Origin of the sequence: Paraburkholderia bannensis NBRC 103871 (assembly GCF_000685015.1) — a bacterium.
In the GTDB taxonomy this organism is placed as follows: domain Bacteria; phylum Pseudomonadota; class Gammaproteobacteria; order Burkholderiales; family Burkholderiaceae; genus Paraburkholderia; species Paraburkholderia bannensis.
Genome location: NZ_BAYA01000009.1, coordinates 227,550 through 389,754, shown reverse-complemented (window position 1 = coordinate 389,754; position 162,205 = coordinate 227,550). Strand labels below are relative to the sequence as shown.

The window sequence follows — 162,205 nt, the reverse complement described above, 5'->3', positions numbered from 1 at the left end:
CACCACCGCCGCCGCTATTGCCGCTGCCTCCGCCGCCCGAGCCACTCGACCCGCTGGTCGATCCGCCGACACCCGATGTGCCGCCGCCGCGTCCCGGGCCAGAGCTGCTTGAGCTGCTCGAACTTGTGCTGCCGGATACACCTGCGCCGACGCCGCCCGCGCCGCCTGCGCTAGCCGAGCTCGAAGATCCGCTGCCGCCGCGGCCACCTTCACCGCAGTTGCCGTTGTTGTTCCCGATGCAGTTCTTCGGCAGGAAGACCGTGGCCGCATCCGACGCTTCGCTCGTGGTGTCGCTGCCCGTGCTTGCCGTGCCGCTGGTGCCTGGCGTGGCGCCACCGCCAGCCGCCGTTCCAGGGCTCGTCGTCACGCCAGCGCCGCTGGCGGGCTGCGCGCTTGCCGCGCCAAACGGGCTCGCGCCCGACATCGGCGTCGATCCGCTGGTCGAACCCGCCGTGCTTGCCGTGCCCGGGCCCGAGCCTTCCACCGGCATGCCGGCATCGTTCACGGCGCCGCCGCTGGCTGGCAGCACGGCATCGGCGACGACGATCCAGGTCGGGGACGTGACGTTGCTCTCGGCATGGGCGCCCATGGCGGGCAGGAGCACGCTGGCTCCTGCCGCGCCGATTGCAACGATTGCGAGTCCTCGGCCAACCCCGTAGCAGTACTGATGAAATAATCTGTTCTTCATGACGTCCTCCCGGGAAGCGATGGCGCGCGAACGCTTCGCTCCTCTTGCGCCTTGTGTCTGGCGCCGCGCAGTGACTGCGTCAACGCCGACCCCCGTCAGGCCGAATCCGCTTTGCGCCGGTGTGCGCTCCATGACGTGGGAGCGCGATGTCATGCCAGTTGAAGCGGTACACGAGGCACACGGCCGGCTTTGCAGCGGATGACCGGTTTGTGCAGGAGTCCTTGCCGATTGTCGGAGCCCTGTGGCGGGACGGCAGAAAGCAGGTGCGTCATGCTTCCGGTCATCCGTTCGCCTGGTGCGACGCGGGGCGCTCATGCGCTCCGCAACGTCGTCAGGCGGCGACCGGATGCCTGGTGTCGATATAGCGAGTTCTGTGCCATCGGCCGGAGAAGGCCGTGAGCCGTGGACTTTACAATTGACCTATGGTGCCAGCGTAGAAAAAATCGCTGAAAACGTTTCGGCGATGAAACGTCTCAGTGCGGAATGTCGAAATCCGTTGCAAATGCGGACAACGCAACGAGTTTCGTCTGATCTTCCACGCGTTGTTACGGCGTACCGGGCGTCGCGTGCTGGAGTACGCGTAGCTCGCTCGCGGGGATGTGGCAGCGGATGCGATGGCTGCTTGCTTCGGCCAGGGCATCGGCGGCAAAGGGCGGAGCGGTCTCGTCGCAGATCGCGCCGAGCTTGCGCGGGCAACGGCCGCTAAAGACGCAGCCTGAGCCGGAGTAGGGCGCGGCGCTAATGGCTGCGGCACGCGCAGGGTTTTCCTTTACCGCCGAACCGGCGTTCAGCAGCGTCTCCGTGTACGGATGGCACGGGCCGCCCAGCACCGCGTGCGCGGGGCCGCTCTCCACCACATGGCCCGCGTAGAGCACCATGACCCGATCGGCGAGATAGCGCACCACGTCGAGGTCGTGCGAGATGAACAGATAGCTCACGCCGCGCTCGCGTTGCAGGCGTGCGAGCAGGTTCAGGATCGCCGCTTGCACCGACACGTCGAGCGCCGAGGTGGGCTCGTCGCAGATCACCACGCGCGGCTCGCCCGCGAACGCCTGGGCAATCGCCACGCGCTGCTTCAAGCCGCCCGAAAGCTGGCGCGCCCGCGCGTTGAGATAGCGCAGCGGCACGCGCACCGCGTCGAGCAGACTGGCGATGCGAGGCGCGTTGTCGGCGCCCGTACTCGTGCGTTCGCTTTCGGCTCGCGCGAGTGCACGGCCGACCAGCCGGTTCACCGGCAGCGCGCGATTGAGCGAAGCGTCGGGATGCTGGAACACGATGCGCAACGCGCGTAATGCCTGCGCGCTGCGCTGCGTGAGCCGTGCGGCCAGCGGTTGTCCATCGAGTTCGAGGGTGCCGCCTGCATCGGCGGCATGCACGCCTAGCAGCAGCTTGGCGAGTGAGGTCTTGCCGCTGCCCGATTCGCCGACGAGACCCAGTGTTTCGCCCGCGCGCAGTTCAAGCGAGACATCGTTGAGCACGCGCAATGCCTGCGCGCCGCGGCCGAAGGTCAACGAAAGGCCGCTCGCGCGCAGCACGATGCGTGCCGCGCGGTCTTCACGTGTCGAAGCGGTTTCGTCTGTTTGTTCGTTTGTCTGTTGTATGGCCTCTGCGATGGCGGGCGATGCTGTCTGTGCGCTTGCGCGCACATCGACTTCTTCCATGCGGCTTACATCGCCCGCATCGTCTGCATCGCTTGCATTGGCTGCATCGGCGGCAGGCAAGTCGATGGCGCGCTCGTGATAGTGGCAGCGCGACATCTGCTCGCCGTGCGGCGCTTCCATGCGATGCGGCGGCGGCGCGTGTTCGTGGCAGCGGGCATCGGCCATGCGGCAGCGCGGCGCGTACACGCAGCCGTGCGCGAGCGTGCCCGGCGCGGGCAGCTCGCCCGCGATCGTGTCGAGCGTGCCGTGCGCCTTGGTGCGGCCAGGCGCGGGCAGGCAGCGCAGCAGCCCCACCGTGTACGGATGACGCGCGCGCGCGAAGACGTCCTGCGTCGCGCCTTCTTCGACCAGCCGCCCCGCATAGAGCACGCCCACGCGCTCGCACATGCGCGCGATCACGCCCAGGTCGTGGCTGATGAGCAGCACCGCCATGCCGAGCTCCTCGCGCAACTGCGCGACGAGCGCGAGGACTTCGGCTTCGACCGTGGCGTCCAGGCCGGTCGTGGGTTCGTCGAGGATCAGCAGCGTGGGATTCGAGGCAAGCGCCATCGCGATCACCACGCGCTGCTGCATGCCGCCCGATAGCTGATGCGGCCAGCTCGCCATCACGCGCGCGGGATCGGCGATGCGCACGCGCGCGAGCATGGCGTGGGCCTGCGCGAGCGCGTCGACGGGGCTGGCGCCCGCGGCTTCGAAAGCCTCGCTGAGCTGGCGCGCGATCGTGAGCGTCGGGTTGAGCGCGCTCGCCGGATCCTGGTAGACCATCGACACCTTGTGCGCGCGCAGCAGGCGCAGTCCTTCGCGGTCGAGCTTGAGCACGTCCTCGCCGCCGATCGCGATGCGCCCGGACTTTACGCGGCCGTTGTGCGCGAGATAGCGCAGCACGGCGAGCGCCACCGTCGATTTGCCACAACCCGATTCGCCGACGAGCCCGTAGGCTTCGCCGCGCTTGATGCGCAGCGAGACGTCGGTGAGCACGTCGCGATCGTGGCCGCGCACGCGGTACGACACGCTCAGGCCGACGAGCGCGAGTGCGTCGTCGGCGCGCGGCGCGCTGAAGGTGGCGAGGGCGGGGCTGCGTGCGGCGTCGGCGTTCACGTTTCGAGCACCTCGCGCAGGCTGTCGGCGATCAGGTTCACGGCCACGACCAGCGAAGCGATGGCAAGCGCATCGAACGCCACCGTCCACCATGCGCCGCCCGCGAGCAGCGCATACGATTCGGCCAATGCGAGGCCCCAGTCGGCCGAAGGCGGCTGGATGCCGAAGCCCAGGAACGAGAGCGTCGCCACGGCGAAGATCGCGTAGCCCAGCCGCACGGTCGCCTCCACGACGATCGGCGGCCAGACGTTGGGCAGGATCTCCGCGAACATCACATAGGGCGCGCGTTCGCCGCGTAGCCGGGCGGCGGACACGTAATCGAGATGGCGCTCGGCCAGCACGGCGGCGCGCACGGTGCGCGCGACGAGCGGGGCGAACGTAACGCCGATCACGAGCACGACGGCGAGATTCGACGCACCCACCGCCGCAAGCACGAGCAGCGCGACGATCACGAGCGGCAGCGCGAGCACGGCGTCGAGCGCGCGCGCGACCAGCGTGCCGAACCCGCCTTCCAGATAACCCGTGACCAGCCCGAGCGCTGCGCCCGCGAGCGTGCCCGTCAAGGTCGCGAGCGGCGCGATCGTGAGGATGTCGCGCGCGCCGACGATCACGCGCGAGCAGATATCGCGGCCTAACTGATCGGTGCCGCACCAGTGGGCGTGGTCGGGCGGCATCAGCGAGCTGAGCGGATCGGACGCGTAGGCGTCGTACGGCGCGATCCATGCGCCCGCGAGCGCGCAGACGATCCACGCGAGCAGGATCAGTGCGCCTGGTACGAAGGCGGGCGAGCGCAGCAGCAGACCGAGCGTCGCGGCGACTCGTGGCGGCTCGCGCACAACTGCGGCAGGGCGGTCGCTGATCGTTTCGGAGGTCGAATCGTTCATACGCGCTTTATCGGCGGGATTCATCGGCTGGCGGGATTGCGCAGGCGCGGATCAAACAGCGCGTGCAGCAGGTCGGCGCCGAGATTGGCGAGCGTGTAGACGAGGCCCACCGCGAGCACGCCCGCTTCGAGCAGCGGGAAGTCCTTTGCTTTGGCCGCGTTGTAGATCAGCGAGCCGATCCCGGGATAACGGAACAGCGACTCCACCACCACCAGCCCGCCGATCAGGTAACCGAGCTGCGTGGCCGCCACCGTGACGCTCGGCAGCAGCGCATTGCGCAGCACGTGGCGCACGATCACGGTATGGCGCGGCAGGCCCTTGAGGATCGCGGTGCGGGTGTAATCGGCGTCGAGCGCGTCGAGCATCCCCGCGCGCGCAATGCGTGCGAGATAGCCGAAGAACACCAGTACGAGCGGCAGCACCGGCAGCACCAGATGGCGCAGCGTCTCGACGATGCCCGCGTCGGGTGGCGCGACGGCTTCGATCGGCAGCCAGCGCAGCCACACGCCGAACACGAGAATCAGCGCAATCGACGAGACGAACTCCGGCACGGCGCTCGCGCACAGCCCAAGCGTGCTGATCAGGCGGTCGAGCCAGCGCCCGCCGTTGAGCGCCGCCCACACACCGCCGCCGATGCCGAGCGGCACCACCACGATAAACGCGAAGAAACCGAGCTTCGCCGATTGCAGCAAGGCGTCGCCGACCATCGGCGCGACCGGTTGACGAAACGTCCACGAACTGCCGAAGTCGCCGCGCAGCGCATGGCCGATCCACGTGGCGTACTGATCGAGCAGCGGTCGGTCAGCGCCCAGTTGATGATTGAGCGCGGCGACGGCGCGCGCATCGGCGAGCGGCCCCAGCACCGCACGGCCGATGTCGCCCGGTAGCAACTGGCCGCCCGCGAACACCAGAACGGAGAGCAGCCAGAGCGTGAAGACCGCCCACGCGGCGCGCTGCGAAAGAAAGCGCGCCGCGCCGCCGCCCAGGAGCGGGCGGCGCGGGTGCGGTTCGATGTGGGGCGGTTTCGTCAGCTCAGTGGCCATCGGGTTGGCGAAGGCGAGCGCTTTCAGCAGCGCGATGCATCAGCCCGCGAGCGTCGCGCGGTCGAAATAAAGCTGCGCGAGCGCCGTGAAATGCACGCCCGACAGCGTCGTGCGCTGCGCGATCAACTGGTCGTAGAAGTACGGAATGATCATCGGCGTTTCGTCGAGCAGCAGCGTCTGGATCTGCGCGGACACCTGCTTTTGCGCGGCCACGTCGAGCGTCGCCACGAACTGCGCGACCAGCTTGTCGTACTGCGGATTGCGAAAGTGCGCCGCATTCCACGTGCCGCCGCTCGTGAGGGGCGCGTTGAGGAACACGTTCGGCACGCCGCGATGGCCGTAGTCCGTGATGCCGAGCGGCGCGTCGAGCCAGTCCGATTTCCCGTAGGTGCCTGCGCCGTAGTACTGCGACTGGCTTTCCACCTTCAGCGTGATGCGCACGCCGATCGCCCTGGCCGCGTTCTGCACGACCACGGCCAGGTCGGGAATCTCCATGTACTTCTCGGTCGTGAGCGTGACGTCGAAGCCGTTGGCCACGCCCGCCTGGGCAAGCAACTGGCGCGCCCTGGCGAGATCGACCTTGCGTTGTGGCACGGTCGTGGCCGACGACGGGAAGATCGGCGCGAACGGGCTGTCGTTGCCCACCACGGCGCGGCCCTTGAAGAGCCCGCGCACCATCACGTCGCGATCGAGTGCGAGCGCCAGCGCCTGGCGCACGCGCTTGTCCTTGAACTGCGCGACGTCGTTGCGCATGTGGATCTGGCGATGCGCGCTCGAACGCACGCCGATCACCTTGAAATCCGGATTGTTGAGAATGCCGATGCCGCCCTGCACGGTGAAGGTGCCCATCACATCGGCCTGACGGCCTTGCAGCGCGAGAATCTGCGCCTGTTCGTCGGCGTAGAAGGCGAACTGCACGCGCTCGGGCAGCGCCTTGTCGCCCCAATAGCCGTCATGGCGCACAAAGCTCGCGCCGCGCCGCGCTTCGTATTTTTCGAGCTTGAACGCTCCGGTGCCGATAAAGCTCTTCTCGTAGTTGCCCGTGTAGCTGGCGGGCAGCAACACGGCGTTGTAGTTGTCCGAAGACACGTAGTAGGGGAAGTTGCCGTTGGGCGCGTCCAGATGGAACGCGACGGTGTGTTCGTCGACGAGCTTCGTGCCGCCTTTCGAGAGGACGCCCTTGAGCACCGACAGCGCCGCCGAGCCGCTGGCCGGATCGGCGAGACGGTCGAACGTCGCCACCACGTCTTTCGCGCCAAATGGCTGGCCGTCGTGGAATTTCACGCCGGTGCGCAGCTTGAACGTCCAGACATCGGCGCGGTCGTTGGGCTGCCAGGAGAGCGCGAGCGCCGGTTGCAGATGGCCGTCGGCGTCGTCGTTGGCGAGGAACTCGCCGGTCTGGTTCAGGAGGCACAGCGCGCCCGCGTCGGTGACGGTGAGCGGATCGACCGCACCCGCCGGCATCAGGTGCGCGACGCGGATCGTCTGGTTGCCGGGCTTGCCTGCGCCTTGTGCGCGTGCGCTGCGTGGCGCAATCAGGCCGCCGCCCGCAAGCGCGAGGCTCGACAGGCCGAGCACGCTTGCGTAGCGCAGCAACTCGCGGCGCGTGAGGCGCCCGGCAAGCAACTCGTCGATGGCGTGATTGCCGTAATCCCCTGCGTCACGGCGCAAAGGTTCGAGGCTGGACGATGCGCTGGCGCGCGCAAGCGGACGGGAAATGCTGGACTGCGGACGTTTCATCGGCGCGAGATTCCGTGCGGTTCCGTGGATGGGCGCGGCCGCAAGGAAGCGGACGCGACGGCGGCATGCGGGTGCGGCTGACGACGAATGAGGCTTGAGAGGCTCAGGGGCCTTGAGCTGGCCAGTTTACGCGTTTTCGGGGATCGGCACGAGGCCCAGGGTTGTGCGGGGTTGCGCGCAGCCGCGAGCGCGGGCAGCGATGGCGCGACGGGTCGCCGCGCCGTTGTGCAAAGCGGTGCGATAGCAGCGCGCGCGTGCGCTGCTATCGCATGCGGGAGGCTACAGCGCGCCCGGGCCGCTCAGGGGCGTGGCAGGGCGGCGCCAGCGATGGAACAGCACCGAGCCGATCCAGCACGCGATGAAGAGCGCGACGATGCCGTAACCGAGCTCGCCGAAGCGCTCGTTCAGCCCGCTGGCGATCGACCACACGCCGCCGCTTGCGCCGAGTTTGTCGCCGATCAGGCCCACGGCCTCGACGCCGCCAATCACGATCGCCACCAGCGCCGACACGAACGTGATGCTCGCGTTGTAGTAGAGCTTGCGCTTCGGATCGTCCATCGCCCAGCCGTAGGCGTGAACCATCAGCACGTTGTCGGTGGAATCGACGAGCGTCATGCCCGCCGTGAAAAGCGCCGGGAACACGAGGATCGAGTACATCGGCAGGCCTTTGCCGGCTTCGGCGGCGGCAATCGCGAGCAGGCCGATTTCGGTGGCCGTGTCGAAGCCCAGGCCGAACAGCACGCCCACTGGATACATGTGCCAGCTTTTCGTCACGAGCCTGAAAAGCGGACGCAGCGCGCGCGAGAGGAGCCCGCCAGGCGCAGCCGCCTGGGCGGCGAGCGACGCGGCGTCCTCGCCTGGCTGCCCGCGCCCGGTCATTCGATAGCGCCGCCACACGTCGCGCAGGATCACGAGGTTCACGCCCGCAAGCACCAGCAAAAAGCCCGACGACACCAGCGTGCCGATGGTCGAGCCGATCTCGTGAAACCGTTCGAAGCGCCCGTGCAGCGTGAGCGCCGACAGCGCAATGCCCACCGTCGCCGCGACCACGATGGTCGAATGCCCCAGCGAGAACGCGAGTCCCACGCCCAGCGGCTGCTGGCCGCGCTGCATGAGCTTGCGCGTGACGGCGTCGATGGCGGCGATGTGATCGGCGTCCACCGCGTGGCGCAGGCCGAAGCCATACGCGAGCAGGGCGGTGCCAAGCAGCAGCGGGTAGTGGCGAAAGGCGATCAGCGCCCATGCCCAGGCCGCGAGGTTGGCGGCGATCAGCACGGCATAGAGCGGGATCAGGCGTCGGCGCATCGGCGCAGCAGTGTGTGTCATGCGAAAGCGGTGTTCAGTGATCGTGTGGGTGGCGATGGATCGGATCGACCCAGTAGACCGTCTCGGGCGCTTCGACGGCGTCGATGTTCAGGTTCACGACCACGGCTTCGTTGTCGCTGCGCACGAGCACGCATTCGAGCGGGTCGTCGGTGCTCGCGTTGATTTCCTGGTGCGGCACGTAGGGCGGCACGAAGATGAAATCGCCGGGCCCGGCTTCGGCGGTGAATTCCAGGTGCTCGCCCCAGCGCATGCGCGCGTGGCCGCGCACGACGTAGATCACGCTTTCCAGCGCGCCGTGATGATGCGCGCCCGTCTTCGCGTTCGGATGGATCGTCACGGTGCCGGCCCAGATCTTCTGCGCGCCCACGCGCGCCGCATTGATGGCGGCGGCGCGGTTCATGCCGGGCGTCTGCGCGGTGTTGCTGTCGAGCTGGTCGCCGCGGATCACCTTCACGCCGTTCTCGCGCCAGTCTGTCGGCGTCGGCGCGCTGTCGTGACTGTGATCGTGTGGATGTTCATGGTCGTGGCTCATGTCTCTCTCCTTGCGTTCCTTGTCTCCACTGCCTTCGCGCGTGCGGGCGTACCGCCGCATTCTGGCATGGCCAAAAATTCGGCGCGCGCGCGAAAAAAAGCCCGTCCGCGAAGGGACGGGCTTTCGTCGATGACATCACGCACCTGCGTCGTGCGCGACATCGTGCTTCACGTCATGCGTCACGTCACGCTTTACGTCTTCTTCGCGTTGATGACGGCTTCGGCCACGTTTTGCGGCGTTTCCGAGTAGTGCTTGAACTCCATCGTGTAGGTGGCGCGGCCCTGCGTGAGCGAGCGCAGCGATGTCGAGTAGCCGAACATTTCGGACAGCGGCACTTCGGCGCGCACGATCTTGCCGCCGCCGCCCGCGATGTCCTCCATGCCCTGCACGATGCCGCGACGGCTCGACAGGTCGCCCATCACGTTGCCCATGAAGTCCTCGGGCGTTTCCACTTCGACGGCCATCATCGGTTCGAGCAGGATCGGCTTGGCCTTGCGCATCGCTTCCTTGAAGGCCATCGAACCGGCCATGCGGAAGGCGTTTTCGTTCGAATCGACGTCGTGGTACGAGCCGAACGTGAGCGTGACCTTCGTGTCGACGACCGGATAACCGGCCAGCACGCCGGCCTTGAGCGTCTCCTGAATGCCCTTGTCGACCGCCGGGATGAATTCGCGCGGAATCACGCCGCCCTTGATGGCATCGACGAATTCATAGCCCTTGCCCGGCGTCTGCGGTTCGAGCGTGATGACCGCGTGGCCATACTGGCCGCGCCCGCCCGACTGCTTGACGAACTTGCCTTCGACGTCCTCGACCTTGTTCTTCACGGTCTCGCGGTACGCGACCTGCGGCTTGCCGACCGTGGCCTCCACGCCGAACTCGCGCTTCATGCGGTCGACGAGAATTTCCAGGTGCAGCTCGCCCATCCCGGAAATGATGGTCTGGCCGGATTCCTCGTCGGTCTGCACGCGGAACGACGGGTCTTCCTGCGCGAGACGATTGAGCGCAATGCCCATCTTCTCCTGGTCGGCCTTGGTCTTCGGCTCGACGGCCTGCGAGATCACCGGTTCCGGGAAGATCATGCGTTCGAGCACGATCGGGTTGGCCGGATCGCACAGCGTGTCGCCGGTCGTCGCTTCCTTCAGGCCCACGGCCGCGGCAATGTCGCCCGCGCGCACTTCCTTGATTTCCTTGCGCTCGTTCGCGTGCATTTGAAGAATGCGGCCCAGGCGCTCGCGCTTTTCCTTGATCGCGTTGAGCACCGTGTCGCCCGATTCCACCACGCCCGAATAGACGCGGAAGAAGATCAGCTGGCCGACGAACGGGTCGGTCATGATCTTGAAGGCGAGCGCGGAGAACGGCTCGTCGTCGCTCGGATGACGCTCGATTTCCTTGTCGCTCAGGTCGTGGCCCAGGATGGCGGGCACGTCGACGGGCGAGGGCAGATAGTCGATCACGGCGTCGAGCATGGCCTGCACGCCCTTGTTCTTGAACGCGCTGCCGCACAGCATCGGCACGATTTCGCCGGCGATGGTGCGCTTGCGCAGCGCCGCCTTGATCTCGTCTTCGCTCAGGCTTTCGTGATCTTCGAGGTACTTTTCGAGCAGCGCTTCATCGGCTTCGGCGGCGGCTTCGACCATCTTGTCGTGCCACTCCTTGGCGGTTTCGAGCAGATTGGCGGGAATCTCCTCGTACTCGAACTTCACGCCCTGGCTCTCGTCGTCCCAGACGATCGCCTTCATCTTCACGAGATCGACCACGCCCTGGAAGTGATCTTCCGCGCCCACCGGAATCTGGATCGGCACCGCCACGCCCTTCAGGCGCTCGCCGATCTGCCGCTGCACGCGGAAGAAGTCCGCGCCCACGCGATCCATCTTGTTGACGAACGCGATGCGCGGCACCTTGTACTTGTTCGCCTGGCGCCAGACGGTTTCCGACTGCGGCTGCACGCCGCCGACCGAGTCGTACACCATGCACGCGCCGTCGAGCACGCGCATGGAACGCTCGACTTCAATCGTGAAGTCCACGTGCCCCGGGGTGTCGATGATGTTGATGCGGTGTTCGGGATAGTTGCCCGCCATGCCTTTCCAGAACGCAGTCGTCGCGGCCGAGGTGATCGTGATGCCGCGTTCCTGCTCCTGCTCCATCCAGTCCATGGTCGCCGCGCCGTCGTGAACCTCGCCGAGCTTGTGATTCACGCCGGTGTAGAAAAGGATGCGTTCGGTTGTCGTGGTTTTGCCGGCATCGATGTGAGCGCTAATGCCGATATTGCGATAGCGCTCGATGGGAGTCTTGCGAGGCACGGTGATCTCCTTGGAAAGACGCGCCATGGAAAGTGCCGGGCGGCGCGCGGCGCGGCCAGCGCGCGGTCCGGCGGCCCGAGCGGCGGACTGTCCGGAGTGTTCCCGGCAAAGCCTGTGCCGCACGGTGGATTAATAGGATAGCGCTTGCGCGCGGCTTTTGCTGGTAACGGTGTCGAAGCGGCCGGGCGGGCGCAGCCGGTGGATGCCTGGACGAAAAAAAACCGGCGCCGCGTGCCGCGGGGCCGGTTCTTCGCGCGAGGCGATGGGCGCGTGCGCCAACGCCGGATGAAACGCTTATTGCAGCGGCGGCAGGCCTTCGATCTTCATGCCGGGCTTGATGCCCTTCGACGTGAAGAAGCCCTTGCTCATTTCGAGTGCATAAACACCGTTGTTGCGCGGGCAGTGATTGTTGGTCGTCTCGGCCTGCATCTCATCGATGTCGGTGATCGTGCCGTCGGCGCGCATGAAGGCGATCGACAGCGGGATCAGCGTGTTCTTCATCCAGAAGCAGTGCACGGCGTTTTCGCCGAACACGAACAGCATGCCTTCGTTGGGCGCGAGCTGCGTGCGATACATGAGGCCCTGCTCGCGGTCCGCATCATTGGCGGCCACGGCGGCGTCGATCACGAACATGCCTGCCGTGAGCTTCAAACGCGGAAAATCGCCGGGCTGCTTCGCGCCGGGCGGCATTTGCTGGGCGTGTGCAGGCGTGCTGATCAGGGCCGTCGAGAACGTGAAGGCCGACACGGTGGCAAACGCTGCGAGCGCGCAACGCGCGATCAGCGGGCGCAGGGAAAATCGCACGAGTGAGCTCCTTGCTTGAGATTAGTCCGCGCATGTTACGCGAGTACGTCGGCGCGGGTCAAAACTTGCAGCGCGTGAACGCGCAACGATGCTGCAAAAAGGTACTGCGAATGGGTACAGCAAAACGGGTGCTGCAAAAACAAAAGGCAGAGCGCCTTGCGACACTCTGCCTTTCAAACGAAGCGAAGATCAGCGCTGGGCGCCATTCTCCGAGACGTCTTACAACAAGCTTACTCCGAAGCTGCCGAAGCTGCTTCAGCCTTAGCTGCTGCCTTCTTGTGCGACTTCTTGTGCGACTTCTTGTGCGATGCCTTGTGTGCCGACGAAGCAGCAGCTGCCGGAGCAGCCGAAGCAGCTTCCGGAGCCGAAGCTTGTGCGAATGCAGCCGATGCGAAGAGGCCAGCGACCAGAGCAGCGATCAGTTTGTTCATTTTGTGAATCCTCAGCTTGAGTTAATTAACCAAGTGACCCGGTTATTGGATCAGGTCGGTAAACGTGCCATCCACCTTTCGGTTGACAGTCGGATCGACAAATTCGCGTGAACTTGCAATTCGTGTCTGCCAGCGGCCAGGGCCGTGCATTGCTGCAAGACCCTTAAGGCTGAATGCCGGATAGCTTCGGGCGGCATCTGCGTGGTTTAACGCATGGTCTCGCGAGTCGGTTGACGAGAAGTTTTCATTTGCTTCGCGATTTTTTAGCTATGCGTGGCAACTGAAAGAGAGGGCGAGAGATGGCGTTTACAGGCCTTTTTGCAGGCCTATTTCTTCGGCAAATCGTAAAAAGTGCTTGCGCAACAGTTACTTGCGCGCATGTCGCGCATGCATGGCGGGCTTCCACGGTGCGTCTGCCGGTACATCGACGCTGTCTCCTGGCGCGAGACCCAGCGAAAAAATATCGAGTGAGCCGATCGCAACACGCACGAGACGCAGCGTAGGAAATCCCACGGCGGCCGTCATGCGCCGTACCTGACGGTTTTTCCCTTCGCTGATGGCGAGTTCGATCCAGGTCGTGGGAATCGCCGCGCGAAAGCGGATAGGCGGATTGCGCGGCCAGAGAATTTCGGCATCGGCGTCGGAAATTTTCTTCGCCCGACATGGCTGTGTCACAAAGTCCTTCAGGTCGACGCCACGTTCCAGCGCGGCCAGCGCATCGTCGCCGGGTGCGCCTTCTACCTGCGCCCAATAACGCTTGACGAGCTTGCGCTTCGGTTCGGCGATACGCGATTGCAACGCGCCATCGTCGGTGAGCAGCAGCAGGCCTTCGCTATCGGAATCGAGACGGCCGGCAGGGTAGACGTTCGGCGTCTTGACCCAGTCCGCAAGCGACTGGCGCGTCTCGTGCGGCGAAAATTGGCAGATCGTGCCGAACGGTTTGTTGAGAGCGATCAAGCGCATGGCGAAAGAAACAAAATGCAAAAACGGTAAAAGGATGTCGCGCCGCGATCTTAATGCATAACGCAACGCGTCTCGTGTCCGTGTGACTGATGAGTCTTATATAAGACATGAGACATCAGTTAGCGCTCGGGCCAGCGCAGGAACGCGCCGCGCGGGCCGTGTGAGGGCGTCGGCACGAGCGTTCGGGGCGTGGGCTAGAATAACGGCCAGAATAATTGCATTGCGAACTGTTCGCGCTCCACAGCCCGATCCCCCTACTGGAGTTGATCATGCCGTATCAGCACATCAAGGTCCCGGCAGGCGGTGAGAAGATCACCGTCAATCCGGATTTCTCGCTCAACGTCTCCAACCAGCCGATCATCCCTTATATCGAAGGTGACGGCACAGGTGTCGATATCACGCCGGTCATGCTCAAGGTGGTCAATGCGGCCGTGGAGAAAGCCTACAGCGGCCAGCGCAAGATTCACTGGATGGAGATTTACGCGGGCGAGAAGGCTACGCGCGTGTACGGCCCCGATGTCTGGCTGCCCGATGAAACGCTCGAAGTCGTGAAGGATTACGTCGTGTCGATCAAGGGCCCGCTCACGACGCCGGTGGGTGGCGGCATTCGCTCGCTGAACGTGACGCTGCGCCAGCAACTCGACCTCTATGTGTGCCTGCGTCCGGTGCAGTATTTCAAGGGCGTGCCCTCGCCGGTGCGTGCGCCGGAGAAGGTCAACATGGTGATCTTCCGCGAGAACTCGGAAGACATCTACGCGGGCATCGAATGGCCCGCGGATTCGGAAGGCGCGAAGAAGCTGATCGCGTTCCTGCGCGACGAAATGGGCATCTCGAAGATCCGCTTCCCGGACAGCTCGGGCGTGGGCGTGAAGCCGGTGTCGCGCGAGGGCACCGAGCGTCTCGTGCGCAAGGCGATCCAGTACGCGATCGACAACGAGCGCCGTTCGGTGACGCTGGTGCACAAGGGCAACATCATGAAGTTCACCGAAGGCGCGTTCCGCGACTACGGTTATGCGCTCGCGCAGAAGGAATTCGCGGCGGAACTGATCGACGGCGGCCCGTGGATGAAGATCAAGAACCCGAAGACGGGCGCCGACATCGTCATCAAGGACGTGATCGCCGACGCCTTCCTTCAGCAGATCCTGCTGCGTCCGGCCGAATACGACGTGATCGCCACGCTGAACCTGAACGGCGATTACATCTCGGACGCGCTGGCGGCGCAGGTGGGCGGCATCGGCATTGCGCCGGGCGCGAATCTGTCGGATTCGGTGGCGATGTTCGAAGCGACGCACGGCACGGCGCCCAAGTACGCGGGCAAGGACTACGTGAATCCGGGCTCGGAAATTCTGTCGGCGGAAATGATGCTGCGTCACCTTGGCTGGACGGAGGCCGCAGACCTGATCATCGCGTCGATGGAAAAGTCGATTCAGCAAAAGCGCGTGACGTACGACTTCGCGCGGTTGATGGAAGGCGCGACCCAGGTGTCGTGTTCGGCGTTCGGCCAGGTGATGATCGACAATATGTGAGCGTTGCCAGGGCTTCAATGCCCTGTTGCGCTGCAATTCACGAGCCCCGAAAGACGTCGCGTCTTGCGGGGCTTTTGTTTTGAATCGTCGACCGGCCTTCAATTCTGATCGATTAGGCATCCGAATCGATGGCCTGGAGATTATCTGTCAGAAGGCGGCAGTCCTTAATTGCTGAGCTTCGTGATCTTCTGACCTTGCACGCCGAGACCAGCCATCAGACCCGACTGTCCGTAGATGAACGCATAGATATCCGATCGCGCGGTCGTGGTCGTGACGTCCTTGGCCATGCCCGAATCGATCACCACGACGCTCGGGCCCATGCCGACCGACCAGCCATCGGCGGCGTCGAGTTGACTCACCGATTCCGGCGTCGTCAGCACCATTGCCTCCGAGAAGCTCTGTGCGCCAGCCTGAAGGCCCCACGAGACGGCGGCTGCGCTGTAGTAGCCCTTCACGCTGCCGTCCGGCCCGAACAGCACGCCCTTGCCGCCCGAACCGCCGAGCAGCAAGCCCGCCTTGACGATGCTGGGGAAAATCAGGATGCCGGCGGCGTTGGCGCTCAACTCCCTGGCGCGCGGCGTAGTGTCGTAGAGCTGGGCCAGGGCGACGCGCGCTTCCTGTTCGAGCTGCGCGTGTGAGGTGGCTTCGCTGCTGGCCGACGATGTCGTGATGTCCGTAGTCGAACAGGCGGCGAGGAGCACGGCGGACAGCAATGCGGCGATGCGTAGCGGCTTGAGGGACATGATGTGGGGCGCTCCTGATTCGATTTCGATGAGCCTTCGTCAGCGACGCGATGAAGCCTCGGGGCGGTTAGGAGGTCGGATCATAGCGAGCACGCCTGCAGGTCTCCTTGTCCTGGGCAGGGCCTGTCGTGCGTTTGTGCGTGAGTTGCCCAGGCTTCTGTGCGTTATCATGACGAGCGTCAATCTCGCGTTGTGTCCCTGATGGCCGTCCTGTGTCGCCTCCTTTTCGTTTGCGTGTTTGCGCTGCTCGGCATGCGCGGCGCGAACGCGTGCGAGCCCATGCAGCATGATGCGCAGACGTCGTCTGTCAGCCATGCCGTCCACGCGCAGGTGACAGGACGCGCCCATTGCAGCGGCGTCGATCGCAACGGATCCGGCGACTGCGGCTTGCACCATGCAGGCTGTTGCAGCGTGGGTTGCGGCATGCATTGCTGGGCGCCTGCGCTCGAATCACGCATTGATTCCCAGGCGCAAGCGCATGCCGCACCTGTGGTTCGCGTCGCTGCCTTGCGCGCCGGCATCACTCACGCCCCTCCTTTGCCTCCTCCGATCGTCTGAACGCGGGTCGGTGCGCGTACGCGCGCCGGGCCGATAGTCCACAAAATGCTTCGCATGCCGTGACGCCACGCGTGCGAAGGCCATGGCCGCCTGCGCATCTTGCAGGCAGACGAATTTGAGGAATTCATCGATGAAACGCAGAGTGTTTTTGTCCGGCGTGCTGGGCGCCGCCACCGCTTCGTTGTTCGCGCGCGTGTCGTTGGCAGGCGAGGGCGCAGAAGGCATGTCCGGAATGGCCGATATGTCCGGCATGGCAGGGATGGCCGGAATGGGTCACACGCCAATGCCCACACCGGCGGCGCTCGCGGCCGTTGACGCTTTGCCCGCTGGCGCACCGCTTGCGAACTTGCGCGTGCTCGCCAACGAAAGCCAGGAGGCCGGCGTATTTCGCGCGACACTGATTGCGCAGCCCGCCACGCATGCATTGCTCGCCGACAAGCCGCCCACTACTTTCTGGCAATACGACGCAAGCGCGGCGAATCACGACGGGCCCGTTGTCGGCCCGCTGATCGACGTGCGCGAGGGCGATCACGTCGAGATCCGCTTCGTCAACCGCCTGCCGCAGCCGACGACGATCCACTGGCACGGCCTGCCCGTGCCGCCCGATCAGGACGGTAACCCGGCCAATCCGATCGCGCCTGGCGCCACGCATGTCTATCGCTTCATCTTGCCGAAGGGCAGCGCGGGCACTTACTGGTATCACCCGCATCCCCACATGCAAACGGCGGAGCAGGTGTATCGCGGCCTCGCGGGGCCGATCGTCGTGCGTGCCGCCGACGATCCGCTCGCGGCCTGGCCCGAGCGCCATCTGTTCGTCTCGGACCTGAAGCTTTCGGCCGATGGCGCGATTGCCGCGAACAGCATGATGGACTGGATGAATGGCCGCGAAGGCCAGTTCGTGCTCGTGAACGGCGCGCGCGAACCACGCATCGACGTCGTGCGCGACGAGCGCTGGCGGGTCTGGAACGGTTGCAACGCGCGCTATCTGCTGCTGGCGTTCGACGATGGCCGCGCGTTCGCCCAGGTCGGCACCGATGGCGGGTTGCTAGGCGCGCCGCGCGAGGGCGTCACGTCGCTGCTGCTAGCGCCCGGCGAGCGCGCCGAATTGATCGTGCACGCGGGGCAGGGCCCTTCGACAGCGCGTTTGCTCGCGGCCCAGTACGACCGCCGCAAGATGGCGATGACCCACGGCAGCTTGCCGCCGACTCCCGTCGCGACGCTGGCGCAGGTTCATTTCGCACCCCGTGGCGATATCGCTAACCAGACGCTGCCCGCGCAACTGCGTCCGATCGCTGCGCTCACGCCATCGAAGGTCAAAAAATCCGTCGTGTTCAGCGAGGCGATGGACATGCATGCGATGCACCAGCCGGGTGCATCGACGCTCGCGATGCCCAAAGGGATGCGTTTCATGATCAACGGCGAGTCATACGACGCCGCGCGCATCACGCTCAGGAGCCGTCGCAACGAAGTCGAACAGTGGACGATTGCGAACCAGACGGACATGGATCATCCCTTCCATCTGCACGGCACGCAGTTTCAGGTGCTGGCGCGCGAATCGGACGGCAAGCGCATCGACGAGACCGTGCTTGCATGGCGCGATACGGTCAACGTGAAGCCGGGGGAAAGCGTGCATGTCGCGACCGTTCAGCGTGAAGCGGGCGATCGCATGTTCCATTGCCATATCCTCGAACATGAAGATCTCGGCATGATGGGCACGCTGCGTGTGACGTGACGCTTTATTAACACGCGCGAATGAAACGAGTGTGAAAAAATGTGTCGGATTTGCGTGGTATTCCAGGTGTTTTATTCAAAACACCTGGCGCGCATTAACACGGACATAACCGCGCTACGGCGTACTGTAAAAACGCACGCGCATAAAAATCGTTCGGACAAAAAAGAAAACCCGGCCGAAGCCGGGTTTCCAAGGGTACAGATATCGAACAGATCAGGCTGCTGACTGAATGTTCGATGCCTGCTTACCCTTCGGGCCTTGCACGACCTCGAAGCTCACCTTCTGACCTTCTTTGAGGGTCTTGAAGCCATTCATTTGAATAGCCGAAAAGTGAGCGAACAGATCCTCGCCGCCTTCATCCGGCGTGATGAATCCGAAACCCTTCGCGTCGTTGAACCACTTGACCGTACCGGTTGCCATACCAACTTCCCCTGTAACTCATGTCACTACCACGAGCAGTTCGAAAAGCTAAACGATCGCGAATTGCGATCGCCCCCTCCTCACAAGCTCACCAACGGCATTTTTTCGAAATTAAAGGCGGTTGAAAAAAGTGCCAGCTTGATTGTTGAGGCTCTTTATTCTGGTGTCAAGAATATTTTGAGACGTTCACGGACGCGTTGTAAAGATCGCATTTCCAGGGTTTTTCCGGCTTTTCTAGCGGGCTTTGCTGCTGCGTTGCGCAGTCCGTTGCCAGACTGAACAGTCGGTTCGCTTTTTGTCCCTACGCGCACGATGGCGGTTGCACGACCCATCTTGAAAAGTCGCATAATCGACTCACATGGGAAACACGCCGGGAGTACCGAGGCAAGCATCGCCAGGCAGGACAGCGCGCGCAACGTGGCACGGAATCTGTTTGTCTGCGTGCGCAGGCCGACAAAAGGCGGCGAATTGGGCCGAGGGCGCTGCCCACGCGAGCGGGCAGGTTGTGCGATACTCGATTCGACGGTGGCCCGAAAGCTGCTGGCAGGATGATTCGAACCGGCCCCGCAGCCGGGCGCCCACGCAAGTCGCGGTCAGGGCGAAGTAGATCGAGCCCGGACCGGGGAAGGCGCAGGGATTGCTCGCTGATGTGAGGGCGCCGGAGCCAGCTTCACCGGTCGGCCGGTCGGGTTTCGGCAGGATTGCGGGCCTGTCCGAGTTGTTTAGAATGGGTGTATGGCGATTATCCCGGACAAGCAGGATTCAACCGTACTGGAGCGGCAGGAGCACAAGGTCAAACCGCCCTCCATGTACAAGGTCGTGCTGATGAACGACGACTACACGCCGATGGAATTCGTCGTGATGGTCGTGCAGGAGTATTTCAATAAAGACCGCGAGACCGCAACGCAGATCATGTTGAAGGTTCATCGCGAGGGCAGGGGTGTTTGTGGGGTCTATACGCGGGACATCGCGTCGACCAAGGTTGAGCAAGTCGTTACCCACGCACGGCAAGCGGGACATCCGCTGCAGTGTGTGATGGAGGAAGCATGATTGCCCAGGAACTGGAAGTCAGCCTGCACATGGCGTTCATGGAAGCACGTCAGGCGCGGCATGAGTTCATCACGGTCGAGCACCTTTTGCTGGCGCTGTTGGACAACCCAACAGCCGCGGAAGTGCTGCGAGCGTGCGCCGCGAATATCGAAGACCTGCGACAGAACCTGCGCAACTTTATTCACGACAACACCCCTACGGTGCCAGGAACGGATGACGTCGACACACAGCCGACGCTCGGGTTCCAGCGCGTGATCCAGCGCGCGATCATGCACGTCCAGTCCACTTCCAACGGCAAGAAGGAAGTCACGGGCGCGAACGTGCTGGTTGCGATCTTCGGCGAGAAGGACTCGCACGCTGTGTACTACCTGCAACAGCAGGGCGTCACGCGTCTGGATGTCGTGAACTTCATTTCGCATGGCATTGCCAAGACCGGCAGCGGCGAAGCCGCCAAGTCGAGCGACGCCAACGCGGAAGCAGAAGACGCCGCAGGCCAGAAGGAAACCCCGCTCGCCCAGTTCACGCAGAACCTGAACCAGATGGCGAAGGATGGCCGCATCGATCCGTTGATCGGCCGCGAGTCCGAAGTCGAGCGCGTGGTGCAGGTGCTGTGCCGCCGCCGCAAGAACAATCCGCTGCTCGTGGGCGAAGCCGGCGTGGGCAAGACCGCGATCGCGGAAGGCCTCGCCTGGCGCATCACGCGCGGCGAAGTGCCGGACATTCTCGCCGACGCGCAGGTGTACTCGCTCGATATGGGCGCGCTGCTGGCTGGCACGAAATACCGCGGCGACTTCGAGCAACGTCTGAAGACCGTGCTCAAGGAGTTGAAGGAGCGCCCGCACGCGATCCTGTTCATCGACGAGATCCACACGCTGATTGGCGCGGGTGCGGCATCGGGCGGTACGCTCGACGCATCGAACCTGCTCAAGCCGGCGCTCTCGTCGGGCACGCTCAAGTGCATCGGCGCGACGACCTTCACGGAATATCGCGGGATCTTCGAAAAAGACGCTGCGTTGTCGCGGCGCTTCCAGAAGGTCGATGTGATCGAGCCGACTGTCGAACAGACGGTGGCGATCCTGCGCGGCCTGAAGTCGCGCTTCGAAGAGCACCACGGCGTGAAATATTCGTCGGGTGCCTTGAACGCGGCGGCTGAGCTGTCGGCACGTTTCATCACCGACCGTCATCTGCCGGACAAGGCCATCGACGTGATCGACGAAGCGGGCGCGGCGCAACGCATCCTGCCGAAGTCGAAGCAGAAGAAGACCATCGGCAAGAGCGAGATCGAAGAGATCATCTCGAAGATCGCGCGCGTGCCGGCTCAAAGCGTGTCGCAGGACGATCGCAGCAAGCTGCAGACGCTCGACCGCGATCTGAAGGCCGTCGTGTTCGGTCAGGATCCGGCGATCGACGCGCTGTCCGCTTCGATCAAGATGGCGCGCGCGGGTCTGGGCAAGACGGACAAGCCGATTGGCTCGTTCCTGTTCTCCGGCCCCACGGGCGTCGGCAAGACCGAAGTGGCGCGCCAGCTGGCGTTCACGCTCGGTATCGAGCTGATCCGCTTCGACATGTCGGAGTACATGGAGCGTCACGCGGTGAGCCGTCTGATCGGCGCGCCGCCGGGCTATGTCGGTTTCGACCAGGGCGGTCTGCTCACCGAAGCTGTCACGAAGAAGCCGCACTGCGTGCTGCTGCTCGACGAAATCGAGAAAGCGCACCCGGACATCTTCAACGTGCTGCTGCAGGTGATGGATCACGGCACGCTGACGGACAACAACGGCCGCAAGGCGGATTTCCGCAACGTCATCATCATCATGACGACGAATGCGGGCGCCGACACGATGAACAAGTCGACGATTGGTTTCACGACGCGCCGCGAACAAGGCGACGAAATGGCCGACATCAAGCGCCTGTTCACGCCGGAGTTCCGTAACCGTCTGGATGCGACGATCAGCTTCCGTGCGCTCGATGAGGAAATCATCATGCGCGTGGTCGACAAGTTCCTCATGCAGCTGGAAGATCAACTGCACGAGAAGAAGGTCGATGCGCTCTTCACCGACGCGCTGCGTGCCCATCTGGCCAAGCATGGTTTCGACCCGCTCATGGGCGCGCGACCGATGCAACGCCTGATCCAGGACACGATCCGCCGTGCGCTGGCCGACGAACTGCTGTTCGGCAAGCTGATGAACGGTGGCCGCGTGACCGTGGATGTCGATGCGGACGACAAGGTGCTGCTCACGTTCGACGAGCAACCGGCCACACGGCCGCCGGAGGCGGTCGAAGTAGAATAAGCGGTTTCCGCTTCAGGCCAGCCGGAACGGCGCGGACTTCACAGTCCGCGCCGTTTTCTTTTCTGCGCGCAAATTCGTCGAACGACGTCGAATGCGCGCGCAACCTCGGCAAACTGGCCGCATGTCGTAGAGGGTGAAGGTGAGTTCAGATAAAAAGGGTGCGTTCGACTCCATCGTCGAGCGCGAGCGCGGTCTGCGCCGCGGGCTGTCGGCTGGCCAGATGACGATGATCGCCATTGGCGGCGCGGTCGGCACGGGCCTGTTTCTCGGCAGCGGCTTCGCGATCAGCTTTGCCGGGCCGGGCGTGCTCATTTCCTACGCGATCGGCGCACTGATCGCCTTGCTGCTGATGGGGGCGCTCGCCGAGATGACGGTCGCGCATCCGACGTCCGGTTCGTTCGGCGCGTATGCCGAGCACTACATCGGGCCGCTCGCGGGTTTTCTGGTGCGCTATGCGTACTGGTCGGCGTATGTGCTGGCGGTCGGCACCGAAGTGTCGGCGATCGCCGTGTACATGAAGTTCTGGTTTCCGCATGTGCCGGGGCTTTACTGGATCGTCGGCTTTTCGGCGGCGCTGATCGTTGTGAACGCAATGAGTGTGCGCGCCTACGGCAGCATCGAATACCTCTTCTCCAGCCTCAAGATCGCTGCAATCGTCGCCTTCATCGTGCTCGGCGCGTGGTTCGTCTGGCACGCGCCTGCTGATTCGGGCGTGGGCGTGGCGAACTACACCTCGCATGGCGGCTGGCTGCCCAAGGGCTGGTGGGGCGTGTGGGTCGGCACCATCGTCTCGCTGTTCAGCTATCTGGGGCTGGAGACCATCGCCGTTGCCGCCGCCGAAGCGCAAGACCCGCAGCGCGCGGTCACGCGTGCGTTCCGCGCCACGGTCGTGCGCCTCGTGCTGTTCTATCTGCTCACGCTCGCGCTGATGCTCGCCATCGTGCCGTGGACTGAGGCGGGCGGCAACGAAAGCCCGTTCGTGAAGGTCATGGCCGAAACCGGCGTGCCGTATGCGGCGGGCGCGATCAACTTCATCGTGCTGGTGGCCGCACTGTCGGCGATGAACAGCCAGCTCTACATCACCACGCGCATGATGTTCAGCCTGTCGCGTGCGGGTTATGCGCCCGCCGCGTTCGGCCGCCTCACGCGTCAGGGCGTGCCGACGGCAGCGCTGTCGCTCTCGACCATCGGCATTGCGGTGTCTGCCGTGCTCAACGCACTGTGGCCGCAGACGGCGTTCACGCTGATGATGTCGATTGCCATGTTTGGCGCGATGTTCACCTGGCTCATGATCTTCGTGACGCAGATTTTCTTCCGCGTGAAGCAGGGTGGCGAGCCGCTCAAGTTCCGTATGTGGGGCTTTCCGTTCACGAGCGTGCTGGGCGCGCTGCTGATGCTCGGCATCCTGGTCGGCACGGCGTTCACGCGCGAATTCCGCATGACGCTGGCGTATGGCGTGGCGTTTCTCGTGGCGCTGACGATCGTGTATGCGGTGTGGTATCGGCGACGCGGGCAACCGGCAGCCTGATACTGTTGCCAACTCGGCACGCAAAAGGCAATGAAGCAAAAAAGCACGCTCGAAAGCGTGCTTTTTTGTTGCCGCGGCGAATCGCGCAAGACCGCGCGAAGCGCGAAGCTTAGTGCTTGCCCGTGCTGCCGAAACCGCCTTCGCCGCGCTGGCTCGCTTCGAAGTCGTCGACGATATTGAACTGCGCCTGCACGACCGGCACGATCACGAGCTGCGCGAGGCGCTCCAGCGGGTTCAGCGTGAAGGTCGTGTGGCCACGGTTCCAGGTGGAGATCATCAGCTCGCCCTGGTAGTCCGAGTCGATCAGGCCGACCAGGTTGCCCAGCACGATGCCGTGCTTGTGGCCGAGGCCCGAGCGCGGCAGGATCAGCGCAGCGTAGCCCGGATCGGCGAGATGGATCGCGAGACCCGTCGGGATCAGCTTGGTTTCGCCCGGTTCGAGCGTGACCGGCGCGTCGAGGCACGCACGCAGGTCAAGGCCCGCGCTGCCCGGCGTGGCGTAGTGGGGCAGCTGGTCGCGCATGCGGTCGTTGAGGATCTTGATGTCGATTTTCATGGGGTTCCGTTCAGGTTCGAGGGCGTTCAAACAGATTCAAGCGAGTTCAAACGCCTCGGCGAGTAATTCGTAGGAGCGCAGGCGCGCCTTGTAGCTGCCTGCGACAGTGAGCACGACGAGTTCGTCGGCGTGAAAGCGATCCTGCAAGGCGCGCAGGCGCTCCGCGACGCTCTCGGGCGTGCCGATGATGCTGCGCGGCTTCTCGCGGTCGATCACGATTTGCTCGCGTTCGCCGTATTCCTGCGCGCGGCCTTGTTCGAGACTCGGGATCGGCGCATTCAGGCCGTAGGCCATCTGCACGCGGCGCAGGTCGACGGCTTTTTCGAGGTCGGCGGCTTCGGCTTCGGTGTCGGCGCAGATCGCGAACACGGCGCACGCCAGATACGGCTTCGCTTCGTGGCCCGGCTGGAAGCGCTCGCGATACGCATTCGCGACCAGATGGCCGAAGTGCGCGTTGATGAAATGCGCAAACGAGAAGCGCAGGCCCAGTTGCGCCGCAAGCTCGCCGCCGAAGTCGCTGGAGCCGAGCACCCAGAGTTGCGGGCGCGTGTCGATCTGCGGTTGCAGCACCACGCCATTGGCGAGATGGCCGGACGCGAGCGTGCCGTCCATCAGGCCGACAAGATCCTGCACCTGTTGCGCGAACTGGTCGCCGCGATTGTAGGCGCCCGCTGCCACGGCTTGCGCCGTGCGCATGTCGCCGCCCGGCGCGCGGCCCACGCCCAGGTCGACGCGGCCCGGAAAGAGCGCTTCGAGCATCATGAATTGCTCGGCGACCTTGAACGGGCTGTAGTACGGCAGCATGATGCCGCCCGAGCCGATCCGGATGCGCTTCGTCACGCTGCCCAGCCGGGCGAGCATGACTTCGGGACAGGGATTGCAGACGCCCAGCAGGCCGTGGTGCTCGGCGCACCAGTAGCGCGTGTAGCCAAGGTCATCGGCGAGCTGGGCAAGCTCGATGGTGGCGGCGATGGCGTCCGCCGCGCTGTGCCCGGCGATCACGGGCGATTGATCCAGTACGGAAAGCAGTGTCATGGCAGTACGGCTCCTTCAACGACGTGCCTTCTACAACGTGCGCGGCACGCGGCGCGCTTGCCTGCGCCGGCACCGCGTCCGCGCATGCATCAGGTCAGGATGCCCGTATCCGGCAGACGTTTCGCGATTTCGGCGATCAGCGTCTGCGCGAGCGTGACCTTGGCCGCGCGCGGCAGCGGCGTGCGGCCGCTGGCTTCGAACAGCACGACTTCATTGTCGTCCTGGCCGAAGGTCTGCGGGCCAAGATTGCCGATCAAAAGCGGCACCTTCTTGCGGGCGCGTTTTTCTTCGCCGTGTACGTCCAGGTCGCCGCTTTCCGCGGCGAAGCCCACGCAGTAGGGCGGATCCTGCAGCGCCGCGACCGAGGCGAGAATGTCGGGGTTCTCGACGAAGGAGAACGTGGGCATGCGATGCTCCGCCGTCTTCTTGATCTTGTGCTCGGCGACGTGATCGACGCGCCAGTCGGCCACCGCGGCCACGCCGATAAAGACATCGGCATCGGGCACGCCACGCATCACGGCGTCGTACATCTGCTGCGCAGTCTGCACGTCTTCGCGGAACACGCCCCAGGGCGTCTCCAGCGCGACCGGGCCCGCGACCAGATGGACTTCGGCGCCCGCCTGCTGCGCAGCGCGCGCCAGCGCAAAGCCCATCTTGCCGCTCGAACGGTTGGTGATGCCGCGCACCGGATCGAGCGGCTCGAAAGTCGGCCCGGCGGTGATCAGCAGCTTGCGGCCTGCCAGCACCTTGGGCGCGAAGAACGACACGATCGCTTCATAGACGGCTTGCGGCTCCAGCATGCGCCCGTCGCCGACTTCGCCGCAAGCCTGCGGGCCGGAATCGGGGCCGAGCGTTTCGATGCCGTCCGCACGGATCTGCGCGACGTTGCGCTGCGTGGCAGGGTTCTGCCACATCTGCCGGTTCATGGCCGGCACCACCAGCAGCGGACAGTCGCGCGCGACGCACAGCGTCGAGAGCAGGTCGTCGGCGAAACCGTTGGCGAGCTTGGCGATGAAGTCGGTCGAGGCGGGGGCGATGACGATGGCGTCCGCTTCGCGCGACAGGTCGATGTGCGCCATGTTGTTGGGCACGCGGCCGTCCCACTGGCTCGTGTAGACGGGGCGGCCCGAGAGCGCCTGCATCGTCACGGGCGTGATGAACTGCGTGGCGGCCTCGGTCATCACGACTTGCACGGTCGCGCCAGCCTTGGTCAAGAGGCGCGTGAGTTCAGCGATCTTGTAGCAGGCGATGCCGCCCGACATGCCGAGCACGAGATGGCGTCCGGCCAGCTCGCCTGATGTTGCTGCGGAGGTGTTCAAGGCCCGTCTCCTCTGTCTCTTGACTACACGTGCGCGTTAGCGCGAACCGCGCACGCGGCGCAGTTCGTCGAACACCAGCAGCACGGCGCCGACGGTGATCGCGCTATCCGCGACGTTGAACGCGGGCCAGTGCGACGCGCCCAGGTGGAAGTCGAGGAAGTCGATCACATGCCCGTACATCAGGCGGTCGAGCACGTTGCCGAGCGCGCCGCCCAGGATCAGCGCGAGCGCCGTGCAGAACAGACGCTGCCCCGCATGACGCTTGAGCAGGTAGCTGATGACGAGCGCCGCCACGACGCCCAGCGCCGTGAAGGCCCAGCGCTGCCAGCCGCCTGCCGCAGCGAGGAAGCTGAACGCCGCGCCCTTGTTGTACACGAGCACGAGGTTGAAGAACGGCGTGATCACGCGGCCTTCACCGTAAGCGAACACCTTGGAAATGGCGATCTTCGTGAGCTGATCCGCGAGGATCACGATGACCGCGATGCCGAGCCACGGCACCAGCGTGCCCCTGGCGCCGTTGGCTCCATTGGCGCCGTTCGGCTTGGCCTGCTTCGACAGGGACTTGGCCATTATGCGGCGCTCCGGTTTTCGCCGTTACCGAACAGATTCACCACGCAGCGGCCGCACAGGCCCGGATGCTCGGCGTTCGCGCCCACGTCCTCGCGGTAGTGCCAGCAGCGCTCGCACTTGAGGTACTTCGAGGTCACGACTTCGACGCCTTCGTCCGCTTCGCTTTCGACCTTCACGACTTCCGCCGCCGAGGTGATCAGCACGAACTTGAGGTCGTCGCCGAGCGAGGTGAGGGCGTCATAACGCGCGCCGCTCGCGAGGATGCGCACTTCGGCCTGCAGCGACGAGCCGATCTGGTTCGCCACGCGCGCTTCTTCGAGCGCCTTCGTCACGTTGCCGCGCACTTCGCGCAGCAGCGTCCACTTGGCGATCAGTTCCGGCGCGTTCGCGACGTCCGGGAACGCGTGGAAGGTCTCGGTGAAGATGGTTTCGGTGTTCGGCTGGAACACCTTCCACGCTTCTTCGGCCGTGAACGACAGGAACGGCGCGAGGATGCGCAGCAGGCTGTGCGTGATGTGATGCAGCGCCGTCTGCGCGCCGCGACGGGCGGCCGAATCCGGCGCGCTCGTGTAGAGGCGATCCTTCAGCACGTCCAGATAGAAGCCGCCGAGGTCTTCCGAGCAGAACGTCTGCAGCTTCGCCACGACCGGGTGGAACTCGTAGCGGTCGTAGTGCGAGAGCACGTCGTTTTGCAGCGTGTGCGTGAGCGCAACCGCGTAGCGGTCGATTTCGAGCCACTGATCCGCCGGCAGCGCGTTTTTCTCGAAGTCGAAGTCCGACAGGTTCGAGAGCAGGAAGCGCAGCGTGTTGCGGATACGGCGATAGCCTTCCGTCACGCGCTTCAAGATTTCTTCCGAGATCGCCAGCTCGCCCGAGTAGTCGGTCGAAGCGATCCACAGGCGGATGATTTCCGCGCCCAGACGGTTTGCGACTTCATGCGGATCGACGCCGTTGCCGAGCGACTTCGACATCTTGCGGCCTTCGCCGTCGACGGTGAAGCCGTGCGTGAGCAGGGCGTTGTACGGCGGGCGGCCGTCGAGCATCGACGCCGTCAGCAGCGACGAGTGGAACCAGCCGCGGTGCTGATCCGAGCCTTCCAGGTACAGGTCGGCCGGGAATTGCAGGTCATCCTTGTGTGAGCCGCGCAGCACGTGCCAGTGCGTCGTGCCCGAGTCGAACCACACGTCCAGCGTGTCGCGGTTCTTCTCGTAGATGTTCGCGTCGTCGCCGATCAGTTCGCGCGGGTCGAGCGTCTGCCACGCTTCGATACCGGATTTTTCTACGCGCTGAGCGACTTCTTCGAGCAGTTCCAGCGTGCGCGGGTGCAGCTCGCCGGTTTCCTTGTGCACGAAGAACGCCATCGGCACGCCCCATTGGCGCTGGCGCGAAAGCGTCCAGTCCGGGCGGTTGGCGATCATCGAGAACAGGCGCTGCTTGCCCCACGACGGGTAGAACGCGGTGGCTTCGATGCCTTCGAGCGCGGTTTCGCGCAGCGTCTTGCCGCCGTCCTTGGGCGTCACGTCCATGCCCGCGAACCATTGCGAGGTCGCGCGGTAGATGATGGGCGTCTTGTGGCGCCAGCAGTGCATGTAGCTGTGCAGGTACTTTTCGCTGCGCAGCAGGGTGCCGGCGGCGTCGAGCGCATCGACGATCTTCGGGTTCGCGTCCCAGATCGACAGGCCGCCGAACAGCGGCAGCGATTCGACGTAGCGGCCATCGCCCATCACCGGGCTGATGATGTCCGAGTCGGCCATGTTGTGCGCCTTGCACGACACGAAGTCTTCCACGCCGTAGGCGGGCGCCGAGTGCACGATGCCGGTGCCGGTGTCGGTCGTCACGTAGTCGCCCAGATAGATGGGCGAGGTGCGCTGGTAGCCCGGATGCGCGGAGGCGAGCGGGTGGTTAAAGCGCAACAGCGAAAGCTTTTCGCCCAGGGTCGTGGCGATGACCGTGCCTTCGAGCCCGAAGTCCTTCAGGCAGGCTTCGACGCGCTCCTTCGCGAAAATCAGCAGGCCGCGCGGCGTATCGACGAGCGCGTACTCGATTTCCGGGTGCACGTTGAGCGCCTGGTTCGACGGGATCGTCCAGGGCGTGGTCGTCCAGATCACGATGCCGCCTTCTTCGCGCGGCAGGGCGGGCAGACCGAACGCCGCCGCCGTTTCAGCGGGCTGCGCGAACGTGAACAGCACGTCGATGGTCGGATCGGTCTTGTCCTTGTATTCGACTTCCGCCTCAGCCAGCGCCGAGCCGCAGTCGAAGCACCAGTTCACCGGCTTCAGGCCGCGGAACACGTAGCCCTTTTCGATGATCTTCGCGAGTGCGCGGATTTCGCCCGCCTCGTTCACGAAGTTCATGGTCTTGTACGGGTTGTCCCAGTCGCCGAGCACGCCCAGGCGCTTGAAGCCCGCCTTCTGCGTCTCGATCTGGCCGGCGGCGTACTCGCGCGCCTTCTTCATCACTTCCTGGGCGGGCAGCGACTTGCCGAACTGCTTTTCGATCTGGATTTCGATGGGCATGCCGTGGCAGTCCCAGCCCGGCACGTAGACCGCGTCATAGCCCGCGAGATTGCGCGCCTTGACGATCATGTCCTTGAGAATCTTGTTCACCGCGTGGCCGAGGTGGATGTCGCCGTTCGCATACGGCGGGCCATCGTGCAGGATGAACTTCTTGCGGCCTTTCGAAGCGGCGCGGATCTTCTTGTAGATCCCTTGCTCTTCCCACTCCTTGACCCATTGCGGCTCGCGCTTGGGCAGGTCGCCGCGCATCGGGAACGCGGTGTCGAGCAGGTTGACGGGGTACTTCGATTCGGACTTCTGCGGCTTGCCGGAGGATGCTTTCTTGTCGCTCATGGTGAGATCACGGTGAATTCGGGGATGCACGGCGTCAGCATTGCGGCCAGGCCGCGCAACCGTCGCCTCGCGCGCCACTTGCGGCGGTTGCCGCGTGGCGCGAAGGGGCGAAGCGGCCCAGTCGGGCGTCGCTCAGGCTCGCTACATCAAGCCGGGCGCGACGCTCGCAGGCCGCAAGTCACCTAATTCGGTCGGTCGCCGAAGTGGCGAAACCGGTGGAACGGCCGCCGGGTGTCGCCGCACTCGCGCCGACGCCCGCTGCCGCGAACCAGGCGCGGGCATGCGTCACGTCGCGCGCGATGGCGGCGGTCAGCGTTTCGAGGTCGGCGAACTTCTCCTCGTCACGCAGCTTCTTGAGGAATTCGACGCGCACGAGCTTGCCATAGGCGTCGCCGTGCCAGTCGAGCAGGTGTACTTCAAGCAGCACGCGGCCCGAATCGTCCACGGTCGGACGCAGGCCGAGGCTCGCGACGCCGGGCAGCGGATGATCGGCCAGGCCATGCACCTGCACGACGAAAATGCCCTTGAGCGCCGGGCGCTTGTGGCCGATCGGCAGGTTCAAGGTGGGGAAGCCCAGGTCGCGGCCGAGCTTCAGGCCGTGCGTGACGTGCCCGCTGATTTCGTAGCCGCGGCCAAGCGAGGCGCGCGCCGCATCGAGGTCGCCCGCCGCAAGCTGGGTGCGCACGGCCGAGCTGGAGATGCGCACGCCCGACGGATCGGCCACGGTCGCCATCTGCTCGACTTCGAAACCGTGTTCGGCGCCCGCGACCTGCAGCGAGGCGAAGTCGCCCGCGCGCTTTGCGCCGTAGCGGAAGTCGTCGCCAATCATCATCCAGCGCGCGTGCAGGCCGCCCACGATGATGCGCGAGACGAAATCGTCCGGCGACTGGCTCGCGAAGGTGTGGTTGAAGTGCTCGACCACCACGCGATCCACGCCGTTCTCGCGCAGCGCCTCAAGCTTGTCGCGCAGCATGGCGATGCGCGGCGGGGCGCTGGCCGGATTGAAGAATTCGCGCGGATGCGGCTCGAAGGTCATCACGCAGACGGGCAGGCCGCGCGCGTCGGCAGCTTCGCGCACGCGCGCGAGCAACGCCTGATGCCCGCGGTGGACACCGTCGAAATTGCCGATGGTGAGCGCGCAGGGCGCGCGGCTTTCGGCATTGGGAAGACCGCGGAAGACTCTCACGATAACGGAACCTGAGCGGACGCCGGCCTGGCGTCCTGAATTTGACCGAATGAGACCACGAATGTGACCGGCTCGGCGGCGACTAGCCGCGACGGAACAGGAGATTATAAACGCACGCGACGCCGATCGCCGCCGCCCGAGCGTTGGGTGTCGCGCCCAATGATAAAATCCACGGATGAAAAATCTCGTCATCCTGATTTCAGGGCGGGGCAGCAACATGGAAGCCATCGTGCGCGCCTGCGCGCACGAAGCCTGGAGCGCGCGCATCGCCGCCGTGATTGCCAATCGCCCGGATGCCGCGGGGCTTGCCTTTGCAGCCTCGCACGGCATCGCCACGGCGGTCGTCGATCATCGCCAGTATCCCGATCGCGCCAGCTTCGACACGGCGCTCGCGCAGACCATCGACGGTTATGCGCCCGACCTCGTCGTGCTCGCGGGCTTCATGCGCGTGCTGACCGAAGGCTTCGTCCAGCATTATTCGGGCCGGATGCTCAACATCCACCCGTCGCTGCTGCCGAGCTTTCCGGGCCTCAAGACGCACCAGGGCGCACTCGACGCGGGTTGCCGCGTGCACGGCGCGACGGTGCATTTTGTCACGCCCACGCTCGATCATGGCCCGATCGTCGCGCAATCGGCTGTGCCGGTGCGCAGCGGCGACGATGCCGCCACGCTGGCTGCACGCGTGCTGAAGACCGAACACACGATGTACCCGCGGGCGATCCGCTGGTTCCTCGAAGGGCGTCTCGCGCTCGACGGCGAACGCGTGACGCTCACTCCGCCCGAGCCGCAATGGCTCTTCCTTGACGACGCAAACGAAACACAAGCACAAACCGCCGGGGAGGGCGTATGAGGCTACATGGTTTTTTGATTGGACAAACTGAGACGTTGCTGGCCGACGTTCTGAAATTCAATGGTCCCGCCGATGCGGCGACGAGCCGCTTTTTCCGCGCGCATCCGAAGCTCGGCCACGGCGAGCGCGGCGTGATCGCCGAAGCGGTGTTCGCCGTGCTGCGCCGTCGCATGGAGTTCGCGCACCTGGCCGAAAGCGGCACGGGCAACCCGACGCGCCGTCTGACGCTGCTCGGCCTGATGGCCACGGCGGGCCGCAATGCGATTCGTCCCTTTGTCTCGGACGCCGAAGCCAGCTGGCTTGAGCACGTTTCGAAGATCGATCCGGCGAGCCTGCCGCTGCGCCAGCAGCTGAACCTGCCCGACTGGATCGTCAAGGCGCTGGAACCGCGCTTTAACGCCGCCGAACTCGCGCAACTGGCCGCCGCGCTGAATTACCCGGCGCCGCTGGATCTGCGTGCGAACCCGATCAAGGCGAGCCGCGAAGAACTGCTGCGCGCACTGTCGCAAGCCGGTATCGAAGGCGGCGAGACGCCGTTCGCGCCGTTTGGCGTCCGCGTGACGGGCAAGCCGGCGCTTTCGAAGCTCGATTCCTTCAAGGACGGCTGGTTCGAGGTGCAGGACGAAGGCAGCCAGCTGCTGTGCACGCTGCTCGCGCCGCGTCGCGGCGAGATGGTGGTGGACTTCTGCGCGGGCGCGGGCGGCAAGACGCTGGCGCTGGGCGCGATGATGCGCTCGTCGGGCCGTCTGTACGCGTTCGACGTGTCGGACAAGCGCCTCGCCAAGCTCAAGCCGCGCCTCGCGCGCAGCGGCCTGTCGAACGTGAATCCGGTGCTGATCGACAGCGAACACGACGCTAAGATCAAGCGCCTGATCGGCAAGATCGACCGCGTGCTGGTGGACGCGCCCTGCTCGGGCCTCGGCACGCTGCGCCGCAACCCCGATCTGAAGTGGCGTCAATCGCCGGAATCGATCGCGGAACTCGCACCCAAGCAACTGTCGATTCTCACCAGCGCGGCGCGTCTGCTCAAGCGCGGCGGCCGTCTCGTCTACGCGACGTGCAGCATCCTGGACGCTGAGAACGAAGCGGTCGTGAAGCAGTTCCTCGACACGCATCCGGACTTCGTGCTCGTGCCGGCGCGCGACGTGCTGGCCGAGCAGCGCGTGGGTCTCGACACGGGCGACTACTTCTCGCTGTGGCCGCACCGCCACGCCACGGATGGCTTCTTCGCCGCCGTGCTGGAGCGCCGCGGCGACGCACAGCCGAAGGTGAAGAAGGCCAAGGCCGAAGCCACGCCTGACGAAGCGGCCGCAGCCAGCGAAACCGCTGACGCGATCGCCAAGGCCCAGCAGCCCGAGGCCGCCGAGCCGGACACCGCGGTCGAATAAGCGCAAGCGGCGCCAGTTAGCCGCTCACGCTCAGGCTCAGGCAGGGCCAGCGGGGCCGTCCGGTGCAGACCGGACGGCCCCGAATCGCTTGGATGACCAGTTTCAGTAATGTTTGTGTACTTCTTGATGTCGTTCTCGACGCGAAAGCGCCCATGATGGAAAACCGTTTGCTCTCACATATGCTGGGCGGCGTGATCCGCGACTTCGGTCAGCCGGTCATGCTCTGGCAGTCCGGCGTGCTGATCGGCGCGCTGCTGCTTGCCTGGCTGCTCGCGCGCCTGCTGCGCCATGCGCTCGAAGCGCGCCGCCAGGATCGCTACGAAGCGCTGCGCTTCGGTGCAGAAAGCCTTACGCGTGCGCTCTTTCCGCTGATCGGCGCGGGCTGCGTCTGGGGCGCGCGCGAAATCGCCAGCAACTTCATTCACACCTCGCTGCTGAACCTCGCGCTGGTGCCGCTGTTCGGTATCGGGCTGATCTACATCGCGTTCTTCTTTGCGCGGCGCGTGTTCGGGCGCGACGGGCAGACCCACGCCTGGCTGTCGATCGTCGAGAAACTCGTTTCGTTGATCGTCTGGCTCGGCATGTTGTTTACGGTGCTCGGCATTCAGGACGACGTGCTTGAGTGGATGGAGAGCGTGCGCTTTCGCATCGGCACCGCGCATGTGAGCCTGTTGTCGCTCTCCAACGGCGTGCTGTGGGTCTGCGTGACCATGGTGGTGGCGATCTGGGCGGGCGCGGCGCTCGAAGACCGCCTGATGCGCGCCACCACGATCGACGCCAATCTGCGCGTCGTGCTTGCGCGCGTGGGCCGCGCACTGCTGGTGTTCGCGGCGATCCTGTTCAGCCTGTCGATCGTCGGCATCGACATCACGGTGCTGGGCGTGTTCGGCGGCGCGCTGGGCGTGGGCCTCGGTTTCGGCTTGCAGAAGATCGCGAGCAACTACGTGTCGGGCTTCATCATCCTGATCGACCGCTCGTTGCGTCTGGGCGACACCATCAACGTGAGCGGCCTCGCGGGCAAGGTCACGCAGATCCGCACGCGCTATACAGTGGTGCGCGGGCTCGACGGCGTGGAAACGCTGATCCCCAACGAAAAGCTCATCACCGACGTGGTGCAGAACCAGTCGTCGTATCTGACGCGCGGTTATGCCAAGGCTGCGGTGCAGGTGGCCTACGACACCAATATCGAAGACGCCATGGCGCTGCTCGCTCGCGCCGCCGAAGGGGTGGAGCGGGTCTTGAACGATCCGGCCCCGACCCCATATCTGGCAGGCTTCGGCGCGGACGGCATCAATCTGGAACTGGGCTTCTGGATCGCCGACGCCGCCAATGGGACGTCGAGCGTGCGCTCGGCCGTGAACCTGAACATCTGGCGCTTATATAACGAGCACGGGATCTCGATTCCGTTCGCGCAGCGCGAGGTGCGGATCATCGGGCAGGGGCTGCCGGTGGCGAATCCGGTTGCCGCGCAAGTCGCGGAAATGGGAAACGCGGGCGAAGCTGACGCAGCGGCCCAGACGCGTTGATTGCGCTAGATCAAAGACAAAAGGGCCGAAAGGCGGGGGTGGCGCTGGAAGGGCAAATCGGGTGCGGCAAAGCGCCTCCAGGCGCCCAGATTCAGCGTCATAGAGGTTGACTCTGGCGGCATTAGGGAAAAAAATCTTCATTTGTTACAAACACTTGGAACGGTTCTAGTAGAATGCCGTCCAACCTCTCCTGAACGCTTTCACTTTTCTGACAACCGCGTAAGGCTCCCGGGCCGGCGCGCTTCGTTTCACGGGTACGAACCTTGTTGAATTCCCTGCTTGATTTTCTCGCCCACGGGGTGCTGCATTTCTCGTGGTGGCAGATCCTGCTCAGCGCGCTTGTTGCGACGCACATCACGATCGTCGGCGTGACGGTGTATCTGCACCGTTGCCAGGCGCACCGCGCACTCGAACTGCATCCGATCGCGAGCCATTTCTTCCGTTTCTGGCTGTGGATGACCACGGGCATGCTCACGGGCCAGTGGGCGGCGATTCACCGCAAGCACCACGCCAAGTGCGAGACCGAAGAAGATCCGCACAGCCCGCAAACGCGCGGCCTGTGGAAGGTGATGCTCGAAGGCGCCGAACTCTATCGCGCTGAAGCGAAGAACGAAGAGACGCTGCGCCGTTTCAGCCACGGCACGCCTAACGACTGGATGGAGCGCAACGTCTACACGCGCTTCCCGATCCTCGGCGTGAGCATCATGATGGTGATCGACGTCGCGTTGTTCGGCGTGGTCGGCCTGACCGTGTGGGCCGTGCAGATGGCGTGGATCCCGTTCTGGGCCGCCGGCGTCGTGAACGGCCTGGGCCACTTCTGGGGCTACCGCAACTTCAACTCGTCGGATGCCAGCACGAACCTGATCCCCTGGGGCATCATCATCGGCGGCGAAGAACTGCATAACAACCACCACACGTTCGCGACCTCCGCGAAGCTGTCGAACAAGTGGTACGAGTTCGACATCGGCTGGATGTACATTCGCCTGATGTCGGCCGTGGGCCTCGCCAAGGTCAAGAAGGTTGCGCCGACGCCGCGTCTGGCCAAGGAAGGCAAGCTCATCGCCGACCACGAAACGCTCCAGGCCGTGCTGTCGAACCGCTACGAAGTGATGGCGCGTTACGCCAAGGCCGTGAAACAGGCCTATCGCCAGGAACTGGCGCACCTCAAGGACGTGGGCGAGCGCGAGAAGTACAAGATCATGCGCGGTGCGAGCAAGTGGGTCGCCAAGGAAGAAGCCAGCCTGAACGAGCCGCAAAAGCGCCAGCTGCCGCAGATTTTCGCGAACAGCCAGAAGATGCGTACCTTCATCGAACTGCGCAACGAACTCGCGCAAATCTGGGATCGTTCGAGCGCTTCGCGCGAACAACTGCTGACGCAGCTCCAGGATTGGTGCCATCGTGCCGAACAAAGCGGCATCAAGGCGCTCCAGGAATTCGCGTCGCGTCTGCGCCGCTACGCCTGATGCACCCTGCGTGACCTGAAGAAAATCCATTAGAATTCAGGTACGTCACAAAACCCCGCGTTGGCGGGGTTTTTCTTTTTGGGCCGCGGATTTTCAGTGGTGCCGCGGCGGTCGGCAGGGCAGCAACCGGCATGGGATCGGAGTCGGCTGCAAGGGGCCAGAACTGGCCACTCGCGCAGCAACGCCGATCGGTGGAGAGGTCGAGGAGATCATGAGTCAGGCGATTAAAGCGGTCGAATATGACCGTCCGCAGGGCGCGATGTGCGGAGTCGGGCAGGCATGGGCGAAGGTGCCCGATGCGCCGTCGGCTGCCGAGCGCGCTGCGTTGAAGGAGCGCATCCGCGCATTGCTCAAGCGCGAGAAAGCGGTGCTCGTTGCGCACTATTATGTCGATCCCGAATTGCAGGAACTGGCCGACGAAACCGGCGGCTGCGTGGCCGATTCGCTCGAAATGGCGCGCTTTGGACGCGATCACGAGGCCCAGACGCTCGTGGTCGCCGGTGTGCGCTTCATGGGCGAGACCGCGAAGATCCTGAGCCCGAACAAACGCATCTTGATGCCGGATCTCGACGCGACCTGCTCGCTCGACCTTGGATGCCCCGCCGACGAGTTCTCGGCCTTCTGCGACCAGCATCCCGACCGCACCGTGGTCGTCTACGCGAACACCAGCGCGGCCGTGAAGGCGCGCGCGGACTGGATGGTCACCTCGTCGATCGGCCTCGAAATCGTCGCCGATCTGCACGCGAAGGGCGAAAAGATCCTGTGGGCGCCGGATCGCCATCTGGGCAGTTACATCCAGAAGAAGACGGGCGCCGACATGTTGCTCTGGCAAGGCTCCTGCCTCGTGCATGACGAGTTCAAGGGGATCGAGCTCGACCTGCTGCGCGCCGAGTATCCCGATGCGAAGGTGCTCGTGCACCCCGAATCGCCCGAAGGCGTGGTGGCGCTCGCGGACGTGGTCGGTTCGACCACGCAGTTGATCGACGCGGCCGTGAAGCTCGACGCGCAGCGCTTCATCGTTGCGACGGATCTGGGCATCCTGCACAAGATGCGCCTGGCGGCGCCCGGCAAGACTTTCATCGAGGCGCCCACGGCCGGCAACAGCGCGACCTGCAAGAGCTGCGCGCATTGCCCGTGGATGGCCATGAACGGCCTCGCGAATCTCGCCGACGTGCTGGAGCGCGGTCACAACGAAATCTTCGTCGATACCGCGATCGGCGAGCGTGCGCGCCTGCCGATCGACCGCATGCTGGCGTTCGCCGCAGAGCACAAGCGCCGCGTGCAGGCGAGCGGCGACCTCGCGCGCGATGGCGCGCTGTTCTCGCAAGTGGGGGCGGCGTAAATGGGCGCACTGGAATTGCTGGCGGTGGACGCCGTGTCGTCCGTGTTGCCTGAGGTGCGTGCGCAATACGGCGCGGCATTCGATGCGGCGATCGCGCGTAACGTGGCCGACACGCTGGCCGAAGACGTGGGCGCGGGCGACCAGACCGGCCGTCTCGTGCCTGCCGACGAGGTGCGCGACGCGCGCATCATCGTGCGCGAAGACGCGGTGCTGTGCGGCGTGCTCTGGTTCGACGCCGTGGTGAAGCAGGTCGATCCGCGCATCGAAGTGCGCTGGCACTATCGCGAAGGCGAGCGCATGACGGCGGATACGCCGGTCTGCTCGCTGCGCGGCCCGGCGCGCTCGCTGCTCACCGCCGAGCGCAATGCGATGAACTTCCTGCAACTGCTCTCGGGCGTGGCGAGCGCGACGCGCCGTTATGTCGATGCCATCGCGCATACGAAGACGCGCATCCTCGACACGCGCAAGACGCTGCCGGGCCTGCGCCTCGCGCAGAAGTACGCGGTGCGCGTGGGCGGCGGGGCGAACCAGCGTCTCGCGCTCTACGACGGCATTCTGATCAAGGAAAACCACATCGCGGCGGCAGGCGGCGTAGGCGCGGCGATGGACGCGGCGCTGGCGCTCGATGCCGGCGTGCCGATCCAGATTGAGGTCGAAACGCTCGAACAGCTCGATACGGCGCTCGCGCACGGCGCGAAGTCGGTACTGCTCGACAACTTCTCGTTCGAGATGATGCGCGATGCGGTTCAGCGTACGGCCGGACGCGCGGTGCTCGAAGTCTCGGGCGGCGTGAATTTCGATACCGTGCGGACGATCGCAGAAACGGGTGTGGATCGCGTTTCGATCGGTGCGCTCACGAAGGATGTGCGCGCGACGGACTTCTCGATGCGCATTGTCTGAGCGCTGGGTTTTGCGCTTGTTCTGCGCCTGATTGAAATGCAAAAAGGCCGTCTCGTGAGAGACGGCCTTTTTTGTGCTCAGCGTCGCGGGTGCGCTTACACCACGGTGCGATTGCGCACGCGTTCCGGCGACAACACGCTCGGCAGCGCCTTGGGCAGCGAGTTCGGCCAGTCGCGGCTGTAGTGCAAGCCACGGCTCTCGCGGCGCGAGCGCGCGCTTTCGACGATCAGCGACGCCACTTCGACCAGATTGCGCAGCTCCAGCAGATCGCGCGTGACGCGGAAGTTTGCGTAGTACTCCTGGATTTCGTCGCGCAGCAGCGAAATGCGGTGCTGCGCGCGCTCGAGGCGCTTGTCTGTGCGCACGATGCCGACGTAATTCCACATCAGGCGGCGCAGTTCGTCCCAGTTGTGGGCGACCACGACTTCCTCGTCCGAATCCGACACGCGGCTCTCGTCCCAGTCGGGCAGCGGTGCGTGCGCGCCGGCCTCGAAACCTTCGGCCTCGATCGCCTCGGCGGCCGAGCGGCCGATCACGAGACATTCGAGCAGCGAGTTGCTCGCAAGACGGTTCGCGCCGTGCAGGCCGGTGTACGACGTTTCGCCGACGGCATACAGGCCCGCGAGATCGGTGCGGCCGGCCAGGTCGGTGACGACGCCGCCGCAGGTGTAGTGCGCGGCGGGCACGACAGGGATCGGCTCTTTCGTGATGTCGATGCCGAACTCGCGGCAGCGTGCGAGCACGGTGGGGAAGTGCTCCTCCAGGAACGCCGCGGGCTGATGGCTGATGTCGAGATGCACGCAGTCGATGCCGTGCTTCTTGATCTCGAAGTCGATAGCGCGAGCGACGATATCGCGCGGCGCGAGTTCGGCGCGTGCGTCGTGTTCGGGCATGAAGCGCGTGCCGTCGGGCAGGCGCAGCAGGCCACCTTCGCCGCGCACGGCTTCGGTGATCAGAAACGACTTGGCGTGCGGGTGGAACAGGCAGGTCGGGTGGAACTGGATGAACTCCATGTTCGCCACGCGGCAGCCCGCGCGCCAGGCCATGGCGATGCCGTCGCCGGTGGCTGTGTCGGGGTTCGTCGTGTAGAGATAGACCTTGCCCGCGCCGCCCGTCGCCAGAACCGTATGCGGCGCCTGGATCGTGACGGTGCGGTCGTTCTTCAGGTCGAGCGCGTAGAGGCCGTGGCAGCGGCGACCCGGCAGGCCGAGGCGGTCGGACGTGATGACGTCGATGGCCTGGTGATCTTCGAGGATCGTGATGTTCGGATGCTGGCGTGCGCGTTCGAGCAGCGTCTGCACGACGGCGTGACCGGTGGCGTCGGCGGCGTGGATGATGCGGCGATGGCTGTGGCCGCCTTCGCGCGTCAGGTGGAAGCCCAGCTCTGCGGCGGCGTCCTTCGTGAACGGCACGTCCTGCGCGATCAGCCATTCGATGGCGGCGCGGCCATGCTCGACGATATAGCGTGTCGCGCTTTCGTCGCAGAGGCCGCCGCCCGCGACGAGCGTGTCATCGACATGGTTTTCCACGCTGTCGGCCGAATCGAGCACCGCCGCAATGCCGCCTTGCGCGCGATCGCTCGCGCCTTCGGTCATCGCCCGCTTGGCGATGATCACCACGCGGCGCGTCTCGGCGAGGTTCAGGGCGACGCTCAATCCCGCCAGCCCGCTGCCGACGATCGCTACATCGAAATTCATCTTCCTGCTTCTCCGTCTCTCTTGTTCTGCGCTGCCCGCTGACATGTGCACGCCCACTTGACGTGGTAAGCGTGCTGGCGGCGGGTGAAGCGGCAAGCATACTCCGAGTGGGGAGCGTACGAAAAGCCGCTGTTGCAACGTGAAGGGGAAAACGCGCGGAAAAGACTGTTACGCGTTGCGAGAGAGGAGAGCGGCTGGCGCGATGCCCAGAGAAAGGCGCGCCGGAAAAGGAAAAGCCCCGCCAGAAGGCGGGGCTTTTCTTGTCTTCGTCAGGCTCGGAAACCGATCAATTACTTGATCTTGGTTTCCTTGTACTCGACGTGCTTGCGAACAACCGGGTCGAACTTTTTGATCGACATTTTTTCCGGCATGTTGCGCTTGTTCTTCGTCGTCGTGTAGAAGTGACCCGTGCCTGCGGTCGACTCGAGCTTGATCTTGTCGCGAATACCCTTGGCCATGATTTACTCCTTAGATTTCGCCGCGTGCGCGCAGGTCTGCGAGCACGGAATCGATGCCGTTCTTGTCGATCAGGCGCAGGCCTGCGTTCGAGATGCGCAGACGCACCCAACGGTTTTCGCTTTCAACCCAGAAACGGCGATTTTGCAGATTCGGGAGGAAACGGCGCTTGGTTTTGTTGTTTGCGTGGGAAACGTTGTTGCCGCTCATCGGCGCTTTCCCAGTGACTTGGCATACACGTGCCATGAGTGCACTCCTACGGAAATTCTGAGTTCGTGAGCCGCTTGACTGAAGTTTCCCAGGCGAGAAATGGCCGGAATAAGAGCGCGCTCACGTATGGATGAGAGACAACCTCGAACCCAGGCCGTATTTCCCCTGGAAGACCGCGAAGGGCTTCGGAACAGGGTTGGAAATAGGCAAACCGTGAGTCTAGCAGAAAAAGGCCAGGAAAATCAAACACGATTTGCCAATGGGCTGTTGCGGCGGCGCACACCTGGCGTTTGCCGAGGCCTCGCGCCAGCGCTGCTTAAAAAAGGGTGTGATCAAAGATCGTCGCGATCTTCAATCCAGGCCGTGACGCGCGAACGAAAACGTCTCGCTCGTGCCGATGATCAGATGGTCGACGAGCTGCACGTCCACAAGCGCCAGCGTTTCGCGCAGGATTCGCGTGAGACGACGGTCGCTCGCGCTCGGCTGCACCGCGCCGGATGGGTGGTTGTGCGCCACGATCAGGTGCGCGGCGTTGAGCATCAGCGCGCGCCGCACGATTTCGCGAGGATAGACCGCCATGCGCGTGAGCGTGCCGCGTGTGCTTTCCTCGGTACGAATCAGCCGGTGCCTGACGTCCAGAAAGAGGCAGATGAACACTTCGTGCGTGCGCCCACCTATTAACAGGCGCAAATAGTCCTCCACCGCGCCGGGCGAATCGATCAGCGGTTTTTCCTCGATCTGTTCGGCGAGCGCGCGCCGCGCCAGTTCGAGCACCGCGACGAGCTTGGACGCCTTGGCGGGGCCGATGCCGCGCAAGCTCTCGAATTCCTCGCGCTGGGCGTCGAGCATTGCGCGCAGCGAGCCGAAATGTTTGAGCAACGAGCGCGCGACATCGAACACGTCGTGACCCGGCAGCCCCGAGCCGAGCAGCAGCGCGACCAGTTCGAGATCGGAGAGCGATGCGGGCCCGGCTTCGCGCAGCCGCTCGCGCGGCATGGCGGAGCGGCGCGGTACGCCGGGTGCGGGTGGCGCGAACGACGCAGAAGGCATAGACCCCACTGACTTTACGGGCTTCAAACCCGGCAGCGGCGGCAGGGGGTTCGCGCATGCGGCGTCACTGCCCCAGTGCGACTTGTCACAGGCGATTTCGAACATTCGACCTCCTCGCTGAGGGCGGCGCAGGCCATGCGTGCGGCGTCCGCCCAGGAACTATGTGGCTTACAATACGGGTTTTCCGACCGCTGACAGGCGGCGGCCGGGCCGGCCCCTCGGGGCGCTTGGGGCGAGCACGCGCGGCGGGCGCGCCCAGACGAAAATGAGTACCGCATGAGCATCATCGACATCTCCGAGGTGAAACCCGGTTCCCACGTCACGTTGCACTACCGGCTTTCGCTCGCCGATGGCACCGAGATCGTCAACACCTTTGTCGACCGGCCCGCCACGCTGCTGCTGGGCGCCGGCCAGCTCGCGCCGCCGCTGGAAGACATTCTGCGGGGTCTCAAGGTCGGGCACCACTCCACCTTTCAGCTAGAACCGGGCGTTGCCTTCGGTCAGCGCAACCCCGACCTGATCCAGCGCATTTCGCTCAAGACCCTGCGCGACAACGCAATGATCGGCGAGAGCTTCCGCCCTGGCGACCTGATCGAATTCAACGCGCCTAACGGCGACCGTTACGCCGGCGTGCTCAAGGAAGTCAACGAAACTTCCGCGCTGTTCGATTTCAACCACCCGCTCGCAGGCCAGGCGGTTGCGTTCGAAGTGCAAATCATTGGAATCCTGTAAAGAAAGCCCATGACTACGGACACGTCCCTTCTCGCCAACGCTGAAATTCTGCTAGCCCAGCCGCGCGGTTTTTGCGCCGGCGTCGACCGTGCCATCGAGATCGTCGAGCGGGCCATCCAGATCCACGGCGCGCCGATCTACGTGCGCCACGAAATCGTCCACAACGCGTATGTCGTCGAGGATCTGCGCAAGAAAGGGGCGATCTTTATCGAGCAGCTCGAGGAAGTGCCCGCGGGCAACACGGTGATCTTCAGTGCGCACGGTGTTTCCAAGGCGGTGCGCGCCGACGCCGAAGCGCGCGGCCTGCGCGTCTACGACGCTACCTGCCCGCTCGTGACCAAGGTGCACGTCGAAGTCGCGAAGATGCGCGACGAAGGTCTCGACATCGTCATGATCGGCCACAAGGGCCATCCTGAAGTCGAAGGCACGATGGGCCAGGTCGGCGAGGGCATGTATCTCGTCGAAGATATCGCCGATGTCGGTGCGCTCACGCTGCGCGATCCCGAGCGCGTTGCCTTCGTCACGCAGACCACGCTTTCCGTGGACGACGCGGCCGATATCATCGCCGCGCTCAAGGCGCGTTTTCCTGCGATCCGCGAGCCGAAGAAGCAGGACATCTGCTACGCCACGCAAAACCGTCAGGACGCCGTCAAGTTCATGGCGCCGCAGTGCGACGTCGTGATCGTGGTGGGCAGCCCGAACAGCTCGAATTCGAACCGTCTGCGCGAAGTCGCGGAAAAGCGCGGCATTCCTGCCTATATGGTGGACGCGCCGGATCAGATCGATCCGCGCTGGCTCGAAGGCAAGCGTCGCATTGGCCTGACCGCGGGAGCATCGGCGCCCGAGGCGCTCGCGCAGCAGATCATCCAGCGTCTGAACGAGCTGGGCGTGCGCAACGTGCGCGCGCTCGAAGGCATCGAGGAAAACATCGCATTCCCGTTGCCGCGCGGTCTCGGCCAGGCGGCCTGAACGCAGTCAAGCGCGGCTGAGCCGATGCTCGACCCCAAAGCGCGCCTCAGGCGCGCTTTTTTTTCGCCTGCGCTAATAAATAGGGATCAAACACCAAAAGTGTGCGGTAAACCGCGTTGCTACACCCTGATCGTATTAGTGTTTTCGCTATGGGTCTGGGTCAAATCCAGTGGTATGGCCCCGTTTAAACAGGGCTCTGGAGTCCTGAATATCTTGACTGCACCAATCTGGTGCTATCGCTCAACAATCGCTTAAATGCGCGACATCACATCTGCGATGCCCGCCCCATAAGGGACAGCGGCCGCTGCTCACAACACTTGATGTGAATTGCGTCGAATTGTGGTGCAACTGATGCACGAAAATGCGGCGCAACCCAGGGTGCAACCTCTGTCGGCTTCTTCTTTCAGAGGGTGGTTGCAATGCAGGAAAACCCTGTCGGTTCAACAATATTGCCGGCCGCATAATTGGAGTTACAATGCGCGCGTTCTGAGGGGCCAAACGTCCGCGTGAGGCCCACCAGGCAAGCATTTCGGAAGGTGCAGGAGACCTGTTTAAATGCAATTCGAGTTGGCTTTCGCCGTGTCTTTTGCGGCTGCGGTTGCGCCACGTATCTGGTGGTGCTCCCGTGGCGTCGAAGCGGGCATGAATGCGACATCGATGACCGTTGCGCTCCCGGAGAGAACCGATATGCATTCCGGAAACGACGATGACAACGGCCACAGACGCCTTGGGGAAAGGCGTTTGAGCCACGTGTGCCTGAAGCAGGTGCACGCTGCCGAGCCGACCGGAACTGCAATCCTCACCGTTGTCATGAAAACTGGCACGCATGTTGCATATGGCAACAGCGCCGCGAAGCCCGCAGAAGCGGATTTCGTAACGGACCCAAAAGTTGGGGGCGATGCTGCCGTAAAAGGTAGCGCGGCTCGAACCAAAGATCTGTCTGCCAGTTTGTCCGCAGTCCTGCGCGGCTCCACAGCGTCGATCGACGCCGTGTCCGCCAGTGCCGCGGTCCGCCTGGGAAGGGGAGTCATGACGCAAGGCGCAGATGCAGCCGGCCGCGAGGCTCGCTACATGCGCGTCGCAGCGAATGTGACAGGTAGTTGAACCCGACGGCACCGAACCATCCGACGGTGCCGTTTTTGCATCCACCTCTGGCGAGCCTGCCGCTGCAACACAGCGGCACCGCGAACCGGATGTGGCCAACCGTTACCGGTCTTTTACTTCAGTACCCGAGAGTGTCGTTGCGGTTCCGTAAAACATCGCCCACCGGCCGATGACAAGCGCGAATCCGGTTGCACGGGCAAAGGAGCATTAAATGGATATTTTCATCCAGCAGATCCTGAATGGGCTGGTGCTTGGCAGCATCTACGCCATCATCGCGCTGGGCTACACGATGGTGTACGGGATTCTGGGCATCATTAACTTCGCGCACGGCGACGTGCTCATGATCGGCGCGATGGTGGCGCTGTCTGCGATCACGGTGCTTCAGAATCACTTCCCGGGCCTCGGGAACATCCCCACGCTGATCATCGCGCTAGCGATTGCCGCCGTGGTCTGTGCGTTCGTCGGGTACACGATCGAACGGATCGCTTACCGGCCGCTGCGCCGCGCGCCGCGTCTCGCTCCGCTGATCACGGCGATCGGCGTGTCGATCCTGCTGCAGACGCTCGCCATGCTGATCTGGGGCCGCAATCCGCTGCCGTTCCCGCAGCTGATCTCGACCGATCCGCTTAACGTCATCAAGGCCACCGACACGACCGTCGGCGCCGTGATCTCGCCGACTGAAATCGTCATCATCGTCGTCGCGTTCGTCGTGATGGCGGGCCTGCTGCTGCTCGTGCACCGCACCAAGCTCGGCCGCGCCATGCGTGCGATCGCGGAGAACCCGAACAACGCCTCGCTGATGGGCGTGAACCCGAACTTCGTGATCTCGGCCACCTTCATGATCGGCTCGGCGCTGGCTGCGCTGGCTGGCGTGATGATCGCCTCCGAATACGGCAACGCGCACTTCTACATGGGCTTCATTCCCGGTATGAAGGCGTTCACCGCGGCGGTGCTGGGCGGTATCGGCAACCTCGGCGGCGCGATGGTCGGCGGCGTGGTGCTCGGCCTGATCGAGCAGCTCGGTGCGGGCTACATCGGCAACCTGACCGGTGGGGTGTTTGGCAGTAACTATCAGGACGTCTTCGCATTCGTCGTGCTGATCGTCGTGCTCGTGTTCCGTCCGTCGGGGCTGCTGGGCGAACGTGTCGCGGACCGCGCATAAGAGGGGGTAGGACAACATGACTTCCATTCAACCGATCGAGCCGTCGACGACGCTCATCCCCGAAAAGAACATGACGAAGACGCTGACCGTGGGCATCCTCACGGCGGCCTTCGTGATCGCGCTGCCGATGGTGGTGGGCGCAACGGGCGGCAATTACTGGGTGCGCGTGCTGGACTTCGCGATGCTCTACGTGATGCTCGCGCTGGGCCTGAACGTGGTGGTGGGCTTCGCCGGCCTGCTGGACCTGGGCTACATCGCGTTCTACGCGGTGGGCGCCTACGTCGCCGCGCTGCTGTCCTCGCCGCACCTGACCTCGCAGTTCGAGTGGATCGCGCATATGTTCCCGAACGGCCTGCATGCGCCGTTCTGGGTCATCATCCCGTGCGCGATGGCGCTCGCGGCGCTGTTCGGCGTGCTGCTCGGCGCTCCGACGCTGCGCCTGCGCGGCGACTACCTCGCGATCGTGACGCTGGGCTTCGGGGAAATCGTTCGTATCTTCATGAACAACCTCGACCGTCCGGTGAACATCACCAACGGCCCGAAGGGCATCACGGGTATCGATCCGCTGACGGTGGCGGGCTTCAATCTTTCGCAGACCCACACCTTCCTCGGGTTCACGTTCCCGTCGGTGTACATGTACTACTACGCGTTCGTGGTCTGTGCGCTGTTCGTGATCTGGGTCTGTACGCGCCTGCAACACTCGCGTATCGGCCGTGCATGGGCCGCGATCCGCGAAGACGAAATCGCCGCCAAGGCGATGGGCATCAACACGCGTAACGTCAAGCTGCTCGCCTTTGCCATGGGCGCGTCGTTCGGCGGCCTGTCGGGCGCGATGTTCGGCTCGTTCCAGGGCTTCGTGTCGCCGGAATCGTTCACGTTCTGGGAATCGGTCGTGGTGCTCGCCTGCGTGGTGCTCGGCGGTATGGGCCACATTCCGGGCGTGATCCTGGGCGCGGTGCTGCTCGCGATCTTCCCCGAGTTCCTGCGCTCGACCATGGGCCCGCTGCAAAACGCCATCTTCGGTCACGAAATCGTCGATACGGAAGTCATTCGCCAGCTGCTCTACGGTCTCGCCATGGTCGTGATCATGCTGTACCGCTCGGAAGGCCTCTGGCCCGCGCCGAAGCACGAAGACAAGATCGCGAAGATCGCCAAACGCGGCAGCAAGAAGCCGGTGCGCGCTTAAGGGGGCCACACATATGAGCAACAAGCAAACCCGCCTGTCCGTCAAGGGCGTGAACAAGCGCTTCGGCGGCCTGCAGGCGCTGTCCGACGTGGGCCTGCAAATCGAGGAAGGCACCATTTACGGCCTGATTGGCCCGAACGGCGCCGGCAAGACCACGTTCTTCAACGTGATCACGGGTCTCTACACGCCGGATTCGGGCGAGTTCAAGCTCGACGGCGAAGCCTATACGCCGACCGCCGTGTACCAGGTCGCGAAGGCCGGTATCGCGCGTACCTTCCAGAACATCCGTCTGTTCGGCGGCATGACCGCGCTCGAAAACGTGATGGTCGGCCGTCACGTGCGTACGAAGCACGGCCTGCTGGGCGCCGTGTTCCAGACGCCCTCAGAGCGCAAGGAAGAGCGCGAGATCAAGGAGCGCGCCATCGAGCTGCTCGAATACGTGGGCATCGCGCAATACGCGGACTACACCTCGCGCAATCTCTCCTACGGCCACCAGCGCCGCCTGGAAATCGCGCGTGCGCTGGCGACCGATCCGAAGCTGCTCGCGCTCGACGAGCCGGCAGCCGGCATGAACGCGACCGAGAAGGTCGAACTCACGCGCCTGCTCGACAAGATCCGCGCCGATGGCAAGACCATCCTGCTGATCGAGCACGACGTGAAACTGGTGATGGGCCTGTGCAACCGCATGACAGTGCTCGACTATGGCAAGGTGATCGCCGAAGGTCTGCCGCAGGACGTGCAGAAAGACCCGAAGGTGATCGAAGCATATCTGGGCGCGGGAGTTCACTGATGGCTACACCGATGTTGAAAATCAAGGGCCTGCAGGTCAATTACGGCGGCATCCAGGCAGTGAAGGGCGTGGACATGGAGGTTCAGCAGGGCGAGCTCGTCACGCTGATCGGTGCGAACGGCGCCGGCAAGACCACCACCATGAAGGCGATCACGGGCCTGAAGGCGTACTCGGCGGGCGACATCGAGTACATGGGTACGTCGATCAAGGGCGTGCCCGCGCACGAGCTGCTCAAGAAGGGCCTGGCGATGGTGCCGGAAGGCCGAGGCATCTTCGCGCGCATGTCGATCATCGAAAACATGCAGATGGGCGCGTACCTGCGCAACGACAAGGACGGCATCCAGAAGGACGTCGACCGCATGTTCGGCTTCTTCCCGCGCCTGAAGGAACGTGCCGCGCAGCTCGCGGGCACGCTCTCGGGCGGCGAGCAGCAGATGCTGGCGATGGCGCGCGCGATCATCAGCAAGCCGAAGCTTCTTCTGCTCGACGAGCCGTCGATGGGTCTCTCGCCGATCATGGTGGAGAAGATCTTCGAAGTGGTGCGCACGATCTCGGCCGAAGGCATCACCGTGCTGCTGGTCGAGCAGAACGCGCGCCTCGCGCTGCAGGCAGCGAATCGCGGCTACGTGATGGACTCGGGTCTGGTCACGATGGAAGGCGAAGCGAAGCAGATGCTCGACGATCCGAAGGTGCGTGCTGCGTACCTGGGTGAGTAAGTCATAAGCGGCTTCGGGCCGCCAAAGTACAAAAGCCGCATGAGCGTGATGCTCATGCGGCTTTTTTTATCGCTTGCTGGAGCGCGTAGCGAGTTTCGCGTCAGGCGACGGCTGCGGGTTCCTGCACGCTCAGGCGCTTGCCCAGACTCACGACGGCGTCCGCGCGATAGCCGAGCGCGTCGTAGAACGCGATGACTTCGGGCTTGTCGCTGAGCACCTGAAGGTTGAGCTTGAGGCAGCCCATCGCGGCCAGCGCGCTTTCGGCATGACGCACGAGTCGCGTGCCGATGCCCAGACGCCGCGCCTCATGCGCCACGGCCAGCGAATAAAGCCAGCCGCGATGCCCGTCGTAACCCGCCATCGCCGTGCCGACGATTGCACCGTCCCGATCCGCCGCGACGAAGAACAGCTCCGGCTGCGTGCCGAGTTTGTTCGCAATCGACAGACGCGGGTTGCGGTGCGGCCGGCTCGTGTCGTTGTACTCCGGGAACGCCTGGAGCCAGAGCGCGAGCACGGCTTCGGTATCGGCCGGATCGAAAACGCGGATCGTGATGGACATCGCGTGCGCTCCGCCTGATTACAGCGAATCGAGGATGTTGCGCAGCATCGCCATCATCTGGTCGATTTCCTCGTTCGTGACGTTCAGCGCCGGCATGAAGCGCAGCAGGTTCGGGCGCGCCGCGTTGAGCAGCAGGCCGTCCGGCTGCATGACGCGCGCCTTTTCGACGATTTCCGGGCCGATGTCCTTGCCGAGCATCAGCGCGCGCAGCAGACCTTCGCCGCGCTCGCCCTGGAAGCCGCGTTCAGCCGACAGTTCGAGCAGCTTTTCGCGCAGGTATTCGCCGCGTGCGCGCACGCCTTCGAGGAAGCCCGGCGCGACCAGCTGCGAAATCACCGAATAGCCGACGGCCGTCATCAGCGGGTTGCCGTTGTAGGTGCCGCCCTGGTCGCCCGCTTCGAACACGCAGACTTCCTTCTTCGCGCAGAGCGCCGCGAGCGGCACGCCGCCGCCGATGCCCTTGCCGAGCGTCATGATGTCCGGCTCGATGCCCGACAGTTCGTAGGCGAAGAGGGTGCCCGCACGGCCGCAGCCGGTCTGCACTTCGTCGACGATCAGCAGGATGCCGTGCTTCTTCGTGAGCTCGCGCAGTTGCTGCATGAATTCGCGCGTGGCGGGGATCACGCCGCCTTCGCCCTGGATCGGTTCGAGCATCACGGCGACGGTCTTGCCGGTGATGAGCTTTTCGACCGAAGCGATGTCGTTCAGGTCGGCCTTCGGGAAGCCCGGCACTTGCGGCGCGTAGATCGTGTCCCAGCCCGGCTTGCCGCTCGCCGACATCGTCGCGATCGTGCGGCCGTGGAAGCTGTGGTCGAACGTGATGATCTCGTAGGCGCCGTCACGATGCTTCTTGCCCCACTTGCGCGCGAGCTTGATTGCGCCTTCGTTGGCTTCCGCGCCGCTGTTGGCGAAGAACACCTTGTCGAAGCAGCTATGCTCGGTGAGCAGGCCCGCGAGCCTGGCCATCGGCTCGTTGTAGAACGCCGGCGACGGGTTGATGATCAGGCGCGCCTGCTTTTCGAGCGCTTCGATCATGCCTTCGTTGCCGTGGCCCAGGCTGTTGACGGCCCAGCCCTGGATGAAGTCGAGATAGCGCTTGCCTTCGTTGTCGTAGAGCCACGACCCCTTGCCATGCGTGAAAACGATTTCGGGCCGGTTGGTGATGTACATCAGCGACTCGATCGGGTACTCGGAAAAATTCATGGCAACGGGCTCCGCGATGGGATTGCAAAAAAGGGGGTGATAACGATACGGCAGAAAAACAAAAAGCCACGGGCTGGCCGTGGCTTTCGTGATTCGAACTTCCTGTGCGCTGTTGGGGTGAAACCCTTCGCAACGCGCGTCCGCGACTAGCCAGGCCCTAGAGATGGGGCGAGCGGCGACGTCGGAGTTCGGACAGGATGCGGTTCATGGGCGCAAGAATACGACAAGCGGATCGGCGATGTAAACCGTCAATGTGCAGGGCGGCGAAGAAATTTTCATGACGGCGGGGCGTCGCGCCCGTGCATTGCGCGCGCAACGACCCGCCAGGCCACGCCTTAAACCGCGTTCGCCAGATCCGCCGCGCTCGTGAACGAGTCCGCGTAGAACTCGTCTTCGGGCAGGCCGTGATGCTGCGTGAAGTCGCGCTGGGCCGACTCCACCATCACCGGTGCGCCGCATGCGTAGACCTGGTAGCCGGAAAGATCGGCCAGGTCCTCGATCACGGCGCGGTGCACGAAGCCCGTGCGGCCGCTCCAGGCGTCTTCGGCGGCGGGCTCGGAGAGCACCGGCACGAAGCGGAAGTTCGGGATGTCCTTCGCCCATTGTTCGGCGAGCTCCATCAGGTACAGGTCTTTCTTCTGGCGCGCGCCCCAGTAGAGCGTCATCGGGCGGTTCAGGTTCTTGTGAACCGCGTGCTCGACGATCGCCTTGAGCGGCGCGAAGCCCGTGCCCGAAGCCAGCAGCACGATGGGCTTGTCCGAATCCTCACGCAGGAAAAAGGTGCCGAGCGGCGCCTCGAAGCGCAGGATGTCGCGCTCCTTCATCTGCGTGAAGACGTGGTCGGTGAACTTGCCGCCGGGCATGTGGCGGATATGCAGCTCGATCGGGCCTTCCTCGTGCGGGGCGCTGGCCATCGAGTAGCAGCGGCGCGTGCCGTCCTTGAGGATGAATTCGAGGTACTGGCCGGCGAGGTATTGCAGGCGCTCGTTGGCGGGCAGTTGCAGCTTGAGCACGACGACGTCGTCGGCACGGCGCTCGATGGCGGCGATGCGGGTAGGCAGCTTGCGCACCTGCATGTCGCCGACGCCCGCGACTTCGCGGATGTCGATTTCGAGGTCGGTTTGCGCCGTCGCGCAGCACAGGAGCGCCATGCCGCGCGTGCGTTCGTCGTTCGACAGCGCCGAGGCCGCGTGAGCGCGCTGCTCGACTTCACCGCTGCAGACGGTGCCCTTGCACGAGCCGCACGCGCCGTTCTTGCAGCCGTAGGGAATGCCGACGCCCTGACGCAGGGCTGCGTTCAGAACCGTTTCGTCGGGCTCGACCTGGAATTGCCGGCCACTTTGCTTAAGCGTTACGTTGAAAGCCATATTCGAGAAAGCGTAAGTCTGTCATTCGGGGGATGAACCGGCTGGAGCCGGTTCGGGCCGTCGCAGGTCACGGCGGGCGGCGGCGGATAAAATAGCTCCACCATGATTGCCACACGAATCCTGCGCCGTGCGCGCATCCTTATTGTTGGTTGCGGCGACGTCGGTCTGCGCTGCGCCGCCCAGTTGCAGGCGCGCCGCTCGCGCCCCCGCGTATTCGCGCTGACGCGTCGCGCCGAGCGCTCCGACCTGCTGCGCGCCGCCGGCGCCGTGCCCGTGCTGGGCGATCTCGACCAGCGCGCGCGCTTGTCGCGCCTTGCGGGCCTGGCCGGCACGGTGCTGCATCTGGCGCCGCCGCAGAAAGACGGCGACGACGACTTGCGCACCCGCAGGCTGATCGCGGCACTCAAGACACGCCGGCAACCGGCGTCGCGGGTTTCGCGAGCGGGGCGGAGCGGCCTTGCGAGCCGCCTGCTACGGCGTGCGTCAAGCGGGAGAAGCCACCCGCCATCGCACCCACTAGCACTCCCACCCGCGCACCCGGCATCGCGACCTTTTTCGACGCCAAAACCATCCACCATTGTACCCGAGCGCACCTGGCGAGCCCGGCGCGCGCAAGCGGGCGCGACTAGCCGTCCGACGCTCGTGTATGCCAGCACCACCGGCGTATACGGCGATTGCGGCGGCGCGCGAATCGACGAAACACGCACACCGCGTCCGGCGAACGCCCGCGCCAAACGCCGCGTGGCCGCCGAGCGCCAGCTTCGGCGCGCCACCGCGCGCGGCGCGCTCAAGGCAACCATTGCCCGCATTCCCGGCATTTACGCGCGCACCCGCCTGCCGCTTGCGCGGCTCGAAAAGCGCACGCCCGCGCTTGCCGCTGACGATGACGTCTATACGAGCCACATCCACGCCGACGATCTCGCGGCGATCCTGCTGCGCATGGCCAGCCACGGCAAAGCGGGACGAATCGTGCATGCGAGCGACGATAGCGAATTGAAGATGGGGGAGTATTTCGACCGCGTGGCGGACGCCTTCGGCCTGGAACGCGCGCCGCGCGTGAGCCGCGAGGTCGCCGAGCGCGAACTCGACCCGGTATTGCTGTCGTTCATGCGGGAATCGCGCCGCCTCGACAATACGCGCCTCACGCGCGAATTGCGCGTGCGTTTGCGTTATCCCGACGTCGATGCGTTTCTGGATGGCTCCGTGCGCACGCAGCCGCCGGGCCCGTGAACACGGGCGGGCGGCGCGGCGCAAGCGTGCCGTTCACGTGATTGCCGGCAGCGCCTCGATCAGGAGGAAGCACAGCAAAGCCCCGATGAGCGCTCCGATCAGGTTCGGATGGTATTGATGCCGGTAGTGCATCGACGCCAGCAGGCCGCCAATCAGAATCACCCCTAGACCCATGAAAGCCATCAACACGAATGGAATCTCGAACGTACCGTTGATGTCCATGATGCCCCTCCTTGAAACTTGTAATCGTTGTTTAAGGGAGTATAGGGCGGGGTGTCAGGAAGAGCATGCTGCGGCGCGGCACAAAAGGGGCGCATTCAGCCGCTGAGAACCACGGCCGCCCGGCTGGGCAAGGCCGCGCGGCATGCGCCGTGGTTTACCCCGTATGGCGCAATGCGGCCAGGGCGTCGTCGTCGAGCCACTTCCAGGTGCCCGGCGCGAGGTCTTCCGGCAGCGCATAGCCGCCAATCCGCTCGCGATGCAGCGCCTCCACACGGTTGCCCGCCGCGGCCACCATGCGCTTGACCTGGTGATACTTGCCTTCGAGCACGCTCAGCTCAAGTTCGTGCTCGCCGCGCGCGTTGGCCGCGAGTGCCGCGCTCGGCGCGCGCTCGCCGTGCAGCAGGACGCCGTCACGCAACGCCTGCAATTGCGTCTCGTCGAGCGGGTGACGGGTCGTCGCCACATAGATCTTCGGCACCTTGCGTTTGGGCGAGGTGAAGGCGTGGACGAACTGGCCGTCGTCGGAGAGCAACAGCAGGCCGGTCGTGTCCTGGTCGAGGCGTCCCACGCATTGCACGTTGCGCTCGGCGAACTGCGGCGGCAGCAGGTGAAACACGCTCAGATGATGCTGCGGGTCGCGCGAGCACTCGTAGCCCGCGGGCTTGTTGAGCGCGAGATAGGCGCGCTCGTGAAACGGCCAGGGCGCGCCGTCGACGCTGAAGACGAGACCGCTGGTGTCGAAATCGGCGTTCGGATCGGTGCAGGTCGCGCCCGCGACGGCCACGCGCGCATCGGCGATCAGGCCGCGGCACTGGCGACGCGTGCCGAAACCCTGCGAGAAAAGAATACTTTCGAGATTCATGACGAAACGCCGGCAACTTGAAACCGCAGCATTTTAGCGAAGCGGCGGCCCTGCTAGGCTCGCCACGCTTCGCACGTTGACGATTGCCTTGCGGCTTGCATCCAATCCGGTTGCAGTTGAACTCCGTTCACGACGTGTTTCGCGAGGATCGCGTAACGTAGCGCGATGCAGTTGCGTACTGCAGTTCTGCAATGCAGCGGCGTGGGGCGCGCAGCCGGATCGTCGTGCGAGCGCCGCTCATTTCCCCATTTTCCAGAGCGCAGCGCCGGGCCGCCGCGAGGCGGCGCGCGCTGCGCGTGTCAGCTTACGTGGAGGGCAGCATGGCGAAGACGATTGCGGATTTTCTGGCGAAGACACTCGAAACAGTGGGCGTCGAGCGCATCTGGGGCGTGACGGGCGACAGCCTGAACGGACTGTCGGCGAGCCTGCGCAAGCTCGGCACGATCCGCTGGATGCACACGCGTCACGAAGAGGTTGCCGCCTTCGCGGCCGGCGCCGAAGCTGCGGCGACCGGCCGGCTCGCGGTCTGCGCGGGCAGTTGCGGGCCGGGTAACCTGCACCTCATCAACGGTTTGTACGACGCCCATCGCAACCGCTCGCCGGTGCTGGCGATCGCCGCGCACATTCCGTCGACGGAAATCGGCCTGGGCTACTTCCAGGAAACACACCCGACCGAACTCTTTCGTGAGTGCGCCCACTACGTCGAACTCGTGACCAACCCCGCGCAGTTCCCGCGCGTGCTGGCCACGGCGCTGCGCACGGCGATCGACCAGAAGGGCGTGGCCGTGATCGTGCTGCCGGGCGATGTCGCGTTACTCGACGCTCCCGACGAAGAGCCGACGTGGGCCCAGACCGAGCGTCCCGCGACACTGCCTGCAACGGCGGATCTCGACCGGCTGGCGGAACTTCTCAATCGTTCGGAGGCGGTGACGCTGCTGTGCGGCAGCGGCTGCAAGGGCGCGCACGACGAAGTGGTGGCGCTTGCCGATGCGCTCGGCGCACCGACCGTGCATGCGCTGCGCGGCAAGCAATACGTCGAATGGGATAACCCGTACGACGTGGGCATGACCGGGCTGATCGGCTTCAGTTCGGGCTATCACGCGATGATGTCGTGCGACACGCTGGTGATGCTCGGCACGGACTTTCCGTATCGCAACTTCTATCCTGAGCACGCGAACATCGTGCAGATCGACCGCGATGCCGCGGCGCTCGGCAAACGCGCGCCGCTTTCGCTCGGCCTGATCGGCGATGTGCGCGAGACGCTGCGCGCGCTCACGCCCAAACTCACGCGCAAGACCGACCGGCACTTCATCAACCGGGCGCGCGGGCATTATGCGGACGCGCGCAAGGGACTCGACGACCTGGCGCGCCCGGCGCCCGCGGGCAAGCCGCTGCATCCCCAATACGTGACGGCGCGCCTCGATGCGCTCGCCGCCGACGATGCGATCTTTGCTGTCGATGTCGGCACGCCGACGCTCTGGGCCGCACGCTATCTGACGATGAACGGCCGCCGGCGGCTGCATGGTTCGTTCAACCACGGCTCGATGGCGAACGCGATGCCGCAGGCGCTTGGCGCGCAGGCTGCGCATGCGGGGCGGCAGGTGATTTCGCTGTCGGGCGATGGCGGCCTGTCGATGCTGCTCGGCGATATTCTGACGGCGCGCCAGCTCGACCTGCCGATCAAGATCGTTGTCCTGAATAATGGTTCGCTCGGTTTCGTGGCAATGGAAATGAAGGCGGGCGGCTACGTGGAAACGGGCACGGACCTGGCGGCGACCAATTTTGCGGATATCGCGAAGGGTGCGGGGCTGTTCAGCGTGCGGGTGGAGACGTCGGAGGCGCTCGACGATGCGCTGCGCGAGGCGTTCGCGCACCCCGGGCCGGCGCTCGTAGACGTGGTGACGGCCAAGCACGAACTGGCCATGCCGCCGAAGCTACAGTGGGCGCAGGCCAAGGGCTTCAGCCTGTATATGCTGCGTGCCGTCCTGAGCGGGCGCGGCGATGAGGTCGTGGAACTGGCCCAGACGAATTTGCGCTGAAGTCCTCGGTACGGCAGAAACGACAAAGCCCCGCGTGAGCGGGGCTTTGTCGTGGATTCTGGTGCCTCGGGCCGGAATCGAACCGGCACTCCTTGCGGAACCGGATTTTGAGTCCGGCGCGTCTACCAATTTCACCACCGAGGCAGCTCGTGCAGCACGCTTGGATAGCGGGCGCTCGAAGTAGCCGTAAATTATGACGTAAAACCGCGGCCTCGGCAAGCCGTGCTCAGATCGTACGTGAAAAGCGCTCTGCCTGTTGCATGCCCAGATAGCGGTCGAACACCATGGCGATGTTACGCACGAACATGCGCCCGGCAGGCAGAACCTCCAGCCGGTTGACGCTGCGCGCAATCAGCCCGTCTGCCTCGAAGGCGTTCAGCCGCTCCAGCTCCGGCGCAAACGCCGCCGCAAAGCGCACGCCATAAGCCGCCTCGAACTCGTCGAAGCGCAATTCCAGGTTGCACATCAGCTCGGTAATGATGTCGCGTCGCAGCCGGTCGTCGGCGGTGAGACGCACGCCGCGCGAGATCGCCAGCCGCCCGCCGTCGATGGCCGCGCCATAGCCCGGCAGATCCTTCGCATTCTGCGCGTACACATCGCCGACCTTGCCGATCGACGAAGCCCCAAAGCCGATCAGGTCGCAGTCGGCGCGCGTGCTGTAGCCCTGGAAATTGCGATGCAGCGTGCGTTGCTGCTGGGCGCGCGCGAGTTCGTCGGTGGGCAGCGCGAAGTGATCCATGCCGATGTACACATAGCCCGCGTCGGTCAGTTGCTCGACCACGAGTTGCAGCAGCGCGAGCCGCGTGGCAGGCGTCGGCAACGCCGTGGCGTCGATCTGCCGCTGCATCTTGAAGAGCTGCGGCATGTGCGCGTAGCCGAACACCGAAATGCGCTCGGGCGCGAGCAGCAGCATCGTGTCCAGCGTGCGCCGGAAGCTTTTGACGTCCTGATGCGGCAGGCCGTAAATCAGGTCGACGCTGATCGATTCGAAGCCGCTGGCGCGCGCCGCGTTCATCACGTCGATGGTCAGTTCCAGCGGCTGCACGCGGTTGACCGCCTGTTGTACGAGCGGATCGAAGTCCTGCACACCCAGGCTCAGCCGGTTGAATCCCAGGCCGCGCAGATGCGCGATCGTCTGCGCCGAGGCCTCGCGCGGGTCGATCTCGATGGAGTATTCGGCGTCGCGCTCGGGCAGCAGCGTGAAGTGCTCGCGCGTGGCCGTCATTAACGTGCTCATTTCGTCGAGCGACAGGAACGTGGGCGTGCCGCCGCCCCAGTGCAGTTGCGAAACGGGGCGTTTCGTGTCGAACAGCGCTGCCTGGACTTCCATTTCGCGCACGAGTTGCTGGACGTAGGGTTTCGCGCGCCCGCGGTTCTTTGTCGCGACCTTGTTGCAGCCGCAATAGAAGCAGACGGTGTCGCAGAACGGAATGTGGAAGTAGAGCGAGAGGTCGGTTTCGGCGGCGCCGGGATCGGCTGCTGCACGCCGGTAGTGGTCGAGGTCGAAATCGTCGCGGAACTGCAGGGCGGTTGGGTAGGACGTATACCGTGGGCCGTTCGCGCCGTATTTGGCGAGCAGGTCGGGGCGGAAGAGAAGGTCGGCGTTGCTCATGCGTGGCTCTCTGGGAGGGGGCGCGGGTGGCGTCGCGCGCGCATCGCATCGTTCGCGCGGGCAGGCGTTTCCGACAGCGCCGGATGAATCCAGTGTAAGAGGGGGATGAGTCGCACCGTTTGTGTAAAAAGGTCGCAGTCCGAGGGGGCGGCCGCGAGGTGGCACAATGCGGGCAGGCATCGCTTGATGCGTCCGTATCGACGCCTGGACGCGTCGACGTATCGATGTTTAGCCGTCCCCGTTTTGAATCAGTAACAGTTTTGTTTCAGGAAGCCGATGTGAGTGCCGCTTCAAATTCCAGCGCGTCCGCGCACGCCTGCCGCCCCGGTTGCGGTGCGTGTTGCATCGCGCCCTCCATCAGCTCGCCGATCCCGGGCATGCCCGATGGCAAGCCCGCCGGTGTGCGTTGCGCGCAGCTCGGTGACGACTTGCAGTGCAAAATATTCGGTTCGCCGTTGCGGCCCGCCTGCTGCTCGGGTCTTCAGCCGCAGGCCGAGATGTGCGGTACCTCGCGCGAAGAGGCGCTGCTCTGGCTCGACCGGCTCGAAGCCGCCACGCAGCCGCCGTCCAGTCCTCGGGGTGCGCAGTCAGGCGCGCATTGAACCTCGCCGTTCTTCAAGGAGATTTCGCATGATCCGACGCGCGCCGCGCGCCCCTCAAACCGCGCTCAGCCCGGATGCGCCCCGCGCTACGCGGCGGGCTTTCCTGCTCACAGCCTGCGCCGCGGCCGGTGCGGCCATGTCGCTCGGCGCCTGTGCGACGGGCACCTTCCCGTTTATCCCCGATCACTACACCTTCTCGCAGCAGCAGGTGCAGGACGCGGTGCTGCGCAAGTTCCCGTATCACCGTTCGGTGCAGCAGTTGTTCGAGGTCGCGCTGACGAACCCCGTTGTCACCTTGCTGCCCGATCGCAACCGCGTGGCCGTGCACGTCGACGCGCACCTCGAAAGCCCGCTCATGCAGCAGCCTGTGAGCGGTGCGTTCACGCTGTCGAGCGAGCTGGCCTACGACGCGACGAGCCGCTCGGTTGTCCTGCGCTCGCCGTCGGTCGACAGCGTCGATATGGCGGGCAACGCCGCCGGTTACGCCCAGCAGGTCAACGCAGTCGCGGCGCTGGCGGCCACGCAGTTGCTTACCAACTACCCGGTCTATACGTTCAAGCCCGATCAACTTCAGTTTGCCGGAGTGAATTACGAACCCGGTACAATCACCATCCTTACAAACGGCATACGCGTGCAGATCGTCGAGAAATAGCGACAGAATCTGAGGCAGGGCACGCGCAGCGCCACTATCGCGAGGTGCAGGGATGGACTGGATCGTGACGTGCAAGGCCCTGATTCTGGGCATTGTCGAAGGGCTGACGGAGTTTCTTCCGGTTTCCAGCACGGGGCATTTGATCGTGGCGGGCAGCGTGCTCGGTTTCGACGGCGAGTATGAAAAGACCTTCGACGTGGTGATCCAGTTCGGCGCGATCCTCGCGGTGTGCTGGGAGTTTCGCCGCAAGATCGGCGGCGTGGTGGCGGGGCTGCCTTCGCGGCCTGATGCACGGCGCTTTGCGCTCAACGTGATCGTGGCGACGATTCCCGCGGTTGTGCTCGGGCTGATGTTCGAGAAGGCGATCAAGTCGGCACTGTTCTCGCCGGTGCCGGTGGCCTGTGCGCTGGTCTTCGGCGGCCTGGTCATTCTTTGGGTCGAAGGGCGGATGCGTGCGGCTGGCGGGGTGGCGGGCAGCGCCGCAGGCAATGTGGCCGTCAGCACCGCGAGTGCGGCGCGGCCCGCGCGCGTGAATTCGCTGGACGAGATCACGCTGCTCGACGCCTTCAAGGTCGGCTGCGCGCAGTGCTGCGCGCTGATTCCCGGCATGTCGCGTTCGGGCTCGACGATCATTGGTGCGATGCTGTTCGGCGTCGAGCGGCGCGTGGCGACGGAGTTTTCGTTCTTCCTCGCGATCCCTGTGATCTTCGGCGCGACACTCTACGAATTGCAGAAGACCTGGCAGACATTGTCGGCCGACTGGCTTGGCCTCTTTGGCGTGGGTTTCATCGCGGCATTCGTGAGCGCGTTCGCCTGCGTGCGCTGGCTCCTGCGTTATGTCGCTTCGCACGATTTCACGGCGTTTGCGTGGTATCGGATCGTGTTCGGCCTCGTGATTCTGCTGATCGGCTACAGCGGCGGGCTGGACTGGGGCGATTGAACGCCCTGCGATCGCCGCCGGATTTCACGGCTTCTGAAATGCAAAACGGGCACCGCGAGGGTGCCCGTTCTGTTTTGGTCGTGCCGTTTGAATCGGCTTCAGGCCGCGCGGCGCTTGAAAACCAGGTCCCACACGCCGTGACCGAGACGCAGGCCGCGGCGCTCGAACTTCGTCACCGGACGATAGTCGGGGCGCGGCGCGTAATCGGCGGCGGTGTTTTCGAGCGCGGCTTCGGCGCTCAGCACTTCGAGCATTTGCTCGGCGTAGTTTTGCCAATCGGTTGCGCAGTGAAGATAGGCGCCCGGCTTCATGCGCGAGATCAACTGCTGGACGAACTTCGGCTGGATCAGGCGGCGCTTGTGATGGCGCGCCTTGTGCCACGGATCGGGGAAAAAGATGTGCACGCCGTCGAGGCTCTCGGGCGCGATCATCTGCTCAAGCACTTCCACGGCGTCGTGCTGGATGATGCGGATATTGCTGAGTTCCTGCTCGCCGATCAGCTTGAGCAGCGCGCCCACGCCCGGCTCATGCACCTCCACGCCGAGAAAATCGTCGCCCGGACGCAGCGCGGCGATTTCCGCCGTGCTCGCACCCATGCCGAAGCCGATTTCCAGCACACGCGGCGCCTCGCGGCCAAACACGGTGTTCCAGTCGGCGCCCTCGGGCGAGTAGGGCACGACGAAGCGCGGGCCCAGTTCGTCCATCGCGCGGCGCTGGCCCGTCGACACGCGACCGGCGCGCGTCACGAAGCTACGGATGCGGCGATGATGAAGGCTGGCGTCAGTGTCTTTGTCGGCGCTGTTTTCAACGTCGGGAGCGGCGTCCGACTGGTCGGGCGGCGTGCAGCCGGGCTGGGCTGCGTCGTTCGGATCGTGATTCATCTTCGATGGGTGGCAAATGTGGGCAGCGGTGGTCGGCGGGCCAGGCGGTGTGAGCGCGCTGCGCGAGGTCGCAGGCGGCATCGCGCGCTAGCACAGCTACAGCCGTTGAAAGCCGTTATTCGCTGCTGGCGGTCAAGGAGCCGCGGATATTCGGGCCGATCGGTGTCCACCGGAAGACAGCAGAGCACGACCGCGAACCGCGCATTATAGCAGCGCGGCCCGTGGCCTCCTGTGCGCCGACGGCCCGGCCGGCAGGTGCGTATCGGCCAGTCTCGTCAATCCGACGAGATCGTGATGTGCATGGATCCCGCGTCTTTGAGCTCGAACACGCTGACGCGGCCGGCGCGCACGTCGAACAGCAGGCGCGTGAGATCGGCGACGCGTGCCTGCTGACGCTGGGCATCGGCGGGCGGCTGGTCGTCGTTATGGGCAAGCAGTGATGTGCGCACTCTCACGATGAGCGCAACCGCACTGCGGCGGGACATGAAGAATCGTTCCATCTATGACGCCTGCGTGTGCGCACGCAGGGGGAATACGCGGGTGGTTGGCGAAGGACCGGATCGTACCGATCATGCGAATCGTGTCGCGCAGACAAGATGCTAACGCAACGATCGGTCTGCTCGCAGCGAACTGCGCAAGCCTGTCGAAAGCTGGACGCGCGAAGGCACTGGCGGAAGAACCGCAAAACTGGCGAACGAGGGGAACTGGACTGGCGCTTGACGCTGTTTGATACCGTCCCGTCACGATGACGGAAAGCGGCGAGGACGCCGGGAAATACTGGAGCGGGCGATGGGAATCGAACCCACGTCATCAGCTTGGGAAGCTGAGGTAATGGCCATTATACGACGCCCGCAGAGCGCGCCATTTTACGCGGATTTCGCCGGGTTGCGCAAATTGGCGCTAACGCGCCCCGGCGGAATCGCTTAAAACGGGCGTTACATCAAATCCTGACTCAGATGCCGAACAGCGTGAGCGACACGGCCGCGCGCGTCACGACCATCAGCAGCACCTGCACGATCACGAACAGCAGGATCGGCGAAAGATCGAGGCCGCCGAAGTTCGGCAGGATGCGGCGCAGCGGATTGAGAAACGGCGCCGTGAGCTGGAACAGCACCGGCATTGCGGGCGAGCGCGGGTTCAGCCACGACAGCAGTGCCATCAGGATCGTCATCCAGATCAACAGGTTGAGCGCCCACTTTACGAGCGTCAGTACGGCGACGATCAGCAGCGTGGGAAGCAGGCCGAGCGGATCGACGCCCACGAGCCAGACCATCAGCAATACGTAGACGATCGACGCGATCAGCGCGGCAACAATGCTGGCCCAGTCGACGCCCCGCACACCCGGAATCACGCGGCGCAGCGGCAGCACGAGCCAGTTGGTGGCTTGCTGGATGGCATGCGTCACCGGGTTATAGGGCGGCACGCGGACGAATTGCAGCCAGGCGCGCAGCAGCAGGGCTGCGCCAAACAACGTGAAGACCGTATTGAGCAGAAAACGGGCGATATCGCCGAACATCGGTGTCTTTTCCTTCTTGTGGTGAATGACGGCACGCGGCGGCGCGTGCGGTGGCTTGCGGCGTGCGGATCAGACCGAGACTTTAATTTCGCTGATCAGGATGCTGCCGTTGCCGCCGTCGGTGTAGTTGGGAATATCGTCGATGAGCACCTTGTCGTGCTTGCCGAACACCTCATAGAAGGCGTCGAGCGTCTCGAACAGGAAGTGCCCGGTCGCTACGTAAGGCGGCGGCGTGCCCGGCGGCCCCGCGTTGATGCCGATGTCGACCGACCAGCCCTTGCAGGCGTCCCCGAACAATTGAGCAGCCAGCGGCATGTGCCGCGTGGCGTAGTACTCGCTGTCGAACCGGCCGTTTTCCCGATACGGATAAAGGATGCTGACCTTGATCATTGTGCGTTCTCGTCGATGAATCCCTAAGCGTGCGCCCCGTGCCGCGTTGCGTCGACACCTGCGCGCCGCTGCCACATTACCACGGCTTACGCCTCGCCAGTATGGGCGTGGAATGACGGCTTCCTACGGTGTGTGCACACGATTCTGACAGTCTTTGCGGTAAACCGTTACAGTGGATTCGGTAACCGCCTGGGGCGCGGCGTCGCGTAATGTTCGCTGTCGTACCGAAGCGATACGCATTGTCCGGTTACAAAGGATGCGAGGACACCGAGGCTTCAGCCCAGCAATACCCGCATCAGTGAAGTCAACAGAATGGATGAAGAACCCGAGGCACGGGTTTTGCGGCGCGAACGTGGGCGCGCACATGATGGGTCTCGATCGCAGGACGCAGCCGGCACCGGAACACACCGGGTTCAGCCTGGCGCGCGCGAAGAGGCTCTTGGGATCGCGAGCGGTCAGGTCAGATGATTGCCGCCGCCGCTGTTGCCCAGCACGGGGAGCGGGCAACGAACAGTCCCCAGACGTTATGTCTCGCGCACGCGGCTATCTCGCTACACCGCGTTCGGCGCTTGCGCAATCTGCGCACAATGGTTTCCATGACTGCGGTTTTCCTGTTGCTGTCGTGCAATTGGGCTGTTTCCTGTCGGTACACCGATTCGGGAGGTCACCATGAGCATCTTCGCTTACCGTAAGCATCTGCGGTTTCTTACGCCCCATCAGCGTCGTCGTTGGTGGGATCAGAAGAAGCGCCTCACGCCGCGCGTGCAGATCAGCGGCGCCTACGTGCCGCCGAGCGTCTCACGCGAGTTCGCCTACGTGAAAGTCGGCTAGCGTCCGACATCCCGTGTCGATCTGAAAAAGCCCGGTTCCAGAACCGGGCTTTTTCGTTTTCGTGTCCAGGCGCATTGCCTGGGCCAGATGCCGCGGCCAATTTGTAATCAAACATTACCTACGTATCAGACGCCTTTAACGGCGACTCCGGTAACTCTGACCGGGCGCGCAGCGTGCGGCCTCAGAAAGCCGTCTGGCGGCGCGATTCGGCGTTGTCGGGGCATGCACGCGGCAGGAATGTTTTGCACAGCCCTGATGTGGCGCATTGAATGCGTGCAAAGCAATTGCAATTTGCAACAAATGGCAACCTTTGGCGGCGTCCGTTTTGGATAGAGTAAGGACGTGGGCAGTGCCCGTCATGTGGAGCGACGCCGTCGTCGGCCGCCAGGAGAAGAGAAGTGAAAAAGACCGTTCCGTTTATCGTTGCTGCTGCGCTGGGGTTGGGGCTTGTCGGCGCGGCGCAGGCACACGTTTCGGTGGGTATCGGCATTGGCATTCCGGTCGCACCGGCTTATCCCGTCTACGCAGCGCCGGTCTATGCACCGCCGCCGCCTCCGGTGTACTACGCACCGCCGCCTCCGGTGGTCTACGCGCCGCCGCCTGCCGTCGTCGTTGGCGGTTACGGTGGTTATGGGTACTACGGCCGTCCGTATTACCACCATGGTTATGGCTACTACCACGGCTATCACGGCGGCTGGTATCGCCGCTAAGGTTTGAGGGTGAGGCGGTGGATGGCGGGGGCCATTCACCTGTCTTGTCAGCTTGATGTGCAAAGGCGCAACGCCGGCTCACGCCACGTTGCGCCTTTGTCGTTTTTGGGCTGCCCCGGGGCTGTCCTGGGGCGCGCAGAACGGAGCCGAGCAGGGCGCGGTGCCTAAATCGAGCCGGTGCCGTGAACGATCAGGTCGCGATATCCATGGACGATCACGCTGTACGAAAACCACGCGAACAGCAGCGCCGAAAGCACATGGCACGCGCGCAGCAAGCCCGTTCCCGCACGCTTGCGTCCGTGGCTCGCGAGTCCGCAGAGAAAGAGCGTCCAGCCAAGCCCGCCGAGAAAGAACCCCGACAGAAACAGCGCTGCCGATCCCGCGCTCGTCGCGCCCGATTTTGCGATGAGCGCGCCGCCCACCGCCGCAAACCAGAGAATCGCGCTGGGAGACGAAATCGCCAGCAAGACGCCGCGCACGAAACTGCGCCAGGGATCCGGCAGCGGCGACGCGCTGTCCTCTTCGCCCTCGACCGGCGGCGCCTTGGCGGGGTTGAGCGCTTCGCGCGCCATCTTCCAGGTGAGCATCAGCAACACCGCCGCGCCGCCGATCCACACGACCCAGCGCACTGCCTCGAATTGCAGCAGCGCTGCCATCCCGGCAAGCGCGAGCGCCGCATAAATCAGATCGCCAAAACAGGAGCCGAGACCGAGCCAGAAACCCGGCCGGAAGCCATGCGAGAGCGTGAGCGAAAGGATCGCGACGTTGACGAGGCCGATGTCGAGACACAACGAAAGTGACAGAAAAAAGCCGTCGGAAAGCAGGGAAACGTGAGACATAAAGCCGAAATTATTGTTGTCATGCGTCGCGCATAAAGCCCCTTCAAACGAGCCATTCGCGCGACTTCGCAGGCCGGATTGTCGCATCCGGCCCGCCTCTACTAATTAGATAGATCAGACGCCGATACAGAGGTACTTCAGTTCGACATATTCATCGATGCCGTACTTCGAGCCTTCGCGCCCCAGCCCCGATTGCTTCACGCCGCCGAACGGCGCGACTTCGTTCGAAATCAGCCCAGTGTTGATGCCAACCATGCCGTATTCGAGCGCCTCCGCCACGCGCCAGACGCGGCCGATATCGCGGCTATAGAAATAGGAGGCGAGGCCGAATTCGGTGTCGTTGGCGAGCTTGATGACCTCGGCTTCGTCAGTGAAACGGAACACGGCGGCGACTGGCCCGAAGGTTTCCTCGCGTGCAATCAGCATGTCGCGCGTGACTTCGGCGAGCACGGTCGGTTCGACGAAGCGGCCCTCGGTCACCTTCCCACCCGCGACGAGCTTCGCGCCCTTCGAGGTAGCGTCTTCGACGTGCTTTGCGACCTTCGCCACGGCGTCGTCGTCGATCAGCGGGCCCTGGTTCACGCCCGCGTCGAAGCCGTTGCCGACCTTGATCTTGCTCGTCGCCGCAGCCAGTTTTTCGACGAACGCGTCATAGATCTTGTCGTGCACATAGAAGCGGTTCGTGCACACGCAGGTCTGCCCGGCGTTGCGATATTTCGAGATCACCGCGCCTTCGACGGCGGCACCGAGATCGGCGTCGTCGAACACGATGAAGGGCGCGTGGCCGCCCAGTTCCAGCGCGATTTTCTTGACCGTCGGCGCGCATTGCTGCATGAGGATGCGGCCCACCGGCGTCGATCCGGTAAACGAAAGATGGCGCACGACGTCGCTCTCGCACAGCGTCTTGCCGACCTCGATTGAATTTGCCGAATCGGCGGTGACGACATTGAACACGCCCTTGGGCACGCCCGCGCGTTGCGCAAGTTCGGCGAGTGCGAGTGCGCACAGCGGTGTCTGTTCGGCAGGCTTGACGACGATCGTGCAGCCCGCCGCAAGCGCGGGCGCGACCTTGCGGGTGATCATCGCAATCGGGAAATTCCACGGCGTGATGGACGCGCACACGCCGATCGGCTGCTTTAGTACGACGAGCTTGCGGTCGGCGGTGGGGCTGGCGAGCACGTCGCCGTTCACGCGTTTCGCTTCTTCGGCGAACCATTCGAGGAAGGACGCGCCGTACAGCACTTCGCCGCGCGCTTCGGCGAGCGGCTTGCCTTGCTCGGCGGTCATGATCGCGGCGAGGTCGTCGGCGTGCTCGATCACGAGGTCGTACCAGCGGCGCAGCACGGCGGCGCGCTCCTTGCCGGTCTTCGCGCTCCACGCGGGCAGGGCCGTGTGTGCTGCGCCGATCGCGCGGCTGGCCTCCGCCGCGCCGAAATCGGGCACGCGGGCGATTTCCGAGTTGTCGGCGGGATCGAGCACAGCGAAGCTCGCCGTGCCGCCGCTCCATTCGCCGTCGATCCAGGCGCGCGTCTTGAAGAGGGCGGGGTCTTTTAACTGGGTCAGGCGTTCGGATGCCAGCTGGCTCATCGTCGTGTCTCCTCTATGCATGAGCGCTGCGGCTCACGGCGAGCCGCAACGGGCGCGGCGTCGCAGCGGCGTCGCGGATAAACGACAGGGCGCGCGCCGCGGCTCGTCATGAGCCACGGTGCGGCGCACTCAGGCGCGTCCGAGTCCGAGTTCGTCGTAGAGACGGTCTACGCGCATTTTTACGTCCTGACTCATCTCGATCGACTGGCCCCACTCGCGGTCGGTTTCGCCGGGCCATTTGTTGGTCGCGTCGAGGCCCATCTTGGAGCCGAGACCCGCAACCGGCGACGCGAAATCGAGATAGTCGATCGGCGTGTTTTCGACGAGCACTGTATCGCGCGCGGGATCGATGCGCGTCGTGATCGCCCAGATCACTTCCTTCCAGTCGCGGATATCGACGTCCTCGTCCACGACGACGATGAACTTCGTATACATGAACTGGCGCAGGAAGCTCCACACGCCGAACATCACGCGTTTGGCGTGACCCGGATAGCTCTTCTTGATCTGCACGATCGCCATGCGATAGCTGCAACCTTCGGGCGGCAGATAGAAGTCGGTGATCTCGGGGAACTGCTTTTGGAGCAGCGGCACGAACACTTCGTTGAGCGCGACGCCGAGCACAGCAGGCTCATCGGGCGGCTTGCCTGTATACGTGGAATGGTAGATCGCGTCGCGGCGCATCGTGATGCGCTCCACCGTGAAGACGGGGAACCACTCCTGCTCGTTGTAGTAGCCGGTGTGATCGCCGTACGGCCCTTCGAGCGCATGCTCGTAGGCGGCGCTCGCGCCCTTCACCGGACGCGGCGGTGCGCTTGCCGGCGCGGGCGACGGAGCGCCTTCCTGCGGATAGATAAAACCTTCGAGCACGATCTCGGCGCGCGCGGGCACTTGCAGCGTATCGACGCCGGGCGTCAGGCATTTCGCGAGCTCGGTGCGCCCGCCGCGCAGCAGGCCGGCGAACTGGTATTCGGACAGCGTGTCGGGCACCGGCGTGACCGCGCCGAGGATCGTCGCCGGATCGGCGCCGAGCACCACGGCCACGGGATAAGGTTTGCCAGGATTGCGCAGCGCAAATTCGCGAAAATCGAGCGCGCCGCCGCGATGCGCGAGCCAGCGCATGATGAGCTTGTTGCGGCCGATCAGCTGCTGGCGGTAGATGCCCAGGTTCTGGCGCGTCTTGTTCGGCCCGCGCGTGACCGTGAGGCCCCAGGTGATGAGCGGCCCCGCATCGCCGGGCCAGCAGGTCTGGATCGGCAGCTTCGCGAGATCGACGTCATTGCCTTCCCAGACGATCTCCTGGCAGGGCGGCGCGCTCACGGTTTTGGGCGCCATGTCCCAGACCGCCTTGGCGAGGGTCAGCAGCTTGCCCGCGTCCTTCAGGCCGCGCGGCGGCTCGGGTTCCTTGAGCGCGGAGAGCAGGCGGCCCACGTCGCGCAGCGACTCCAGCGCCGCACCGTCGCCTGCACTCTCCGGCGCATCGATGCCCATACCGAGCGCCACGCGCCGCGGCGTGCCAAACAGATTGCCGAGCACGGGGAACGCATGCGTCGTACGGTTCTCAAAGAGAAGGGCCGGGCCACCGGCGCGCAGCACGCGGTCGCACAGCTCGGTCATCTCCAGGACGGGAGAGACGGCCTGCGGCACGCGGCGCAGCTCGCCAAGCGTCTCCAGGCGACCGACGAAGTCACGTAAGTCTTTGTATTTCATCAGGATAGGGTCGCAGCCGCAGCGCGCGACAAAGCAGAAATAGGGCGGGAGCCAAAGCTGAACGAAAATCGATTGTCGATTTTACCTGCGTTACCTGGCGCACGCTGGCAGGCCGATCCGGCAACTGGCCGCAGACGCGCGTACCACGCGGGTCTGCCCGGATTGAACACTGTTCATTATTACAATTAGTTATAGATTTGACATTCTATAGTGTTGACGGTCTATAAATCCCTGCTAGAATTCGCCCACACTGGTTGCAGGGCTTGCAATTTTTAGCCACCGTCCCGGTCCTTCAGACGCAACGCGTCACCGTTAGCCGATTCCCTGCACGGCTTCCCACGGTTTAGATTGGCTGTCCTCGCCGGCGCCTTTGCGCCGGCTGTTCGCGTGAGAACCCCCACGCGCCGCTCACGGCGTGTCAGCAGTTCCTGAGGGGTTCCACCCACGGCGTACTTTGCCGTTTTCCCGACGTCGCTGCCGCACCAGCCAGGGCGCGCGGCGTCTTGATCCTGCGATTGGCCCTCGGCCTCGCGCCGACTTCGGTCGTCGGATCATGCACCATGGGGAGATCTGTTAGATGAATACCTGGTTATCGTGGTGGCGCGCCGATGAGCGTCTCGCTCTTGGCTTGCGTGCGCTGCTGCGGCGTGGCACGCGTCTGAGCCATCACCTGTTTAGCATCGTCGGCGGTTGCGCCGTCGTGCTCGCGCTCGCCGTGTGGCTCCTGCCCACCTGGCGCGGCACACTCGCCGCGCGCATGATGCCCTTCGTTTCCGCTGCCGTGCAGGCCGGGCCCGCCCGCCTGCTGCAAGGCAATCCGCTGCCGTCGATCATGCCCTCGGGCACGGCGTCCAGCGACGACACCAACCCTGCCGATGGCGCAACCCTGCCCACGGCGCTTGTCCCCAGCACCGGCCTGCCCGGCGCGGGCATCACGCCGGCCGGCTCGAACGGCACGGTCGCTCACGTGGCCAACAGCGTCTCGAACGGCGGCATGGCCACGCTCGACGCGGTCACGCTCAACGGACTCGATCCGCGTTCGCTGCCCAGCGTCGGCACGCTGGCGCGCATGATTCCGGCGCAACGCATCACGCCCGACGCCCGTGACGACCGCGTGTTGGTCTCGGCGCGCGAACAGGCGCTCGTCGCAACCTATATCTCGCGCCGCTACCGCGTGGCGCAGGAGCCGGTGGGCGAACTCGTGAAGGCTGCGTTCGATACGGGCCGCGAAGTGGGTCTCGATCCGCTGCTGCTGCTCGCCGTCATGGCAATCGAGTCGGGCTTCAACCCGTACGCCGAAAGCGGCGTGGGCGCTCAGGGCCTGATGCAGGTCATGTCGAAGGTGCACTCGGACAAGTTCCAGTACTTCGGCGGCCAGAGCGCGGCGCTCGATCCGCTCGCTAACATCAAGGTCGGCGCGCTGGTCCTGAAGGACTGCATCGCACGTGGCGGTTCGCTGCCGGGCGGCCTGCGTCTGTACAACGGCTCGACGTCGCCGGACGATGGCGGCTACGGCGCCAAGGTGATGGCCGAGCGTACGCGTCTGCGCGACGCCGCCCGCGGCCGCAATGTGCAGGTCAATGGGCCGCAGGCGCCCGTCACCTCGACGGCCAGTAACGGCGGCACGCAGAAAGTTGCCAGCCTGGGCGGTGACAAGCGCGTGCACATGACGCTCGACGGCGCGCATGCGCTGATGGAGAAGACCTCGGCCACGTCGTCGACTTCGCAGGACGATGCGAGCACCGGTGGTGCGGCGGCACAGAAGCATAGCCAGCCCGAGCTTGGCGCCTGAAGTATCCAAGGCGCACCAGGCCCGGCCACTGGAAAACCGGACGTAACGAAAAAGGCACCCTCGGGTGCCTTTTTCTATTCCTGCGAGCTTTTGTCGCGGATTGACGCGGATCAGCGCTCGAACAGCGTGCGCAGTCGCGAGACCGCTTCCTCCAGCCGTTCGTAAGCGGTGGCGTAGGACAGCCGCACGTACTGGCGCGGCGCGGCCACGCCGAAGTCCATGCCCGGCACCATCACCGCGCCCGCTTCGTGCAGCATCGCGCGGGTGAGCGCGTCGCTGTCCCCGGCGGCGGGGTGGTTGACCTTCGTGCAGTCGGCGTAGACATAGAACGCGCCGTCCGGCATCACGGGCACCGTGAAGCCGAGTGATTCGAGCGCGGGCGCGATGAAGTCGCGGCGGCGCTGGAACTCCAGGCGGCGCGCTTCATAGATCTTGAGCGTATCGGGTTCGAAGCAGGCGAGCGCGGCGTGCTGCGCGAGCGCCGACGCGCAGATAAAGAGATTCTGCGTGAGCTTTTCAAACGCACCGATCAGCGAAGGCGGTACCACGAGCCAGCCCAGACGCCAGCCCGTCATGTTGAAGTACTTCGAGAAACTGTTGACCGTCACCACGTCGTCGCCGAAGGCGAGCGCGGAAACGGGCGGCTCGCCATAGGACAGCCCCTGATAGATCTCGTCGACGATGGTGAAGCCACCACGCGCACGCACGCTCTGCACGATGCGCTTGAGTTCTTCGGGTTCGATCGACGTGCCGGTGGGGTTCGACGGCGAAGCCAGCAGCACACCCCGCGTGCGCGGCGACCACAGGCGCTCGACGTCGGCGGCGGTCAGCTGGAAGCGGGCTTCGGGGCCGCTTGGCACGAGCACCGGCTTGCCTTCCGCGGCGGCCACGAAGTGGCGGTTGCACGGATAGGACGGGTCGGGCATAAGCACTTCGTCGTCGCGATCGACGAGCGCCGTGCAGGCGAGCAGCAGTGCAGCCGATGCGCCGGCGGTCACCACGACGCGCGCCGGGTCGATTGTCAGCCCATACGCGTGCTGATAATGCGCGGCGATCGCCTCACGCAGCGCGTGAATGCCGAGCGAATTGGTGTACTGCGTGACGCCCTTGCGCAACGCGGCGGCGGCGGCCTCGACGACGGGTTCGGGCGCCGTGAAGTCCGGCTCGCCGATACCCATGTGGATGATGTCGCGTCCGGCGCGTTCGAGCTTCGCGGCTTCCTTCGCCAGTTCCATGACATAGAACGGCTGGATCGCGTCGACGCGCGCGGCAAGCCGCAGGAGCGGTTCGGCAACGGTGTTCATGCGGGTGATTCCAGTGCAGGCGGATCAGGTAGTCGGCGCGGGTAGACAGCGCAGGCAGGCTGCGCAAACAGCGCGCAAATCGCTGGGCGGGCGCGGATCTGACGATCCTGCGCTCCGCACCATCTGCGTCGAGACGCGCGATTGCGGCTATTTACGACTATTTACGGCTATGTGCAGCGATTTACGACTTGCGGGCGTTCTGGGCTTCGGTGGCGCGCAGTTGCGCCGCGAGCTTGTCGAGCACGCCATTCACGTACTTGTAGCCATCCGAGCCGCCGAAGGTCTTCGTGAGCTCGACGGCTTCGTTGATGACGACGCGATACGGAATGTCGACGTGGTGCTTGAACTCGTAGGTCGCCACGAGCAGCACCGCGCGTTCGACGGGCGAAAGCTGCTCGATCGGACGATCCAGGCACGGCGCAATCGCGCCGGACAGTTCGTCCGCTTCGCGGATCACGCCGTGCAGCAGCGTGTCCAGGTGCTCGTGGTCGGCTTTGTCGTAGCCCTGCGAACCGCGCAGTTGCGCATCAATCTCGCCGGCGGGCACACCCGACAGCAGCCACTGATACAGACCCTGCGTGGCCAGTTCGCGGGAGCGGCGGCGCGCGCTCTTCATTGTTGTTCCTCTTCGTCTTCCTCGTCCTCGTCGTCGTCGCCGCCGTCGAGTTGTTCCAGCGCAACCGTCAGGTTCGCCATTTCGACTGCGACACGTGCGGCGTCACGACCCTTTTCGGTCATGCGCGCGACGGCCTGCTCGTCGTTTTCGGTTGTCAGAACCGCGTTCGCAACCGGCACGCCGAAGTCGAGCGCGATGCGCGTGATGCCTGCGCCGCTTTCATTCGAGACCAGTTCGAAGTGGTAGGTTTCGCCGCGCACGACCGCGCCGAGCGCGATCAGGGCGTCGAACTGACCGCTTTCGGCGAGCTTTTGCAGCGCCAGCGGGATTTCGAGTGCGCCCGGCACCGTGACGAGCAGCACGTCTTCGCCCGTCACGCCGAGGCGTTCGAGTTCTTCGATGCAGGCGTCGGCGAGGCCGTTGCAGACGGGTTCGTTAAAGCGCGACTGGACGATGCCGATGCGCAGTCCGTCGCCGTCGAGGTTCGGTTGGTATTGTCCGATTTCCATGTGGTATCCGTAAGTTCGGTTGAGCGTGGTGACGCGTGAAAATGGGCGTGCGGTGCGGCGTAGTGTATGTCAGCTTGACTGTGCCAGCGTTACTGCGCCGCGCGCTCGGCCGTTTCAGGCGGGCAGGGGGCTTCGGTTTCGCTGCCCGGCATCGGAATGAAGCCGGTGACTTCGAGACCGTAACCCGACATGCTGCCGAGCCGGCGCGGCTTCGAGAGCACCTGCATGCGGCCCACGCCGAGTTCGCGCAGGATCTGCGCGCCGACACCGTAGGTCTTGAAATCCACGGGACGGCGTGCGAGCGCCTCCGCGCGCTCTTTCTGGTCGAACGCCTTGAAGACGTCGACCAGATGTTCTTTGCTCTCGCCGCAGTTGAGCATGACGATCACGCCGAGATCGCGTGCGGCGATCTCGCGCATGGCGGCGTCGAGCGTCCACGAGTGGGTGGACGAGCCCGTTTCCAGCAGATCCAGCAGCGAGATCGGCTCGTGCACACGCACGGGCGTTTCCGTCTCCGGCGTGGGCGTGCCGCGCACCAGCGCGATGTGCGGCGTGCCCGTCGGGCGATCGACATACATGATCGCGCGGAACGCGCCGTGAGCCGTCTGCATGGTGCGTTCGCCCACGCGTTCCACGATCGACTCGGTGCGGCTGCGATAGTGAATCAGGTCGGCGATAGTGCCGATCTTGATGTCGTGTTCCTTCGCGAACTCCAGCAGGTCGGGCAGGCGCGCCATCGTGCCGTCGTCCTTGATGATCTCGCAGATCACCGACGCCGGCGTGAGGCCCGCAAGCGCCGTGAAATCGCAGCCTGCTTCCGTGTGGCCCGCGCGTACGAGCACGCCGCCCGGCTGCGCCATGATCGGGAACACGTGGCCCGGCTGCACGATGTGCTCGGCGCGGGCGTCGTGCGCCACCGCCGTCTGGATCGTGCGCGCGCGGTCGGCGGCAGAAATGCCCGTCGTGACGCCTTCGGCTGCCTCGATGCTCACCGTGAACGCGGTGCCGTACTGCGTGCCGTTGCGCGAGGTCATCAGCGGCAGGTTGAGCAGCTTGCAGCGCTCCTGGGTGAGCGTGAGGCAGATCAGCCCGCGCCCGTACTTCGCCATGAAGTTGATGGCTTCGGGCGTGACGAATTCGGCCGCGATGACGAGGTCGCCCTCGTTTTCCCGGTCTTCTTCGTCGACAAGGATCACCATTTTGCCGGCTTTCAGTTCGGCGATGATCTCAAGAGTGGAGGCGATCGTCATGATGGGATTCTGGCTGGAAAGCGCACATTTTACGCCACGCGGGCGGGCGCGTCGCCCAGAACGGGGGCAATGCGACGGGTTTTGAGCGCCGCGCGTGCGTTCGCCGGCCTGCGCTCGCGCGCCAGCCGCACGGCTCCACGGGGCGCGGCCCGCGCGCGCATTGGCCGAACGGCTGACTGGGCGATGCGTGGCGTCGCCGCGACAATAGTAACGTTTGACGTTATTAACGTGAGGCGTTACTATCCATGGCGATTACATCATTTGCCTGCCGGGACACCGCCGCGCTCTTCATGGGGCGCCGCGTCACCCGCTTCGTTGCCATCCAGTCGGTGGCGATCCGCAAGCTTCAGCAGATTCACGCTGCGTGCACGCTGTCGTTTTTGCGCGCACCGCCGGGCAACCGGCTGGAGCCGCTGGGCGGCGATCTGGAAGGCGACTACAGCATCCGTATCAATGCGCAATGGCGCGTCTGCTTCCGCTTCGCGAACGGCGAGGCTTCGCAGGTGCGCATCGTGGACTACCACTCAGGAGTGTGACCATGGCACGGGAAGTACCGCTCGCCACCCCGGGAGAGATCTTGAACGAAGACTGGCTCAAGCCCATGGGCATCAGCCAGTACGCGCTCGCCAAGGCGATTGGCGTGCCGCCGCGCCGCATCAACGAGATCGTGCTCGGCAAGCGCGCGATCACGGCCGATACGGCGGTGCGCCTGGCCGTCTACTTCGGCACGGACGCGCGCAGCTGGATGGAGCTGCAGGCGCACTACGACACGGAACTTGCCCGTGAAGCGCTCGCCGATGTGCTGGCCGCCATCCAGCCCCACGCGCGCGCCGAAACCGTCTGATACTGGTCACGGTGCGCGCTTGGGACGCTGCAGGGCGGGTGCTCAGCGCAGCACCACATCGTCGGCGAGACCCTTGGTCAGCTCCAGCGCCTGACGCTCGAACAACCGCCGGTACAGCCCGTTCTGGCGGCGTACGAGTTCATCGTGCGTGCCTTCTTCGGCTACGCGTCCGCGCTCCAGCACCAGCAGCCGGTCGAGCGCGCGCACCGTCGACAGCCGGTGCGCCACCACGACGGTCGTGCGGCCTTCCATCAAGCGCTCCATCGCCTGCTGGATCAGCACTTCGCTTTCGCTGTCGAGGCTCGACGTTGCTTCGTCGAAAATCAGGATCGGCGCATTCGCAAGGAACGCACGCGCAATCGCCACGCGCTGACGCTCGCCGCCCGAAAGCTTCACGCCGCGCTCGCCCACCAGCGTGTCGTAGCCGCGCGGCAGCGCCATGATGAAGTCGTGCGCGCTCGCCAGTTTCGCGGCGTGCACGATTTCGGCATGCGTTGCGCCCGGACGCGCATAGGCGATGTTTTCCGCGAGCGAGCGGTGGAACAGCACCGGCTCCTGCTGGACGATGGCGATTTGCGAGCGCAGCGAAGCCTGCTGCACACGCGCGATATCCTGGTCGTCGATCGTGATGCGTCCGTCCGTGGCGTCGTACAGACGCTGGATCAGCTTGATGAGCGTCGTCTTGCCCGAGCCCGAATGGCCGACCAGCCCCACGCGCTCGCCCGGCGCGATGCGCAGATTCAGGTTCGCGTAAAGCGGCCGTTCCAGCGCGCCATAGCGGAACGTCATGTTCTCGAAGCGGATATCGCCGCGATCGATCACGATGGGCGGCGCGCCCGGCATATCCTCGATGCCGAGCGGCTGGGCGTCGAGCATCACCAGCTCTTCCATGTCGTTGACCGAGCGCTGCAGATTGCGCACATGCATGCCCACGTCGCGCAGGTAGCCCTTGAGCAGGAAGAACAGCGTGAGCGCGAAGGTGATGTCGCCCACGCTCGCAAGCCCGCGCGCCCACAATAGCAGCGCCGCGCCGAGAATCGCCGCCTGCATCGCCACCAGCAACGCGCCCTGCACGCCGCCGTTGAAGGTGCCGCGCCGCCACGTGCGCCGCGTGCGGCTGTCCCATTTGTCGATCACGCGCGCAAGCCGCGCTTCTTCCCGTGCTTCGGCGCCGAAGGCCTTCACGACGGGGTTGCATGACACGGCATCGGCAAGCGCGCCGCCCATCTTCGTGTCCCACTGGTTCGCCAGACGCGCGGACGGCGCGACATAGAACAGCGAGAGCGACACGGTGATGGCCAGATAGATCGCCGAGCCCACGCCTACCACCAGCCCCATCACGTGCCACTGCACCGCGAGCAGCGCGGTCGACCCCACCAGCATGACGAGCGAAGGAAACAGCGCGACGAGCAACGTGTCGTTGAGCAGGTCGAGCGCCCACATGCCGCGCGTGATCTTGCGCACCGTGGAGCCTGCAAAGCTGTTGGCGTGCCAGTCGGTCGAAAAGCGCTGCACGCGATGGAACGCGTGCGTCGCGACTTCGCCCATCATGCGCAGCGTGAGCATGATGATGTTCTGGAACGCGGCCTGGCGCATCAGCGTGCCCGCGAGGCCGAGCGCGGTGAGCGCCACGAACGCGACCACGGCCGCATGCCACGCGGCGGCGTTGCCGCTGACGTCGTGCGCGAGCGCATCGACGAGCTGGCCAGCGTAGTGCGGCGTAAAGACATCGGCGAGCGCGCCGAGCAGGGCGGTGAGCGCGACCGCACTCACGCGCACGGGCTGGCGCGACCAATGCCGGAACGTGAAGCCGAGCACCTTGCGGAAGGTGTGGCCGCCGGAAACGGATTGTTTGTCTTGGTCTGTCATGGACAGCATGCTCCGGTCGCGAGACCCGGAGACTTCCCTGAAGGAGAGGAAAAAACGGATAGCGATGGCGGCGCATCCCGGCTCGAAGAACCGGACGCTAAACCCTGATAAATCGCTGGAAAGTGACGCAGCGGGAAGAAGCTCGCTGCGCCGCGACAACCTACGGCTGCGGTCGACCCGCTCGACGGAGGATGCCGGCGCCGACAGCGCCACGAGACATCACCCAAACCGGCGACATGACAGCAGCCATTTCGATCGTTGCCATCTGTGCCTCCTTGCGACGTTCGGGTGATTGAGGGTGCGGCATGCTGGCGCATACCGCGAGAGGAATAGTCCGAATATTAGCAGCGCTATGAATCTTGCGCTTGCTTGTTGCGCGCCGCACGAGGCACGGCGCGCTGCGTTCATGCCGCAATCATGCGTCGATCAATCCTGCGCCACGCCAGCCTTCACGCCGGCCGACAGCATCCGTTCCACATAACGCGCGATCAGGTCGATTTCCAGGTTGACCTTGGCGCCTGCCGCGAGATGCCTGAGCGTCGTCACTTCGACGGTATGGGGGATCAGGTTGATCGAGAACTCGCAGCTGTCGGCGCGATCGTCGACCGAGTTCACCGTCAGGCTCACGCCGTTGACCGTGACCGAGCCCTTGTAAGCCAGATAGCGGCCGATTTCGACGGGCGCGAGAATGCGCAGCTCGTGCGATTCGCCGACCGGCGCGAAACGCGTGACCGTGCCGAGACCATCGACGTGACCGGAAACGATATGGCCGCCCAGACGGTCGTGCGAGCGCAGCGCCTTTTCGAGGTTCACTTCGCCGGTATCCGCGAGACCCACGGTGCGGTTCAGGCTTTCGCGCGAGACGTCGACGTCGAAGGTCGTCGCAGTCTTGGCGATTGCGGTCATGCACGCGCCCTGGATGGCGATGCTGTCACCCAGTTGCACATCTTCGAGGTCGAGGCCGCCCGCATCGACGGTCAGGCGCACGCCTGCGTCGGCGTCCGCGCCGAGGGGCTTGATCGAGGCGATGCGGCCCACGGCCGCGACGATTCCAGTAAACATCTGGCTGTCCTTTTGGGTGTCGTTCAGTACGTTCGTGAGATTCATTGTGCGTCCTCCAGCGTGCCCGCCGCGCCATCGACATCTTCGGCAGCGGCGTTCGGCACGAGGCGCGCGAGAATGCGCAGGTCGTCGCCGACGCGATCGACCGTATGGAAGGCAAGGCGCGTGCGTCCGTCGAGCGTGGCGGGCGCGGCCAGGTCGGCCATGCCGAGCGACTGCGTGCCGAGCAGCGAAGGCGCGAGATACACCAGCAGCTCGTCCACGCAGCCTTCGCGCAGCAAAGACCCGTTGAGCTTGTAGCCCGCTTCCACATGCAGTTCGTTCACGCCGCGCGCGGCGAGTTCGGTGAGCATCGCGGGGAGGTCGACCTTGCCGTGCTCGTTGCCGAGCGCGACGATTTCCGCGCCGCGCGCGCGCAGCGCATCGGCGCGTTCCTCGTTGCTTGAATCAAGCGCGGAGCAGAACACGAGCGTCGGCGCGCCCACGAAAATCTGCGCGAGCGGCGACGCGTCGAGTCGGCTGTCGATCAGCACGCGTCTGGGCTGGCGCGGCGTGTCGATCGCGCGCACGGTCATGCGCGGATCGTCTTCCTTCACCGTGCCGATGCCCGTGAGGATCGCCGAGGCGCGCGCGCGCCAGGCGTGGCCGTCGGCGCGTGCGGCTTCGCCGGTGATCCACTGGCTTTCGCCGTTGGGCAGGCCGGTGCGGCCGTCGAGCGTCGCGGCCATCTTCATGCGCACCCACGGACGCTTGCGCGTCATGCGCGACACGAAGCCGATGTTCAGCTCGCGCGCCTCGTTGGCGAGCAGGCCGCAGCGCACGTCGATGCCCGCATCGCGCAGGATCGACAGGCCGCGTCCAGAAACGAGCGGGTTCGGATCTTCCATCGCGGCGATCACGCGCGCGACTTTGGCTTCGATCAGCGCGTTCGCACACGGCGGCGTGCGGCCGAAGTGGCTGCACGGCTCCAGCGTCACGTAGGCGGTCGCGCCGCGCAGATCGTGGCCGCGCGCGCGGGCGTCTTTCATCGCCTGGATTTCGGCGTGATCGGAACCGGCGGGCTGGGTGAAACCTTCGCCGATCACCACGCCGTCCTTCACCAGCACGCAGCCGACGCGCGGGTTGGGATCGGTCGTGTAAAGGCCGCGCACCGCGAGGGCGAGCGCGCGCTCCATGTGGACGAAATCGGATTGCGAGAACATCGTCGAGCTTTCTCCGCAGCGGCGGTCGGTGGAACCGGCGAGGCCTGCGCCTCGCCTTCGGCTGGTTTTTTACGGCGCTTTCGGCTTACTTTTCGGCGAACGCGCGGCGAGCAGCGGCGATCGTCTCGTCGAGGATCGCGTCGTCGTGCGTGCTCGACACGAAGCCCGCTTCGTACGCCGACGGCGCAAAGTACACGCCCGCGTCCAGCATCTGGTGGAAGAAGCGGTTAAAGCGCGCGACGTCGCTCTTCGTGACTTCGGCGAAGCTGCCCGGCACCTTTTCGGCGAAGTAGAGGCCGAACATCGCGCCCACCGAATCGGCGACGAACGGCACGCCCGCTTCGCGCGCGGCCTGCGACAGACCTTGCGCGAGACGCGCGGTCTTCGCGCTCAGGTCTTCGTAGAAGCCAGGCGCCTGGATCAGTTGCAGCGTCTTCAGGCCCGCCGCGACGGCGATCGGGTTGCCCGAGAGCGTGCCCGCCTGGTAGACCGTGCCGTTGGGCGCGAGGTGATCCATGATTTCGCGTCGGCCGCCGAACGCTGCCGCCGGCATGCCGCCGCCGATCACCTTGCCCAGACAGACGAGGTCGGCTTCGACGTTATAGAGCGCCTGAGCGCCGCGCAGGCCCACGCGGAAGCCGCACATCACTTCGTCGAAAATCAGCACGCTGCCGTGCTTCGCGGTCAGTGCGCGCAGCGTGTGGATGAACTCGGGCGTGGCCTTCACGAGGTTCATGTTGCCAGCGACCGGCTCGATGATGACGGCGGCGATCTCGTCGCCGAACGCCTTGAACGCTTCTTCGAGCGCCGCGACGTTGTTGTACTCCAGCACCGTGGTGTGCTTGGCCGTATCGACGGGCACGCCCGCCGAGGTCGGGTTGCCGAACGTCAGCAGGCCCGAACCGGCCTTCACGAGCAGGCTGTCGGCGTGGCCGTGGTAACAGCCTTCGAACTTCACGATGCGGTCGCGCTTCGTGTAGCCGCGCGCAAGGCGCAGCGCGCTCATGGTTGCCTCGGTGCCGCTCGACACCATGCGCACCTGTTCCATCGACGGGACGATCTTGCAGATTTCCTCGGCGATCTCGATTTCGGCTTCGGTCGGCGCACCGAACGAGAAGCCGTTGGCCAGCACGTTCTGCACGGCGGCGAGCACTTCCGGATGCACATGGCCGACGATCATCGGGCCCCACGAGCCGATGTAGTCGATGTAGCGCTTGCCTTCCGCGTCCCACATGTACGGGCCCTGCGCGCGCTCGATGAAGCGCGGCGTGCCGCCCACCGAGCGGAACGCGCGCACGGGCGAGTTGACGCCGCCCGGAATGGTCTGCTGCGCGCGATCGAAGAGGGCCTGGTTCGTGGTCTGGGTGCTGGAAGTGGAAGACATGAGTGCTGGACCTGCGAGAGTGATGTCGGATGGCGGGTGCTGCATGATGCGCCCGGCGCGTGGCGGCTGCGCTCGGGCCAGCCTGACAACGTGGAGGCGGGCTGGCGCGGGCCGTGGGCGAGGGGCGTAGTGCCTGAAATTGTACCGGACTCGCGCCGAACGGGCCGGGGGCCAGACTGGACGGGGCTGGGCGCTCAGGTGGTGCCGCCGGCGGTGCTGCGGGAGGCCTTGCGCCTGCTTGCGGCGGCGGTCTTGCGCGGCGCTTCCTGTTCCGCGTGTTCCGCGTGTTCCGCGTGTTCAGCCTGCTCCGCCTGCGCGATGCGCGCGTTTTCCGCCGCGTGCATCGCTGCGACTGCCAGAGCGGGCATGGGCCGCTTGCCGGTCAGCTCGGCCCAGCGCTTCTCCAGCGCGCCCAGCGCGATCGGCTTGATGACCGTGCCGGAGCTTTGCGCGTCCCATGTCTGCACCGACCAGGGATGCGCGCGCAGCGCGTCGCGCCCGATCACGACCTCGCTATTCGCATCGACGAGCCAGTCATAGACGAAGTCGATACACAGCCGGTAGCCGCGCTTATACGCCGTATCGGGCACCTCGTAAGGCCCGCGCAGGACGTAGCCCGAGCCGAACAGCCCGCGCGGCTCGGCGGCGACGCGATGCACGAACACGCGGTCGCCCGGCAGGATGCCGCGCGCGAAGCCGCAGCCCCACGTGTCGGTGACGGTTTCGCCCGCCTGCACGCGGCGCGCGAAGTCGGGCAGTTCGGGCCAGGGCCACTTCTTGGGGCTCCAGATCAGCAGATAGGCGCTCATGGTCAGTCGGTCGAAACAGTTGCCGCAAGGCAAAGCGCGCAGCTTAGCGCATCGCGTGGATGCGCGGTCGGGCCCGCGTAAGCCAACTGAAGCCCTCCGAAGCCCTCGGGTACAATGCTGCGGCTACGCTGCCGCCTCGCTGCGCCCGGGTTGACGGCCCGCGCAGGCCGATCCGGCCCATGACATCGAGACCGCTCCGCCAGTGTGCGGTCTGCTCCCAGCCGACCCATGTCCCATTCCCCGCGACGCCGGCCCGATGGCCGGCTGATCCTGTTGCTCGGCGCGCTCGCTGCCTGCGGCCCGCTCGCCACCGACATGTACCTCCCGAGCCTGCCCGCCATCGCCCAGTCGTTTGGCGTGACGGCGTCGGCGGCGGCATCGACGCTCACCAGTTTCATGGCCGGTTTCTCGATCGGCATGCTGCTCTACGGCCCGGTCTCGGACGCCTATGGCCGCCGCCCCGTGCTGCTCGGCGGCATCGCGCTGTTCACGCTCGCGAGCATCGCGTGCTGGCTCTCGTATTCGGTCGGCGAACTGACCTTCGTGCGCTTTCTCCAGGCGCTGGGTGCAGGCGCGGCGTCGGTGCTCGCGCGGGCCATCGCGCGCGACGCGCACGAGCCGTCCGACGCCGCCAAGGTGCTGTCGATGGTCGCCATCGTCACATCGATCGGGCCGCTGCTCGCGCCGCTGATCGGCGGGCAGTTGCTGCTGCTGGGCGGCTGGCGCATCGTGTTCGTCGCGCTCACGCTGTTCGGTCTGGCGTGCGGCGCGGCGGCCTGGCTGCGCGTGCCCGAAACCTGGCCCGCCGAAAAGCGCGAAAGCGCCGCGGTGCTGCGCTCGTTCGCGGCCTACGGACGGCTGCTGCGCGACCCGCTGGTCTGGGGCCACATGTTGTGCGGCGGCATGGCGTTCGCGTCGATGTTCACCTATATCTCGGCCACGCCCTTCGTTTATATCGAGTACTTCCACGTCTCGCCGCAGCATTACGGGCTGTTCTTCGGCATGAACGTGTTCGGCATCATGCTCGGCAACTTCCTGAATACGCGCTTCATCGGCACGCTCGGCACGCTGAAGATGGTGTCGATGGCCTCGACGGTCAGCATCGTCGCGTCGTTCTTCGTCGCGCTGATGTGCGTGACGGGGTGGGGCGGCCTGTGGTCGATCGTGTTTGGCCTGTTCTTCGTCGTGAGCGTGGTGGGGCTGCTCGGCGCGAACTGCGCGACCGACCTGATGTATCGCTATCCGAAGAATGCGGGCGCGGCGGCGGCCGTGTTCGGCGCGGCGCAACTCGGGCTGGGCGCGTTCGCGAGCGCCGTGGTCGGCTGGTTTCCGGGCGTGTCGCCGCTTGGCATGGGCTGCACGATCGGCACGTGCGGTTTGCTCACGTGGCTGGGCCGCGCCATCGTCGTGAAGTGGCATGGTCATCCCGCGCCGGGGGCGGCGGCGTCGAACGCCTGAGCGCCTCGGTTCGCGCATACAAAAAAACGGGACGCCTGGGCGTCCCGTTTTTCATTGCGATGTCGCCGCGCCTGCTTACTCGCGCGGCGAAGGCGACGCCCCGTGGCTCAGCCAGTCGAGCACGGCGGACGCATCGTCGTCCGCCTGCTCGCGCGCCTGCGCGACCGCATTGCCCACGTCGTTATCGGGCGAGGCGCGACGGATCGCGACGCCCACGGCCAGAATGTCGATCATCAGCAGATGCAGGATGCGCGAGATCATCGAGAGCTGCGACTCGCGCATTTCGATGTGATCCGTTTCCAGCGCCACGGTCGCTCGCTTGGCGAGCGGCGTGTTGCTGGAGGTAATCGCGATCACCTTCGCGCCCGCCTGCATCGCCACGTCGAGCACACGCAGCAGTTCCGGCGCGCGGCCCGACTTCGACACGGCCACGATCACGTCGCCCTTGCCGAGCAGCGCGGCGGACGCCGCCTGCATGTACAGGTCGCCATAAGCGATGGTCGGGATGCCGAAGCGGAAGAACTTGTAGTGCGCGTCCTGCGCGACGATGTGCGAATTGCCCAGGCCGTAGAACTCGATGCGGCGTGCGCCGTTGAGCAGCGAAATCGCCTGCTCGACCTGATCGAAGTTCAGGTGTTCGCGCAACTGCAGGATCGCGGAGACCGTGTTGTCGAGCACCTTCGCGCCGAAGTCGGTCGCCGTGTCGCCCAGATGCACCTGGCTGTGGCTGACCGGGATCGTGCCGGTCAGGCCGGTCGCGAGCTTGAGCTTGAAGTCCGACAAACCCTGGCAGCCCAGCGAGCGGCAGAAGCGGATCACCGTGGGCTGGCTCACGTCGGCCTTGCGCGCGATATCGACGATCGGGTCGTTGATGATCGAGCGCGGGTGGTTCAACGCGAGATCGGCCACGCGGCGCTCGGCGGGCGTGAGGGCGTCGCGCATCTGGCGGATGCGCTCGAACACCGCCGACGATCCGCCGCCCGCGCGATTCGACAGTTGCTCCGCGAGGATCGCGGAAACGCCCAGAAACGCGGGGTATTCCGCCGTGATGACGTAGGTCGGCACGTTGGAGAGATAGACGTCGAAGCGGCCCTTGGCCTCGAAGCGCTGGCGGAACGACGAGCGCATGAACAGATCGCCCAGACGTCCCACCACGCCGCCGCCGATGTAAATGCCGCCCAGCGCGCCAAGCGTCACGGCGATATTGCCCGCGAAGCTGCCGAGAATGCCGCAGAAGCATTCAACCGTTTCGAGCGCGAGTGCCTCGCCTTCATGGGCGCGCTTCACGACTTCGGCCGGGTTGACGTCGTCGCCCACTTTCTTCTTGTCGCGGGCGGCGAGGGCGCGATAGATCAGCTCCATGCCAGGGCCCGCGCATACGCGCTCGAACGACACATGCGGCCACTTCGTGCGCGCGTACTGCAGCACGATGTCTTCGCGTTCGTCCTGGGGCGAAAAGCTCGCGTGGCCGCCTTCGCTGCCGAGCGCGATCCAGCGGTCGTCGGCAGGGATCAGGCCCGAGACGCCCAGGCCCGTGCCCGGCCCAAGCAGGCCGATCACGCTGTTCTGGCGGCGCTGGCCGCCGCCCACCTGGACGCGCTGTGCGTCGGTCAGGCCCGGCAGCGCCATGGCGAGCGCGGTGAAGTCGTTCACGACCAGCAGCGTGTCGAAGCCGAGCGCGCGGCGCGTGGCTTCGATCGAGAACGTCCAGTCGTGATTGGTCATGCGCACCTGGTCGCCGTCGACCGGGTTGGCGATGGCGATGGCCGCATGGTTCACGCGGCCGATCTTCGTGTCCTTCAGGTACTGCTGAATGACTTCGGCGACGCCCGGATACTGCGCGCACGGATAGACGCGCACCTGGCCGATGTCGCCCGGCGACGTCTCCAGCGCGAAGCGCGCGTTGGTGCCGCCGATATCGGCGAGCAGCCTCGGTCCGTCGGCGTGCTGGCCCGCGCCAGAGGCGGATTTGTTAGGCGCACCAGTAGACATCGAGTCTCACTCCCTTGTCGTTCGCCAGCTTCGAGATGGCGTTGTTTTGTTCTGTGGCGGCAGCCTGTTGCAGCACGTCGAGCTTGCGCTGGCCCGCGATCAGCAGGAACAGGCGGTCGACCTGGCGCAGCGCCTGCATCGACCATGACACGCGCGCATGAGGCGCGGCCTGCGGATGCACGGCGACGAACGGGCGCGCGGTGGTGATGGCGGTGTGCCACTCGGGCGCATCGGCGAAGATCGAGGCCGTGTGGCCGTCCTCGCCCATGCCCAGCACGGCGACGTTCGGCACGAAGCGCTGCGGATCGGCGTTGAGCGCGGCGACGTGGGCGTCGAGATCCTGCGTCACGTCCACGAGCGGCAGGAAGCGCGCGTTGGCGGCTTCGTGCTGGAGCAGCGTCTCGCGCACGAGGCGCGCGTTGCTGGCCGCATCGCTTTCGGGCACCCAGCGGTCGTCCACCAGCGTGATGTCGGTGTGCGCCCAGTCGAAGCGATGCGTCGACAGGTTCCCGAGAAAGGGACGCGGGCTCGTGCCGCCGGAGACGGCGAGCGTCGCACGGCGCGCACCGGTGCCGGGCGCGGCTGCAAGAGCGGTGAGCGACGCATGTAGCGCGTCGCCCACCGCTCGCGCCAGCGCGTCGGATTGGACGCGCGGGTCGTCGAATACGTGAAGCTCGATCACTTCTCCTCCAGGCTGCTTTTTTGTAGGTCTTCGGGGTCGTTCATCTGTCCGTTACGACGAGTGATGCTGCCCTTCGCTGTTGCTTTGCTGCGCCCGGCAAACGCCTACGAAAACCTGCCGCGCGCGCACATTCACTCGTTACATCAATTCTCTTCTTCGAGCCAGCAGGTGCCGTGCTGCGCCAGCATCGCGCTCGCCGCCGCCGGGCCCCATGTGCCCGCTGCGTACGGCTTGGGCGGGCGTGTGGAAACAGTCCAGTCGTTGAGGATCGGCTCGACCCATTTCCACGCGGCTTCCTGCTCGTCGCGGCGCACGAAAAGGGCAAGACGTCCGTTGATGACGTCGAGCAGCAGGCGCTGGTACGCCTCCATCTGCCCTTCGCGGAAGAACTGGTCGAACGCGAGATCCAGATGCACGCTCGCGAGGTTCATGCCTTCGCCGGGCTGCTTGGCGAGGCAATACAGGCGAATCGTTTCGTTCGGCTGCAGGCGGATCACGAGGCGGTTGGAGCCCGGACGCAGCGCCGTGGGGCCGAGCGCCGAGTGCGGCACGGGCCGGAAATTGACGACGATTTCCGCGACGCGATCGGCCAGACGCTTGCCGGTGCGCAGGAAAAAGGGCACGCCGGCCCAGCGCCAGTTCTCGATCTCGACTTTCAGCGCGACGAAGGTGTCCGTGCGGCTGTCCGGCTTCACGCCTTTTTCGGTGGCGTAGGCGGGCACCGGCGTGCCGCGGATCACGCCCGCGTGATACTGGCCGCGCACGGCGACCTTGCTGATTTCGTTGGGATCGATGGGCTTGAGCGCGCGCAGCACGCGCAGCTTTTCATCGCGCACCGAATCCGAGTCCATCGAGTGCGGCGGCTCCATCGCGACAATCGAGAGCAACTGCAGCAAGTGGTTCTGCACCATGTCGCGCAGCGCGCCAGTGTTGTCGTAGAAGTCGCCGCGCGCTTCGACGCCCAGTTCTTCGGCAATCGTGATCTGGATGCTTTCGACCCATTCGCGGCGCCACAGCGGCTCGAAGAGGGCATTGCCGAAGCGCAGCGCCAGCAGGTTCTGCACCGGCTCCTTACCGAGGTAATGGTCGATGCGGTAGATCTGCTCTTCGGCAAAGATTTCGCCGACTGCGTCGTTGATCGCATTCGACGATTTCAGGTCGTAGCCCAGCGGCTTTTCCAGCACGATGCGCGAATTCTCGTTCAGGCCGACCGCGGCAAGCGCGCGGCAGATCGGCACGAACAGGGACGGCCCCGTCGCCAGATAGAACACCCGGATGCCGGGCAGGCCGGCGATGCCGTCGCGCAGCGTGCCGAAGTCCTCGGCGCGCGACAGGTCGAGCTTCACATAGACGATGCGTTCGAGAAAGCTGGCCCAGGCGGCTTCGTCCAGGCCTTTCTTCGAGACGTGCGGCTTGACGTGCTCCTCGACCCACTGGAGGTAGTGATCGCGGTCGTTCTCATGACGCGCGACGCCCACGATCTTGCCGGACTCGGCCAGCATGCCCGAGCGGTGCGCTTCGAACAGTGCCGGAAGAATCTTGCGCATCGCCAGGTCGCCGGTGGCGCCGAACAGCACGAACGTGAATCCTGAATCGGTAGGGAATTGCATAGTCTCCGTCACAGTCCAGATGGGTCAGGACCCGGCCAGCCGCACGCTGAACGCAGGCGGGAAGCAAGCCGCGCAGGCCGTGCCGGCAAGGCGCTGGCAGGGGTCTGCAGCGCGGCCGTAGTCCGATAAAATTTTTTTTGACACTGAATTGTAGTTTAACTACAATCCAAATCAAGAGGTAACGTTGATTCGATGAAAAAAGCGTGGGGAAGCGCGGCCCGGCGAGGGTTTGCGGCGGTCTTCAGGCGAATTTCGCGAGTCGGACGGAACGTCTCCCATGTTAAAGGACAATGAATCCGTCCATCGGCGAGCCCGGCGCATGATCGGGGCAAGCAACATGGGCGAAGTTAGCCGAACGTTAGGCCGCATGCGCATGAACGATGCAGGCGGCGCCTCGACTGGCCGCGCATCTACAGGTAGCGAATAAGCCTGGCGCGCGCGACCGGACAAAATCAAAAGAGGAGACAGTCAGTTGCATCCCGAACCACTCATCTCTTGAGCGTCCAGCGGCCGGAACCCGGCACGCGGCCCGCGCGCATCCCGGTCACACGCGCGTGAGGTACTCCGGCGCCCGTCCGTCCAGTGTTTTGCCTGTTTGAACTACACCGCACCCTGGCGCAATCAGGGGCCAACCGTCTTTTTTGTTCAGGTGTCTGGAGGAGATAAGCAATGAAATTCCGAGCGATCATGGGCGCCCTGTGCGCAGCAGGTCTGATGGGCGGCGTCGCCACGGCGCAAGCTGCCGAGTCGATCGAAGTGCTGCACTGGTGGACGTCGGGCGGCGAATCGAAGGCCGTCGGCGTGCTCAAGGACGACATGCAGAAGCAGGGCTACACCTGGAAGGACTTCGCCGTTGCGGGTGGCGCGGGCGCAGCAGCCATGACGGCACTCAAGACCCAGGTCATTTCGGGCAATGCGCCGAGCGCTGCCCAGATCAAGGGCCCGCTGATCCAGGAATGGGCGGAGCAGGGCGTGCTGGTGCCGATCGACTCGGTCGCCGGCGACTGGAAGGCCAATCTGCCGCCGCAGATCGACAAGATCATCCACGCAGACGGTCACTACGTCGGCGCGCCGTTCTCGGTGCACCGCGTGAACTGGCTGTGGCTCAACAAGGCAGCGCTGGACAAGGTCGGTGCAAAGGCCCCGACCACGTGGCCGGAATTCTTCGCGCTGGCTGACAAGCTCAAGGCCGCAGGCATCCAGCCGGTCGCCGCAGGCGGCCAGCCGTGGCAGGACCTGACGCTGTGGGAAGACGTGGTGCTCTCGCAGGGCGCGGACTTCTACAAGAAGGCCATCGTCGACCTCGACCAGAAGACGCTGACGTCGGCGCAGATGGTCGGCGTGTTCGACACGGTTCGCAAGATCGAGTCGTACATGGATAACGGCCGCACGGGCCGCGACTGGAACCTGGCCACGGCCATGGTCATCAACGGCAAGGCCGGCATGCAGTTCATGGGCGACTGGGCCAAGGGCGAGTTCGCCAACGCGAACAAGAAGCCGGGTGCGGACTACATCTGCGCACCGGTGCCGGGCACCTCGAAGGGCTACACCTTCAACGTCGACTCGTTCGTGTTCTTCCAGCAGAAGGGCCAGAAGACGGCAACGCCGGGCCAGCTGGCGCTCGCCAAGACGATCATGAGCCCGGCTTTCCAGGAGCAGTTCAGCCTGTACAAGGGTTCGATCCCGGTGCGTCTGGGCGTCGACATGAGCAAGTTTGACGATTGCGGCAAGCAGTCGTACGCAGACGAGCAGACGGCCATCAAGGCTGGCGGCTACGTCCCGTCGCTCGCTCACGGCATGGCCCAGGCTGACGCCACGGCCGGTGCGATCACCGACGTCGTCACGAAGTTCATGAACTCGACGCAAGACTCGAAGAGCGCAGTTGAAGCGCTCGCGAAGGCAGCGAAGACGAAGTAAGCGCGCAGCAGTAGCGCAGTGAGTTTGTGAAGCAAGACGGGGTGTGCCGCGTGCGGCGCACCCCGGGCAAGACGGTTCAACCCGAACCCCTTCATCGTGCGCAAAGTCGTTTTCGATTCGCCTTCGATTTTTCGCACCGTAACAGGAGTTGCGCAGTGACTGCTTCTCTTAGCGGCAACGGCAAGGCGGCCTCGCCTGCTGAATCGCGCCGCGCGTCGCCGATGGCGGCGCTTGCAGACCGCTGGATTCCGAAGCTGGTGCTTTCGCCCAGCATTCTGATCAGCCTTGTGTTCGTCTACGGCTTCATCGCCATTACCGGCTATATATCGCTGTCCACGTCGCGATTGATGCCGCGCTACGATTTTGCAGGCTTCGACCGTTACAGCGAGCTGTTCTCGAACGACGTCTGGTGGACGTCGGCGCAGAACCTCGGCTGGTTCGGCATTCCGTTTATCGTCATCTGCGTGTTTCTGGGCCTGTTTCTGGCGATCCTGCTCGACCAGCAGATTCGTCAGGAAGGCGCGCTGCGCGCCGTGTTCCTCTATCCGATGGCGCTCTCGTACATCGTGACGGGCACCGCCTGGCAGTGGATCTTCAATCCGGACCTGGGCATTCAGCAGGTGCTGCACGACTGGGGCTGGACGAGCTTCCAGCTCGGCTGGCTTAACGATCCGGACAAGGCGATCTTCTGTATCGTCGTCGCGGCGGCGTGGCAGTCGACGGGCTTCTGCATGGCGCTGTTCCTTGCCGGCCTGCGCGGCGTCGACAGCGAGATCTTCAAGGCCGCCCAGGTGGACGGCGCGACGCTGCCGACGATCTATCGCAAGATCGTGATTCCGAGCATGCGTCCGGTGTTTTTCTCCGTGCTGCTGATCCTGTGCCACATCACGATCAAGACGTTCGACCTGGTGGTCGCACTGACGGCAGGTGGCCCCGGTACGTCGTCGTCGCTGCCGGCCATCTTCATGTACACGTTTTCGTTCAACCGCGGGCAACTCGGCGTCGGCGCAGCTTCGTCGATGATGATGCTCGCGACGGTGGTGGCCGTGCTCGTGCCGCTCATGTACCTGGAATCGAGGAGCACGCGCAATGCAGCCTAAGATGAAGGTGAGCCGCGTTGTCATCTACGCGGTGCTGATCCTGTTCGCGTTGTACTTCCTGTTCCCGCTCTACGTGATGCTGTCGACGTCGTTCAAGACGCTCGACGAGCTGCACACGGGCAACATGCTCACGCTGCCCGCACACCCGAGTTTCGCGCCGTGGGTGAAGGCGTGGAGCGAGGCCTGCACCGGCGTGCGTTGCGACGGCATGCAGCCGTTCTTCATGAACTCGGTGAAGATGGTGATTCCGGCCGTGCTGATCTCGTCGATCATCGGCGCGTTCAATGGTTACGTGCTCACGCACTGGCGCTTCCGCGGCGCGGACGCGCTCTTCACGATGCTGCTGGTGGGCTGCTTCATCCCGTTCCAGGCGATTCTCCTGCCGATGGCGCGTCTTGAAGGCTTCTTCGGCCTGTCGAACACGATCGGTGGTCTCGTGCTGGTGCACGTGGTCTACGGTATCGCGTTCACGACGATGTTCTTCCGCAACTTCTACGTGAGCGTGCCGGCTGAACTCGTAAAGGCTGCGCGCATCGACGGCGCCGGCTTCTTCATGATCTTCACGCGCATCATGCTGCCGATCTCGCTGCCCATTTTCATGGTGTGCCTGATCTGGCAATTCACGCAGATCTGGAATGACTTCCTGTTCGGTATCGTGTTCTCGGGCGTCGATTCGATGCCGATTACGGTGGCGCTGAACAATCTCGTGAACACGTCCACGGGCGTGAAGGAATACAACGTCGACATGGCCGGCGCGATCATCGCCGCGCTGCCCACGCTGCTCGTCTACGTCATCGCCGGCCGCTACTTCGTGCGCGGTCTCACGGCGGGCGCGGTGAAGGGCTAATTCGAGCTCAATCGATTAAAAGGATTCATAGCATGGCAAGCCTTTCCATTCGCGACGTCTACAAGACCTACCCGAACGGGGTGCCCGTCCTCAAGGGCGTGAACATCGACATCGAAGACGGCCAGTTCCTGATTCTGGTCGGCGGCTCGGGCTGCGGTAAGTCGACGCTTCTGAACATGATCGCCGGTCTCGAAACCGTGACCAAGGGCGAGATCATGATGGACGGCAAGGTGGTGAACAACCTCTCGCCGAAGGATCGCGACATCGCGATGGTGTTCCAGTCGTACGCGCTCTATCCGTCGATGACGGTGCGCGAGAACATCTCGTTCGGCCTGAATATCCGCAAGGTGCCCAAGGCCGAGCAGACGCAGATCGTCGACCGCGTGTCGAGCATGCTGCAGATCCAGCATCTGCTCGATCGCAAGCCGGGCCAGCTCTCGGGCGGCCAGCGCCAGCGCGTCGCCATGGGCCGCGCGCTCGCACGCGACCCGATCATGTTCCTGTTCGACGAACCGCTCTCGAACCTCGACGCCAAGCTGCGTATCGAGATGCGCTCGGAAATCAAGCTGCTGCATCAGCGCGTGGGCAAGACGATCGTCTACGTGACGCACGACCAGATCGAAGCCATGACGCTCGGCGACCGCATCGCGGTGATGAAGGACGGCATCGTGCAGCAGTTCGGCGCGCCGCAGGACATCTACGACTCGCCGTCGAACCTGTTCGTGGCGGGCTTCATCGGCGCGCCGCCGATGAACTTCATCAACGGCAAGCTGGTGGAGCAGGGCTCGGGCGTGGGCCTCGAACTCGATACGGGCGTGGCGCGCAACGTGCTGAACCTGCCGTTCGAGGCGAACAAGCTGCGCAGCCATATCGGCCAGGAAGTGGTGCTGGGCCTGCGCCCGGAACGCATTACCGACGCGCGCAGCTCGCACGACGGCCACGGCCATGAACTGCAACGTCACACGGTGAAGGTCGACGTGATCGAGCCGACCGGCCCGGACACGCTGGTGTTCGCACAGGTCAACGGCAAGCGCGTGGTGAGCCGCGTGCACCCGGGCGCGAACCCGCAGCCGCTGAACAGCATGGAACTGCTGTTCGACGTGTCGAAGGCCGTGCTGTTCGATCCGAAGACGGAAGAGCGCATCGCCTGATCGAGCGACACGCTAAATAGAAAAACCCGTTCGCTGCGTCAGCAGGAACGGGTTTTTTGTTGGGCGTTGCGAGTTGTGGGATCAAAGATGCCCGTGCTGGCCATGCCCGTGCGAATGCGGCTGCAACAGCACGAGCACCGCGCCCGCGCCGCCGTCATGTGGCCGCGCCTGGCAGAATGCGATCACTTCTTCCTTCTGCACGAGCCACGCGCGCACCTTGCCCTTGAGTACCGGCTCCTTGCCGACGGAGCCCAGTCCCTTGCCGTGAATCACGCGTACGCAGCGCAGCCCGCGCTTGCCGGCTTCGCGGATGAACGTCTGCAACGCCTCGCGCGCTTCCTCGCGGCGCATGCCGTGCAAATCGAGCTGCGCCTGCACGATCCACGTGCCGCGCCGCAGCTTCTTGACGACTTCCTCGCTGATGCCGGGGCGGTGGTAGTAGAGCGAATCGTCGGTGTCGAGCAGGGCTTCCGGATCGAACTCGTCGGAAATCGCTTCGTGCAGCACGGCCTGTTCGTCGAGTTGCGTCTGCAAGGGCAGCGGGGCGGGCGCTGAGCGGCGCGGCTGGGCGCGCGGCGGCGCCACCAGCGGCGCGACCTGGCCGATCTCGCGGCGGAACAGGTCGCTGTCGGCGGCGGCTTCCACGCGCGCGGCTTTCGCGGCGACGCGTTCGCGCTCACGCTCGCGCGTCTGGGTCTTGAGCGCATCGCGCAGGCTGCCGAGGCCGGAGAAGCCGCTAGCCGCCTTGCCGGGTTCCAGCGCAGGCGCGGGCGCAGCGACGGGCGCCGCGGCCGGACGCTGGCTGGCGGGGCGCTTGGGTTCGCCCGGATGGGGGACGTTCTTGGGCATGTGAGTCGATCTTGATGCGGAGAAATGTCGCGTGCGGCGCCAATGAAAAAGGGCCGCAGGCTGGCTGGCCGCGACCCTCTTTACTGCTTGCGATTCGCGCCGCCAGACGTCAGGGCGCTATTTTACCGGCTTGCCGGTCATCGCTTCGCTGCTGCTTGGCTGCTGCTTAGCGATCCGCTTCGGCGCTCATGACGTGCGCCTGGCCGAGTTCGTCCACGGTTTCCAGGTAGCGCTGTGCGTCGAGCGCGGCCATGCAGCCCGTGCCGGCGCTGGTGATCGCCTGGCGATAGACGTGATCCTGCACGTCGCCTGCCGCGAACACGCCCGCCACGCTCGTGCCGGTGGCGTTGCCGTTCAGGCCGCCGTTCGTGATGATGTAGCCGTTCTTCATCTCCAGCTGGCCTTCGAAGATGTCGGTGTTCGGCTTGTGGCCGATTGCGACGAACACGCCTTGCAGGTCGAGATCGGTGGTTTCGCCGGTCTTGGTGTTCTTGATGCGCAGGCCGTTCACGCCGCCTTCGTTGCCCTTCACTTCGTCAAGGACGTGATCCCACTTGATGTCGACCACGCCTTCCTTTTCCTTCGCCAGCAGGCGGTCGATCAGGATCGGCTCGGCGCGGAACTTGTCGCGACGGTGGATCACCGTGACTTTCTTGGCGATACCGGCCAGGTACAGCGCCTCTTCGACCGCCGTATTGCCGCCGCCGATCACGGCGACGTGCTGGTTGCGGTAGAAGAAGCCGTCGCAGGTCGCGCAGGCCGACACGCCGCGGCCCATGAACAGCTCTTCGCTGGGCAGGCCGAGGTACTGCGCCGACGCGCCGGTCGCGATGATCAGCGAATCACAGGTGTACTCGGCCGAATCGCCGATCAGGCGGATCGGCTTTTCATCGAGCTTGGCCGTGTGGATGTGATCGAACACGATTTCCGTGTTGAAGCGTTCCGCGTGCTCAAGGAAGCGCTGCATCAGTTCCGGGCCCTGCACGCCGTTCGGGTCGGCGGGCCAGTTTTCCACGTCGGTCGTGGTCATCAGCTGGCCGCCCTGGGCCAGACCGGTGACGAGCAGCGGCGACAGATTGGCGCGCGCAGCATAGACAGCTGCCGTGTAGCCGGCGGGGCCGGAACCGAGAATCAGGACTTTCGCGTGTTTGGTTGCGGACATGGTCGAATTCCGTAGAAGGCGCTGCGTGGCGGGTAGCCAGCGCGGCTGCCGGGGGTTCGCACGGGCCGCACGGCGATACGGCGGCGCTCATGCAGGTAATTGGGTATCAGCGCGTAATTATAAAGGCCGGGTGAGACCGATGCGTGATGAGGGTTTCTCATCGCGCCGATAGCGTTCTATTTGCCTGCCCTTTCCCTTCGGAGCGCTTCCGACGCCGCCCAAGGCCTATGCCCACGCCGTTGTCAGTTACCGTCATTTACAGCCTGGGGCCGCCGGGGCCGAAACAACGCGTTTACAATAGGCCGGATCGGACGGCCGCCGCGCCCGTCTGCCGGGGCGTCCGGCAGAGCGCCCGCGCCGCGCAAGCAAGACGGATCACCGGGATTCAATGGCCAAAGCTCCCTTTACCGCGCAGGCGCAGGCATTGCCTCATCGCATGTCGCGCCTTTTCACCGAAATTCGCTGGATCCTGCAGGTCGCGCTAGGCGTGTTCCTGCTGATGGCGCTCATCAGCTACAGCCGGCGCGACCCGAGCTGGACGCATGCCGCCCAGGTCGACCACATCGCGAACTGGGCCGGGCGCGTGGGCGCCTGGACGTCGGACATCCTGCTGCTGCTGTTTGGCCTGTCGGCCTACTGGTGGGTCGTGATCCTGGCGCGACATATCTCGAAGAACTACCGGCGCATCACGCGCCACGAGGCGCTTGCCGACGACGAGGACGAAGACAAGCCGCGCGACCACAGCTGGGTCGCCGAGGCCTTCGCGTTCGTGCTGGTGCTGCTCGCCTGCGACGGCATCGAGGCGCTGCGCATGTGGTCGCTCAAGGTGCAACTGCCGCGCGCGCCCGGCGGCGTGGTGGGGGAGGCCGTCGCGCGCGGCGTCTCGCACGCGCTCGGCTTCACGGGCGGCACGCTCGCGCTGCTGCTCGCGCTGGGCATTGGCCTGTCGCTGTATTTCCGCTTTTCGTGGCTTTCGGTGTCCGAGAAGGTCGGCGAATCCATCATCAACGCCGTGACGATGGCGCGCCTGCGCCGTGAGGAACGCAGCGACCGCAAGCTCGGCGAAGCCGCCGCGGTCAAGCGCGAAGGCAAGGTCGAACGCGGCCGCGTCAAGATCGAGGAACACGAGCCGGTCACGATCGTGCCGCCGGTGGTCACGCCGCAGCGCTCGGAGCGCGTCGAAAAAGAGCGCCAGGTGCCGCTTTTCACCGACCTGCCGGGCGACTCCACCTTGCCGGCGATTTCGCTGCTCGATCCCGCGCCCGCTGCCCAGGAAACCATCTCGGACGACACGCTCGAATTCACCTCGCGTCTCATCGAGAAGAAGCTCAAGGACTTCGGCGTCGATGTGGCCGTGGTCGCCGCCTATCCCGGCCCGGTCGTGACGCGCTACGAAATCGAGCCCGCCACCGGCGTGAAGGGCAGCCAGATCGTGAACCTCGCGAAGGATCTCGCGCGCTCGCTCTCGCTCGTGTCGATCCGCGTGGTGGAGACGATCCCGGGCAAGAACTGCATGGCGCTCGAACTGCCGAACCAGCGCCGCCAGACCGTGCGACTGTCGGAAATCCTCGGCTCGGCGGTCTATGCCGATGCGCCTTCGGCGCTCACCATGGGTCTGGGCAAGGACATCGGCGGCAAGCCGGTGTGCGCCGATCTCGCCAAGATGCCTCACCTGCTGGTGGCTGGCACGACCGGCTCGGGCAAGTCGGTCGGTATCAACGCGATGATCCTGTCGCTGCTCTACAAGGCCAGCGCCGAACAGGTGCGCATGATCCTGATCGACCCGAAGATGCTCGAAATGAGCGTCTACGAGGGCATTCCGCATCTGCTCTGCCCGGTCGTGACCGACATGCGCCAGGCCGGCAACGCGCTGAACTGGACGGTGGCCGAGATGGAGCGCCGCTACAAGCTCATGAGCAAGCTGGGCGTGCGCAATCTCGCGGGCTACAACAACAAGATCGAAGAGGCGAACAAGCGCGAGGAAAAGATCCCGAATCCGTTCAGCCTCACGCCGGACGATCCGGAGCCGTGCCAGAAGCTGCCGCATATCGTCGTCGTGATCGACGAACTGGCCGACCTGATGATGGTGGTCGGCAAGAAGGTCGAAGAACTGATTGCGCGCATCGCCCAGAAGGCGCGCGCGGCCGGCATCCACCTGATTCTCGCGACCCAGCGTCCGTCGGTGGACGTCATCACCGGCCTCATCAAGGCCAACGTGCCGACGCGCATGGCGTTCCAGGTGTCGTCGAAGATCGACTCGCGCACGATTCTCGACCAGATGGGCGCGGAATCGCTGCTCGGCATGGGCGACATGCTGTACCTGCCGCCGGGCAGCGGCCTGCCGGTGCGGGTGCACGGGGCGTTTGTCGGCGACGACGAAGTGCACCGCGTGGTGGACAAGCTCAAGGAGCAGGGCGAGCCGAACTATATCGAGGGCATTCTCGAAGGCGGCGTGACGGGCGAGGGCGACGAGGGCACGGCAAGTGCTTCGGGAACGGGCGACGAGTCCGATCCGCTCTACGACCAGGCCGTCGAAGTGGTCATCAAGAACAAGCGCGCGTCGATTTCGCTTGTGCAGCGGCATCTGCGCATCGGGTATAACCGTGCTGCGCGGCTGCTTGAGCAGATGGAGCAGTCGGGGCTGGTTTCGGCGATGTCGTCGAGCGGCAACCGCGAAATCCTCGCGCCCACGCGCGACGCCGATTGACGCGTACGCGCACCCCCGCGTAGTCATTACGCTATTGGAGAACGATAGATGCAGTTTTTCGCAGGACATTCCGCCCGCCAGAACGGCTTTAATGGCTTGATGAACGGCTCGACGCTGGCTCGTGCGGCGCGCGCCGTCACCGTCGCGCTGGGCGCCACGCTTGTCATGGCGGGGCAAGCCTACGCCAGCGGCACCGATCAGCTCAAGCAGTTCGTCGCGCAGGTGCACGCCGCGCGCGGCAGCTTCGTGCAGCGCGAACTCAAGACGCCGTCGAACGCCAAAAACGCCAGCGACGCCATCGCCACGGCCACGCTCAACGCCAAGGTGTCGAGCGGCTCGTTCGTGTTCGCGCGCCCCGGCAAGTTCGTCTGGTCGTATGAAAAGCCGTACCAGCAACTGCTGCAGTCGGACGGCGACAACCTCTACGTCTACGACAAAGACCTGAACCAGGTCACCGAGCGCAAGCTGGGCGGCGCGCTCGGCGCGAGCCCGGCGGCGATCCTGTTCGGCAGCAACGACCTGGACAAGAACTTCACGCTCTCGGACGCGGGCGTCAAGAACGGCATCGACTGGCTCCAGCTGATCCCGAAGGCGAAGGACACGCAGTTCAAGAGCGTGGGCATCGGCTTTCGCGACGGCAACCTCGAAGCGATGGAACTGCACGATGTGTTCGGCAACGTGACGCTGCTGACCTTCTCGAACATCGAGAAGAATCCGTCGCTGCCGGCGTCGACGTTCAAGTTCGTGCGTCCCAAGGGCGCCGATGTGATCACGGGCGGCGCGAACTGATAAGCGTTGATACGCGTCGTAGCCTGAAATGAAGAGGGGCGGCTCAATTCGAGCCGCCCCTTTTGTTTTAGTGCTGTTTTTTAAGCCGAAAAAAGGATCACGCCGTCCTCGCCGATATGGCGCGTGAGCTTGCCCTCAAGCCAGAGCAGGTGCAAATGCGCGAGCGCTTCGCCCAGCGCGAAGGTCAACTGGTGCATGTCGAGCTTGCGCTTGAACATGAGCGGCACGATGTCGGCGGCGCATTGCGGCGCGCCCGTGCAGGCTTCGAGCACTTCGGCCAGGCGCGCGTCGTGGTGCGCGCGAAGCTGCGCGATGCGCGTGTGCAGGCCGCGGAACGGCTTGCCGTGCGACGGCAGCACGAGCGTGTCGTCGGCCATCGTCTCGTAGCGGCCCAGCGATTCGAGGTACAGGCCGAGCGGATTGCCTTCCGGCTCCATGTCGAACACCGACACATTGGTCGAGATGCGCGGCAGCACCATGTCGCCCGAAATCAGCACGCCGGTTTGCTCGCACAGCAGCGCGCAATGCTCGGGCGAATGGCCGAAGCCAGTGACGACGCGCCAGTCGCGCCCGCCGATGCGCACGACATCGGCTTCGCGCAGGCGGCGGTACTGCGAGGGTAGCGCGGGCACGAGATTCGAATAGTAGTTGCGGCGCGTGCGCAACTGATCGAGCGAGGCTTCGTCGGTGACGCCGTGGCGGGCGAAATGGCGCGCCGCGCCTTCGCCGCCCGCGTTCGAGCCGTTGCCCGAAGCCAGCACGCAGGCGCTCATGTATTCGCCGAGCGTCGTCCACAGGCGCACGTCCCAGCGCGCCTTGTCGCCGCCCGCGCAGATCCAGTGCGCGAGGCCGATGTGGTCGGGATGGCAGTGCGTGACCAGCACGCGCAGCACCGGCAGGCCTTCGAGCTGGCTCTCGAACACGCGCTCCCAGTGCGCCTTGATCGTGTCGTCGGTGATGCCGCAGTCCACCACCGTCCAGCCCTGGCGGCCGTCGATCTCGTCGCGCAGCAGCCAGAGGTTGATGTGGTCGAGCACGAAGGGCAGCGGCATGCGCAGCCATTTCACGCCGGGCGCGACGTCGAAGGCCTGGCCCGCGTCGGGCAGCGTGTCGGCGAAAGGGTAATCGAGCTGGTGTTCGAGGGCGTTCATCGTGGGGGTGTCTCGTGTCGTTATCGTCTGTCTCGTCAATCGGCATTGTCGCCGCATTGCGGCATTTCTGCTGGCGGCCCGGTTGACTGTTCCGGCATGCGGAACAACGGGGAAGCTGCGCCGACGGTTGCGCGAGCGCGGACTTGACGATAACGTAAACGTCGATCCCAACGATAGCCATGCCGCCCGACCGAATCCGGCCCCGGCGAGCCGCGCCCCTTATGAACCAGTACACGATTACCGAGCTCGCCCGCGAATTTGACGTGACGCCCCGCGCGATCCGTTTCTACGAAGACCAGGGCCTGCTCGCGCCGAGCCGCGAAGGCGCCGGCGGCCTCAAGCGCGTGTTTTCGGGCCGCGACCGTACGCGCCTGAGGCTGACGCTGCGCGGCAAGCGCCTGGGTTTCACGCTCAACGAAATCCGCGCGCTGCTCGATCTCTACGAATCGCCGACCGATACGCTGCCGCAGTTGCAGGCCTTCCTCGACACGGTGGTGCGCCACCGCGAAATTCTGGAGCGGCAGCGCGACGATCTCGACGCCACGCTCGAAGACCTCGCGCAGTACGAAGCGCAGGCGCGCGCGCTGCTCGAAAAAAACACGGCGGGCGACGTGCGGCAGGCCGCGTCCGAAACGAAGTAGGCGAACGGAATCCGAGCGCGCCATGAGGCATTTTCCGAAACTGCTGTCCTCGCAGATCGGCTTCGATGTGGCGCAGACCCTCCTCGAAGGTTTCGACCGCCATTACCAGAGCTTCTGCGCGGCGGCGGTGCAGGCGAGGGCGTGTTTCGAAGCCGCCGACTGGCGCGGCCTGCAGCAGCTCGCGCGCGATCGCATCGCGTCCTACGACCAGCGCGTGCGCGAATGCGTGCACGCACTTGAAGACGAATACGACGCCGAAACGATCGACGACGAAGTGTGGGAGCAGATCAAGCTGCACTACATCGGCTTGCTGACCACGCACCGGCAGCCTGAATGCGCCGAGACGTTTTTCAATTCGGTGTGCAGCAAGATCCTGCATCGCTCGTACTTCAATAACGCTTTCATGTTCGTGCGGCCCGCGATCTCGACCGAATATATCGAGAACGACGAGCCTGCCGCCAAGCCGACTTATCGCGCTTACTACCCGGCCACGGACGGCCTGGCCGCCACGCTCGCGCGCATCGTCACGAATTTCCAGCTGGAGACGCCGTTCGAGGATCTGGAGCGCGATGTGGGCTGCGTGATGCAGACGATGTTCGACACCTTCGGCGCCGTCGAGCCCAAGGCGAATTTCCAGATTCATACGCTCGCTTCGCTGTTCTTTCGCAACCAGTCGGCGTATATCGTCGGGCGCATCGTCAACGGCGAGATCGTCGTGCCGTTCGTCGTGCCGATCCGCCATGTCGAGGGCGGCAAGCTCGCGCTCGATACGGTGCTGCTGCGCACCGATCCCGCGCTCATCATGTTCAGCTTCGCGCACTCGTATTTCTGCGTGGACATGGAAGTGCCGTCCGCGTATGTCGAGTTCCTGCGCTCCATCATGCCGCGCAAGGCGAAGGGCGAAATCTACACGTCGCTTGGCTTGCAGAAGCAGGGCAAGAACCTGTTCTATCGCGACCTGCTGCACCATCTTTCGCATTCGAGCGACCGGTTCGTCGCCGCGCCCGGCATTCGCGGCATGGTGATGATCGTGTTCACGCTGCCGTCGTTCCCGTACGTGTTCAAGGTCATCAAGGACAGTTTTCCCGCGCCGAAGGAAACCACGCGCGAGCAGGTGCAAGCGAAGTACCAACTGGTGAAGCGCCACGACCGCCTGGGGCGTCTGGCCGATACGCTCGAATATTCGAGCGTCGCGCTGCCCATCGCCCGGCTGGACGACGCGCTCATCAAGGAGCTGGAAACGCTCGCGCCTTCGATGATCGAATACGAAGGCGACAAGCTCGTGATTCGCCATCTCTACATCGAGCGCCGCATGGTGCCGCTCAATCTCTGGCTGCAAAACGGCAGCGACGCGGACGTCGAACACGGCATCCGTGAATACGGCAACGCGGTGAAAGACCTGATGCGCGCGAATATCTTTCCGGGCGACATGCTCTACAAGAATTTCGGCGTGACGCGTCATGGCCGCGTGGTGTTCTACGACTACGATGAAATCGAATACCTCACCGATTGCAACGTGCGCGCCGTGCCCGCGCCACGTTATGAGGATGACGAACTATCGGACGAGCCGTGGTACGCGGTGGGGCCGCGCGATATTTTCCCGCAGACGTACGGCACGTTTTTGCTCGGCGATCCGCGCGTGAAGCGCTATTTCCTCGCCCATCACGCCGACTTTTTCGAGCCTGCGCTCTGGCAGGAAAGCAAGGCGCGGCTGCTGGCGGGCGAAGTGCCCGATTGCCTGCCGTACGACGAAACGGAGCGCTTTCGCACGCGTTATCCGGAGCGCTTTTTGAAGGACACCGATGCAGCGCGTGCCGCTTAGCGCGCCGCGACACAACATCGAACCTATGAACAAGGAGGATGGACATGAGTGAGACACAGAAAAACCCGCAACAGGACGCCATCGTGATCGTGGCCGCCACGCGTACGCCGATGGCCGGTTTTCAGGGCGAATTCGCTTCGTTGACGGCGCCGCAACTGGGCGCGACGGCCATCGCCGCTGCGGTCGAGCGCGCAGGCCTCAAGCCCGAACAGATCGACGAAGTGGTGATGGGCTGCGTGCTGCCCGCGGGGCAGGGCCAGGCGCCCGCGCGCCAGGCGGCGCTGGGCGCGGGCTTGCCGCTCGCGGCAGGCGCGACCACGGTGAACAAGATGTGCGGCTCGGGCATGCGCGCAGCGATGTTCGCGCACGACATGCTGCTGGCCGGTTCCGCCGAGGTGATCGTCGCAGGCGGCATGGAAAGCATGTCGAACGCGCCGTACCTGCTGCCGAAGGCGCGCGCCGGCATGCGCATGGGGCACGGCCAGGTGCTCGACCATATGTTCCTCGACGGTCTCGAAGACGCTTACGACAAGGGCCGCCTGATGGGCACGTTCGCCGAGGAGTGCGCGGGCGAATACGACTTCTCGCGCGAGCGCCAGGACGCCTTCGCCATCGAATCGCTTCAGCGTGCGAAACGCGCCAACGAAGACGGCTCGTTCGCGTGGGAAATCGCGCCCGTGAAAGTGGCGTCGCGCGCAGGCGAAACGACCATCGAGCGCGACGAACAGCCCTTCAAGGCCAACCTCGACAAGATTCCCACGCTCAAGCCCGCGTTCAGCAAGACGGGTACGGTGACGGCCGCGAATGCGTCGTCGATTTCGGACGGCGCCGCGGCGCTCGTGATGATGCGCGAATCGACGGCGAAGCGCCTGGGCGTGCAGCCGATCGCGCGCGTGGCGGGCCACACGACTTTTGCCCAGGCGCCCGCGAAGTTCACCACGGCGCCGGTGGGCGCAATCGCGAAGCTGTTCGAAAAGACCGGCTGGAAAGCCGAGGACGTCGATCTCTACGAGATCAACGAAGCCTTTGCCGTGGTCACGATGGCGGCGATGAAGGAGCACAACCTGCCGCACGACAAGGTCAACGTGAACGGCGGCGCGTGCGCGCTGGGGCATCCGATCGGTGCGTCGGGCGCGCGCATTCTCGTCACGCTGATCGGCGCGCTGCGTGCGCGCGGCGGCAAGCGCGGCGTGGCGAGCCTGTGCATCGGCGGCGGCGAGGCTACGGCAATGGCCGTCGAACTCATGTAGGCTCTTGCCTGACGTGCGTCGCAGGGAGGCGGCGCGCGGCAAGACCCTGCACGCGATGCTGGGCAAAGATCGCGGCACACAAGAAAGGTGCAACATGAAAACAGCGTTGATTGTGGGTGCCTCGCGCGGCCTCGGACTTGAGTTCGCGCGCCAGTATGCAAAAGCCGGCTGGCGCGTGCTGGCCACGGCCCGTTCCGAAGCGTCGCTCGCCGAGCTGCGCGCGCTGGGCGCGCAGACTTATCAGTTCGATATCGCGCAGCCCGAGGACATCGCCACACTGGGCCGCAAGCTCGACGGCGAGCGGCTGGACGTGGCGCTGATCGTCTCGGGCGTGTACGGCCCGCGCACCGAAGGCGTCGAGGCCATCACCGCCGAAGACTTCGAGTACGTGATGAACACCAACGTGCGCGGCCCGATGCAGCTCATTCCGCTCCTGCTGCCGCTCGTCGATGCGGCGCACGGCGTGCTTGGCGTGCTGTCGAGCCGCATGGGCAGCATTGCGCAGACCACCGGCACGACTGGCTGGCTCTACCGGGCGAGCAAGGCGGCCGTCAACGATGTGCTCAAGATCACCTCGTTGCAGACGCGCCGCGCGACCTGCATCGCGCTGCATCCCGGCTGGGTGCGCACCGACATGGGCGGCGCGCATGCGGCCATCGACGCAACGGCAAGCGTCGCGGGCATGCGCGAAGTAGTCGCAGAAGCCGCCGCCGCGCGCGAAGTCTTCAATGGCCGCTTCTTCCAGTACGACGGCACCGAACTCGACTGGTAAGCGGCTACGCGCCGGATAAATGAATCAGGGCCGCTTCGCTCGCGCGGGCGGCTTTTTATTTTTTGATTTTTGTTTCGTAGAAGGAATGGTTTTCTCCATGAGCGCAAACACGCAGCGTCCCGTCGAATGTCCCTGTGGCGGCGCCGCGCCGAACCTTAAATCGGGCGCAAAGCCGCCGCGTTATGCCGACTGTTGCGGCCGCTTCATCGACGGCGGCGCCGTGCCTGCTACCGCGCTCGAACTGATGCGCTCGCGGTACACGGCTTACGTGCTGGGCGAGGTTCCGTATCTGCGCGCGACGTGGGCGAATGAAACCTGTCCCGCCGATCTCGATGTCGACCCCAATGATCCGGGTGCGCCGCGCTGGCTGGGGCTGGCCGTGAAGCGTCACGAAAACCTCGACGCAACGCATGCCATCGTCGAATTCGTCGCGCGTCACAAGAGCGGCGGACGCGCGTATCGCCTGCATGAGACGAGCCGCTTCACGCGCGGCGACGATGACCGCTGGCGCTATGTGGATGGCGATATCCTGGAAGGCTGAAGTCACGCGCGCCAGATCGAAAATACCTGCTTAGGCACGCAAAATCGCGCTTTTGCAAACACACGCTTACTTGCAAAAAACGGGGATGTAGGCGGCGCGCGACAGGGCTCATCCGCCATTATTTTTCGTTTCCGTTACCTCGCATTACCCCGAAATCCGCCAATGCGCCGTGCTTAAAGGCATGCGCGCCGTTGGCACGCCTTATGCCGGGTTAGCCCTGAATTGCACAACAATTATTTGTCGTGCGAGGATGCAATCACGGTGTCCGTTTCGCCATTAAGAGTTTGTTGAAAAACAATTTCGCGGCGACTTTCAACGGATGCTGGCGGCGAGTCTGATCGATGACAGAAAGGCGCCGCTCAGGTGTTCCGATCGGTTTTACTTCCCTGCAACGGGTCATGCCACGCCAGGCCTTCGGGCCAGGCGCGCCAGTGTCCTGTTGTGCCTTGTGATGATGCAGGGGCGGGAAGTGTTGCTCGGTAGTCAGATTCACAGCAGGATTTTCGCAGGCGGGTGTAGCGCATGGCGTTCAGGAAGCTTCTTACCGGATGGGCGGTGGCCGGCACAGCATGTGTGCTGTCGGTGGCGCACGCAGCTTCTCTTTCCGATCCGGCCGCTGTGGCGGGCACTCAGGTCTCGAATACCGCTGCCGCGCACGCTAGTGCCGGCACCGGCGCGCAATCCTCATTGGCGTCCAGCGCCGCCGGCCCGCTCGGCAGCGCTCACGTGCCGCGCATTGCGCTCGACGACAACTATCTGCCTGTCGTGCACGCGGGCATGAACGCCCAGATCATCCAGATTCCCGTGCCGGGCGAGTCCGACGTGACGCTCGAAACCACGGTGTACCGTCCGGACGGCCCAGGCCCGTTCCCGATGGTGATTTTCAACCACGGCAAGATTCCCGGCGATCCGCGCATGCAGCCGCGCAGTGACCCGATGTCGTTCGCGCGCGAATTCGTGCGCCGCGGCTACGTGGTGGTCGCGCCGAACCGCCGCGGCTTCGCGGGCTCGGGCGGCACCTACGAGCAGGACGGCTGCGACGTGGCGAGCAACGGCATGGGCCAGGCTGCCGACGTCGCCACCACGGTCGATTACATGTCGAAGCAGCCGTACGTGGACGCCAACCACATCGCCGTGGCGGGCACCTCGCACGGCGGTCTCGCCACCATTGCCTACGGCACCGAAGCCGCGCACGGCGTGCGCGCGCTCATCAACTTCTCGGGCGGCCTGCGCCAGGACGCCTGCACGGGCTGGCAGGACAACCTGACCCAGGCATTCGGCTCGTATGGCGGCAAGGCCCGCGTAGCCTCGATCTGGCTGTACGGCGACAACGACTCGGTGTGGACGCCCGATCTCGTCACGAAGATGTTCGCGGCGTTCCGTACCGCGCAGGCTGGCGACCCGCAGCCAGGCTCGGGTGCGAAGCTGGTCGATTTTGGCGCTTACAAGAACGACGCACACCGCCTCGTGGGCGATCGCGACGGCGTGCAGGTCTGGTGGCCGCAGGTCGAAGCCTTCCTCGCCAATCAGGGCATGCCGACTTCCGTGCAATACCGCGTCGAGACGCCCGCCGCGCCGCGCGCCAGCGGCTATGCGTCGATCGATTCCGTAGGCGCCGTGCCGTTCCTCGATCAGGCGGGCCGCGACGGCTATCGCAACTTCCTCAAGCAGTATCCGAGCCGCGCGTTCGCGGTGTCCGATTCGGGCGCCTGGTCGTGGGCCGAAGGCGGCGACAACCCGATGGACGTGGCCGTGGCGAACTGCCAGAAGCACAGCTCGGATCCGTGCCGTCTCTACGCGGTGAACGGCAACGTGGTGTGGGCGAACGAAAACGCCGCGACCGCGCAGGCCGATTCCCACGACGAAGGCCATGCCGTGGCGGACAGCGGCAACGCCGCGCCTGCCGCAGCCGACGCGTCGCACTCGCTCGCGAGCCGATAAAGCCTCGCCGTATCCGGTTAGTCGGAAACAAGGCGCCTGACGGCGCCTTTTTCATGTCCGCTTCCCGATGATGCCGCCCTTAATAACGCACACTGGCGCACCGCGAACGCTTCGCTCGCGTCTGCGTCCGCATATTTTTTTGCATAAGCGCGCGTCACTTTGTCGTCGTCATCTACGGTCATTTCGGGCCTTTGCAAACGAAGTGCGCCTAGCTGCCGGGAACCCCGCCAAACCCCGCGCCGACGGGCCTCCAAAGCCCATTTTGGGGGTAGTGCATTGCGCGAACGAACGCGCTAAATTCGGCTGCGCTGTCGTATCGGGAGCCGTTAGTGGACTCGCAACACAAGAACTTGCAAACGAATTTGCAAACGAATTTTCAAACCACGCCTGGCAACGATGCCTGGATCGCGCGCAGCCTGCGCGCCGTCTGGCACCCTTGCACCCAGATGAAACACCACGAGCGCCTGCCGCTCGTCGCCGTCTCGCGCGGCGAAGGCCCGTGGCTCTATGACCACGAGAACCGGCGCTATCTCGACGCCATCAGTTCGTGGTGGGTCAATCTGTTCGGCCACGCCAATCCGTCCATCAACGCCGCGCTCAAGGCGCAGCTCGACACGCTTGAGCACGTGATGCTCGCGGGCTGCACGCACGAGCCCGCCGTCGAACTCGCCGAGCACCTCCAGGCGCTCACCGACAACGTGCTGGGCCACGCGTTCTTCGCCTCGGATGGCGCGTCGGCGGTCGAGATCGCGCTGAAGATGAGCTTCCACGCCTGGCGTAATCAGGGCGCGAGCGACAAGCGCGAATTCGTCTGCCTCGCCAACAGCTATCACGGCGAGACCATCGGCGCGCTCGGCGTGACCGACGTGAAGCTGTTCCGCGACGCCTACGATCCGCTGCTCACGCACGCGCACGTGGTCGCCTCGCCGGACGCGCGTCTGGCGCAGGAAGGCGAAAGCGCCGCCGATGTGGCGCGACGTGCGCTTGCCGACGTGGAAAAGCTCTTCGCCGAACGCGAAGGCCGCATCGCCGCGCTGATCGTCGAGCCGCTCGTGCAGTGCGCCGCCGGCATGGCGATGCACGATCCGTCGTACCTGCGCGGCCTGCGCGCGCTGTGCGACCAGTACAAGGTGCACCTGATCGCCGATGAAATCGCCGTGGGCTGCGGGCGCACCGGCACTTTCTTCGCCTGCGAGCAGGCCGGCATCTGGCCCGATCTGCTGACGCTCTCGAAGGGCATCAGCGGCGGCTATCTGCCGCTGTCGATCGTGCTTTCGCGCGACGAAATCTACGCGGCGTTCTACGACGACGACACCACGCGCGGCTTCCTGCACTCGCACTCGTACACGGGCAATCCGCTCGCGTGCCGCGCGGCGCTGGCGACGCTCGACCTGTTCGCGCGCGACGGCGTGCTGGAGTCGAATGCGCGCAAGTCCGTCCAGCTGCGCGAAACGTTCTCGCCGCTCGAAGCGCACCCGCTCGTGCGCAACCTGCGCCAGTGCGGCACGATCCTCGCGTTCGACGTAGCGCTCGACAATGCCGAACGCGCGCGCACGTTCTCGCGCCGTTTCTTCGAAAACGCCTTGCAGCGCGAACTGCTGCTGCGCCCGATCGGCACGACCGTCTACGTCATGCCCCCATATATTCTGGACACCGAAACGCAGGCGCTGCTCGCGACGCGCACACGCGAGACATTCGACGCCACCGTCGCGGAGGATCTCTGATGCATCTGCTGGACTCGCTCGAACAGAGCCTGAGCGAACTCGACGCGCACGGTTTGCGCCGCCGTCGCCGCACCATCGATACGCCGTGCGATGCGCACATGACGGTCGACGGGCGCGAGACGATCGGCTTCGCGAGCAACGATTACCTGGGCCTGGCCGCTCACCCGCAACTGGTCGCTGCGCTGGCCGAAGGCGCGCAGCGCTACGGCGCGGGCAGCGGCGGCTCGCACCTGCTGGGCGGCCATTCGCGCGCGCACGAGCAGCTCGAAGACGATCTCGCGGCGTTCGCGGGCGGTTTCGTCGATGCACCGCGCGCGCTGTACTTCAGCACCGGCTATATGGCGAACCTCGCCGTGCTTACCGCGCTTGCGGGCCGCGGCACGACGATCTTCTCCGACTCGCTCAATCACGCGTCGCTGATCGACGGCGCACGCCTGTCGCGCGCCGACATCCAGATCTATCCGCACGCCGATATGGAGGCGTTGAGCGCGATGCTCGACGCCTCGGACGCGGGCGCGAAACTGATCGTGAGCGACACCGTGTTCAGCATGGACGGCGACGTTGCGCCGCTCGCGCGTCTGGTCGAACTGGCAGAGCAGCATGGCGCGTGGCTCGTCGTCGATGACGCGCACGGCCTGGGCGTGCTCGGCCCGCAAGGGCGCGGCGCGATTGCCGAAGCCGCGCTGCGCTCGCCGTATCTCGTGATGGTGGGCACGCTCGGCAAGGCTGCGGGCGTGTCGGGCGCATTCGTCTGCGCGCATGCCACCGTGATCGAATGGCTCGTGCAGCGTGCGCGCCCGTATATCTTCACGACGGCATCGTCGCCGGCGGTGGCGCACGCGGTGTCCGCAAGCCTGCGCATCATTGCGGGCGAAGAGGGCGACGCGCGGCGCGCGCATCTCGCGCATCTGATCGCTCGCACGCGCGCGATCCTCAAGGACACCTGCTGGATGCCCGTCGATTCGGCGAGCGCGGTGCAGGCGCTCGTGATCGGCTCGAACGACGCGACGCTCGCACTGCAAGCCACGCTGGAAAGCGACGGCCTGTGGGTGCCCGCGATCCGGCCGCCGACCGTGCCCGTGGGCACCTCGCGCCTGCGCATTTCGCTGTCGGCGGCACATTCGGACGCCGACCTCGACCGTCTCAACGATTCACTGCAACGCGCGAGCCGCGCGGCCCTGGAGGGCGCACGATGAGCCTCGCTAACGTTTCTTTCTTCGTCACCGGCACCGATACGGAAATCGGCAAGACCTTCGTGAGCGCGGCGCTCCTGCGCGGCCTCACGCACGCGGGCCTGCGTTCCGCTGCTCTCAAGCCGATTGCCGCGGGCGCGTATGAGCGCGACGGCGTCTGGCACAACGAAGACGCCGATCAACTGGACGCCGCCGCCAGCGTGCTGCTGCCGCCGGAAATGCGCACGCCGTTCCTGCTCAAGGAACCGGCCGCGCCGCACATCGCCGCCGCGCTCGAAGGCGTGACGCTCGACATGGCGCGTATCGTCGACTGCCATCGCGCCGCGTGCGAGCGCGCCGATGCGGTCGTGGTCGAAGGCGTCGGCGGTTTTCGCGTGCCGCTCACGCCGACCGAAGATACGGCCGATCTGGCCGTTGCGCTCGGGCTGCCGGTCGTGCTCGTGGTCGGCATGCGTCTGGGCTGCATCAGCCACGCGCTGCTGACCGCCGAAGCCATCGCCGCGCGCGGCCTGAAGATCGCGGGCTGGGTCGCCAACCGCATCGACCCGAACATGACGTTCCCGGAAGAAAACATCGACACCTTGCGCACGCTGCTGGCGGCGCAATTCGACGCGCCGCTGCTGGGCGTCGTGCCGCACCTGCGCGGCGCGAGCGCCGACGACGCGGCCGGACACCTGAACATCGACACACTGCTCGCGCGCCTCGCCACGCTGGCAGGCCGCTAAAGCAAAACCACAAGTCACACGTCACGAAGGACTTCGACACCATGACGCAAACCCACATCGACCTCACCTCGCTGAAGGCCACCGCGCCGAGCGCCCACGCCGCCGCCGAAGCCGCAGCACGCTGGAAAGTCGCCGACGTCGCCGAGCTCTACGAGCTGCCGTTCAACGACCTGATGTTCCGCGCGCAGCAAGTGCATCGCGAAAACTTCGACGCCAATGCCGTGCAGCTTTCGACGCTGCTGTCGATCAAGACGGGCGGCTGCGAGGAAGATTGCGCGTACTGCCCGCAGTCGTCGCACTACGAAACCGAGCTTGAAGCCGGCAAGCTGATGGCGGTCGACGCCGTGCTCGACGCCGCGCGCGCGGCCAAGTCGAACGGCGCGACGCGCTTTTGCATGGGCGCGGCGTGGCGCAATCCGAAGGATCGCCACCTGGAGCCGATCAAGGACATGATCCGCGGCGTGAAGGCGATGGGTCTGGAAACCTGCGTGACGCTCGGCATGCTCGAAGATCACCAGGCGAAGGAGCTCGCCGATGCGGGCCTCGACTACTACAACCACAACCTCGATACGTCGCCGGAGTACTACGGCAAGATCATCTCGACGCGTACCTACGAGGATCGCCTTGAGACGCTGGAGCGCGTGCGCGACGCGGGCATCAATGTGTGCTGCGGCGGCATCGTCGGCATGGGCGAGTCGCGCCGCGAGCGCGCGGGCCTGATCGCGCAGCTGGCGAACATGGAGCCGTATCCGGAATCGGTGCCTATCAACAATCTCGTGCAGGTGACGGGCACGCCGCTCGAAGGCACGGAGCCGATCGACCCGTTTGAATTCGTGCGCACGATTGCGGTCGCGCGCATCACCATGCCGAAGGCGATGGTGCGTCTGTCGGCAGGCCGCGAGCAGATGGACGACGCGCTCCAGGCGCTGTGCTTCATGGCCGGCGCGAACTCGATTTTCTACGGCGACCAGCTGCTGACGACGAGCAACCCGCAAGCGGAAGCCGACCGCCGTCTGCTGCAACGCCTGGGCATCACGGCGCAGGCTGCGCAGCATCTGCCCGCCGATGACCATGGTCACGCACACGGCCACGATCATTCGCACGGCGGCTGCGGTCACTGCGAATAAGCCGCGAATAAGACGCGAATAAGCCTTCATTGAAGGGCTAAAAGCAAAAACGCCACGCTGGTTGCCTCAGCGTGGCGTTTTTCATTGCGCGTCTAGAGCGTACGCATCAAGCGTAAGCCGCGCGGCGACGTCCTGCGAGCACGAGATAGCAGAGCGCGCCGATCACGAGCGAAGGCAGCGTCGCGCCGAGGTTCGGCAGCCACTGGTTGAGCGCCTGGTACGCACCGAAGCCGACCGCCCACGCGACAAACGCGCTCACGTGCCAGCCGCCCGAATAGCCATACGCGCCGTTCAGGTCGGCGAGCGCCTGCGCGTCGATGCGGCGGCGGCGCACGATGAAGTGATCCGCGAGCACCACGCCAAACAGCGGCGCGAACACCGAGCCGATGAACAGCAGGAAGTTTTCGTACTTCGCCATCGGCACGACGAGGGCGATGACCGTGCAGATCGCGCCGAACGCGGCCGAGAGAACCGGCACGCCCGCGCGCGTCCAGACCGTGCCGGTCGAGACGGCCGCCGAGTGGATATCGGCGAAGGCGTTGTCGATTTCGTCGATCAGCACCAGCAGCAGTGCGAGGCCGCCGCCAGCTTGCGCCAGCGCCGTGGTCAGCAGCGCATCGCCGCCGCCCGCCGCGAGACCGTAGATCGCACCCAGGGCGTAGAACCACAGGTTCGCAATGCCATAGCCGAACAGCGTGCCACGGAAGGTTTCGCCCGCCTTGCGGCCGAAGCGCGTGTAATCGGCGATCAGCGGCAGCCAGGAGAGCGGCATGGCGACCACCAGGTCGATGGCGCTGCCGAACGGCATGTCGCCGGTGCCGGGGCGCTTCATCAGCGCGCCGATGTCGTGCTGCGCAAGCAGGCTCCACGTGAGCCACGCCGCGCCCGCGAGCAGCAGCCAGATGCCCCACGTGCGCAGGAAACGGCGCACGAACGAGAGCGGGCCGCTCACGGCCAGCAGCGTCGCGAGGAAGCCGAAGATCACCGTCCAGACGAGCGGCATCGACAGATTGAACGCCTGCTTGGCGAGCGCATCGGCGGAATCGCGCATCACGATGATCTCGAACGAGCCCCAGCCCACCAGTTGCACCATGTTGATGACGGCGGGCACCGACGCGCCGCGAATGCCGAGCGTCGGGCGCAGCGAGGACATGGCGGCAAGGCCCGTGTCCGTGCCGATCACGCCCGCGAGCGAGAGCAGCACCACGCCAATCACGCTGCCGATGCCGATGGCGAGCAGCGCGTGCGGCAGCGACAGGCCCGGCACGAGCAGGGCGCCCGCCTGCGCGACCAGCAGGCCGATGCCGAGGGAGAACCAGAGCGCGAAGGCGTCGCCGGTGCGGAACTGCCGGCGAGCGTTGGGCACCGGCACATTGGGCGCGTAGGCCGAGCCGGCTTGCGTGTTTTCAGTCATGGGAAAAGCTGTCCTCTGCGTCGTTTATAGTGAATCTGTATTGAATTCGTATGGTGTGCGTAGGGATTACGCAAAACTCGTGCGGGCGGCGGCTCTCGGGCCTCAGACATCGTACGGCTGCACGGACTGTCATAATGCACGACTGACTCCGGCGCGGCGGCGTGCGCTGCGCCCCATTTTCAGGGGCGCGAACAGCGTTCGAACCGCTCGGCCGCCGGAAAAGCCGACATTATCGCGAAAACGACATGTTTGAAGAAACCCGTGCCAACGTTCCGCTCGCGGAACGGCTGCGCCCACGCACCATCGATGAAGTCATCGGCCAGAAGCATTTGCTTGGGCCCAACAAGCCGCTGCGCGTCGCCTTCGAATCGGGCGAAGCGCATTCGATGATTCTCTGGGGCCCGCCCGGCGTCGGCAAGACGACGCTCGCGCGCCTCATGGCCGACGCGTTTCACGCCGAATTCATCGCGCTGTCGGCGGTGCTCTCGGGCGTGAAGGATATCCGCGAGGCCGTCGAGCAGGCGCAGCTGCACCGCGCGCGCGGCCACCAGACGCTCGTGTTCGTCGACGAGGTGCATCGCTTCAACAAGAGCCAGCAGGACGCCTTCCTGCCGCATGTGGAGTCGGGCCTGTTCGTGTTCATCGGCGCGACCACGGAGAACCCGTCGTTCGAGGTGAACAGCGCATTGCTCTCGCGCGCGGCGGTCTACGTGCTGCGCAGCCTCGACGAGGACGAGCAGGGCGAACTGCTCGCGCGCGCGTCGGAGGAGCTGGGCGGCCTGACGTTCACCGACGAGGCGAAGCAGGCGCTGATCGGTTCCGCCGACGGCGACGGCCGCAAGCTGCTCAACAACCTGGAGATCGTCGCGCGCGCGGCGGCCCAGCAGAAGAAGACGGAGATCGACGGCGAACTGCTCGGCAGCGCGCTGGCCGAGAACCTGCGCCGCTTCGACAAGGGCGGCGACGCCTTTTACGACCAGATCAGCGCACTGCATAAGTCGGTGCGCGGCAGCAACCCGGACGGTGCGCTGTACTGGTTTTGCCGCATGCTCGACGGCGGCGCCGACCCGCGCTATCTCGCGCGCCGCATCGTGCGCATGGCCTGGGAGGATATCGGCCTCGCCGATCCGCGCGCGGCGCGCATCACGCTCGACGCCTCGGAGACCTATGAGCGGCTGGGCTCGCCTGAAGGTGAACTCGCGCTCGCGCAGGCTGTGATCTACCTCGCGGTCGCACCCAAGTCGAACGCTGGCTACAACGCCTATAACGAAGCGCGCCGCTTCGTGAGCAAGGATCAGTCGCGCGCGGTGCCGATCCACCTGCGCAACGCGCCCACCAAGCTCATGAAGGAACTGGGCTACGGCCACGAGTACCGCTACGCGCACGACGAGCCCGACGCCTACGCTGCCGGCGAGACCTACATCCCCGATGGCATGCGCGAGCCGAACTGGTATCGGCCCACGCCGCGCGGGCTCGAAGGCAAGATCGGCGAAAAGCTGGCGCGTCTGGCCGAGCTCGACGCGCAATGGCGCGACGAGCATCGCGACGAAATCCGCGAACGCAACGAGCGCAAGCGTAAAGGTGGCGCGTAAGCTCAAAGGCCAAAGGCGGCCTAAAACCGCCAGCGCACACGGGCTGCCCGCGCCGGTGCGCTAAAATCGACTTCTCACACAACGAAACTGCGTCTCACAATCCCATGCTCGACATCCAGCTGCTGCGCAAAGACCTCGACGGCGTCGCGAAGCGCCTCGCCGACCGCGGCTACACCCTCGACGTCGCGGCTTTCTCCGCGCTCGAAGCGGAACGCCGCGCCATCCAGACCCGCACCGAAGAACTCCAGGCTCGCCGCAACAGCCTGTCGAAGCAGATCGGCGCGATGAAGGGCCGCGGCGAGGACACCTCGGCGGTCATGGCCGAAGTGGGCGGCATCGGCGACGACATGAAGGCGTCGGCGGCCACGCTCGACGAAATCCAGACGAAGCTCTCCGACCTGCTGCTCGGCGTGCCGAACCTGCCGCACGAAAGCGTGCCGCTGGGCCGCGACGAAGCCGGCAACGTGGAAGTGCGCCGCTGGGGCACGCCGCGCGCGTTCGAATTCGAGGTGAAGGATCACGTCGATGTCGGCACGCCGCTGGGTCTGGACTTCGAGACGGGCGCGAAGCTCTCGGGCGCGCGCTTCACGATGCTGCGCGGCCAGATCGCGCGTCTGCATCGCGCGCTTGCGCAGTTCATGATCGACACGCACACGCTCCATCACGGCTACACGGAAACCTATACGCCGTACATCGTGAACCCGGAAATCCTCTACGGCACGGGCCAGCTGCCCAAGTTCGCCGAAGACATGTTCCGCGTGGAGAAGGGCGGCGCCGAGAACACGGTCACGCAATACCTGATCTCGACCTCGGAAATTTCGCTGACGAACACGGTGCGCGAGAGCATCGTCGAAGGCAACGCGCTGCCGATCAAGCTGACGGCGCATTCGCCGTGCTTCCGCTCGGAAGCGGGCTCGTATGGCCGCGACACGCGCGGCATGATCCGCCAGCACCAGTTCGACAAGGTCGAAATGGTTCAGATCACCACGCCGGAAACGTCGTACAACGCGCTGGAAGAAATGGTCGTGCACGCCGAGACGATTCTGCAGAAGCTCGGCCTGCCGTATCGCGTGATGTCGCTGTGCACGGGCGACATGGGTTTCTCGGCCACCAAGACCTATGACCTCGAAGTCTGGCTGCCGGCGCAGAACACGTATCGCGAAATCTCCAGCTGCTCGAACACCGAAGCGTTCCAGGCGCGCCGCATGCAGGCGCGCTATCGCAACGCGCAGGGCAAGCCGGAACTCGTGCATACGCTTAACGGTTCGGGCCTGGCCGTGGGCCGTACGCTGGTCGCGGTGCTGGAGAACTACCAGGAAGCCGATGGCTCGATCACCGTGCCGGAAGCGCTGCGTCCGTATATGAACGGCGTGGCACGTCTGTCGGTGGGCGGCTAAGCGCCCCTCAGAACAGGGATCTGCAAAGCCCTCGAAAAAATTTTCGAAAAAGGGCTTGCAGGATCCGAAATTTGTTCTATAATCTTCGCTTCTCTGGTCGCCGACCAAGACCTGAGAAGCAGTAAAAAAGCAGTACCCCGGAGAGGTGGCAGAGTGGTCGAATGTACCTGACTCGAAATCAGGCGTACGGTAACCCCGTACCGTGGGTTCGAATCCCACCCTCTCCGCCAAATTTAGAAAACCCCGTAAGCTGAAAAGCCTACGGGGTTTTTGCTTTTCAGCGCCTGTTTTCAGGCGCTTTCGCTATCGTCTATCGCGTGACCTCAACCCGGCACGTGCCCGCGCCGTTCCAGCGAGCGCATGAACGTCCCCGAAATCGCCGATGCGCCGTGATGGACGATCTTCTCGTCGATCAGCGCCCACACCGGCATGCCCGCCGCCCGCGCACGCTGGCAGAACGACAGGTCTTCCGAGAGATAGACGCCTTTGTCGCCGACCGTGTCGAAGAACGCGTGGAAGCGGCCATCGGGCAGATACGCCGCGTACTGCGCAGGCGGACGATAGAGCTGCGTGAGCGGCGCCATCGCCTGCATGGCGTCGCGGCGCACGAGAAAAATGCCCGTGCCGATATGGTTCACCTCGACCCAGCCGCCTTTGACGCTGCTATTGCCGTTCGCATCGGAGCGGATCGCCGTGTTGTATTCGACGGTCTTTTCCTGCCACTCGCGCAGTGTGAGGCCCGCATCGGCGCTCGTGATCTTCTTTTCCCCATCGAAGAAGCGGTAGGGGCACGCGATGCCCGCCACGGGCTTGTCGCCGGCCAGCAGACGCGGAATGGCCTCGCGCGAGAAGTCCATGTCCGTGTCGAGGAACAGCACGTGCGTGAACTGGGGATGGCTCAGGAAATAATTCGCAAAGAAGTTGCGCGCCCGGATGATGTGCGACGACGCCGTGTGGATGTATTCGAAGCCGATGCCGCGCTCCTTGAACGTTTCCATCAGCCGCGCCAGCGCCATGGCGAAGTCGAAGTGCACAGAATTGTCGTAGGTGGGCAATGCAATCAGGATATTCAGGGGCGCTTGCGTGGGTGCACCTGTGCTTGCTGTGGCGCTGTCGGGAAGGGGCGATGGGTTCATGGTCTGGCGTTCCGCTCACGTCGTTGTAAGATATTTCCCATTCTTGTTGGCGGCTTGCGCCCGGACAATCGGACGTATCCGAATATCGCCGGTCCGGCGTGCGCAGGCGGCCCGGTACAATGGCGCCTTCGAGCGGCGCTCCCCTGAATTCGCTGCGCGGCGCAACGTGCGCCGTCGCGCCCACTTTGGTTCTCAAATGGCTATCACCTACAAATCCGCCGGCGACATCGAGCGCCTGCGCATTTCCGGCCGGCTCGCCGCCGACGTGCTCGCCATGATCGGCGAACACGTCAAGCCCGGCGTCTCCACCGACGATCTCGACGCAATCTGCAACGACTTCATCGTCAATACGCTCAAGGCCGTGCCGGCCAACGTCGGTTATCTCGGCTTCCCCAAGACGATCTGCACGTCCGTCAATTCCGTGGTCTGCCACGGCATTCCGAGCCGCAACGAAGTGCTCAAGGACGGCGACATCATCAACATCGACGTGGCCGTGATCAAGGACGGCTATTTCGGCGACACGAGCCGCATGTACACGGTCGGCACGCCGAGCTCGGTGGGCCGCCAGCTGATCGACACGACTTACGAAGCGATGCTCGCGGGCATTCGCGAGGTGAAGCCGGGCGCCACGCTCGGCGACGTCGGCCACGCGATCCAGCGGCGCGCGCAGGCCGATGGTTTCTCGATCGTGCGCGAGTACTGCGGCCACGGCATCGGCAAGGTGTATCACGAGGAGCCGCAGGTGCTGCACTATGGCCAGCCGGGGCAGGGCGTGCGCCTGAAGCCCGGCATGGTCTTCACGATCGAGCCGATGGTCAATGCGGGACGCGCGGGCACCGCGGTGCAGCGCGATGGCTGGACTGTCGTGACGAAGGATCGTTCGCTTTCCGCGCAGTGGGAACACATGGTCGCCGTCACCGACGACGGCTATGAACTGCTCACGCCCTGGCCGGACGGCACGGGCGCGTACGAAGCCCCGTGAGGGCAGTCACTGCTCGCAGTGCCGCTATCCAGCGGCCTGTGAGGTCTGTCGGCCAGTCTGTCAAGCGCCGCGCGCGCGGCGTTCAAGGAACTTTTTTGTCAAATAAGGATTTGACTCTCTGGCCAGTTCGGTTAAAGCTACGCGTTAGTGCTTTATTGGGGTTTACGACTGCATGAGTCCGTCACTGACCGTTCGCCGTATCGATGCCGATCAGGGTGCCGTGCTCCGCGAGCTTCGAACTGCTTCGCTGCGCGATGCGCCTTACGCGTTCGGCGACTCGCTCGAAGACGCCTTGTCTGCCGATGCGGCCGTCTTTGATGCCGCGGCCGCCCGTCATGCGGATTCGCATACCGCCACCTCGTTCATCCTCTACACGGAAGGCCATCCGGCCGGCCTGATCGGCGCGAACTTCGAGAGCGCGCCCGCGCGCCGGGCGTTCGTGTTCGCGTTGTGGGTGGCGCCGGCGGTGCGGCATCTGCGCGGCGGCGAGCTGCTCGTCAACGCGGCCATCGACTGGCTCACGAGCGAAGGCGCCAACCAGATCTATGCGTGGGTGACCGACAGCAACACGACCGCGATGCGCTTCTACGAGCGCATGGGTTTTGTCGCGACCGGCGATCACGCGCGCAGCACGCAGACACCCGAGCAATGGGAAACGCTGCTGATGCGCGATCTTGCCGGCGCTGCGCCCGCCGAGCCTGCTGCGTCCGCGCAGTGAGTGTGCAACCGGCGTGCGATGAACACGCCCTGGTTTTGAAGTTGTTGCGCCGGTTTTTCCCGCCCTGACGCGCATGCCGCGCGTTGGTTGGCGGCTTCCCTCTGGCGCTTTTCACGCCGTTCTTTTGTGATTCCCTTCGTTGCAGCATTTTGGGCCATTAAAAATAATGGCCGTGCGCGTCGACGCCTGTAAAATACGCAAAATTTTTCGCCGATCGCCATGTCGCCCAAGAAATCGCCATATTTTGAACTGAAGAGCGGTTCAGTCGATACGCTGCTATTCGTGGTCAAAACGACTGAACTCGATGCGATGCGCGCCGAACTCACGCGGCGCTTCGAGGCGACGCCGGAATTCTTCGCCAACGACACGGTGGCCATCGACCTGCGCCGTCTCGCCGACGGCGAGCAGGTCGCGCTCGGCGACATCGCCCGTCTGCTCGAAAGCGTGCGCATGCGCCCCGTGGGCGTGGTCGCGCTGCCCGAACAGCATGGCTGGGCCGCCGAAGCGGGCCTGCCGTTTCTCGAAGCGCGCGACAAGCGCGTGGCGGGCGGCAACGCTGCTGCAAAGAGCGAAGCCGAAGACAACGCCGCCGACGCACCCAACGCGAGCGCGAACGTTACCAGCGCCGCCCAGCCCGAACTCTTCCCCGCCGACCCCACGCAGGACGCGACCGAACTCGCCGCCACCGCGGGCGACGCCGATGCCGACACGCGCAATGCGCCGCGCGCGGCGACGCTCGTCGTCGACCGTCCGCTGCGTTCGGGGCAGCGTGTCTATGCGAAGGGCGACCTGGTGGTGCTCGGCATGGTGTCGAACGGCGCGGAAGTGATCGCCGAAGGCAACATCCATATTTACGCGCCGTTGCGTGGCCGCGCGCTTGCGGGCGTGCACGGCAACCACGACGCACGTATTTTCTGCACGAGTCTCGAAGCGGAACTCATTTCGATTGCGGGTATCTACCGTACCACTGAAGTTCCTCTCTCAGACGACGTGCGTGGCAAGCCGGCGCAAATCCGGCTCGACGAAGAAAAGCTGTTGATCGAACCGTTGAGGCTCACCTGAGTCGCCGCCTGCGCGTTGCAAAACGCGCAGCGTGCTAGCGGCACGCGATGAGACCAAACTGGGAAACTGACGAACGCAAGGTAAGGGAATGGCAAAAATCATTGTGGTGACTTCGGGCAAGGGTGGCGTTGGCAAAACGACCACGAGCGCGAGTTTCGCATCGGGCCTCGCGTTGCGTGGCCATAAAACCGCGGTCATCGACTTCGACGTCGGCCTGCGCAATCTCGACCTCATCATGGGTTGCGAGCGCCGCGTCGTGTACGACCTGATCAACGTGATCCAGGGCGAGGCGAACCTCAACCAGGCGCTGATCAAGGACAAGAAGTGCGAAAACCTTTTCATCCTGCCGGCTTCGCAGACGCGCGATAAAGACGCGCTCACGAAGGAAGGCGTGGAGAAGGTGATCGAAGACCTGCGCAAGATGGACTTCGAATACATCGTCTGCGATTCGCCGGCGGGTATCGAATCGGGCGCGATGCTGGCGATGCACTTCGCCGACGAAGCGCTCATCGTGACGAATCCGGAAGTGTCGTCGGTGCGCGACTCCGACCGTATCCTCGGCATGCTGTCGTCGAAGACGAAGCGCGCGATCGACGGCAAGGATCCGATCAAGGAGCACCTGCTGATTACGCGCTACAGCCCGAAGCGCGTGAACGAAGGCGAAATGCTTTCGCTCGCGGATATCTCGGAAATCCTGCGCATCGAGCTGATCGGCGTGATTCCCGAATCGGAAGCGGTGCTGCACGCATCGAACCAGGGGCTGCCCGCCGTCCATCTGGACGGCACCGACGTCGCCGAAGCCTACAAGGACGTCGTGGCGCGCTTTCTCGGCGAAGACAAGGCGCTTCGCTTCACCGATTACCAGAAGCCGGGGCTCCTGCAGCGCCTGTTCGGTAGCAAGTAAGGGAGGCGCACGTCATGTCGTTTCTTTCGTTTTTTCTCGGCGAAAAGAAGAAGTCCGCCTCGGTAGCGAAGGAACGCCTGCAGCTCATCATCGCTCACGAGCGCGCAGGCGGCCATCCGCCCGCCGATTACCTGCCGGCCCTGCAACGCGAACTCGTCGCCGTGATCTCCAAGTACGTGAAGATCTCCGATGAAGACATTCGCGTGAGCCTGGAACGCCAGGACGACCTCGAAGTGCTTGAGGTCAAGATCGAGATTCCGCAGGCCTGACCTGCGTGGAGAGTGCGGCGCGTCGTGTGTTTTGACGCGTGCCGCACTCGTCTCGTATCGCTGTATGTAGCGCATCTGGCGCGTCTTCCGCACGCGCCGCGCAGACCCCGCGCAGCATTCCTTACCTTACCGAAATATTCGGTTTCACTTCACCCGTCGCGGTTACACGGCCGCTGTCAGCGCACTCGCACGCTCGCGCATTGATCGGGTAACGCCACTCATGGCGTCCTACTCGAAGGGTGACCAACATGAACAATTCAATCCGCCTGCTTATCGCCAAGGCCGCTGTCGTCGCTGCGGGTACGTGCGCCGTTGCTGCGCCGGCTTTCGCCGAAATCGTCGTTGTCGAGCCGAGCGCGCCGCCGCCCGTCGAGCGTGTCGAAGTCGTGCCCGCGCCGCGCGTCGGCTACGCCTGGGACAAGGGCCACTGGCGCTGGGATCACGGCCGCTACGTGTGGATCGCCGGCCACTGGCAAGCCGAACGCGTGGGCTACCACTGGGTGCCGGGCCACTGGATCGCTCACGGCCCGAACTGGCATTGGGTCGAAGGCCACTGGGCCGCTTAAGTTTGCTTGAGTTCGCTGACTTTGCTTAACCGGTTTCATCGGCAAGGAGAAACATCATGAGCAGAAAACTGCTCGCTGCGGCGGCGCTCGCGATCGTGCTTGCCGGCTGCGTCGTCGTTCCCGCGCGGCCCATGTACGTGCGTCCCGCGCCCGTCGTGATCTATTGATTTTGGTGACAGGCACGCTGGCCTGGATCGGCAAAGCCGCGCCAGACCCGGCGCATGTCAGCGGTTCGAGTCATCGACCCTCGGCATGCCGCCGGGTTTTTTTTCGCCTTTGCCAAAGCGGGGCCCGATGAAATCCGCCAACGTTCGCAGAATTCGCCTGTTGCGAACGCCTCCGTCCGCTAGAATCTCGGGAAAAATGCCGGCAAATCATCGAAATCGGGCCTCAGCGTCCGCAGCACAATGAAACGAGTTTTGATAGTCAAGGTGACCTCGCTTGGCGACGTCGTCGAGGCCCTTCCCGTCGTCGCCGATGTTCAGCGCAAATTCCCCGGCGTCAAGGTCGATTGGGCCGTGGATGACGCCTTCGCGGAGATCGTGCACTGGAACGAAGGCATCGACCGCGTGCTCTGCGCGCCGCTGCGCCGCTTCAAGAAGGCGCGTCGCTGGAGCGACTTCAAGGCGATCTGGGATTCGATCGCCGATCTGCGCCGCGAACGCTACGACGCCATCATCGACATTCACGGCGTCTACAAGAGCGCCATCATCGCCTTCATCGCGCGCGGCAAGCGCCGCTTTGGCTATCTCGCGCAGGATCTCGGCGAGCAGGGTGCGGCGTTCGCCTATAACGGCCGCTTCGGGCCGCGTCCGAAGTGCGATGCGTGGCTTGGCATGCGCATCAGCACGGGCGAGGCACTCGGCTATACCGTCGACACGCCGCCCGATTTCCAGATGCGCATTCCGCGCGACGGCAATGCGCTGCCCGCGCCCGATGCGCCCACTGCGCTGATCTTCCACGCGACCTCGAAGGAAGAGAAGAAGTGGCCCGTCGCGCACTGGGGCGAGCTGTGCAACGAGCTGGTCAAGCGCGGCTTGCGTATCGAGCTGCCGTGGGGCTCGGACGCCGAGCACGCAACGGCGAAGGAGATCGCGGCACTCGTGCCCGGCGCGACGATCCTGCCGCGCCTGACGGTCACGCAGGTGGCGCAGCGCATCGAGGACAGCGCGCTCGTGGTCGGAACGGACACCGGCTTCGTGCACCTGGGCCACGCGCTGCTCAAGCCCACCGTGATGATCTTCATTGCGACCAATGCCGAACACCTTGGCGTGCGTGCACCGGATCGCTCGATCTCGATTGGCGACGGTCATCATGTGCCGCCGGTTTCGGTGGCGCTCGACGCCGTCGATCGCGTCTATCCCGCACGCACGGGCGATGCATCGAAAGGCCCGGCTGTGACGGCTGCCTGATAGCGCGCATCCTGCTTCGTACGGCCCGCTCGTCTCATGCAGACGAGCGGGCCGTTTTCATTGATGCGCGCGTGAAATCGCGCAGCGATTCGATTAGGAACTTGTTAAAAGTGTCGCGGTTGCGTGCACGATGCGGCGTGGATCGCACGTCGCTGCGCGCCCGGGCGTGGGCGCTGTAACACGGGCCACACTGCTACTTACAAATTGCAACGCCTTGGGGTGGCTCCGTCGTGTCCAATCTGAACTGTCCACCGCCCGCCATGCGAGGCACGGCAGCAGGGCAGGACAACAGACATTGACTCGATGGGAGAACGAAGTGAAACGATTGGCGCTTACCCTGATTGCGGGTGCTGTACTTGCGGCGTCGCTGACTGGCTGCATCGTCGTGCCGGGCGGCGGATACGGTGGCGGCTATCACCACGGTTACTACTATCAATGATCGCCACGCTGCGCGCGGCGACGCATGAGACGCTCGACAGCATGCGTCACGCGAGCAGCATCTCGACGGCGACGACCGCCGCGACAGCGGCGATGTTTGCCACCAGCGCTTCGATCAGGACGGCACGCCACGTAGCCGTGCGCAACCGGAAGGCAAGGAACAGGGAGATGCCCAGCGCAAGGGCGATCATCAGGACGACATCGGCGTTGCTTAGATGCAGGTTCATCGTCGGCCTCCCGTGCGCGGCTGCGCAGACCTTGTCGATTCATGCGGATTCGGGCGTGTTGAGTCGAGTATAGGCACGCCGCACGCGCGCCTCCAGTGAACAAAAAAAGCGGAGCCCGCCAGGCGGACTCCGCTTTTTTGTTTCTACTGCATGGCTGGATCAGGTCAGCGACGTATGACGCGTCTCGCGCATGCACAGCACGCCGACGAGGCTCACGCAGGCCGCAATCGACACATACGCGCCCACCCACGACAGCCCGCCGCGCGCGGCCAGTTGCTGCGCGATATACGGCGCCACCGACGCGCCCAGAATCCCGCCCAGGTTGTACGCGACGCCCGCGCCGGTATAGCGCACGCTCGTCGGGAACAGCTCGGGCAGCAGCGCGCCCATCGGGGCGAAAGTCGCGCCCATCAGGAACAGCTCGATCACGAGGAACAGCAGCACGAGCGGCAGCGAGCCGCTGCCGAGCAGTGGCTGCATCGTGAAGCCAGACAGAATCGCCAGGATGCAGCCGACGATCAGCACTGGCCGGCGGCCGAAGCGATCGCTCAAAGCCGCCGAAATCGGCGTGGCAATGCCCATGAACACCACCGCGATGCACAGCATGCCGAGGAAAGTCGGACGCGGGATATGCAGCGCCGTCACGCCGTGCGAAAGCGAGAACACCGTCGCGTTGTAGAACAGCGTGTAGCAGACCACCATCGCGAGCGCGCCAAGAATCGTCGGCCACCAGTAGTTGCCGAGCAGCGTCGCAACCGGCACCTTGACGCGCTCCTCGCGCTCGATGGCGGCCTTGAACGCGGGCGTTTCGGCGATCTTCAGGCGCACGTAAAGGCCGAGCGCCACGAGCACCGCCGAGACGATGAACGGCACGCGCCAGCCCCAGTCGCGGAACTGCTGGTCGGAGAGCGTCGAGGCGAGGCCGAAGAACAGGCCGTTCGAAGCGAGAAAGCCCACTGACGGCCCGAGCTGCGGAAACATGCCGAACCAGCCGCGCTTGCCTTGCGGCGCGTATTCGGTGGCGAGCAGCGCCGCGCCGCCCCATTCGCCGCCCAGACCGATGCCCTGGCCGAAGCGCAGCACGCACAGCAGGATCGGCGCGAGGCTGCCGATCGAGTCGTAACCGGGCACGAAGCCGATCAGCGTGGTGGAGAGTCCCATCACGAGCAGCGAGGCCACCAGCGTCGATTTACGGCCGATGCGGTCGCCGAAATGGCCGAACAGGAACGAGCCGATCGGGCGCGCGACGAAGGCGATGCCAAACGTCACGAAAGCCGAGAGCGCCTGCGCCGTGGCCGAGCCATGCGGAAAAAACACCGGGCCGATCACGAGCGCGGCGGCCGTTGCATACACATAGAAGTCGTAGAACTCGATCGCGGTGCCGATGAAGCTCGCGAAGATCACGCGCGCCGTGCTCTGCTGGCGCGCGGCATCGGGCTGATCGGCGCTCGCCGACGAAAGCGGTGAGGTGGACATCGAAGGGTCTCCAGTCGTTGTGACGCACGCTGGCGGGCCTTGTCGGCGGCGGTTCGATCGGTCTGGCGACGGATCGGCAGATCGACAAACCGGCAGGCGTGAGGCGCGGCGCGGGCGTCTTTGTTCAAAGCTCGAAGCGGGCAGGGCGGCGCGAGGCGCGAACAGCGCCACGGCGGGATCCTTGATCCGGCAACGATTCGTCAGTATGCATCGCACAGCGGCAACTGTGCGCGCGAAAGCGGGAACCGGCAGGCGCGTGCGCCGATAGGCGCGAAGCGGGCGCGAAACACGGTCTGAAGGCGCTGCGGCGCGGCGTGGGTGACGCGGCGTGCAGGCGGCGCCAGCATGAAGCCGGCAGGGGATAGCGAAAAATTATAACGAGCGCGGGCTGCGCGCAGCAAGGCGGCCGCAAGGTTTGCGGCCGGTGTTTCTGCGCCGTTCAGGCTGCGATCAAGCGACGTTCAGTTGAAGTTCTGCGCCTGCGGCGAGGCCAGCGTGCGTAGCTGGAACTTGCCGTCGTCGTTGAACAGCCAATCCTCGAACAGCTCGATCTGTCCGGCCGAGTTGAGCAGGCGCGGCGGCGGCGCCGGCAGTGGCTGCGCGCGGCGCAGGGTGGCGAGCGCGGTGGTCTCCGCATCGTCGTCGCCATTGGTGCGATAGACCGACGACTTCACGACCTGACCTTCGCGGTTGACCGTGAACGACACGACCACGAGCGAGCGCAGCATCGCCTGAGGCGTGCCGCGCAGGACAGAGGACGGATTGCGCTCGATGATGCGCCTCGCGACCTGCGCGCGATAGTCGTCAAGCGTCGTGCTGTTGATGGCCTGCGGCGGAATGATGAGCAGCGGTCGAGGCGGCGGTGTGATCGTGCAGGCGCTTGCGAGCGCAAGCAAAAGAGCCGGGCCGAGGCGGCGGAGGGCGGCGGCGCTCACGGCGGCAAGGCCGTTGCGCATGCGGGCGCAGATGAGCATGGCGAACAGGCTCGGTGGCGAGACAGATTCGAGCTTAGTTCAAACGCGAGGGGAATCAATCCGCAGTCACCCCTGCCGCATGACCATCGATGGCGGGCAGGGTGTAGCGTGGCTTGCTGGGAGAGGCAGGTGAGGCGGTGAGCGTCGCGAGGGAAAGGGCGACGCGAAGAGCGCTAGCGGCGTGCGACGCCGCAGCGCTTATTCAACCGGGAATTGCGCGCAGGGATCGGCCACGACCGTCGAGCAGGCGTACGAGTATTCGCCGCTCTTCAGGAACAGCTCCTTGCCGACCTGGACGTTCTCGCGCAGATCAGGCGAGGTTTCCCACGCGATGTAGCTGGAGCACATCACGGCAAACAGGACGACGATAGAAAAAGCAAACTTTTCAAGCAGTTGGTAACGGTGCGGCATGGCGGCTGATCCCTTCGAAGGTTGGGATTTTACCGCAATACTAGGGTTTTCACCTAGTCAAATACCGCGTAGTAGCTGGGCCGTATGAAGTCGAAAATTGAGTGCGACCCTTAAATTGAATACGCATCGAATCACTGGAGCTTTATCTGGCGCAAAGTCTCGCGTCGTCGTGCGTGTTAGTTATGTCCGCCTCTGATCGAACAGGAGGCGGCCCATGTCATATAACGGACTGACCGTACCGCTTGATATCGGCTCATGGAGCTGCGAGCTCGTACCGGTGGACGACTATCGCACTCCTTCAGGAGAGTGGCTGCGCTTCGCGCGCGGCGATGAACTGAGGCGGATCGAAGGCGACCGGCGCACTAGACATGGAGCAATGTCAGGCTGCTGGAGCTATGTATCGCGACCCACGTACTTACGCGGCTTGTACAGAGCGTGCATTCGCCAAATTTCAGACCTGCAGGGGATATTGAATTGAGCAAGCCAGAAAGAGCAAGCATCGTTTTCTATGACGCGGACACACAGCAATTGAAAATTTGCACCATACCTCGGTCTCGTGTGGAGTCGGCAATTGAGCGGGGCATGGCGCTCACCATTCCGCCAGACGCACCCGAGAACTCCGATGCGCCCGTTACGGACGAAGATGCACGAAAGCTTGGCGGGATGGCGATATTGGTTCAGGCGATAGCGCATCCTGAACTGCGCGCCCGCTTGCAGATAACAACCGAAGCGCCGATGGAGTGGGACACGCCCAAGCCGCCAACCGAGTAAGCGATGAATGCGATTCGCCAAAGCGTTACGACTGAAGGCGACAAAAGCAGACCATCCCTTTTCAAGGGATCAGCGGACAGCCTTATCTGGCGGGCGTTTGGGGGATTGATTCAGAAGAAACCAGACGGTTGAAGAGAAGCCATCTGGCGGAGGCGGTGAGATTCGAACTCACGGAAGGGTTACCCCTTCGCCGGTTTTCAAGACCGGTGCATTCAACCACTCTGCCACACCTCCGGAGGCGCGCATTGTAACCTGGAATGTGCGCGCACCGGCAGGTCTGCCGGTGGCGCAAATCAAATCAACGCACAAAGATCATCGAATGATCACTGCGCGTCCTTCAAAAACAGCTCCTGCAGATCGTTGAGGAAGCGCTGGCCCAGCTCGGTCGGCACGATCTTCTCGTAGTCGCGCGTAATCAGCCCGCGCTTCTCCGCTTCCTGCAATTGCGGCTCGATCGTCGTCATCGGCAGGCCGGTGCGCTCCATGAAGCGATACACCGGGAAGCCTTCCACGAGGCGCAGCGCATTGAGCATGAACTCGAACGGCAGATCCTTCGCGCTCACTTCATGCTCTTCCTGGATCGGCTTGCCCGCGCGCGCTTCTTCGATGAACGTCGCCGGATGCTTGTAGCGCATCTGGCGCACGATGCGGTTAGGGAACGACAGCTTGGTGTGCGCGCCCGCGCCAATGCCCAGGTAATCGCCAAAGCGCCAGTAGTTGAGGTTGTGGCGGCTCTGCCGGCCCGGCTGCGCATAAGCCGACACCTCATAGCGCCCATAACCCGCCTCGGACGTGCGCGCGTGAATCCACTCCTGCATGTCCGCCGACTGGTCGTCGTCGGGCAGCACGGGCGGGAACTTCGCGAACATCGTGTTCGGTTCGAGCGTGAGGTGATAGAGCGACAGATGCGGCGGCGCGAAGGCAAGCGCCGTCTCGATATCGGCCTGACATTCGGCGAGCGTCTGCTTCGGCAACGCGAACATCAGGTCGAGATTGAAATTGTCGAAGGTATTCGCCGCCACTTCGACGGCATGACGCGCCTGCGCCGAATCGTGAATCCGGCCGAGCGCTTTCAGATGCGCTTCGTTGAAACTCTGGATGCCGATGGACAGCCGGTTCACGCCGCTCGCACGAAACTGCGCGAATTTATCGGCTTCGAATGTGCCGGGATTCGCTTCGAGCGTGATCTCGGCGTCGGCGTCGAGCGGCAGCAGCGCGCGCACGTCCGACAGCAGGCGATCGAGCCCCTTCGCGGACAAGAGGCTCGGCGTGCCGCCACCAATGAAGATCGTATGCACCTGGCGGCCCCACACGAGCGGCAGCGCCTGTTCGAGGTCGGCGCGCAGGGCGTCGAGATAATCGTCCTCGGGAAAGCGCTCGCCTTTCCACTCGTGCGAGTTGAAGTCGCAGTACGGGCACTTGCGCACGCACCACGGGAAATGCACGTAAAGCGAGAGCGGCGGCAGCGAGCTCAGGCGAATGCTGCCCGGCATCGTGAACGACTGCACGACGTCGAGGCCGGTCTGGTGCTGCTGGCTCACGCTTCTTCCTCCAGCCGTGCGAGCAAATGCCGCAGGGCGATCGCGCGATGGCTCGACGCGTTCTTGAGTGCCGGATCGAGTTCCGCAGCCGTGGCTTCCAGGCCCGGAATGTAGAAGTACGGGTCGTAGCCAAAGCCGTGGTCGCCGCGCGGCGCGTCGATCACTTCGCCGTGCCAACGGCCTTCCGCGATGAGCGGTTCGGGGTCGTCGGCGTGGCGCACGAGCGCAAGCACGCAGTAGTAGTACGCGCGGCGGTCGGCCTGGTCCTTGAGGTTCTGCACGAGTAGCGCGTTGTTCGCGGCGTCGCTCTTTTCGCCGCCCGCGAGCTGCGCATAGCGCGCCGAATACACGCCCGGCGCGCCGCGCAGCGCGCGCACGCACAGGCCGGAATCGTCGGCGATGGCGGGCAGGCCGGTGAGCTTCGAGGCGTGACGCGCCTTGGCGAGCGCGTTCTCGACGAAGGTCGCGTGCGGCTCCTCGGCTTCGGGCACGTTGAGCGTGCCTTGCGGCACGAGCTCGATGCCCGCGGCTGCGAGCAGCGCCGCGAATTCGCGCAGCTTGCCCGCGTTGTTCGACGCCAGCACGACGCGGCCGAGCGCGCCCGTGCCGTTGTTTGCGCCGTTGCTCGCGATGTCAGACGTGCCAGCCATCACACGATCTCCAGCGCGGCCTTCTGCATGCCGATGAGCGTGGCGATGCCGCCTTGCGCGAGATCCAGCAGCGCGTTGAGTTCGTCGCGCGAGAACGGCGCGCCTTCAGCGGTGCCCTGGACTTCGACCATGCCGCCCGAGCCCGTGATGACCACGTTCATGTCGGTGTCGCATTGCGAATCTTCTGCGTAATCGAGGTCAAGTACGGGCAGGCCTTCGTACACGCCCACCGAAATCGCGGCGACGTAATCGGTGATCGGCGAGCGCTCGATCTTGCCTGCGGCCAGCAGTTTCGACACGGCGTCGTGGGCGGCGACGAACGCGCCCGTGATGCTCGCCGTGCGCGTGCCGCCGTCGGCTTGCAGTACGTCGCAGTCGAGGTTGATGGTGCGTGCGCCGAGCGCTTCGAGATCGAACACTGCGCGCATCGCGCGGCCGATCAGTCGCTGGATTTCCTGGGTGCGGCCCGTCTGCTTGCCGCGTGCGGCTTCGCGGTCGCTGCGCGTGTGGGTGGCGCGCGGCAGCATGCCGTATTCGGCGGTGAGCCAGCCCTGACCCTTATCGCGCAGGAACGGCGGCACGCTTTCGGACACGCTCGCGGTGCACAGCACCTTCGTGTCGCCGAATTCGACGAGCACCGAGCCTTCGGCGTGCTTCGTGAAGTGGCGGGTGATGCGGACGTCGCGAAGCTGGTCGGCGGCACGGCCGGAGGGGCGCAGGATGGTTTGGGTCATCGTGGGGTGTGCGCGAGGGCACGGAAAGGAGGGCAAAACACAATTTTACCGCCTTCGCGCAGCGGGCGATGGAGGCGGTCGTGGGGCGCGAACATCGCACGGCAAGCGCACGGATTCAGCGCAACTGCTGCTCCGGCGGGCGCGCGGCCAAAAATGGGATAATACGTTTTCTCCGCCCCGCGTCATCGAGCGTCACAGACAGTACGCGTACACGCCGGGCGCCTCGAATCCCCTTGCCGTGACCGGCGCCTTTCAGGTGCGCCGCCGCGGCTCTATCGCGAGACGAACCATGATTTACAGCATGACCGGCTACGCCAGCGCCACGCGCGAACTGGTTGCGGCATCGGGCACGGGCGGCGCCAGTGTCTCCGTCGAATTGCGTACCGTGAACTCGCGCTTTCTCGACCTGAATTTCCGCATGCCCGAAGACGTGCGCGTCGTTGAGCCGACGCTGCGCGAAATGCTGATGCAGAAGCTCTCGCGCGGCAAGGTCGATATCCGCATCAACATCCAGCGCAGCGAGCAGTCCGCCAACGCGGGCGCGCTCAATCGCGATGCGCTCGAACAACTGGCCGTGCTGGAGCGCGCCGTGCTCGAAGCGTTCCCGGAATCGGGCCGCCTGCGTACCGGCGAGATTCTGCGCTGGCCCGGCGTGCTGGCTGAAAGCGGCGTCGCGCCCGAAGTGCTGCGCGATGCGGTGCTCGGTTGCGGCAAGCAGGCCATCGCCGACCTGATCGACGTGCGTGCGCGTGAAGGCGCGCAACTCGCCAACATGTTGCTCGCCAATGTTGCGGAGATGGAAGCGATCGTCGCGAAGATCACGCCGCTCGTGCCGGACTTGATCGTCAAGCATCAGCAGAAGATCGTCGAGCGTTTGCAGGAAGCGCTGGGCATTGCGGCGCCCGATGCGGCGAACGGCAACATCGGCAACGTCTCGCGCGACGAAGTCGCCGAGCGTATCCGCCAGGAAGTGACGATGTACGGCATCCGCATCGACATCGCCGAAGAGCTGTCGCGTCTCACCGCACACCTGAACGAAACGCGCCACGTGATCGAGAAGGGCGGCCGCGTCGGCAAGCGTCTGGACTTCATGATGCAGGAACTCAACCGCGAAGCGAATACGCTCGGTTCGAAGGCCGCCGCGAAGGAACTCGCCGACGCGTCGATGACGCTCAAGCTCCTCATCGAACAGATGCGCGAGCAGGTGCAGAACCTCGAATAATGGCGTGCATATGTGTGGATGCGTGCGCATGCACACATACGCTGTGCCGGGCAACAAAGAAAGTAGCAAAACAGGAAGCAACGAACATGACCGACCAGACCAGCGCATCCGGTGCGCACAAGGCTGAAACGAAACCGCGCAATCCGTACGCGGGCGTTTATCCGGGCAATCTTTTCATGGTGGTCGCGCCGTCGGGCGCGGGCAAGTCCACGCTCGTGAACGCGCTGCTCGCCGAAGACAGCGCGATCCTGCTGTCGATTTCGTACACCACGCGCGCGCCGCGTTCGAAGGAGCGTGACGGCGAGCACTATCACTTCACGACCGTCGACGACTTCCTCGCGCGTCACGCGCAAGGCGAGTTCCTCGAAAGCGCGGAAGTGCATGGCAACTACTACGCTACGTCGCGCGTGTGGATCGAAGACCAGATGAAGCAGGGCCACGACGTGCTGCTCGAAATCGACTGGCAAGGCGCGCAGCAGGTGAAGAAGCAGTTCCGCAATGCCGTGGAAATCTTCATCCTGCCGCCGTCGCTCGACGCACTCGCGGATCGCCTGCGCAAGCGTGGCGAAGACGAGCCGAACGTCATCACGCGCCGCCTGCTGGCAGCCGGCAGCGAGATGGCGCACGCGAGCGAATCCGAGTACGTCGTCATCAACGAAAATTTCGATACCGCGCTGCAGGAACTGCGCAATATCGTTAGCGCCACGCGCATGCGCTTCGCTTCGCAATATGCGCGACACACCGAGCTCTTCGTGCAGCTCGGCATCCACCTGCCGCAGCCCGGCGCATCGGGCACATAAGGTAGAATAAGAACCTGCTGAGAATGAGAAGGAACCGACATGGCCCGCATCACCGTCGAAGATTGTCTGAAACAGATTCCGAACCGCTTTGAACTGGCGCTCGCCGCAACGTATCGCGCACGCCAGCTCGCACAAGGTCACACGCCGAAGATCGAAAGCCGCGACAAGCCGACCGTCGTCGCGCTCCGTGAAATCGCATCTGGCCAGGTGGGTCTGGAAATGCTGAAAAAGGTACCCGTTTAAGGGCGCCTTGTAGTGCAATCGAAGTTGCCGTACCCGTTTTACCAGTCATGTAATTCGCGCTGCGCGCCAACCGTCAACGCCTGACCTGATACGGAGGGGAACATGAGCACGACGCCCTCGCCGGCCACCGAGGTGGACCAGGAAGCCGAGACCTCAAGCCCTGCGCGCAATTACATCGACGCGGTTCTCGAACAGTCGTTTCGCCATCTGTTCGGGCCAACCGCAACACCGGAGCAGCCCCGCAAGCACGGGGTCGTCTCCATCGCCAATCTGACCGCTGCGCTTTCCGGTTACCTCACACCTGAGGAAATCAAGGAGATCAAGGCGGCGTTTCACTTCAGCGACGAAGCCCACCTCGGGCAATATCGTCAGAGTGGCGAACCCTACATTACGCATCCCGTCGCCGTCGCGGAAATCTGCGCCGGCTGGAAGCTCGACGCCCAGGCCATCCAGGCGGCGCTGCTTCATGACGTGATCGAAGACCAGGGTGTGACCAAGGCGGAAATCGCCGAACGCTTCGGTGCGAAGGTCGCAGAACTGGTCGATGGTCTGTCGAAACTCGACAAGATGGAGTTTCGCAATCGCGAGGAAGCGCAGGCGGAAAATTTCCGCAAGATGCTGCTCGCGATGGCGCGCGACGTGCGCGTGATCCTCGTGAAGCTCGCCGACCGTCTGCACAACATGCGCACGCTCGGCGCGGTGCCCCCGGAAAAGCGCCGCCGCGTGGCGCGCGAGACGATCGACATTTACGCGCCGATCGCCCACCGCCTGGGTCTGAACAATACCTATCGCGAGCTGCAGGATCTCAGCTTCCAGAACTTCAACCCGAATCGCTACGCCACGCTCGAAAAGGCGGTGAAGGCGGCGCGCGGCAATCGCCGCGAAGTGGTCAGCAAGATCCTGGAGGCGGTGCAGCGCGCGATCGCCGACGCGAAGCTCGACGCGGAAGTCACCGGCCGCGAGAAGACCATCTTCAGCATCTATAAGAAGATGCGCGACAAGCAGCTGTCGTTTTCGCAGGTGCTCGACGTTTATGGTTTTCGCGTGGTGGTGGATTCGGCGCTCGAATGCTACACCTGCATCGGCGCGCTTCATGCGCTCTACAAGCCCGTGCCGGGCAAGTTCAAGGACTACATCGCCATTCCCAAGGTGAATGGCTATCAGTCCCTGCACACGACGCTCGTGGGCCCGTTCGGCGCGCCCATCGAGTTCCAGGTGCGTACGCGCAAGATGCACGAAATCGCCGAAGCCGGCGTGGCCGCGCACTGGCTCTACAAGAACGGCGGCGCCGACCTGAACGACGTGCAAAAGCGCGCCCATCAGTGGCTCAAGTCGCTGCTCGACATCCAGAGCGAGGCGGGCGACTCCAGCGAATTCCTGGAACACGTCAAGATCGACCTGTTCCCGGACGCCGTCTACGTGTTCACGCCGAAGGCGAAGATCATGGCGCTGCCGCGCGGCGCCACGGCACTCGACTTCGCGTATTCGATCCACAGCGACCTGGGCAACCAGTGCGTCGCCGTGAAGATCAACAACGAACTCCTGCCGCTGCGCACGGAGCTCAAGAGCGGCGACATCGTCGAAGTCATCACCGCACCGTATTCCAAGCCGAATCCCGCGTGGCTCGGCTTCGTGCGTACCGGCAAGGCGCGCTCGGCGATCCGCCACTATCTGAAGACGATGCGCCTCACGGAGTCCGTGCAGCTGGGCGAGCGTCTCGTCGACCAGGCGCTCAAGGGCTATGGCTACCAGCTTTCGGAAGTCACGCCGGAAACCTGGGAAAAGCTGGTTCAGTGGACTGGCAACAAGAATCGCCAGGAAATCTTCGCGGACATCGGCCTTGGCCGGCGCGTGGCGGCGGTCATGGCCAAGCGCATCGAAGTGCTGATGAAGGGCCTCGACGCCGACGACGAGGAACACCATCACCCGCCGCGCGACCCGAACGCGCCGCAGGCGCCGCCCGTGGTCATCACGGGCACCGAGGGTATGTCGGTGCAGCTCTCGGCGTGTTGCCGCCCGATCCCGGGCGACGACATCATGGGCTATATCGGCATTGGCCTCGGCATGGCCATTCATACGACCGACTGCCGCGTGGCGCAGCGCATTCACCGCCGCGATCCGGGCCGCTGGATCGACGTCGCGTGGGCGCCGCAGCCGGGCCGCCTGTTCGATGTGGCCGTGAAGGTGCTCGTGAAGAATACGAAGGGTGTGTTCGCACGTGTGGCGGCGGATATCACCTCGGCGGACGCGAACATCGTGCACATCGCCATGGACGACGATCTCGCGCAGGAGTCGAACATGCTGCGCTTCGTGATCCAGGTGAGCGACCGCGTGCATCTCGCGAACGTCATGCGCCGCGTGCGCACGAATCCGGACGTCATGCGCATCACGCGCGAGCGGCCTAGCGACGAAGGGCATCATCGCCACGACGGCGGCATGCGGATCGATCGCGAACGCGCGGATTATTGATGCGGTTTAAACGGGCGGCCTGTTCAGGTCGCCCGTGTCGTTTCTGACGTCTCTCTCTGGCCCGACCTTCTGCGGCCAACCGGCGCTGCCTCAAGACTGGATGAGCCTGATCGGTCTTGCTGCGTCCCTCGAACACTTTCAAACGGGAAACGAGGACAAGCCATGAACGTAGCTGATCTGACCGGTCTCGAACTCGACTATTGGGTGGCGCGTAGCCTGCCTGACTTCGTGCGCGAGATTTACTTCACCGACAGCGGCGAGACCGTTGCTGTGCGCGGCAACGACCGTGGCAAGCCCTGGGACGGTCGCTTCGAGCCATCGACATCGTGGGACGCGGCAGGCGTTGTGCTCGACCGTGCGAGGCGTGTCGAGTTGCGCGAGCGGCGCGAGGGCGAGCCGGCGTTCTGCGTGGCCGAATTCGTGGGCAGTCATCACGTCGCCGAAGCAAGCGGGGCGACGACGCGCGAGGCGTTGCTGCGTGCGTTCGTGAAGAGCCGTTTTGGTGACGTGGTGGAGGCGATGCTGCGCCAGCCGCAGGCGCTCACCGGTATTGAGTCGGAACTCGCCGCTGAGCCGAGCGACGTTGGCGACGTGGAGGACTTGCCGCGGCCCGACGCACAGATTGGCGATATCGGCTCGCCGCCGCGTTGAGTCGATGAAGGCAGGGAAGAGTGCGCTGAAAAAGCACGCTACAAAGACAAAGGGCCTTCCTGAATCAGGAAGGCCCTTCGAGAGGTGGCGCGGCTGGCAGGATTCGAACCCACGACCCCTTGGTTCGTAGCCAAGTACTCTATCCAACTGAGCTACAGCCGCACGCTAAAACGATACTACATACTGCAGTGTTACTTGAGATCTGCGCCCAACAAACTAACGCAAAACTCTTAATAGGTGGCGCGGCTGGCAGGATTCGAACCCACGACCCCTTGGTTCGTAGCCAAGTACTCTATCCAACTGAGCTACAGCCGCACACAGAAAGGAGAGTATAGCACCTATTTCAGAAAAGGGAAGCCCCTTATCGCGATTTGTTTAAAAGTGCGCTTCGTGTAACCTCGGGGGAAGGGTGCAGCAAGCCGCGAGCAAACGCATCCACGACACACGACGACGCACCGACGCACAAGCAACGCAGTCTATCGAACCATCATGAACAAGGCCTTTGTCAAAGAACCGACCGACAACGACGACGATCTCGAAGCCGGTCAACCTCAGATCCCTGCGGGCGCCAAGAACTACATCACGCCCGCCGGCTACGAACGCATGCGCAGCGAACTGCTGCACCTGATCGACGAAGAGCGGCCGGAAGTCGTCAAGCTGGTTTCGTGGGCGGCGTCCAACGGCGACCGTTCCGAGAACGGCGACTACATCTACGGCAAGCGCAGGCTGCGCGAAATCGACCGCCGTATCCGTTTTCTGACCAAGCGGCTGGATCTGGCTGAGGTGGTCGACAGCAGCCGTCAGGAGAGCGTAGAGCAGGTGTTCTTCGGCGCGACTGTCGAATACGGCACCGAGGATGGCGAAGCGCACACCATCACCATCGTGGGCGTGGACGAGGTCGATCTGGACGTTGGGCACGTGAGCTGGGTCTCGCCGATCGCGCGGGCGCTCATCAAGGCGAAGATCGGCGATCAGGTGATCCTGCACACGCCTGCGGGCCCGGAGCCAATCGACGTGCTCGATGTGCGCTATCCGCCGCGGGCGGCCTGAGCGGGCCACTATGCGCGATTCGAAGCAGAAATGAAAAAAGCCGCCCGAGGGCGGCTTTTCAGCTGCACGGCTGGCCGCAAGGGCCAGCGGAGTGCATCTTAGAAGCGGTGACGCATACCAACCGTCACAGCAACCTGGTCTTGACGACCCGATGCGTTGCTCAGACCGTTCAGGAACGCCGTCACGTTGCCGTCGTTCGACGACACGTGTTGCCAGTCGCCTTGCAGGTAGACGTCCGTGCGCTTCGACAGGGCGTAGTCCGACTGCAGAGCCACCGTGTGGAAGTTCGGGTTCACGCCGCCGCCGAAGTTCGAACGCGTGTACGTGTACGCGCCAGCCAGGCTGATTGCCGGCGTCAGAGCGTAGCGAACATTGCCTTCGAAGTTCTGGAAGCGTGCGCTGTTTGCGTGGAAGCCCACGCCGTTCGTCGTGCCCGATTGCGTCGGCGAGATGCCGATTGCCTGGCTCAGTTGCGTCTGCGTGTACACGAAGCCAGCCGTTGCCGGGCCGAACGTGTAGTTCACGCCGCCGCCGAACGTGCGTTGACGGCCTGCGCCGAACGTGTAGTCGCCAGCTTCCGCGCCCGAGAACGTCGCAGCGTTGAATTGCTGGTTGTTGACGTTGTTGTTCGTTTGCAGGTAACCAGCAGCAAAGTTCAGGCCAGCGTAGTTGTACGATGCGCCGAAGCTGTATGCACGGTTGTTCGCGAATTCGGTGCTGTTCGAGAACGAGTACGTGCCGCCGAACTTGAAGCCAGCGTAGTTCACGCTGCTGTACTTGACCGTGTTGTTGAAACGGATCGAGTTGTTCAGGTTGTCGTTATCGAACGGGTGAGCAGCGATCGTGCCGCCGAATTGCGTACCCGTGTTCGACAGCGGTGCCAGGTAGTCAACGATCGAGTCGTATTGACGGCCGAGGGTCACTGCACCGTACTGGCTGCTTGCGAGACCGACGAATGCTTGACGACCGAACAGACGGCTCTTCTGACCCATGTTGCCGTTGTCGATGTTGAAGCCGTTTTCCAACGTGAAGATAGCCTTCAGGCCGCCACCGAGGTCTTCAGCGCCACGCAGGCCGAAACGGCTGCCGTTGACGGTGCCGCTCGTTGCCTGGTACGTAGCGTGGCCCTTTTGCGCGCTCGAGTAGGTGAGGCCGGCGTCGATCAAGCCGTACAGCGTAACGCTGCTTTGTGCGTGTGCAGCCGTTGCAAAAACGCCCGTGAGGGCAGCGACCATGAGAGTCTTTTTCATCTTTGTAAACTCCGAGAACAGAGGTGGGTTTCGTCGAACCCTGTTTGGGAAACCGTCCACACGAATCGCAGCGAGAGGCAAAGCTCGCGTGGTGCGTTAAATCCGTCGCTGTCGGTTTCCGGACAGGCAGAGTGTAGAAGAGGGTCGCTGCAATCAAGGTATTCCGATTTGCGCAATAAAGTATTGCGCATTTAGAAATGATATTTGAGCCGGCTTCAAGCCTTACTGGTCGGGGCTTTCAGCGGATTTACGGTTGACGGCGGAAGAACTGTCAATCGAATGGCGTTGTGGGATCGCTACAATAATTGATTGCAGAAAACGGTGGTAATCGGTGTCAACCACCATTATTGCGTCGCACGTAACAGATGATTGTGTGCCGCAGAGTTAATGGGTCAGAACCCTGCGGCTATACTGCAATGGCTGCTTTCCGAAGCAGACTTTTTCGTTGACGAAAAAGATCTCCAAACCTTTGTCAGCGCGGCCTTGGCTGCGCTTTTTTTTTGCCTGTCGTGCGCGCACGCACGTCGCCATTTGCTACACCACACCCTTAGCGGGCATGGTCTTCAGGCGGCTCCAACTGCAGGCTCCAGTCTTCCATTACATAGTGCCGGGCATCCATCGGGGAACACAGCAGGTTATGCCAGTGATCGCCGTGCCACGACCCATACGTCTCGATCTCGTCTGCTGGCTCTGGGCTGTCTATTTCAACCAGCCAGTGAAGACAGCGTCGTAGTAACGTCAGCATGATTGCCTCCCATAGCACGCTAACTCTATTCATCATGAGTTTTTCAGGGTATGCGAACAACCGGTAAAAACACTTACGTTTGACACTGATTGTTACACTTCACGTAGTTTTTCCCGATTGAAACCAGCGCATCCGAATCGATGAGTAAAAAGGTCGCGTGCGCTTGATTGCATTTCAATTGCATATCTTTTTGCGCGTCTTTTGATGCATGCCGGTTTATCTCGAAACCGGGATTGCTGTTATAAAAAATTCGCTTGACTGGCGATTGGCGTTCCCCGTATAACGGCAATTCTGAATTGACCTTTCAGCTTCAATTGCATTGGCATTGCGGTGAGGGCGACTCAGTTTGAATTCGGCGTGAGGGTATGCCCGCGTCATTTTATTTCGAGGGAAACGGAAACATGGAAACCGGTATTGTCAAATGGTTCAATGATGCTAAGGGCTTTGGCTTCATCACGTCGGATGCCGGCGGCGACGATCTGTTCGCGCACTTCTCGGAGATCCGTTCGGAAGGCTTCAAGTCGCTGAAGGAAAACCAGCGCGTCTCGTTCGACGTCAAGGTTGGCCCGAAGGGCAAGCAGGCTGCGAACATCCAGCCGCTGTAAGTACTCGCAATTGCCTGATGTAGCTTTGGCTACCTCAGGCGAGCGGGTCGAATGCATGAAGCATTCGCGCTGCACATAAAGACAAGCCCTGGGTATCCAGGGCTTTTTTGTTTTTGCGGAAAACAAAGGCTGGCTGAAAATATCGGTCGCTTTTAAAGGCGTACGGTTTTAACGGGAAAACCCCAATTCAAAAAAATCCGTCAATCGCGTCATTAAAATGCAATCCCGAAAGCGCTCATGTTTCCGAAAGCGCTGCGCACTTTGCCCAAACGGTGCATACTTGGGCCGATTTCTTCTCTTCGTTCTTCCGTTGCACCATGTCCGACACCCTATTGAGCGCCGAACCCTCGTCCGGCGACGTTCCCCTCGTCTTTGTTGATCTTGAAACGACGGGAGGCTCGGTGGGCGAACACCGCATCACCGAAGTCGGCATCGTCGAGGTGACGGATGGGCAGGCCACGCGCTGGAGTTCGCTGGTCGATCCCCAGCAGCCGATCCCTCCCTTCATTCAGCAGCTCACCGGCATCAGCGATGCAATGGTGCGCGGCGCCCCCACGTTCGCCGAGATCGCCCCGGCGCTATTCGAGCGTCTCGCGGGCAAACTCTTCGTCGCGCACAATGCGAGTTTCGATCGTGGTTTTCTGCGCGCCGAATTCGAGCGGGCAGGGCTCACCTTCAATCCCGACGTGCTGTGCACCGTGCGGCTGTCGCGGGCGCTCTTTCCCGCGGAGAAGCGCCACGGGCTCGATGCGCTGGTCGAGCGTCATGCGCTCGTGGCCTCCGATCGCCACCGCGCGCTCGCCGACGCCGATCTGCTTTGGCAATTCTGGCAACGTCTGCCGGGCCTTGTGCCTGAGGAGATGCTGGCTACGCAGATCGAGCGCCTCACGCGCCGCCATCGCCTGGCGGGCGATATCACCGACGACCTGATCGAAAGCGCACCGGCGGGGCATGGCGTCTATGCTTTCTTCGGCGAAAACGATGCACCTCTATATGTAGGGCGCAGTGTGCGCGTGCGTCAGCGTGTGCGTTCGCATCTGTCGGGCGAGCGCCGGTCGTCGCGCGAGCAGCGTATGGCCCAACTGATTCGCCGTGTCGAATGGCAGGCTACCGGCGGCGAAATCGGTGCGCTGCTGGTCGAGGCGCGCTGGCTCGCGCAACTGAAGCCGTCGTTCAACCGCGCGACGCGTGTTTCGAAGCTCGATCCGGTTAGCGCACCCTGGCCGTTTGGTGCCGCGGTGCTCATCGAGGAGCAGGACGCCGTGCGCGGCACGGCGGTCTTTCATGTGATCGATCGCTGGTGCTACCTCGGCGCAGCGTCGAGTGCGGCGCAGGCGAGCACGCTTGCCGCTGCTTCAAGCGCAGCCGAAGCGCCGTTCGAACTCTCTACCTGGCGCATCCTGCAAACCCGGCTCGAGCGCGGTCTGCGCGTGCAGCCGCTGGAACCGTCGGCGACTGAAGGCGCTGCGAGCGTCGTCTAAACGGCGGCCCGCGCCTGCATCAGGCCGTCCCGCCCACGCCGCCCGCTTCACAGACATGGCCTAGTGCGCGTGTCATGGCTTCGGCACGTGTGGAATCGTAGCGCGTCAGTTCCTTCCAGTTCGCGACGGCCCGCGCCACGCGCGCCGGGCAGTCGTCGGCCGTGCGCGTGGGTTGTACGCGTGCGAGTGCGCCGATCAGTTGCCCCGTCAGCCGGTCGAGTTGCGGGCGCGTGACGCTCGCAAGATCCGGAGCCGGGCCGCTGGGCGGCTGCGAGTTGCGCCAGTTCGCAAAGAGGCCTTGCTGGACTTGCGTGCTGGCATCGATCTGATCGCGGAAGAATGCCCGCGCGAACGCCGGATCGACGCCGGCGGCCGCGGCGCGTTTCTGCACGTCTGCGAGCAGGGCGTTTTCACGCGGCGTATCGGTGATCGGCTTGTGATTGAGCCACTTCCATTGCGCGACCGGTTCCGCCAGCGCAAGGCGTTGCGAAACGAGCGCGACGAGATTGGTGAGGGAGGTGTCGTCGCCGTCGGCGTGAGCGCAAACGGCAGGCAGGGCGAGCAGCAGGGCGGCTGCGCAGGACGCGAGCGCGCGAAAGCGAAAAGTCATTGCAAGTGAAGGGCGGCTAGCCGAGAGGAGAAAAGCGAAGGATAGCCGGTTATGACGCGCAAGTTTGACGAAGCGCTTTCACGAGCGCGAACCGCACGCGCTGGAATGCGGCGTGCCTGGCACATGGCATTGGCGAACGCGGCGTATTGAGCGCGACAGCTCGCGCACCTCATGATGTGACGGTGCGTCGACAGTGCGCAAGCTAACGCGGCAGTCGCAGCCGACTGCCGTTTCTCCTGCCCCGTAAGCGCCAAAGCGCTTTGTCATTACTTCTGCTCGTGGCCCTTGCGTTGCTCGTCGAGGAATGCCCGGACATGTGCGGGCAATTCATCGCCGAGAAACTCGACGGCCACCGGTTCCGGATCCGGGCTAAATACTTGATCCGGGGTCGGAATCCTTGGCGGTTTGGCGTCCATGATCTTTCTCCTGTGTAAGGCGATTATCCGACTCGGCGCTTCACGCGCGCTAGGGGCGCCCAACGTAAAAGTGCTTTTCAGGTGCGTGTGTTGCTTTATTCGTACAGCGAGCGGATTTATTAAGCCAGCAGGAATATACTTATTGGGTTCCCCGGTTAATATCCACGAAGCCCTCGCATTGAGTCGAGGGCTTTTTGCATTGTGTGGGTTTTCCCGTAACGATCTGTTGCGCCGCCACATGCTGGCCGGCAGGCCGCTCTGGACAGGCCGTCAGGGTTCACCCGACGCGCTGACCCGCTTGCCGCGTGAAATTGTGGGCGCTGCCACAAGTCGCTGGTCTGCTCGCTCAATCACCACTCTCCTGCTATTCCCCTGGAACGAACGATTATGCGCAATCGTTGACTCCCGCACGGTTAACACAATTAAAAGTATGTAAGCGGGCGTTTCTTCTGATGTGGCTTATTAAAAGCAAAGAGAAGCATTGATGTGTCGATTTAACTGTAACTGCAAGTAAGCGAAAAAATGAGAATGCTTCGCACATCGACTCACGCTTTAGCTTGAGGGCGAGAGGGGTTTTCGGAACCGTCCGATTCGATCGGCGGGCGCCAATCGCTATCTTCAAAAGATCGCGAGCGGAAAGCCGCGGCCATTTCATCCGACCCTCCCATGATGCATTCCATTGAAACCTCGCTGTCCGACACCATCCTGGAATATGAACGTCAGTTGGCGCGCGAGCCCGGCGACGCTGGCGTGCTGCATCGTCTCGCGCTTGCCTGTCTGCGCGCGAAGCGCACGGAGGATGCATGCCGCTATCTCGATCGGGCGATTCATGTCGCGCCCACGAATGCCGAACTTTGGGAGCATCGCGGCCTGATCGTGGCGATGGCGCGCGATCACGTGCTCGCGGAGGCGGCCTATCACCGCGCGCTGACGCTGGCCGGGGATACGCCCACGCTGCACCGCAATCTCGCCGATGTCCTGAAGCTCGCCGGTCGTCGGGACGAGGCGGGGCGGCATTACGAGAAAGCGCTTGCGCTCGACCCGTCGCTGCACCACGCGGCGCGCCGCCTGGCCGATCTCAGTCTCGAAGCCGGTCAGGATGACGATGCTGCACGCTATCTGGAGCAGGCCTGGCGCCTGGGCGCTGCGCGGCCTGACGATGCAATCGACTTGCTCAAGCTCGAGTCGCGGCTGGGTCGCCGGGAACGGGTCGATGCGCTGATTGCACAACTGCGCGCCGAGTTTGCCGGTGACGCCCACGCGCTCAAAGATCTCGCGTTCGCGTTGAACAGCATCGATCGCTTCGATACGGCGCTCGACGTGGCGAAGCAAGGTGTGGCCGTCGCACCCTCACTGCCGCTGCTGCATCTGAACGTGGCCTACGCCTCGCACATGCGCGGCGATTTCGACGCCATGCATGAGCACAGCGCTGTGGCTGCGCGCCTGGCGCCCGAGGACGCGCCGATCCAGTTCAACCTGGCCGCGTCGCTGCTGCGCCGTGGCGAATTCGACGCAGGCTGGAAGCAATATGCGTGGCATGAGCGCTTGCCGGAAAACCGCACGCTCGCACGTCCGCCCTACGCCGAATGGCAGGGCGAGCCGGTCGTGGGCAAGCGTTTTCTGCTGCTCGGCGAACAGGGACTCGGTGATCAGATCCAGTTGCTGTGCTGCGCCGCCTGGCTGCATCGCGCTGGCGCCGTGGTCGATGTCTGGGTTGATCCGGCGCTCGTCGGCGTTGCGCGCTGCGCGAGCGGCGTGCATCAGGTCTTCGACACCTTGCCGCGCGGCCATTACGACTTCTGGTGTCGCATGTTCCGCTTGCCCGAGCACATGAAGCTCGCATTGCGCGACCTGCCCGTGGCCACGTCATACCTGCGCGCGCCCACAACGCAGGTCGCGCACTGGCGAGCGCAAATCGATGAAGCGGCGCAGGCCGGTAAGTTGCGCGTCGGCCTCGTGTGGGCCGGCAATCCGCAATACCAGCTGGATCGTTATCGCTCGATGATGCTGGATCAACTGCGACCGGTGCTCGCTCAACCCGGCGTATCGTGGTTCGCCTTGCAAAAGGGCGGGGCTGAACGCGAGCTCGCTTCCTTGCCCGAAGCAATCGACATGACGCCGCTCGGCGAGCGGATTGCGACTTTCGAGGACACGCTCGCGATCGTGCAGTTGCTCGATCTGGTCGTGAGCGTCGATACCTCGGTTGCGCATCTGGCGGCGGCGGCGGGTGTGCCGGTGTGGGTGTTGTTGCCGTCCTGCACCGACTGGCGCTGGATGGCTGCGCGTGCCGATAGTCCGTGGTATCCGTCGGCGCGTCTTTTCAGGCAGCGCGAGCTGGGGCAGTGGGGGCCGGTGCTGGATGAAGTGCGCGAAGCGCTAGGGGAGGTCGTCGCGGCAAAGACCGCGAACCGGTAGCCACAAAGCAAAAAGCCCAGTCAGAAGACTGGGCTTTTTGTTGAATCTTTGGTGCCGGAAAGAGGAATCGAACCCCCGACCTTCGCATTACGAATGCGCTGCTCTACCGTCTGAGCTATTCCGGCCGCACATCAGAGAAGAAAGATTATAGGAAAGTGCTCAGAGGAATGCAAGCCCTTTCTGCATCTTTTTTATTTTTTCGCTTCGTGGTGATAGCGGGTGACGCGCTCGACCTCGTTCTTCGAGCCGAGGAACACGGCGACGCGCTCGTGCAGGCTCGTCGGCTGGATGTCGAGGATGCGTTCTTCGCCATTGGTCGCCACGCCGCCCGCCTGCTCGACGATGAACGACATCGGGTTCGCTTCGTACATCAGGCGCAGCTTGCCCGGCTTCGACGGGTCGCGCTTGTCGGCCGGATACATGAAGATGCCGCCGCGATTCAGGATACGGTGCACGTCAGCGACCATCGAAGCGATCCAGCGCATGTTGAAGTTCTCGCCGCGCGGGCCGTCCTTGCCATCGTTGAGCTCGCCGATGTACTTCTGCACCGGCTCGTGCCAGTGGCGTGCGTTCGAGGCGTTGATGGCGTATTCGCGCGTGTCTTCCGGAATGCGCATGTTGCTCTGCGTGAGCACCCACGAACCGAGTTCGCGGTCGAGCGTGAAGCAGTTCACGCCGTTGCCGGTCGTGAGCACGAGCACGGTCTGCGGGCCGTACACGGCGTAGCCGGCCGCGACCTGCTGCGTACCCGGCTGGAGGAACGATTCCTCGGTGGCCTGCTTGCCGTCCGGGCAGCGCAGCACCGAGAAGATCGTGCCGATCGACACGTTCACGTCGATGTTCGACGAACCGTCGAGCGGATCGAACACGAGCAGGTATTCGCCCTTCGGATAGTTGGCCGGGATCGGGAAGAAGGTTTCCATTTCCTCGGACGCCATGGCCGCGAGGTTGCCGCCCCATTCGTTGGCGTCAAGGAGGATTTCGTTCGACAGGATGTCGAGGTTCTTCTGCACTTCGCCCTGGACGTTCTCGCTGCCGGCGGTGCCCAGCGCATCGCCGAGCGCGCCCTTGCTGACGTTGAAGCTGATCGCCTTGCACGCGCGTGCGACGACTTCGATCAACAGACGCAGATCGGCGGGCAGGTTCTTGTGTTCGCGTTGCTGCTCGATCAGGTATTTCGTGAGAGTGGTACGACGGTGCAAAGCCATTGCAGTACTCCGGGGAGCTTGGGGAATAGCGCAATTCTACCCGCTGGGGTGTGACTGTCCGGTGCGTACCGCTGTAAAAAGCCGTCGGCGCGCGGCCTGGCGCGCCTGGCCGGGATCGTGGCGGGGAACAATATTCGAAAAGAATGGACAAAAATACGCACCAAAAAGCGCACAAAAACACGCACCAACAAGCCCGAAAAAAAACCGGCCCGACGCAGTGCATCGGGCCGGCTTGGTCTTGACGGGTTTAAAGCGTCAGGCCAGTGCTTTTTCCACGATTTCACGCACATCGCGCGACTTCACGCGGGCGGCGACCTGTTCGAGCGCGGCGCGCATCTTGTCGCGCAGGGTGGGCGTGAAACGGCGCCACAGTTCGAGATTGCGCGCAAGACGCGCGGCAACCTGCGGATTGATGGCGTCGAGTGCGATGACCTGTTCGGCCCAGAACGCGTAACCCGAACCGTCGGCAGCGTGGAATTGCGCCGGGTTGGCCGCGCAGAAGCTGAAAATCAGCGAACGCGCGCGGTTCGGATTCTTCAGATTGAAGGCCGGATGGCGCATCAACGCGCGCACCGTGTCGATCACCGGACGCTGCGCCGTGCCACGCTGGGTCGCTTGCAGCGAGAACCACTTGTCGATCACGAGCGGCTCCTTTTCGAAGCGCGCGTAGAAGTCTTCGAGCGCGTTCTTCGCGTAACCCGCGCCCGTGGCCGCCGACGCGTTCATCAGCGCCGACAGCGCCGCCGCGCGATCGGTCATGTTGTTGGCGGCGTCGTACTGGGCGGTCGCGAGGCGCACGGCGTCGGCGGGATCGTCGAGTTCGCTCAGGTAGGAGAGCGCGAGGTTCTTCAGGCCGCGCCGACCCGCGGCTTCCGGCGTCGGCTCATAGGCGCCCGGCGTCAGGTTGGCCTGATACGCAGCCAGCCACTCGGCCTTGAGCGCCGTGGCCAGACGCTTGCGCACGAACTGGCGCGCGGCGTGCACGGCGGCCGGGTCGGATTCCGCCATCTGCTCGGCGAGATAGGTTTCCGACGGCAACATCAGCGCGAGTTCGCGGAACGACGGCGACAGCGAGGTATCGGTCAGCACGCGGCTGAAGGCCTGCACGAGCGCATCGCTGGTTTCGAGCGGCTGGCCCGCCGACGCGCGTGCGGCCAGCGCAAGCAGTTCGCGCGTGGCAAGACGCTGGCCCGCTTCCCAGCGGTTGAACGGGTCGCTGTCGTGCGCGAGCAGGAAGGCCAGCTCGTCGTTGCCGTAGTCGTACTCGACGATCACCGGCGCGGAGAAGTTGCGCAGGAGCGAGGGCAGGGGCTTTGCCTCGACATCGACGAAGGTGAAGGTCTGCTGCTTTTCGGTGACTTCGAGCACGCGCGTGGTCGCGCCAGCTTGCGCTCCCTGACTTTCGCCTTCGAGCTTGAGCGGCAGATCCTGGCCGTCCGGGCCGATCAGGCCGATCGCGAACGGAATCAGGAGCGGCCCCTTCTGCGTTTCGCGCGCGGCGGGCGAGCCGTTCGCGTAACCCTGCGCCAGCGTCACGCTATAGCGCTTCGCGGCGGCGTCGTAGTGCGTCGTCACGCTCACGCGCGGCGTACCCGCCTGGCTGTACCAGCCTTCGAATTGTGCGAGGTCGCGGCCATTGGCATCGGCCATCGCGGCGCGGAAATCGTCGCAGGTCACGGCCTGGCCGTCGTGGCGCTGGAAGTACAGATCCATGCCCTTGCGGAAGCCGTCGCGGCCAAACAGCGTCTGGTACATCCGCACGACTTCCGCGCCTTTCTCATAGACGGTCATCGTGTAGAAGTTGTTGATCTCGACGTAGCTTTCGGGGCGCACCGGATGCGCCATCGGGCCCGCGTCCTCGGCGAACTGCATCTGGCGCAGCACGCGCACGTCCTCGATACGCTTGGTCGCGCGTGCGGCTTCGTTTTCGTCGCCGCCCGACATCGCCGCCGAGAACTCCTGGTCGCGGAACACCGTGAGGCCTTCCTTCAGGCTCAACTGGAACCAGTCGCGGCAGGTCACGCGGTTGCCCGTCCAGTTGTGGAAGTACTCGTGGCCGACCACGGCTTCGATATTGGCGAAGTCGACGTCGGTGGCCGTTTCGGGGTTCGCCAGCACGTACTTCGTGTTGAAGATGTTGAGCCCCTTGTTCTCCATCGCGCCCATGTTGAAGTCGCTCACGGCGACGATCATGAAGCGGTCGAGATCGAGTTCCAGCCCAAAGCGCGACTCGTCCCAGCGGATCGAGTGGATCAGCGAATCCATCGCATGACGCGTCTTGTCGAGATCGTGCGGCTCGACCCAGACCTGCAGCAGCTTTTCCTTGCCCGAACCGGACTGGATACGCTCTTCCAGCGCCACGAGCTTGCCCGCGACCAGCGCGAACAGATAGCTCGGCTTGCGGAACGGGTCTTCCCATTTCGCATAATGACGGCCGTCGGGCAGGTCGCCTTCGGCGATCAGGTTGCCGTTCGAGAGCAGCACGGGATACGAGGTCTTGTCCGCGCGCAGCGTGACCGTATAGGTGGACATGACGTCCGGACGGTCGAGGAACCACGTGATGCGGCGAAAGCCTTCGGCTTCGCACTGCGTGAAGAAGTTGCCGCCCGACACGTAGAGGCCGGAGAGCGTGGTGTTCGCCGCCGGATCGCAAGCGCCTGTGAGCGTGAGCGTGAAGCTGTCGGGGACGTTTTCGATGCTCAGGCCGTGTTCGTGCGCGCGCACCTGTTCCCAGGGCTGGCCGTCGATGGCCGCGCCGATGAACTCCAGCTGCTCGCCCAGCAGTTCGAGATGGGCGGCGTGCTTCGCATCGGGATTGCGGCGCACGGCGAGCGTGCTTTTGACGATGGTGCGCTCGGGCACGAGGTCGAATTCGAGATCGACGGTATCGATCAGGAAGGCGGGCGGCGCGTAGTCTTCGCGGCGGATCACGTTAGGCGTTGCGGTATCGGACATGGTCTCGTGCTGGGGAGAGTCGGGTCGTCGGATCGGGGCGTCGTTTAAACCTGGAGGCCGCCTGCGTGCGGCGCTGCGGGCGGCAGGTCGTCCCATTGTACAAAGGCTCGGGCGGCTTGTCCGGAGCGCGGTCGCGCTTGCGGGGCGGGATCGGGAGCTATCGGAAGGTATCCAGAGGGGCGCGAACTTTCGCGTCGCCGCGCGAGTCAGTATGATCGGGCCTGCCGCGTTGCATCGCGCATGCTGGCGAAGCCGTCCGGAGCGCCGAAGATTACAGAAGAATCCGCGAAAAATCGCCAGAAAATAATTGAGCGACGGTCGCGCGACGGAATAAACGCTGCGGCAAATTCGTATCGGAAGGAGCGGCCCCCACGACTGCGCTTTCACAACCACTGGCAACAATGCAAGAGAAGACCATGATGCCCGACCGATGGACCCGCCGCGCCCTGCTGATGCTGGCCGCGCTCGCCGTGACGCTTTCCGGCTGCACCACCTACGTAACGAGCCAGGTGACGGCTTTCTCCGCGTGGGATGGCGGCAGCGACGCCACGCGCACCTATGCGTTTACGCGCAACCCCGATCAGGAACACAGCATCGAGCAATCGACCTACGAGAACCTGGTCGCCGACGGCCTGTCGACCCAGGCGTTCCGCCAGGTGCCGCAGCCGCAGGCGCACTATCTCGTCGGCCTGGCTTATGGCAGCCGCATGGATACCGTGACGGTCGCGCAGCCGGTGTTCTACAACCCCTGGCCGAGCCCGTATTGGGGGCCGTTCAATCCGTGGGGCCCGTGGGGGCCGTACGGCCCGGCCTATGTGAACCAGAGCTATCCGGTTTATTCGCATGTGCTCGCCGTGCGCATCACGGACAAGGCGTCGGGCAAGGAGCTCTATAACGTCTCCGCGCGCGCTTCGGGCGACGATCCCTCGCTCGTGCGCGTGATGCCTTATCTGGTGCGCAGCGCGCTCGCCAACTTCCCGCTGCAGAACGGCACGGTCACGCAGGTGAAGCTGCCGGTCGACAAGAACGGCGGGGCGTCGAACGAAGCTCCTGCCGCGGCCATGCCGCCTGCCGCAGCCGCCAATACGCCAGCGGTAGCGAAGTAAGCTGCAAGCAGCAACAAAAAAGCGCGCCGGACGTTTGCGTCCGGCGCGCTTTGCTTTTGGGCCGCCGTTTGACCCGCCTTTTGGCGTGACGCGTCGTTACACGTCGTTATGCGCTTTCGCGGCTATGCACACGTGCGCCTGCCGCATAGGTTTCGAACACAGCGCGATCGTCGCCGAGCAACGCGAACGCGAACAGCAGTTCTTCGAGCGATTCAGCGCGCGCGGTGCGGCGCGCGAGCAGTGGCGTGGCCTTCGGGTCGAGCACGACGAAGTCGGCTTCCGATTGCGGTGCGAGCGTGCCGATCTTGTCGGCGAGATCGAGCGCTTGCGCGGCGCCTGCCGTGGCGAGCCAGAACATGCGCGTGGCCGTCAGATGATGGCCGCCCATGCGCGCGACCTTGTGCGCTTCGTTCATCGTCTGCAGCATCGAGAACGACGTGCCGCCGCCGACGTCGGTTGCCAGCGTCACGGGCATCTGCGACTCATTGGCCTTGTCGAAGTCGAACAGGCCGCTGCCGAGGAACAGGTTCGACGTCGGGCAGTGCGCCGCGACCGCGCCGGTTTCGGCCATACGCTGGCGGTCTTCGTCGTCGAGCCAGATGCAGTGGCCGTACACCGCGCGGCGACGCAGGAGTCCGTAACGATCGTAGACGTCCAGATAGCTGCGCTGGCGCGGGAACAGTTCCTTGACCCACTTCACCTCGTCGAGATTTTCCGCGACGTGGCTCTGGATAAAGATGTCGCCATGCGCCTTCGCGAGCGCTTCGCACGCTTCGAGCTGCGCCTCGGTCGAGGTCGGCGCGAAACGCGGCGTGAGCGCGTACATCTGGCGACCCTTGTTGTGCCAGCGGCCGATCAGCTCGGCGCTGTCGTCGTAGCCGGTCTGCGGCGTGTCGCGCAGAAACTCGGGGCAGTGGCGATCCATGAGCACCTTGCCCGCGACCATGCGCAGGTTCTTCGCCTCGCTGGCCGTGAAGAGCGCATCGGCGGACTGCTTGTGCACCGTGCAGTAGACCAGCGCCGTGGTCGTGCCGCTCTTGAGCAGTTCGTCGACGAAGAATTGCGCCGTGTCCTGTGCAATGGCCTCGTTCTCGAAACCGCGTTCGGTCGGGAACGTGTAGGTGTCCAGCCACGGCAGCAGGCCCGGCGCGGGCGACGCGATCATGTCGGTCTGCGGATAGTGGATGTGCGTGTCGATGAAGCCCGGCACGATCAGCTTGTCGCGCATGTCGTGCACCTGCGCGCCATCGCTCACGCGCTCCTTGAGCGCCGACCACGCGCCGGACGCGGCAACCTGGCCGTCCTCGACGATCACGACGCCGTCCTCGTGGAACTGGGCTGCGTCGGGCGACTGCGCGGGGTCGCCGGTGAAGGTCAGGAGTTGTGCGCGAAAAACCGATTGAGTCATGGGAACTTCGTCTCCGTAAATTTCAGGTATGCAGGCGCCGTGCGCGCTTCATGGCTGGCGCGCGCTGCACGCGCCGCTCCTGAAAATGCGGCGCGCAAAAAATTGGGCGCGAGCGCTCCCCCGGCCCGGCGCAGGTGCGCGGGGCCTTTGAGGGGGAACTGCCCGGCTGAAAACGTCCTGCGCGTGTTAAGCGGCTGCGCTGCTCCAGTACTGGTCGAGCTTCGCGATCATCGCGGCGCGCTCTTCGGGCGTGACGAACGACGCCTCGAAGCCGTTGCGCAGAACCGTGTACACCTCTTTGTCGTCGAGCTTGAGCGCTTCGATGATGGCGCTGTAGTTCTCGTTGACGTAGCCGCCGAAGTAGGCCGGATCGTCCGAATTGATCGTCACCGCGACGCCTTGGTCGAGCAGTTGCTTGAGCGTGTGCTGCGTCATGTCGTCGAACACGCAGAGCTTGGTGTTCGAAAGCGGACAGACGGTCAGCGCGACGCGCGAATCCGCCAGGCGCGTGACGAGCGCTGCGTCCTCGATGCTGCGCACGCCGTGATCGACGCGATCGACCTTGAGCAGGTCGAGCGCTTCGTAGATATAGGCGGGCGGGCCTTCCTCGCCGGCATGGGCGACGAGCTTCAGGCCCTTGGCGCGGGCCTTTTCGAACACTCGCTCGAACTTCGAGGGCGGGTGGCCGCGCTCGGACGAATCGAGACCCACGCCGATCATGCGCGGATAACGCTCGAACACCGGCAGCGCGGCTTCCCACGTGGCGAGCGCATCGGCTTCGCTCAGGTGGCGCAGGAAGCACAGGATCAGCTTGCTGGTCAGGCCGCGCTTTTCGGCGTCCGCGAGCGCGCGGTCGATGCCCGCAACGACGGTCTCGATCGACACGCCGCGTTCGGTGTGCGTCTGCGGATCGAAGAAAATTTCGGTGTGCACGACGTTGTCCGCGAGTGCGCGCTCGCAGTAGGCCATCGTCATGTCGTAAAAATCCTGCTCGTGCAGCAGCACGCTCGCGCCCGCGTAGTAGATGTCGAGGAACGATTGCAGGTCGGTGAACGCGTAGGCCGCGCGCAGTGCTTCGATCGACTCGTAGGCAAGCGTGACGTTGTTGCGCTGGGCGAGCGCGAAGATCAGCTCGGGCTCAAGCGAGCCTTCAATATGGATGTGCAGTTCGGACTTGGGCGCGCCGAAGGCTTTCTGCACAAGCGGATTAACAGTAGTCGTGATGGTCATGATCTGGTCGGTCAATATGTTCGTGGGTGACATCACGCGCAATGGGGCAGGGCGACCTAAGCATGGCTGTGCTCGTGGGCGGCGTGCGCCCGGGTCGCCTCGATTGCCTGCAACAACTGGGCGGCGGCCGATATCGCGATCACTTCGGGCGATTTGTCGACGATGCCGTCCACGCCCAGCGGGCAGTTCATGCGCGCGATCTGCGACGGATCGATGCCGCGCGCGGCGAGCCGGTGCTCGAACTGCTGGCGCTTGCTGTGCGAGCCGATCATGCCGAAGAACACGAAGTCGCCGCGGCGCAGGATGCGTTCGGCGAGATCGAGGTCGTGCGCATGATCGTGCGTCATCACGATGAAGCTGCTGCCGGGCGGCGCGGCTTCGACGGCGTCGAACGGCGCGTCGGTGGCGTCGATCACGACATTGGCCGCACCGAGCGCCGCGAATGCTTCCGGCGAGGGAAACCCGGCGTCGCGCCCATCGACCCAGCGCACGCGGCACGGCAAGGTGCCGAGCACGCGCACGAGCGCCGCGCCGACATGGCCCGCGCCGAACAGCACGATGGGGAAATCGTTGGGCGCGATCGTTTCGGTGAGCAGCAGCGTGGAATCGGACGCGTCGCCGGCTCCGCCGATCGCCCCCCCATTCGCACCGCTATCCCAGAGCAGGCAGTCCGGCGCTTCGACGCCCGGCTCTGGCTCCGAGAGCATCACGGCGCCCGCATCGGCATCGCTGGAAGTGGCCCCGCTGGCTCCATTGGCCCCATTACGCGAGGAGCGGAATGATACGCTACGAACGGTCGATGCGCCCGCGGCGAGCCGGCGCGACAGCGTGGCCAGCCAGCCGAGATCGGCCACGTCGAGCCGCTCGAACGCGAGCACGACCGCGCCGCCGCAACACTGGCCGAGGCTGGGCCCGAGTGCCAGGCGCTCCAGCCGCCGGGCGTGCGACATCCTCATGCCGTCGCGCAGCACCTGGCGCGCGATTTCGATGGCTTTCCATTCGAGGTGCCCGCCGCCGATCGTATGGCGCGCGGACTCGCGCGTGACGATCATCTTCGTGCCGGCTTCGCGCGGCACCGAGCCTTCGGCGCGCGCGACCGTAACGAGTACGGCGGCGTCGCCATGCGCGAGCAGTTGTTGCAGATCGGTGACCCAGGCTTGCATCGGGCGGTGCTCCTACGCTGCGGCCAACGCGGCGCATTCGCTCGCAACGCGGCACGCAAGACGCACGCGCTGGTCGAGGACGAAAAGAGTCGGGACGTGCGCGAGCGCAGACACGGCGCGCTGGCGGCTTGCGAAGGGCGCGTCATGAACTTCATGCACGGCGCCACGGGGGACGTTTCGGATGGTTTGCGTTGTCATGTGAAACCCAGGAGACATTGCGGATCAGGCGCGCGTTACGCAGGGGAGCAAGGGCCGGGCCAAAACCGGCCTCGCGCACGTAGATCGCCATCCAGTTGCGAATGTAACACTGACAGCGCCAGGAAACTATTCCCTGCGAATAATGCGGGTTATGTGACGGCGCCCATGACCGGATGATGAATGTTCCGCCCCTTTAGAGAGAAAAAGGCTACAGGAACACGGGGAAAGGCGTGCCGCCCGCGAACGGGGCGGCGTGAGAGAGGCGTAGCGCTTAACGGCGGATGCCGGGCCACGACACCTGGCGGCGGCGGTTGCGCCACAGGCTCATGAGCACCGCGACAAACACGACGACAAATGCCACCACTGACCAGATCGGCAGCGTCAGGCCGAGAATCGGCGGGTAGGTGGTTTCGCACAGTCCCTGCACCTTGAAGACGCCGGGTAGCCAGTGTGCGGGCGGCAGGGCGTCGACGATCGGCTGCAGCGTGTCGAAGCCGCAACTGAAGCTCGGGAACGCCTGCACCCAGGCGAGCTTCGCCGAGGCGACGATGCCGCCGACCGCCGAAATCACGATCAGCCCTTCGAGCGCGCGCACGCCGCGCCAGCTTGTGAAGCGCGCGCCCAGAAACGCGAAAACGGCGATCAGGATGAAGAAATAGCGCGTCAGGATGCACAGCGGGCACGGATCCTGGTGCTCGGCGTACTGCATATAGAGTGCGCCGGCCAGCAGCGCGAGACAGATGATGCCGAGCAGTACCAGCAGGCTGCGTTCGCGGCGCAATAGCGCGTTATCGTCGTTCATGTGGTTCGTTTTTTTCGGGTTGGAGGCGCAGCGGTGCGCGCGGACACCGGCTACAACGGCGTGACGGGATTCTAGCGCGAAGGCCGGCCGCCGCGAGCAAGCGCACAGGCGCGCGGCGGGCTGACTCGCGGCTCACCGGGCTTCGCGCGCGGCGTTTTCCAGCAATCCAGCGGCTCAGCGCAGCGGGGCCAGCACGGCTTCGACGCCGCGCCCGATTGCGAGCAGCGCGTCGTCGGCGTAAGGCGCGGCGGCGAGCATCAGTCCGACCGGCGCGGCCCCGTGGCGGTGCACCGGCAGCGAGAGCGCGCACGCGTCGAGGAAGTTGAAGGCGCTGGGATTGCGCAGCACGAGCGCATTGGTGCGTGCGAACACGTCGTCATCGGCGGCGAGCGGGGCGACGGCGGGCGGCGCGATCGGCACCGTCGGCGCGATCACGACGTCAAAACGCGACCACAGCGCGGCCTGCGCCTCCTCCATCACGGCGGCGCGCGCGGCGACCAGGTCGAGATAATCGGCGGCGCTGGCGGGCTCGCCCTTGAGGATGCGCATGAGCACGCGCGGATCGTATTGATCGCGATGCTGGGCGATCAACGCGCGATGCCACGCGTAAGCCTCCATCGACGCAAAGCCGATGCGGTTGATCTCGCCGAAACGCTCGAACGCCGAAAACCGCACGTCGTTGACGATCGCGCCTGCCGCGTCGAGATGCTTGAGCGCGGTGTCGATGGTGTCGGCGACTTCGGCCTCTACGCCGTCGGTCACGAAGTTCGTCAGCACGCCGATGCGCACGCCTTCCAGATGACGCGCGGCCGGCACGTGCGGCGCGAGGCCCGCGAGGATGCGGTCGGCGAGCGCGCAGCAGGCCACGCTGTTGCCGATCGGGCCGAACGAGTCGAGCGTCGGCGAGAGCGGCACGCCGCCCGCCTTCGGGATGCGCGCGGCGGTGGGCTTGAAGCCGGTCAGGCCGCAGAACGCGGCGGGAATGCGGATCGAGCCGCCGGTGTCGGTGCCGAGCGCGATGGCGGCCATGCCGTCCGCGACCGAGGCCGCCGCACCCGACGACGAGCCGCCCGCGACACGCTGGTCGCCCTTCACATCGCGCTGCCACGGCGAGAGCGGCGTGCCGTAGTGCGGATTCAGGCCAAGCCCCGAAAACGCGAATTCGCTCATGTTGGTGCGCCCGACCAGCACCGCGCCCGCCTGGCGCAGGCGTGCGACGGCCGGGGCGTCCGCGCTGGCGGGCGCGGCGTTGGCTAGCGCCGTAGAACCTGCGCGCGTGACTTCGCCTTCGACATCGAAGAGATCCTTGATCGACACCGGAATGCCCGCGAGCGGCGACAGCACCGTGCCCGAGGCGCGCAGGCGGTCGTGTGCGTCAGCGGCGGCGCGCACGCGAGCGGCGTCGACGTGCGTGAAGACCGTCGCGCCCTGGCCCGCCGGATCGGCGATGCGTTCGAGCGCGGCTTCGGCGAGCGCGCGGCTGGTGGTGCGACCCGCGGCCAGATCGGCGGCCAGTTGGGCGAGCGGAGGGAAAGCAGGGGAGGTGGCGCTAGAGGTCATGGCAGCGGGGCACGGAAGGCGGTTCGTTGAACTCGGGCGGCGGCGCGCGGCGGCGGCGGACAGCATCGTGATCCGCGCATGACGCACCGCAAGGGACACATCATTGTAGAACGCTGGATTTTTGTTGCGCGGACGATTTGGCGCAGCCGGATCATCGGGTAACATTCAGCTATTCGATAGCATTTTGTAAGGATTTGAGCTTATGCACCAGGGAATCGGCTTTATTCAGGATCTGGCAGTCGTCATGGCGATCGCCGGGATCGTCACCGTACTGTTCCATCGCCTGAAACAGCCGGTGGTGCTTGGCTATATCGCGGCAGGCGTGATCATCGGGCCCTATACGCCGCCGTTCCAGCTGATCCACGACGAGCAGACCATCCAGACGATGGGCGAGCTAGGCGTCGTGTTCCTGATGTTTTCGCTCGGGCTGGAGTTCAGTCTGCGCAAGCTGTTCCAGGTGGGCGCAACGGCCATCGTCGCGGCGATTTCCGAGATCGTCGTGATGCTGTGGCTGGGCTATGAAATTGGCCGCGCGTTTGGCTGGGCCGCGATGGATTCGCTGTTTCTCGGCGCGATCCTGGCGATCTCCTCGACCACCATCATCGTCAAGGCGCTCGCGGATCTGGGCGTCAAGCGCGAACCGTTCGCGCAGCTCGTGTTCGGCATCCTGATCGTCGAGGACATCCTGGGCATTGCGATGCTCGTGCTGCTTGGCGGCATCGCGCAAACGGGGGAGCTTTCGCCTGGCATCGCGCTCATCACGCTCGGCAAGCTGCTGCTGTTCATGACGGTCTCGCTGCTGGCGGGCATCCTGATCGTGCCGCGCGTGCTCGGCTATGTGGCGCGCGTGGGCAGCGACGAGATGCTGCTGGTGTCGGTGCTCGGGTTCTGCTTCGCGTTCTGCCTGCTGGTCGTCAAGCTCGACTACTCGATCGCGCTGGGCGCGTTCCTGATCGGCGCGGTGATGGCCGAGTCGCGGCACCTGGAGCGCATCGAGCATCTGGTCGCGCCGTTGCGCGATGCGTTTTCGGCGATCTTCTTCGTCACCATCGGGCTGATGCTCAACCCGCTCGTACTGGTCGACTACGCCTGGCCGATCGCCGTGATCTCGCTGGCTGTCGTGTTCGGCAAGCTGGTGTCGTGCGGTCTGGGCACTTTCCTCGCGGGGCGCGACGGCCGCACGGCGATGCGCGTCGGCATGACGGTGTCGCAGATCGGCGAGTTCTCGTTCATCATCGCGTCGCTCGGGCTCACGCTGAAAGTGACGAGCGGTTTCCTGTATCCGATCGCCGTGACGGTGTCGGCCATCACGACGCTCACCACGCCGTATCTGATCCGCGTGGCCGATCCGCTCTCGCAGCGCCTCGCGCGCGCCATGCCGCCCGCCGTGTCCAACGTGTTCGGCATGTATAGCCAGTGGTTGCGCTGCCTGATGCCGCGTTCGCAGGGCGAGGGCGGCCCGACGCTGTTTTCGCTCACGCGGCGCATCGTGCTGCAGATCGCGCTGAATCTGGCGCTGGTGTCGGCAATCTTTATCGGCATGTCGTATGGCGCGCGCTATGCGTCGCCGGCTATTGCCAGCTGGGTGCCCGACGAGCGCATCCAGCGGGTGGTGCTGTGGAGCGTCGCGCTGTTGCTGGCCATGCCGTTCCTCGTGGCCGTGTGGCGCAAGACCCAGTCGCTCGCGTTGCTGCTGGCCGAGGTCAGCGTGCAGCCCGAGAAGGCCGGACGCTTCACGCGCGCGCTGCGCCACGCCATCGCCGAGCTGGTGCCGGCCATATCGATGATCGGTGTGTTCGTGCTGGTGGCCGCGCTGTCGGGCACGATCCTGCCGCCGACGGGCTTTCTGATCGGCGTGCTGGTGTGCGCGGCGTTGCTGACGATGCTGTTCTGGCGTTGGTGCGTGAAGATCCACGCGAGCATGCAGATTGCGTTGCGCGAGACTTTCGACGAGCGCCAGGACACGCACTAGGAGAACGGCGGGGGCAGCAAAGGCTGGACAGGATGACGAGCGCGGCCAATGTGACGGAATGTGAGCAATTGTGCAAATGGGTGGCGGCGTGATGCGGTGGGACGCATAATCGAAACCCTGTTCATCCGTTTGCGCCCTGCAACGATGTAGCGCGCCCCGACCCCACGTCATGAGCGACAACAAGACCGACCGCCCAGAGGTTCCCGACGGCGCAGGCCGTCCCGCCGGATCCACCGGATCCACCGATCCCAACCGTTCCACGGATTCCGGCGCCGCTTCACCTTCTCCTTCCGCTTCTTCTGCATCTCCCCAGGCTGCCGCCCAGACGCCCGGTTCCGGCGAGGCCGCACAACGCGCATCGACTGATTCGCCTGAGAGCGCATCGACGATCACGCCCGATGCGGCAGGCGCCGACAGCTCCGGCGGCGGCACCGACGAGGAACCGCCGACGGCCCAGGCAGCGGCTTCTGCCTCCACCGTGTCTGAGGCCGCTGGCGAAGCCGCCCAGGCCCGCGAGGAAGCCGAGCGGGCGGTGGCGCGACAAGCCGCGGAAGCCGCCGCCAGGGCGGCCGCGACGGGCGCAGGCAAGCCGCAGGTGCCGATCGAAGTCGCTGCTGCCGCCGATCGCGAAGTGCCCGCGCCCACGCCAGGCACAGCGAAACCCACCGCCACTGAAGCCGCTGCGCCACGAGCGGGTGCAGCGCCCGCGGGCTTTGGCCAGGCCCCCGACTTCAGCGCGCAGAATCCGCCGCCGCCGGGTGCCTTGCCGCCCGAATCGCCGCGCTACCTGCGTCCGAGCGATTCGGCGTGGTCGGTGTTCGGTCGCATCGTCGCGGCGCGTGCGCGTCAGTTGTTCGACCGTGCGGGCCAGCGCATCACGCAACGCACATTGCGTATCGGTGTATCGGCGCGCATCTTTCACCCCGAGCCCGGCGCCCAGGGCTTGCGCGGCAAGACGCTTCAGTATCTTGAGGAATCGATCGCGCACTGGGTCATGTCGCGCGACGTGATCGTCTTCATGATCCCGACGGTCGGCCATCAAGGCATGCTGCATCCGAGCAATATCCGCCTGCGCGACTACGCGAAGCATCTCGACGGACTGCTGCTGCAAGGCGGCGCCGATGTCTCGCCGCAAACCTACGCGGAAGTCGCGCCGCGCCCCGAATGGCCCGGCGACCGCGTGCGCGACATGTACGAACTGGAACTGCTGCATGAATTCGTCGAATCGGGCAAGCCGGTGCTCGGCGTGTGCCGCGGTTGCCAGCTCATCAATGTCGCGTTCGGCGGCTCGCTGTATCAGGACATCGCCACCGATGTGCCGACGGCCGGCGTGCACGTTAGCGAGCATTACGACCAGCATCGCCATGCCATCACGTTCCCGGAAGGCTCGTCGCTCGCCAGCATGTTTCCGGGCCGGCGCGAGGCCATCGTCAACTCGATCCACCACCAGGCGGTCAAGACGCTTGGCCGCGATCTGACGGTCGAGGCGGTGTCGGCAGGCGATGGGCTGATCGAAGCCGTGCGCTACCGGCGTGCGCCGTTTGTCGTCGGCGTGCAGTGGCACCCGGAGTTCCATCGCGCGGGCGGCCCCGAACTGCTCGACTGCACGCCGCTGCTCGACAACTTCCTGCGTTCGGCGCGCGAGACGCGTTTCTGATCAGTGCCGACCGTTTCTCACCGCCCCTGACGTTTGCTGACGCGACACTTCGCGAGCGTCGAGCAAGGCAGGGCAACCGCAAAGGCATCACCGAAAAAGGGGCGTCGCCCCTTTTTCTTTTCCCGTACGACTCTTCCGACAATTCCTAAGATTAAGTAGGTGATTTCGGACAAGGAAATCGCAGGTTTCGCGCGTTCTTCTGTTATCCGAAATTAATCGGCGTTTATGAGATTTTCGGGCGGCGATAATAAGCGGTTACTCGGAATCCTGAACGGAACAGGCAGTCATGAAGCAATCCACTGTGCTGCGGCGCGCCCTGCTGGCCGCCGCGGTTATCACCCTCTTGCAGCAGGGCGCGCCGGCATGGGCTGGCTCGCTCGCGAGCGACGCCGCGCCGGTGGCGGGCAGCCGCCCGGCGCTCGGCAGTCTCACGCCGCAGCCCGCGAATGCCTTGCCGCCTGCAGGCATGGCCGACGACCAGGCGACGGCTGGCGCATCGCAGGGCGACGTCGCTACGCTGATGCAACTGATCCACGATGCGCAACTGGTCGAGCTGCGCACCACCTACAACGCCAGCTACGGGGCGAGCCTGTTCTTCTATCCGCCGGAAATGACGTACTACGTCGTGCTGTTCCAGGACAAGCACTTCTGGCGTGTGATCCGTTCGCAGGACGATGCACGCGCGGAATCGATCTATGCAAACTTCGTGCAGCAGACCCAGCGTCTTGCCGAAGTCGAAATCCGCCGCATGCAGATCGAGGCGCAAAAGGCCTTCATCGAGCGCGTCATTGCGATCAACGCAGATCGTGCCCGTCGACTTCAGGCGGATATCGATGTCGCGCGCACGCAGCAGGCGCGCGTGGACGACTATCAGCGCCAGGTGCAGGGCAACGCAGCCGCGCTCAATGCCGAGAAGATCCAGGCGCAAGCGCAATTGCGTCAATTGCAGAATCAGGTCGATCAGCTTCAGCGTGAAACGGAGCAAGGCCTGCCTGGCTCGCGTCGGTAGATATCAGACCTGGTCGGCGGGGCGCTGTCCACAGGGCGGCGTTCTGTGTCGGGATGACGAGTCGAACGCACCAGGCGAGACAAAAAGCAAAAGCCCGGCGAGGAGCCGGGCTTTTGCTTTGGGACGGGTTGCCGGTTTTGCTTCGGGAACCTTACTTTTCGAAGTGATCAGGCACTTCAGTCACGCGGCGTTGCGCGACATGATTGACCCAATCCGTGCTGTCAGCGGCAACCGGGGCGCGGTGCGGCGCTGCGCGCGTGTTCGCATAAGTCGTGAGGGACGCGTATTCGTCGCTGGAGTCCGCTGCGAATTGATGCGGCGAATACTCAGCGGCTTCTGAATACATGCCGTGGGTGCGCTGGGTCGTGACGATCGGCGCGCTGCGGTGCGGCGCGAATTCGTGCACCGCGTGGCGGCTACCTATATCGCGCGCCGCCTGTTCTGCGGCTCTGGTTGCCTTCGTTGTGCTTGTCGCCTGAGTGATCGCCTGGTGCGACCTGGCGGTGCGCTTCTCGCCAGCGGCCCTGGGTTTGAACGTGCTTTGCACGGGCTTGCCGGTGTGCGCACGCATTGCGAAGTCGGGACGCTTCGCGGTTGCAGGCGCAGCAGCGAGCGCTGACGTGGCGTCCTTGCCCCGCGTAACGGCGGGTGCCGCAGTGGCGGCGGGCGCGGTCGCGATCAGTTCCGGGCGTTGGACTGGCGCGGCTTGCGGCGCGGCGTCCCGCACGGTACCCGGCGCGACGATTGGTGTGGCCGTGGAAGCGGTAGCCGCCGTCGTAGGCGAAGGCACTGGCATCGCCCGCTGGGCCACGACCGCCGAACTGATCGCGACGCCTTGTTCATGGCTCGCATCCGGGATGGCGGCGGGGATGGCGGCGGCGGGGGCGGCGGTTTTCGGGCCTTCGATGACCCCCGAGATCGAGCGGTCATGCAGTGCGCGTTCGTCGGCGAGGCGCGATGAGGAGTGCGTATCGGCCTTCGCAGCCGGGCTGGCGGACGCACGCAGGGTGGACTGGCCTTTATCGTCGCGGACTTGCGTATGACTGGCGACGATCCATGCGAGCAATGCCGCGCTGCCGATGGCGACGGCGCTGGCTGTGAGCTTGTGCGACGGTGGTGGCGTGCGTGCGGCCGGAGCACCTTGCGCACGCTGAACCGCTTGCGCCATTTTCGTAGCACCCGCCGTGCGAGCGCCGAGGGCTTCGGCAGCGGCTTGCTGGGCCTGTGCGGCGTTCATTGCAGCGCCGACCGGCGCGGCGGCGGGGCGCGGCGGTTCGGCTGCGGCGCGCGGCTGGCGATCCCAGCGATAGGCCTGGCGGAAGGCTTCCGCGCTCAGGCAGATGGTGCGCAGGAATGCTGCGTAGAGCGCGTGAAGTTCGGTACGCAGGCTGAACTGCGAAGGCATGAGTGACCATTCGCGGCCGAATGGCGGTGGAACGCGGTTGAGCGGGCGCATGTGTGGCATTGCGAGTGCGCCTTCCACCTGAACTAACGGAAAAGTTGACATGGATCTCTCGCTGCCTTGCTGTGGCGGGGCACCAGAAACGGTGGTGTTCGAAAGGCGCGCCACCCCTCAGCGGGCGGCGCGCTATTCGGGAATCGGATGTTCGACCGTTGATTCTGAAGATCCGACGCCCGGCAATCCATCGGAAACGTCTGAAAAATTGACGGGAATTGTAGTCTCTGTACGGATAGACGGCCCGGATAGACGGCCGATAGCCGGGCCAATGCAGCACGTCCACCGTGCGAGCGAAGCGCAGGCTTACGTCTGGCGGCCGGCGAGCCGGTAGACGTAGCGCAGCGCCGTGATGTCGACGCCGCCCATGCGATCGGGTTCGGAGCCCGAAAACTCCCAGCCTTGTCGCTCATAGAAAGCGATCGCCGGCGTGTTGCCGTCGAGCACGTACAGATAGAGCTGGCTCTCGCCCTGCTGGCGTGCCCATGCCTGGGCGGCCGCCATGAGCCGCTTGCCCACGCCGATTCCCTGATGCGCGGGCAACGCATGCAGATTGTCGAGCAGCACGCCCCACTGCGATTCGGGCTGGCGTTCGACACACACGAAACCAACGGGTGTCGGCTCGGCACCGGGCGCACCGAGTTCGGCGATCAGCACCAGACGGCGCTGCGCGCCAGGCGCCTCCATGCGCGCGCGCCAGTAGGCCGCCCGCTCTGCGTTGACTTCGCTTTCGAGGAAGGCAGCCGGTAGCAACTGCCGATAGGTGGCCTGCCAGCTTGCGGCGTGCATGGCGGCGAGTAGCGGGGCATCGGCGAGCGTGGCCGGTCGCAGGGTGAGGGTAGCGGCGGTGGACATGCGGGCGTCGGTTTTGCGGAAAAGGTCTGCTGCGGGTGCGGCCCGTCACACACCCGGCGAATTCGCCGAAACGGGCAGCATCGATGGACTATTGTGCATGATAGGCACCGCCATGCGAACCGCCCGGCGGCGGGCTTATTTGAAAGCAAATAGAAATAATAGCGCGAAGTTGGCGGGCGTTAGCTAACTGTGCTCAGGTCTTACCCGGATTTCTGACCCTGGAAGCGAGCAGGATAATGAGCGCCCGCGCGCGCGAGGCCCAGGCGCAACGGCGCGCATCGATGTTTCGTGCTTCACCTCATGTTTCACAGTCAGGCCGTCTAGCTCAGTCACGCGCGTGTGTCTGGGCCAGACGGCCGGCAATCCTTCAGAGATCGTCATGTCCACAGCGACCCACGCTTCTTCCAGCGAATCGAAGTTCCGCACGGTGTTTCGCGTCGTCAGCGGCAACTTCCTGGAAATGTACGACTTCATGGTCTACGGCTATTACGCCTCGGCGATTGCCAAGACCTACTTCCCGAGCAACAACGCGTTCGCCTCGCTGATGCTCGCGCTGTCCGTGTTCGGCGCAGGCTTTCTCGTGCGTCCGCTCGGGGCGATCATCCTCGGCGCGTATATCGACCATCACGGCCGGCGCAAGGGGCTCATCCTGACGCTCGGCCTGATGGCGCTCGGCACGCTCGCCGTCGCCGTCGTGCCGGGTTACGCGACCATCGGCGTGCTCGCGCCCGTGCTCGTGCTGTGCGGGCGGCTGTTGCAGGGCTTCTCGGCGGGCGTGGAGCTGGGCGGCGTATCGGTCTATCTTTCGGAGATCGCGACCAAGGGCAACAAGGGCTTCTACGTGTCCTGGCAGTCGGGCAGCCAGCAGGTTGCCGTGATCTTCGCGGCGCTGCTGGGCGTGCTGCTGCACCGCTTGCTGCCGGTCGAGGAAATGACCGCTTGGGGCTGGCGCGTGCCGTTCATCATCGGCTGCCTGATCGTGCCGTTCCTGTTCCTGATCCGTCGCTCGCTGCAGGAAACCGAGGAATTCGCGAAGAAGAAGCATCGCCCGTCGATCCGCGAAATCATGGCGTCGATGATGCA

General features: G+C 64.6%; 143 protein-coding genes, 7 tRNA genes and 1 pseudogene (1 of these 151 running past the window's edge). 71 read left to right on the top strand and 80 right to left on the bottom strand.

All coding sequences use genetic code 11. From position 1 onward, the window contains the following. A pseudogene (locus BBA01S_RS47575) lies at window positions 1–659 on the top strand (hypothetical protein); the annotation flags it as partial. A 574-nt stretch (window positions 660–1,233) separates the two neighbouring features. Here the strand turns inward: BBA01S_RS47575 and BBA01S_RS41535 are convergent. The 10 genes from BBA01S_RS41535 to BBA01S_RS17080 form a co-directional block, all read right to left on the bottom strand. Then, window positions 1,234–3,540, bottom strand: coding sequence for a dipeptide ABC transporter ATP-binding protein (locus BBA01S_RS41535; RefSeq protein WP_084162218.1), 2,307 nt, complete (start codon window positions 3,538–3,540; stop codon window positions 1,234–1,236). Next, window positions 3,444–4,331 (bottom strand): ABC transporter permease, encoded by an 888-nt coding sequence (locus BBA01S_RS17125; RefSeq protein WP_084162229.1) that lies wholly within the window; start codon window positions 4,329–4,331, stop codon window positions 3,444–3,446. The genes BBA01S_RS41535 and BBA01S_RS17125 overlap by 97 nt, the downstream gene beginning before the upstream one ends. A gap of 20 nt (window positions 4,332–4,351) precedes the next feature. After that, window positions 4,352–5,374: an ABC transporter permease gene (locus BBA01S_RS17120; protein WP_027817532.1), complete on the bottom strand. Its 1,023-nt coding sequence runs from the start codon at window positions 5,372–5,374 to the stop codon at window positions 4,352–4,354. 39 nt (window positions 5,375–5,413) lie between these two features. Continuing rightward, the gene (locus tag BBA01S_RS17115) at window positions 5,414–7,114 is read right to left on the bottom strand and encodes an ABC transporter substrate-binding protein (protein ID WP_042297385.1); all 1,701 of its coding nucleotides are present in this window, start codon (window positions 7,112–7,114) and stop codon (window positions 5,414–5,416) included. Between the two features lie 279 nt (window positions 7,115–7,393). After that, window positions 7,394–8,440 (bottom strand): HoxN/HupN/NixA family nickel/cobalt transporter, encoded by a 1,047-nt coding sequence (locus BBA01S_RS17110; RefSeq protein ID WP_027817530.1) that lies wholly within the window; start codon window positions 8,438–8,440, stop codon window positions 7,394–7,396. A gap of 13 nt (window positions 8,441–8,453) precedes the next feature. Further along, on the bottom strand, window positions 8,454–8,972 hold the full coding sequence (locus BBA01S_RS17105) for a cupin domain-containing protein (protein ID WP_027817529.1): 519 nt from the start codon (window positions 8,970–8,972) through the stop codon (window positions 8,454–8,456). A gap of 191 nt (window positions 8,973–9,163) precedes the next feature. After that, window positions 9,164–11,272 carry an elongation factor G gene (gene fusA / locus BBA01S_RS17100; protein WP_027817528.1) on the bottom strand — a complete coding sequence of 703 codons (2,109 nt, stop codon included), beginning with the start codon at window positions 11,270–11,272 and terminating at the stop codon, window positions 9,164–9,166. A gap of 294 nt (window positions 11,273–11,566) precedes the next feature. Then, a complete protein-coding gene (locus tag BBA01S_RS17090; protein WP_027817527.1) occupies window positions 11,567–12,076 on the bottom strand; it encodes a DUF192 domain-containing protein in 510 nt (169 codons plus the stop codon). A 230-nt stretch (window positions 12,077–12,306) separates the two neighbouring features. Beyond that, entirely contained in the window at window positions 12,307–12,507 is a 201-nt protein-coding gene (locus BBA01S_RS17085) for a hypothetical protein (RefSeq protein ID WP_027817526.1), read from the bottom strand. 366 nt (window positions 12,508–12,873) lie between these two features. Next, on the bottom strand, window positions 12,874–13,470 hold the full coding sequence (locus BBA01S_RS17080; protein WP_027817525.1) for a pseudouridine synthase: 597 nt from the start codon (window positions 13,468–13,470) through the stop codon (window positions 12,874–12,876). Between the two features lie 269 nt (window positions 13,471–13,739). On the opposite strand from BBA01S_RS17080, the gene icd reads away from it, so the two are divergent. Beyond that, complete coding sequence (gene icd / locus BBA01S_RS17075; RefSeq protein WP_027817524.1) at window positions 13,740–14,996, top strand: NADP-dependent isocitrate dehydrogenase; 1,257 nt, start codon at window positions 13,740–13,742, stop codon at window positions 14,994–14,996. A gap of 164 nt (window positions 14,997–15,160) precedes the next feature. Here icd and BBA01S_RS17070 read toward each other — a convergent pair whose 3' ends face one another. Next, window positions 15,161–15,739 carry a lipid-binding SYLF domain-containing protein gene (locus BBA01S_RS17070; protein WP_027817523.1) on the bottom strand — a complete coding sequence of 193 codons (579 nt, stop codon included), beginning with the start codon at window positions 15,737–15,739 and terminating at the stop codon, window positions 15,161–15,163. 688 nt (window positions 15,740–16,427) lie between these two features. On the opposite strand from BBA01S_RS17070, the gene BBA01S_RS17060 reads away from it, so the two are divergent. Then, a complete protein-coding gene (locus BBA01S_RS17060; protein ID WP_027817521.1) occupies window positions 16,428–18,029 on the top strand; it encodes a multicopper oxidase family protein in 1,602 nt (533 codons plus the stop codon). A gap of 213 nt (window positions 18,030–18,242) precedes the next feature. Here the strand turns inward: BBA01S_RS17060 and cspD are convergent, their stop codons facing one another. After that, the gene (gene cspD / locus BBA01S_RS17055; RefSeq protein ID WP_007586257.1) at window positions 18,243–18,449 is read right to left on the bottom strand and encodes a cold shock domain-containing protein CspD; all 207 of its coding nucleotides are present in this window, start codon (window positions 18,447–18,449) and stop codon (window positions 18,243–18,245) included. A gap of 735 nt (window positions 18,450–19,184) precedes the next feature. Here cspD and clpS point away from each other — a divergent pair. The 3 genes from clpS (at window position 19,185) to BBA01S_RS17040 (ending at window position 23,315) form a co-directional block, all read left to right on the top strand. Next, window positions 19,185–19,499 (top strand): ATP-dependent Clp protease adapter ClpS, encoded by a 315-nt coding sequence (gene clpS / locus BBA01S_RS17050; protein WP_027817520.1) that lies wholly within the window; start codon window positions 19,185–19,187, stop codon window positions 19,497–19,499. Beyond that, window positions 19,496–21,787 (top strand): ATP-dependent Clp protease ATP-binding subunit ClpA, encoded by a 2,292-nt coding sequence (gene clpA / locus BBA01S_RS17045; RefSeq protein ID WP_027817519.1) that lies wholly within the window; start codon window positions 19,496–19,498, stop codon window positions 21,785–21,787. Before clpS ends, clpA begins: the two co-directional genes overlap by 4 nt. A 139-nt stretch (window positions 21,788–21,926) precedes the next feature. Then, window positions 21,927–23,315: an amino acid permease gene (locus BBA01S_RS17040; protein ID WP_027817518.1), complete on the top strand. Its 1,389-nt coding sequence runs from the start codon at window positions 21,927–21,929 to the stop codon at window positions 23,313–23,315. Window positions 23,316–23,424: 109 nt separating this feature from the next. Here the strand turns inward: BBA01S_RS17040 and dut are convergent, their stop codons facing one another. The 6 genes from dut to BBA01S_RS17010 all read right to left on the bottom strand — a co-directional run bounded on the left by dut (window position 23,425) and on the right by BBA01S_RS17010 (window position 31,022). Further along, on the bottom strand, window positions 23,425–23,871 hold the full coding sequence (dut, locus tag BBA01S_RS17035) for a dUTP diphosphatase (protein WP_027817517.1): 447 nt from the start codon (window positions 23,869–23,871) through the stop codon (window positions 23,425–23,427). Between the two features lie 36 nt (window positions 23,872–23,907). Next, window positions 23,908–24,906, bottom strand: coding sequence for an LLM class flavin-dependent oxidoreductase (locus BBA01S_RS17030; RefSeq protein ID WP_027817516.1), 999 nt, complete (start codon window positions 24,904–24,906; stop codon window positions 23,908–23,910). 89 nt (window positions 24,907–24,995) lie between these two features. Next, window positions 24,996–26,225, bottom strand: a complete 1,230-nt coding sequence (gene coaBC / locus BBA01S_RS17025) for a bifunctional phosphopantothenoylcysteine decarboxylase/phosphopantothenate--cysteine ligase CoaBC (RefSeq protein ID WP_281176973.1) — start codon at window positions 26,223–26,225, stop codon at window positions 24,996–24,998. Between the two features lie 36 nt (window positions 26,226–26,261). Continuing rightward, entirely contained in the window at window positions 26,262–26,795 is a 534-nt protein-coding gene (gene lspA, locus BBA01S_RS17020; protein ID WP_027817514.1) for a signal peptidase II, read from the bottom strand. Further along, on the bottom strand, window positions 26,795–29,644 hold the full coding sequence (gene ileS, locus BBA01S_RS17015) for an isoleucine--tRNA ligase (protein WP_027817513.1): 2,850 nt from the start codon (window positions 29,642–29,644) through the stop codon (window positions 26,795–26,797). The genes lspA and ileS overlap by 1 nt, the downstream gene beginning before the upstream one ends. A 178-nt stretch (window positions 29,645–29,822) precedes the next feature. Further along, a complete protein-coding gene (locus tag BBA01S_RS17010; protein WP_407668315.1) occupies window positions 29,823–31,022 on the bottom strand; it encodes a bifunctional riboflavin kinase/FAD synthetase in 1,200 nt (399 codons plus the stop codon). Here BBA01S_RS17010 and purN point away from each other — a divergent pair. From purN to nadC, 6 genes are all read left to right on the top strand, one after another. Continuing rightward, complete coding sequence (gene purN / locus BBA01S_RS17005; protein WP_027817511.1) at window positions 31,006–31,680, top strand: phosphoribosylglycinamide formyltransferase; 675 nt, start codon at window positions 31,006–31,008, stop codon at window positions 31,678–31,680. The two genes, BBA01S_RS17010 and purN, sit on opposite strands and share 17 nt — an antisense overlap. Next, window positions 31,677–33,068: an RsmB/NOP family class I SAM-dependent RNA methyltransferase gene (locus tag BBA01S_RS17000; RefSeq protein WP_027817510.1), complete on the top strand. Its 1,392-nt coding sequence runs from the start codon at window positions 31,677–31,679 to the stop codon at window positions 33,066–33,068. The genes purN and BBA01S_RS17000 overlap by 4 nt, the downstream gene beginning before the upstream one ends. A 155-nt stretch (window positions 33,069–33,223) precedes the next feature. Further along, the gene (locus BBA01S_RS16995) at window positions 33,224–34,594 is read left to right on the top strand and encodes a mechanosensitive ion channel family protein (protein WP_027817509.1); all 1,371 of its coding nucleotides are present in this window, start codon (window positions 33,224–33,226) and stop codon (window positions 34,592–34,594) included. Between the two features lie 263 nt (window positions 34,595–34,857). Then, window positions 34,858–36,057: a DesA family fatty acid desaturase gene (locus BBA01S_RS16990; protein ID WP_027817508.1), complete on the top strand. Its 1,200-nt coding sequence runs from the start codon at window positions 34,858–34,860 to the stop codon at window positions 36,055–36,057. Window positions 36,058–36,268: 211 nt separating this feature from the next. Further along, window positions 36,269–37,399, top strand: a complete 1,131-nt coding sequence (gene nadA, locus BBA01S_RS16985) for a quinolinate synthase NadA (RefSeq protein WP_027817507.1) — start codon at window positions 36,269–36,271, stop codon at window positions 37,397–37,399. Then, the gene (gene nadC, locus BBA01S_RS16980; RefSeq protein ID WP_027817506.1) at window positions 37,400–38,299 is read left to right on the top strand and encodes a carboxylating nicotinate-nucleotide diphosphorylase; all 900 of its coding nucleotides are present in this window, start codon (window positions 37,400–37,402) and stop codon (window positions 38,297–38,299) included. Between the two features lie 95 nt (window positions 38,300–38,394). Here nadC and nadB read toward each other — a convergent pair whose 3' ends face one another. From nadB to radC, 4 genes are all read right to left on the bottom strand, one after another. Then, window positions 38,395–39,996, bottom strand: coding sequence for an L-aspartate oxidase (gene nadB / locus BBA01S_RS16975; RefSeq protein ID WP_027817505.1), 1,602 nt, complete (start codon window positions 39,994–39,996; stop codon window positions 38,395–38,397). Between the two features lie 290 nt (window positions 39,997–40,286). Further along, window positions 40,287–40,454: a 50S ribosomal protein L33 gene (rpmG, locus tag BBA01S_RS16970; RefSeq protein WP_027817504.1), complete on the bottom strand. Its 168-nt coding sequence runs from the start codon at window positions 40,452–40,454 to the stop codon at window positions 40,287–40,289. A gap of 10 nt (window positions 40,455–40,464) precedes the next feature. Continuing rightward, window positions 40,465–40,698 (bottom strand): 50S ribosomal protein L28, encoded by a 234-nt coding sequence (gene rpmB / locus BBA01S_RS16965; RefSeq protein ID WP_027817503.1) that lies wholly within the window; start codon window positions 40,696–40,698, stop codon window positions 40,465–40,467. 315 nt (window positions 40,699–41,013) lie between these two features. Further along, window positions 41,014–41,817: a RadC family protein gene (gene radC, locus BBA01S_RS16960; RefSeq protein ID WP_407668314.1), complete on the bottom strand. Its 804-nt coding sequence runs from the start codon at window positions 41,815–41,817 to the stop codon at window positions 41,014–41,016. A gap of 171 nt (window positions 41,818–41,988) precedes the next feature. Between radC and BBA01S_RS16955 the strand changes: the two genes are divergently transcribed. From BBA01S_RS16955 to BBA01S_RS16925, 7 genes are all read left to right on the top strand, one after another. Next, a complete protein-coding gene (locus BBA01S_RS16955) occupies window positions 41,989–42,444 on the top strand; it encodes an FKBP-type peptidyl-prolyl cis-trans isomerase (RefSeq protein WP_027817501.1) in 456 nt (151 codons plus the stop codon). Between the two features lie 9 nt (window positions 42,445–42,453). Next, complete coding sequence (gene ispH / locus BBA01S_RS16950) at window positions 42,454–43,413, top strand: 4-hydroxy-3-methylbut-2-enyl diphosphate reductase (RefSeq protein ID WP_027817500.1); 960 nt, start codon at window positions 42,454–42,456, stop codon at window positions 43,411–43,413. A gap of 555 nt (window positions 43,414–43,968) precedes the next feature. Then, on the top strand, window positions 43,969–44,517 hold the full coding sequence (locus tag BBA01S_RS16945; protein ID WP_027817499.1) for a hypothetical protein: 549 nt from the start codon (window positions 43,969–43,971) through the stop codon (window positions 44,515–44,517). Between the two features lie 211 nt (window positions 44,518–44,728). Further along, window positions 44,729–45,679 (top strand): branched-chain amino acid ABC transporter permease, encoded by a 951-nt coding sequence (locus tag BBA01S_RS16940; protein WP_027817498.1) that lies wholly within the window; start codon window positions 44,729–44,731, stop codon window positions 45,677–45,679. 16 nt (window positions 45,680–45,695) lie between these two features. Continuing rightward, complete coding sequence (locus BBA01S_RS16935) at window positions 45,696–46,865, top strand: ABC transporter permease subunit (protein WP_027817497.1); 1,170 nt, start codon at window positions 45,696–45,698, stop codon at window positions 46,863–46,865. Between the two features lie 13 nt (window positions 46,866–46,878). After that, the gene (locus tag BBA01S_RS16930) at window positions 46,879–47,655 is read left to right on the top strand and encodes an ABC transporter ATP-binding protein (protein WP_027817496.1); all 777 of its coding nucleotides are present in this window, start codon (window positions 46,879–46,881) and stop codon (window positions 47,653–47,655) included. After that, complete coding sequence (locus BBA01S_RS16925) at window positions 47,655–48,371, top strand: ABC transporter ATP-binding protein (protein WP_027817495.1); 717 nt, start codon at window positions 47,655–47,657, stop codon at window positions 48,369–48,371. Before BBA01S_RS16930 ends, BBA01S_RS16925 begins: the two co-directional genes overlap by 1 nt. 100 nt (window positions 48,372–48,471) lie before the next feature. Here BBA01S_RS16925 and BBA01S_RS16920 read toward each other — a convergent pair whose 3' ends face one another. The 3 genes from BBA01S_RS16920 to BBA01S_RS16910 form a co-directional block, all read right to left on the bottom strand. Continuing rightward, the gene (locus tag BBA01S_RS16920; RefSeq protein ID WP_027817494.1) at window positions 48,472–48,930 is read right to left on the bottom strand and encodes a GNAT family acetyltransferase; all 459 of its coding nucleotides are present in this window, start codon (window positions 48,928–48,930) and stop codon (window positions 48,472–48,474) included. A gap of 18 nt (window positions 48,931–48,948) precedes the next feature. After that, on the bottom strand, window positions 48,949–50,133 hold the full coding sequence (locus tag BBA01S_RS16915; protein WP_027817493.1) for an acetylornithine transaminase: 1,185 nt from the start codon (window positions 50,131–50,133) through the stop codon (window positions 48,949–48,951). Between the two features lie 335 nt (window positions 50,134–50,468). Then, complete coding sequence (locus BBA01S_RS16910) at window positions 50,469–51,500, bottom strand: CDP-6-deoxy-delta-3,4-glucoseen reductase (protein ID WP_027817492.1); 1,032 nt, start codon at window positions 51,498–51,500, stop codon at window positions 50,469–50,471. 102 nt (window positions 51,501–51,602) lie between these two features. Between BBA01S_RS16910 and BBA01S_RS41530 the strand changes: the two genes are divergently transcribed. Continuing rightward, on the top strand, window positions 51,603–52,730 hold the full coding sequence (locus tag BBA01S_RS41530; protein ID WP_042297378.1) for an NAD-dependent epimerase/dehydratase family protein: 1,128 nt from the start codon (window positions 51,603–51,605) through the stop codon (window positions 52,728–52,730). 33 nt (window positions 52,731–52,763) lie between these two features. Here BBA01S_RS41530 and BBA01S_RS16900 read toward each other — a convergent pair whose 3' ends face one another. After that, on the bottom strand, window positions 52,764–52,952 hold the full coding sequence (locus BBA01S_RS16900; RefSeq protein ID WP_027817491.1) for a hypothetical protein: 189 nt from the start codon (window positions 52,950–52,952) through the stop codon (window positions 52,764–52,766). A gap of 154 nt (window positions 52,953–53,106) precedes the next feature. Further along, window positions 53,107–53,814 carry a pseudouridine synthase gene (locus tag BBA01S_RS16895; protein ID WP_027817490.1) on the bottom strand — a complete coding sequence of 236 codons (708 nt, stop codon included), beginning with the start codon at window positions 53,812–53,814 and terminating at the stop codon, window positions 53,107–53,109. 320 nt (window positions 53,815–54,134) lie between these two features. Between BBA01S_RS16895 and poxB the strand changes: the two genes are divergently transcribed. Continuing rightward, window positions 54,135–55,853, top strand: coding sequence for a ubiquinone-dependent pyruvate dehydrogenase (gene poxB / locus BBA01S_RS16890; protein ID WP_027817489.1), 1,719 nt, complete (start codon window positions 54,135–54,137; stop codon window positions 55,851–55,853). Window positions 55,854–55,912: 59 nt separating this feature from the next. On the opposite strand, the gene BBA01S_RS16885 is transcribed toward poxB, so the two are convergent. After that, window positions 55,913–55,997 (bottom strand) — tRNA-Leu (locus tag BBA01S_RS16885). Window positions 55,998–56,079: 82 nt separating this feature from the next. Next, complete coding sequence (gene hemN / locus BBA01S_RS16880) at window positions 56,080–57,465, bottom strand: oxygen-independent coproporphyrinogen III oxidase (protein WP_027817488.1); 1,386 nt, start codon at window positions 57,463–57,465, stop codon at window positions 56,080–56,082. Between the two features lie 224 nt (window positions 57,466–57,689). Between hemN and BBA01S_RS16875 the strand changes: the two genes are divergently transcribed. From BBA01S_RS16875 to BBA01S_RS16865, 3 genes are all read left to right on the top strand, one after another. Then, complete coding sequence (locus BBA01S_RS16875) at window positions 57,690–58,067, top strand: YkgJ family cysteine cluster protein (RefSeq protein WP_407668313.1); 378 nt, start codon at window positions 57,690–57,692, stop codon at window positions 58,065–58,067. Between the two features lie 136 nt (window positions 58,068–58,203). Beyond that, window positions 58,204–58,719 carry a DUF1439 domain-containing protein gene (locus tag BBA01S_RS16870; protein WP_245641510.1) on the top strand — a complete coding sequence of 172 codons (516 nt, stop codon included), beginning with the start codon at window positions 58,204–58,206 and terminating at the stop codon, window positions 58,717–58,719. A gap of 52 nt (window positions 58,720–58,771) precedes the next feature. Then, window positions 58,772–59,659, top strand: coding sequence for an undecaprenyl-diphosphate phosphatase (locus tag BBA01S_RS16865; protein WP_027817485.1), 888 nt, complete (start codon window positions 58,772–58,774; stop codon window positions 59,657–59,659). Window positions 59,660–59,757: 98 nt separating this feature from the next. Here BBA01S_RS16865 and trmB read toward each other — a convergent pair whose 3' ends face one another. The 5 genes from trmB to BBA01S_RS16840 form a co-directional block, all read right to left on the bottom strand. Further along, window positions 59,758–60,540 carry a tRNA (guanosine(46)-N7)-methyltransferase TrmB gene (gene trmB / locus BBA01S_RS16860; RefSeq protein WP_027817484.1) on the bottom strand — a complete coding sequence of 261 codons (783 nt, stop codon included), beginning with the start codon at window positions 60,538–60,540 and terminating at the stop codon, window positions 59,758–59,760. A gap of 275 nt (window positions 60,541–60,815) precedes the next feature. Next, complete coding sequence (locus BBA01S_RS16855; RefSeq protein ID WP_156965966.1) at window positions 60,816–61,025, bottom strand: hypothetical protein; 210 nt, start codon at window positions 61,023–61,025, stop codon at window positions 60,816–60,818. 293 nt (window positions 61,026–61,318) lie between these two features. After that, window positions 61,319–61,393 (bottom strand) — tRNA-Gly (locus tag BBA01S_RS16850). Between the two features lie 99 nt (window positions 61,394–61,492). After that, a complete protein-coding gene (locus tag BBA01S_RS16845) occupies window positions 61,493–62,056 on the bottom strand; it encodes a YggT family protein (protein ID WP_027817482.1) in 564 nt (187 codons plus the stop codon). A 69-nt stretch (window positions 62,057–62,125) separates the two neighbouring features. Then, entirely contained in the window at window positions 62,126–62,446 is a 321-nt protein-coding gene (locus BBA01S_RS16840) for an EthD family reductase (RefSeq protein WP_027817481.1), read from the bottom strand. Between the two features lie 669 nt (window positions 62,447–63,115). On the opposite strand from BBA01S_RS16840, the gene BBA01S_RS47570 reads away from it, so the two are divergent. Next, on the top strand, window positions 63,116–63,277 hold the full coding sequence (locus BBA01S_RS47570) for a hypothetical protein (protein ID WP_167336019.1): 162 nt from the start codon (window positions 63,116–63,118) through the stop codon (window positions 63,275–63,277). Window positions 63,278–63,675: 398 nt separating this feature from the next. Next, window positions 63,676–63,987 carry a hypothetical protein gene (locus BBA01S_RS16830; protein ID WP_027817480.1) on the top strand — a complete coding sequence of 104 codons (312 nt, stop codon included), beginning with the start codon at window positions 63,676–63,678 and terminating at the stop codon, window positions 63,985–63,987. A gap of 164 nt (window positions 63,988–64,151) precedes the next feature. Here the strand turns inward: BBA01S_RS16830 and BBA01S_RS16825 are convergent, their stop codons facing one another. The 3 genes from BBA01S_RS16825 to BBA01S_RS16815 form a co-directional block, all read right to left on the bottom strand. Next, entirely contained in the window at window positions 64,152–64,826 is a 675-nt protein-coding gene (locus BBA01S_RS16825; protein ID WP_027817479.1) for a LysE family translocator, read from the bottom strand. Window positions 64,827–64,940: 114 nt separating this feature from the next. Continuing rightward, window positions 64,941–66,413, bottom strand: coding sequence for an NAD-dependent succinate-semialdehyde dehydrogenase (locus BBA01S_RS16820; RefSeq protein WP_027817478.1), 1,473 nt, complete (start codon window positions 66,411–66,413; stop codon window positions 64,941–64,943). A gap of 129 nt (window positions 66,414–66,542) precedes the next feature. After that, window positions 66,543–68,120: a UbiD family decarboxylase gene (locus BBA01S_RS16815; protein WP_027817477.1), complete on the bottom strand. Its 1,578-nt coding sequence runs from the start codon at window positions 68,118–68,120 to the stop codon at window positions 66,543–66,545. Window positions 68,121–68,697: 577 nt separating this feature from the next. Between BBA01S_RS16815 and BBA01S_RS16810 the strand changes: the two genes are divergently transcribed. Beyond that, window positions 68,698–69,912 (top strand): transglycosylase SLT domain-containing protein, encoded by a 1,215-nt coding sequence (locus BBA01S_RS16810; RefSeq protein WP_027817476.1) that lies wholly within the window; start codon window positions 68,698–68,700, stop codon window positions 69,910–69,912. A gap of 110 nt (window positions 69,913–70,022) precedes the next feature. Here BBA01S_RS16810 and BBA01S_RS16805 read toward each other — a convergent pair whose 3' ends face one another. From BBA01S_RS16805 to ribBA, 4 genes are all read right to left on the bottom strand, one after another. Beyond that, entirely contained in the window at window positions 70,023–71,216 is a 1,194-nt protein-coding gene (locus BBA01S_RS16805) for a pyridoxal phosphate-dependent aminotransferase (protein WP_027817475.1), read from the bottom strand. Window positions 71,217–71,397: 181 nt separating this feature from the next. Next, a complete protein-coding gene (nusB, locus tag BBA01S_RS16800) occupies window positions 71,398–71,832 on the bottom strand; it encodes a transcription antitermination factor NusB (RefSeq protein WP_027817474.1) in 435 nt (144 codons plus the stop codon). Next, on the bottom strand, window positions 71,829–72,341 hold the full coding sequence (gene ribH, locus BBA01S_RS16795; RefSeq protein WP_027817473.1) for a 6,7-dimethyl-8-ribityllumazine synthase: 513 nt from the start codon (window positions 72,339–72,341) through the stop codon (window positions 71,829–71,831). The genes nusB and ribH overlap by 4 nt, the downstream gene beginning before the upstream one ends. A gap of 89 nt (window positions 72,342–72,430) precedes the next feature. Beyond that, window positions 72,431–73,591 (bottom strand): bifunctional 3,4-dihydroxy-2-butanone-4-phosphate synthase/GTP cyclohydrolase II, encoded by a 1,161-nt coding sequence (gene ribBA, locus BBA01S_RS16790; protein ID WP_027817472.1) that lies wholly within the window; start codon window positions 73,589–73,591, stop codon window positions 72,431–72,433. A 245-nt stretch (window positions 73,592–73,836) separates the two neighbouring features. Between ribBA and BBA01S_RS16780 the strand changes: the two genes are divergently transcribed. After that, entirely contained in the window at window positions 73,837–74,127 is a 291-nt protein-coding gene (locus tag BBA01S_RS16780; RefSeq protein ID WP_027817471.1) for a type II toxin-antitoxin system RelE/ParE family toxin, read from the top strand. Window positions 74,128–74,129: 2 nt separating this feature from the next. Next, entirely contained in the window at window positions 74,130–74,435 is a 306-nt protein-coding gene (locus tag BBA01S_RS16775) for a HigA family addiction module antitoxin (RefSeq protein ID WP_027817470.1), read from the top strand. A 42-nt stretch (window positions 74,436–74,477) separates the two neighbouring features. On the opposite strand, the gene BBA01S_RS41525 is transcribed toward BBA01S_RS16775, so the two are convergent. The 5 genes from BBA01S_RS41525 to BBA01S_RS16750 all read right to left on the bottom strand — a co-directional run bounded on the left by BBA01S_RS41525 (window position 74,478) and on the right by BBA01S_RS16750 (window position 80,761). Beyond that, window positions 74,478–76,304 carry an ABC transporter ATP-binding protein gene (locus tag BBA01S_RS41525; protein WP_042297418.1) on the bottom strand — a complete coding sequence of 609 codons (1,827 nt, stop codon included), beginning with the start codon at window positions 76,302–76,304 and terminating at the stop codon, window positions 74,478–74,480. A gap of 426 nt (window positions 76,305–76,730) precedes the next feature. Then, on the bottom strand, window positions 76,731–77,366 hold the full coding sequence (locus BBA01S_RS16765; RefSeq protein ID WP_027817469.1) for a riboflavin synthase: 636 nt from the start codon (window positions 77,364–77,366) through the stop codon (window positions 76,731–76,733). Window positions 77,367–77,407: 41 nt separating this feature from the next. Then, on the bottom strand, window positions 77,408–78,568 hold the full coding sequence (gene ribD / locus BBA01S_RS16760) for a bifunctional diaminohydroxyphosphoribosylaminopyrimidine deaminase/5-amino-6-(5-phosphoribosylamino)uracil reductase RibD (protein ID WP_027817468.1): 1,161 nt from the start codon (window positions 78,566–78,568) through the stop codon (window positions 77,408–77,410). An 85-nt stretch (window positions 78,569–78,653) separates the two neighbouring features. Continuing rightward, window positions 78,654–79,952 (bottom strand): glutamate-1-semialdehyde 2,1-aminomutase, encoded by a 1,299-nt coding sequence (gene hemL, locus BBA01S_RS16755; protein WP_027817467.1) that lies wholly within the window; start codon window positions 79,950–79,952, stop codon window positions 78,654–78,656. Between the two features lie 194 nt (window positions 79,953–80,146). Next, the gene (locus BBA01S_RS16750; RefSeq protein WP_027817466.1) at window positions 80,147–80,761 is read right to left on the bottom strand and encodes a hypothetical protein; all 615 of its coding nucleotides are present in this window, start codon (window positions 80,759–80,761) and stop codon (window positions 80,147–80,149) included. Window positions 80,762–80,989: 228 nt separating this feature from the next. Between BBA01S_RS16750 and BBA01S_RS16745 the strand changes: the two genes are divergently transcribed. After that, on the top strand, window positions 80,990–82,219 hold the full coding sequence (locus BBA01S_RS16745; protein ID WP_027817465.1) for a Bcr/CflA family multidrug efflux MFS transporter: 1,230 nt from the start codon (window positions 80,990–80,992) through the stop codon (window positions 82,217–82,219). 75 nt (window positions 82,220–82,294) lie between these two features. Here the strand turns inward: BBA01S_RS16745 and BBA01S_RS16740 are convergent, their stop codons facing one another. The 3 genes from BBA01S_RS16740 to zwf form a co-directional block, all read right to left on the bottom strand. Further along, window positions 82,295–84,211 carry a bifunctional transcriptional regulator/glucokinase gene (locus BBA01S_RS16740; protein WP_027817464.1) on the bottom strand — a complete coding sequence of 639 codons (1,917 nt, stop codon included), beginning with the start codon at window positions 84,209–84,211 and terminating at the stop codon, window positions 82,295–82,297. Further along, on the bottom strand, window positions 84,192–84,893 hold the full coding sequence (pgl, locus tag BBA01S_RS16735) for a 6-phosphogluconolactonase (protein WP_027817463.1): 702 nt from the start codon (window positions 84,891–84,893) through the stop codon (window positions 84,192–84,194). The genes BBA01S_RS16740 and pgl overlap by 20 nt, the downstream gene beginning before the upstream one ends. A 143-nt stretch (window positions 84,894–85,036) precedes the next feature. After that, window positions 85,037–86,503, bottom strand: coding sequence for a glucose-6-phosphate dehydrogenase (gene zwf / locus BBA01S_RS16730; RefSeq protein ID WP_027817462.1), 1,467 nt, complete (start codon window positions 86,501–86,503; stop codon window positions 85,037–85,039). 669 nt (window positions 86,504–87,172) lie between these two features. On the opposite strand from zwf, the gene BBA01S_RS16725 reads away from it, so the two are divergent. The 4 genes from BBA01S_RS16725 (at window position 87,173) to BBA01S_RS16710 (ending at window position 91,518) form a co-directional block, all read left to right on the top strand. Next, window positions 87,173–88,420, top strand: a complete 1,248-nt coding sequence (locus tag BBA01S_RS16725) for an ABC transporter substrate-binding protein (RefSeq protein ID WP_027817461.1) — start codon at window positions 87,173–87,175, stop codon at window positions 88,418–88,420. 155 nt (window positions 88,421–88,575) lie between these two features. After that, entirely contained in the window at window positions 88,576–89,520 is a 945-nt protein-coding gene (locus tag BBA01S_RS16720) for a carbohydrate ABC transporter permease (protein WP_027817460.1), read from the top strand. After that, on the top strand, window positions 89,510–90,367 hold the full coding sequence (locus BBA01S_RS16715) for a carbohydrate ABC transporter permease (protein WP_027817459.1): 858 nt from the start codon (window positions 89,510–89,512) through the stop codon (window positions 90,365–90,367). Before BBA01S_RS16720 ends, BBA01S_RS16715 begins: the two co-directional genes overlap by 11 nt. 32 nt (window positions 90,368–90,399) lie before the next feature. After that, a complete protein-coding gene (locus tag BBA01S_RS16710; RefSeq protein WP_027817458.1) occupies window positions 90,400–91,518 on the top strand; it encodes an ABC transporter ATP-binding protein in 1,119 nt (372 codons plus the stop codon). Window positions 91,519–91,599: 81 nt separating this feature from the next. Here the strand turns inward: BBA01S_RS16710 and BBA01S_RS16705 are convergent, their stop codons facing one another. Then, a complete protein-coding gene (locus tag BBA01S_RS16705; protein ID WP_027817457.1) occupies window positions 91,600–92,367 on the bottom strand; it encodes a Smr/MutS family protein in 768 nt (255 codons plus the stop codon). 166 nt (window positions 92,368–92,533) lie between these two features. Continuing rightward, window positions 92,534–93,529: a thioredoxin-disulfide reductase gene (gene trxB / locus BBA01S_RS16700; protein WP_027817456.1), complete on the bottom strand. Its 996-nt coding sequence runs from the start codon at window positions 93,527–93,529 to the stop codon at window positions 92,534–92,536. 388 nt (window positions 93,530–93,917) lie between these two features. Between trxB and BBA01S_RS16695 the strand changes: the two genes are divergently transcribed. Beyond that, window positions 93,918–96,236 carry a DNA translocase FtsK gene (locus BBA01S_RS16695; RefSeq protein ID WP_027817455.1) on the top strand — a complete coding sequence of 773 codons (2,319 nt, stop codon included), beginning with the start codon at window positions 93,918–93,920 and terminating at the stop codon, window positions 96,234–96,236. Between the two features lie 48 nt (window positions 96,237–96,284). Further along, a complete protein-coding gene (lolA, locus tag BBA01S_RS16690) occupies window positions 96,285–97,025 on the top strand; it encodes an outer membrane lipoprotein chaperone LolA (RefSeq protein ID WP_027817454.1) in 741 nt (246 codons plus the stop codon). 80 nt (window positions 97,026–97,105) lie between these two features. Here lolA and BBA01S_RS16685 read toward each other — a convergent pair whose 3' ends face one another. Then, window positions 97,106–98,176 carry an MBL fold metallo-hydrolase gene (locus BBA01S_RS16685; RefSeq protein ID WP_027817453.1) on the bottom strand — a complete coding sequence of 357 codons (1,071 nt, stop codon included), beginning with the start codon at window positions 98,174–98,176 and terminating at the stop codon, window positions 97,106–97,108. Window positions 98,177–98,397: 221 nt separating this feature from the next. On the opposite strand from BBA01S_RS16685, the gene BBA01S_RS16680 reads away from it, so the two are divergent. The 5 genes from BBA01S_RS16680 to BBA01S_RS16660 all read left to right on the top strand — a co-directional run bounded on the left by BBA01S_RS16680 (window position 98,398) and on the right by BBA01S_RS16660 (window position 103,202). Beyond that, window positions 98,398–98,817 (top strand): MerR family transcriptional regulator, encoded by a 420-nt coding sequence (locus BBA01S_RS16680; RefSeq protein ID WP_042297368.1) that lies wholly within the window; start codon window positions 98,398–98,400, stop codon window positions 98,815–98,817. A gap of 22 nt (window positions 98,818–98,839) precedes the next feature. Beyond that, on the top strand, window positions 98,840–100,639 hold the full coding sequence (gene aceK, locus BBA01S_RS16675; RefSeq protein WP_027817451.1) for a bifunctional isocitrate dehydrogenase kinase/phosphatase: 1,800 nt from the start codon (window positions 98,840–98,842) through the stop codon (window positions 100,637–100,639). A 44-nt stretch (window positions 100,640–100,683) separates the two neighbouring features. Then, entirely contained in the window at window positions 100,684–101,889 is a 1,206-nt protein-coding gene (locus BBA01S_RS16670) for an acetyl-CoA C-acetyltransferase (RefSeq protein ID WP_027817450.1), read from the top strand. 94 nt (window positions 101,890–101,983) lie between these two features. Next, the gene (locus BBA01S_RS16665) at window positions 101,984–102,661 is read left to right on the top strand and encodes an SDR family oxidoreductase (RefSeq protein ID WP_027817449.1); all 678 of its coding nucleotides are present in this window, start codon (window positions 101,984–101,986) and stop codon (window positions 102,659–102,661) included. 97 nt (window positions 102,662–102,758) lie between these two features. After that, window positions 102,759–103,202 carry a YchJ family protein gene (locus BBA01S_RS16660; RefSeq protein ID WP_027817448.1) on the top strand — a complete coding sequence of 148 codons (444 nt, stop codon included), beginning with the start codon at window positions 102,759–102,761 and terminating at the stop codon, window positions 103,200–103,202. A 256-nt stretch (window positions 103,203–103,458) separates the two neighbouring features. On the opposite strand, the gene BBA01S_RS46845 is transcribed toward BBA01S_RS16660, so the two are convergent. After that, window positions 103,459–103,695 (bottom strand): hypothetical protein, encoded by a 237-nt coding sequence (locus tag BBA01S_RS46845; RefSeq protein WP_156965964.1) that lies wholly within the window; start codon window positions 103,693–103,695, stop codon window positions 103,459–103,461. 29 nt (window positions 103,696–103,724) lie between these two features. Here BBA01S_RS46845 and BBA01S_RS16655 point away from each other — a divergent pair, with 29 nt between their 5' ends. Next, window positions 103,725–105,143 (top strand): dienelactone hydrolase family protein, encoded by a 1,419-nt coding sequence (locus tag BBA01S_RS16655; protein WP_027817447.1) that lies wholly within the window; start codon window positions 103,725–103,727, stop codon window positions 105,141–105,143. 17 nt (window positions 105,144–105,160) lie between these two features. Here BBA01S_RS16655 and BBA01S_RS46840 read toward each other — a convergent pair whose 3' ends face one another. After that, on the bottom strand, window positions 105,161–105,325 hold the full coding sequence (locus BBA01S_RS46840) for a hypothetical protein (RefSeq protein WP_156965963.1): 165 nt from the start codon (window positions 105,323–105,325) through the stop codon (window positions 105,161–105,163). Between the two features lie 180 nt (window positions 105,326–105,505). On the opposite strand from BBA01S_RS46840, the gene bioA reads away from it, so the two are divergent. Genes bioA through bioB form a run of 4 tightly spaced genes read left to right on the top strand, consistent with a single transcriptional unit; the run spans window position 105,506 to window position 109,912 of the window. Next, complete coding sequence (gene bioA, locus BBA01S_RS16650; RefSeq protein WP_027817446.1) at window positions 105,506–106,867, top strand: adenosylmethionine--8-amino-7-oxononanoate transaminase; 1,362 nt, start codon at window positions 105,506–105,508, stop codon at window positions 106,865–106,867. Next, window positions 106,867–108,063: an 8-amino-7-oxononanoate synthase gene (gene bioF / locus BBA01S_RS16645; RefSeq protein WP_027817445.1), complete on the top strand. Its 1,197-nt coding sequence runs from the start codon at window positions 106,867–106,869 to the stop codon at window positions 108,061–108,063. Before bioA ends, bioF begins: the two co-directional genes overlap by 1 nt. After that, entirely contained in the window at window positions 108,060–108,785 is a 726-nt protein-coding gene (gene bioD / locus BBA01S_RS16640; protein WP_027817444.1) for a dethiobiotin synthase, read from the top strand. Before bioF ends, bioD begins: the two co-directional genes overlap by 4 nt. Before the next feature lie 41 nt (window positions 108,786–108,826). Continuing rightward, a complete protein-coding gene (bioB, locus tag BBA01S_RS16635; RefSeq protein WP_027817443.1) occupies window positions 108,827–109,912 on the top strand; it encodes a biotin synthase BioB in 1,086 nt (361 codons plus the stop codon). A 106-nt stretch (window positions 109,913–110,018) separates the two neighbouring features. On the opposite strand, the gene cytX is transcribed toward bioB, so the two are convergent. Then, window positions 110,019–111,326, bottom strand: coding sequence for a putative hydroxymethylpyrimidine transporter CytX (gene cytX / locus BBA01S_RS16630; RefSeq protein ID WP_027817442.1), 1,308 nt, complete (start codon window positions 111,324–111,326; stop codon window positions 110,019–110,021). Between the two features lie 245 nt (window positions 111,327–111,571). On the opposite strand from cytX, the gene BBA01S_RS41520 reads away from it, so the two are divergent. The 3 genes from BBA01S_RS41520 to BBA01S_RS16615 all read left to right on the top strand — a co-directional run bounded on the left by BBA01S_RS41520 (window position 111,572) and on the right by BBA01S_RS16615 (window position 114,545). Continuing rightward, window positions 111,572–112,918 (top strand): replication-associated recombination protein A, encoded by a 1,347-nt coding sequence (locus BBA01S_RS41520; protein WP_042297367.1) that lies wholly within the window; start codon window positions 111,572–111,574, stop codon window positions 112,916–112,918. A gap of 104 nt (window positions 112,919–113,022) precedes the next feature. After that, window positions 113,023–114,315 (top strand): serine--tRNA ligase, encoded by a 1,293-nt coding sequence (serS, locus tag BBA01S_RS16620; RefSeq protein WP_027817441.1) that lies wholly within the window; start codon window positions 113,023–113,025, stop codon window positions 114,313–114,315. 139 nt (window positions 114,316–114,454) lie between these two features. Next, window positions 114,455–114,545 (top strand) — tRNA-Ser (locus BBA01S_RS16615). Window positions 114,546–114,638: 93 nt separating this feature from the next. On the opposite strand, the gene BBA01S_RS16610 is transcribed toward BBA01S_RS16615, so the two are convergent. Continuing rightward, a complete protein-coding gene (locus BBA01S_RS16610) occupies window positions 114,639–115,451 on the bottom strand; it encodes a glycosyltransferase family 2 protein (protein ID WP_245641506.1) in 813 nt (270 codons plus the stop codon). Between the two features lie 196 nt (window positions 115,452–115,647). Here BBA01S_RS16610 and map point away from each other — a divergent pair, with 196 nt between their 5' ends. The 7 genes from map (at window position 115,648) to waaC (ending at window position 121,364) form a co-directional block, all read left to right on the top strand. Next, a complete protein-coding gene (map, locus tag BBA01S_RS16605) occupies window positions 115,648–116,433 on the top strand; it encodes a type I methionyl aminopeptidase (RefSeq protein ID WP_027817439.1) in 786 nt (261 codons plus the stop codon). A gap of 172 nt (window positions 116,434–116,605) precedes the next feature. Continuing rightward, complete coding sequence (locus BBA01S_RS16600; RefSeq protein WP_027817438.1) at window positions 116,606–117,151, top strand: GNAT family N-acetyltransferase; 546 nt, start codon at window positions 116,606–116,608, stop codon at window positions 117,149–117,151. 219 nt (window positions 117,152–117,370) lie between these two features. After that, window positions 117,371–118,213: a septum site-determining protein MinC gene (gene minC, locus BBA01S_RS16595; RefSeq protein WP_027817437.1), complete on the top strand. Its 843-nt coding sequence runs from the start codon at window positions 117,371–117,373 to the stop codon at window positions 118,211–118,213. A gap of 88 nt (window positions 118,214–118,301) precedes the next feature. Further along, window positions 118,302–119,117, top strand: a complete 816-nt coding sequence (minD, locus tag BBA01S_RS16590) for a septum site-determining protein MinD (protein WP_027817436.1) — start codon at window positions 118,302–118,304, stop codon at window positions 119,115–119,117. Between the two features lie 14 nt (window positions 119,118–119,131). Next, window positions 119,132–119,386: a cell division topological specificity factor MinE gene (gene minE / locus BBA01S_RS16585; RefSeq protein WP_027795398.1), complete on the top strand. Its 255-nt coding sequence runs from the start codon at window positions 119,132–119,134 to the stop codon at window positions 119,384–119,386. Window positions 119,387–119,634: 248 nt separating this feature from the next. Then, window positions 119,635–119,952, top strand: a complete 318-nt coding sequence (locus BBA01S_RS16580; RefSeq protein WP_027817435.1) for a YXWGXW repeat-containing protein — start codon at window positions 119,635–119,637, stop codon at window positions 119,950–119,952. A 407-nt stretch (window positions 119,953–120,359) separates the two neighbouring features. Continuing rightward, the gene (gene waaC / locus BBA01S_RS16570) at window positions 120,360–121,364 is read left to right on the top strand and encodes a lipopolysaccharide heptosyltransferase I (protein ID WP_027817434.1); all 1,005 of its coding nucleotides are present in this window, start codon (window positions 120,360–120,362) and stop codon (window positions 121,362–121,364) included. A 485-nt stretch (window positions 121,365–121,849) separates the two neighbouring features. On the opposite strand, the gene BBA01S_RS16565 is transcribed toward waaC, so the two are convergent. The 4 genes from BBA01S_RS16565 to BBA01S_RS16545 all read right to left on the bottom strand — a co-directional run bounded on the left by BBA01S_RS16565 (window position 121,850) and on the right by BBA01S_RS16545 (window position 124,890). Then, entirely contained in the window at window positions 121,850–122,029 is a 180-nt protein-coding gene (locus BBA01S_RS16565; protein WP_027817433.1) for a hypothetical protein, read from the bottom strand. 159 nt (window positions 122,030–122,188) lie between these two features. Further along, window positions 122,189–123,505, bottom strand: coding sequence for an MFS transporter (locus BBA01S_RS16560; protein ID WP_027817432.1), 1,317 nt, complete (start codon window positions 123,503–123,505; stop codon window positions 122,189–122,191). A gap of 461 nt (window positions 123,506–123,966) precedes the next feature. Continuing rightward, window positions 123,967–124,461 carry a TonB family protein gene (locus tag BBA01S_RS16550; RefSeq protein WP_156965972.1) on the bottom strand — a complete coding sequence of 165 codons (495 nt, stop codon included), beginning with the start codon at window positions 124,459–124,461 and terminating at the stop codon, window positions 123,967–123,969. Between the two features lie 216 nt (window positions 124,462–124,677). Further along, window positions 124,678–124,890 (bottom strand): hypothetical protein, encoded by a 213-nt coding sequence (locus tag BBA01S_RS16545; RefSeq protein WP_027817430.1) that lies wholly within the window; start codon window positions 124,888–124,890, stop codon window positions 124,678–124,680. A 474-nt stretch (window positions 124,891–125,364) separates the two neighbouring features. Here BBA01S_RS16545 and BBA01S_RS16540 point away from each other — a divergent pair, with 474 nt between their 5' ends. After that, window positions 125,365–125,661 (top strand): hypothetical protein, encoded by a 297-nt coding sequence (locus BBA01S_RS16540; protein ID WP_027817429.1) that lies wholly within the window; start codon window positions 125,365–125,367, stop codon window positions 125,659–125,661. 144 nt (window positions 125,662–125,805) lie between these two features. On the opposite strand, the gene BBA01S_RS16535 is transcribed toward BBA01S_RS16540, so the two are convergent. The 4 genes from BBA01S_RS16535 to rph form a co-directional block, all read right to left on the bottom strand. Continuing rightward, window positions 125,806–125,895: transfer RNA gene (locus tag BBA01S_RS16535), tRNA-Ser, on the bottom strand. Between the two features lie 89 nt (window positions 125,896–125,984). Continuing rightward, window positions 125,985–127,154: a radical SAM family heme chaperone HemW gene (hemW, locus tag BBA01S_RS16530; protein WP_407668319.1), complete on the bottom strand. Its 1,170-nt coding sequence runs from the start codon at window positions 127,152–127,154 to the stop codon at window positions 125,985–125,987. Window positions 127,155–127,198: 44 nt separating this feature from the next. Next, window positions 127,199–127,852 (bottom strand): RdgB/HAM1 family non-canonical purine NTP pyrophosphatase, encoded by a 654-nt coding sequence (gene rdgB, locus BBA01S_RS16525; RefSeq protein WP_042297359.1) that lies wholly within the window; start codon window positions 127,850–127,852, stop codon window positions 127,199–127,201. Next, a complete protein-coding gene (gene rph / locus BBA01S_RS16520; protein WP_027817426.1) occupies window positions 127,852–128,586 on the bottom strand; it encodes a ribonuclease PH in 735 nt (244 codons plus the stop codon). The genes rdgB and rph overlap by 1 nt, the downstream gene beginning before the upstream one ends. Window positions 128,587–128,875: 289 nt before the next feature. On the opposite strand from rph, the gene BBA01S_RS16515 reads away from it, so the two are divergent. The 5 genes from BBA01S_RS16515 to BBA01S_RS16495 all read left to right on the top strand — a co-directional run bounded on the left by BBA01S_RS16515 (window position 128,876) and on the right by BBA01S_RS16495 (window position 133,971). Next, the gene (locus BBA01S_RS16515) at window positions 128,876–129,808 is read left to right on the top strand and encodes a YicC/YloC family endoribonuclease (RefSeq protein ID WP_027817425.1); all 933 of its coding nucleotides are present in this window, start codon (window positions 128,876–128,878) and stop codon (window positions 129,806–129,808) included. 86 nt (window positions 129,809–129,894) lie between these two features. Next, window positions 129,895–130,608 (top strand): guanylate kinase, encoded by a 714-nt coding sequence (gmk, locus tag BBA01S_RS16510; protein WP_027817424.1) that lies wholly within the window; start codon window positions 129,895–129,897, stop codon window positions 130,606–130,608. A gap of 39 nt (window positions 130,609–130,647) precedes the next feature. Then, complete coding sequence (gene rpoZ / locus BBA01S_RS16505) at window positions 130,648–130,851, top strand: DNA-directed RNA polymerase subunit omega (protein WP_027817423.1); 204 nt, start codon at window positions 130,648–130,650, stop codon at window positions 130,849–130,851. A 102-nt stretch (window positions 130,852–130,953) separates the two neighbouring features. Next, window positions 130,954–133,320, top strand: a complete 2,367-nt coding sequence (locus tag BBA01S_RS16500) for a RelA/SpoT family protein (protein ID WP_027817422.1) — start codon at window positions 130,954–130,956, stop codon at window positions 133,318–133,320. A 162-nt stretch (window positions 133,321–133,482) separates the two neighbouring features. Next, entirely contained in the window at window positions 133,483–133,971 is a 489-nt protein-coding gene (locus BBA01S_RS16495; RefSeq protein WP_027817421.1) for a phage protein NinX family protein, read from the top strand. Between the two features lie 85 nt (window positions 133,972–134,056). Here BBA01S_RS16495 and BBA01S_RS16490 read toward each other — a convergent pair. Together BBA01S_RS16490 and BBA01S_RS16485 are read right to left on the bottom strand one after the other, a co-directional pair. Further along, window positions 134,057–134,133 (bottom strand) — tRNA-Arg (locus tag BBA01S_RS16490). 76 nt (window positions 134,134–134,209) lie between these two features. Beyond that, a tRNA-Arg gene (locus BBA01S_RS16485) sits at window positions 134,210–134,286 on the bottom strand. 174 nt (window positions 134,287–134,460) lie between these two features. Between BBA01S_RS16485 and greB the strand changes: the two genes are divergently transcribed. Further along, the gene (gene greB, locus BBA01S_RS16480) at window positions 134,461–135,021 is read left to right on the top strand and encodes a transcription elongation factor GreB (RefSeq protein ID WP_027817420.1); all 561 of its coding nucleotides are present in this window, start codon (window positions 134,461–134,463) and stop codon (window positions 135,019–135,021) included. A 98-nt stretch (window positions 135,022–135,119) separates the two neighbouring features. Here the strand turns inward: greB and BBA01S_RS16475 are convergent, their stop codons facing one another. Both BBA01S_RS16475 and BBA01S_RS48655 read right to left on the bottom strand, forming a co-directional pair. Continuing rightward, window positions 135,120–136,271 (bottom strand): porin, encoded by a 1,152-nt coding sequence (locus BBA01S_RS16475; protein ID WP_027817419.1) that lies wholly within the window; start codon window positions 136,269–136,271, stop codon window positions 135,120–135,122. Window positions 136,272–136,818: 547 nt separating this feature from the next. Next, window positions 136,819–137,049 carry a hypothetical protein gene (locus tag BBA01S_RS48655; protein ID WP_407668318.1) on the bottom strand — a complete coding sequence of 77 codons (231 nt, stop codon included), beginning with the start codon at window positions 137,047–137,049 and terminating at the stop codon, window positions 136,819–136,821. A gap of 368 nt (window positions 137,050–137,417) precedes the next feature. On the opposite strand from BBA01S_RS48655, the gene BBA01S_RS16465 reads away from it, so the two are divergent. Both BBA01S_RS16465 and BBA01S_RS16460 read left to right on the top strand, forming a co-directional pair. Then, window positions 137,418–137,621 (top strand): cold-shock protein, encoded by a 204-nt coding sequence (locus BBA01S_RS16465; RefSeq protein WP_027817418.1) that lies wholly within the window; start codon window positions 137,418–137,420, stop codon window positions 137,619–137,621. A gap of 317 nt (window positions 137,622–137,938) precedes the next feature. Further along, window positions 137,939–139,102, top strand: a complete 1,164-nt coding sequence (locus BBA01S_RS16460) for an exonuclease domain-containing protein (RefSeq protein WP_027817417.1) — start codon at window positions 137,939–137,941, stop codon at window positions 139,100–139,102. 19 nt (window positions 139,103–139,121) lie between these two features. On the opposite strand, the gene BBA01S_RS16455 is transcribed toward BBA01S_RS16460, so the two are convergent. Together BBA01S_RS16455 and BBA01S_RS47565 are read right to left on the bottom strand one after the other, a co-directional pair. Next, a complete protein-coding gene (locus BBA01S_RS16455; RefSeq protein WP_027817416.1) occupies window positions 139,122–139,712 on the bottom strand; it encodes a chorismate mutase in 591 nt (196 codons plus the stop codon). A 266-nt stretch (window positions 139,713–139,978) separates the two neighbouring features. Continuing rightward, window positions 139,979–140,128, bottom strand: a complete 150-nt coding sequence (locus tag BBA01S_RS47565; RefSeq protein ID WP_027817415.1) for a hypothetical protein — start codon at window positions 140,126–140,128, stop codon at window positions 139,979–139,981. 666 nt (window positions 140,129–140,794) lie between these two features. On the opposite strand from BBA01S_RS47565, the gene BBA01S_RS41500 reads away from it, so the two are divergent. Then, on the top strand, window positions 140,795–142,543 hold the full coding sequence (locus tag BBA01S_RS41500) for a tetratricopeptide repeat protein (protein ID WP_245641505.1): 1,749 nt from the start codon (window positions 140,795–140,797) through the stop codon (window positions 142,541–142,543). 49 nt (window positions 142,544–142,592) lie between these two features. Here BBA01S_RS41500 and BBA01S_RS16440 read toward each other — a convergent pair. From BBA01S_RS16440 to pepN, 3 genes are all read right to left on the bottom strand, one after another. Next, window positions 142,593–142,668, bottom strand: a tRNA-Thr gene (locus tag BBA01S_RS16440). 66 nt (window positions 142,669–142,734) lie between these two features. Next, window positions 142,735–143,751: a class 1 fructose-bisphosphatase gene (locus tag BBA01S_RS16435; protein WP_027817414.1), complete on the bottom strand. Its 1,017-nt coding sequence runs from the start codon at window positions 143,749–143,751 to the stop codon at window positions 142,735–142,737. A gap of 255 nt (window positions 143,752–144,006) precedes the next feature. Next, complete coding sequence (gene pepN / locus BBA01S_RS16430; protein ID WP_027817413.1) at window positions 144,007–146,706, bottom strand: aminopeptidase N; 2,700 nt, start codon at window positions 146,704–146,706, stop codon at window positions 144,007–144,009. Between the two features lie 416 nt (window positions 146,707–147,122). Here pepN and BBA01S_RS16425 point away from each other — a divergent pair, with 416 nt between their 5' ends. Then, on the top strand, window positions 147,123–147,812 hold the full coding sequence (locus BBA01S_RS16425; RefSeq protein WP_027817412.1) for a DUF4136 domain-containing protein: 690 nt from the start codon (window positions 147,123–147,125) through the stop codon (window positions 147,810–147,812). 106 nt (window positions 147,813–147,918) lie between these two features. Here BBA01S_RS16425 and guaD read toward each other — a convergent pair whose 3' ends face one another. From guaD to BBA01S_RS16395, 5 genes are all read right to left on the bottom strand, one after another. Next, window positions 147,919–149,220, bottom strand: coding sequence for a guanine deaminase (gene guaD / locus BBA01S_RS41495; protein ID WP_042297355.1), 1,302 nt, complete (start codon window positions 149,218–149,220; stop codon window positions 147,919–147,921). A gap of 186 nt (window positions 149,221–149,406) precedes the next feature. Beyond that, window positions 149,407–150,450 (bottom strand): adenosine deaminase, encoded by a 1,044-nt coding sequence (locus BBA01S_RS16415; RefSeq protein ID WP_027817411.1) that lies wholly within the window; start codon window positions 150,448–150,450, stop codon window positions 149,407–149,409. A 56-nt stretch (window positions 150,451–150,506) separates the two neighbouring features. Further along, on the bottom strand, window positions 150,507–151,613 hold the full coding sequence (xdhC, locus tag BBA01S_RS16410; protein ID WP_027817410.1) for a xanthine dehydrogenase accessory protein XdhC: 1,107 nt from the start codon (window positions 151,611–151,613) through the stop codon (window positions 150,507–150,509). Between the two features lie 469 nt (window positions 151,614–152,082). Further along, the gene (locus BBA01S_RS16400; protein WP_027817408.1) at window positions 152,083–152,613 is read right to left on the bottom strand and encodes a disulfide bond formation protein B; all 531 of its coding nucleotides are present in this window, start codon (window positions 152,611–152,613) and stop codon (window positions 152,083–152,085) included. A 174-nt stretch (window positions 152,614–152,787) separates the two neighbouring features. Next, complete coding sequence (locus tag BBA01S_RS16395; protein ID WP_027817407.1) at window positions 152,788–154,173, bottom strand: amidase; 1,386 nt, start codon at window positions 154,171–154,173, stop codon at window positions 152,788–152,790. 202 nt (window positions 154,174–154,375) lie between these two features. Here BBA01S_RS16395 and BBA01S_RS16390 point away from each other — a divergent pair, with 202 nt between their 5' ends. The 3 genes from BBA01S_RS16390 to BBA01S_RS16380 all read left to right on the top strand — a co-directional run bounded on the left by BBA01S_RS16390 (window position 154,376) and on the right by BBA01S_RS16380 (window position 158,811). Further along, window positions 154,376–156,145: a cation:proton antiporter gene (locus BBA01S_RS16390; protein WP_027817406.1), complete on the top strand. Its 1,770-nt coding sequence runs from the start codon at window positions 154,376–154,378 to the stop codon at window positions 156,143–156,145. A 169-nt stretch (window positions 156,146–156,314) separates the two neighbouring features. After that, window positions 156,315–157,802: a gamma-glutamyl-gamma-aminobutyrate hydrolase family protein gene (locus BBA01S_RS16385; RefSeq protein WP_027817405.1), complete on the top strand. Its 1,488-nt coding sequence runs from the start codon at window positions 156,315–156,317 to the stop codon at window positions 157,800–157,802. A gap of 286 nt (window positions 157,803–158,088) precedes the next feature. Next, entirely contained in the window at window positions 158,089–158,811 is a 723-nt protein-coding gene (locus BBA01S_RS16380) for a DUF2968 domain-containing protein (protein ID WP_027817404.1), read from the top strand. 151 nt (window positions 158,812–158,962) lie between these two features. On the opposite strand, the gene BBA01S_RS16375 is transcribed toward BBA01S_RS16380, so the two are convergent. Continuing rightward, on the bottom strand, window positions 158,963–160,216 hold the full coding sequence (locus BBA01S_RS16375) for a hypothetical protein (protein WP_156965962.1): 1,254 nt from the start codon (window positions 160,214–160,216) through the stop codon (window positions 158,963–158,965). Between the two features lie 357 nt (window positions 160,217–160,573). Beyond that, window positions 160,574–161,122, bottom strand: coding sequence for a GNAT family N-acetyltransferase (locus tag BBA01S_RS16370; protein WP_027817402.1), 549 nt, complete (start codon window positions 161,120–161,122; stop codon window positions 160,574–160,576). A 379-nt stretch (window positions 161,123–161,501) separates the two neighbouring features. Here BBA01S_RS16370 and tcuC point away from each other — a divergent pair, with 379 nt between their 5' ends. Continuing rightward, a protein-coding gene (gene tcuC, locus BBA01S_RS16365; RefSeq protein WP_027817401.1) for an MFS transporter crosses the window boundary here: on the top strand, window positions 161,502–162,205 show its 5' portion. Its footprint extends 592 nt past the window's final position; 704 of the gene's 1,296 nt are visible here — the first part of the coding sequence; the start codon lies at window positions 161,502–161,504; the stop codon falls past the right edge of the window.

Bases quoted from the DNA above. Each gene is read 5' to 3' on its own strand.
- BBA01S_RS16865 (WP_027817485.1), top strand. From the start codon at position 58,772: ATGGACTGGATCGTGACGTGCAAGGCCCTGATTCTGGGCATTGTCGAA.
- BBA01S_RS16995 (WP_027817509.1), top strand. From the start codon at position 33,224: ATGGAAAACCGTTTGCTCTCACATATGCTGGGCGGCGTGATCCGCGAC.
- dut (WP_027817517.1), bottom strand. From the start codon at position 23,871: ATGAAAATCGACATCAAGATCCTCAACGACCGCATGCGCGACCAGCTG.
- greB (WP_027817420.1), top strand. From the start codon at position 134,461: ATGAACAAGGCCTTTGTCAAAGAACCGACCGACAACGACGACGATCTC.
- BBA01S_RS16845 (WP_027817482.1), bottom strand. From the start codon at position 62,056: ATGTTCGGCGATATCGCCCGTTTTCTGCTCAATACGGTCTTCACGTTG.
- clpS (WP_027817520.1), top strand. From the start codon at position 19,185: ATGGCGATTATCCCGGACAAGCAGGATTCAACCGTACTGGAGCGGCAG.
- ribBA (WP_027817472.1), bottom strand. From the start codon at position 73,591: ATGACGATCGCCTCCACTCTTGAGATCATCGCCGAACTGAAAGCCGGC.
- BBA01S_RS17030 (WP_027817516.1), bottom strand. From the start codon at position 24,906: ATGACACTGCTTTCCGTACTGGATCAATCGCCCGTGATCGCCGGGCAC.
- BBA01S_RS16380 (WP_027817404.1), top strand. From the start codon at position 158,089: ATGAAGCAATCCACTGTGCTGCGGCGCGCCCTGCTGGCCGCCGCGGTT.
- BBA01S_RS16475 (WP_027817419.1), bottom strand. From the start codon at position 136,271: ATGAAAAAGACTCTCATGGTCGCTGCCCTCACGGGCGTTTTTGCAACG.
- pepN (WP_027817413.1), bottom strand. From the start codon at position 146,706: ATGTCCGATACCGCAACGCCTAACGTGATCCGCCGCGAAGACTACGCG.
- BBA01S_RS16810 (WP_027817476.1), top strand. From the start codon at position 68,698: ATGAATACCTGGTTATCGTGGTGGCGCGCCGATGAGCGTCTCGCTCTT.
- BBA01S_RS17060 (WP_027817521.1), top strand. From the start codon at position 16,428: ATGAAACGCAGAGTGTTTTTGTCCGGCGTGCTGGGCGCCGCCACCGCT.
- BBA01S_RS17085 (WP_027817526.1), bottom strand. From the start codon at position 12,507: ATGAACAAACTGATCGCTGCTCTGGTCGCTGGCCTCTTCGCATCGGCT.
- BBA01S_RS16665 (WP_027817449.1), top strand. From the start codon at position 101,984: ATGAAAACAGCGTTGATTGTGGGTGCCTCGCGCGGCCTCGGACTTGAG.
- rpmG (WP_027817504.1), bottom strand. From the start codon at position 40,454: ATGGCCAAGGGTATTCGCGACAAGATCAAGCTCGAGTCGACCGCAGGC.
- trmB (WP_027817484.1), bottom strand. From the start codon at position 60,540: ATGAATCACGATCCGAACGACGCAGCCCAGCCCGGCTGCACGCCGCCC.
- BBA01S_RS16875 (WP_407668313.1), top strand. From the start codon at position 57,690: ATGTTTAGCCGTCCCCGTTTTGAATCAGTAACAGTTTTGTTTCAGGAA.
- rpoZ (WP_027817423.1), top strand. From the start codon at position 130,648: ATGGCCCGCATCACCGTCGAAGATTGTCTGAAACAGATTCCGAACCGC.
- BBA01S_RS17120 (WP_027817532.1), bottom strand. From the start codon at position 5,374: ATGGCCACTGAGCTGACGAAACCGCCCCACATCGAACCGCACCCGCGC.
- BBA01S_RS16565 (WP_027817433.1), bottom strand. From the start codon at position 122,029: ATGAACCTGCATCTAAGCAACGCCGATGTCGTCCTGATGATCGCCCTT.
- bioB (WP_027817443.1), top strand. From the start codon at position 108,827: ATGACGCAAACCCACATCGACCTCACCTCGCTGAAGGCCACCGCGCCG.
- BBA01S_RS16385 (WP_027817405.1), top strand. From the start codon at position 156,315: ATGAGCGACAACAAGACCGACCGCCCAGAGGTTCCCGACGGCGCAGGC.
- BBA01S_RS16460 (WP_027817417.1), top strand. From the start codon at position 137,939: ATGTCCGACACCCTATTGAGCGCCGAACCCTCGTCCGGCGACGTTCCC.
- BBA01S_RS16745 (WP_027817465.1), top strand. From the start codon at position 80,990: ATGTCCCATTCCCCGCGACGCCGGCCCGATGGCCGGCTGATCCTGTTG.
- BBA01S_RS16370 (WP_027817402.1), bottom strand. From the start codon at position 161,122: ATGTCCACCGCCGCTACCCTCACCCTGCGACCGGCCACGCTCGCCGAT.
- BBA01S_RS16715 (WP_027817459.1), top strand. From the start codon at position 89,510: ATGCAGCCTAAGATGAAGGTGAGCCGCGTTGTCATCTACGCGGTGCTG.
- BBA01S_RS17010 (WP_407668315.1), bottom strand. From the start codon at position 31,022: ATGACGAGATTTTTCATCCGTGGATTTTATCATTGGGCGCGACACCCA.
- BBA01S_RS16390 (WP_027817406.1), top strand. From the start codon at position 154,376: ATGCACCAGGGAATCGGCTTTATTCAGGATCTGGCAGTCGTCATGGCG.
- BBA01S_RS41530 (WP_042297378.1), top strand. From the start codon at position 51,603: ATGATTGCCACACGAATCCTGCGCCGTGCGCGCATCCTTATTGTTGGT.
- BBA01S_RS16920 (WP_027817494.1), bottom strand. From the start codon at position 48,930: ATGTCCATCACGATCCGCGTTTTCGATCCGGCCGATACCGAAGCCGTG.
- rph (WP_027817426.1), bottom strand. From the start codon at position 128,586: ATGACCCAAACCATCCTGCGCCCCTCCGGCCGTGCCGCCGACCAGCTT.
- hemL (WP_027817467.1), bottom strand. From the start codon at position 79,952: ATGTCTTCCACTTCCAGCACCCAGACCACGAACCAGGCCCTCTTCGAT.
- BBA01S_RS16740 (WP_027817464.1), bottom strand. From the start codon at position 84,211: ATGTCTACTGGTGCGCCTAACAAATCCGCCTCTGGCGCGGGCCAGCAC.
- cspD (WP_007586257.1), bottom strand. From the start codon at position 18,449: ATGGCAACCGGTACGGTCAAGTGGTTCAACGACGCGAAGGGTTTCGGA.
- nadC (WP_027817506.1), top strand. From the start codon at position 37,400: ATGGGCGCACTGGAATTGCTGGCGGTGGACGCCGTGTCGTCCGTGTTG.
- xdhC (WP_027817410.1), bottom strand. From the start codon at position 151,613: ATGCAAGCCTGGGTCACCGATCTGCAACAACTGCTCGCGCATGGCGAC.
- BBA01S_RS16395 (WP_027817407.1), bottom strand. From the start codon at position 154,173: ATGACCTCTAGCGCCACCTCCCCTGCTTTCCCTCCGCTCGCCCAACTG.
- ispH (WP_027817500.1), top strand. From the start codon at position 42,454: ATGACTACGGACACGTCCCTTCTCGCCAACGCTGAAATTCTGCTAGCC.
- BBA01S_RS16400 (WP_027817408.1), bottom strand. From the start codon at position 152,613: ATGAACGACGATAACGCGCTATTGCGCCGCGAACGCAGCCTGCTGGTA.
- BBA01S_RS16435 (WP_027817414.1), bottom strand. From the start codon at position 143,751: ATGGCTTTGCACCGTCGTACCACTCTCACGAAATACCTGATCGAGCAG.
- hemN (WP_027817488.1), bottom strand. From the start codon at position 57,465: ATGAGCAACGCCGACCTTCTCTTCCGCCCCGACCTGCTCGCCAAATAC.
- BBA01S_RS16550 (WP_156965972.1), bottom strand. From the start codon at position 124,461: ATGCGCAACGGCCTTGCCGCCGTGAGCGCCGCCGCCCTCCGCCGCCTC.
- lspA (WP_027817514.1), bottom strand. From the start codon at position 26,795: ATGGCCAAGTCCCTGTCGAAGCAGGCCAAGCCGAACGGCGCCAATGGA.
- rpmB (WP_027817503.1), bottom strand. From the start codon at position 40,698: ATGGCACGTGTATGCCAAGTCACTGGGAAAGCGCCGATGAGCGGCAAC.
- waaC (WP_027817434.1), top strand. From the start codon at position 120,360: ATGAAACGAGTTTTGATAGTCAAGGTGACCTCGCTTGGCGACGTCGTC.
- bioD (WP_027817444.1), top strand. From the start codon at position 108,060: ATGAGCCTCGCTAACGTTTCTTTCTTCGTCACCGGCACCGATACGGAA.
- BBA01S_RS48655 (WP_407668318.1), bottom strand. From the start codon at position 137,049: ATGAATAGAGTTAGCGTGCTATGGGAGGCAATCATGCTGACGTTACTA.
- BBA01S_RS16775 (WP_027817470.1), top strand. From the start codon at position 74,130: ATGGCACGGGAAGTACCGCTCGCCACCCCGGGAGAGATCTTGAACGAA.
- BBA01S_RS16600 (WP_027817438.1), top strand. From the start codon at position 116,606: ATGAGTCCGTCACTGACCGTTCGCCGTATCGATGCCGATCAGGGTGCC.
- BBA01S_RS16855 (WP_156965966.1), bottom strand. From the start codon at position 61,025: ATGTCCCGCCGCAGTGCGGTTGCGCTCATCGTGAGAGTGCGCACATCA.
- aceK (WP_027817451.1), top strand. From the start codon at position 98,840: ATGAGGCATTTTCCGAAACTGCTGTCCTCGCAGATCGGCTTCGATGTG.
- BBA01S_RS16465 (WP_027817418.1), top strand. From the start codon at position 137,418: ATGGAAACCGGTATTGTCAAATGGTTCAATGATGCTAAGGGCTTTGGC.
- BBA01S_RS16870 (WP_245641510.1), top strand. From the start codon at position 58,204: ATGTCGCTCGGCGCCTGTGCGACGGGCACCTTCCCGTTTATCCCCGAT.
- ribD (WP_027817468.1), bottom strand. From the start codon at position 78,568: ATGTTCTCGCAATCCGATTTCGTCCACATGGAGCGCGCGCTCGCCCTC.
- lolA (WP_027817454.1), top strand. From the start codon at position 96,285: ATGCAGTTTTTCGCAGGACATTCCGCCCGCCAGAACGGCTTTAATGGC.
- BBA01S_RS16680 (WP_042297368.1), top strand. From the start codon at position 98,398: ATGAACCAGTACACGATTACCGAGCTCGCCCGCGAATTTGACGTGACG.
- nadA (WP_027817507.1), top strand. From the start codon at position 36,269: ATGAGTCAGGCGATTAAAGCGGTCGAATATGACCGTCCGCAGGGCGCG.
- bioF (WP_027817445.1), top strand. From the start codon at position 106,867: ATGCATCTGCTGGACTCGCTCGAACAGAGCCTGAGCGAACTCGACGCG.
- BBA01S_RS16945 (WP_027817499.1), top strand. From the start codon at position 43,969: ATGCAATTCGAGTTGGCTTTCGCCGTGTCTTTTGCGGCTGCGGTTGCG.
- nusB (WP_027817474.1), bottom strand. From the start codon at position 71,832: ATGAAGAGCGCGCGCCGCCGCTCCCGCGAACTGGCCACGCAGGGTCTG.
- BBA01S_RS16765 (WP_027817469.1), bottom strand. From the start codon at position 77,366: ATGTTTACTGGAATCGTCGCGGCCGTGGGCCGCATCGCCTCGATCAAG.
- ribH (WP_027817473.1), bottom strand. From the start codon at position 72,341: ATGGAAATCGGACAATACCAACCGAACCTCGACGGCGACGGACTGCGC.
- BBA01S_RS16915 (WP_027817493.1), bottom strand. From the start codon at position 50,133: ATGAATTTTTCCGAGTACCCGATCGAGTCGCTGATGTACATCACCAAC.
- BBA01S_RS16655 (WP_027817447.1), top strand. From the start codon at position 103,725: ATGGCGTTCAGGAAGCTTCTTACCGGATGGGCGGTGGCCGGCACAGCA.
- map (WP_027817439.1), top strand. From the start codon at position 115,648: ATGGCTATCACCTACAAATCCGCCGGCGACATCGAGCGCCTGCGCATT.
- BBA01S_RS16415 (WP_027817411.1), bottom strand. From the start codon at position 150,450: ATGACCATCACGACTACTGTTAATCCGCTTGTGCAGAAAGCCTTCGGC.
- BBA01S_RS16815 (WP_027817477.1), bottom strand. From the start codon at position 68,120: ATGAAATACAAAGACTTACGTGACTTCGTCGGTCGCCTGGAGACGCTT.
- BBA01S_RS16820 (WP_027817478.1), bottom strand. From the start codon at position 66,413: ATGAGCCAGCTGGCATCCGAACGCCTGACCCAGTTAAAAGACCCCGCC.
- BBA01S_RS16495 (WP_027817421.1), top strand. From the start codon at position 133,483: ATGAACGTAGCTGATCTGACCGGTCTCGAACTCGACTATTGGGTGGCG.
- BBA01S_RS16725 (WP_027817461.1), top strand. From the start codon at position 87,173: ATGAAATTCCGAGCGATCATGGGCGCCCTGTGCGCAGCAGGTCTGATG.
- BBA01S_RS16780 (WP_027817471.1), top strand. From the start codon at position 73,837: ATGGCGATTACATCATTTGCCTGCCGGGACACCGCCGCGCTCTTCATG.
- BBA01S_RS16425 (WP_027817412.1), top strand. From the start codon at position 147,123: ATGATGCCCGACCGATGGACCCGCCGCGCCCTGCTGATGCTGGCCGCG.
- BBA01S_RS17110 (WP_027817530.1), bottom strand. From the start codon at position 8,440: ATGACACACACTGCTGCGCCGATGCGCCGACGCCTGATCCCGCTCTAT.
- minD (WP_027817436.1), top strand. From the start codon at position 118,302: ATGGCAAAAATCATTGTGGTGACTTCGGGCAAGGGTGGCGTTGGCAAA.
- trxB (WP_027817456.1), bottom strand. From the start codon at position 93,529: ATGTCCGCAACCAAACACGCGAAAGTCCTGATTCTCGGTTCCGGCCCC.
- BBA01S_RS41525 (WP_042297418.1), bottom strand. From the start codon at position 76,304: ATGACAGACCAAGACAAACAATCCGTTTCCGGCGGCCACACCTTCCGC.
- BBA01S_RS16930 (WP_027817496.1), top strand. From the start codon at position 46,879: ATGAGCAACAAGCAAACCCGCCTGTCCGTCAAGGGCGTGAACAAGCGC.
- BBA01S_RS16940 (WP_027817498.1), top strand. From the start codon at position 44,729: ATGGATATTTTCATCCAGCAGATCCTGAATGGGCTGGTGCTTGGCAGC.
- clpA (WP_027817519.1), top strand. From the start codon at position 19,496: ATGATTGCCCAGGAACTGGAAGTCAGCCTGCACATGGCGTTCATGGAA.
- serS (WP_027817441.1), top strand. From the start codon at position 113,023: ATGCTCGACATCCAGCTGCTGCGCAAAGACCTCGACGGCGTCGCGAAG.
- BBA01S_RS16750 (WP_027817466.1), bottom strand. From the start codon at position 80,761: ATGAGCGCCTATCTGCTGATCTGGAGCCCCAAGAAGTGGCCCTGGCCC.
- nadB (WP_027817505.1), bottom strand. From the start codon at position 39,996: ATGAATTTCGATGTAGCGATCGTCGGCAGCGGGCTGGCGGGATTGAGC.
- poxB (WP_027817489.1), top strand. From the start codon at position 54,135: ATGGCGAAGACGATTGCGGATTTTCTGGCGAAGACACTCGAAACAGTG.
- BBA01S_RS41500 (WP_245641505.1), top strand. From the start codon at position 140,795: ATGATGCATTCCATTGAAACCTCGCTGTCCGACACCATCCTGGAATAT.
- BBA01S_RS16710 (WP_027817458.1), top strand. From the start codon at position 90,400: ATGGCAAGCCTTTCCATTCGCGACGTCTACAAGACCTACCCGAACGGG.
- BBA01S_RS17105 (WP_027817529.1), bottom strand. From the start codon at position 8,972: ATGAGCCACGACCATGAACATCCACACGATCACAGTCACGACAGCGCG.
- BBA01S_RS16560 (WP_027817432.1), bottom strand. From the start codon at position 123,505: ATGTCCACCTCACCGCTTTCGTCGGCGAGCGCCGATCAGCCCGATGCC.
- radC (WP_407668314.1), bottom strand. From the start codon at position 41,817: ATGTTCGAAATCGCCTGTGACAAGTCGCACTGGGGCAGTGACGCCGCA.
- icd (WP_027817524.1), top strand. From the start codon at position 13,740: ATGCCGTATCAGCACATCAAGGTCCCGGCAGGCGGTGAGAAGATCACC.
- zwf (WP_027817462.1), bottom strand. From the start codon at position 86,503: ATGCAATTCCCTACCGATTCAGGATTCACGTTCGTGCTGTTCGGCGCC.
- BBA01S_RS16955 (WP_027817501.1), top strand. From the start codon at position 41,989: ATGAGCATCATCGACATCTCCGAGGTGAAACCCGGTTCCCACGTCACG.
- minC (WP_027817437.1), top strand. From the start codon at position 117,371: ATGTCGCCCAAGAAATCGCCATATTTTGAACTGAAGAGCGGTTCAGTC.
- BBA01S_RS16925 (WP_027817495.1), top strand. From the start codon at position 47,655: ATGGCTACACCGATGTTGAAAATCAAGGGCCTGCAGGTCAATTACGGC.
- BBA01S_RS16705 (WP_027817457.1), bottom strand. From the start codon at position 92,367: ATGCCCAAGAACGTCCCCCATCCGGGCGAACCCAAGCGCCCCGCCAGC.
- BBA01S_RS17115 (WP_042297385.1), bottom strand. From the start codon at position 7,114: ATGAAACGTCCGCAGTCCAGCATTTCCCGTCCGCTTGCGCGCGCCAGC.
- BBA01S_RS16660 (WP_027817448.1), top strand. From the start codon at position 102,759: ATGAGCGCAAACACGCAGCGTCCCGTCGAATGTCCCTGTGGCGGCGCC.
- gmk (WP_027817424.1), top strand. From the start codon at position 129,895: ATGACCGACCAGACCAGCGCATCCGGTGCGCACAAGGCTGAAACGAAA.
- hemW (WP_407668319.1), bottom strand. From the start codon at position 127,154: ATGCCGGGCAGCATTCGCCTGAGCTCGCTGCCGCCGCTCTCGCTTTAC.
- BBA01S_RS16695 (WP_027817455.1), top strand. From the start codon at position 93,918: ATGGCCAAAGCTCCCTTTACCGCGCAGGCGCAGGCATTGCCTCATCGC.
- BBA01S_RS16900 (WP_027817491.1), bottom strand. From the start codon at position 52,952: ATGGACATCAACGGTACGTTCGAGATTCCATTCGTGTTGATGGCTTTC.
- BBA01S_RS16805 (WP_027817475.1), bottom strand. From the start codon at position 71,216: ATGAACACCGTTGCCGAACCGCTCCTGCGGCTTGCCGCGCGCGTCGAC.
- BBA01S_RS16500 (WP_027817422.1), top strand. From the start codon at position 130,954: ATGAGCACGACGCCCTCGCCGGCCACCGAGGTGGACCAGGAAGCCGAG.
- BBA01S_RS46840 (WP_156965963.1), bottom strand. From the start codon at position 105,325: ATGACCGTAGATGACGACGACAAAGTGACGCGCGCTTATGCAAAAAAA.
- rdgB (WP_042297359.1), bottom strand. From the start codon at position 127,852: ATGGCTGGCACGTCTGACATCGCGAGCAACGGCGCAAACAACGGCACG.
- purN (WP_027817511.1), top strand. From the start codon at position 31,006: ATGAAAAATCTCGTCATCCTGATTTCAGGGCGGGGCAGCAACATGGAA.
- BBA01S_RS16515 (WP_027817425.1), top strand. From the start codon at position 128,876: ATGATTTACAGCATGACCGGCTACGCCAGCGCCACGCGCGAACTGGTT.
- BBA01S_RS17000 (WP_027817510.1), top strand. From the start codon at position 31,677: ATGAGGCTACATGGTTTTTTGATTGGACAAACTGAGACGTTGCTGGCC.
- BBA01S_RS17070 (WP_027817523.1), bottom strand. From the start codon at position 15,739: ATGTCCCTCAAGCCGCTACGCATCGCCGCATTGCTGTCCGCCGTGCTC.
- cytX (WP_027817442.1), bottom strand. From the start codon at position 111,326: ATGACTGAAAACACGCAAGCCGGCTCGGCCTACGCGCCCAATGTGCCG.
- BBA01S_RS16375 (WP_156965962.1), bottom strand. From the start codon at position 160,216: ATGCCTTCGCAGTTCAGCCTGCGTACCGAACTTCACGCGCTCTACGCA.
- BBA01S_RS16685 (WP_027817453.1), bottom strand. From the start codon at position 98,176: ATGAACGCCCTCGAACACCAGCTCGATTACCCTTTCGCCGACACGCTG.
- BBA01S_RS16825 (WP_027817479.1), bottom strand. From the start codon at position 64,826: ATGTCTCACGTTTCCCTGCTTTCCGACGGCTTTTTTCTGTCACTTTCG.
- BBA01S_RS16670 (WP_027817450.1), top strand. From the start codon at position 100,684: ATGAGTGAGACACAGAAAAACCCGCAACAGGACGCCATCGTGATCGTG.
- BBA01S_RS16840 (WP_027817481.1), bottom strand. From the start codon at position 62,446: ATGATCAAGGTCAGCATCCTTTATCCGTATCGGGAAAACGGCCGGTTC.
- ileS (WP_027817513.1), bottom strand. From the start codon at position 29,644: ATGAGCGACAAGAAAGCATCCTCCGGCAAGCCGCAGAAGTCCGAATCG.
- BBA01S_RS47570 (WP_167336019.1), top strand. From the start codon at position 63,116: ATGAGCATCTTCGCTTACCGTAAGCATCTGCGGTTTCTTACGCCCCAT.
- minE (WP_027795398.1), top strand. From the start codon at position 119,132: ATGTCGTTTCTTTCGTTTTTTCTCGGCGAAAAGAAGAAGTCCGCCTCG.
- BBA01S_RS16910 (WP_027817492.1), bottom strand. From the start codon at position 51,500: ATGGCTTTCAACGTAACGCTTAAGCAAAGTGGCCGGCAATTCCAGGTC.
- BBA01S_RS16455 (WP_027817416.1), bottom strand. From the start codon at position 139,712: ATGACTTTTCGCTTTCGCGCGCTCGCGTCCTGCGCAGCCGCCCTGCTG.
- BBA01S_RS17080 (WP_027817525.1), bottom strand. From the start codon at position 13,470: ATGCGCTTGATCGCTCTCAACAAACCGTTCGGCACGATCTGCCAATTT.
- BBA01S_RS16610 (WP_245641506.1), bottom strand. From the start codon at position 115,451: ATGAACCCATCGCCCCTTCCCGACAGCGCCACAGCAAGCACAGGTGCA.
- BBA01S_RS41535 (WP_084162218.1), bottom strand. From the start codon at position 3,540: ATGGTGGACGGTGGCGTTCGATGCGCTTGCCATCGCTTCGCTGGTCGT.
- BBA01S_RS17125 (WP_084162229.1), bottom strand. From the start codon at position 4,331: ATGAACGATTCGACCTCCGAAACGATCAGCGACCGCCCTGCCGCAGTT.
- BBA01S_RS16545 (WP_027817430.1), bottom strand. From the start codon at position 124,890: ATGCCGCACCGTTACCAACTGCTTGAAAAGTTTGCTTTTTCTATCGTC.
- BBA01S_RS16935 (WP_027817497.1), top strand. From the start codon at position 45,696: ATGACTTCCATTCAACCGATCGAGCCGTCGACGACGCTCATCCCCGAA.
- BBA01S_RS47565 (WP_027817415.1), bottom strand. From the start codon at position 140,128: ATGGACGCCAAACCGCCAAGGATTCCGACCCCGGATCAAGTATTTAGC.
- BBA01S_RS41520 (WP_042297367.1), top strand. From the start codon at position 111,572: ATGTTTGAAGAAACCCGTGCCAACGTTCCGCTCGCGGAACGGCTGCGC.
- guaD (WP_042297355.1), bottom strand. From the start codon at position 149,220: ATGACTCAATCGGTTTTTCGCGCACAACTCCTGACCTTCACCGGCGAC.
- BBA01S_RS16580 (WP_027817435.1), top strand. From the start codon at position 119,635: ATGAACAATTCAATCCGCCTGCTTATCGCCAAGGCCGCTGTCGTCGCT.
- BBA01S_RS16895 (WP_027817490.1), bottom strand. From the start codon at position 53,814: ATGAATCTCGAAAGTATTCTTTTCTCGCAGGGTTTCGGCACGCGTCGC.